A 225,275-nucleotide genomic window follows, 5' to 3' on the forward strand; every position below is an offset into this window, starting at 1 on the left:
ACTTCGGCCGCGACGACAACGACTTCACCTGGGAGAAGCTGGACCGCGTCGACGCTCTGCGCAGCTGGTTCAACGCCTAGCAGCAGTGGAGCAAGACGCCCTCATCTCAGCACCCGGCCAGGCCCGCCTCAAGCGGGTCGCCCGGGTGCTGATTGATTCCTCGGTCCCGCACCTGGACCGCCTCTTCGACTACGAGGTGCCCGAGTCCATGCACGCGGCAGCCCAGGTCGGGGTGCGCGTAAAGGTGCCCTTCGGCCCGCAGCAGCTGGCCGGGTTCATCGTCGAGCTGCTGGAGGACCACCAGCCGGCGATGAAGCTGCGCCCGCTGTCGAAAATCATCTCCGAGAGGGTGGTGCTGCACCCGGACGTCCTGGCCGCCGCCTCGCTGGTCGCCGCGCGTTACGCCGGGACCCTGTGGGACGTGGTGCGCCTGGCAGTGCCCACCCGCGCGGCCAAGGTCGAGGCCGAGGAGCTGGTGACCGCCCCGGCGCTGGCGCTGGGGGACGCCCCCAACCAGCTGGAGCACTACGAGCAGGGTTCTGCGGTGCTGCAGGACTGGGCCGTCGGGGCCACCCGGCGCGCGGTGGCGAGCTGGGCGCCGAATTTCCACGGCTCCTGGCCCGGGTTCCTGCTGGATGCCGCGCGGCCGGTGCTTCAGCGCGGGGCGCGGGTGCTCATCGTGGTGCCCGACACGCGCGACCTTGACCTCTTGTGCGCGCACCTGGACGAGCAGCTCGGCGCCCAGTCCTACGCGCGGCTGCAGGCCGACGACGGCCCGACCCCGCGCTACCGCAACTTCCTGCGCGCCATCGGCGGGCACGTGCAGCTGGTGGTCGGTACCCGCTCCGCCGCCCTGTGCCACGTGCCGGACCTGGAACTGATGATCATCTGGCAGGACGCCGACCGCTCGCACCGCGAATTGCGCGCCCCCTACCAGCACAGCCGCGAGGTCGCGCTGCTGCGCAGCCAGCAGGCGGGGATCTCGCTGCTGCTGGCTTCCCCGTCGCGCTCCGTGGAGGCCCAGCGGCTGGTGGCCACCGGCTGGGCCAGCGAGCTGAAGCTGCCGCGCGACACGCTGCGTGCCCACACCCCTCGTGTGGTGGCCACCACCAACGACTTCGAGCTGGGGCGCGACCCGCTGCTGGCGCGGGTGCGCATCCCGTCGCTGGCCTGGCGCGAAGCCACCAAGGCGCTGGAAACCGGCCCGGTGCTGGTGCAGGTCGCCCGCACCGGATTCATGCCGGCGCTGGCCTGCCAGGACTGCCGGGCTCCGGCGCGCTGCCGGCTGTGCCAGGGACCGCTGCAGCTAGCCGGGAAGCAATCGCATGTGGGCTGCCGCTGGTGCGGGGAGCAGTTCCACGACTACCGCTGCGGGCAGTGCGGCTCGCCGCGCGTGCGCGCCGCCAGCATCGGCGCCGACCGCACCGCCGAGGAGCTTGGCCTGGCCTTCCCCAAGGTGAAGGTGCTCTCCTCCACCGGGGCCAAGCCGCTGGCGAGCCTGGGCGACAAGCCGGCGCTGGTGGTCGCCACCCCTGGCGTCGAGCCCGTCGTGGAGGGCGGGTACGCCGCGGTGCTGCTGCTGGATGCCGACAAGATGCTCGCCTACGATTCGCTGCGCAACACCGAGGAGGTGCTCGCACGCTGGTTCACCGCCGCCTGCCTGGCCCGCAGCAGCGGGGTCGTGGTGCTCACCGGCAGCCCGAGCCCGGCCGGCGCCGCGCTGGTGCGCTGGGATGCCGCCGGATTCGCCGACCGCGAGCTGGCCGAACGCCGCGAGGTCGGGCTGCCGCCGGCCGTGCGCAGCGCCCTGGTCTCCGGGCCCGGTGCCGAACGGCTGGTCGCCGCGCTGGACGATGACATCCGGGCGCTGGTCGCGATCCACGGGCCGAGCATCATCGACGGACCGCCCGTGGAGCACCGCTACGTGCTGTTCTTCAGCTACGCGCACGGCCAGGCGGTCACAGAAGCGCTGCGCGCCCTGCGCGCCCGCATGTCAGCGGCCAAGGAACCGGTAGCGACCATCGCGGTCGATCCCGACGAGGTCCTCTAGGCCACGGCCTGCCCATCCCGCGGCCGGGCGTCCAGGCTAAGGTAGCCGTTGACCGTCGCGTAGAAGCGGTGTCCCGCCCAGTCGCGCCGGCCCACCCGGACGCGCCGCGGTTCGCCCTGCACCTGGCGGTGGCTGGCCTGCACGTACACGTCGTAGATGTCCGGGGTCAAGGGCTGCAGCTCCTGTTCGCCGTGCAGCGCGAACGCGTCCGCCGCGGGGCGCAGGGGCAGGGCCGCGTCCGCGCCGCCGTGGCGTGGGCGCAGGATCAGCTCCGCCAGCTGCGGCGGCGGGCCGGCAGGAACGAAGTGCGGGACTCCTGCGGCTTGCCCGCCCTGCCTGTCCTGCCGCACATTCCAGTGCGCGGCCAGCAGCTGCTCGAGCAGCGCCCACGCCTGCATCTGCCGGGCATCCCCGGTGCGCAGCGCCGCCGAGCGCTGCCGGTGCGGGAAGCCAAGCTGCGATTCCAGCTGCGCCGCCGCCACCGGCCCATCCCCAGCCAGCGTCCGGGCCGGTAGGTGCGCAGGATCTTGCGCCGGTAGAGGTCGAGCACCATGCCCTGTTCCAGATCGGCCGGAAGCCGCGCGGCGCGGACCTGCTCGGCGATGCGCGCCACCGACCGGGTGCAGCCCTCCGGGTCGGCCTTGCGGGCGCTGATGTTGTTGGCGTCCTGGCGGGCGCGCAGGAAGTAGTAGTCGTCGTCCGCCAGTACCGCGGTGCGCTCGGCGGCCAGATAGCAGGCGGTGATGAAGATGCCGTCTTCCAGCCGCACCCGCCCCTCGGGGAAACGCAGCTCCAGGCGCTCGATCAGCGCGCGGCGGATGAGTTTCTGCGGCGCGAGGGTGGCGAAAACCTCGCGCAGCTCGGCCTTGGGGTTGTTCTTGGCCAGCAGCGTGCGGTTCACCGGGCGGCCGTTGAGCCCGGCGATGCGCGGGAGCACCATGTCCGCCTGGTGCAGCTGCGCGTAGTCCAGCATGCTGCGCAGGGCGTGGCTGGCCAGCATGTCGCCGGCATCGGCGAAGAAGACGTAGTCCGCCTCGGTGGCCGCCAGCCCGCGGTTGCGCGGCTGGCCCGGCCACCCGCTGTTGCGCTGGCGGATCACCCGGGTGCGCGGGTGCGCGGCGGCGAATCGGTCCATGAGCTGCGGCCCGCCGTCGGTGGAGCCGTCGTCGACCAGGATGAGCTCGAAGTGCTCCGGATCCAGGTCCTGCGCCGCCAGGCTGTCGAGCAGTTCGCCCAGGTAGGGCATCGCGTTGAAGACCGGGACGATGACCGCGACGCGCGCGCTGCCGGAGCTGGCCGTGGGACCGGTGTCCGACGCTCGGATGCCGCGTTGTGAAAGCCGCGCGCGGACCAGGCCCAGGCACCGCCGCAGCGACCCAGCTAATTCCCCCTATGCCATGCGCCCCCGATTCCCCGGGCAAACCCGCGAACGCAGATAGCGGGCCTGCCTGGTACTCTAGCGCCTGGTGGGGCGGGTCACACCTTCATGACGAGGGCCGCGGACAGGCGCCGCCCCAGCTGCGTGCTTAACCGCCGAGCCCCTCCAGGAAGCGCCGCACCGCGGCCGCAGCCTGGGGCGCCTTCTCATAGTGGATCAGGTGGCCGACGTCGGGCAGCATCAGCAGCCGCGCGTCGGCGAACGTGGCGCGCAGCGCCTCCTGGGTGGCCGGGGAACCCAGCTCGTCCTGCTGCCCGCCGACCATCAGCGTCGGGATGCCGATGACCCGGGAGTATTCGCCCACGGTGTGGCTGATCGAGGCCAGGTAGGCTTCGGCCAGGGTATCGCGGGAGTGGAATCCGCCGAAGTACGCGCGGTGCTGGTCGCGCACGTAGCGGCGCATCTGCGGGTCGCGGCTCTTGGTCATCACCAGCGACATGCCGTCGGTGAACAGCCTCGATCGCAGCAGCGGCTCGCCGATGCCGGCCGGCAGCGCCGCGCACAGGGCGTAGTAGCCGCTGGTCAGCTGCGCCAGCAGCGCCTGGGAGGATTCCAGCGCCGGTTCGGAGATCGGATTGAGCAGGGTCAACGAGGCGAAGTCGCGCCCGGCGGCCAGCCTGGCGGCGATGACGGACCCGAAGGAGTGCCCGAGCAGGTGGGTGGCCGGGCCCAGCTGCAGCTCGTCGGCCAGCACGTCGAGCATCCGGGCGTAGCCCTCGACGTCGTGCGGGGCCTGGGTCATGGAGCTGGAGCTGCCGAAGCCGGGCAGGTCGGGCACCACTACGGTGTAGCCGGGAAGCTGGGCGATGATGCGGTCCAGCCCGTGGTGGTCGCCGCGGAAGCCGTGCACCGCGAAGAGCACGCCGCGCGATTCGGCAGGCACGGCCCGGTAGGTGAAGACCTTGGTGGCGGAGCCGAAGAGGCGGTGCGTGCTGACAAGTTGCGTGCGTGGGCTCATGCCTCAAATCCTACCCGTCCAGCAGCGCCAGGGCCGCGCCCTCGTCGATCACCAAATCGGTGATCAGCCCGCCGTTCAGCGCCCCGCGCACGGCATCGATCTTGCCCCGGCCGGCCACCACGCAGAAGCGCTGCGGCACCCGGCGCAGGGTATCGAGCGCGGGCCCGGTGGAGCGGGCGTTGATCCCGATCCCGGAGCTGTGCCCGTGCCGGTCGAAGAACACCGTCGCCACGTCGCCCACCACACCGATCTTCGCCAGCTGCGCGGTCTCCTGCTTGCTCAGGTAGCCGCCGCGGTAGACCTGCGAGGTGACATCCGACCCGGCCGCGCCCAGCGAGAACACCGCCAGGTTCATCTCCGACTGCACCTTGAGCACGCGCTTGACCGAGGTTTCCTGCCACATCGCCCGGCGCGTGGACGCGCGGTCGAAAAACGCCGGCACCGGGAACTGCTCGGTACGCGCGGTGAACGCCTCGCCGAAGCGGGTGAGGATCTCGCTGGCGTAGCGCACGCCGCTGGTGACAGGGTTCGCCGCGCCGTTCAGCTGCACGATCACGGTGTCGTGGGTGGGGTGGGAGCTGAGCGCGGTGGACACCGCCTGCATGGTCGAACCCCAGGCCACCCCGATCGTCATCGAGGAGGAGACCATCGCTCCTAGCTGGTGCGCCGCGTGCGCGGCGACGCGGGAGAGCAGTTCCGCGTCGTCCATGGCGCCGTCGGTGGGCACCACCTGCACGTTGATGCCGAAGCGCTCGGCCAGCCGGCCGGAGAGCTGGGCTGACATTCCGGCGCTGGGGGAGATGCTGATCGAGACCATGCCGGTGCGCTTGGCGTGGGTGAGCAGCCGCGAGACGGTCGAGCGGGAGGTGCCCAGCTCGCGGGCGATGACCTCCATCTTCAAATCCTGCAGGTAATACAGCTGGGCGGCGCGCAGCGCGTCCTTCTCACGGGTGCCGTACTGCACGGATGTGTCATGCGCAGGGCGCCGGTAGGGCCCTGCAGGGGGTGGTTTCTGCATCAATCTGACCATTTCTGCACGTTTGTGCAATTCATTTGACCGCTTTGCAAACTACCGACAACACTAACCCGTAGAACTACTCAATCGTTACAAAGGGGCAACACGTCGTGAATCGGGAACAGCTGGCCAAACTGCGCGAACGGCCCCAGGCACGGGTTCTGGTCGTCGGCGGCGGCATCAACGGTGTCGCCACCTTCCGCTACCTTGCCATGCAGGGTATCGACGTCGCGCTGGTCGAACGCGGAGACTACTGCCAAGGCGCGTCGGGCGCCAGCTCGCACATGATCCACGGCGGCATCCGCTACCTGGAAAACGGCGAGTTCCGCCTGGTGCACGAGTCGGTGCAGGAGCGCAATTCGCTGCTTCAGATCGCCCCGCACTACGTCAAGCCGCTGCAGACCACCATCCCGATCTTCTCCACCTTCTCGGGGATCCTCTCCGCTCCGATGCGCTTTGTGACCCACAAGTCCGGCAAGCCGACCGAACGCGGCGCCGCCCTGATCAAGGCCGGATTGGTGATGTACGACGTGTTCGCCGGAGTCGGCGGGCGCAACACCCCGTGGCACAACTTCAAGGCCGGCGCCGCGGCCCGCAAGGACCTGCCGGCCCTGCGCGACGACGTGAAGTACACCGCGACCTACTTCGACGCCTCGGTGCACAACCCTGAGCGCCTGACCCTGGACGTGCTGCAGGAAGGCCTGCGCGCCAACCCGGACGCCCGCGCCAGCAACTACGTGGAACTGGCAGGGGTCGACGGGGGCACCGCGCAGCTGCGCGACGTGCTGACCGGGCAGAGCTTCGACTTCGACGCCGAGGTCATCATCAACGCGACCGGCGCCTGGGTCGACGTGACCAATGAGCAGCTGGGCCGGAAGACCAAGTGGACCGGCGGCACCAAGGGCTCGCACATCGTGCTGGACCACCCCGAGCTGCTCGCGGCCACCGGCGGACGCGAGATCTTCTTCGAGCACGAGGACGGGCGCATCGTGCTGATCTACCCGATGCTCGGGCGCGTGCTGGTGGGCACCACCGACCTGGAGCACGACATGGCCGAGCCGGCGGTGTGCACCGAGGAAGAGGTCGACTACTTCTTCGAGCTGGTCCACCACGTCTTCCCGCGTATCACCGTGCGCCGCGAGCAGATCGTCTACAAGTTCTCCGGCGTGCGCCCGCTGCCGAACCACGACGACACCGCCCCCGGCTTCGTCTCCCGCGACTATCAGGTGCGCGAAACCCGGCTCACCGACACCACCACGATGCTCTCGCTGATCGGCGGCAAGTGGACGACGTTCCGCGCGCTGAGCGAGAACCTGGGCGGCAAGGCGCTGGAATTCCTGGGGGAGCGCGAGATCCGCTCCACCGCCGGCGTGCCGATCGGCGGCGGCAAAGACTTCCCGATGAACGAGGGCGAGCTGGCCGCCTGGTACGCCGCGCGCGAGAACGCCGCCGGGCGCGACCGCCTGCGGGTGCTGCTCGAGCGCTACGGCACCGGAGCGGACGCGGTGCTGGCCCAGCTTGGCGAGGACACCGCGCTGCAGCACTCCGACGAGCTGTCCTGCCAGGAGCTGGCCTACATGGCCGCCCACGAGCAGGTAGGCCGCCTGATCGACGTCTTCATCCGCCGCACCAACCTGGCCTTCCGAGGCCTGGTCACCAAGGATCTGGTCAGCGAGGCGGCACGCTGCCTGGCTGGGCCGATGGGCTGGGATGACACCCAGACCCAGGCCGAGATCGCCCATACGATCTCGGTCCTGGCAGGCAGCCACGGGGTCGACCTGGACTGAGCCTGCCGTTGCTGCCGGCGGCAGATCGCCGCCGGCAGGATGTGATATCACCTCAAAGGTCGAAGATGCCCATGCAAGTGTTCATTTCCGAATTCACCGGTACTTTTATCCTCGTTCTCATGGGCGCCGGCGTCTGCGCCAACGTCTCGCTGAAGGGCACCCTGGGCAGCGCCGCAGGGTGGGTCGCCATCAGCTTCGGCTGGGGCCTGGCCGTCTTCTCCGGTGTCTGGGTTTCGGCCCCGTCCGGCGCCCACCTGAATCCCGCGGTCACCCTGGGATTGATGGTGAACCCCGAAGCAACCGAGCTGGCCCCAGGCATCCCGAAGTCGGCAGCGACCGCGCTGGTCTACGTGGCCGCGCAGTTCATCGGCGCTTTCCTGGGCGCCGTCACCGCCTGGCTGGCCTACAAGAAGCACTTCGACGAGCCGGCCAACCAGGGCAAGGTGCTCGGAGTGTTCGCCACCGGCCCGGCCATCCGCTCCTACGGGTGGAACGTGGTCTCCGAAGCCATCGGCACCTTCGTGCTGGTGTTCGTGATCGGCGGCTTCGGCGGGACGCCGCACGGGCTCGGCCCGCTGGCGGTCGGCCTGCTGGTCGTCGCGATCGGCCTATCCCTCGGCGGAGCAACCGGATACGCTATCAATCCAGCACGTGACCTCGCCCCGCGTCTTGCGCATGCGGTGCTGCCGATCCCCGGCAAGGGGTCCTCGGACTGGGCCTACTCGTGGGTTCCCGTCGTCGGTCCGCTGGCCGGCGGAGCCTTGGGCGGCCTGGCCGTCGCCGTCCTGCTGTAATGCCGCACCCACTAGAGAAAGTTGATCGACAGTGAGCAACAAGTACGTCATCGCCATTGACCAGGGAACCACCAGCTCCCGCGCCATCGTCTTCGACCACGCCGGAGAGGTCGTCTCCGTGGGGCAGAAGGAGCACGAGCAGATTTTCCCGGCCGCCGGATGGGTGGAGCACAACCCGATCGAGATCTGGGACAACGTGCGCGAGGTCATCGGCACCGCGCTGGCCAAGGAGAACCTGACGCGCCACGACATCGAGGTCGTCGGCATCACCAACCAGCGCGAAACCACCGTGGTGTGGGACAAGCACACCGGTGAGCCGGTATACAACGCGATCGTCTGGCAGGACACCCGCACCCAGGACATCGTCGACGCGCTGTCCGCCGAGGGCGGGATCGAGCGCTACAAGGACCGTGTCGGGCTGCCGCTGGCGACCTACTTCGCCGGCACCAAGATCAAGTGGATCCTGGAGAACGTCGACGGGGCGCGCGAACGTGCCGAGGCCGGCGACCTGCTGTTCGGCACCACCGACACGTGGGTGCTGTGGAATCTGACCGGCGGGCCGGAGGGCGGCGTGCACACCACCGACGTCACCAACGCCTCGCGCACCCTGTTCATGAACCTTGAAACCCTGCAGTGGGACGAGCAGATCCTGGCCGACTTCGGGGTTCCCGCCTCGATGCTGCCGGCGATCAAGTCCTCCTCCGAGGTGTACGGCACGGTCGCCTCCAACCAGCTGCTGCGCGAGGTGCCGGTCGCCGGCATCCTGGGCGACCAGCAGGCGGCAACCTTTGGGCAGGCCGCCTTCGGCGCGGGCACCGCGAAGAACACCTACGGCACCGGCTGCTTCCTGATCTTCAACACCGGGCAGGAGATCGTCTCCTCGAGCAACGGGCTGATCACTACGCTGGCCTACAAGCTGGGCGACGCCGCCCCGGTGTACGCGCTGGAGGGCTCGATCGCGGTCGCCGGGTCGCTGGTGCAGTGGCTGCGCGACAACATCGGCATGATCGCCAGCGCCCCGGAGATCGAGGAACTGGCCAGCCACGTCGAGGACAACGGTGGGGTGTACATCGTGCCGGCGTTCTCCGGCCTGTTCGCCCCGTACTGGCGTTCGGACGCGCGCGGCGCGATCGTCGGGCTGACCCGCTTCGCGGACAAGCACCACATCGCCCGCGCGGCCCTGGAGTCCACCGCGTTCCAGACCCGCGAGGTGCTGGACGCGGTCAACGCCGACGCCGAGGTGCCGCTGACCGAGCTGAAGGTGGATGGCGGCATGGTCGCCAACGAGCACCTGATGCAGTTCCAAGCCGATATCCTCGGCGTGCCCGTGGTCCGCCCGAAGGTCACCGAGACCACCGCGCTGGGCGCCGCCTACGCGGCCGGCCTAGCCGTCGGGTTCTGGAAGGACCTGGGCGAGCTGGAGGCGAACTGGTCAGAGGACAAGCGCTGGGAGCCTGTGATGGGTGCCGAAGAGCGCGAACGCAGCCTGCGGCTGTGGAAGAAGGCCGTCACCCGCACCTTCGACTGGGTCGACGAAGACACCAAGGCCTAGCGTTTTCCCGACGGCCCAGCAGTCGGCCGACCACTGATCCCGGTCAACCACCAGGTTGGCCGGGATCCTTTTTCGTTCACCCGCGCCGGTCCGCGGGAGGATCCGTGGCCGGGGGCCCAGCGCCGCCGGGCGGGTCGTCGTCGAGCTGCAGGGCGCCCCAGTAGGTATTGCGCCGGGGCTTCTGCTCGGGATCAAGGTGCGGCGGCAGCAGCACTTGCGGCAGCCCGTTGACGTCGACCACTTTCAGCTGGCCGGAGTGGCGGCCGTGGTGCTCGTTGGAGCACATCGCCGCCCCGGAGTCGACGCTGGTCGTGCCGCCTTCCGCCCATGGCTTCTTGTAGTGGTCGATCTCCACCAGGTCCGGGGGCGTCGTGCATTCGGGCACAATGCACCCGCGATCACGGGCCATCACCGCCATCTTGATGTATCCCTGGTGGAAGCGCCTGGAGCGTCCGACGTCCAGCGGTTGGCTGTTGCCGCCCAGCACCAGCGGGATCACCCGGGCTGTGACCAGTAGTTTTCTCAGCTCGCCCGGCGGGATGTCCACCCCGTGGGCGCTGATGCCATGGGCCTCGGCCAGGTTCTGCAGGTCCTTGAGCCGCCGGTAGACCAGGATCTTCGGCACGATCGGCTTCGCGGCGCTCCCCGTGAACGACGTGGTGAGGATGGCCATCAGCGCGTTCAGCCGGCGCAGCGGGGCGTTCGGCTCCTCGGCGGCCGGCTCCTCGGCGTCGTTTTCATGTGGTTCGGCGTCGGGATCGGGCTTCGGACCGTCATCATCCGCTGCGGCGCCCGCTGGGGACTCCTGATCGGGCTGCTGGTCCGCGCTGCTGGAGGGCTCCGGGTCTTCCGCGGCCCAGTCGGGCATCGGCCCCTCGGGCTGGAGCCAGTCAGGCGTCGGCCGCTGATCGCCGGACGCGGTGCCCTCATTCTCCGCTGCGGGGGATTCCTGTTGTGCGGGGGAGTCCGGGGGCTCGGGCGAAACGGCCTGATCCGCGTCGGGCTTGCGCGCGTGCTTGCCGGCCTTGGTGCGTTTGCTGCCGGACTGGGCCGCTACCGAGCGCAGGTACTCCGCGTGGGCGGCCAGGGTGCGCAGGGTGAAGGTGTGCACACCCCGGACGACTGGCCCGATGAACAGGCCCAGGTCCGGCGGGAGCTTTTCCTCGTGCAGCTCCTTGTAGGTCTTGATCTGCGTGCCGATCTGCTTGCGCGCCTCGATCGGGCCGAGCTCGCGCAGCGCGTCGGCTGCATGCTCCTCCAGCAGCCTGCCGTCGGCCGCGCGGGCGGTGAGCGAACAGGGCACCCCGTCGAAGGTGGTGTCCGGTTTTTCGAGCTTCTCCAGGCTGCGGGCGGTGCCGGCGATGGCGCGGCGGTCGGCCTGGCCCTGGGCGTAGATGCTGGCCAGGTGCTCGAAGCGCGGCGCGCAGATGGTGCCCTGGGCGGTGCGCCGGCCGATGAGCAGGTGCGCGTCGTCGATCCGGCGTTGCGCCTCGAAATAGGTGATGCCCAGCCATGCGGCGAGCAGATCGCCGGCGGTCTTGTAGCCAGCCCGCCCGGAGGCGAACTCGGGCTCGGCCTCCAGATCGCAGGTTCCGGCGCGCAACGCATCGTAGGTCGCCAGACTGAGCCCGGCCGCGCCGGTGACCTCGGCCTCCAGCGCGCCGGCCAGCTGCTCGCGGTGCACCTGCTGGGCGAACTGCTCCACTAGCTGCGCATGGGCGAGGACCAGGCGGGGATCGCGCGCCTCGTGGACCAGCCGGCCGAGCGCGGTGAACAGTGCCAGGCACAGCGCGCCCAGGCGCACCAGCATGCCAGCGGTGAGCTGGGTCCCCAGATGCTTCGGGGAGGTGCACAAGGTGTGCAGCGCGGTGAGCAGGGCTTCGGTGGTCATGAATCCAGCCTCGGGCCGAAGCCGGCGGCGCGGGGGCAGGCGCCTGCGCAGTGTGGATAACCCGGCCAGCCGATTTTCCGGCTGCGGCCTAGGGCGCCGCGGAGGAGGGTGGCGAGGCAGGGTCCCCAGGCGCCTGCGGCAGCTCCGGATAGGCGTCGTCGGGCAGCGAGATGGTGAAGCCGGCGTCCCACACCGCGTGGCCGGTGACGGCGACCCGGCCCTCTCCCTCCGTGCTGCCCAGCAGCACGGAATAGGAGCTGCCCATCTGCTCGCCGACCAGCACCTGCACATTCTGCGGGGTGACCCCGGCGCCTGCCAGCAGCTCCCGGGTCCTGCCGAGCATGCTCGGCTCCAGCTCGACGCCGGCGTAGGGGGTTGCCACCCGGCAGGCGGCTTCCACGTCCTGGTCGTACGCGGCCTGGACCAGCTGGCGGCCGGCTTGCTCCAGGGAGGCGACAGGTTTCCTGCCGTCGCAGGTGTGCCCTTCGTAGGTGCCGAGCATGGCGCAGCCCGAGAGCAGGAGCGCGCCGACGGGCAGCAGCAGGCCCGGGGCGAGGACGCGGCGCGCACGGCGCGGGAAGCATGGGATCATGAGCCCATTGTGGCCGATGGCGCGATCGACCGCATCGATGTTTCAGGCGCGAAGGTGCCGCGGCGCGGACTGTGGGCAAGCTTGCGCTTCATCGATGCGGCATGCACCGCCCGGGGTGCGATAGAATCACCCTATGTATTCCCAGCGCGACCTAGTCTAAGAGCGGCCTGACGGCCGTACCCCCGAGTGGAAATTTGGGGGCTTTTGTTGTGTCTGGAAGCAGAAACCAGTTTTCCGTCAGGAAATTTTTCCGCGAATCTGTGAGAAGAGCTCAGTGACATCATCGACGAACGAGACCAGAACCTACGACTTCAAGGACATTGAGTCCAAGTGGCTACCGGTTTGGGACGAGCTAGAGGTGTTCAAGCCGGCCGACGACGGCACGCGTGAACGCCGCTACGTCCTGGACATGTTCCCCTACCCCTCGGGCGACCTGCACATGGGCCACGCCGAGGCCTTCGCCATGGGCGACGTCGTGGCTCGGTACTGGCGCTTGCGCGGCTACGATGTCATGCACCCGATCGGCTGGGACTCCTTCGGCCTGCCCGCGGAAAACGCAGCGATCAAGAACAACGCGCACCCCTCGGACTGGACCTACACCAACATCGACACCCAGGCCGCCAGCTTCAAGCGCTACGCCATCTCCGCCGACTGGGACCGCCGCCTGCACACCTCGGATCCGGAGTACTACCGCTGGACCCAGTGGCTGTTCACCAAGTTCTACGAGAAGGGCCTGGCCTACCGCAAGGACCACCCGGTGAACTGGTGCCCGAAGGACCAGACCGTGCTGGCCAACGAGCAGGTCGTCAACGGCGCCTGCGAACGCTGCGGCACGCAGGTGACCAAGAAGTCGCTGAACCAGTGGTACTTCAAGATCACCGACTACGCCGACCGCCTGCTGGAGGACATGGAGCAGCTCAAGGGCCACTGGCCCGAGCGCGTGCTGCTGATGCAGAAGAACTGGATCGGCCGCTCCGAAGGCGCCGAGGTGACCTTCGAGATCGAGGCGCACGATGAGAAGCCTGCGGTGAAGATCCCGGTCTTCACCACCCGCCCGGACACCCTGTACGGCGCGACCTTCATGGTGGTCGCCGCGGACGCGGACCTGGCCGGAGAACTGGTCACCGACGAGCACCGCGAAGCCCTGGAAGCCTACCAGGAGCAGGTCAAGGCGCTGTCCGAGATCGAGCGCCAGTCCACCGAGCGCGAGAAGACCGGCGTGTTCACCGGGCGCTTTGGCATCAACCCGCTCTCGGGGGAAAAGCTGCCGATCTGGGCCGCCGACTACGTGCTGGCCGACTACGGCACCGGCGCGATCATGGCAGTGCCCGCGCACGACCAGCGCGACCTGGACTTCGCCCGCACCTTCGACCTGCCGGTGCGCGTGGTCGTCGAAACCGGGCTGGAAGACCCGAACGAGACCGGCATCGCCACCGCCGGCGAGGGCAAGCTGGTGAACTCCGGTGAGCTGGACGGCCTGGAGAAGGCCGACGCGATCGCCAAGGCCATCGAGATCGTCCAGGCCGCCGGCACCGGCGAGCACACCGTGAACTTCCGCCTGCGCGACTGGCTGCTGTCCCGCCAGCGCTTCTGGGGCACCCCGATCCCGATCATCCACTGCGAGGCCTGCGGCGAGGTGCCGGTTCCCGAGGATCAGCTGCCGGTGCGCCTGCCCGATGACCTGCGCGGCGAGCAGCTGTCCCCGAAGGGCACCAGCCCGCTGGCAGCTGCAGAGGACTGGGTCAACGTGGCGTGCCCGAGCTGCGGCGGCGCCGCGAAGCGCGACACCGACACCATGGACACCTTCGTGGACTCCTCCTGGTACTTCCTGCGTTTCGTGTCCCCGAACTACACCGAAGGCCCGTTCGACCCGAAGGCCGTGCGCGACTGGATGCCGGTGGGGCAGTACGTCGGCGGCGTCGAGCACGCGATCCTGCACCTGCTGTACTCCCGCTTCTTCACCAAGGTCATCTACGACCTGGGCCTGATCGACGTGCAGGAGCCGTTCAGCGCGCTGCTGAACCAGGGCCAGGTGCTCAACGGCGGCAAGGCCATGAGCAAGTCGCTGGGCAACGGCGTGGACCTGGGCCAGCAGCTGGACAAGTTCGGCGTGGACGCGGTGCGCCTGACCATGGTGTTCGCCTCCCCTCCGGAGGACGACGTGGACTGGGCCGACGTCTCGCCGTACGGTTCGCAGAAGTTCCTGGCCCGCGCCTGGCGCGTGGCCCAGGACGTGGCCAGCGCCCCGGGCGTGGACTACGCGGCAGGGGACAAGGCGCTGCGCCAGGTCACCCACCGCACCGTGCACGAGTCCGCCGCGCTGCTGGATTCGGGCAAGTTCAACGTGGTGATCGCCAAGACCATGGAATTGGTCAACGCCACCCGCAAGACCATCGACTCGGGCGCCGGCGCGGCCGATCCGTCGGTGCGCGAGGCCGCGACCGTGGTCGCCCAGCTGCTGAGCCTATTCGCCCCGTACACCGCCGAGGACATGTGGCAGGCGCTGGGCTACGCCCCGAGCGTCGTGACCAGCGCCTGGCCGGACGTGGACGAGTCGCTGCTGGTGGATGACACCGTCACCGCCGTGGTGCAGATCAAGGGCAAGGTGCGCGCGCGCCTTGAGGTCCCGGTGGACATCTCCGAGGACGCGCTGCGCGAGCAGGCGCTGGCCCACGAGGCCGTCGTGCGCATGCTCGACGGGAAGGCGCCGCTGAAGGTGATCGTGCGCGCCCCGAAGCTCGTGAACGTGGTCCCGGCGCCGTAGGTCCGGCCCGACGCGTACCGTAAGCTCAAGACATGACTGAGCGATCCAAGAGCCCACGCACGGGCTGGCTGCACAAGCTGCTGGCCCCGCGTGGGCTTTCTGGCACCCGGATCGGGGTGGTGACCGATTCGGCCTCCTGCCTGCCGCCGGCCCTGCTGCAGGCCCCGGACTTCATCCAGCTGGGCATCCCGATCATCGTGGACGACCATGTGCACGGCGAGGACACGACCGCGCTGATGATGGGCCTTGCCATGGGGCAGGCGGTGAAGACCTCGCGCCCGGCCCCCGGCGAGTTCGCCCGCGCCTACCGCCAGCTGGCCGAGGCCGGCTGCCAGGCGGTCATCTCCATCCACCTCTCGGCGGGGCTGTCCGGAACCGTCGACGCCGCCCGGCTGGCCGCCTCCGAGGCGCCGGTGCCGGTGAGCGTGATCGATTCGCGCACCGTGGCCATGGCCCAGGGCTTCGCGGTGGCCGACGTGCTCGCCGCGCGCGACGCCGGCGCCGGGCTGGGCCTGCTGGAGCAGATCGCCTCCGGCGCGGCGGTGAACCGCGTGTACTTCGCGGTGCCCTCCCTGGAGCAGCTGCGCCGCGGCGGGCGGATCAGCGCGGTGTCCTCGGTGTTCGGCAACCTGCTGAACGTCAAGCCGATCCTGGGCATCGCCGGCGGGGTGATCGCCCCGCTGGAGAAGCCGCGCTCCTTCGCTCGCGCCCAGGCGCGACTGGTGGCCCTGGCCCAGCGCGACGCCGCCGCGGCGACGGGCCCGGTGCGGCTGGGCGTGATGCACTTCGGCGCCGCGGAACTTGCCACCGAGATCGCCACCGAGCTGAACCCCTACTGCGAGGGCGAGGTGCTCATCGAGTCGCTGCCGGCGGTGCTGGCCGCGCACACCGGCATGGGGGTGCTCGGCGTGGCAGTGGCCCCGCTGTATCCACAGCCCGCGCCGCACCAGGGGCCTGCGGCCTCCGGCTAGCCCAGACTGGGGTCCATGGGGCGCCATGACTTCTTCAGCAGGTACGCGCCACGTGCCTCGCGGCTGCGTTTTGCCGTGAGCCGCGTGGCGGTGCTCGTGCTGGTGCTGGTGGTGCTGGCCTGGATCGGGCTATCCATCCTGCTGGCCCCGCCGCCGACCACCACGCAGCTTGAGACCGTGCCGCTGGTCTCCGACCCCTCGCCGCCGCCCGCCTCCGCAACGCCGAGCACGGCGGCTGCTGGCGCCCTGCCTTCGGGCACCGCCGCGCCGGGGAACTCCGAGGGCGCGGTGACCGTGCACGTGGTGGGTGCGGTGAAGAAGCCCGGGGTGTACACCCTGCCCGCCGGGGCGCGCATCGTCGACGCGCTGGAGGCGGCCGGCGGCATGCGGCGCACCGCCCGCCCCGAACTGCTGAATCTCGCCGCCCGGCTGGCCGACGGCCAGCAGATCGTGCTGCCCGGCAGCGCGGACGCCCAGGCCGCCCCGCCCTCCGCCGCCGGCTCCAGCGCTCCGGTGCATGGCACGGACGGCGGCGCAGCCGGCGGGAAAATCTCGCTGAACAGCGCCGACGCGCAGCAGCTGCAGGAATTGCCGGGCATCGGGCCCGCGCTGGCCCAACGCATCATCGACTTCCGCGAAGCCCATGGGCCGTTCGCCTCCGTGGAGGAGCTGGACGCGGTCTCCGGCATCGGCCCGGCGGTGCTGGGCAACCTGCGCGAGCTGGTGCAGCCATGAGGTGCTTGTAGTGCGCACCGACTTCCGCGGGCTGTGGCTGCTTGCCGGGGCCTGGCTCGCCGCGCTGCTGCAGCCCCCGGGGTGGGCGGTGCTGGCCCTGCTGGGCGCCTTCGCCGGGCTGTTCGCGCTGCTGCTGCGCGCCCGGCACGACGCGCCGCATGCGGCCCCGTGGTTCACCGGCCCGCTGGTGCTGCTGCTCGGCGCGCTGGCGGTGCTCGGCACGAACCTCGGCGCCGCCGAATGCACCCTGCCCGAACCAGGGGACCAGCAGCGCCGCATCACCGCGCACTTCGAGGACCCGCCGCGGCCCGCCGACGGCGGCGGGGTCGCCGGCGCCGCCCTGCTGACCGGCTACCAGCACCGCGGGCACTGGCAGCGGTGCCCGATCCCGATCTACCTGGCCCTGGCCGCCCCGCTGCCGGGCCACGCGCGGGAGTTCACCGTGATCGCCTCGCTGCAGCCGGCGCAGGACTCCGGCAGCTTCACCTGGTGGGCCCGGGCCGACAGCGAGCCGAAGGTCACCAGCTGGCAGCCGCCCACCCCCGCCTCGAATCTCAAGGAGCGCTTCGCCGCGCAGCTGGTCGGGCTGCCGCCGAACGCCAGGGCGCTGCTGCCTGGCATGCTCTACGGGGACCGCTCCGGGCAGGACCAGGCCCTGGGCGAGGCGATGAAGGGCAGCGGGCTGAGCCACCTGACAGCGGTCAGCGGGTCGAACATCGCCCTGGTCGGCTCGATGCTGATGGTGCTGCTGCGGCTGTTCGCCGTGCCCCGGGTGCTGACCGGGGTGCTGATGGCCGCCGGGCTGGGGCTGTTCGTCGCCTTCGTGGGGCCCGATCCCAGCGTGCTGCGCGCCGGCCTGATGGGCACGATCGCGGTGTTCTCGCTGCTCTCCGGGCGCGGCCAGGGCTCGCTGGGCATCCTGGGGCTCAGCGCCGCCGTGCTGCTGCTCGTGGACCGATCGCTGGCCGCCGAGCCGGCGTACGCGTTGTCGGTGCTTGCCACCGCCGGCATCATCATGCTTGCCCCGCCGCTGGCCGAACTGGCAGCACGCATCCTGCCCGCGCTGCTGGCCGAACCCACGGCCATCTGCGTCGCAGCCCAGTTCACCTGCCTGCCGGTGGTGATCGCGCTGAACGCCGACTTCAGCCTCTACTCGCTGCCGGCGAACCTGCTCGCGGCCCCGCTGCTGCCGGTGATCACGGCGCTCGGGGTGGCCGCGCTGCTGCTGTGCACCGTGATTCCCGGCGCAGCGCACGTCCTGGCCTGGCTGATCGGCTGGCCGGCCGAGGCGATCGGGCAGCTCGCCCACCTGGCAGTGCGGCTTCCCGGGGCCAGCCGCCCGTGGCCCGAGGGGCTGCCGGGCATCGTCGTCGCTGCGGGCATCGCGGTGGTCTTCTGCGTGCTGCTCATCTCCGGCAGCCAGACCGAGCGGCTGCGCGTGCGCCGCACCTGCCTGGCGCTGCTCGGGGTGCTGGCGGTGTTCCTGGCCGCGCTGGTGCTGCCGGCGACGCTGTTCTGGAAGCCCCCGCTGCACGATCCGTGGACCATCGCCATGTGCGACGTCGGGCAGGGCGACGCGCTGGTGGTCCGCGATGGCGAATCCTCCGGCTGGCTCATCGACGCCGGGCCGCCGGGCGGCGGGGTCTCCGGCTGCCTGCGTCAGCTGGGCATCACCACGCTGAGCAAGGTGTTCATGACCCACCAGGACGCCGACCACTTCGGCGGCGTGCCGGAGCTGGAGTCCTCGGGCATCACGCTGGGGGAGCGCCTGGTCTCCGCCGGCTTCCCCGAGGCGCTCTGGCAGCCGCACCGGGTGCTGGTTCCGGGGGACACCGGGCAGGGGCACGGCGTGTCCTACCGGGTCATCGGGCCGGATCCCGCCCTGGTGCCGGGGGCCGAGCCGAACGACATCTCGCTGGTGCTGCGCTTGAGCTTCACCCGCGGGGACCGGCAGATCGACTTCCTCACCGCCGGGGACATGGAGGAGCATGCCATGCACCGGCTGCTCGCCGCCAGCCCGCAGGGGAACGCCACGATCCTCAAGGCCTCGCACCACGGCGCCCGCAACGGCGGGCAGGAGCTGATCGAGGCCGCCCGGCCCCGGGTGTTCCTGGTCTCGGTGGGCGCGGAGAACACCTACGGGCACCCCAACCAGGGCATCATCGACACCGCGCAGCGCCTGGGCGCCCAGGTGCTGCGCACCGACCAGCTGGGCACCGTTCTGCTCACATTGGATGCCGACGGCGTGCACGCGGCCTCGCTGGGGGCGCCGGTTCGGTAGGATCGAAGTATTGCCCCAGCACTAAGGAGTTCGATGGCACGCGCCCAGGCCAATCCCGGGATCTCTTGGCGAGACCTCACCCCGCAGCCGCTGATCCTGCTCTCCGGCTCGGAGCAGTACCTCGCCTCCCGGGCCTTCGAACTGCTGCGCGCCCAAGCCGCCTCCCGCGAGGACATCGCGCACACCCGGCTGAACGCGCAGAGCTACGAGCCCGGTGAGCTGCTGCTGGCCACCAGCGCCTCGCTGTTCTCCACCGCGAACCTGGTCGAGATCCACGACCTGGCGAGCATGAACGAGTACTTCCTGAAGGACGCGCTGGCGTACCTGAAGAGCCCGGCGCCGGAGAACGTGCTGATCATGCACCACTCGGGCGGCACCCGCGGCAAGAAGCTGCTGGACGCCATCAAGGCCGCCGGCGCGGTGATCGTGAATTGCCAGCCGGTGAAGAAGGACGCGGAGAAGATCGAGTTCGTCACCGCCGAGTTCAAGGCCGCCAAGCGCCGCATCACCAACGACGCGGTCAAGGCCCTGGTCGCCGCGGTCGGCAATTCGCTGGCCGAGCTCGGCTCCAGCTGCTCGCAGCTGATCCAGGACACCACCGGCACCATCGACCAGGACGTGGTCGACAAGTACTACGGCGGCCGCGTGGAAGCCACTGCCTTCACGGTCGCCGACGCCGCGATCGCCGGCAACGCCCAGGTTGCGCTGCGCACGCTGCGCCACGCGCTGAGCACCGGAACCGACCCGATCCCGATCGTCGCCACGCTGGCCATGAAGGTGCGCCAGCTGGCCAAGGTGCTGGGCGTGAATGAACCCGCCGCAGTGCTGGCTTCCCAGCTGGGCATGGCCCCGTGGCAGGTGCAGCAGGCGCAGCAGCAGGCCCGCGGCTGGAAGCGCTCGGATCTGGCGGCCTGCGTGGAGACGATCGCGCAGACCGACCGCATGGTCAAGGGCGGGGGACGGTCGCCGGGCTACGCACTGGAACGCGCGATCCTGTTCATCGCGGGCAAGGCCCCGCGCCACTAGCCTGAACCCACCAAGGCGCTGCCAGAAACTGGCGGCGCCTTCGTCGTAGTCCGGCTGAACAGCTGCAGCGGCTGCAGGTTGCCCGGAGTGCAGCACACAGAGGGCAAAACAAAACCCCCGGAACCGAAGTTCCGGGGGAGTTGCAAAGTCTAGCTGCGCTTAGAGGGCGTTAACCTTCTTGGCCAGGGCCGACTTGCGGTTAGCGGCGTTGTTCTTGTGCAGAACACCCTTGCTAACAGCCTTGTCCAGCTTCTTGCCGGCCAGACGCAGTGCGTCGGTTGCCTTGTCCTTGTCACCGGCAACCACAGCTTCGTTCACGCTGCGGATAACGGTCTTGACCTCGGAGCGGACAGCTACGTTACGCAGGCGTGCCTTCTCGTTGGTGAGGATGCGCTTCTTCTGGGACTTGATGTTTGCCACTTAATAAACTCTCTCGTTTATCGTCTTATACGGTCGGTAGAGGGTTCATCCTTCAGGCCATCGACTGAGCGGTGTGGGGCACCTATGGCGACCCGAAGGGGGCGTGTCGCCCAACCTGCGCGACACACAAGAGTTAACTCTAGCAGAACGGGCTCCCAACGGCGACCGCTCAGCGGCGGTTGTTTAGGACCTTCACCACATTGCGGAAGCGGTCTTCGTCGAGGATTGCGCCTTCGCGCCGCACCGCGTTCTGGGACAGCCGGATGATGCGGTCGAGCTTCACCTCGCTGGGGCGCCGTTCGCGATCCCAGGAGCCGGTGCCGATGTCCAGGTAGTTCGGGTTGTGGTGCTGCGAGTTGTTCTTGTCCTTGCTGGTGAGCATCAGGCCCAGCAGCCATCCGCCCTCGCGCCCGATGACCAGCACCGGCCGGTCCTTGCCCTGGGAGTGGTCCTCCTCGTAGGGGACCCAGCCCCAGACGATCTCTCCCGGGTCTGCATCCCCGTCCATGCTGGGGTTGTAGTCGTAGCGGACGGTTCCGGTGAAGTCCCCGGGGTAGTCCGTGCTGGTGCCCGCCGCCGGGGCGGGTCGATGGCCGTGGTGGGCGGGTCGAGCGCTTTGCGCGGCGGGACGATGGGAGGTCGAGGCGCCGCTTCGCTGCGGCTTGGCACCGCCCGATTTGGTGCTCTTGGTGCTGGAGGAACTCAGTTCCTTGACCGCGCGGAGGATGAAGTCGAATATCTTCTGTGCATTCAATGCCATGCACCACAAACTATCAGTGCGCGCCGCGGGGAATATGTCCTCACCCGCAAATCATGACAGAATAGGCGTAATTCAATCATGTCTGCTCATTGCTAGTGAGGTCTGTTTAGGTGTCTCCATTGGCCCGCACCGCTCCGGTGCCTGCCGCGACCGATCCGTCGCTTATCCGTAACTTCTGCATCATCGCGCATATCGACCATGGCAAGTCCACCCTGGCCGACCGCATGCTGCAGCTGACCGGCGTGGTTTCTGCGCGCGAAATGAAAGCGCAGTACCTGGACCGCATGGATATCGAGCGCGAGCGCGGCATCACCATCAAGTCCCAGGCGGTTCGCATGCCATGGGAGGCCGACGGCACGGCCTACGCCCTGAACATGATCGACACCCCGGGCCACGTGGACTTCACCTACGAGGTGTCCCGCTCGCTGGCCGCCTGCGAAGGCGCGATCCTGCTGGTGGACGCCGCCCAGGGCATCGAAGCCCAGACGCTGGCGAACCTGTATCTGGCGATCGAGGGCGACCTGACGATCATCCCGGTGCTGAACAAGATCGATCTGCCCAACGCGCAGCCTGAGAAGTACGCGGCCGAACTGGCGAACCTGATCGGCTGCGAGCCTGAGGAAGTGCTGAAGGTCTCCGGCAAGACCGGCGAAGGCGTCGAGGCGCTGCTGGACGAAGTCATCAAGCAGCTGCCTGCCCCGGTCGGCGAGGCCGACGCCCCGGCCCGCGCGATGATCTTCGACTCGGTCTACGACACCTACCGCGGCGTGGTCACCTACGTTCGCGTGGTCGACGGCAAGCTGGAACCGCGCGAGCGCATCCAGATGATGTCCACCGGCACCACCCACGAACTGCTGGAAATCGGTGTCTCCTCCCCGAATCCGATCCCGTCCAAGGGCCTGGGAGTGGGCGAGGTGGGCTACCTGATCACCGGCGTGAAGGACGTGCGCCAGTCGAAGGTCGGCGATACCGTCACCAACTCGCTGAAGCCCGCCACCGATTCCCTGGGTGGCTACGAAGAGCCCAAGCCGATGGTGTTCTCCGGCCTGTACCCGCTGGACGGCACCGACTACCCGGCGCTGCGCGACGCGTTGGACAAGCTGCAGCTGAACGACGCCGCGCTGATCTACGAACCGGAAACCTCCGTGGCCCTGGGCTTCGGCTTCCGTGTGGGCTTCCTGGGCCTGCTGCACCTGGAAATCACCCGCCAGCGCCTTGAAAGCGAATTCAACCTCGACCTGATTTCCACCGCCCCGAACGTGGTGTACGAGGTCATGGGCGAGGACAAGCAGCTGATCACGGTGACCAACCCCTCGGAATTCCCGGACGGGAAGATCCTCGAGGTGCACGAGCCGATGGTCGCCGCGACCATCCTGGCCCCGAGCGAGTTCATCGGCGCCGTCATGGAGTTGTGCCAGTCCCGCCGCGGCACCATGCGCGGCATGGACTACCTCTCCGAGGACCGCGTGGAAATGCGCTACCACCTGCCGCTGGCCGAGATCGTGTTCGACTTCTTCGACCAGCTCAAGTCCCGCACCCGCGGCTACGCCTCGCTGGACTGGAAGGCCGACGGCGAGCAGGTCGCGGACCTGGTCAAGGTCGACATCCTGCTGCAGGGCGATACGGTCGACGCGTTCTCCGCGATCACCCACCGCGACAAGGCCTACAGCTACGGCACCATGATGACCTCGAAGCTGCGCGAGCTGATCCCGCGCCAGCAGTTCGAGGTGCCGATCCAGGCCGCGATCGGTTCGCGCATCATCGCCCGCGAGAACATCCGCGCGATCCGCAAGGACGTGCTTGCCAAGTGCTACGGCGGCGACATCAGCCGCAAGCGCAAGCTGCTGGAAAAGCAGAAAGAAGGCAAGAAGCGCATGAAGATGGTTGGCCGCGTGGAGGTCCCGCAGGAGGCGTTCATCGCCGCGCTGTCCACCGATGAGCCGAAGAAGAAGTAGCTAGATGCCCTCAGTATTGCCTGACGGCGATCCGGCTCCGGCCGATGGTCTGCTCCCCGCAGCGTGCGCGCACGGTGCGGCGGAGCGGACCATGTCCTTTTATGTCCACATTCCGTTCTGCACGGTGCGCTGCGGCTACTGCGATTTCAACACGTATACCGCCACCGAGCTGGGCAATGGCTCCAGCCAGGCCACCTACGCTGCCACGGTGGGCCAGGAGATCGGCTTCGCCCGCGGCGTGCTTGACCGTTCCGGGGTACCGCACCGCGAAATCGACACGGTCTTCTTCGGCGGCGGCACCCCGACCCTGCTGCCCGCCTCGGACCTGGTTTCGGTGCTCGGCCGGATCCGCGACGAGTTCGGCATCAAGCCCGGCGCTGAAATCACCACCGAAGCCAACCCGGACTCGGTGAGCCGCGAAAGCCTGCGTCAGCTGGCCGACGGCGGGTTCACGCGCGTGTCCTTCGGCATGCAGTCAGCCGTGCCGCATGTGCTGAAGGTGCTCGAGCGCACCCATGACCCGGCGCGCGTGCCGCAGGCCGTGGCCTGGGCCCGCGAAGCAGGGCTGGATGTCAGCGTCGATCTGATCTACGGCACCCCGGGGGAGTCGCTGGCGGATTGGCGTACCAGCATCGAGGCCGCGCTGAGCTACGAGCCGGACCATATCTCCGCTTATGCGCTGATCATCGAGGACGGCACCAAGCTGGCCGCGCAGATCCGCCGCGGCGAGGTTCCGGACATTGACGACGACGACCACGCGGAGAAGTACCAGCTGGCCGATCAGCTGTTCGAGGCCGCCGGCCTGCAGTGGTACGAGGTGAGCAACTGGGCGCGCGGCGAAGAGCATGCCTGCCGCCACAACATCGCCTACTGGCAGGGCGGGGACTGGTGGGGCGCAGGCCCCGGCGCGCACTCGCATGTCGGCGGGCTGCGCTGGTGGAACGTCAAGCACCCGGCCGCCTACCAGCAGCGCATCGACGGCGGCATCTCGCCCGGACACGGCCGCGAGTTCCCTGACGCGCAGGCAGTTCAGCTCGAACGCACCATGCTGCTCACCCGGCTCAGCTCCGGCATGCAGATCAGCGAACTGGAATCCGCCGGCCGCACCAAGGTCGCCGGGTTGATCGCCGACGAGCTGATCGATGCCAAGGCAGCGTTCGCCGGACGCATCGTGCTAACGCAAAGAGGCCGGCTCCTGGCCGACCTCGTGGTGCGTGAACTGCTGGATTTCTAGGACGTTCGCAAGCGCTGGCGTCCCTGCCGCTACTTCATCAACCGCAGGTTGATCGGGTAGCGGTAGGGGCGTCCCTTGTTTGCCTGGATCGCGGCATACGCGCCCATCAGGGTCATGAAGACCCACAGGCACACGGCGATGACCGCGAAGAGCCAGCCGATGCCCGGCAGCAGGTTCAGGATGTTCAGCACGATCGCCAGAATGGTCAGCGGGAAGGTGAAGTTGAACGCTTCCTTGGATTCCTGGGCGGTGAAGGGGCCACGGTCGCGGTAGACGGCGAAGATGATGGCCGAGGGAATGCAGCCGAGGATCGCGCCGAAATGCGCCATCATGGCCCACTGGCGGTCTTCCGACGGGGAGAGCGGCAGCGCGGACACGTTTGATCCCTCGAAACGCGAATTCTCAGATGATGGTACCTGGCGAGATGTCACGGAAATGTCCTTGTCTTACGGTGCGGCTTCTCCACCATGATATCGAGCTTCCGCTGACGCCCCGCCCAATGGCACCCTGAAAGTCCAAATCTTAGTCAATTGTTAGGAAACCGTAATCTTCCGTGGTAAGGAAATCGATTAGTTCCTCAACTTTACCCAATAGCGCCGGTTCCAGCTGTCCGTAGTGCTTGACCGTGGACAGGATCCGCTGCCAGCCGATGCCGATATCCTCGGCGGTTGCATGCGGCCAGCCGAAGGCGCGCAGCACGCCGGTTTTCCAGTCGGTCCCGCGGGGGATGACCGGCCAGGCCTTGATGCCCAGCGTGTCCGGCTTGATCGCCTGCCAGACATCCACGTACGGGTGGCCGAGGATCAGCACGTTGCCCGCAGCCCCGGGGACCTTCATGGCCTCGGCGACGATGCGCTCTTCCTTGGTTCCGGAAATCAGGTGGTCGACCAGGATGCCCAGGCGGCGGGTCGGCGAGGGGTTGAATTGGCGGATGGCCCCGGCCAGGTCGTCGACGCCATGCAGCGGTTCGACGACGATGCCCTCCACGCGCAGGTCGTGGCCCCAGACCTTCTCGACCAGTTCCGCGTCGTGCTTGCCTTCGACCCAGATGCGGCTGGCGCGGGCGGTACGGGCCTTGAGGTCTGCCACCGCGCGCGAGCCGGAGGCGGAGATCAAGGTGCTCGGCGCCTTGGCCTTCGCGACAGGTTCGACGATCTCCACCGGTTCGCCCTCCAGCAGGAAGCCGAAGCCGGCCTGGAAGGAACGGGTCTTGCGGTGGCGGTCCTCCAGCACGATCACGCGCATACCGCCGGACTTCTCGGTCTTTACGACCTCGCCGACCCAGCCGGAGACCGCATCTTCCAGGATCATGCCGCGTTCAACGGGCACCTGGCGGAGTTTTTTGGGTGCCGAAGCACTCAGGTCTTGCGGTCCCCAGGAGAAATTGGACACGGACTGCCTTTCGCTGTGATCGAATACGCTCGAAATCCAATGCTAGCAACTGCCGAAGGTATTAGACTTGGCACTTGACAGGTTAGAGTGCCAATTGTGCGGGCGTGGTTTCCCGGGAGGTGTTTTCGTGAGCGAAGTACGACGTCTTGACGTGTTGCGCGCCATCGTGGAGGACTATGTCCAGTCCCGCGAGCCCGTGGGATCCAAGGCGCTGCGCGAACGGCACAACCTCGGGGTCAGCGCCGCCACCATCCGCAATGACATGGCCCTGCTCGAAGAGGAGGGCTTGATCGCCGCCCCGCACACCTCCTCGGGGCGCATCCCCACGGAGAAGGGCTACCGCCGCTTCGTGGACGAGATCGGCGAGCTCAAGCCGCTGTCGCGCGCCGAGCGCGAGGCGATCAACAAGATCCTGGACAGCTCGCAGGACCTCGACGAGATGCTGCACAGCACCGTGCGCCTGCTGGCCCGGCTGACCAACCAGGTTGCCATGATCCAGGTGCCGCACTACGACACCGCGGAGCTGCGCAACCTCGACCTGGTGGGCCTGGGCTCGGGCCAGGTGCTGATGGTGATGATCGCCTCCAACGGCACCGTGGACCAGCGCATGATCGCGGTGACCCGGCCGTACTCGGACGAGGAGCTGGACAACCTCAAGCAGTGGCTGCTGACTTCCTTCGGCGGCCACCGGCTGGCGGACCTCGTCGGCCCGCTGAGCAACGAGGCAGTGGTTCCGGCGCAGCACGAGACGCCGCTCGTGGGCAGCGTGCTGCGGTCGCTGGAGGAAATGGCGCAGGCGGCGAACGTGCAGCGCATCGTCATGGCCGGCACCGCGAACCTGGCCCGCGTCGAGGGGGACTTCCCGCTGAGCATCACCCCGGTGCTCGAGGCGCTGGAGGAGCAGGTGGTGTTGCTGAAGCTGTTCTCCGAACTGGAGGCGGATTCGCGCGGCCTGGCCGTGGCCATCGGCACCGAGAACCACTACGGGCAGCTGACCGACGCGGCGGTCATCGCCACCACCTACAGCACCGACCAGCGCAGCAAGCTCGGCGTGCTCGGCCCGACCAGGATGAACTATTCCTCCTCCATGGCCTCGGTGCGCGCGGTGGCCCGCTACCTGTCGAAGATTTTGGCGAACTAGCCGCGCGGCCGGTTCGCAGCACAACTTGAGAAGTGAAATTTTAAAGGAAAGGACACGGCGAAGATCGTGAGCTCGCATTACGAGACCCTGGGTGTCGCCAAGGACGCGACCCCGCAGGAAATCAAAAGCGCCTACCGCAAGCTGGCGCGCAAACTCCACCCGGACGTGAATCCCAGCGAGGACGCGGCCGAGCAGTTCAAGCTGGTCACCCGCGCCTACGAGGTTCTTTCCGACGAGAAGAAGCGCGCCAACTACGACGCCACGGGCGACGAGAACGGCAACGGCCAGCCGGGCTTCGGCGGGGGCGCCGGATTCGGCGGCTTCGGCGACATCTTCGAGCAGTTCTTCGGCGGCGGCCAGGCGCAGGGGCCGATGTCCCGCACCCAGCCGGGCCGCGACGCGCTGATCACCATCACCATCGACCTGGAAGACGCCGTCAAGGGCACCGTCTACCCGCTGGAGATGGAAACTGCCGTCACCTGCAAGACCTGCCACGGCGACGGCACCCGCGAGGGCACCAGCCCGGTCACCTGCACCATCTGCCACGGCGCTGGCCAGGTCCAGCGCCCGGTGCGCTCCTTCCTGGGCCAGATGATGACGGTGGAAACCTGCGCCGCCTGCCACGGCTTCGGCACCACCATCCCGGATCCCTGCATCGAGTGCAACGGCGAGGGCCGCGTGCGCGAACACGTCTCCAAATCGCTGAACGTGCCGGCCGGCGTGGATTCGGGCACCCGCATCCAGCTGCGCGGCCAGGGCGAGGCAGGCCCGGGCGGCGGTCCGAACGGCAACCTGTTCGTCGAGGTCGACGTGCGCCGCCACAAGGTGTTCGAGCGCTCCGGCAACGACCTGCACGCCAAGATGACCATCCCGATGACCGCCGCGGCCCTGGGCTGCGAGCTGAAGCTGGAGACCTTCGACGGCGAGCAGACCCTGAACGTGGAGCCGGGGGCCCAGGACGGGGACACCCTGACCCTGCCGACCCTGGGTGTGCCGCGCCTGCGCGGCGGCAAGCGCGGGGACATCATCGTGCACCTGCAGGTGGAGACCCCGACCAAGCTGGACGCCGCCCAGCGCGAGCTGCTCGAGCAGCTGGCCACGCTGCGCGGCGAAGAGCTGAGCGCCGGACGCGTCGAGCATTCAGGCGGCATGTTCTCGCGCCTGCGGGACAAGCTGAACCAGCGCTAGGCCATGAGCAACCACAGTTTCGTGATCGACCCGCAGCAGGGGGCCGAGGCCCGCGTGGGCGACACCCTGGCGCTGACCGGGCCGGAGGCGCACCACGCGGTGGCGGTCAAACGCACCCAAGCCGGCGAGCAGCTGGACCTGCTCGACGGCACCGGGCTGCGCCTGGTGGTCGAGGTGGCAGCCGCCTCCAAGGAGCTGCTCACGGTGACCGTGCTTGAACGGCTGCAGGAGCAGCCCCCGGAGCATCCAGCCACGCTCATCCAGGCGCTGTCCAAGGGGGACCGCGACCTGCAGGCCGTGGAATCCGCCGTGGAGCTGGGCGTCTTCACCGTCCGCCCGTGGCAGGCCGAGCGCTCGATCGTGCGCTGGAACGCGGCGAAGGCGGACAAGGCGCTTGCCAAGTGGCGCGCCCAGGTGCGCTCGGCGCAGAAGCAGTCCCGGCGCAGCTTCGAACCCGAGGTGAAGGAGCTGGTCTCCAGCAAGTCGCTGGCCGCGGCGATTTCCGCGCACGCGGCCGCCGGCGACCTGGTGCTGGTGCTGCACGAGCAGGCGCGGGATTCGGTGGCCCAAGCCGTGTCCGGCTGGCTGCCCGAGGCGGCGCCGGGTACCGGCGTGGTGCTGGTCGTCGGCCCCGAGGGCGGCATCAGCGATGCAGAGCTCGACGCGTTCGTGGCCGCCGGAGCGCATCCGGCGCTGCTCGGACGCCATGTGCTGCGCGCCTCCACCGCCGGCCCTGCCGCGCTGGTCCTGGTGCGCCACCTGCTCGGCGAGCTCTAGCCGGATTAATCAGCGGATGCCGCGAACCCCGAGGGGTTTGCGGCATCCGCTGTTTATTTGGTGCTGGGTGGGCGCCGGCGCTCAGCGCACGGTGAACTCGGAGCTGATCTCGCCGACCTTGGCCTTGCTGCCGGCTTCCTCGCCCCAGACGCTCAGCGCGTAGCTGCCGGCGGGCAGCCGGGTGGTCAGCGTGAAGGATCCGTCGGGCTCCACGCTCTCGTCGTTGATCCGGTTGGCGGCGGTAATGACCTTGGACTGGCCGTCGGCGGCCTTGGCCTGCAGGGAGTAGAAGGTGCCGCCGTCGAAGCTGGAGGTGCGGCCGTGGAACTTCACGGCGCCCGCCGCGGTGGTGGTGCCGAACTGCGGGTCGATGATCCAGATCGGGGCCATGTACTTCGCGTCGCGCTGGTAGACGTCCTGCAGGCGGTATCCGCCGAAGACGGTGGCGTTCTGCTTCCCGTCGACCAGGATGCGCACGCTGGCGGGGGTGTCGCCGACCAGGATGCCCGCGTTGGAGGCCGCGGCGGTCGCGGTGAACACCAGCTGCTGGATGGCGCGCTCGGACAGGCCCTCGTCGAGCGTGGCGCTGAAGACCTTGGCCGGAAGGTCCAGCGTGATCAGGTTCTGGTTGTCGATGGAGACCCCGACGTCGTCGGTGGACTTCAGGTGCGTGTACCAGGCCGGGTCGGCCGGCTTCCCGGCGAGCAGGTAGGCGATCGCGTCGCCGATCGGCTCCTGGTGGCGGGTGTCGGTGGCGTATTCGCGGTAGAGGTAGACCCCCGAGTCGGTGTTCTCCAGCCAGTAGACCGGCATCTTCTGCCCGGGGAAAGCCTGTTCCATCGAATCGGTGGCCTGCGGGACACCCTGCGCCGCGGCGGCGGAGTCTGCAGGCATCTCGAAGCTGTCGTCGCGCGCGGCAAGTCCGCAGCCGACCACCAGGGCCACCGCTGCGATGACGCCGGTCGCCGCGAAACGTCGCGGGATTCGGCGCTTGTACCACTGCTGCACGTTGGGACCAGTCCATCTGTTCTGCGGGGATTCTTGGGCGCCCGGAACGAGAACGTGGTTCCGCGCGCTCATATAGCGTGACACATCAAGGTGTGCGATGAGGCCGAAATTCGCCAAACCTACCAATCCGTAACCAAATCTATACCTTTGCGACCTGCTCGGATTAGATTCATTTCATACTAGTTTCAGAATTTTCAGCGCTCGGCGGAGCGCTACGTATCGCGTTGGGAGCCGGGGACTAGCTAGACTGGACTTGCGCAAGTTTATTATTTTCCGAGCTCAAAAGGGGCACGAAGCACTGCATGCAGGTTGAACAGAACCAGAGGCAATCCGAGACCGGGCCGGCGACGCTGGCCATCACGTTCGAGACTCCCGAGCTGATGATCGCAACCCTGGGCCCGAACGACGAGTTGCTGCGCATCCTCACCGGCGCCTACCCGGACGTGCAGTTCCGCCCCAACGGGTCGACCCTGAGCCTCCTGGGCGATCCGGTCCAGGTGCGCAAGGCGCAGCGGGTGACCGAGGAAGCCAGGTCGCTGGCGCAGCGCGGCTCGCGGATGAGCGCGGAAACCATCGAGCAGATCATCAAGATGCTCAGCGCCGGGAACCGGGACGCCCCCACCGACGTGCTGGGGCTGAAGATCCTCTCCGGCCGCGGGCGCTCCATCCGGCCCAAGACGGTGAACCAGAAATCCTACGTGGATGCCATCGAGGACTCCACGGTGACCTTCGGCATCGGCCCGGCAGGCACCGGCAAGACCTTCCTGGCCATGGCCATGGCCGTCGCGGCGCTGCAGGACAAGCAGGTCAACCGCATCATCCTGACCCGTCCGGCGGTCGAGGCGGGGGAGAAGCTGGGTTTCCTGCCCGGCACCCTGAGCGAGAAGATCGACCCCTACCTGCGTCCGCTCTACGATGCGCTGCACGACATGGTGGATCCGGATTCGATCCCGCGGCTGCTGGAGGCGGGCACCATCGAGGTCGCCCCGCTGGCCTACATGCGCGGGCGCACCCTGAACGACGCCTTCGTCATCCTCGACGAGGCGCAGAACACCACCAGCGAGCAGATGAAGATGTTCCTGACCCGCCTGGGCTTCGGCTCCAAGATGGTGGTCACCGGGGACGTCACCCAGGTCGACCTGCCGGGCAACGCGGTCTCCGGGCTGCGCATGGCCAGCGAGGTGCTGGAGGGCATCGAGGACATCTCGATCTGCCGGCTGGACGCCAGCGACGTGGTGCGCCACCGGCTGATCGCTGACATCGTCTCCGCCTACGACCGCTGGGACGACGACCGCCGCAAGGGCCGCCAACGGCCGCGACATACGAAGTGAGCAGCGAAGCAATGAGCATTGAAGTCAACAACGAAACCGAGTTCGACGTCGATTTGGCCGACGTGAACAAGCTGGCGCAGTCGGTGATGAGCGCCATGTACCTGCACCCGGAGACCGAGGTGTCCATCGTCTTCCTGGATGAGGACGCGATGAGCGCGCTGCATGTGGAGTGGATGGACCTGGAGGGCCCCACCGACGTGATGAGCTTCCCGATGGACGAGCTGCGCCCCGGGCGCGAGCACGCCCCCTCGGAGGCGGGGATTTTGGGCGACATCGTGATCTGCCCGAGCGTCGCGCAGGCGCAGGCCGAAGCCGGCGGGCACAGCACCCATGACGAGATCCTGCTGCTGGCCACGCACGGCCTGCTGCACCTGATGGGCTTCGACCACATGGAGCCCGAGGAGAAGGAAGAGATGTTCTCCCTGCAGCGCCGCCTGCTGGAGTCCTACACCGGGCGCCCGGCGCCGAAGGAAACGGTGGAATAACCGCCGTGGGTATACTCCTGCTGATTCTCGCCGTCGTCTTCATCGCCTGCTCGGCGGTGCTCACGGCCGCGGACTCGGCCTTCTACGCACTTTCCCGCCACGCCGCCGAACGGCTGCGGGCGGATTCCGAATCCAAGGCGCTCAGCGCCATCCTGGACGACACCGAATCCCACGCCCAGGCCATCAAGTTCTGGCGCGTCTGGTTCGAGACCGCCTCCGCGGTGTCCGTGGCGCTGCTGGTGTCCACCCGGGTTCAGAACATCTGGCTCGCCGGGCTGATCGCCACGATCGCCATGGCCGCCCTGGGCTTCGTGCTGGTGAGCATGTCGCCGCGGCGCTACGGCCGCTCCAACGCGCAGCGCGTGGTGCAGGCCACCGCCCCGATGGTCCGCCTGCTGCGCCGCGCCCTGGGCCCGGTGGCGAACTGGCTGGCGAACATCGCCAAGGCGCTGAGCCCCGGAGGCACCGACGAGGACGGCTACCTGGGCAAGGAGCGCCTGCGCGACCTGGTGGACCGGGCCAGCGAGGGCGAGGACCTGGACGAGGAATCCGCGGAGCTGATCTCCGGGGTCATCGACCTGGAGGAAACCAACGTGCGCGCGGTCATGGTGCCGCGCACCGACATGGTGGTGCTGGATTCCGACCACACCTTCCACAGCGCGCTGGACCTGTTCATGGCCTCGGGCTACTCGCGCATCCCGCTGATCGGCGAGGACTCCGACGATATCCGCGGCATCATCTACCTCAAGGACCTGATCGGGGAGATCCACGGCCTGCAGCAGGCCAAGGACCTGCTCGAGCTGGCCCGCCCGGTGCGCTTCGTGCCGGAGTCCAAGTCCGCCGCGGAGCTGCTGCAGGAGCTGCAGCAGGAGTCCATCCACTTCGCGATCGTGGTCGACGAGTACGGCGGCACCGCCGGGCTGGTCACCCTGGAGGACCTGATCGAGGAGATCGTCGGCGAGATCGACGACGAATACGACCGCAGCCGCACCGAGCTTGTGGAAAACCCGGACGGCTCGCTGTTCGCGGTGGCCAGCGCCTCCATCGACGACGTGGCAGACCATTTTGACCTGCTCATCGACGAGGAGGACGTGGACACCGTGGGCGGGCTGCTGTCCAAGGCGCTGGAGTCCGTGCCCGTGCTCGGCTCCACCGCGGATGTGAACGGCCTGCGCCTGACCGTGGTCGCCCTGGCGGGGCGCCGCAACCGCATCGGCAAGATCCATGTAGAGCGTCTGGCCAAGGACGCTTTAGACCATATCGAGAACGACGAGGAATCCTCTGATGAGCGATAACCACACCCCGCGCGCCCTGGGCGAATGGCCCGAGGGCTTCCGCTCCGGCTTCACCTCCTTCGTGGGCCGCCCGAACGCCGGCAAGTCCACCCTGACCAACGCCCTGGTGGGCCAGAAGGTGGCGATCACCTCCGCGAAGCCGCAGACCACCCGCCACACCATCCGCGGCATCGTGCACCGCGAGGATGCGCAGCTAGTGCTTGTCGACACCCCGGGGCTGCACCGCCCGCGCACGCTGCTGGGCCAGCGCCTGAACGACCTGGTCGCCGAGACCCTCTCCGAGGTGGACGCGATCGGCTTCTGCCTGCCGGCCAACGAGAAGATCGGCCCCGGCGACCGCTTCATCGCCACCCAGCTGGCGCAGCTGCAGCGCAAGCCGATCGTCGCGATCGTGACCAAGGCCGACCTGGTGGACCGCGAGGCGCTGGCCGCGCAGCTGATCGCCGTGACCGAGCTGGGCAACCAGAACTTCGGCCCGAACGGCTTCGCCGCGATCGTCCCGGTCTCCGCGGTCAAGGAGTTCCAGGTGCAGGAGGTCGCCGACGTGCTCGTGCAGCAGATGCCGGCCGGCCCGCCGCTGTACCCGGACGGCGAGCTGACCGACGAGCCCGAGGCGAAGATGATCGCCGAACTGGTCCGCGAGGCGGCGCTGGAAGGCGTGCGCGACGAGCTGCCGCACTCGCTGGCAGTGGTCGTGGAGGAGATGGTTCCGCGCGAGGGACGCAGCGAGAACAACCCTCTGGTGGACATCCACGTCTCGCTGTACGTGGAGCGCTCCAGCCAGAAGGCCATCGTGATCGGCCGCGGCGGCTCCCGGCTGCGCGAGGTCGGCACCAACGCCCGCAAGGGCATCGAGAAGCTGCTGGGCACCAAGGTGTACCTTGACCTGCACGTGAAAGTCGCCAAGGACTGGCAGCGCGACCCCAAGCAGCTCGGCCGCCTGGGCTTCTAGCCCGCAGCGCCTCACCGGCATCCGCCGCCGGGATACGGCTTCCCGGCGGCGGATGCCGCGCTTAACGCCCGCAGGGGCACTACTACTTGGCCAGCGTCGCCACGATGCGCCGGGCGATGAGCCGGTCGATCGGCGGTACGTTCGAACCGCGGACCACCCACCGGCGCAGCAGCAGCCCGGCGCGGGTCGCGGGCAGGAAGCTTGCCGCGGCCCGCCGGCCCGTGGCCTGCGCGGTGCGCACCGTCACCTGCCAGCGGGCGGAGAAGCCGGCCAGCGCCGCGGGGATCCACTCCGGGTCCTCCAGGTGCTCTAGCGAGGCCGCGAGTTCCGCGGCGCCCGCCACCGCGAGCGATCCGCCCTGGCCGGCCAGCAGCGACACCGCGCCGCCGGCATCACCCAGCAGCACCGTGTTCCCGCGCGACAGCCGCGGCATCACCACTTGCGCCACCACGTCGTCGTAGGGCTCTTCCGGGCACAATTCCAGCAGCCTGTCCACAGCTGCCCCCAGCCCGGTGAAGTGCCTGCGCAGCCGGTCGCGGGCGTTCTGCGGGTCCCCGGGCAGCGCCCGGTACACCAGCAGGCAGGCCACGCGCCCGTCGTGCAGCCCGTAGTAGCCGGCGGTGCGACCGACGCTGTCGGTGAGCACGAAGCGGTTTCGGGCTCCCGCGTTGATCCCCGGTTCGTCCACGATGTACGCCGCGGCGCGCAGACCCAAATCCCGAAGGCAACCGGAGTCGGGACCGAATACCGCACCGCGCACCGCCGAATGCAGCCCGTCCGCGCCGATCAGCAGGTCGGCGTCGAACCATCGGGTTTCGCCATGCCGGTCCTTGGCCGCGACCGCGACCGAGCGCGGCTGCTGCGCGACGCGCGATGCCCGGTGCCCGTAGTGCAGGCGGACGCTGCCCGCTGGGGCGTCGCCGAGCGCGCGCAGCGCCGCGTTTTCCATGTCCGGCCGCAACAGGCTGAGCACGTTGCCGCCCGCCAGCTGGGAGAACCGTGCGTAGTCCAGGCGAGCGGTTTCCCGGCCTTCGTGATCGACATAGGCCGCGGCCTCGATCCGATAGGCCGCCTGGGCCAGATACGGGTAGATCCCGATGCGCTCGGCGGCTCGCACCCCGGGACCGAAGAAGTCCATCATGTATCCCTCCGGCCTCGGCTCTGGCGCGCGCTCCAGCACGTCCACTGACCAGCCGGCCAGGCCCAGTTGCCGGGCCGCGACCAGCCCGGCGATTCCCGCTCCCACGATGAGCGCCCGCATGCGACACCTGCCTTCCGCGACCCTGGCGATGGTCCCATTCTTCGCCCGCCGCTGCCTCCGTGTCCAGCGTCCTCCGAGTCCACAATGTGACACAAACGCGCAACAGTTTCAGTGCGGGCCACGGGCCGGTGTTATGCTCAACACGTGCATTTCGAGCTTCTACTACTAATCAGCCGCTGCGAGGATCCAACGGACCGCTAGTGGTCCCTCGGCCGACCCCTCGTTGCGGAGTAAGCTCTTGTCTGGCCCCACACAAACTACGCACCAACTTTTTGTCTAGGGGACAACCGAAATGCAGAACATGCAAAAGCCTTCGAACATGCCGATCCACAAGTATGTTCCGTTCCAGGACCAGATCGAAGTCAACCTTCCCGATCGCACCTGGCCCGACAAGTACATCACCAAGGCCCCGCGCTGGTGCGCCGTCGACCTGCGCGACGGCAACCAGGCGCTGATCGACCCGATGAGCCCCGAGCGCAAGCACAAGATGTTCGACCTGCTGGTGCAGATGGGCTTCAAGGAGATCGAGGTCGGCTTCCCGTCCGCCTCGCAGACCGACTTCGACTTCGTGCGCCAGCTCATCGAGCAGAACCGCATCCCCGAGGACGTCACCATCCAGGTCCTCACCCAGTCCCGCGAGCACCTGATCGAGCGTACCTACCAGGCGCTGGAAGGCGCCAAGCAGGCCATCGTGCACCTGTACAACTCGACCTCGATCCTGCAGCGCGAAGTCGTCTTCCGCCAGGACCAGGACGGCATCGTCGACATCGCCGTGCAGGGCGCGCGCCTGTGCAAGAAGTACGAAGAGCAGATGACCGGCACCAAGATCACCTACGAATACTCCCCGGAGTCCTACACCGGCACCGAGCTGGAGTTCGCCAAGCGCATCTCCGAGGCCGTGGCCGAGGTGCTGGAGGCCAGCCCGGAGAACAAGATGATCCTGAACCTGCCGGCCACCGTGGAAATGGCAACGCCGAACGTGTATGCCGACTCGATCGAGTGGATGCACCGCAACCTGGCCAACCGCGATTCGATCATCCTTTCGCTGCACCCGCACAACGACCGCGGCACCGGCGTGGCCGCCGCGGAGCTGGGCTACCTGGCAGGCGCCGACCGCATCGAGGGCTGCCTGTTCGGCAACGGCGAACGCACCGGCAACGTGGACCTGGTGACCCTGGGCATGAACATGTTCGGCCAGGGCGTGGACCCGCAGATCGACTTCTCCGACATGGACCACATCCGCCGCACCGTCGAGTACTGCAACCAGCTCCCGGTCCCGGAACGCAGCCCATACGGCGGCGACCTGGTCTTCACCGCGTTCTCCGGCTCCCACCAGGACGCGATCAAGAAGGGCCTGGAGGCCATGGAGGCCAAGGCCGGCGAGCAGGGCAAGGATCTGAACGAACTGGTCTGGGCCGTGCCGTACCTGCCGGTGGACCCGAAGGACATCGGCCGCTCCTACGAGGCAGTGATCCGCGTGAACTCGCAGTCCGGCAAGGGCGGCGTGGCCTACCTGCTGAAGAACGACTACAACCTGGACTTGCCGCGCCGCGCGCAGATCGAGTTCTCCGGCGTGATCCAGAAGATGACCGACACCGAGGGCGGGGAGGTCTCCTCCTCGACCATCTGGAACGTCTTCCAGGACGAGTACCTGCCGGCCGAGGAAGGCTCGGACCACAAGACCTGGGGCCACTACCGCATCGCCTCGGCCACCGCGACCTCCGACGAGGACGGCAGCTTCCAGCTGGACGCCAAGCTGGTCATCGACGGCGCGCCGCATGAGCGCTCTGCCGGCGGCAATGGACCGGTCTCCGCGCTGGTGCACATGCTCAACGAGGACGGCGTGGACCTGCGGGTGCTCGACTACTCCGAGCACGCCATGAGCGAGGGCGGCAACGCCCGCGCCGCCGCGTTCGTCGAGTGCGCCGTGGGCGACCGCATCCTGTGGGGTGTCGGCCTGGACACCAACACCAACATCGCGGCGCTGAAGGCAGTGGTTTCCGCGGTCAACCGCGCGATCCGCGACGCGAAGTAGCCGCCGCTACCGCAAGCGCACGTCATCAACGCCACGGCCGGCACATCCTCGCTGGCCGTGGCGTTGGGCATTCTGTCGGTGGCCAGGTGGGAGAATTGAGCACGTGTCAAGATCAGGTTTCGCCGCCAAGAGCTACCGCACCCGCGGCATCGTTCTGCGCACCCACAAGCTGGGGGAGGCCGACCGCATCATCACGCTGCTGACCCCCAACGGGATCGTGCGCGCGGTGGCCAAGGGCGTGCGGCGCACCTCCTCGCGGCTCGGGGCCACCCTCGAACCGTTCATGGAGGTCGAAGCCCAGCTGGTGATGGGGCGCAACCTGGACATCGTCTCCCAGGCGCAGCTGCGCCACGCCTATGGCCAGCTGCTGGTCGCCGACTACCCGAGCTACACCGTGGCCACCGCCATGGTGGAGATCGCCGAAAAGCTGCTGGAAGCCGACAGCGACTCGAACTTGCGCCAGTACCGGCTGCTGCACGGGGCGATCGCGCTGCTGTCCAAGCACCTGGTGGAGCCCGGCGCCGTGCTGGACTCCTATATCCTGCGTGCCCTGTCCATCGCCGGCTGGGCCCCGTCCTTCACCAACTGCGTGCGCTGCGGGAAGCCCGGCCCGCACGAGGCGCTGCATGTGCAGCTTGGCGGCGTGGTCTGCTCCGACTGCCGCCCGCCGGGGTCGCTCTCGCCGCACCCGGTGACCATCCAGTACCTGCAGGCGCTGCTGGAGGGGGACTGGGACACCGTCGCCCTGGCCGGGCCGCGCGCCCGCAAGCAAGCGGCGGAGATCACCGCCAATTATCTGCAATGGCACCTGGAGCGTGCCGTCAAGTCCCTACGCCATGTGGAGAGATCATGAAGAAGCTGCCCAAGATCACCGGCCGCCGCGGTCCGGTCGCACCTTTCGCGCACCCCCAGAACCCGGTCATGCCGCAGATCCCGACGGAGTTGATCCCGGAGCACGTCGCCATCGTGATGGACGGCAACGGCCGCTGGGCCAACCAGCGCGGCCTGCCGCGCACCGAGGGGCACCGTGCCGGGGAAGCCGCGCTGCTGGACGTCATGGCGGGCGCCGTGGAAATGGGCATCAAATACGTCTCCGTGTACGCGTTCTCCACCGAGAACTGGAAGCGCAGCCCGGAGGAAGTCCGCTTCCTCATGGGCTTTTCCCGCGACGTGCTGCGCCGCCAGCGCGACACCCTGAATTCCTGGGGCGTGCGCATCCGCTGGTCCGGCCGCGAGCCGAAGCTGTGGAAGTCGGTGATCAACGAGCTGCGCGAAGCCGAGGAGCTGACCCGCGAGAACACCGGCTGCCAGCTGACCATGTGCGTGAACTACGGGGGCCGGGCCGAGCTCGGCGATGCCATGGCGGCCATCGCCAAGGACGTCGCCGCGGGCAAGCTGCGCGCCTCCTCGGTCGGGGAGAAGACCATCGGCAAGTACCTTCACGCCCCGGAGCTGCCTGACGTCGATTTGTTCCTGCGCACCAGCGGCGAACAGCGCACCAGCAACTTCCTGCTGTGGCAGTCCGCCTATGCAGAGATGGTGTTCCTTGACCAGTTGTGGCCCGACGTCGACCGCCGCACCCTGTTCACCGCGGTGGAAGAGTACGCCAAGCGCGACCGCCGCTACGGCGGCGCGATCGACAAGCCCGGCGCCTAGCAGTCAAGCATCTTCAGCCACAGGTTCAGGTCCCTGAACGCGGTGGCGCGGGCAGGCTCCGCCGAGGTGAAGACGTCGTGCATGGCACCGTCGAGTTCCGAGAGCGTCACGAAGCTGCCGAGTTTCAGCGCGCGCAGGCGCGTCTGGGTGACGTCGATGACCGAATCGGTATGCTGCATCTGCTCGGAATACGAGGTGCTGAAATGCGAGGTCTTCGAGGTCAGCATCAGGATCGGAAGGCTCAGGTTCAGTCCCCGGGCCACTTGGGCGTGGCCTTTGAGGATCGTGTGCAGCCAGCCAGCAGTGGTGGGAAAGGCCAAGGTGGGGCGCCAGATGGGATGGATATCCCACTGGCCGCTGGCCTGGTCGCTGAGCGACTGCCAGTAGTGGTCGAACTGGTTGACCAACACCTTGCGCCGCGGATTGCTGCGCGACATCGCTTCCATCAGCCCGTTGATCGGCACGCGCAGGAACGCCGTGCCCTGGAACTCCAGCCACGGCGCGTTGAGCACCAGGCCCTTGATGTTCGGCGAAGTGCGCGAGATCCACAAGCTCAGGATGAGACCGCCCATGGAATGCCCCTGCGCCACCACCGGCAGTTCGGGATGTTCGCGCTGCAAGATGCCAAGGCTCGCGTCCAGCTCGAGGTCGAGGTCTTCCAGGGCCGAAATGTATCCGGGAAGCTCGTGCTCCTTGCGAAGGCTGCGACCGTGGTGGCGCAGATCCAGGGCGTAGAAGTGGTAGCCCCGGTGGTGCCAGAACTCGGCAAGTTCGCGGTTGTAGAAATAATCGCTCCAGCCGTGAACCGACAACACCACGCCCTTGGCCCGGCGGCCCAGTTTCCGGAACCAGCCGGAGGGCGCATACCGCACCAGTGTCGCGACTAGCGGCCCCTCGGCGTCGGACCCGAAGTCCAAGGTCTGGTACTCGTAGCCCGGTCCCAGCGGATCGGGCACCCAGACACCCGGCGGTGTGGACGGCAGGAATTCAGGCCATCTCGCTGCGGGAAGAAGTTCTGCGACCGTCATGAAATCAGCTTACCGACCTCAAGTTGTCTACAGACCCCATTTCACGGGAAGATTGGAACCATGCGCATTTATCCTTTGGTCTTCAAGCACGTTTTCGCCAAGATGGATCCTGAAAAGGCCCATCACTTCGCTTTCGATGCGATCAAGATCGCCCAGCGCGTTGGATTGACCAAGGCAGCCCGCAAATTCTTCGCTCCCGCTCCGAAGCTGAAGCGTACCGTGATGGGGATCGATTTCCCCTCGCCCTTCGGCCTGGCCGCAGGTTTTGACAAGGGCGCTACCGGCATCATGGCCTTGAGCGACATTGGTTTCGGCCATGTCGAGATCGGCACAGTGACCGGACAAGCCCAGCCAGGAAACCCGCAGCCTCGCTTGTTCCGTCTGGTTGAAGACCGCGCGGTCATCAACCGCATGGGATTCAACAACGAAGGCGCCGAGGTTGTTGCCGCGCGGGTGGCGCAGGCTCGCCAGCAGTTGAAGTCGGACTACGCGGCAAATCGCCCGGTGGTGGGCGTCAACATCGGCAAGACCAAGGTCGTCGAGCTTGGCGACGCGGTGGGGGATTACCTCGCTTCAACCCGACAGCTGGCCATCCACGCCGACTACCTGGTCGTGAACGTCTCCAGCCCGAACACCCCGGGGCTGCGTCTGCTGCAGAGTGTTGAAACGCTGCGTCCCCTGTTGACCGAGGTCGGCGAACTGGCCGACCATGTTGCAGGCCGACACGTACCGCTGCTCGTCAAGATCGCACCGGACCTGAGCGACGATGACATCGCCGATGTAGCAAAGCTCGCCACCGAGCTGGAACTCGACGGCATCATCGCCACCAACACCACCATCGGACGCGAAGGGCTGAAGAGTTCCGCGGCGATGGTCGAGAAGATCGGGGCCGGAGGCCTGTCCGGCGCCCCGCTGAAGCAGCGTTCCCTGGAAGTCCTGCGCCAGCTGCGAGCCTTGGTTCCATCCGAGATGGCAATCATCGCCGTTGGCGGCGTGACCGACGCGCAAGACGTGAAAGCCCGCTTGGATGCAGGTGCAAACCTTGTGCAGGGCTACACCGCATTCCTCTACGAGGGGCCTTTCTGGGCGCGCTCGATCAACCGTGCTTTGGAGCAAATGCTCTAACCAAGGCACAGCCAAACACTACAACGGAGCTTCGAACCGAATTGGTTCGAAGCTCCGTCGTTTTAAAGAGCGTGGAGACTGAACGCCGCTGCTTCACTCCCGGGCAATGTGGCCACGCTGCATGGATGCGGGGGAGTATCGACACACGAAGGGTCTTGTCTTCCAATAAACAAGATTGAAAGCTTGTTTGCAGATTTCTGTTCAAACGTGCGCATGAGAACTTGTAACCACGGGTACAAGAAAATTTCGCCGAACCAGCAATTTTCGCGCACTTCGCGACGTCAGACTCCGTCAGCTCGGGCCAAGCGCGCCTGACGTTGATAGCGCTCACGAATTTCCAGCCTCCATCAAAGCCCTGACCTTGTAAATGGTCGCCTGCCTGCCTGCGAAAGGGTGACAGGACAAACTTTAAAGCTGGTGAAACCATCCTCAGGGAGGCTCACCAAAGGTTGCGCCGCGTGCGGAATATGTCGATTTCGGTCAAGAGAAAAGGGCGGATTCCGAGTGGAATCCGCCCTTTGAAGTTGTCGGGATCGATTAGTCGATCGATGCTCCGCGCTTGACCTGCGGTTTAGGCAGGCGCAACTTGCGGAACTGCATTCCGCGCATCGTGGCATACATGCGAACACCGCGATCCAGCGAGCCAAACTTGGCGACGAGACGACGCTTCAAGATCGAAGTCGTGACGATTGCCTCGATGATGATCACGGCAATCAGGACCCAGAGGGCGCCCTGGACGTACATCTGTACGGCCAGATTACCGCTGAAAGTCAGCGAAACAACGAGGAAGGCGAGGATGAAGAACATCATGAACTCGCCTACCATCCACCGCGAGTCGATGAAGTTGCGTGCATAGCGCTTCTGCGGGCCCTTGTCGCGAGCCATGAGGTAGCGTTCATCACCGGTTTCGTTGGCAACACGCAGGCGATTCTGGGCCTCGATGCGCTGTTGGCGCTCAGCTTCCTTCGCGGCCTTGCGGTCAGTCGGGACCAACGGACGCTGGCGATTCGCCTGCTGCGCGTTGCGCTTGGGCGTCGGGCCAGCCTTACGACCGTCGGTCGATTCAGAAGCCTGCTCAACAGGCTCCACATTTACTTGGGATTGAGATTCATCCTTCTTACGTCCAAACACCCCTCTATCCTAGCGGGGATTGAATCATCACGTGACATTCGCAACCACAAGAATTGCTAGGCTGAAAGCATGTCATCAAATTCAATGCCTGAGGCCTCCGCACATGGTGTGGACGTAGCTAGCCTCAAGAACCACATCCAGTCGAACTTCGAGCAGATCCTCGAAGAGTTGACCTCGTTGGTTGCCATCCCCAGCATCGCGTGGGAATCCTTCGACCCAGCGAACCTCGAAAAATCTGCCGAAGCAGTCGCGGCTCTGGCCAAGGGCGCCGGCATGCCAAGCGTTGAGATCCTGCGCGAACCCACCGATTCGGGCGCCATGGGAGCTCCTGCAGTTGTCGCCCGTCGCCCGGCGGCCCCCGGCAAACCAACCGTTCTGCTGTACGCCCACCACGATGTACAGCCTCCAGGCGATGAAGCGGACTGGAATACGCCGGTGTTCGAGGCCACCCGAGTGGGAGACCGGCTCTTCGGCCGGGGAGCCGCAGACGACAAGGCCGGCATCATGGTCCATATCGCCGCCCTGCGCGCCGTCCTGGACTTGGTGGCGGACTTCGGCGTCGGTGTTACGTACTTCTTCGAAGGCGAGGAAGAAGCCGGTTCGCCGTCCTTCCGAAACTTCCTCGAAGCCCACCAGGACAAACTGGCGGCAGACGTCATCATCGTCGCCGATTCCAGCAACTGGGCCGTAGGAACCCCGGCGCTTACAAGCTCCCTTCGTGGTATGTGTGCTGCGGAGATCACCGTGCGCTCGCTTCGCCATGCGGTGCATTCTGGCATGTTCGGCGGTCCGATACTCGACGCCCCGATCCTGGCGGCGAAACTCATCTCCACCTTCCACAACGAGGACGGTGCCGTGGCCATCGCGGGCCTCGTGTCCAACGACGCGGCGGATGTCGACTTCGATGAAGCTGAATTCCGCCGGGATTCCGGTGCGCTCGATTCCTATTCGCTGGCTGGAACGGGAAAGATCACCGATCGCCTGTGGAATAAACCAGCGCTCAGTGTCATTGGTATGGATATGCCAAGTGTCGACCACTCCTCGAACACCCTGATTCCGCAGGCGCGCTTCAAGGTTTCAATGCGGTTGGCACCCGGGCAGGATCCAGCCAAGGCCCTGGAAGCCTTCGAGGAACACGTCATGAATGTGGACCTCAGGGGAGCCGAAGTGGAGTTCAAGGCGGTTGAAGCCGGCAATGCCTATCTGGCGGATCTGGCTGCCTCAGCCAATGGCGCCGCTTCGTGGGCCCTGGAACAAGCCTGGGGAGTTGTACCGGTTCACATGGGACTGGGCGGCTCCATTCCGTTCATCGCCGACCTTTCGGACGTTTTCCCGGAAGCTCAGATTCTGGTGACCGGTGTGGAAGATCCGGACTCGCGAGCCCACTCGGCAAACGAGTCGTTGCATTTGGGAGATTTCCAGCATGCAATTGAGGCAGAGGCGCTGCTTCTGGCACGGATTGACTCCGAAGGTCTATGAGCCGCGTCATAGACGCAGTTCAAGGGGGAGCTTTATTTGGGTCCCCGACGTAGGATAGAACTAAGAACAAAGGCCCCAGGTGCCCGTCACAATGATGAAACCTGGTGCCTAGCCAAGCAGTTTGGGAGGAAATGATGACTGCAGCCGTAGACCAGACCAAGGGTGATCCAACCGAGGTCCCAACTCACGACGTCAATATTTCAGATGTCGCAGCAGCCAAGGTTCGCTCGCTCCTGGAGCAGGAAGGCCGCGATGACCTGCGCCTGCGCATCGCCGTTCAGCCAGGCGGCTGCTCGGGCCTCATCTACCAGCTCTACTTCGATGAGCGCATGCTCGATGGCGATGCGGTCCGCGACTTTGACGGCGTGGAAGTTATCGTCGACAAGATGAGCGTTCCATACCTGGCCGGAGCCTCCATCGATTTCGAAGACACCATCTCCAAGCAGGGCTTCACCATCGACAACCCCGCAGCCTCCGGCTCCTGCGCCTGTGGAGATTCCTTCCACTAGGCCCTAGGGAACTAACGCCGCTGTTCAAACGTTGAAGAAATTTCTCGTTTGAACAGCGGCGTTTTTCGGTATTCTGGGCCCTGAGAGGGTAAGCTCTACGTTAAGTAGTAAAACTATGTTTCGCTTCATAAGCCGCCTCACCGTGCAAGCAGTAATTCGCGAGGTGACTTATGGAGACCACATTCTGCACCAACAAAGAGGAAGGGCCGTCTGTGAGTTCGCAAGACCGAACCGGCAGTCGCGGTAAAGCCAAGGCCAAAGTATTGGCCTTGGTCGGCACCAGCGCATTGCTGTTGACGGGATGTTCAGCGGAAGTTCAACGCGGTTGGCTTCCGAACGTGGACCGCGACACCACCAACCACACTGCAGCAATCCAGGACTTCTGGGTTAACTCGTGGATTGCAGTGGTTGTCATCGGTGTTTTGACCTGGGGCTTGATGCTGTGGTGCATCATCGCCTACCGTCGCCGCAAGAACGATACTGGCTACCCACGTCAGCTGAGCTACAACCTGCCATTGGAGATCTTCTACACGGCCATTCCATTGGTCCTTGTTCTGGTCTTCTTTAGCTTCAACAACAACCTGGTTAACAGCATCAACAAGCCTGTTGACTCGGAGATCGTCGTCGACGTTCGCGCCAAGCAGTGGGCTTGGGACTTCAACTACACCTTCGATGGTGGCCAGGAGAAGCACTACGCCGGCATTCAGGCTCACCTGAACGAAGATGGCTCCGAGGGCATTCAGGAAACTCTGCCAACCCTGTACCTGCCAGTTGGCAAGTCGGTAGAGTTCCAGCTCAACAGCCGCGATGTCATCCACTCGTTCTGGGTTCCGGCCTTCCTTCAGAAGCTGGATATGATCCCAGGTAAGACCAATCACATCTACCTGACCCCACAGGTTGAAGGTACCTTCGACGGTAAGTGCGCCGAGCTTTGCGGCGAGTACCACTCCGAGATGCTCTTCAACTTGAAGGTTGTCAGCGAGGCAGAGTTCAAGGCTCAGATGGCCAAGCTGGAAGATGGACACATTGGTGAAGAATACGATCGCAGTCCGGACACCGTGAACAGCGTGATCGTTAAGCACGAAGGGGAAGGAGAGTAATCGCTATGACTACGTTTGAATATGCAACTGACGACGTGAAGTCGATTGCCCCAGCCGTTGTGCCGAAGTCCAAGGGTCGCCTCTTCGTCGACTTCATTACTTCGACCGACCACAAGAAGATCGGGTACATGTACCTGATCATGTCGTTCGTCTTCTTCTGCATCGGTGGCGTTATGGCGCTGCTGATCCGCGCAGAGCTTTTCGAACCAGGTATGCAGATCCTGCAGACCAAGGAACAGTACAACCAGCTGTTCACCATGCACGGCACCGTCATGCTCCTGATGTTCGCAACCCCGCTGTTCGCAGGTTTCGCCAACGTCATGATGCCGCTGCAGATCGGCTCGCCGGACGTGGCCTTCCCACGTTTGAACGCACTGGCTTTCTGGTTCTTCGCCTTCGGTTCGACCGTAGCGCTGGCCGGCTACCTCACCCCGCAGGGTGCAGCCAGCTTCGGCTGGTTCGCTTATGCACCGCTGTCAAACACCACGTTCTCGCCGGGCATCGGCGGAGACCTGTGGGTCTTCGGTCTGGCTCTGTCGGGCTTCGGCACCATCCTTGGTGCAGTGAACTTCATTACCACCATCATCTGCCTGCGTGCACCAGGTATGACCATGTGGCGTATGTCGATCTTCTCGTGGAACACCCTGATCACTTCGTTGCTGATCCTGATGGCTTTCCCGCCGCTGGCAGCTGCTCTGTTCGCACTGGGTGCTGACCGCCGCTTCGGGGCGCATATCTTCGATCCGGAAACGGGCGGTGCCATTCTTTGGCAGCACCTGTTCTGGTTCTTCGGCCACCCTGAGGTGTACATCATCGCGCTGCCGTTCTTCGGCATCGTTTCCGAGATCTTCCCGGTCTTCTCCCGCAAGCCGATCTTCGGCTACAAGGGCCTGGTCTTCGCGACCATCTCGATTGCTGCCCTGTCGATTTCCGTGTGGGCACACCACATGTACGTCACCGGCTCGGTTGCACTGCCGTTCTTCGGCTTCATGACCATGCTGATCGCGGTTCCGACCGGTGTGAAGTTCTTCAACTGGATCGGCACGCTATGGCGCGGCTCGATCACCTTTGAAACCCCGATGCTCTGGAGCATCGGCTTCATGATCACCTTCCTGTTCGGTGGCCTGACCGGTATTATCCTGTCGGCTCCGGCTCTGGACTTCCACGTTTCCGATACCTACTTCGTTGTGGCTCACTTCCACTACGTGGTCTTCGGTACCGTTGTCTTCGCAATGTTCGCTGGATTCTACTTCTGGTGGCCAAAGTGGACCGGGCACATGCTCAACGAGCGTCTGGGCAAGATCCACTTCTGGTTGCTGTTCGTTGGCTTCCACGGAACCTTCCTCATCCAGCACTGGCTGGGTGTCATGGGTATGCCACGTCGCTACGCCGACTACATGCCTGAAGACAACTTCACTGCCATGAACCAGGTCTCCACCGTCTTCGCATTCATCCTGGGCGCTTCGATGATTCCATTCTTCTGGAACGTCTGGATCACCCACCGCAATGCCAAGAAGGTTGAAGTTGATGATCCATGGGGCTTCGGCGCTTCGCTGGAGTGGGCAACCTCTTGCCCTCCACCACGTCACAACTTCCACTCGATTCCTCGCATCCGTTCGGAGCGTCCAGCTCTGGATCTGCACCACCCGGAATTGAGCGGCCGCGTCACCCCAGAGTCTCCGGTAGCGAAGATCTTTGGCCCCGCTGATCAGAAGGACCTGTAAAGATGAAAGTTGAAGCATGGATGTTCCTGGGAGGAATTTTCTTCTTCATCCCAGTGGCTTTCGTTTACGGTTACATGACCAACTGGCAGGAACTCGTCGGGTTCCCTGCACTGCTGCTGACCGGCGGCCTGTGCGGCATGGTCGGCTGGTACCTGTACTTCACCGCCCGCCGTGTCGGCCCTCGTCCAGAGGACCGCGTCGACGGTGAGATCCACGAGAACGCAGGCGACATTGGACACTTCTCCCCATGGAGCTGGTGGCCACTGGTACTCGCCGGCGCTGCAGCCATCGGCTTCCTCGGCATTGCCGTTGGATGGTGGGTGTTCTTCGTAGGCGCAGGCCTGGCAGTGATCGCACTGGTTGGTTGGGTTTATGAATACAGCCGCGGTGACCACGCACACTAGGCACTAACCCTAACGGGGTGACAAGCAATATTGCTTGTCACCCCGTTAGTCTTTTAACAGCAGTATTCCTACCCGCTTGATATCCAGGCGCGTTGATGAGGAGGAGTTCCCGGTGCGCCATGCTCCGCAGCCGATCGTGCAGGCAGTTCTTGATCCGGACAGCAAGGTCAGCAAATACCGACAGATCAGAGAAATCCTCAAGAACCATGCCCGCGAGGATTGCAAGCCCGGCTACCGCCTCCCGCCAGAACGTGTGCTCGCAGAACACTTCGGAGTGGCCCGCAAGACCATCCGGCAGGCAATCGACGCGCTGGTCGATGAACAGGTGCTCAAGCGTGTTGTGGGTATCGGAACATTCGTTGTGCCTGAGAAGCTCGACCTGCGCGTACGTCTGCACTCCTATTCAGAAGACATGATGCGCCGAGGCATGGTGCCAGACGCCCACGTACTGGAATTCTCCGAAATCAAGGCCAACCCCAACCTCGCATCCCAGCTCATGGTCGAGGAGGGAACCGGTGTCGTGCAGTTCAAGCGCCTCCTGCTGGCCGACGGCACCCCCATGAGCTTGGATGAAAACTACATGCCAGCCGATCTGGTGCCCGGATTCGTCGACGGCGAACCTCCCTCGAAGCTCTACCAAGCCCTGCACGAACGCTATGGCATCCTTCTGGAGTGGGGCGAGGACCAGGTCGAAAGCACCGCCGCCAGCAAGCGACAGGCGCAGCTGCTGGGCGTGGAACCCGGTTTCCCCCTGCTGCAGATCACCCGCTACGCCTACATCGGCGAACGCCTGGCCGACTACTCGATCTCCTTGTACCGTTCGGACCGCTACAAGCTGTTCGTGCCGCTGCAGCGCCTCGGAACCGGCACACCGCGTTATACCGACACGGTGTAGCCGCGGACCCTGATGGACAAGGGCACGGGCGGGGAGAGTGCTCCATCCGACTCTGGGTGCTGTACCGTCCCTTGCTCAGGAGCCTCCGCTTGGAAAGTTCTCCCGGAGCATCTACAAACCTCCGATTAGCGCGAGGTGCGGGAACCCCAGCAGCGCGGGACCAGATCAGTGCTGTCGAGACATCCGGGGCGTGGCGATTCCCGACCAGTAGCAGATCAGCGGTGGGCATCCTGCCGACGAGAGCCAAAGTCCCAGCTCTGCACTTCACGGCGGGGGAGTCCCGCGCTGAGCCCTCAGCACGGACTCGATGATGTCGGCAATCCGGTCAACGCTTGCCATGGCCAACAGCTCCTGGTGCCCGTGTAGCAGGGTCAGAACGCCGCCGGCCGACGAGGAACCCACTTGGCTACTGTTGAGGCCCTCAGCGGTCATTCTGCGGCCTGCAGGGTTGCGGGTTAACGAAACGAGGGACATACCTTTCGGTATGTCCCTCGTTTTGTGACTAACGCGAGTCGAGATTACTTCTCGATCGAGTCCTGCTTCTCGCCTTCAACCTCGTGGTGGCCGTGGGCTGCCTTGGCAGCTGCGAGCTCCGACGGGGTTACTGGGGCGACGCGATCTTCGAAGAAGAACTTCGAGATCTTCGCACGACGCTTCTCCTTGCGGGAGATGTGCCCGGCAGCATCCGGCTGGGCCGGGATGTACTGGTTGTCGTTGAAGTTGGTCAGGAGGTAACGCTTGTAGACATCTACTTCCTCGTGCTTCTCCGAGAAGCCACCTTCCGGCGACATCTGGATGATGCCGGCTTCGCGGCCGTGCAGCACGATCTCGCGATCCTTGCGCTGCAGCGACAGGCAGATGCGGCGAGTCAGCCAGAAGGCCACCAGTGGGCCGACGAAGAACAGCGCGCGCAGCCAGTAAGTGACATCGTTCAGTGCGACGTGGAAGTGGGTTGCAATCAAGTCGGACGAGGCAGCTGCCCACATCACGCAGTAGAAGACAACACCAGCGGCGCCCATTGCGGTGCGGAACGGTGCGTTGCGCGGACGGTCGAGCAAGTGGTGCTCGCGGTTGTCCTTGGTAACCCAGCGTTCGATCCATGGCCATGCAAACATGACCGTGAACAGGGCACCTGCAGGAACCAGGGCTGGCAGCAGCACCGAGAGGACCAGGGAGTTGTCGCCCCATGGGAACGGAATGTTCCACACGAAGCTGAAGTCGCCCAGGACACCCGGCATCAGGCGCAGCGCGCCGTCAACGAATCCGATGTACCAGTCAGGCTGGGTACCAGCGGACACCGGCGACGGGTCGTACGGACCATAGTTCCAGACCGGGTTGATCTGGAAGATACCCGAAATGAAAGCAACGATGCCGAAGACGATGAAGAAGAAGCCGCCAGCCTTGGCCGCGTACACAGGACCCACTGGGAAGCCAACAACGTTGTCATTGGTGCGACCCGGACCAGGGTACTGGGTGTGCTTGTGGGTCACAACCATGAACAGGTGGATAACCAGCAGCAGGATAATGACCGCAGGCACGATCATGATGTGCAGCGAGTACAGACGCGGGATCACGTGCTCGCCAGGGAACTCTCCGCCGAAGAAGAACATCGACAGGTAGGTGCCCACAACAGGCAGGGCCTTCATTACGCCGTCGATGATGCGCAGACCGTTACCGGACAGCAGATCATCTGGCAGGGAGTAGCCGGTGAAGCCAGCAGCCAGGCCCATGATCAGCAGCACGCCGCCGACGACCCAGTTCAGCTCACGCGGGCGACGGAACGCACCGGTGAAGAACACGCGCAGCATGTGCACGGAGAGGGAAGCAACGAACAGCAGTGCGGACCAGTGGTGTACCTGGCGCATGAACAGACCGCCACGCACGTCGAAGGAGATATCGAGCGTCGACGCCATTGCGGTCGACATGCCGATACCCTTCAGCGGTACGTACGAGCCTTCGTAGACCACGTGGGCCATCGAAGGATCGAAGAAGAAGGTCAGGAAGGTGCCGGAAAGCAGCAGCAGTACGAAGGTGTACAGCGCAACTTCACCGAACATGAAGGACCAGTGGTCAGGGAAGATCTTGCGACCGAATTCCTTGACGATGGTCGAAGCTCCGACGCGGGTGTCGACGAAGTTGGCCAAGCGGCCGGTCGCGGTCGACGGAGTGTATTCGTTAGTAGTCGCCATGATTACTGACCACGCTCCCAGTAAGCCGGGCCAACCGGTTCGTGGAAGTCGCTGCGGGCTACCAGGTAGCCTTCGGCGTCAACCATGATTGGCAACTGCGGAAGTGCGTGACCTGCCGGACCGAAGACAACCTTGCACTCGTTGGCGAGGTCAAAGGTGGACTGGTGGCAAGGGCACAGCAGGTGGTGGGTGTGCTGCTCGTACAGAGCAATGGGGCAACCCACGTGGGTGCAAATCTTGGAATAGGCGACGATGCCGTCGACATTCCAGTCTTCGCGGCCTTCGGAGATGTTCATCTCCTGTGGATCCATACGCATCAGCAGAACAACGGCCTTGGCCTTTTCGTTCAGTACGTCCTCGGCCTCGTTCAGACCCTCGGGAATGACGTGGAAAGCCGAGCCGATCTGTACGTCCGAAGCCTTGATCGGGGTACCCGATGGGTCGCGGGTCAAACGAACGCCGGTGTCCCACATGGTGTGACGCAGCTGTTCGACCATTTCGCCAGCGGTCTTTCCGGAACGCTCAAGGTCGCGGAACATGAAGATCGCAGGGATCGGAGCCAGTGCAATGGCGCCAATCAGGCTGTTGCGGATCAGCGGACGGCGCTTGATGCCAGACTCTTCGATGATGGTGTCAACGATTTCGACTGCATCCTGGCGATCTGCTTCGGTGCGAATCTCGTGGCGGCTCTCGACCAGTTCGTGGTCCGGCATCAGGGTCTTGGCCCAGTGAACGATGCCGACACCGATACCCAGCATCGCGAATGCGGTGCCGAGGCCCAGAGCTGCGTTCTGAACACGAAGTTCAGCGAAAGTCATGTCGCCCAGGTGGCCCAGGACGAAGTAGGACACGAAGAAGAACAGCGTGCCGATGATGGAGATGGTAAATAGGAGCGCTACTTGGCGCTCGTGTCGCTTGGCTGCGCGCGGATCGCGGTCTGCGAGACGCGGACGGTGCGGAGGTAGTCCTGGATCCGGGAACCGGTCCTGAGCCACATCGTCAGCCTTAGCAACGGTGCCCGAGTTTTCGGGACTGCCGTGACTATGGTCGCCCATGTTTCTCTCTCATCCTTCTGTTAGGAATTTTTGTACGTAGTGATGTTTGCGGCGCTACGCCGCGAGTGCCTTAGGAAGGACGCGAGGTCAACCAAATGGTGAAGGCGATGATGATACCCAGACCAGCGGTCCAGACGAACAGGCCTTCAGCCACTGGGCCAAGCGAACCGAGAGCAACGCCGCCGGCCGAACCATTAGCTTCAATGGTCTTCAGGAAGGTGACTACGTCACGCTTCTCGTCCGGGGTGATGTTCGAATCGTTGAACACAGGCATGTTCTGTGGGCCGGTAACCATTGCTTCGTAAATGTGCTTCTCGCTGACACCAGCCAGGGTCGGAGCAAACTTACCGCGGGTCAGGGCGCCACCGGCAGCAGCGGCGTTGTGGCACATTGCGCAGTTGACGCGGAACACGGTTCCACCGTGAGCGGCGTCGCCCTTGGTGGTATCCAAGCTTTCCTCATCCGGGATTGCCGGTCCTGCGCCGAGGCTGGCAACGAATGCTGCCAGCTGCGAGATCTGCTCATCGGTGAACTGCACTGGCTTCGCCTGGGCCTGCGGGCCCTGCATCTGCATCGGCATGCGGCCGGTACCAACCTGGAAGTCGACCGATGCGGCGCCGACGCCGATCAGCGACGGACCCGAGTTGGTTCCTTCAGCGTTCATACCGTGGCAGGTCGCGCAGTTGGCGACGAAAAGCTTTCCGCCTTCATCTACATCCGACTGCGAGGCAGTGGTGGTGTCCGCAGCCTTCGCTTCGCTGATGCTTCCCGCTGCAGTGTAGAGACTGCCGGTAATCAGCAATCCGAATAACAGCAGGGCCACAGCGGCGAGCGGGTGGCGGCGCTTTTTCGAAAGAGCCTTCACTTGCTGATTCCTCACTTAATTTCTTGGTGTGGTGTTGCCGTACTTCTGTGGAGGCAACTGATGAATTGTTAGTTGCCTACTTCAAGAAGTAGATGATCGCGAACAGAGCAATCCAGACAACGTCAACGAAGTGCCAGTAGTAGGACACGACGATGGCGCCGGTTGCTTCGAAGTGGCCAAACTTCTTCGCGAGCATCGCACGACCAATGATCAGCAGGAATGCAATCAGGCCACCGGCAACGTGAATGCCGTGGAAGCCGGTAGTCATGTAGAACGCCGAAGCATAGCCGTTCGAGTTCAGAGCAACGCCCTCATGAACGAGGACGGCGTATTCGTAGGCCTGGACCGAAACGAAGATAGCCCCAAGGATGAAGGTGAGAATGAACCATTCGATCATTCCCCATTCCTTGAGGTTGAACACTCCGCCGGTGCGGCGAGGCTTAAATGCCTCGGCCTTGAAAACACCAATCTGGCACGTGAACGAGCTGGACACCAGAATCAAGGTGTTTACCAGCGCGAACGGTACGTTCAGCTTGGCAGTTTCAGTCGCCCAGAGATCGGGCGCGGCAGCACGGAGGCTGAAGTACATGGCGAAGAGGGCGGCGAAGAACATGAGCTCGCTGGAGAGCCACACCATCGTTCCCACCGACACCATGTTTGGGCGGTTCGGCGCATGTGGCGCCGTCGTATTTGGGGCATGAGTCGCAGTTGTCACACTGACATTATGTCTCTAAACGGCCCTCAGATACCAATACAAAAAGGGTCTGACAGTGGTTTCTTCCACCACATCAGCGCAACAACCGCGGAAACACGCGGAAGTTCGAATCAAACTCTTTCTACAATTCGTAGAGCTTGATTCGGCGAGTCACGCGAAACATTTACTTATGCAACACCTGTGTTGCGTAATTTTTCCCTGCAAAGTGCCGTTTTCAGAGGCCGGAGACACAACTTCTTAAGACATGAAGTAGAACGATTTCCGTGCTTCTCGTTAGGCTTACATACGTGTCAACGAGCCTTGTAAACGAAAAGTTCCCAACGTGGCCAAATCTGCTGTCCACACTGATTTCAGGCGGCGATCTCAGCCGTGATGAAGCCGGCTGGGCAATGAACGAAATCATGAACGGCGAAGCAAGCGACGTACAAATCGCTGGCTTTTTAGTCGCGCTGCGCGCCAAGGGCGAAACAGTGGGCGAATTGACTGGTTTGGTCGACTCCATGGTGGCCAATGCACGCCCATTGAGCATCAAAGCACCAACTCTGGACATTGTTGGAACTGGTGGTGATCGACAGAATACGGTCAACATTTCAACCATGGCGACGCTCGTCTGCGCTGGCGCCGGGGTCAATATCGTTAAGCATGGCAACCGCGCCTCGTCGTCATCCTCCGGTTCCGCTGACGTGCTCGAAGCCCTCGACGTGCGACTTGATGTACCAATCGAGCAGCTTGTGGAGGTTTACGACAAAGTTGGGATTGCGTTCTGCTTTGCCAATATCTTCCATCCTTCGATGCGGCATGTGGCGAACGCGCGGAGTCAGCTCCGGATCCCGACAGCCTTCAACTTCATGGGGCCGCTCACCAACCCAGCGCTCCCCAGTGCTTCAGCGATTGGTTGTTCAGACCTTCTAATGGCACCGATCATGGCAGGCGTCTTGGCCAGTCGCGGTGTTCGAGGCCTGGTATTCCGGGGCGAGGACGGGCTAGACGAAATGACCACCACCGCGCTGAATCGCGTTTGGGAAGTCCGCGATGGGCAGGTCAACGAGTTCACTTTCGATGTTCAGGATATTGGCATCGCTCCAGCGACGCTCGAGGATCTTCGCGGTGGCGACGCTCAACATAATGCTCAGGTTGTACGCGACATCGTCAACGGTTCCACGGGTCCGGTGCGCGACGCGGTTCTTGTGAACGCGGCCGCTGGCATCGTAGCGTTCAATGAACAGGCCGAGGGTAGCTTCGAAGACCGAATGGCAGCCGCCCTGGACATGGCCAAGCGGTCAATCGACTCTGGTGCCGCGGCCAAGGTGCTAACCACTTGGTCCCAAACCACCACTGCGATAGTCGGTAGGTAGCCACATACCGCGGAAAACAAATCGAGGCCTTGGTTCAACGCATTACAAGCGTTGAACCAAGGCCTCTTTTGGATGGTGCGCTTAGTCGCCCAAGTCCAGGGAGAACGCAGCATCCAGGTCGTGCGTGGAGTACGCGCGGAACGCAATATGCGTCTGGGTCGCTTTGATCCCAGGGATCTTGGAAAGCTTGTTCGCGATAACCTCAGCCAGGTCTTCATGCTTGTGCACGTGTGCGATCGCGATCAGGTCCCAATCGCCGGCAACGGAGTAGACCTCGCGAATGCCTTCGATTTCCGAAATCTGCTGGGCGGACTCAGGAATGCTGTCGGTAGCCGTCTGAATCATTACGAATGCGGTAACCATTGATACCTCTCAATGCTCGTGACCCGCCTACTTTTGGGCCATCCTCTTGACTCAACCTTAGTCGACGTTGGGTCAGACTCCAGCTTTTCGAGTACGACCAGAATTACCGAGGTACAAGTTTTAAGATTTGTGAAATAGAAGACAATGTTTTAACATTGTTCCATGATTGTCTTGACTATTGATCAGAGGCGTTCGCGTTCCTCTGACGACAAGGTTGAAGCACTGGTCAAACAGGCCAATACTACCGTATCGGTGGTCCGCCCGTTCCAGCGAACCGCCGGCGACGAAATCCAAGCCGTGATGGATGATGCTTCGGAAGCGATTCGTCTTGCGGTGATGATGGCGGCTTCGGGGGACTGGAGCGTTGGCATCGGCTTCGGTCAGGTTGAAACGCCCTTGCCTGCCGAAACGCGCGCAGGTCGCGGTCCCGCTTTCGAATTCGCCAGGGTGGCAGTTGAGCGGGCCAAGAACACCAATGCGCATCTAGCAGTGCATGGGCCGACCAATGAAGCGACTCGGTTGGAAGCGGAGTTGCAATTGACAGCTGCGGTCGTATCCAAGCGTCGCGCCACGGCGTGGGAGGCTGGAACGCTGGCTGATGAAGGCATGACCCAGCAACAGATCGCCGCACGTCTTGGCATCACGCAGCAGGCCGTTTCGTCTAGGCTGTCAGCAGCCCTGTGGTTCGAGGCGAACCGCATGATGGATGAGGCGGCCAAGTCGCTTGGCCGCCAATTAAAGCGGATAGGGGAGTAGCGCACGTGTTCTGGACTGCCTGGGTCATTTTGATCGCTGCCACCGGCCTGTCTGTTGCGGCGAGTTTTCTCAGTTACGCAAAAGGACGCCGCGCTTCGATCCGAACTTGGCTTACCATCGCCGCCGCAATACTCGTGCTGGCTGCGCTGGTCTTCGGGCTCATGGGTCACGCGGTCGACGGCAACCAGCCAGTACCGGCCACCCTGGCGATTTCGCTGAGTGTGCTCTTTGCCTTGGCCTTCGGCGGTCCGTTCACCGAATTGGTTTTCACCTTGGCCTCTCGAAATCCCGATCCCTCGGCACAAGAAAAGTCCGATCCGTCGCCGCTGCGTGGCGGGTTGTGGATCGGACTTCTTGAACGTGCGGCGATCGTGGGGACGCTCTGGGCCGGCTGGCCCGAGGGGACTGCGGTCGTCCTGGCCGTCAAGGGGCTTGGCCGATTCGCTGAACTGAAAAACCACCAAGCTGCCGAACAGTTCATCCTCGGGACTTTCGCCAGCGGGCTTGTAGCGGCCGGCGCTTACGGATTAGGCCTGTTGCTTAGCTGAGCGCTTGGCGATCAGCCCTGTGACTAGGCGCCTGCCCAGCAGGAACAGTCCGAGTACCAGCGTGGCAACGATAACGAAGGCCACGGCAGCCGTGTCGTTGAACGCAAGTCGCAACGCGATGCCCAAAGCCACGGTTCCAATCCATATGAGGATTCCGCTGGGCCATAGGTTGTTAATGGTTTTCCACGGGCGCGAGGCCAGGGTCACGATCGCGTAGCCGATTAAGAATGGAAGTGCCGTCCATAAGATCCCGCCAAGCGAGAGCCCGTGCTCATGTTCGCGGCGGCCGAGCAGGGCGAAGATAACGATCAGTACAAGGTCAATGGCAACCCAAGCGGGCCACTGACGGATTTTTTGAGCCATGAAATTATCCTAGGTTCTTCTTCCAGCAACAACGAATCAATTGATTGCCCGGACGGTGTTGCGGTGCGGCGGCAGAGGCCGGAATCACGGCACAGGCAAGAGAGGCGGATCCCCGAGTGTTGGAGCGCACCAATCGTACTTTTCAAAAGTGGCAGGTGCCCTTGTACCTGCTTGCGGTGGCGGCCGCCGCGGCGTTCGGCCTGATGCGACCTCAGGCGGCCGCCGAGCTGGATTCAGGAATCAATCCGGTTCTCGGCCTGTTGCTCTTCGCGACCTTTCTCGCCATTCCGCTGACCCGGCTCGTCGGAGCTTTGCGCAACATCCGGTTCCTCCTGGCCGTGGTGATCCTGAACTTTCTTGCGGTTCCGCTGGTTGGCTGGCTGCTGAGCCGCGTGGTTGCCGCAGATGCCGAATTGCTGATCGGCTTGCTGCTGGTGTTGCTCGCACCGTGTGTCGACTACGTCATTGTGTTCACCCGGATCGCCGGGGGAGCGGGCCACCAGCTGCTGGCGGCCACGCCTGTATTGATGCTCCTCCAGGTGGTCTTACTGCCCGTCTATCTGTCCTGGTTTGCCGGCGGAGCATTGGGTGAGGTCGTCACCCCCGAACCGTTCGTCCATGCATTCACGTGGCTGATAGCAGTTCCGCTGGTTTCAGCCATGCTGGTGCAGCTTTTGGCCCGCAGGTTTAGATCGGCCGAGGTTCTCGAGGATCTGATGGATTTGCTCATGGTGCCGCTGATGATCCTCGTACTGTTCCTGGTGGTGGCTTCACAGGTCAGTTCGGTCAAGGCCGATTTCTCCCGTCTGTTGGCGGTCGTGCCTCTCTACGTGCTTTTCCTGGTCATCATGCTGCCCTTGGGAAAGGGAATCTCACGCATCTTCAAGCTCGCAGTGCCAGCTCGGCGTGCACTAGTCTTCTCCGGTGCCACGCGGAATTCGCTGGTCGTCCTGCCGTTGGCCCTGGCCATGCCTGAGCCATTTGCCCTGGTGCCTGCCGTTGTAGTGGCACAGACGATCATCGAGCTTCTCGGAATGCTGATCTATGTCAAGGTGGTGCCTCGACTGATTCCAGAGAAGCTCGGTCTGGGCAGTTCATCGAATTCCTGACCGCCCTCGGCGGATCCAGCCGCCCTGGCTGAATACCCGTCCGACGGGTCTAGACTGGGCAGACCAATCAGAGGGGAGTACCAGCCATGGGCCGCCTGATCTACGGCATGAATGTGAGTCTGGACGGCTACATCGCCGATGCCGACGGGGATATTTCATGGGGCGTTTCCATCGAGGAGCTATTCAGATGGTGGCTTGAGGAAGAACAGTCGATGAGCCTCATGCTATACGGGCGCAAACTGTGGGAAACCATGAGCTCGTATTGGCCCACGGGGGACCAGGCCCCCGATGCCCGGCCAGACCAGGTTGAATATGCCCGCAACTGGCGGGACACTCCCAAAATGGTGTTCGCTTCCGACAGCCTTCCGCTTGATTGGAATACGAGGCTGTTTACCGGTGATGCAGTAGCGGAAATCCGAAGGCTCAAGAAACAGTTCATCGGCTCCATCCGCATCGGCGGTGCATCGCTTGCTTCCGCTGCCATGCGCGCGGGCCTGATCGATGAATACACCCTGGTCACGCATCCGGTGCTTGTCGGAGGCGGCACCCCGTTCTTCGCCTTGATCGACCGGTATATACACCTCGAACTCGTGGAAACTTGAGTCTTCGACGGGGGAGTGACGATGGGTAGGTACCGGTTTGCGGGTTGAGCGCATGGACCGGTTGTCGCGGCATCCTGGAAACCCGCATCCGGCAATTCGCAACTGCCACACGTTCATGGTTGCTTTCTGGCCCCGGTCGGTACGTGGACGCGAGTTACTGGGCGTCTTCTGGCGGGGCTTCAAGTCATCTGGGAGCCTGTAATCCAACTCACCGTACAAGGAGCTTCGCATGGGTCGCATAGTAGCCGTGAATTTCGTCAGTATCGACGGGGTCATGCAAGCGCCATTGTCGGCAGAGGAAGACCGTGACGGTGGGTTCACTGCTGGAGGCTGGGCCGCAGCCGCAGGTGACGACACCGTGGACGCCGTCATGCGCAAGCTGACGACCTCCGCAGCTGGCATACTGTTGGGCCGAAGGACCTATGACATCTTCACCGAGGCTTGGTCTCAGGCGGATGCCGCCGACCCTTCCATAGCGTCAATGAATCGAATGCCCAAGTATGTCGTCACCCGGAACACCGACCGGCTTGCATGGGCCAACAGCCGGCGGCTCGGGGGAGACCTGGCCTCTGGAGTCCGCGAGGTCCGGGAATCAACGAAAGGTAGGTTGGTCGTCTTCGGTTCGGGCCAACTGGAGCAGGCCCTGGCGAAAAACGATCTGATCGATGAATACACGTTGCTTCAGCACCCGATCGTCCTCGGATCCGGCAAACGACTTTTCGGCGTTGACGGCCACCGCACGGACTTTATCTTGTCAGGCTCGCTGATTTCACCAGCTGGCGTCGCCATCCTGACCTACCAGCGATCTGTGAATCCCTGAACGCAGGACGCAGTTCTCGTTCCGGGATGGTGAACTGTGCGGCCCAGGATCACAGCGGCACGGCTGCCTGGCGACAGCGCTGGATCGTCGCTGCCGATCAATCACTATGCGCAGGAATCCACTGACCTGAGGCCGTCGCCAATCGATGCTCGCATGCACGGTTAAACCGGCAGTACCTGGTCGGTTGGGGAGCGTCAGATTTCCACTACTTTACATAATGTAGATTATCGGCTTATCGGCAATGTCCGTAGAAGCCACTGCATTCCCTGTTTTTATCGCGTTTCAGCAACGTGAATGAATACGCGCTACGAAGCTTCACCATCGGCCTGCTGCTCCATGCGGTACCGCGCAAAGTCCAAAGTCTGGCGGATGAACTCTCGTGCACGCTCGTCGCGCATCGAATAGATCATGTGACGCCCGGACTTGCGGGCTTGCAAGACTCCAGCCGTCCGCAGACGTGTCAGCAGCTGGCTGACGGTCGACGGCGTCACGCCAACCTGCTGGGCCAATTCGGACAACGTACGGTCCTCGTGACATAGTGCCCACAGGATCTGCAGCCGCGCCGGGTCGGAAAGAGTCTTGAGCACCAGCACGGACATATCCAGCAGGTCGCTGTCGATAATTTGGTCGCGCATCGGTTCAGCCACAGATTCACTGGTCATGACGCGCGCTCCCAATCATCCAAATGGCACCGAGACCTTCCCGGAGCCGATACATGCTTCCCGTTCGCAAGTGAGTCCATTATGGTCACGCAAGCGGATAAAGCGATAGGTTCAAGGAAGAGATCTTAGGAATCGTCACTGTATTCAGCTCTCCCGCACCTACTCCCCTGAATAAATCTTCTTGTTCGAATTAACGTAATACGACTCTGACGACTGCGTTTCTGCGCTATTGACGTTCTTTGGGTGTTCTAGGTTTCGATCGGCGTGGCACGGAGCACGTAAATTGGCCAACCACGCGCCAGATGGGAAGATTTATATATGCCCTCCATGCCCCCGAAAACAGCACCGGCCAGAGAGCTTGAGGCCCGGATTCTATGGAATATCGAAGGCCATCAGCTGTCCCCGGACGCACAGCAGCTGCGGTTGATCGGCACTCTCAGCTCGACCGCGGCCAGCGGATTCTCGGGCGACCTACACGGCGCCTATATCTTCGGCCCGCCGGGGCGTGGAAAGACGCTGATCATCAATGCGCTGGTTGCCTCGTTGCCGCCGCAAACTACAGCGAGGTTCCACTTCCACGAGTTCTTCCAGAACCTGAACTCCCCCAAAAACCGTGTTCCAGGCCAGCGCCTGGGCGCGATCTTCAGCCAAGGCTTGGCGCGTGAGCTCAAGGGGCTGCAGATCCTGGTCTTCGACGAGTTCCACTGCACCGAACCCGGCGACGCGATGCTGATGGTGCGGTTGGTCAAATACTGCGCGGAACATTCGATCTTCCTGGTTGCCACCTCGAACTACGAACCGGAAAAGCTGCTCGACGACGACGCCTTCCACCACCTGGTGCAGCCCACCATCGCAGCGATCCGCGAGAACTTTGCGGTCTTCGAACTCAATGGAGCCGTCGACTACCGCACGCTGGATTCTGATGATCAGGAATTTAAGCACGGATACCGTGCGGGAACCCTGTCGGTGGGAATCAACGCCGAACCGGGCTCCGAGCTGCGCGAGTTGATCCGGATCGGCTACGACGAGATCGGCCCTGCCTGCGTGGTGGGTGAAACCATCTGGATCAGCTTCGCCCAGTTGTGCGGCACCCGACGCAACACAGCGGACTACCTCGAGCTGATCCAGCGATTCACCCGCTGGCACATCACGGGAATCCCGGCCAGCCTGGGCCTGCCCATGGACGAGGAGCGCCGGCTGGCGAACGTCCTGGACATCTTCTACGACCGCGACATCGAGCTGCACCTGTACACCGCTGACAGGCTCGAACACCTGGGCTCGATGCTCCACGACACCGAACGCGACCGGCTGGCCTCACGCCTGGCGCAGCTGAAACTTATTGAACTTGAACGGATGGGCCTGTAACCATGAGCATCACCTACTCCCCCGAAGAACTCGAAAACCTGGTCGTCGAGGTGCTCAGCCAGGCCGAAGACAATGTGGTGCCGATCGTCCAGCTGGGACACCCCGTCCTCCGCCAGCCGGCCGTCAGCTACACCGGGCAGCTGCCCAAGGAACTGCTCGACGAGCTGCTGGCCGTCATGCGCCACACCATGTACGACGCCCCCGGCGTTGGCCTGGCCGCCCCGCAGATCGGCATCCCCCTGAAGATTGCCGTGCTCGAAGACCTCTACAACCTGCCAGAAGACATGGCCGCCGAACGCGAGCGAGAGCCTCTGGAATACTTCGAGATCTTCAATCCGAGCTACGAGGCGCGCGGCGCACGCACGGCCGAGTTCTACGAAGGCTGCCTGTCCTTCGACGGATTCCAGGCAGTCGTGACCCGGCCTGCCGACATCCGGGCCATCTACGAGGACCGCGACGGGAAACAGGTAGTCCGCGACTTCTCCGGCTGGCAGGCGCGGATCGTGCAGCACGAAACCGACCACCTGTACGGGACCGTCTACATCGACAAGGCGGCCACCCGTTCGCTCATCAATGAAACCGAACTGTGGCGCCACCAAGGGCTCTCGGTGGCCTCCGCCAGAGAAACCCTGGGATTCTGATGCAGGACGCCACCACGCTGCTCTGCCCCCTTTGCCGCGGCGCGCTGGAGCTGTCCATCGCACCCCGCCGCACACTGGCCTGCCCCGCCGGCCACCGCTATGACGCGGCCAAGCAGGGCTACTTCAACTTCCTGACCGGCAAGGGCACGAACTTCCTCGAAGACACCTCGCCGATGGTGCTGGCTCGCGAGGCCTTCCAGAACCGGGGGCACTACGCGCCGCTGGCCGCCGAACTCGCAGCCCTGGTCGCAGCGCACCATCCAGCCGACCAGCTGGATATCATCGACGCCGGCGCCGGCACCGGCTACTACCTGGGAGAAATCCTGGACCGCCATCCGGCCACTCGCAAGGACGCGCTGGCCATGGACATCTCCCGCTTCGCCATGCGCCGGGCCGCCAAGCTGCCGGACACGCTGGCCGTCGTCTGGGATGTCTGGCGCGAGATCCCCAGCCGGGATGAGTCCCGCGACGTCGTGCTCAACTGCTTCGCGCCGCACAACCCGGCGCAGTTCCGCCGCGTCCTGCGCCCGCAAGGGCTGTGCCTTGTCGTCACCGGAGCCGCTGACCATCTGGAAGAAGTCCGTGAGCCGCTGGACATGCTGTCGATTGCCGGCGGCAAGCAGGAGGCACTGGTCGAGAAGTTCGGCACGGAGCAGCTGGCCCATCTGGGATCCCGAAACCTGAGCTACGCCATGGAACTTGATCCCGAGGACCTGTTCAACCTGGCCTTCATGGGACCGGCCGGGCACCACCTGTCCCCCGAGGTGCTGCGCGCCAAGGCCGCGTCCCTCGGAAGTCGCACCGTCACAGCATCCTTCGACGTACATTTATTCGTCCCGCAGGGCTAGAAAATACCCCAAAATGACTACACCTTTCCCCTGCTGATTACGGCAGAATGGAGAAAAGGCCACTCGCAACTGGCCCTTGATCTATTTGAGCAAAGGTGGAAGCCATGACAACGGCGGAATGGATCGTCAGCAACGCATGGGTCATCTGGCTCGCGGTGTTCCTGCTGCTGGCGATCATCGAGATGCTTTCGCTCGACTTGTACTTCATCATGCTCGGCGTCGGGGCCCTTGGCGGTGTCGCGGTCGCGCTCTTGGGCGGCCCCATGTGGCTTCAGGTCGTCGTCTTCTGCGGTATCTCCCTGCTGATGATCCTGCTGGTCCGACCCATTGCCGTGCGACACCTGAAAAAGTCCCCGGACGGTTTCCGGACCAATATCGAACGCCTGATCGGCGAGGACGCCTTGATCCTGGAGCCGACCTCGCGCCTGTCCGGCTCGGCAAAGATCCACGGAGAAATCTGGACGGCCCGCTCAGAGGCGAACTCGCCCACCATGATGCCCGGCACCTACGCGGTGGTCCGCCGCGTCCAGGGTGCCACCGCTTATCTGGAACCCGCGCCCCAGGCCCCGGAAAGCTGACCCGCCATAGCGGCTTTCCGTCCCATGATTTATCACTCAAGCACAAGGAAAGAGAGTACAAACCATGTCCGGTAATGGCTTTGGCTTGACCATCGTCCTTGTCGTTCTGGCGATCTTCGTGATCGTCGTGCTACTACGCAGTGTGCGTATCGTGCCCCAGGCACGAGCGGGCATTGTGGAACGCCTCGGCAAGTACAACCGCACCCTCAATCCGGGTCTGACCCTCCTGATTCCCTTCGTGGACCGGCTGCTCCCGCTGCTGGATCTGCGCGAGCAGGTTGTGTCCTTCCCGCCCCAGCCGGTGATCACCGAAGACAACCTCGTCGTCTCCATCGACACCGTGGTGTACTTCCAGATCACCGAGCCGCGTGCGGCCACCTACGAAATCGCCAACTACATCCAGGCAGTTGAGCAGCTGACCACCACGACGCTGCGTAACGTCGTCGGCGGCCTGAACCTGGAAGAGGCCCTGACCAGCCGCGACCAGATCAACGGCCAGCTGCGCGGCGTGCTGGACGAGGCCACCGGCAAGTGGGGCATCCGCGTCTCGCGCGTCGAGCTGAAGGCAATCGATCCGCCCCTGTCGATCCAGGACTCCATGGAGAAGCAGATGCGCGCCGAGCGTGACCGCCGCGCCGCGATCCTGACGGCAGAAGGCACCAAGCAGTCCGACATCCTGACGGCCGAGGGTGAGCGCCAGGCGGCCATCCTCAAGGCCGAGGGCGACGCGCAGGCCTCGATCCTGCGCGCCGACGGCGAGGCCCAGGCCATCCAGAAGGTGTTCGACGCAATCCACGCCGGCCGCCCGGACCAGGAACTGCTGGCCTACCAGTACCTGCAGACCCTGCCGAAGCTGGCCGAAGGCACCTCGAACACCCTGTGGGTGATCCCGAGCGAGCTGACCGAAGCGCTCAAGGGCATCGGCGGAGCACTGGGCGGAACGGGCGCTGACAAGAGCCCGACGACTCCGGGTACCACCGAGGGAATCTGATTCCCCGGGTGATCCGAACAGATCAATAACCACGCTGCGGCGAGGTGCGAAGCTTGCACCTCGCCGCAGACGCGTATAATGGATGTTTTGGTGCGAAAATTTACCTTCCCCCCACTTGGGATGGAATTATTTCAGCGCGCCAAACGTTGGTACGTGTAGCGAATTTTTTAGACATCGCGGAGGGAAAACATGAGCGATCGCAGCCTACGAGGCATGCGCCTGGGTGCACAGAGCATGGAATCTGAGGCAGGTGTGGAGCCGGCTGCCCGTCAGCGCGTCGAATACCGTACCGAAGAGGGTGAAACCGTCTTCATCGTCTTTGCCGCCGAGGCAGAGATCCCGGCAACTTGGACCACCAAGACCGGCAAGGAAGCCAAGCTGGTGCATGGCGAGGCCAAGGCCGAGGAAGCCAGCAACGAGAAGCCTGTGCGTACGCACTGGGACATGCTGCTGGAACGCCGCAGCGAAGAAGAACTTGAGAAGATTCTGGCCGACCGCCTGACCCAGTTGCGCACCTCGCGCGGCGAAGCCGTCTAGGCAGCAGCGGCACTGCGGGCCGGTTCCCCTTCCGATTCGGAAGGGGAACCGGCCCGCAGTCTTTTAATGCCCGGCATGGCCGGGCGCAACAATGCGGCGGCCGCGAAGCCTGGGCTTCGCGGCCGCCGCGAGTGGTTTGGGAGGGGATGCTACTTGCGGGAAGTCAGCTTCTTCCAGCGGGCGCCAAGACCCCAGCGGGTCACATTCCACATCGCTTCGAAAACGATGTTGCCGCTCATCTTCGACGCGCCCAGTTCGCGCTCCACGAAGGTCACCGGGACCTCGACGATGCGCTTGCGCATCATGGCCACGCGGAAGGTCATGTCCACCTGGAATCCGTAGCCGCGCGACTCGACCGCGTCGAAGTCGATTTCCTCCAGGGTCTGGCGCTTGAAGGCACGGTAGCCGGCGGTGATGTCGCGCAGCGGCAGGCCGAGCATGGTGCGCGAGTAGAAGGAGCCGCCGCGGGAGATGATCTTGCGCAGCAGCGGCCAGTTCACGACCTCGCCGCCCTTGACCCAGCGCGATCCGATGACCAGGTCCGCTCCGGCGGCGCTGGCTTCCAGCAGGCGCGGAAGCTGCTCGGGCATGTGCGAGCCGTCGGCGTCCATCTCAACCAGCACGTCGTAGTCGCGGGCCAGAGCCCACTCGAAGCCTGCGATGTAGGCGGCGCCCAGGCCGTCCTTGCCGGTGCGGTGCAGTACGTGGATGTTGCTGTCCTCGGCGGCCATCTTGTCGGCCAGTTCGCCGGTGCCGTCGGGCGAGTTGTCGTCGACGATCAGTACGTCCGAGTCAGGAACAGCACTCCGGAGCCTTCCGACCGTCAGCGGGAGGGATTCCAGTTCGTTGTAGGTCGGAATGATCGTAATGACGCGCACTCGGCGGCACCTTTCTTGGTAAACGGCTGCAATGAGCCCTCACGGGGCACGGGGGGCATGCCCGGAATACTGCGGTATGAGGGCTGATCCAAATTCAAAGTATACTCACCCGGCACGGCGGGCATCGCCCCAGACACAGGAAAACGCAACGATCCCCAGTGACTTCGGCCCTATTTCACAGGTTGGAAAACTTGGGAAATGTTATCTAAGGTCACCGGGGATCGCTATTCAAATTGCGTCATTTCGAACACAATGCTGGGTGCATCACGAAGAGGCGCTTAGTACAGCCTAATGGGTGACCCACCCAGGCTGTCAACCGACTGGTGACCAGAATCTTCGTCCAATATCTTCAAGTCAGACAAAATATTGCGAATTTTCCGCAGACCCGCCGCAGCGGCTACAGCGAGGCTCCCGCCGCGGCTTCCAGCTGGTCGAACAGGATCCGCCCGGCGCGCACGGTGCGCAGGCAGGCGGGGATCTGCTCATCGACGACCGGGAGCATCGGGGTGCCAGCGCGGGCGTCGGTGCTCCAGGAGCTGATGCGCACGTCCGGGGTCTGCACTGCCAGCTCCGAGGCGCTCCACACGGCGAAGGTCGCCGGGGCGCCGATGACCAGCTGGCCGGCCAGCGGGTTGTTCTCCCCCATGGCGCGGTAGGTGGAGCGGGTCTGGGCCAGGAAGGCGGCGCGGGCGGAGATGCGGGACTCGGCGTCCGCCATGTTCATCGCGGCGCGCACGATCTTCCAGCCGTCCACCTCGGTGACCGGGGCGTCAGAGCCCAGCACCAGCGGCACGCCGGAAGAGAGCATCGCGGAGAGGTTGTTCATGCCCTGCGCGCGCTGCCCCAGACGAGCCTGGTACATGCCGCCCTCGCCGGCCCATGCGGCGTCGAAGGCAGGCTGCATGGAGACCATGATCGAGTACTGCAGCAGGCGCTGGCGGGCGGCATCGTCCACCATCTCGGCGTGCTCGATGCGGTGGCGGCACATCTGCAGCTTGGCGGTGCCGATCTGCTCGGCGGCCAGGTCGAAGGCGTCCAGCAGGGTGTCCAGCGCGCCGTCGCCGATCACGTGGAATGCGGCCTGGATGCCGCGCTGGCTGCAGGCGACCAGGTGGGCGGCAATCTGCTCGCGCTCCAGGTAGAGGGTGCCGCGGGTGCCCGGCGCATCGGAGTATTCTTCGCGCAGGTAGGCGGTGTGGCTGCCCAGCGAGCCGTCGACCCGCAGGTCGCCGCCCAGGCCCAGCACGCGGCCGGCCGGGAAGCTGCGCATCAGCTCGTCGGCGCGCTCGGCGTCGGAGACCAGTTCGCCCCAGAACGCGTAGACAGCAGGAAGTTCGCCGTTGTCCAGCGCCAGCAGCTCATCCAGCGCGGCGCGGCCTTCCAGGTGCGGGGCCGCCATTTCCACCACGGTGCCGAAGCCGCGCGAGGCGTAGTGCTCCAGGGCCAGGCGCTGGTAGTCGGCGTCGGCGGCGGTGCCGACCAGGGCCTCGCGCACCGCGTCGTGCTCGGCGCCGCGCACCACACCCGAGGCGATGTCGCCCAGGTCCAGCTCGTCGAGCAGCTTCCGGTTGACCAGGGCGCTGTGCACGTCGCGGCGCACCAGGTAATAGCCGCGCCCGTCGGCGGCGGCAGTCAGCTCCGCCTCGCCCGGCAGCTCCGGCTGGGCCCACGAGGAGTTGTCCCAGCCCTGGGCCAGCACCAGCGAGGCCGAGGCGCGGGCGCGTTCGGAAACCAGCGCCAGCAGCGCGGCGGCGCTGTCGGCGGTGCCAAGGTCGGCTCCGGCCAGGGTGCGGCCCAGCGCGGCAAGGTGGGTGTGCGACTCCACGAAGGCGGGGGTGATCAGCGCGCCGTACAGGTCGATGACCTCGTCCACGGTCTCCGCGTGGCGGTCCGCGGCCTCTTCACCGCCGATCCAGGCCACGGTGTCGCCGTCCACGACCATCGAGGTCGCGAACGGGTCAGCGGCCGAGTACACCGAACCATTGCGGTACAGGGTTTTTGCCATGAGCTAACTTCCTTTTCATTGCAAGCCGCCGGGGCGGGCCCGGCGCGAAAAATCTGCGGGTGCGGCGCGCTAGTCCAGCACGTTCGAATAGGCGACGACGCCGCGCTTGATGCTGTCCGCTGCCTGGTAGGCGCCGCGCACCAGCTGAGGAGGCAGGTCGGTGTTCTTGGCGAACTGGTCAAGGGTGTCGATGACCTGCTTGGCCCAGCGCACGAAGTCGCCCGGGGCCAGGTCGGTGCCGCGCAGCGCGCTGTTCAGGCTGGAGCCGCGAGCCCACTTGTACATCGGCCAGATCAGCCCGGACTCCGGCGGGGCGGTGGGCTCCAGACCCAGCGCCTCCTCGGCGTCCGAGAGCGGGCCCCAGATGTTGATGGTCTGGGTGAAGATGTCGGCGATCTTCTCGGTGGGCATCTTCGGGTCCGGCCTGTCGTAGTCGCGCCGGCCCTGGTAGACCAGGAAGGCGACCACGGCGCACAGCTCCTCGGCTTTCAGCCCGGTCAGCTTGCCGGTTTCCAGCACCTGGCTGGTGAGCAGGTCGCGTTCGCCGTAGATGCGGCGCAGGCGCCGGCCGGCGTCGGTGATGCTGAAGTCCTCCCCGCCGGAGCTCGGGACCAGGTAGCCGAACTGTTCCAGGACCTTGCAGACCTTGTCGAACTGGGTGGCAATCGTATTGGTGCGGCCGCGGATGTTGCGCCGGGCCTTGTCGGTGTCCTTCTTCAGCTTCCAGTAGCGGTCGGCCCAGCGCATGTGGTCCTCGCGCTCGGAGCAGGCGTGGCACGGGTGGTCGCGCAGTTCCAGGCGCAGCTTCTCGATCTCGCGCTCGAAGGAATCCGAGCCGTCGAAGTCGAAGCTCTGCGCGTCCTGGCGCGGCGGGCGGTGATCGTAGATCGCGTTGCGCAGCGAGGAGGCCAGGTCGCGGCGCTCCTTGGGGCTCTTGCCGGTAAATCCCTTGGGGATGCGGATGCGCGAGACGATCTGCAGCGGCCCGTTCAGGTCTTCGGAGGAGAGCCGGCGCAGCTGGCCTTCCTCGGTCAGCACGGTGTGTCTCGGGTTGTACATGGCCTCATCCAGCGCGACGATCACCGCGCGGCCGAAGCGGCGCCCGCCGGGCAGGTCCACCACGTCGCCGCGGATCACGGCCTGCAAGGAGCGCTCGGCGGCCGAGCGCCTCTCGTGCCGCCGCGACTTCACGGCGGTCTTCTCCAGCGCCGCCAGCTCGCGCTGCAGCTTCAGGTATTCGGTGAAGTCGCCCAAGTGGCATTCCATGGACTTGGCATAGCCGGCCAGGGACTCTTCCTTGGAGCGCACCTGCCGGGCCATGCCCACCACCGAGCGGTCCGCCTGGTACTGGGCGAAGGAGCTTTCCAGGATCTGGCGGGTTTGCTCGCGGCCGAACTGCGCCAACAGGTTTGTGGACATGTTGTAGGTCGGGCGGAACGAGGAGTTCAGCGGGTAGGTGCGCCGCGAGGCTAGTCCGGCCAGCGCCTCGGGTTCCATGTCGGGGTTCCACAGCACGATGGAGTGGCCTTCCACGTCGATGCCGCGCCGTCCGGCGCGCCCGGTGAGCTGGGTGTACTCCCCCGAGGAAATCTGCACGTGGGATTCGCCGTTGAACTTGACCAGCTTTTCCAGCACCACCGAGCGGGCCGGCATGTTCACGCCCAGGGCCAGGGTTTCGGTGGCGAACACTACCTTGACCAGGTTGCGGGCGAACAGGTCCTCGACAATTTCCTTGAAGATCGGCAGCAGGCCGGCGTGGTGGGAGGCGAAGCCGCGCACCAGCCCGTCGCGCCAGCTCCAGAATTCGAGCACGTCCAGGTCCTCGTTGGGGATCCGGTAGGCCACCTCGTCAAGCGCCTGCGCGATTTCGGCGGCTTCCTCGTTGGTGGTCAGGCGCAGATCCGCCATGGCGCACTGCTGCACCGCCATGTCGCAGCCCTTGCGGGAGAAGATGAAGAAGATGGCCGGCAGCAGCCCGGCGCGGTCAAGCCTGGCGATGACCGAGGAGCGCGAGACGCGCTGGCTGAGCCCGGGCGCGCGCTGCGGCCCGCGGGCCGGTCCCCGGCCGCGTCCGCGCTGCACACGCCCGCCGGGGCTGTGGCTGCGCACGAGCTTGCGCAGTTCGGGGTTGACGCTGGCCTTGATGTCGCCCTCGGCGACCTTGTCGAACGCGACGTCCTCGGCGAACAGGTCCACCAGGTTCGGGCCGACCATGACGTGCTGGAACAGCGGCACCGGACGCACCTCGGAGACGATGATGTCGGTGTCCCCGCGCACGGTGTCCAGCCAGCCGCCGAATTCCTCGGCATTGGAGACGGTGGCGGACAGCGAGATGATCTGCACGTTGGAGGGAAGGTGGATGATCACTTCTTCCCAGACCGCGCCGCGGAACTTGTCCGCCAGGTAGTGGACCTCGTCCATGATGACGTAGCCCAGCCCGTCCAGGGTCTGCGAGTCCGCGTAGAGCATGTTGCGCAGCACCTCGGTGGTCATCACCACGATCTGCGCCTCGGAGTTGATGGAGGTGTCGCCGGTGAGCAGGCCCACCTTCTCCGGGCCGTAGACCTTGACCAGCTCGGTGAACTTCTGGTTGCTCAGCGCCTTGATGGGCGTGGTGTAGAAGGCCTTGCGGTTCTCGGCCATGGCCTGGAAGATCGCGAACTCCCCCACCACCGTTTTGCCGGCTCCGGTCGGAGCTGCCACCAGGACGCCGTGTCCCTCGGCGACCTTGCGGCAGGCCTCGGCCTGGAACGGATCCAGGTCGAAGGAGAGGGTTGCCCGGAAGTCCGGCAGGCTGGTGCCGAATTCGACCTGGCGCGCCTTGGAATTCGCGTAGCGTTCCGCGGGGGAAGTCACAGGTGCCGTTCACTTTCTGGAAACGGTGTCACCCGCTTCCGAAAACACGAGGTGGTGGTGTGCGCCGCAGCGGAGCTACAGCTGGGAGTTCGGTTCTTCGATGGTGCTTGGTGCGTCGATGTCCGATACCGCGCCGGAGGCAAGGCGTTCGTTCTCCGCGTCCTGGATCTTTTGCTTCTTGGCGCGCTTCTTGTCATTGATGTAGCAGAACAAGGTGGCTGCGGCGAAGGTGACGAACAATGGCCCGGCCAGCGCGAACATCGTGATCGCGTCGCCGCCCGGGGCCGCCATCGCGGCGACCAGGGCTATCAGGAATACCGTGATGCGCCAGTTCTTCAGGATCACCTTGGAAGACAGCACGCCGACCATGTTCAGGCCCACCATGAGCACCGGCACCAGCATGGCCAGGCCGAAGGCCAGCAGCAGCCGGAAGACGAATGGCAGGTAGCTGTCGACGGTGACCAGGATCTCGGAGTTTACCGGGGTCAGGCCGATGAAGAAGTGCAGCGCGAACGGCAGGATGAAGTACGCCATGGACACGCCGAAGAGGAACAGCGGAACCGCGACGGCCGCGAAGGCCATCGACATGCGGCGTTCTTTCTTCTTCAGCCCCGGGACGATGAACGCCCAGATCTGGTAGATCCAGACCGGCGAGGAGATCACCAGGCCGACGAACAGCGCGACCTTGATCATGATGTCGAACGGCGACATGACTGCCGTGAAGTTGACCGCGCCACCCGCGGCATTCACCGGGGCGATGATCAACGCCAGCAGCTGGTCATAGAGGAAGAAGCCGGCGATGGTGCCGAGCGCCAGGGCGATCAGCGACTTGAACAACCGGTTGCGTGCCTCGACGAGATGCTCTTTGAGAGACATCCGCCCTTCGTCGTTTTTGACCCGCTTCTTCTTCGTCCGCGGGGGTTTCTTAGCGTTAGTTCCCACTGAAAAGGTCTACGAGTTGTTCTTTTCGTTGGGATTCGAGTCATTGACGGTTCCGTCAATGGTCTCCGATTTAGGGTCGTCGTCCTTCATCTGGCGGACTTCCGACTTGAAAATGCGCAGCGACTGGCCCATTGAACGCGCCAGTCCTGGAAGCTTCGGCGCGCCGAAAAGCAGCAGCGCCAAAACGATAATGATGACCAAGTGCCATCCCTGCAAGCCACCCATGTGGATTCCCTTCTCTCAAGTTCAAGTCTACGTTAGAACAGGCCCAAGTCCCGCATGTTCTGTGCCTGGCCTCGCTTGGCGCGACGCGCCACGCGGCGCACCCGTCGCGCTTCGATGCGTTCTGCCTTGCCCTTGCGCAAAAGCTTTTTGATTTTCTTCGGGTCAGCGTGGGTTGCCGCGGTACCGTGCGGGTAGCGGCGGCCCACCGCGGCATACTCCACGACGGTGCCGGGCTTGGCGAATTCGGCGCCGAGCTGCTCGGAGGCCTCCCCCAGCGTGTCGAACACCTTCACGCCCTGGCGGAACAGCCTGAAGCCGGCCAGCACCGCGCAGAGCAGGGTCGCCAGGACGAGTACCGTCCACAGCAAGGTCCAGAACCACCAAGGGAGCATTTATTTATCCTCATACATCCGGATAGCTTCGTCCAACCACTCGCGCACGCGTTCGCGCGTAGCGTCGGGAGAGATCACTGCAATCTTACCGCCGTGGCGGGCCACCAACGGCGCAGGCACCAGATCGTAGGAGATCCGCACCTTGGCCAGGTAGCCGTTGCCGATTTTCGAGCTCGACCATTCCGAAGGTTGGAAGGACTCCACTGCCGGCAGCTCCTCGTCGTCCACGTAGAGCACCGCCTGCAGGTCCTCGGCCGAGCCGCGGTAGCGCATGTCCAGTTCCTCGTCGTCACGGTGGCGCGGCCCGCGCTCGAAGACCTCTCCGGTGGCCTCGGCATCCAGGATGCGGTCCACGCGGAAGGTCAGCAGGTCTTCGCGGGTGCGGCACCAGGCGCGCAGGTACTGGGTCGCGCCGTCCTCCACCAGCCGCACCGGCTCCACCTCGCGGCGCTGGTGCGCCTGCGAGTGGGCGGAGTAGTAGTCGATGGAGAGCACCTGGGAGCCGAGCACCGCATCCACCAGCTGGGCGGGGATGTCGTGCTCGCGCACCTGGGACAGGGCGAAGCCCAGCGAGCCGTTCCAGCCGTCGAAGCGGGCCACCGCAGCGTTGATCTTCTCCAGCGCCGAGGCCAGCACCTCGCGGTGCTCGAACTTGGGGATGCTGGCCAGCGCGTTCAGCCCGCCGAGCACGGCGACGGCTTCCAGCGGGGCGAGCTTCTGCGGCTCGGCCAGCAGCGCGGCGTTGGAGATGGTGACGGTGTCAGCCTCCAGGTCCCCGTCGTTGACGTTGATCAGCTCGTCGTGCTGGCCTCCCGGTACGCCGCACATCATGATCATCGCCAGTTCCTCGCGGACCTTGTCCACCGGCATCTGGTAGCGATCGGCGAGCTCCTTGATCTCGACCACCCCGTGGGAGACCACGTACTGGATCATGTCGATGTTGCGCAGCACCTGGGTGGCGGTGGTTCCGCGCCCGGCGGCGCGCTGCGCCCTGAAGGAGGCATTGTGCATGCGCGGGTCCCCGGCCAGCTGCACCTGGGCGTCGCGGGCGGCGCGCAGCGTAGCGGCGACCTGCTCGGCCAGCGGCGCGGGCTCGAGCACCTTCACCGCGGGGCCGTAGGCGGCCAGCTCGGAGGCGAAGGACTCGGGGTCGGCATAGGCGATGTGCAGCGGGTTCTGGCTGGAGGCGCCGTTCAGGGCTCGCACGCGCAGCGGGGTGGCGGCGTCGTCGCGGATTTCAACGGTGGCCAGGTGCCCGGGATTGCGCAGGTCGAAGTCCAGCAGCACCTGGGACATGCTGAAGTCCGCCGGACGCGGCCGGTAGCCGGCGCTGCTGGTGCCGCCGCGCCGAATGGTGGTCTTGAAGTTGCCCACCACGCGCGAGAGACGGAAGACGCGCTGGGCGTCGCGGGTGTGGTCGAAGCCGGTGAAGTACCAGTTGCCGAAGCGCTGGCCGATCCCCCACATGTCCACCTCGCGCACCGATTCGACGTTGCCGGCGGTGACGTAGTTGAACTTGACGGTTTTGCGGTTGAACACTGCCAGGGCGCATTCGCGGAAGTTCGGCTCGTCCAGCGAGAGCCGGGGCAGCAGCGAGCCTGCGAACGGGGCGACCGGCGCGGGGGCGCTGGAACCGGTGATCCGCGCGGCGGCCTTCAGGCCCAGGGCCTGCAGCTTGGAGTCCTTCCACAGGCTCGCGGCCAGGGAGATCATCGCCGATTCGGCCGGGGTGAAGCTGACCTCGGGAAGGAACCAGTCGCTGGTGTCGATGCTGTAGCGCATCTCGCCGTCAACGTCGTCGGCGATCAGGCGCAGGCCGAAGTCGTTGCGGATCTCTTCGCGCAGCCGTTCCACTGATTTTTCGCGGGCGGAGTCGCTTCCCTCGGGGGTGAGGTATTCCCCGATCATCGCGGTGGTGAATTTCCGCGGAGTGGTGGCCAACGCGTAGATGAGGCTGGTCAGGCGCTCGGCCTTGCTCGGTCCTGAAGATTGCTTTGTGCTCACGAGATAACCCTAGCGATTTTTGGCGTTGACCGCAGACTTTTAAGACGGCTGTGGCCCCGAAGATGTCGGGGCCACAGCTTTTTGCGTCAAGCGGTCTGGCTACTTGGTGCCCATCAGGTCAACCACGAAGATCAGCGCTTCGTTCGGGGCGATGGCGCCCGGGGCGCCGCGTTCGCCGTAGGCCAGGTGCGAAGGGATTTCCAGGCGACGGCGGCCGCCGACCTTCATGCCCAGCAGGCCCTGGTCCCAGCCCTGGATGACCATGCCGACGCCGACCGGGAAGTCGAGGGTCGAGCCGCGGCCCCAGGAGGAGTCGAATTCCTCGCCGGTGGACCAGGCGACGCCCACGTAGTGGGCCTGGACGGTGGTGCCGGGGGTGACCTCGTCGCCGGTGCCCTCGATCAGGTCGGTAATGACCAGCTCGGTGGGTGCATCGGTGCCCGGGAAGTCGATTTCCGGCTTGGTGCGGTCGTAGTTGCGTTCTCCGAACGACATGTTCACGGCCTTTCTATATTCGTTGTCCGGCTGGCTGTTAGCCGGCCGCGGCGGATACCTCGGTCAATTCTACGTAGAACACCAGGGTTCCGGTGGGCGATCCGCCGGTAGAGGAATCACCGTAGGCCAGATCGGCGGGGATGGTCAGCATGACCTTAGAGCCCGCCTTCAGGCCGGTCAGGCCCTGGGTCCAGCCCTTGATGACCTGGTTCAGGCCGAACTGGGTGGCGTCGGCGTCGAAGTTGCCGTCGAACTTCTTGCCGTCGGCGTAGGTGACGCCCAGGTACTTGGCCTTGACCGTGGAGGTCTCGGTGGCTGCTTCGCCCTTGGTGCCCTGCTCCAGCACGTCCACGACCAGGCCCTTGGGCGCCTCGACATCCTTCGGGATGTTAATGGTGGGCTGCTTGTCCTTGAAGCTGACGGTCGGCAGCTTGCCTTCCTTCTTCAGCTTCGCGGTCTCCTCCTCGGAGAGCTTGGAGCTGGCCGGGGTGGTGCCCTCGATGGTCATCACGATGATGCGCTCGGCGCGGCTGCCCGGCTCCGGGGTCTTCTGCGCGCCATTGGCGTCGACGCTCTCGATCGCCGAGTAGGCGACCCAGTCGCCGACGTGGCCGTCGATCAGCACGTTGTAGAGCGAGGGCATGGTCTGCTTGAACTGGTCGTCCAGCACCATCGGGGCGGCCTGGCCAGTGAAGTTCTCGTTGGTCAGCTTGCCGTCGATGGTCTTGTAGAGCCCGGACTTCACCTGGATGGTGTCACCCGGGTTGATCTCGGCGCCCTCGCCCTTGACCACGTTGACCGCCTCGTCCTTCTCGGTCAGGAAGGGGGCGTCGATGCTGACCTCTGGAGCGGTGCTGGCGTCCTTGGCCGGGGTGACCTTGATGTCGGCCAGTTCGCTGCTGCTCGAGGAGCTGCAGGCTGCCAGGGCGAGGATTGAAGCGGTGGCGGCTGCTGCCAAAACTTTGCGCACGAATCTACTTTCGTTCTTCCGGTATTTCAAAAATTGCGTGGCGAACCTGCGTGTCAGCGGAACGCGCTCGCTTGCAAGCCTAGTTCGGCTTGCTGTGAAAAGTCTTTCCACCAGCTCCCTAGACAGGCTGGCTCATGATCTGGATCAGCTCGTCGACCTGCGGGTTGCTGGTCGCGAACGGGTCCTTGGCCAGCACGATGCCGCCGGCGCCTTCCTCGTATTTCATGTGCACCCAGTCGGCGCTGTAGCGCCGGCCGGTGGCGCGGGCCGAGCGGATGAACTTGGCGCGCAGCGCTGCGCGGGTGGTGGACGGCGGATTCACCACGGCGTCGCGGATCTGCTCGTCTGACACCACGGAGGTGGCCAGCCCGCGCTTGGCCAGCAGGTGGAACAGCCCGCGGGCGGGGTCGATGTCGTGGTAGGTCAGGTTCAGCTGGGCCAGCCGGTGCGAGGAGAGCTCCAGCGAGTTCTTCTGCGCGTACCCGAGCAGCAGCTTACGCTTGATGGCCCAGTCGATGTCGCTGTCGATGGCGGAGAAGTCCTGCGACTCGATGGCGGTAAGCACCCGCTCCCAGAGTTCCAGGATCTGCTCGACGCGGTCGTGGTGGGCGCCGTGGCGCTCCACGAATTCCTTGACAGCTTCGAAGAGCACCCACTGGATCTGCAGCGCCGTCGGCTCGTCCCCGCCCATCAGGCGCACCACGGTCTGCCCGGTGAAGTCGTGCGAGACCTGGCGGATGGAGCGGATCGGGTTCTCCAGGCGCAGATCGTGGTAGATCTCCCCGGATTCGATCAGCCGCAGCACCAGGTCGGTGGCGCCGATCTTCAACAGCTGGGTGGTTTCGCTCATCGTGGAGTCGCCCACGATCACGTGCAGCCGGCGGTGGTATTCGGCGTCCGCGTGCGGCTCGTCGCGGGTGTTGATGATCGGGCGCGAACGGGTGGTCGCCGAGGAGACGCCCTCCCACATGTGGTCCGCGCGCTGCGAGAAGACGTACCTGGTCTCGTCGTCCACCTGCACCAGGTTGCCCGCGCCGCACAGCAGCTGGCGGGTGACCAGGAACGGGATGAGCATGTCGGCCAGGCGCCTGAATTCGATCTTGCGCGGGATCAGGTAGTTCTCGTGGCAGCCGTAGGAGTTCCCGGCGGAGTCCACGTTGTTCTTGAACATGAAGATCTTGCCCTCATGCCCCTCTTCGGCCAGGTGGTCCTCGGCCTGGTCCACCAGGTCGAGCATCAGCGCCTCGCCGGCGCGGTCGTGGGCGATCAGCTGCAGCAGCTGGTCGCATTCGGCCGTGGCGTACTCCGGGTGGGATCCCACGTCCAGATAGAGCCGGGAGCCGTTCTCCAGGAAGACGTTCGAGCTGCGGCCCCAGGCCACGATCGGGCGGAACAGGTGCCTGGCGGCGTCCTCCGGGGTCAGCCGGCGTCCGTCGGACGGCACGTAGTTGAGCCCGAATTCGGTTTCCAGCCCGAAGATTCTGCGATCCACTCGAAAGTACTTCCCTTCAGCTGCGGCGCCTGGTCCGGCGCCTATGGATGGTGGCGGCAGCCCGGAAGGCTACTGGCCGCCCTTCTGCACGAAGCCGCGGACGAATTCCTCGGCGTTGGATTCCAGGACCGAGTCGATCTCGTCGAGCAGGTCGTCGACGCCGGCGGACTGGCCGGTGGTGTTGACCTGGATCTGCTCGGCGTGCTCCTGGGTCTCGCTCTGCCGGCGGGACGAAAAGCTTTCCTGGGTCATGGCCCTCTCCTTCTGCTTGAAACTGCGCTGCCGCGAATTACGCACCGGCAGTGATTCTTATTCTGCTCGCTCTAGGCGCGCGGCGCCAATTTATTGATGAACTCGTCGATCTCCAGGTTCGCCTCGAACAGCCGGCCCACGTCCTTGCGCGAGCCGCCCAGCGGCTCGGAAAGGAACACCCGGTTCACCCGGCGCGCCCCGGGCACCGCGAAGGTCAGCGCGTCCCAGTTGGCCGCGACCACATAGGGGGCGTAGCGCTGCAGGGTCATGCCGCGCAGGTAGGCCCGGGTGTCCTCCGGCGGGGCGGCGACCGCCTGGTTGATCTGCTCCTGGCTGAACAGGCTCTGCATGGCCCCGCGCGCGGCGAGCCGGTAGTACAGGCCCTTGTCCTGGCGCAGGTCCGCCCACTGCAGGTCCATCAGCCCGATCCGCGGGTCATCCAGGCCCAAACCGTGGCGCTGCGCGAAGGTGGTGACCAGCTTGTACTTGGCGATCCAGTCGACCTGGTCCGCGGCCAGCAGCGGATCGCGCTCCAGCAGATCCAGGACGGCCTCCCAGCGCTGCAGGATCTCGGCGGTGTCGGCGTCCTCGATCCCCCGGGAGGCGCAGTACCCCTGGGCCGCCAGCAGGTATTCGCGCTGGATCTGAATGGCGCTCAGGCGCCGCCCGCCGCGCAGCCGCACCGCGGTTGCCAGGCTCGGGTCGTGGCTGATCTGCTGCAGCGCCGCCACCGGGTCCTCAAGCTCCAGCGCGGGCGCGAGGCCCGCCTCGATGAGGCTAAGCACCAGGTTGGTGGTGCCCACGCGCAGCAGCGTGGAGATCTGCCCCAGGTTCGCGTCGCCGATGATCACGTGCAGCCGGCGGTACTTGTCCCAGACCGCGTGCGGCTCGTCGCGGGTGTTGATGATCGGGCGGTTGATGGTGGTTTCCAGCCCCACCTCCGCCTCGAAGAAGTCCGCGCGCTGCGAGATTTGGAATTCGGCGCGCTCGCCCAGCATGCCCCGGCCCACGCGCCCGGCGCCGCAGAAAATCTGCCGGGTGGCGAAAAACGGGGTGAGCCCGGAAACCAGTGCGGAGAACTCCACCGCGCGGGGCACCAGGTAGTTTTCGTGCGCGCCGTAGGAGACCGACTTGTTGTCGGTGTTGTTCTTGTAGAGCAGCAGCTGCCCGCCGCCCAAGCGCTGCGCGGAGTCCGCGGCGCGGCGCATCACCTCGTCGCCGGCCTGGTCCCAGAGCACCGCGGCGCGCGGCGAGGTGGATTCGGGGCTGGAGTACTCCGGGTGCGCATGGTCCACGTACAGGCGCGCGCCGTTGCCCAGCACCATGTTCATCACCACGTCGGTGGTGTCCTTCTCCTGGTACAGGGTGGAGCCGATGCGCGCGTCATTGCCCGACAGCGCGATGGACTCCGCGGTCCAGATGCCCTCCTGCTGATCCGGCTCCACATCGGTGAGCTGGCTGGGATGGGCGTCGGCGCGGTTGATGGCGAAGCCGCGGGCATCCTGCAGCGGGGATTCGTCGGCGTAGTCCCAGCGCGCACCCTGCACCCGCGCATCCCCCTGGGCCACCAGCTGGGCGTAGGAGTCGACGATCTGCGCGGAAAGCACCGTGGCGTTAGCCTTGGGCATGCCGGGGCGGATGATGCCGTATTCGGTCTCCAGCCCGACCAGCCGGCGGGCGCTCACTTGGCGCCCCGCTGGTTCACCAGCGAGCGGATGTTGCTGATCCGCTCCCCCTTGCGCCCGGAGATCCGGGCCCAGTCGTCGGGGTTGGTGGTGTTGGGCATGTCCTCGTGCTCGGCGAACTCCTCGCGCACCGCGCGCAGCAGGTACTCCATCTTCAGCCCGCGCTCGCCGCCGGTGATCAGCGCCTTGATGGCGTGCTTCTTCGCCCGGTCCACCACGTTGTGGATGACGGCGCCGGAGGCGAAGTCCTTGAAGTAGAGGATCTCCGAGGCGCCGGTCACGTAGGTGACCTCCAGGAACTCGTTGATCGGAGCGGTGGAATACATGGCCTCGACGGTGCCGCGGATCATGCGCTCGATGGTGGCCTGCGCGTCGGCGTCGGCGGCCAGCTCCTCGGGGTGGATGGGCAGGTCGGTCGTGAGGTACTTGCCGAAGATCTCCGCCGCGCCCTCGGCGTCCGGGCGGCGGATCTTGATCTTCACATCCAGCCGCCCGGGGCGCAGGATGGCCGGGTCGATCATGTCCTCGCGGTTCGAGGCGCCGATCACGATCACGTTGTCCAGCCGCTCCACGCCGTCGATCTCCGCCAGCAGCTGCGGCACGATGGTGGTTTCCACGTCCGAGGAGACGCCGGTGCCGCGGGTGCGGAACAGCGATTCCATCTCGTCGAAGAACACCACGACCGGGTCGCCGTGCAGCGCCTTCTCGCGGGCGCGGGCGAAGATCAGCCGGATGTGGCGTTCGGTTTCGCCCACGTACTTGTCCAGCAGCTCCGGGCCCTTGATGTTCAGGAAGTAGCTGCGCGTGGCGCCTTCGCCGTTGCGCTCGGCGGCGCGCTGGGCCAGCGAGTGCGCCACGGCCTTGGCGATCAGGGTCTTGCCGCAGCCCGGAGGGCCGTAGAGCAGGATGCCCTTGGGGGCGCTCAGCCCGTGCTCGCGGTAGAGCTCCGGGTGGGAGAAGGGAAGCTCGACCGAATCCTGGATCGCCTCGATCTGCGAGTTCAGCCCGCCGATGTCCGAGTAGGCGATGTCCGGGACTTCCTCCAGCACCAGGGACTGCATGTCGGTCAGCTGCACGCGGCTCATGGCCAGCCCGGTGCGCGGGTCGAGGGTGAGCTGGTCGCCCACACGCAGGTGCTGCTCGCGCAGCGGCTGGGCCACGGTGATCACCCGCTGGTCGTCGGCCCGGGCCATGACCACCGCCTGGTGGTCCTCCAGCAGCTCCTTGATGGTGACCAGCTCGCCGGTCTGCTCGTAGCCCAGCCCGGCGATGACCACCAGCGCCTCGTTGAGCAGCACCTGCTGGCCCACGTGCAGCTTCTCGAAGTCGAGCAGCGGGGAGATAGTCACCCGCATCTTGCGCCCGGAGTACATGACGTCCACGGCCTGGATCGCGGTGGATTCGATGCCCAGCCCCGGTTCGGGGTGGCGGCGCGGGTGCTTGGCGGTGATGGTGCCGTAGCTGAACGGGGCGTCGCCGTCGCGTTCCAGGGCTGCCTTGAGGTTGATGATCTGCTCGCGCGTGGTTTCCAGCAGCGCGACCAGGCGCTGGTTGTTGCCGCCGATCCCGGCCAGCTGCTTGTCCAGCGCGCGGTTCTTGTCCCGCAGCACGTTGACCTGGCGTTCGGTCATCTGCAGGCGCTGCGCCAGTTGCTGCGCCTCAAGGCTTTCGCTCACGTTACTTCTCCCTACACTCGTTCGCGCCGCGTGCGGCTATCTCCATCGTACGGACAACGGCCCCGGGTTCAGCGCACCCGGGGCCGTTGATTCACCATCTGAGACGCAACGTCTCAGATGACGGACCGCTCACCGGCTAGTCCTGCTCCGCGGCGGCCACCGCGGCGTCCTCGGCGTGGGCGGCGCGCACCCGCACCGCCTGGTTCGCATCGCGCGCCGCGCGGCGCAGCTTCTTGTCCGACAGGCCGCGCTCGCCCAGGGCCTGCGCGGTCCACTCCTCCTCGGAGTGGTCGCGGGTCCAGGCGCTCAGGTCCTCGGCCGAGTAGGAGTGCTCCTTGATGCGCTTGGCCTTCGGGATGCCGTCCGCGGCGTCGGCCAGCCGGCGGGTGGTGATCAGGAACGCGGTGTGCGCGACCATGCGGTGGTCCGGGCGCACGGCCAGGCCGTCCACGTGCCAGCCGCGCAGCAGGGTCTCGAAGCACTCGGGCTCGGTGAACTGGCCGGATTCGCGGATGGCCTCCACCACACGCGACATCTGGGTCACCGAGGAGACGTAGTTGGTCCACACCCCGCCCGGGGCCAGCACGGTGGCCACCGCATCCAGGCACTCCCAGGGGCTGAGCATGTCAAGCACCACGCGGTCGATGCTGCCCGGCTCCTCCAGCTGAACCACGCGGTCCTGGAAGTCGCCGATGGAGATCTGCCAGGCCGGGTGCTCCCCGCCGAAGACGGTGGAGACGTTGCCGCGGGCGATGTCCGCGAATTCCTCGCGGCGTTCGAAGGAGTGCAGGTAGCCGCCATCCCCCACCGCGCGCAGCAGCGAGATGGACAGCGCGCCGGAGCCCACGCCGGCCTCCACCACGCGGGCTCCGGGGTAGATGTCGCCGAACTGCACGATCTGCGCGGCGTCCTTCGGGTAGACCACGGTGGCCCCGCGCGGCATGGAGAGCACGAAGTCCTTGGCCAGCGGGCGCAGCGCCTGGTAGCGGAAGCCGTCCACGTTCTCGATGACCGAGCCCTCGGGCAGCCCGATGATGTCCTCGTGCGGCAGCACGCCCTTGTGGGTGTGGAACTCCCCGCCGGGCTGCAGGGTGATGGTGTTGATGCGGCGCTTTTCATCGGTCAGCTGCACGCGGTCGCCCACGCGGAACGGGCCGCGGCGGGCGTGCGCGCCGTGCGGGGCGGCGGCTGGCTGGGGCTGCTCGGAACTCTGGCTCACGGTGTTGTCCTTCATTGGTTGGTGCTTGGAAGTTTAATGGGGTTATTTCCTGCGGCCGGTGACCGCGTTGACGATGTCGGTCTGGTGCAGCAGCCCGACCACGACGCCGCGGCTGGAGATCACCGCGTATTCGGCGGTGGGCACGCTGGCCAGGTAGTCGATCAGTTCGCGGCCGTCGGAGTCCTCGGCCACCACGGCGCCTTCGCCCAGCGCCCGGGAGACCGCCAGCGCGGGCGCCTGCGCGGCGTGCGCCGGATCGACCCGGGCCAGCGCCGCCTCGTCGACCACACCCACGGGCATGCCGCGCGGGTCGACCAGGATGACCTGGCCGCCGCGCTGGGCCCGTCGCAGGTGCACGTCGGCCACGGACGCGGCCGAGGCCATGGCGCTGGCCGGCTGCATCAGATCGGAGGCGATCACGGTGGGCAGGTTCAGCATCAGGTTCGAATGCCCGATCAGCGCGGTGGTCGCCTGCCACATGAACACGGCCACCATCAGGCCCACCACTGCGGTGATGATCTGCACCTGCTGGCCGCGCAGAAACGGCCAGGCCACGAAGAAGAAGACCACCGCGACGGCGATCGCCCGGCCCGCCCAGGCCGAGGCGATGGTGCCCTTGTACTGGGATCCGGTGGCCTTCCAGACGATCGACTCGACCAGCCGGCCGCCGTCCAGCGGCAGCCCGGGCAGCGCGTTGAAGGCGCCCAGCAGCAGGTTCGCGTACACGCCGAAGTCGAGCAGCAGCTGCAGGTAGATGTTCAGCTCGACCAGCTGGCCGATCCCCCACCCCAGGCCAGCCAGCGCGAAGTTGGACAGCGGCCCGGCCAGCGCCACCCAGAGCGAGGCCCCGGGGCTGGCCTTGAAGGAGCCGAACTGGGTGTGCCCGCCCATCAGGGTGAGCACGATGTGCGCGTCGGGCCACTTGAAGGCGCGCGCCACCATGGCGTGGGCGACCTCGTGCACCAGCACCGCCAGCGCGATAGCCACCGCGCAGGCGAAACCCAGCAGGTAGGCGCCGGCCGCCGGGATCAGCGCGGTCTGCGAGAGCTGCACGCCCATGGAGACGGTGATCACCGCGGTGATGATGAACCAAGAGGAGGACAGGTAGACCGGCACGCCGCCGATCTTGCCGAGCTTGAGGCCCGGCGCCTTGCGGGTTTCTTCGCTCATGCGTTCACCTGGGCCAGCCAGGAGGCCATGGTCTGCAGATCCAGGCCCGCCAGCGAGTCGATCCGGCGCCACGGCCCGTGCCCGGGGTCGGTGGCGTTGGGGATGAGCACCGCGTGCAGGCCGGCGGCGCTGGCGGCGGTGATGCCGGGGGCCGAGTCCTCGAAGCCGATGCAGCGGGCAGGATCCAGCGGCGCGCCGGCCAGCTCGGAGAGCAGCTGCAGCCCGCGCAGGTAGGGTTCGGGGTGCGGTTTGCCCTGGGCGACTTCCTCGCCGGTCACGCTCGCCTGGAAGATGCCCTCGGGCAGCAGCGGCAGCAGGTCCGCGACGATGCTGCGCTCCGACATGGTCACCAGCGCCTGCGGCACCCCGGCGGCGTGCAGCGCGGTGAGCAGTTCGCGGGCCCCGGGGCGCCACGGCAGCTGCTCGCGGATGCCGGCGGCCACGCGGGCGCTGAGGGTGTCGATGATCTCGCGCACCGGCAGGTCTACCCCGGCGGCCTGCAGCACCCGGGCGGCGTCCGGCAGCGCGCTGCCGACCAGGGCGTGGGCCTGCTCCCCGCCCCAGGTGCCGCCGTGGGCGGCCACCAGTTCCCCTTCGGCGGCGATCCAGTACGGTTCGGTGTCGATCAGGGTGCCGTCCATGTCCCACAGCACGGCGTGCGGGCCTTCGGGCGGCAGATTTGTGTCAAAGGCAAAACTGGTGCTTGGCATGAGTCCATTCTAGATGGAAGAGTGGGGCTAAGCCGTTTCGGCACCCCCGCCGGGAAAGCCCGAAACCTCACAGGAAACCCGCAAAGGAGTCCCGGTTGACCGATCAATACCACGCACCGACGCTCAACGGTTTCATCGCGGGTGGCGATCACGAGCGCCGCCCGGCGGTGCTGGTCGCCGCCTTCGAAGGCTGGAACGACGCAGGCTCGGCCGCCAGCGATGCGGTGCGCAGCATCCTTGACACCAGCGCCGCGGAGCATGTGGCAACCATCGGCCTGGACGACTACTACGACTACCAGTTCACCCGGCCCACCTCGAAGCTGACCGAGCGCGGCCGCGAGGTGCAGTGGCCGCAGACGGACATCTACCGCATCGCGCAGCCGGGGGCCGACGCGGACCTGCTGGTGGTGCTCGGGGTGGAACCGACCTTCCGCTGGCAGGGATTCTGCGCCCGGATCCTGGAGCACGCCGCCGCGCAGAACGTGCGCGCGGCGCTGACCCTGGGCGCGCTGCTGGCCGACGTGCCGCACACCCGCCCGGTGCCGACCTCCATGGCCAGCGACGATCCCGGGCTGCAGGAGCATTTCAACATCACCGCCTCCAGCTACGCCGGGCCCACCGGCATCCCCTCGGTGCTGGGCATCGAGCTGCAGCGCAGCGGGATCCCGACGATGTCGCTGTGGGCGCAGCTGTCCCACTACGTGGCGCAGGCACCCAGCCCGCGGGTGCAGCTGGCGCTGGTGGAGCTGCTCGAAGAGCTGCTGCCGGTATCGATCCCGGCCCAGCAGCTGCGCGAGGACGCCGTGGCCTGGAAGCTCGGGGTGGACGAGCTGGCCGCTTCGGACCCGGAGGTCTCCAAGTACGTGCAGCAGCTGGAGGCGGCCACCGACGCCAGCGAGCTGCCCGAGGCCAGCGGGGAGACCATCGCCCGCGAGTTCGAACGCTACCTGCGCCGCCGCGGCCGCTACCGCACCGACGGCTCGGGGCCCGACTTCGAGATCTAGGATCCCGGAGCCAGGCCCCGTGGCGGTGCGCTTTGGCTACTTGAGCTTCAGGCCCAGCAGCGCGTCCAGCCCGTCCACCAGCAGCGCTTCGCCTTCGCCGTCGCCTTCCGGCGCAGTGGCGGCCCACTGGTCGATGGCCTGAAGCGCGGCCGGCGCGTTCAGGTCCTCGGCCATGCGCGCGCGGATGCGGGTCAGCAGGGCGGTGGCTTCGGCCAACCCGGTGCCGGCCAGACGCTCACGCCAGGCGGAGATGCGCTCCGTGGCCTGCGCCAGCAGCTCGTCGGTCCAGAACCAGTCCGAGCGGTAGTGCTGGGAGAGCAGCACGGCGCGGATGGCCACCGGCTCCACGCCTGCGGCGCGCAGCTTGGAGACCAGCACCAGGTTGCCCAGCGACTTGCTCATCTTCTCGCCATCCAGGCCCACCATGCCGGTGTGCAGGTAGGCCTGGGCCAGCGCCTTGCCGTCGACGGCTGCGGCGTGCCCTGCGGAGAATTCGTGGTGCGGGAAGATCAAGTCCGAGCCGCCGCCCTGCACCGTGAACGGCGCGGGCAGCGTGCGGCGGGCGATCACGGAGCATTCGATATGCCAGCCCGGCCGGCCTGCGCCCAGCCTGCCGCCGTCCCACGACGGCTCGCCTTCGCGGGCGGCGCGCCACAGCAGCGGATCCAGCGCGTCGCGCTTGCCGGCGCGGTCCGGATCGCCGCCGCGTTCGGCGAAGAAGCCCAGCATGGTTTCGCGGTCGTAGCCCGAGACGGTGCCCAGCTTCCAGGCGTCGTTCTGCGCGGCGATGGAGTCGAAGTACACGTCTCCCTCGACGCCGTCGGCCCCGGCCGGCACGGTGTAGGCCAGCCCGGCGTCCAGCAACTGCTCGACCACCGGCACCAGCCAGTCGATGGATTCCACGGCGCCCACGTAGTGGTGCGGCGGGATCACGTTCAGCGCTTCCATATCCCCGCGGAACAGCTCGATCTGCGAGGCCGCCAGCTCGCGCCAGTCCACCCCGGTGGCCTCGGCGCGCTCGAGCAGCGGGTCGTCCACGTCGGTGATGTTCTGCGTGTAGGTCACGGTCCGGCCGTTATCCAGCCAGGTGCGGTGCAGCAGGTCGAAGGTGACATAGGTTGCCGCATGCCCCATGTGGGTGGCGTCGTAGGGGGTGATGCCGCAGACATACAGGCTGGCCGGCTCGTTGGCCTTGGCCGCCTCGGCGGTGGCCCGGAGGGTACCGGATGAGGTGTCGAAGACCTCCAGGATCGGGGCGGAGCCCACGATGTGCGGTACTTCCGGGGATTTCCACGCGTGCACTGTTGTACGTCCTTTCGCAGATGCGACGATTGAGTTCTTTAAGTCCAAGTCAAGCAGAGTTGGGTTTATTCCCGTTAACTGCGAAGTGTCCGTGAATCGCTTCACGGACACCTGCGGCTGGCGGATTCTAGGCGTTGATCAGGCCCATTCCCAGCACGACGTACAAGCCCAGGCCCAGCAGGATGCGGTACCAGACGAAGACGCGGTAGGAGTGGTGCGAGACGAACTTCAGGAACCAGCCCACGATCAGGAAGCCGACCACGAAGGCCACCAAGGTGGCCAGGCCCGTCTGCGCCAGGGTGTAGACGCCGGGCTCGTCGAAGGACTTGGCCAGCTTGTACAGGCCCGAGGCGAACACCGCGGGGATGGCCAGCAGGAACGAATAGCGCGCCGCGGCCTCGCGGGTGTAGCCCATCAGCAGGCCGGCGGTGATGGTGCCGCCGGAGCGGGAAACTCCGGGGATCAGGGCCAGGGCCTGCGCAAAGCCGAACAGGATGCCGTGCTTCGGGGTCAGCGTGTCAAGGGTTCGCGTCTGGCGGCCGTAGTGGTCGGCGATCGCCAGGATCAGGCCGAAGACCACCAGCGTGGTCGCCACGATCCACAGGGAACGGAAGTTGGTGTCGATGTAGTCTTCCAGCAGCAGGCCGAGCACCGCGATCGGGATCGAGCCGACGATGATCAGCCAGCCCATCTTCGCGTCGGGATCCGAGTGCGGGACCTTGCCGACCAGCGCCTTGCCCCAGGCGCCGATGATGCGCACGATGTCCCGCCAGAAGAAGACCACCACGGCGGTCTCCGTGCCCAGCTGGGTGATCGCGGTAAAGGCGGCGCCGGGATCCTGGGCGTTGGGAAGGATTTCGCCGACGATGCGCAGGTGGGCTGAGGACGAGATCGGGAGGAACTCTGTCAGGCCCTGGATGAGTCCAAGGAAAGCTGCTTCAAACCAATTCACCCCTCGACATTACTTCACCTGCCCGGCGCGCAGCGCACTGGAAACACCTGAGCGGGAAAAATTCATACCGTGGTCGTGCTCACTGGTCATCCGAAGGTATCGTGAACGGCAGAAGTTCGGAATACTGTTCGTATAGCGCATCTTCGTAGTCTTCGAAAGCATCGGCGAGCGACCCGAAAGCCGTATCAATGGCGGCATCGGCCGATCCCCTGCTTTGGGAAACCACAGCCAGGTGTTGCTCCAAATGCGCGATGAGCGCCTGCAGTGCGTAGCTCGGATCAGTACTCATGGCATCACGCTACAACGCAATCATTTATTCCGATAGGGGGTTCGATGCTTCAGGAAGTCATTAAGGCGCCGCTGCACCAGGAAAACGATTCTCGCTACGAATACATGGTGATCACCGCTTTTCCCGGCGAGTCCAAGCACGTCGCGCGCGCTGCGCTGCGCGAGCATGCTGACAACGGCAAGTGGGAACTGATGCGCACCTGCCGCTACGAGGGCGGCGCCTACAAGTACTGGCTGCGCCGCCGGGTCATGCGGATCCAGAGCACCCTGCCCCCGCTCCCCTAGCCGCATCAGCGCCGTTTTGCCGACTGCCGCGCGTCATGACTCCAGCGGCCCGACCAGCCAGCTGGCCACGGTATTGGCCGCGGATGCCGCATTCGACGGGTGGTACCAGCTGGCCTGCACGTCGCGGTACAGCCGCTCGAATTCGCTGCCCCGGAAGTACGCGCCGCCGCCGAGCAATTGCCCGGCGTCCTGGACGTTTTCCCGGGCAGTCTGCCCAGCCAGGGTGCGCAGCGTGACCAGCTTGGGGAACCAGGCCGCACCGTGGTCGACACCGGATTCCAGATCTCCGGCCACGGATCGCTGCAACGCGTCGAGGGCCAGCGACCGCATCGCGGCGTCGGCCAGGATTCCCCGGGCCCGCACGTCCTGCGAATACTTCACGCCGTCATGGTGCACCCGCTTGCCCAGGGAGTCCGTGGCGAGCTGCACCGCGCGCTCGGCGATGCCGACATACACGCTGGCGGTCAGGGTCAGGAAGGACGCGAAGATGCCGAAAACCAGCAGATCCGGGTTCGGGCCCACCGGCAGCCGGGAATGCACCCAGGCCTCCGGAGCGGTGGCCGACTCCAGCTTGGTGGTGTGCGACTGGCTCGCGCGCATGCCAAGCGTGTCCCAGTCCCCGAGCGAGCGCACGCCGGCCCCGCGCTCGACGAACGCGTGGACCAGCTCGCCGGAGACGGTGTCCTTGCCGAAAATCCCCAGACGCGTGAACGCCGGCGACAGCGAGGTGAAGATCTTGGTTCCCGTGAATGACACCGAGCCGTCGGAATGGGTCACCGCACTGGTTTTGGAATCGAAGAGCACCGCGTCGTTGCCCGGCTCCGAAATGCCGAACGCCATGACCTCGCCCTTGGCCACCCAGTCGATCACCATGTCCAGGCGGCGGTCGCCCCGGGCCGCGAGCAGGTGGGCCACCCCGGCCCAGACCTGGTGCATGTTCACCGCCAGCGCGGTGGCCGGGGCGGCCGAGGCCAGCCGCCTCTGCGCCAGGGCCAGCTGCTGGAAATCCCAGCCGAGCCCGCCGCGTTCGACCGGAACCAGCGCCCGCAGGTATCCCGCCGCGGCCAGTTCTTGGAAGTCCTCCTCCGCGAAGCTGTTCTCGGTGTCGTAGCCGGCCGCACGCTGGCGGAAACGCTCAAGCAGCTCGTCGCTGAGCACGGTTTCAATAGACAAGGTATTCCTCCTGTGAATCCGGTGGTCTGGAAATCTGGGTGTCAGTAGCTGCGCAGCAGGCTTTCAAGCACACGCACGCCGAACTTGACCGAGTCGACCGGAACCCGTTCGTCGACCCCGTGGAACATGCCGGTGAAATCGAGTTCGGCCGGAAGCTGCAGCGGCGCGAACCCGTAGCCGGTGATCCCCAGCTTTGCCAGCCATTTGTTGTCCGTTCCGCCGGAGAGCATGTACGGCAGCACCACCGCGTCCGGGTCCTCCGCCAGCAGCGATTCGACCATGGAGTCCACCAGCGAACCGGCGAAGGGGACCTCCAGCGAATCCTGCTCGTGCACCATGGACAGCTCGACGTGCTCCCCGGCGAGCTCCTTGATTTTCGCGACCGCCTGCTCGTGCTCGTCGGGCAGGGTACGGCAGTCGACCAGCGCTTCGGCATGGCCGGGGATCACATTGTGCTTGTAGCCGGCCTCCAGCGCCGAGGGGTTGGCGGTGTTCTGCAGCGTCGCGCCGACGAACCGGGAGACGTTGCCCATCGCTTCGAGCAGCGGGGCCGGGTCCTCCTCGGTGAATTCCAGGCCCGCGAGCTCGGCGACGTTTTCCATCAGCGCCCGGGTGGTTTTCGTATAGGACAGCGGCCACTGGTGGCCTCCGATGCGCGAAACCGCGTCGGCCAGGCGTGTCACCGGGTTCTCGGTATTGATCTGCGAACCGTGACCCGCGGTGCCGTGCGCGGTGAGCTTCAGCCAGGCGATGCCTTTCTCGGCGGTCTGCAGCATGTAGGCGCGGCGGCCATTGATCTCCACGGAGAAGCCGCCGACCTCGCTGATGGCTTCGGTGGCGCCGTCGAAGAGCTCCGGGTGGTTCTGGACCATCCATCCGGCCCCGTAGTCGCCGCCGGCTTCCTCATCGGCGAAAAACGCGATGACCAGGTCCCGCTGCGGGACGATCCGCTCCCGGCACAGGTGGCGGACGGCGGCGATGATCATGGCGTCCATGTTCTTCATGTCCACCGCCCCGCGGCCCCAGATCATGCCGTTGATGAGCTCGGCGCCGAACGGGTCCACGCTCCAGTCCTCGGTGATCGCCGGGACCACATCCAGGTGCCCGTGCACAACCAGCGCCGGAAGCGAGGAATCCGAGCCCTTGAGGCGCACCACCACATTCGCGCGTCCAGGCGCGGATTCATAAAGTTCCGGCCGCAGCCCGACCTCTTCGAGCAGCGAGACAACGTAGCGCGCCGCCTCCAGTTCGCCGGCCCCCTTGTTGCCGCCGTAGTTCGTGGTGTCGATCTGGATCAGTCGGCGGCAGAAGTCGACCGCTTCGTTCTCCATGAGTTCTACAGCTGCAGGCTTCGGCATGGCAGGCCTTCCTCTCGCGAACGGGTGCTTGTGGATTCAACACTAGTGCGCTAAACGATACGCGCAACAAATGACACCACGTCAGCCTAGCCATGAAGTTCCCGATAGGCCTGGATGGCCCCGGGGTGCAGCGGCTGCCCTGCGGTGCTGATCAGCGTCTGCGGGGTCAGGTATTGGATGCCGGCGCTGCCTGGCGGAATCAGCTCCTGGGCGCGTTCAACCAGCAGCCTGACCACCTGCCCCGCGGTCTGCGCGGGAAAACTGGCCGGCGCCATCAGCAGGTTCGCGACGCCCAGGCTCTGCGCCTGTCCAACGCCGGGATAGGTTCCGGCCGGGATCATCACCCGGTCGTAGAGGCCGGGATACCGCGACCGCAGCCCGGGCAGCACGGAGGATAGTCCGATGAGCCGCAGCTCCACCCGCGCGGCCAGCTCCGACACGGCACCCACGGGCATGCCGCCGAAGAGGAACAGCGCATCGATCCGGCCGGATTCCAGCGCCGCAAGCCCGTCGCCGTAGCCGAGCTTGGTTTCCCTCGGCGCATTTCCGCCCGACTTCAGCCCGGCTTCTTCCAAGATGCGCTGCCCGGTCACCCAGGTCCCTGATCCAGCCGCGCCAGTTCCCAGCCGGCGCCCGGCCAGGTCGGGCAGGGTGCGGATGGGAGCGTCGGCCCGCACGATGCAGTGGAAGTAGTTCTGGTACACGCGGCCCAGCGCCAGCGGATTGCCCTCATTGGCGGCAGCGCGGTACTGCGCCACGGTGTCGGCCAGGGCCAGCGAGAGCGAAGCCTCGCGCTCGGCCAGCAGGTGCAGGTTCTGCGCGCTGGCCTCGGTCTGCAGCGCGGACGAGTGCTCGGCGAGCCGATAGCGGACCAGCGCCTGCGAAAGCAGCGTGGCGAATTCGAAGTACATTCCGCCACTTTCGCCGGCGGCGATGTCCAGCCGGTCATGGCGCGGTCCCGGAGTGCACCCTGCAAGCAACGCGGCGGCCGGGGCGGCCAGCGCGTAGCCCAGCACCGCGCGCCGGGTGGGAATTCCGCTCATCTCAAGCCTCCTGCGCTCCAGCATCGTCTTGGGTCCCGGCCAGCCGCAGCGTCACCTGCAGTCCCCCGCCCGCCGCAATTTCCAGAAGCAGCTCGCCGCCATTGGCCCGGACCAGCCGGTCGACGATCGCCATGCCCAGCCCGGTGCCCGGGGACTGCCGGGAGGTCTCGGCCCGCCAGAAGCGCTCGGTCGCGGCCTCCAGCTCGGCGGCCGGCAGGCCCGGCCCGTGGTCGCGGATGACCACGTCAACGACGCTCCCGCGGGCCGCCACCGAGAGGTCGACCTGGCTCCCGGAGGCGTACTTGAAGCAGTTTTCCAGCACCTCGGCGATCATCTGCTGCAGCTCGAATCCGTTGCACACTGCGCGGGCCGTCCGGCTGCCGGGAGCATCCAGGTCCAGCCGCAGCAGCATTCCGCGTTCCCGGGTCGCCGCGCTTTGGCGTTCGACCTCCTCGGTCAACAGCCTGGCCGGGATCACGGTCCCGGCATCGGCGCCGGCAGGGACTGCCCCGCCGGCGCTGCGCTCGGAGAGCCGGTGCTCGGCGCTGGCCAGGCGCAGCACCCCGTCCAGCAGCATTTCAACACGTTCAAGTTCGCGTTCCACAGCGGCGACTCCATCCGGGTCGGCCTTCTCCCCCAGCCGCATTTTCAGCAGGTCCACGCGCAGCCGCAGCGCGGCGATCGGGTTGCGCAGCTGGTGGGAGGTTTCGGCGATCAGCTCGCGTTGCTGGGCCAGGCTGTCGGTGACGATCTGCGCCATGTTCTCAAACGAGCGGGACAGCGCCCGCAGTTCCGGCGGGCCTGCTTCCTGCAGCGGGGCGGGGATCTGCGTGCTGGCCAGCTCGGCCACCGCGTCGCTCAGCCGGTGCACCGGCCGCAGTACCCAGGCGGTCAGCCGCTCGGCGAGCAGCAGCATGCCTGCGCAGACGCTCAGCGACACCAGCACCACTGCTCCCCAGCTCTGCAGGATCGCCTGCCGGGCATCGTCCAGGTTGACCTCCATGACCACCGAGCCCAGCACCTGGGTCGAGTTCCCGAACGGCCGGGCGATCAGGGCAGGTTCCTCGGAGAACGGGCTGATTTGGGGAATCCCGGTCTGGTCGAGGTTCAGGGCGGCACGGCGCCGCACTGCGTCGACCTGCGGATCCAGCGGGTCGATGCCGCCGGAAGTGAACTGCAGCCCGCCCAGGCTGATCAGCAGGCCCTCGTCGAACAGCTGCGAATACGCGTCCATTTCCAGCTGCAGTTCCTCGTGGTCGGTGGCATCCTGCGCGTGGGTGCCCAGCTCGACAAAGCGGTTCACCGAAGCCAACCGGCTGAGCTGGACGTCCTGGGTGGTGTTCCGGCTGATGCTCTGCAGCATCAACGTGCCCAGGATGACGGCGATCAGGCACAGCAGCGAGCCGAGCACCCCCAGAACCCGCAGCCTCACGCGTCCACGGCCTCGATGCGGTAGCCGACCCCGCGCACGTTGACGATCATGCCCGGCCGGTCCAGCTTGGAGCGCAGCCCGGTCAGGTGGACGTCCAGGGAACGGGAGACCGCCATGAACGCGTCGCCCCACAGCGAATCCAGGATCTGCTCGCGGGTGACCACGGATCCTGCATGCTGGGCCAGCAGCGCCAACAGGTCGAATTCCTTGGCGGTCAGCGACAGCTCGCGCCCGGCCAGGGCCGCTTCGCGCTTGCCGGTGTCCACCTGCAGGTCCCCGACGGCCAGGACACCCGCGTCGGGCGCTTGAACCCGGGAGCGGCGGGCGACAGCCTCGATGCGCGCCAGCAGGACGGCCAGCCCGATCGGCTTGACCAGGTAGTCGTCGGCACCCTGGCGCAGGCCGCGGACCACGCTGCGTTCGTCGTTGCGGGCGGTGAGGATCACGATGGGCACCTCGGTAACCTGGCGCAGCTTGCGCAGGACCTCCAGCCCATCCATGTCCGGCAGGCCCAGATCCAGCAGGATCAGCTGCGCCTGCTGATGCCGCAGCAGCGCGTCGGCACCGCGGGCCGCCCGGAACGCCTCGTGGCCGGCGGCGTTCACGGCATCGATCAGCGCCAGCGCGACGGCATCGTCATCTTCGACGACCATTAGGTGCACGGTGGTTCCTCGGATAAGTGGGCTCTGAATTGGTCAATTCTATCAGCCGGGGGCCTGCGTGTACTTTGCGTCACGTCCTTTCCTAAGGAAGTGTTAGTTCTTTGCGTCCAGCTTGGCCGTAACCGGCATCACTCCTAGATTTGGAGATGTTCTTCCAGCCCGCGGCCATTCAATGGTGAACTCCTGCCGCAGCGGCTGACCGAGGTGCCGGGCTACGGTCCGGCAATGATCGACATTCGTAAAGGACTGGCTCACATGTCAGAAAGCACGCGATCGCTGAATGCGGATCTCGACGGCGGTTCACCGCCGAAATGGAAAATCGTCGGCCCCGGCCTGGTGGTCGCCGCCACCGGCGTGGGCGCGGCCGACATGGTCGCCACCCTCGTGGCCGGCAGCCAGTACGGCTACGCGCTGCTCTGGGCGGTCATCCTGGGCGTGATCCTGAAGATCGTGCTGGTCGAGGGCGCCGGACGCTACACGCTGGCCACCGGCAAAACCATCTTCGAGGGATGGCGCACGCTGGGACGCTGGACCACCTGGTACTTCGGCCCCTACATCATCATCTGGGGCTTCGTCTACGGCGCCACCGCGATGAGCTCGGCGGCGATGCCGCTGGCGGCGCTGTTCCCCGCCATCGACCTGAAGATCTGGTCGGTGCTGATGGGCCTGGCAGGTTTCGCCATGGTCTGGTTCGGCAAGTACAACTTCTTCGAGAAGGTCACCGCGGTGCTGGTGGGCATCATGTTCGTCACCGTGGTCGGCCTGGCCGTCATCGCCGCGCCGAACATCCCCGAGATGTTCTCCGGCCTGATCCCGAGGATTCCCGAGGGCGGCATCGTCTACACCCTGGCGCTGGCCGGCGGCGTCGGCGGCACCATCACCCTGGCTGCCTACGGCTACTGGCTGCGTGAAAAGGGCTGGTACACGCCGAAGTGGATGCGCGTGATGCGCATCGACAACACCATGGCCTATGTCATGACCGGCATCTTCGTGATCGCCATGCTGATCGTCGGGGCCGAGGTGCTGCGCGCCGCGGGCGTCGCCATCTCCGGCGGCGACGAGGGCCTGCTGGAACTGGCCGACGTGCTGCGCGAGCGCTACGGCGTTGTGGTGGGCAACGGCTTCCTGGTCGGCTTCTGGGCCGCGTCCTTCTCCTCGATCATCGGCGTGTGGAACGGCGTCTCGCTGATGTTCGCGGACTTCTGGGGCCACATGCGCAAGAAGCCAGCGAACCACCCGGACACCATGACCGGCGGCAAGTACTTCAAGTTCTACGTGCTCTGGCTGACCTTCCCGCCGATGGTGCTGTTCCTGCTGGACAAGCCGATCGCCTTGATCCTGGCCTACGGCGTGCTCGGCGCCCTGTTCATGCCGTTCCTGGCCGTGACCCTGCTCGGCCTGCTCAACGGCAAGCGCGTGCCCAAGGAATGGGCCAACCGCTGGCACACCAACGGCGCGCTGGCCGTGACCGCGATCCTGTTCATCATCCTGGGTGGACAGCAGCTCTGGAAGTCTCTCTCGCCGCTCTTCGGCGGCTAGCTTCCAGTTTCCCCAGGCTGCCGAACCATGTGCCCCCAAGCATGGTTCGGCAGCCTTCTGTCTTAATCGACGGGCGCGCGATTGGGCCGGCGGGCCGTGAAACACCCAGAATGGATCCTATGGATATCAAGCATTTCGGAATTCTGGGGGCCGGCCGGGCCGGCACCGCGTTGGCGCGGGTCGCTGCGGCGCAAGGCCTTGAGGTCCAGATCGCCTCCACCCGAACGCCGAGCGCGATGAAATACCACCTGGCGCAGTACGCCACCAAGGCCCGGGCAGTTTCCGCCGAGGACGTGGCGCAAGGTGTGGACCTCGTGGTGCTCATGGTGCCCCAGGAGGAGCTGGAGGACGTCGACCCGAAGACGCTGGCCGGAACCGTCCTGGTGGATGCCACCAACCGCTGGGAGGACGAACCGCTGCCGCAGTGGTTCGAGCACGGACTGGAGTCCGGGCTTACCAGCAGCGAGGTCATCGCCGCCCGTTTCGCGGGCTGCCGCGTGGTCAAGGCGCTGAACCACATCAGCCACTGGGACCTGGATGCGGACAAGGCCTCCCGGCGCAGCGCCCAGCGCGCCCTGGGGATCGCCTCGGACGATGCCGAAGCCGCCGAAGCGGTGGCGCAGCTGGTCCGCAAGCTCGGCTTCGCGCCGGTGATCCTCAAGAACCTGGCCGCCGGACGCATGCTGGAACCGCAGGGCCCGGTCTTCAACGAGGTGCTGGACGCCGAGAGCCTGCGTCGGCTGGTCGGAGCCGACGGGTAAGCCTGCTGCTCGGACAAGACGGTTCCATCCAGCGGGACTGGGTCCCGGTGAGTCGAACGCGCACAGCTAATCTTCTGGTTACTTTTGGTCCGTTTCGAGAGGATGCCCACGCATGTCCGACACCAGCACGTTTAACATTTCAGCCAGCAGCATCGACAGCTGGGATTTCGAGGCCGACGTGGTCGTCGCCGGCTACGGTATCGCCGGGGTGAGCGCCGCCATCGAGGCAGCCCGCGCCGGATCCGAGGTGCTGGTGCTTGAGCGTTCAGGCGGCTGGGGCGGCGCCGCGTCCATGGCCGGCGGCTTCATCTACCTCGGCGGCGGCACGCCCCTGCAGCAGGCCCTGGGCTTCGAGGACACGACGGAGAACATGAAGGCCTTCATGAAGGCAGCGCTGGGCCCGGGGACCGACGATGCCAAGATCGACGCCTACTGCGAAGGCAGCGTGGAGCACTACAACTGGCTGGTGGACGCGGGCGTCGTCTTCAAGGAGTCCTTCTGGGGCCAGCCGGGCTGGGAGCCGCCCTACGACGACGGGCTGATGTACTCCGGGGGCGAGAACGCCGCCCCGTTCAGTTCCACGATTCCCCCGGCCCCGCGCGGGCACGTGCCGCAGATGTCCGGCAAGAAGACCGGCGAGCAGGGCGGCGGCTACATGCTCATGAAGCCGCTGGTCGACACCGCGCAGGCCCTGGGCGTGCGCGCCGAATACGATCTGCGCGTCCAGTGCCTGGTCATCGATCAGGACGGGCGCGTGGTGGGCGTCGGGGCCAAGCGCTACGGCGAGGACGTCTTCGTGTTGGCTCGCCAAGGCGTGGTCCTGGCGATGGGCAGCTTCGTCTACAACGGTCAGATGGTCCGCGCCAACGCCCCGCGCATCCTTGGCCGCCCGGCCGCATCCATCGAGGCGCACGACGGGCGCGCCATCGCGATGGGCCAGTCGATCGGCGCCGCCACCGCCCACATGGACGCCACCGAGGTGGCGTTCTTCTGCGATCCGCAGCTGCTGGTGCGCGGCATCCTGGTCAACGGCCGAGGCCAGCGCTACATCACCGAGGACACCTACCCGGGCCGGATCGGCCAGGCGACGCTGTTCCACCAGGAGAACCAGGCGTTCCTGGTCATCGACGAGGCCGCCTTCGAGGAAGGCTCAGCCAGCGAGACCTCCAGCCCGGAGCTGCTGATGCAGCCGACCTGGGTGGCCGAGTCCGCCGCTGAGCTGGAAGCCGAGATGGGACTGCCCGCGGGCAGCCTGCAGGCCACCATCGAGCAGTACAACCGGTTCGCAGTGCAGGGCACTGATCCCCTGCTGGGCAAGAACCAGAAGTGGGTCAAGCCGCTGCAGGGCGCACTGGCCGCGATCGACCTGCGCGGCCGCACCGGAGGATTCACCCTGGGTGGGCTGCAGACCGATGCCGACTCACGGGTCCTGCACGTTTCGGGCGCACCGATCCCGGGACTTTTCGCGGCGGGTCGTTGCACCTCGGGAGTCTGCGCCGGAGGCTACGCCAGTGGCACGAGCCTGGGCGATGGAAGCTTCTTCGGCCGCCGCGCCGGAATCAGCGCGGCCCAGGAAACGAGCGTTCAGAATGAATTGGCGGCCGCCCAGGGCGGCAAGGCCTGATTCTTGAGAAGTTCGCGAATCGGGTTTGCACCCCGCGTGGCACCATCGCTTCTGAAGCACGTCCGGCCCGGGAACGCGCCCGGGCCAGACACCGTTTCTTGCCTATAAGCCCCGTTCGGGGCATATAAAAAATCCCCGGTTGACCGAAGTCAACCGGGGATTTACCTGTGCGCGAAAGGGGACTTGAACCCCTACCCTCTATTCGAGGACCAGCACCTCAAGCTGGCGCGTCTACCTATTCCGCCACCCGCGCAGGTTGTCTGTTGTTCGCGTTGTTATCGCTGGCAACGAAGTAAAACTTTACCACCGCTTTCGCATGAATTCCAATCGGGCGCCAGCCGGCCCGAAGAGGCCGAAACTCCCGGAATTTCGCGGAATAAACGGGGTTGAGTAGGCAGTTTCAGCGATCGCGGCGCAAATTCGTGTCAAGGGTCACAACATTTTGGCCGGAATTAACAGTTTTCCGCTCCTGCGGACGTAAGCTGGCAGCGATTCCGGCAATCCACCACACTTGGGCCCAGGAGCGAGCGACATGAGCGGTCACCACGACAAGCCAGCCATGCCCGATGTCTCGGGCATGCTCCCCCTGGACGATGGGCACCAGATGTATTGGGAGCAATGGGGCAATCCCGACGGCCAACCGGTGATGTACCTCCACGGCGGCCCGGGCGGAACGCTGGGCGCGAGCGGCTATCGCCACCGCTGGGACCTGGGACGAACCCGGCTCGTCGCTTTCGAGCAACGCGGCTGCGGCAGGTCAACTCCCTCCGCCGCCAATCCCCTGGTGCCGCTCTTGGACTTCACCATGGCGAAGCTCATCAGCGACATCGAAAGGGTGCGCAGGTCGTTGGGCATCAAGCAATGGGTACTCAACGGCGTCTCGTGGGGATCCACCCTCGCGCTGTCCTACGCGCAGGCCCATCCCGAACGGGTGTCGGGCCTCGTGCTTTTCGCGGTCACTTCCACCAGCGAGGCTGAAGTCCGCTGGATCACCGAGACGGTCGGTGCGGTCTTTCCCGAGGCCTGGGACGAGTTCGCGAGCTTCGCCGAAATCCACCATCCCTCCTACACCCGCGGCTCCGGCCGCATCGTCAAGGCCTACGCCGACCTGCTGGCCTCACCCGACGGGCAGCTGCGCGACGCGGCTTCGCAGGCCTGGGCGCTGTGGGAGGATACGCATGTTTCCCTGGGCCGGGATCCCGTGGTGCGCGACCCGCGCTGGGACGATGCCCGCTTCCGCCAGGCCTTCGCCAGGCTCACCACGCATTTCTGGTCGCACGCGGGATTCAACGACCCGCCGCTGCTGGAGCGGATGGACCGCATCGAGCACCTCCCGGGGATCCTGGTCCACGGCAGGCAAAACGTGTCAGGCCCGCTGCGCACCGCGTGGGAGCTGCACCGGCGCTGGCCCGGCTCGCAGCTGGTGATCTGCGAGCACGACGGGCACGACGGGGAGCAGATGACGGCCCACTGGGAGTCCGCCAACAACACGATGCTCGATCGGCTCAGTTGATAGCATCAAGGGTGGGCCGCTGCCGCGGCCTGTTCGTTCATTAGGAAATCCGGAGCCCTCCGATGCGCATTGCCATGCTCTCCTTGCACACCTCCCCCATGCAGCAACCCGGGTCGGGCGATGCCGGCGGCATGAACGTGTACATCCAGAATCTGTCCTTCGCGCTGGGCGCGCTAGGACACGAGGTGCACATGATCACGCGCACCGCCGCGGACTCCGAATCCCGGCAGGTCGCCGAGGGCGTGTGGATGCACCAGGTGCAGATCGCCGCGCACCAGCAGCTGGACAAGGAAGACCTGCCGCAGATCATCGACCCGGCCGCGGCCGCAATCTCCGCGCACCTGCACGGCCTGGACATCGACATCATCCACGCCCACTACTGGCTCTCGGGCATGGTGGGGCTGCAGCTGGCCCGCGAGTTCTCCGCCCCGCTGATCGTCTCGATGCACACCTCGGCCGCCGCAAAGGAATTCGAATCCGGCATCGAGGAGCCCGGGCCGCGCAAGGAGGCCGAGAAGCAGCTGCTGGCCGAGGCCTCGCGCGTCATCGCCAACACCCCGGTGGAGGCCCGCCAGCTGGCCCGCTTCTATGAGGTGGACCGGCAGAAGCTGGACGTGGTGCTGCCCGGGGTGAACCACCGCATTTTCCACCCCGAGCAGGACAAGCTCTGCCGCCCGCTGGGCCCCGACGACCTGCATCTGGTCTATGCCGGACGGCTGCAGCCGCTCAAGGGCGCGCACGTGATGCTGGAGGCGATGGGCCTGGCCCGGCGCAGCCATCCGCAGCTGCGCATCACCGCTTCGCTGTTCGGGGCGCGCTCCGGCAGCGCCGACTACGACCTGCAGGCGCTGGTGCAGCGCGAGGGCCTGGACGACCTGGTGCGCTTCTTCGGTCCGCTGAAGCCACAGCAGCTGGCGGCGGTCTTCGCCAATGCCGACGTGGTCGCGGTGCCCTCGCTGTCCGAGACCTTCGGCCTGGTCGCCGCCGAGGCCCAGGCCTGCGGCACCCCGGTGCTGGCCAACGCGGTTGGCGGGCTGGGCTACGCGGTGCGCGACGGCTACTCCGGATGGCTCATGCCTGAACCGGACCCGCAGCTGTGGGCGCAGAAGCTCGTCGAGCTGGCCGGGAATCCGCGGATGGTCACGCAGGCCGGGCACGACGCGCTGGAGCATTCGGGCGAGTTCACCTGGGAGCGGGCCGCGGTGGCCTCGCTGGCCAGCTACCGCATGGCGCAAGGCGCCCTGATCGGCTGAGCCCCCGCACAAGCAGCGTTGGCGCAGGACCGTAGAGGTCCTGCGCCAACGCTGCTTGTCTTAGGCCTGCGTTTGTAGCGTGAGCTCGAAGTGCGGTTTGCCCTTGCGGGGGCTCCACGCCGCCACCTCGAAGCCCGCCTCGGTGCGGGTGAAGGCCAGATCGACGCTGGCCGGCAGCACCACCGGGGTCTTGAACTCGATGCTCCAGCGGTACTCGCCCGCCGCCGGCTCGATGCCGGACAGCGCGCGGGCGGCCAGGTAGATGCCGTGGGCGATGGCCCGCGGCATGCCCAGCGCCTTGGCGCTCAGCGCGGAAAGGTGGATCGGGTTGTAGTCCCCCGCCACCGCCGCCCAGCGCCGCCCGGTCCCGGCATCCAGCGTCCAGGACGCGGTCCGCTGCGGCGGATCGAAGGCAGCATGCACCGATTTCTCCGGCACGGCGCCTTCGAGCTTCACGCCCTTGGCCAGGAAGGTGCTGCGCAGCTCCATCCGCTGTTGCCCGTCCACCACGATGCGCACCACCAGGTCGAAGGCCGCGCCCTTGGGATGGGCGGCCAGGTTCTCGCTGCGCACCTCCACGTCGAAGGCCTCGTCCTCGGCCAGCGGCCGGCGCACTGCCACCTGGTTGCGCAGGTGGATCATGCCCAGCAGCGGCAGCGGGAAGTCGCCTCGCAGCATCAGCGACATGGCCAGCGGGAAGGCCAGCGAATGCACGTAGAGGCTGGGCAGCACCCCGTTGGCCGGGGCGCCGACCGCGCGGCGGAACGCATCCAGGCCGCCGGGGTCGGCCGCGGCCGAGCGGTGGACCAGCACCGTGGAGGGCAGCACCGGATTGCGCCCCTTGCGGCCCAGGGTCTTCACCGCCTTGGCGTAGACCGAGCCCATGGACGGGATCTGCTCGACCAGTTCGGCGCCCATCTAGGCACCCACCAGCGACTGCCCGCACACGCGCAGCACCTGGCCGTTCAGGCCGGCGGCGGCGTCCGAGCTGAGGAAGGAGATCGCCTCGGCGACGTCCTGCGGCAGCCCGCCCTGCATCAGCGAGGGCAGCACCATGCGCGCCACGGTGCGGGTGCCCAGCGGGATCTTGGCGGTCATCTCGGTTTCGATGAAGCCCGGGGCCACCGCGGCGATGGAGCCGCCCTGCTCGGCGAACAGCTTGGCGCTGGAGCGCACCATGCCGATCACCCCGCCCTTGGAGGCGGCGTAGTTGGTCTGCCCGCGGTTTCCGGCGATGCCGGAGGTGGAGGCCAGCGAGACCACGCGCAGCCCCGGCAGCTTGGCGGCGAGGAACGCCTCGTTCATGCGCAGCTGCGAGGCGATGTTCACCGCGATCACCGAATCCCAGCGGGCCGCGTCCATGTTGGCCAGCAGCTTGTCGCGGGTGATGCCTGCGTTGTGCACGACGATGTCCAGCGAACCGTGGCGGCCGATGGCGTGGTCCATGATCTGCTGCGCGGCGTCCTTCGCGGTGACGTCCAGCTGCAGGGTGGTCGCGCCGATCTGGTTGGCTACCGCGGCCAGCGCCTCGCCGGCGGCGGGCATGTCCACCACCACCAGCTGGGCGCCGTCGCGGGCCAGGGTGCGGGCGATCGAGGCGCCGATGCCGCGCGCGGCGCCGGTGACCACGGCAACCTTGCCAGCCAGCGGCTTGCGGAAGTCGGCAGGCAGCTCGCCGTCGGTGCTGCGCACGGTGAGGAACTGCCCGTCCACGTAGGCGCTGCGTCCGGAGAAGAAGAAGCGCAGCGCGCCAAGGGTTCCGGGGCTGAGCAGGTCGGTGCCCTCGGTGAGCACGATGCCGTTGGCGGTGGCCCCGCCGCGCATTTCGCGGCCCAAGGAGCGCATGGCGCCGTCGATGCCCTGGCGCACCGCAGCCAGGGCCGGGGCGTCGGTGTCCAGCGCCGGGCGGGAAATCGAGACCACGCGGGCCCCGGGCACCAGCTTGCGCAGCGCCGCGCCGGCGGCGAGCATCAGCGGCGAGAGCTGCTCGGGGTGGGTGAGCTCGTCCAGTAGCAGCACCAGCCCGCCCAGCTTCGCGTCCCCGGCATCGTGGCGGCGCACGTCCAGGTCCCAGCCCATCAGCGTGTCGCTCAGTTCCTGGGCGCGGGCCGAGCTGCCCAGCACCAGCACCGGGCCGGGCAGCAGCGGGGTGGTTTCCCCGTAGCGGCGCAGCCGCGGCGGGCGCGGCAGGCCCAGCAGCTTCGCGAGCTTCTTGGTCATGCCGGTGTTGACCAGTTCCATGTACTTGTCTGCCATTACTTGCGTGCCTCCACGATCGCGACGACTCCCTGGCCTCCGGCGGCGCACACGGAAACCAGTGCGCGGCCGCTGCCCTTTTCTGCCAGCATCTTGGCGGTGCTGGCGATGATGCGCCCGCCGGTGGCGGCGAACGGGTGCCCGGCCGCCAGCGAGGAGCCGTTCACGTTCAGCTTGCCCCGGTCGATGGCCCCCAGCGGCGCATCCAGTCCCAGCTTCTCACGGCAGAACGTCTCGTCCTCCCAGGCGGCCAGCGTGGCGAGCACGGTGCCGGCGAAGGCCTCGTGGATCTCGTAGAAGTCGAAGTCCTGCACGGCCAGGTTGTTGCGCTCCAGCAGGCGGGCGGTGGCGTAGGCAGGGGCCATGAGCAGGCCCTCGGCGCCGTGCACGAAGTCCACCGCGGCGGCCTCGAAGTCCACGAAGTTCGCCAGCATCGGCAGATCGTGCGCGGCGGCGAATTCCTCGCTGCCCAGCAGCACCGTGGAGGCGCCGTCGGTCAGCGGGGTGGAGTTGCCGGCGGTCATGGTGGCCGCCTCGCCCAAGTTCTTGCCGAAGGCGGGCTTGAGCTTGGCCAGCTTCTCAAGGGTGGAGTCGGCGCGCAGGTTGTTGTCGCGCGAAAGCCCCTTGAACGGGGTCAGCAGGTCGTTGAAGAAGCCGCGGTCGTAGGCGGCGGCCAGGTTCAGGTGGCTTGCCAGCGCCAGCTCGTCCTGGGCTTCGCGGGTGATGTTCCAGGCCTTGGTGGTCAACGCCTGGTGGTCGCCCATGGACAACCCGGTGCGCGGCTCGCCGGTGCCCGGGGCGCTGGGCGCCAGGTGCGAGGGGCGGATCTTGGCCAGCGCCGCCAGCTTGGCCTTGGTGGACCTGGCGCGGGAGAGCTCCAACAGGATGCCGCGCAGCGATTCGGAGACCGCGATCGGCGCGTCGGAGGTGGTGTCCACGCCGCCGCCGATGCCGGATTCGATCTGGCCCAGCTTGATCTTGTTGGCCAGCGAGCCGATGGCCTCCATGCCGGTGGCGCAGGCCATCTGCACGTCGTAGGCAGGGGTGGCAGGGTCCAGCGAGCTGCCCAGCACGGATTCGCGGACCAGGTTGAAGTCCTTGGAGTGCTTGAGCACCGCGCCGCCGGCGACGGCGCCGAGGCGCTGCCCCTGCAGCCCGAAGCGCGCCACCAGGCCTTCCAGCGCGGCGGTGAACATGTCCTGGTTGGAGGCGTTGACGTAGGCGGTGTTTGACCGGGCGAACGGGATGCGGTTGCCACCGATGATCACGGCATTGCGCACTGAGGGCTGGCTCATCTGGGTTGAACTCCTAAAGGGAATTTGATGTGACAGGTATTACTGTAACCGAGAGTACATGATACTGTGAGTAACGTGAACAAGATCACCGAAGTATTCGACCCGGCAGCCGACGGCCGCGCCTCCCGCTGGGAGGCCCACCGCACCGCCCGCCACGAGGAGCTGCTCAAGCTCGCCCGCAAGGCGGTGCACCAGCTCGGCCCGCAGGTTTCAATCCAGGAGATCGCGAACCACGCCAAGACCTCCAAGCCGGTCTACTACCGCTACTTCGGAGACAAGGAAGGGCTGCGCCAAGCGCTGGGCGCGATGGTCATCAACGACTTCCGCCAGCGGGTGATCGCCGCGGGCCTGGCCAAGCAGGACGAGGCCAGCGCGCTGCACGCGATGGTCACCGCCTACCTGGAACTGGCGGCGAACTCCCCCAACCTCTACTTCTTCGTCACCGCAGTCCCCCGGGACTCCGGTGCCGCCGACGACGCCTCCGGCGCGCTGAACGACTTCTTCGAGGAGATCAGCTCGCTGATCGCCCAGCGGCTGACCGGCCTGCCAGCCGCCGCCGGCGCCACCGCGATCAGCCTCTGGCCGCGCGCGGCGCTGGGCATGGTGCGCGCCGCGGGCGAGCAGTGGCTGCGCCAGCCCGAGAGCGGCGGCAAACCCAGCTTGGCCGCACTGGCCGACGAACTGAGCCGCTGGCTGGTCCACGGCATCGCCGCCCGCTAGCAACCATCCCGACACCCAACCCGTCAACATTGTGCAGTGAACGAAAGGTACCGACATGAGTGAGACCCGCATCGACGTCAAGGCCCTGGCCGAGCAGCTGCTCGGCCCCTACGCCGAGGTCCGCAAGGCCTCGCGCGCCCGCGCCGCCCGCCCCGAGCTGCAGCGCGACCCCTCGCTGCCGATGGACGCGCACCGCGCCCGCGTGCTTCAGCAGCTGGGCATCCTGGTCCAGGAGCAGGCGGTGCAGCGCGCCTTCCCGGCACAGTTCGGCGGCCACGACGACCACGGCGGCTCGCTGGCCTCTTTCGAGGAACTGGTTGCCGCCGACCCGTCGCTGCAGATCAAGGCAGGCGTGCAGTGGGGCCTGTTCGCGGGGGCGATCCTGCACCTGGGCACCGCGGAGCACCACGCCAAGTGGCTGCCGGACGCCATGAGCCTGAAGACCCCCGGCGCCTTCGCGATGACCGAGATCGGCCACGGCTCGGACGTCGCAGCCGTCGCCACCACCGCCACCTATGACGAGGACACCGAGGAATTCGTCATCCACACCCCGTTCAAGGCCGCCTGGAAGGAATTCCTGGGCAACGCGGCGCTGCACGGCAAGGCAGCCACCGTCTTCGCCCAGCTGATCACCAAGGGCGTGAACCACGGCGTGCATTGCTTCTATGTGCCGATCCGCGATCAGGACGGGCAGTTCCTGGACGGCGTCGGCGGCGAGGACGACGGCCTGAAGGGCGGGCTGAACGGCATCGATAACGGCCGGCTGCACTTCACCAACGTGCGTGTGCCGCGCACCAACCTGCTCAACCGCTACGGCGACGTCGCCGCCGACGGCAGCTACAGCTCCCCGATCGCCTCCCCGGGCCGCCGCTTCTTCACCATGCTCGGCACCCTGGTCCAGGGCCGCGTCTCGCTGGACGGCGCCGCCACCAGCGCCTCGAAGATCGCCCTGCAGATCGCGGTGACCTACGCGAATCAGCGCCGCCAGTTCAACTCCACCTCGGACACCGAGGAGACCACGCTGCTCGACTACCAGCGCCACCAGCGCCGCCTGCTCACGCGTGTGGCCCGCACCTACGCCTCCTCCTTCGCGCACGACGACCTGCTGGACAAGTTCGACGCGGTCTTTTCCGGCCGCGAGGACACCGACGAGGACCGCCAGGACCTGGAAACTCTCGCGGCTGCGCTGAAGCCGCTGAGCACCTGGGACGCGCTGGACACCATCCAGGAATCGCGCGAGGCCTGCGGCGGCTCGGGCTACATGGCCAAGAACCGCTTCAACCAGCTCTACAACGACCTGGACATCTACGTCACCTTCGAGGGCGACAACAACGTGCTGCTGCAGCTGGTGGGCAAGCGCCTGCTCACCGACTACGCCTCGGAGTTCCGCAAGCTGGATACCGGCGCGGTGGCCCGCTACGTGGCCAAGCAGGTCGGCAGCACCGCCCTGCACCGCTTCGGGCTGCGCGGCGTGGGCCAGTCCTTCGCCGACGTGAGCGACGAGCGCAAGAGCGCGAACTTCTTCAAGGACCCCGCCAACCAGCGCGCGCTGCTCACCGAGCGCATCAACGCCAAGGTCGCCGAGGTCGCCGGCGCGCTGCGCGCCGCGGGCAAGGACCCGGTGAAGGCGGCCAATGCCTTCAACGAGAACCAGGACCTGCTCATCTCCGCAGCCCGCGACCACGGACAGCTGCTGCGCTGGGAGGCCTTCACCGCCGCCCTGGCCAAGATCCAGGATCCGGCCACCAAGGAGGTGCTGACGTGGCTGCGCGACGTCTTCGCGCTGACCGTGATCGAGGACGACCTGGGCTGGTTCCTGGCCAACGGGCGCCTGTCCATGCAGCGTGCCCGCACCCTGCCGGAGTACGTCAACCGGCTGCTCGCCCGCCTGCGCCCGCACGCGCAGGATTTGGTCGACGCCTTCGGCTACACCCAGGAGCACCTGCGCGCGGAGATCTCCTCCGGAATCGAGGCCCAGCGCCAGGACGAAGCGATGGAATACTTCCGCCGCCTGCGCGCCAGCGACAACGCCCCGGTCAGCGAGAAGTCCCTGCGCAAGAGCGGCGCCAAGGCATAGCCTGAGCAGCCGAACCGCGTGAATGCCTGCCGGCCCCGCCGTCCTCCCGGATGGCGGGGCCCGCAAGTGCTTAGGCAGTCTGTGCTGCGCCTGCCACCTCACCACTCGAGGACAGCACTGCTGCTAGCGAAAGAACTTCGACACGAGAAAGTTCTGAAGAATAGTTTCCAAAATCCCCTCGGGACCGGCTAGCTCTCGTCTTGGTGTGCCTGTTCTATTGCTTCCAGTGCCACGATGGGTGCATCTTCACGACTGACGGGTGAATATGCGACATCATCAACTCCGTAGAGTTCTTCCGCAATCCTCACGGCTTCATTGGGGTCCTCGATACCCAACGCGGCAACCAGGAAGCTGATGTCTTCCAGATCGCGCTGCCTGGCAGAACTGAGCTTCATGGCCAGAAGCGTGTCCAATGAAGCGACAAACGCATGATGACCGTCACCAAGGTTGATTTCATTCCACGTGGCCCGGAAGGGATAAAGGCCGCCGCAGACGAGTTAAGCCAGTTCGTAGGCAGCCCCCGCTCATCAGCGATCGCCGCAATAATCTGCTCGACGCTGTCAGTCGCGCTGTACGAGGCATCAACATCCCGCGTAACTCTCCTACTGTGGCCTGACAGTGCTATGGCTGCTCCCCCGACAAGTCGGTTCGTTATGGCCAGGCCATCACTTTCAAGCCGACGGATAAGCTCCCTGACGAGCCCGCGGATCTCTTCCAGAGTCAGTTCACGACTCAAGCGGCCTCCAGCGAATTGTCCTTAATAAAGATATTGAAATCTGCAAACTTCTTTGGGGTCCGCCTTATCGTCAGATTTCGAAATGCCTCGCCCATCGTCCGGGTGTCATCACCGGGGAACCAAGGCTCTGGCAATTTCGCTCCCCACCGTGGCAAATGCGGCGAGTTGCCCTCCATAACAAGTCGCGCTCCTGCGGCAAGCAACGCATCAAATTTCGCGCTTCCCGTGGATCCAGGTTTCTTCAAACGTTGCGGTCTCATTGATTTCAGGCGCTTGAGCGCGTCCATGGCGATCCGCAAAGCGAACTCACGTTCCCCTTGAGAAAGTTCTTCAGCTATATCCTTGGCAACTTGGTCCAAGACCATCTGCGGTGAAGGATCAGGAGCCCCCCAATGGATCCCCAACGAACTGGCGACTTTGAGCGCAGGACCTAACTCAAGTGAGTTCTTGCCGGATTCCAAATCGCCAATGAACTTCCTCGAAAGCCCATTAAGGTCCGCTAGCGCTTGCTGGCTTAGCCCTCGTTCAATGCGAGCACCGCGTGCCGCAGCGCCGAGCGCCTTTGCTGAATCGATGGTTTTCATGAATACATGATGTCACCGATCGGATACAAAATGAATGAGATCTTGGATTGCTTGCCAGCGCTGCGAATAGGATTCCTGACGTGTTCACTAGAGACGATAGGCCCCATCCCTGCGCCGAAGACACACCCGACAATGCAAGGGAGTTCAGAAGCCATCGTCCGAGGCGACCAGACGCTCTTGCACTCAGCACTACGCCAGCCGTTGCGCCAACGCGATGGTCAGCCCCTCGGGACCGCGGATGTAGGCCATGGACCAGATGCCCTCGTATTCCCCGATGCCCCCGATCAGCCCGTAGCCGCGTTCCTGCAGCCGGCTCACCAGCAGGGGCAGGTCCTCCACTTCGAAGGCCAGGCTGCGCAGTCCCAGCTCGTTGGCCATCGCCCCCGGCTGTCCGGGCCCCGGGGCCGGGCGGTCGAAACTGGACAGCTCGATGCAGACCTCGGTTCCTGGCACCGCGAGCATCACGATATTGGTGCGCGAATCCGGGATGCCGCAGACGGTGTCGAGGAACTCCCCCTCCATGCCTTCCTGGCTTCCCTGGACTTCCAGGCCCAGCTCCACGAAGAACTCGGTCACCGCTTCCAGGTCCGAGACCGTGACGCCGACATGGTCGAACCTCTTGATCCGGGGCATCGGTGCATGGCTCATGGCTCTTCCCTCTCCACGGGGTTTCCGGTACTTTAGGCGCAGGTTATTGCGCCCCATGCTACGCCCGCGGTGTGATGGGTCCAAGCAGATTCGGCGGCTCCCAGACGAGAAACAGGCAGGCACAATGAGCATCGAGATCTTTCCGGCGGATGCCGAGCGGTTGAACGACATCCGGCAGATTTTCGGTATGACCGGCGATCCTTCCTGGTGCAAGTGCCAGTACTTCATCGACAAGAACTGGAACCAGGGTGCCGATGCCAACGACCTGGCGCTGCAGACGCAGGTCTGTACCCAGGAGGTCCCGGCCGGCTTGGTGGCCTACGCGGACGGCGAGCCCGCCGGTTGGGTGCAGGTCGGCCCGAGCACCCGCTATCCCCGGTTCAAGCCGCGTGGCCACCAGGCGACGCACTCGATCTGGGCACTGACCTGCTTCGTGGTCCGCGACGGCTACCGGAGGCGCGGTGTTGCCCGCGAACTTCTGCGCGCGGCGATCGGGCATGCGCGGGATGCCGGGGCCGAGTTCCTGCGTGCCCGCCCCACCGACACCGCGATCAATGCGAAAAACAGCGCCGGCCTGTTCACCGGCGTGCTCAGCAGCTTCCAGGCCGAAGGTTTCGAGATTGTGAACCGCAACCACAGCATGACACTGGTCCAGCTTCGCCTTGCGGCCGAACCCACGTAGACTGGCCTCGACAGTCGCGATGGTCACCCGCGTGGTTCGACAAGGAAAAGGATCACAGATGAATCCCCACCCGGAAATGGTTCGTTCGCGGCAGCTGGCTTGGCTCGGCGTCGGGGCGGCACTGCTTTCCATGCTCACCACGAGCTCTGCGGTCCTGCAATTCATCTGCCTGACTCTGGGCGCCATCCTGTTCATCATGTCCGCCCAACGGCTCCCCGCAGACACCGGCGCCAAGGGATTGCCTTCCCGCAAGGCGCTGATCGTGCTGCTGGGTATCGCCGCCGCCTCGTTTGTGCTGCGCTTCGTGCTGCTGCTGGCGGTTTCCACGCCTGCGCCCTACGCCGACTACATGCCGGAGACCGGGCCGCGGGCAACCCAGTTCATCGCCGCGAATACGACGTTCTTCTACCTTTTCTCGGTGCTGGTGATGTTCGGGGCCACGCTCGGCGCAGCGTTGGCTCTGTTCGGCCGCAAGCAGCGCACCGCCTGAGCAATTCAGTCGCTAAGCGGCAGGCTGCGGCCGATAGAAGGTGAAGGCGAGCACCCCGGCCAGGGCCGCCAATCCCAGGGTGGGGATCATCAGCGCAGGGTCCATGGTGACCCGCGTCGGGTCCTGAGCATCCAGCTGGGAGGCGATCAGTGTCAGGTGCATTGCGTTGACTCCCAGCGCGAAGAACACCCCGAGGCCAACCCCGACCCGGGCCAGCAACGCCGAGGCGCCGCGGCGGGCGATGGCCAGCCCGCAGACCAGGGCGCACAACACGATGGCCGTGGCCGAAAGCAGCAGGTTGATCCCGAACAGCGGTTCGAACCCGCCGGCGATATTCTGCTCGTTCCACTGCGTGGCCAGTTCCTCCGGCAGCCGCTCGGAGGAACAGACCGACCACAGGCGATCACTGCGGAGACCAGCGCGATGCAGGCAACGGTCCCCCAGCCCCAGGAGCGGTCGTAGCCGCGCAGGTCCCACTTGACCACTACAATTCCCCTTCCACCCGGTCCGCAGGCAGCGGCGCGAGGAATTCAAGCCGGTTGCCGAAGGGATCGCGCGTATGGAAGCGCTCATAGCCTTCAAAGCTGGTGCGTTCGCTGAAATCCACCGGGCAGCCCAGCGCGCGCATGCGTTCGCCCATGGCTTCCAATTCCTCGCGGCCGGCCACCAGCAGCGCCGGGTGCGCCTTTGCAGGCGGCTCGAACTCCGGGTCGACACCCAGGTGCAGTTCCGCGCTGATCGCGCCCTCGTCGTAGGCGCGGAACCAGCACCCGCCACGGCCGCGCAGCGCCTCGGGTTTGGGCACCTCGGTGAACTCCAGCGCGCCGGCGTAGAACTCCCGGGCGAGGTCTTCGCCGCCTGCCTGCATCGGCAGCTGCACGTGATGGAGTTTCATCGGCGGTGCCTACGGGTTGCGTTGTCTGGCTAGCCGTCGAGCTCTGCGACCTCGACCAGCCCACGGCGGGTCGGGACCGGGGCCACGTGGGTGCCAGCGGTCGAGACCAGCTGGACCTGAAGCAGGCGCGGGGCGTTGCCCTGCGCGGTGTGCAAGATCCACGGACCGACCATCAGGTAGGAGTGGTCGTTTTCCGCCTCGGTGACCACGCCGGTGACCACGAAGTCGCCGTAGGGTTCCTGGCTGAAGGAGGCAACCACCAGGTCGCCGTGCGTCAGATCCGCCGCCTCGACGGCCTGCGGCTCGAAGCTGCCGTCGAATTCCGCGGGGAACGCGCGCACATCCTTGTCCGGCTGGCGTACCGCGCTCTCCTCGCCGTCCGACCCCTTGGCGGTCTTCTTGGCCGCGGCGGCGTTCAGCCCGCCGACCATCAGGTCGTCCAGCACCGTGGCGTGGGCTTGTCCGCTAATCAGGAAGTTGCCGAAGCGCGCGGTCTTGTAGAGCACCGAGACGACGTCGCCCGCCGACACCGTGCCGAAGGCGGCCTTCATGCCTGCCACGTCGCGCTTGGAGGGTCCCTTGATAAAGGTATCCACTGGTACTCCCGTTCCTGCTTGTCCTGCATTCTCTGGCTTAACCCTATTCGACCCCCGAAACGGTGGCGAATCAGCGCCTTGCGCGCCCCGCGGCGTGCGGTAGGCTGGAGCAACCGGCCAAAATTCTGCCGTGCAAGTAGTCTCAAACACTTGTTTCACAGCTAAGCTGGTGTGGTGGACACACTAGAACGCTATGCACCGAATGAAAACCTCCGCCGGGACGAGGCCGCGCTGCGCGCCGCCGACATCACCTGGCACTTCGCCGAGGTCCAGCTGGATCTTTCCAACGCGGTCGACCCGGCCGCCACCAGCTACCAGTCGGTGACGACGCTGAACTTCGACACCGCCAGCGGCGAGACCTTTGTGGACTTCATCCACGAGTCCGTGCAGGAGGTCCTGGTCAACGGCAACCCGATCGACCTGGACGACGCAGTGCTCGACGCCCGCATCTACCTGAGCGGGCTGCGCACCGACGCGCCGAACACCGTGAAGATCACCGGCAAGGCCATCTACTCGCGCTCCGGCGAGGGCCTGCACCGCTTCATTGACCCGCAGGACGGCGAAACCTACCTCTACACCCAGTTCGAACCCTCCGAGGCCCGCCGTGTCTTCGCCTGCTTCGAGCAGCCGGACTTGAAGACCAGCTACCGCTTCACCCTCACCGGCCCTTCGGCTTGGCATCTGGCGAGCAACCAGCCGATCGTGGACGAGGTCTTCCACGAGAACGGCACCAAAACCGTCGCCTGCTCCCCCACCCCGAAAATCTCCTCCTACATCACCGCCGTACTGGCCGGCCCGTACCACGTGGTGCGCGACGAGCACGTCCAGCAGCTGGCCGACGGCGAGGAACTGGTCATCGAGATGGCGGCCACCTGCCGCGCCTCGCTGGCCGAGCACTTCGACGGCGAAGAGATCCTGGAGCTGACCAGCCGCGGGCTGGCCTACTTCCACGAGCTGTTCGACTACCCCTACCCGTGGGGCAAGTACGACTCGGCCTTCGTGCCCGAGTACAACCTGGGCGCCATGGAAAACCCCGGCCTGGTCACCTTCACCGAACGCTACGTCTTCACCTCGCACGCCACCGAGGGCCAGCACGAGCAGCGCGCGAACACCATCATGCACGAGATGGCGCACATGTGGTTCGGCGACCTGGTCACCATGAAGTGGTGGGACGACTTGTGGCTCAAGGAGTCCTTCGCGGATTACATCGGCACCCTGGCCAACGATGCGGCCACCGACTTCACCACCGCGTGGACCACCTTCGCCGCCCGCCGCAAGGCCTGGGCCTACGTGGCCGACCAGATGCCGACCACCCACCCGATCGTCGCCGACATTCCCGACCTGCTGGCAGCCGACCAGAACTTCGACGGCATCACCTACGCCAAGGGCGCCTCCGTGCTCAAGCAGCTGGCGGCCTTCGTCGGCGCGGACGCCTTCCGCGACGCCGCGCGCAGCTACTTCCGCACCCACGCCTACTCCAACACCTCGCTGGATGACTTCCTGCAGGCACTTGAATCGGCCAGCGGCCGCGACATGGGCCAGTGGGCCGATGCCTGGCTGAAGACCAGCGGCGTGCCCAAGCTGCGCGTGGACTACGCGGTGGACGAAGCCGGGCTGGTCACCGAGGCGACCCTCGTGCAGTTCGGCACCGACCCGATCAGCGGCGAGCCGATCCGCCGACCGCACGTGCTGACCGTCGGCGCCTACGCCCTCGCCGAGGGCGCGCTGACCCGCAGCGCGGTGCAGTCGGTGGAGCTTACCGGCGAAAGCGCGCCGCTGGACTTCCTGGTCGGCCAGCCGGCTCCGGCCTTGGTCCTGCCCAACGACGGGGACGAGACCTACGCGCTGATCGAGTTCGATCCCGCCTCCAGGGCCACGCTGCTAGCGAACCTCTCCGGCCTGACCGACTCGCTGCCGCGCGCCACCTGCTGGGCGTCGCTGTGGGACGCGGTGCGCTCGGCCACCCTGGACGCACAGAGCTACGCCGGCGCGATCCTGGACCACGCGCACACCGTCGCCGACGCCGGCGTGTTCGGCGTGCTCACCGACCAGCTGGTGTCCACGATCTCCCGCTACGCCGCGCCGGAGCTGCGCGCCGGGCTGCGCGACCGCGCCGCCGCCGTGCTGACCGGCTGGCTCACCCGGTTCGAGGCAGGCAGCGACCAGCAGATGACCACCGCCCGCACCCTGGTCAAGCTGGCCCGTGCAAGGGTGGCCGGCGAGGTCGTCGACGCATTCCTCGCAGAGGGCGAAAACCAGTACGCGGTTCCCGTGGACGAGCAGCTGCTCTGGGATTCCTACGTGGCGCTGGCGGCCTCCGGCCGGCTAGACGAGGCCGCCGAGCAGCGTATGCACGCCGCCGCGAAGGCCAGCCCGACCAGCGTGGCGCTGAACGCGGTGCGCACCGCGCTGGCCGCCCGCCCGGATGCCCAGGTCAAGGAGCACGCCTTCGACACCGTGCTGATGGCCCGCGACGAAGACGGCGCGCTGTCCAACGACGCGCTCTCGGCGGTGGCCCTGGGCTTCTCGATGGGTTCGGCCTCGCTGCTGGCCCCGTTCGAGCAGCGCTACTGGGCGGCGATCCAGCCGGTCTTCGAGACCATGAGCATGGAGTTCGCCACCCGCGTCATCGAGGGCCTGTACCCGATGAACCAGGACCTGGAGGGAGCGATCGAGCAGAACACCGCGCTGGCCGACGCCACCGCATGGCTTGAACGCCACGATGGCGCCCCCAAGGCCCTGCGCCGCATCCTCATCGAGGAGCGCGATGCGCTGCAGCGCGCGCTGAACGCCCAGGCCTTCAGCCGCACCAGCCGGTAGCAACCCGCCAGCCTCCGGGCCTTGCGCTGAGCACTCAGCGCCAATGGCCCGGGGGCTGCCGTCAATTTCATCCGCGCACGCGCCGACAAGCCCTGGCTGCGAAGTCGTCAAGCGCAGCGATCACTTTGGGTGCGATCCACGCCCTCTGCCCGTTGACATGGCCCGCGGCCTTCAATGCACCCGCCTGCTCAATGCGTTCGATATTCCGATAGGCGGTACTGGAGGATTGGCCGGTGGCGTGCATGAGCAGCTGGGCGGTCATGGCCGGTTCGCGGAATATCAGTTCCGTTGCCTGCTTCAAGCCTTCGCCGGGTGGCCGAAGGAACCCCGCAAGAACCTGTTCGCGGACATTTCGGATGTCCGCGGCCAGCTTCCTGCCGTTGCCAGCCGCCCTCAAAGTGGACTTAGCGGACATATCCACGATGGGTTCGATGCCGCCCTCGCGGTAGGCTCCGAGTGCATCGAAATATGCCGCGGTATCGGTGAGCAAGCCGGATGACACCGGAATCGTGACCTTTTCGGTAACTCCCTTGTTCCTCAGCATCGACCCGACCAGTGCGCGGCCGGTTCGACCGTTGCCGTCCGGGAAGGGATGGATGGTCTCGAACTGCGCATGGGAAATGGCCGTCTGCGTCAGCGCGGGAATATCATCACGTTGCATGAACCGCACCAAATCGGCGATGCCCGGGCCGACCCTGTCCTCGTGCGGAGGAACAAACATGGCTGAATGCGGGGAATTCCCGCCGATCCACACCGCTTCAGCGCGGTAGCGTCCAGCTAGCTGGGGCTCGGAGCTCTCAAGCAGCCCGCGGTGCATGGCCAGGATGTTCTCGCTGCAGAGGTTTTCCGCGAGGTCGATTGCCGCCGACATGGCGGAAATATTGGAAGCGACCAAGGCAGCATAGACGCTGGAGCGGTCCCCCAATTGAGCGAAGGCCAGGCGCCGCGCGCCAACGGTCAAGTTCTCAATCTGCGAGCTGGCTGCAGACTCGCTTCGGAGCAGCAGTGCGGCAAACAGTGCGGCGGCATCACCCAGATCACGGTCGAAGCGAACGGTCTCGATCGTGGCTTCTTCGACCAGCGCAGAGGTTCGCCCTGAAACCCGCGGGTCGCAATCCGCGATCTGCGGAACAACTGCGGCCCTAGAGGGGCCGCGGGCGCACAGTCGCTACCGGGCCAATGCGTCGCATCCGCAGCTACCAGCCACGCGATCTCCTCAAAGGCAAGAGCTGGCCATGTGGGACGGCATTTCACCCTGGATTCCGGGCCGCGGTGAACGGACCATTGGCTAGGCACCTTCCAAGATCTGAGAATGAACTTCGCCTACATTCCCACAAATCACAAAATGCGGGAGTACAGGGCGGCTCGATGCCCAATGGCTCGCCAGCGAATACCGCGCCCGGCGTCGCGTCCGGGTTACGGAACCCTGGCCGTCCACTGCTCGGTGTCGAACTTCGCCGCGGCCAGTTCGCGGGCTGCCTGGCGGGACTTCTCGTCCAGTTCGGCGCGCACCGCGCCGGTGCGCTGCGCGAAGGTGTCCATCATGACCTCGATGATTTCCCCACGGGTCAGCTGCGTCTGCGACTTCAGCGGATCCACGCGCTTGACCGCAGAGGTGATGCCCTTGTCGGAGATCTTCTCGCGCCCGATGCGCAGCACCTGGGTCATCTTCTCGGCGTCGATGTCATAGCTCATCGTCACGTGGTGCAGCATGGCCCCGTTGGCCAGGCGCTTCTGCGCGGCGCCGCCGATCTTTCCCGCCGCCGTCGCGATGTCGTTCAGCGGCTTGTAGTGTGCGGTGATGCCGATCTTCGCCAGCGCTTCCATGACCCACGAATCCAGGAACGGGTAGGAGTCCGCGAAGCTCATGCCGTCCACGAGTGATTCCGGGGCGTAGAGCGAATAGGTGATGCAGTTCCCGGCCTCCATGAACATGGCCCCGCCGCCGGAAATGCGGCGCACCACCTTGATGCCGTGATGTTCGGCCTGCTGGCTGTCGACCTCGTTGCGCAGCGACTGGAACGAGCCGATGACCACGGCGGATTCGTCCCAGTCCCAGAACCGGATGGTGGGCTTGCGCTCCCCCTTGGCGATCTGCCGGGTCAGCACCTCGTCCAGGGCGACCTGCTCGACCACCGGTATGATCTCCGGGCCCAGGATCTGCCAGTCATGGTCTTCCCACTTGGTGGCGTGGCCCAGCGCGCGGCGCACCACCCGGGCCACTGCATCGGCATCAAAACCGAACATCACCGCGCCCTCGCGCAGTCTTGCGGTGACCGCGTCGCGGATGGTGGAGTGGCTGGCATCGGTGCGCAACCCGGTGAGCGCTGCATTCAGGTCTTCCAACGCGTCATCGGGCTCAAGGAAGAAGTCCCCGTTCAGCGAAGCGGCGGTGATCACCTCATCCGCGGTATCCAGATCCACAACGACCAGTTTGCCGCCGACTACCTTGTATTCACCGTGATGCATCATGCAGCTATTCTATCCCTGAGCACCAGCTCGACGAGCGGTTGGGCCTTGGCGCTCACGCGGTGAGGCGCACCGCGGTGCGTCCGCGCACGCGGCCTGCGAGGATCTCTTCGGCCCGGTCCAGCACCTGCTCGAGTTCGATGGTGGTGCTCATCCCTGCAAGCAAGCTGAGATCGAGATCCTCGGCCAGCAGCTCCCAAGCCCGGGTCCGCGTGGCCAGCGGCGCGCTGACGGTGTCGGCCCCGGCCAGGGTGACATCGCGCAGAATGTGCGGGAAGACGGTAATGGACAGCTCCGCGCTTTGGGCCATGCCGCAAGCGACCACCAGTCCCCCGTACGAGGTTTGGGCCAGCACGTTGGCCAGGGTGGTGCCCCCGGCCACGTCGATCGCGGCGGCCCAGAGCTGTTTTTGAAGTGGGCCGCCAGCGTCGCCGGCCAGCGTCGCGCGGTCGATGATCCGTTGCGCACCGAGCTCCTTAAGGTACGCTGCTTCCTCGTCGCCGCGCCCGCTGGAGGCGACCACCTGGTAGCCATGGCGGGCAAGCAGCGCGCAGGCGATCGAGCCCACGCCGCCGGCTGCGCCGGTGACCAGGACCTCGCCGTCGCTGGGAGCCACTGCCGAGTCGAGGATTTTCTGCACGGCGATCGCGGCCTCGAACCCGGCCGTGCCAATCGCCGCGGCTTGATGCGCGGCGAGCGTGCCGGGAAGCCTGACGAGGAAGTCGGGTGCGACCCGCGCTTGCTCTGCATACCCGCCATGGGTGCTTTCGCCAATCCCGGACCCGTTGAGGATGACGGTGTCGCCGGAGTTCCACTCGGGACTTTCCGACCGGGTGACACGTCCGACAATATCGATTCCAGGGATCAAAGGCCAGGAGCGCGCAATGCCCTGCCCGGTCAGGGCGAGCCCGTCCTTGTAGTTCAGGCTGGAGTACAGCACGTCTAGTTCGACGGGGCCGGCAAGAAGGCCCGGATCGGCATCCGTGAGATGCGCCGCGGCGCCCTTGGACTCGATGAGCAGTGCGCGCATGTTCTACTCCTGTTGACTTGCTACCCGGTCGGTGCATGGATCGTGTGGTTATCCGGGCCCTGTCGCGCCGAAGCATCCAACGGGGGCCCAGGGCCGATAAGTCCGGCAAGCACCGCGATACGACGACTCTAGCCAATGGCCGTTGCCTCGGGCAACCTCCCCGGCTGATTGCCCGGCGAGCATGCGGCTAATCCCGGGACGCCTTGGAGAATGCGGGCATCTGCGGTTAAAGCAGCAACGGCGTGCTTCCAGAAAATCTGGAAACACGCCGTGAAAGCCTGCGAGGGGCGAAGAATTACTTCTTGCCGCCGAAGCCCTTGAAGCGGGCGTTGAAGCGCTCGACACGACCGGCAGTGTCCATGATGCGCTGCTTGCCGGTGTAGAACGGGTGCGAAGCTGCCGAGATTTCGACGTCGATGACCGGGTAGGTGTTGCCGTCTTCCCACTCGATGGTCTTGTTCGAGGTAGCGGTCGAACGGGTCAAGATCTTTTCGCCAGAAGCCAGGTCGTTGAAGACAACTGGGCCGTACTGCGGATGGATATCAGCCTTCATAGCTATACACCTTTTTGTTTGTGGCCACTGGATTTTGCCAGCAGCTGATTACTCGGAAAATTGCGCCTGCGCACGGCCCACCGGGTGGATCGAAACACACAGACATTCCATCTTAGCTCACGCACCGGGCTGGGCAAAAACCGCTCAGCGTGGCTAAGAGCACAAATGCCAGAAGGCGATGGCGCTGGCGGCGCCGACGTTCAGCGAATCCACCGCGCGGTGCATCGGAATGATCACTGTCGTGTCGACCGCCGCCAACGCCTCGTCGGTCACTCCGCGGCCTTCGTTGCCCAGGATCATCGCTGCCTTCTCGCCCGCTGCCAGCTGGATCTCGTTCAGCGGCACGGCGTTTTCGGTCAGCTCCATGGCGAGCATCCGGTAGCCGTGGGCGCGCAGCCGCTCGATGTCCTGCGGCCAGGATTCCAGGCGGACCCAGGGCAGGTCGAAGACGGTGCCCATGGAGACGCGGGCGCTGAGCCGGTACCAGGGATCAACGCATTTGGGGGTGAGCAGCACCGCGTCGATGCCCAGGCCCGAGGCCGAACGGATGATCGCCCCGAGGTTGGCGGGTGTCCCAATATGTTTGAAATAAGCCGGCCCGCCCAGACGCCCTCTTCCATTCACCTTCCAGTCACCACCAACCAAGACGATTTCGCCATTGAGCAGTCCACTAGGACTGGCTCTGAACCGTGCACGATCGCTTTCGTAGGCTCGATGTGCATCACCGGAGATGCCCTTGATGTAGAGCCGCCGCACAAAGCGCCGGATCCAATCTCCGCGCGTCTCTTCGAAGACGAAACGTACCGCCAACGCTTAGCTGGGAACCGCCCACAACTTCTCATCGACCTGGAGCATCTCAGCACTGGAGACCAGCTCCTCGTTATGAGGGACAGTCACCTGGAACAGATCATGGTCGACGGTTGTGAGGTACCGATCTACATCGTCGAGGACGACTTTCGGTCAGACCATTCAAATGCATCGGTGCCGACGACGACGAGATGACGGAGGCCGCCCGCGAGTGGCCGACCTCGCCATGCGAGATGCCATCTTCACCCAGCGCGATCGGGGAGAGACGCCAGCTGCACCGCATAGTCGGCCGGTATCTCCGTCGGCACCGTGCACTATGTGCTCAGAGTCGAGAAGATCGCAGATTCGTGTCATGAGTCCAGCGGAAGTGCGCGACCATAACTATTGAAGTATTCCTCTGCCGGGCCACCGTTCGCATCGATGAAACCGAGCTTAACGCCCACTTCAACAACTCTTCGGCTAGCACATACATGCCCTACGGATGCTCGCTCCGGGCAGCAAACATCAATTTCTCTGACCTGGTCGATCTCGCCCAGAAGGGCGAAGTCCCCTGCACGCTGTTCTTCACACCAATCGCGATTGTTCACGAGACAATTGGGAGGAATACGACCAAGCCGATCACGGGTATCAGCAGGCACACCTTCTGAATCAGGTCGCGCACCAATGTGGAGCTCCGGACTATCACTCTAATCACCGGATGAAATCTGGGATCACCACTTCAATCTTCTCTTCGAGCGCAGCCATTGCCTGAGTAGACCATCCGAAGTACGAAATCACATACGTGAGCGAATTGTAGAATGCAGCAATGGCAGCTCGCGCATCTTTCACCACAGATTCAACATCCACATAGAGATCGGCGGTGGCCTGATCGTTGGCGACGTCGTATACCCATCGACGTTGTTCCCGGACCGGATACAGCGTGGGATGGGTCAGATTCGACAACAAGCCATAAACCCCGGAAGCTGCGTCCTGATTGATCGTTCCGCCTGCCGCCTCAGTAAGCGAGTACATCCACTTGACCGCTATCTCGAGGCTAGGAAGCTTCTCCCCCTCCAAAGTCCAGTCCCCCAGCTCCTGTTTGGTCGCTTGGGGGAACCGAGAGAGAATTTCCTTCTTGAGCTTTTTGTAGGCGTTGTCAACGCGCTCGTAAGTCGGTCCGGTCTTGTTTTGCAGCCTGCCAGTGTTCTTCCTGGCCTCTTCCGCGCTCTTGAGCTCTTCGAGGTACACCCGGGCAAGCCGCTTCTCTGCCGGCTCATTTGGGTCGTCCCCAAGAATCCAAACTGCATGAGCACAGTTCTCGATGACTGCTCTTATCAAAAGAGGCGGCGAGAAGAGCACTTCAGCGCTCTGATATAGACCGGCGAGACCGCCTAAGTGCCCGCTGGCACTAAGAAGGAATATCTGGATCGCTTCCGCGATCAACCGGTGGCCGGTCTCACCCGTAGGATCCGTGATCTGAGGATCGGGCGAAGGTAAAGCCGCAGCGTCCAAGGCGGCAGGCGAATTCGCGGCAGGGATCCACTTGTATGTGTCCGCAATTTCGTGAAACACGTCGCGACAAGCGGATACAACCTGCACGAGCTCATCTAGTCGATTCCTGAACCCAGAAGGAACTGTCTGCCAATATGCCATCCCGTGCATCACCCTTTGTCTTAGTTTCGAGGTGCTTAACTAATGTATTTCTGGGATTCGCCCATCATCATATTGTAGTGGCCCATATGCGCACCGCCGGACGTCCGCTTGAAGATCCGTTCGAAGGCGTCGAGCCAGTGATCGTTTCGAGATAACGGTTGAGCAAATACTTCTGCGTCCACAATGGTGTGTGATCCACTGTGCGACCATGCGATGAGCGCATCGTGCAGAGCCTTCTCGGTCGGTTTCAGGTCCCGGCCGATTTCGTACAGGTTACCCTGCCCGCCAAGGGTCGAGAAGTAACTCTCGAGAATTCTCCGCAAGACATTGGGGAGCGAAGGCATCGGAGAACCAGGGCGCGTACGCGCTGTGGCAACTTCGTCCCATAGTTCCTGATATGCGGAGCGAATCGGATTTTTTGGCCGCAATCGACGACCTCATTGAGCTCGGGCAAGAATTTTCTGATGCAGTAGAACTTCACTACCCGCGACTCCTCGCCCTTGTGTTCGTAGCTCACCTCGCTGTGAAACCTAGTATTGTGAGAAGGCCAAGGCATCCGCTCGGGCCGCGGCACGTGGCGACGCCGGGAACGAGCCTGTCAGGTTGATTGCGTAAGACCCCTAGTCAATTGATAGAAAGAGACTAGGAAAACACGATATGACCATCCAGAAAGACCAGAACGAACAGAGCAGGGAAAACGCATCCGATATCGCCGACAAGTTCGCCGCCTTGGGGTCCATGGACGCCGTGAAGGAATCCGGGGCCTTCGACGAACTCATGGGATTCATCGACCGCGGAGAAATCCAGCTCGACGGCAAAGATGGGTTTATTCAGCAGATCATCCGCGCCGGCCTGGAACGCGGCCTGAAATCCGAGCTGAGTAGCCATCTGGGCTACGAAAAGGGCGAAAGCCACGGCCAGTTCCTCCCGAACTCCCGCAACGGTTCCTACCCGAAAACCGTGTCCACGATCGCCGGCGATATCGACCTGCAGATCCCCCGGGACCGGGCCGGAACCTTCGCCCCGACGCTGGTGCCCAAGGGCTCGCGCCGCACCGGCGGGCTGGATGAAATGATCATCTCCCTCTACGCCGGCGGCATGACCGTGCGGGATATCGCCTACCACCTGGAAACCACCGTCGGCACCCAGCTGTCCCACGACACGATCAGCAAGATCACCGACGAAGTGCTCGACGAGGTCGCCGTCTGGCAGGAACGGCCGCTCGAAGAGTTCTACCCGATCCTGTACTTGGATGCGCTGGTGGTCAAGGTCCGCGACGGTCACCAGGTCCGCAACAAGGCCGCGCATATGGCCATCGGCGTGACCGTGGAAGGCGTCAAGCACGTGCTGGGCCTGTGGGTGACCGAGAATGAAGGGGCGAAGTTCTGGGCGCAAGTCTGCGCCCAGAAAAGCCAACCGCGGCTTCAAAGACGTCCTGATCGCCTGCTGCGACGGCCTCACTGGTTTCCCGGAAGCGATCGAAGCGACCTGGGCCCGGGCCACGGTGCAGACCTGCGTGGTGCACCTGATCCGCGCGGCGAACCGGTTCGTCTCCTACGGTGACCGCAAAGCGGTCAGCGCGCAGTTGAAGAGCATCTACACGGCACCGAGCATCGAATCCACAGCCAAGGCGCTGGATGATTTCGAAGCATCCGAGCTGGGGCAGAAGTATGCGTCGGCGGTGGCCACCTGGCGCAACGCGTGGGAACGGTTCACCCCGTTCCTGGAATTCCCGCCAGAGCTGCGCAAGGTCATTTACACGACGAACGCGATTGAGTCGATGAACTACCAGTTGCGTAAGGTCACCAAGTCCCGGGGCCATTTCCCCTCCGATGCGGCGGCGGTGAAGATGCTGTGGCTGGCGATCTGCACTATCGAGGACAAGCGGGCCCGGGAGCGGTTCAAGGATGCGCAGAAGAAGGGCCGCACCCCACGGGCCGGCGCCGGATCGCATCTGGTGGAAGGGGCCGGGACCAACGGCTGGAAGCAGGCGTTGCAGCAGTTGGCGATGGCGTACCCGGAGCGGATTGAACCGTATTTGACGTAAGTATGACGAGCCCTGAATAACGGAGGTGACTAGGGGCTTACACAAACTTCCTGACAGGCCCCCGGGAACCGGCGCCTGAACCACCGGTGGAAGAACCTGTCCAGTCACAAGAAGAAGCACACCGTCGCCTGCACCGCGATTGCCCGTGAACTTGCGGGTTGGTGCTGGTCATTGGCCGACATGGACGACTAATTCCGCAAGACTCGCCTCTCATGTCATGCAACGTGAAGAGCGCATCAGCGGTAGATCTATGAGCAGCATCCCCAACAGGTGCCACGCTCGACACTAGACAAGCTGGTTGCTCTCGCCGAAACAGGGTCATGCGGTAACCAACCCGCGGCTGTCAGACTGACGGCGTGTCACTAAGACACGCCGCACCACCGCATCGACGTGAGAAGCGAAAAGCACCCGCCCGGCAAACCAGCCGAGCGGGTGCTGACCCCTGCTTACTTGACAATCAGGGGCACATATCAGATCCATGCGCACATCGAGCTCAACCTTTTGCGCATTGTCTTGCGCTAACAATTCGTCAGCTCATACCACTGTAGTAGCGAGGCCAATCAATTCAGCCCGCGCGTAGCGTTGGGACACCGTGTCAGTCGGGTGCTTGCCGGTATTCGGACGTTGCACTCATCCTAAGACTGACTCCAGAAATTCCTAGTGAAACTTCAGAAGCACTGAAATCCGATCTGGAATCGCGATTCTCCATCAATGCACCAAAGCACAGGAGCAACTCGCATTGGATCGCTGGTTGACTACTCGATTCTCAGTTACGAAAGCTGCCCTAAATAGGTCTGGTGGGGTGATGCAGATCAGGTTTGACCTTTAGCGCGGCGCAACTTGTGCTCGTCGATCTGACGATCGATCTCCAATTCGGCTTGTGTGGCTACTTCGAGAACCTCTCGCTCGATGGGGTTCGTACTCGCCCTCGAACACAGCCAGAGACCCGAACGCCTCAAGAGGATCACGGATGGTGCGGAGCACATCAGGCCACTCCCTCCACCGCCTAAGGTCCGCACGAGTCGGCGTCTTAGTCTGGCCGCTCATCGATGTCGAAGACTGAAAAACAAAGCGAATCACATCCATCTCGGAGCGTACTGAGCCGCAGAACACTGATCTGGCGACGTCTACAATAACGGCAAGCTGTTCCGCGAGACTATCAAGGCGATCCTTGACGTAGTCGGCAATCAATTCTTGAGCGTCAGCCGAATCCAGCCGTAGTTTCAGTTCTTCAGCCATGATTTTCTGTAGGTCTTAGCCGGAAACGCGCTGACCCAGGGAAGGTCGGGGTAGCCCCATCCTATTGAAAATGCGTGCTTCGAGATTGTCACCTTGAGAAGTCGAACTGAATCCTTGTGGCTTTAGAAGCTCGAGAAATTGAGAGACGAGGAACGCGTAGAGACTCACCGTGTTCCGCAACGCAGCGGGCCGAGACTCTTCGCGGTGGTACATCTCGTTGCGATATTCATGAAGCCGCGACACGATGCTGACGTATTCACGAGGAATATCGCCGTTCCATGCAAGCACCCGCAGTTTGTCTTCGAAATTCCGCTCGATGCCCGAGAGCTGGGATTTCGAAAACTTCCAGTACATGGCTCTGTTCTCGTGCTTTAGCTTCTCTCGTTGCTACTGGTCAAAGTCACGAAGATCAGCCATGACATGCCGATCGTCCTCAATATACGACGAGATCGAGTCACGAAGGACCCATCGGGACAACTCTTGGACTCTACGAACCATAAGAGTCTCGACGGCGCTGTCGAACAAAAGAAATGCGACGCGATTGTCCTCCGGGGTGTCACTGAGCATCGCGTCACGGGCCGTGAATACCTGAGCCGAAATCTCTGCTGCTCGTTCCTTCTTGATTGTTTCCATTCCTCGAGGATTTCAACGTCGTACCGTGGTGCGGATGGAACTGCTGGGGTAATCGACGATTAAGGCAGAGTGGCACGACGGTCAAAGCCAGCTTTTGAGCCGCCCTGCTGTCTTTGCCAGGACTCGCTCACGCCGCGTTCGTTCGATACGTCGCCTTGAACACAGCGTCTTCGAGCCAGTGTTTGAAGCTCTCGTTGTCCTGGAAAGCTTTGAACAGTTGGGTCTCATCGGAAATGAGGCTAAGCATGGCTTTGCCCAGCGCCCTGTTCATCTCAACGCGGGCGTTCACGGGATCATCGTTGGCCTGTGCGTTGCGGTAGGCTTCGTCCTCCGCGACTAAACGAGGGATCTCTTCTGTGATGCGACGCTGGATCCGGTCGCTGTCCTCCCACTCGATGTTCCCGAAATAGTCATTGAAGCTCTTTACGATTTCGGAAAGCCTCTCAAGCTCGGCGTCGGCGCGATGCCCGCCAGCTGCGGCCGGGACGGCAGCGAGCTCACCGTCTTCGTCGTCTAGCACGATCTTCATCGCATTCTGCTTCTCGGCCCGGTACGATTCCAAGTCGATATTCTCCAGGATGCCGGCTGCGAGGTCTTCCTCCTTAGGCGCAGGAAGCTTCGGAACGAGATGGTCGAGGAAGATCGATCGCTTTTCCCATTCGAGGCTGCCGTAGGGAAGGACGGTGGACAGGAAGTTGTAGGTGCGCAAGAACGCCTTGGCATTCGCCTTAAACGATACTTGGTCATCTTCGTCAAGAAGCTCCACGTATTCGGCCACGCAAACGTCAAGGATAGGATCCAGTTTTTCGCGACTCGCCCCCGCCAGATAACGCGTGACGAACTTGTCGACATGTTCGGGCGCATAAATGGGGGCCGCGTCAAGCTCAGTGACGAGGTCGTGCAGTTTGTTCGGGTCGGTTTCCTGCGCCAACATTGTGGTCCGATAGTACGGCTCGAATGCACGCTGTATGTCCTCGGCGTCGTTAGCGAAATCGAGCACGAACGTGTCATGCTTCGCGGGGTGCGCCCGGTTGAGACGTGAAAGAGTCTGTACGGCGAGCACGCCGGAGAGAGTCTTGTCCACGTACATCGTGTGAAGGAGCGGCTCGTCGTAGCCCGTCTGGAATTTGTTCGCGACCACAAGGATCCGATAAGGCTCCGTCTTCACGTGCTCAGCAATGGCGTTCGAGGGGAATCCATTCAGGCTCGCCTCGGTGACCTTCTGGCCTTTGTAGTCGTGCTCACCGGAGAAAGCGACGATCACCTGGAACGGGCTCTTGCGTTCGGAAAGCGCATCTCGTAGCGCGTGGAAGTACTCGATGCAGCGCGCGATCGAGGCAGTAACGACCATAGCACGGGCCTCGCCCCCAATCTTGCGCTTGGCGACCACTTGCGAGTGGAAGTGCTCGACCATGATAGCGGCCTTTTGCTCGATCGCGTGCTTGTTGCCCTCGACGTAGGCGCGAAGCTTCTTCGACGCACGCTTCGCATCGAACTCGGGGTCGTCCTCGACGGTCTTCATCAGCTTGTAGTAGCTGCCGACGGGTGCGTAGTTTCCCAACACATCGACGATGAAGCCTTCCTGAATCGCTTGCTTCATCGTGTACGAGTGAAACGGCCGGTGGCCGACCTCGCCGTCAGGCTTTGTGAATGGCTCGCCGAACATTTCTAGCGTCTTGTTCTTCGGCGTCGCCGTGAATGCGAAGTAGCTGGCGTTCGACAGTAGCTTCTTGCTCTCGATGATTCGGTTGATCTGGTCCTCGACAGTGTCCTCGTCGCTAGCGCTGGCATCGGACAGAGCATGCGAGACCGCTGCGGAGGTCTTGGACCCCTGAGAAGAATGCGCTTCGTCGATCACAATGGCGAAAGTGCGGTCGCGGTGATCCGCGCCGATATCGTCCAGAATGTAGGGGAACTTCTGTACCGTAGTGACGATTATCTTCTTGCCCGCGGTGATCGCGCGGCGGAGGTCGCCCGATCGATCGGCGTGGACGACAGTGGAGCCGACCTGCAGGAACGACTTGATCGTCTGCGTGAGCTGGTTGTCGAGGATGACGCGATCGGTCACCACAATGATCGAATCAAACGCGGTCCGACCGCCGTGCGCGGCCTCGGTAAGTTGGTGGGTCAACCACGCAATCGAATTCGACTTTCCGCTGCCTGCTGAGTGCTGAATTAGGTAGCGGCGGCCGGCACCTCGAGCTTCGACATCGTCGAGCAATCTCCTGACGACGTCGAGCTGGTGGTAGCGGGGGAAGATCGCCTTCGAAAGTTTCTTTCCGGTCTTCGGATTCTTCTCGACGACAACTTGCGCGAAGTTCTCGATGATCCCAGCGAGGCTCCGTAGCGAGAGCACCCGCCGCCAGAGGTAGTCCGTCATGATCCCATCGGGGTTGGGCGGATTGCCGGCACCGTCGTTGAAACCCTGATCGAAGGGAAGGAACCACGAGGATGCGCCCTTGAGCTCGGTACAGAACTTCACTCTCTGGTCGTCGAGGGCGAAGTGGGCGATCGTACGCCCGAAAGCGAACAGTGGCTCTCGCGGGTCGCGGTCCCGCTGATACTGCTGCACCGCGTCCTCGACTGTCTGCTTCGTAATGTTGTTCTTCAGCTCGAACGTGAACAGCGGCAGACCGTTGACGAATGCTACGAGGTCTACGGCGTCGCCGGGGTTGCTGACGCTGTGGTGCACCTGACGCGCTACCACGAATCGGTTCGCGTCGAAGAGATCGGCGGCCTTCGCATTACCCTTTGCTGGTGTAGGGTAATAGAGATCGACGTGGTGCCCGAGATGGGCAACACCGTTGCGAAGCACATGGACGAGCCCGCGCTTCGTGATCTCACCCTGGAGTCGGGCCAAGAACTTGTGACGCGTAGGCGAATCGTCTGCCAGCCCAAGTGAATCGATGAGGGTGGGCTGCGTGGTCTCAACGAAGGCGGCGAAGCTACCGAGGTCGAGCGCGTATGAGGCGACGTAGTCCGTCGGCGAACCTTCAGTCCAGCCGCCCTCGACCATCTGCCTAACGATGAGCGCCTCCAGGCTCTCCTCATTGAGATGCTGCATGCTCATTCCCCCAGGTTCTCGCTCAGTGATTCTTCGAATTCATCGTCGAGGATGGTGTCAAGCTCGTCAATAACATCGGGCGCATCTGGCAGTGTCGCTGCAAACGCTCTAACATCAACTTGGCCGGTTACCACGTCGGCTACGAGGCGCGTTCGAAACTCTTGTAGAAGACTGATCTCACGCTGAGTCTTCGCAATTACTTCGTTCGACTCGCGGGATACTTCTTCGATTTCAGCAACTACACGCTGTTGTTCTGCGAGTTCCGGGACAACAACACGCATCCAGCCGATGTCGTCCATGTTGAAGTGTCCTACGGTAGATCCCTGAGTTGCGAGCGCGATTCGCTCTTGCGGTAAGCCGCCGTAGATCTGATGAACCAGGAACTGTGGACTCATGACCTCATCGCGAAGCTTCATCAGCACGGTGCGTTGGCCGAGTGCCATCTTGCGGCCGGCTGGGATCATAGCGGCCTCACCCACAGGTGCTTCGCGCGTGAATATCACGTCGCCAGGTTCAGGCACGGCGCGCTGCGTCCATGCTTGATATGACTCAGCGTTCGTAGGATAGGCGCCGGACCAGTTGATGTTCCCGCTCTTCACGGCAGCAGTACGAAGCACCCAGTACTCACCGTCTTCGACGTAGGGGGCAGTCTTATGCTCGCAGTCCACAAGTTTGCGAAGAACGTGCCGCAATTCGCGGCTTGGAGCGTCCAAGCTCCTAAAGGTCGAGGCAGAGACGGCGGCTTTCCGTTCGTTAAGGAGCGCGATAAGACGGCTTTTCGCAGCTATGGCTTTGTCGATGCGGGCATTCGCGTGGTCAAGGTACTTCACGATCGCAGCCTGTTCAGTCGCAGGCGGTACCAGCAGAGGTGCGTCCAACCATCGGTCATCCGTCATTTGAAGTCGTGACTTCCAGACTCCTTGCGACCGAACCTGGAGCTCCCATTGAAACCGGTCAGAACGGATAAGCTCATGCAAGTAGGAAGAGTCCAGCTCGGCGCGGTGCTGGCGATATACGCCGTATGCCGTACTGACAATTCCGTGGTGCTTCGCGACCCCTAACCCCCGCCCCCATGCCCACAAACTATTGATCACGAGATCATGCGGCCAGCAAAGCTTATGCCCTGCATAAGTCTCCGCTTTGAACATGCTGACATTGGTTGCAGAACGAGGGATGACACCGCGACTCGACGAAACTGTAAGTAGGTCTTCTTCGCCTCGGATGGAACGAATATCCACTGGCCGCATTATCGTCTTCGCGCGCTTGACCTTCCAATGTCTGGGAATCGTAGTCGCCCACGGAAGCGCCAACGCGCGCATGTCTGCATATACTGGCAGGTCACGGAACATCATTCTTCCTCCTCATTCCCCGCGGTATGCATCAGATCTGCGGGGTTCCATAGCTGGTTGGCGATGGCTCGGTACAGCTCGCCTCGCTCAGTGATTGAGTCCGCAGTAAAGGCCTCATAGGGGCGGAAGCCGAGTCCGCTTTTGGCGACGAAACGCAGGAAGCCAGGATTCTTCTCGTACGTCTGCGGATCGAGTGATGCTGCGAGGAGATTCTGGGAGTAGTAGCGCGGGCGCTTCAGTTCATAGGCGTCGTCGTTGTAGCTGCCGTTGTGCTGCTTGGGAAGAAGCAGCAGGTCACCGATACGGTTGCGGTGGCGCGCGAAGTCGGACTCTTGCGGGAACTCGTCCGTGTGCCGGCTTGGGTGGTTTGCCCAGATGTGCTCGACCTCGTACCGCACGCCGTTACCTCCGGTCAGCTCGACATAGTTAGACGCGAGACCTGAGCACATCGTGACGTGGTCGGTGATGCGTGCGAGGACCCGATGCAGTTGCGCTCGGTTCTGCTGGTGCACGACAAGGTCGTCGTTCGTGTCGAACTTCTCCCGCTCGTTCACCAGGTAGCGGTGGAGCTCCCGGGCGAGCTCTCCCACACTGAGCCCGCGGATGCGGAACATGAGCGTCGTCATCGCATATTGCATCGTGGAGTAGTCGGTCGAACGCGAGTTCCAGATGCGCCAAGCGAGCAGAATGTCGATGAACCTGCCGACGATCTCCAGCTTCGCGTCGACGGTTACGGCGTCGTCTTTGATGCACAGTGGTGCGAGCAGCATCTGATCTTGCAAGGTGAAGCGGTGATCTGCGTTGAATCGGATGAATCGCAGCGGGCTCGCGGCGTCAAACGATACCTCGGCCTGTGCGATGCGCTCGTACTGACGCGCGTAGAAATCCAGGTTGCGGGTCACGAAGTCGCTGAACGCGTCGGACGACTCCAGCCCGACCCGCTTGGCGTCGTTACGTAGCCAGCGGTGGAACTCAGTACCGATCCGATCCCAGTCCTGTGGCTTGGCACCCTTCTTGCGCTCACGGATTCTGGTCGAGTACTGGCTACGCAGCCACGTCTTTAGGAAGTCGGCGCTAAGTCCCTCGCCGAGGTCTTCGAGCCGGCGCATCCAAGACCGCCAGAGATCGTTGGCCGCCGCGCGCGCTTTCCCGTCGTCAATATTCGCCAGCAGGTATCCCTTTAGCATGTCAGCCGGAGTGAGCTTGAGTCCGCGATCGTTCATTGTCTCGAAGATCGCGTACGCGTCATCGTCGTTATAAGCGGTGATCTGTACGATCTGGACGCGGTCTTTCAGCCAGTCGATGAAGTAGGGCAATACCTCGCTCTTGAGCTCGTCCGGGAAAAGCCCTTCGATCTCGCTGTACCGCGATACGAGCGTGCGCACCGACTCAACGGACTCGGGCAGCGCTTCGAACTCGCCGGTTTCGAAAAGACCGTGCATGCAGTCATTGCGATCGGGGACGTCAAGGTTGAACGACTTCTCGCCGTACGATTCGGAGTAGATTAGCTCGTCGATCTTCACTTCTGGAGTTCCGAGTTCCGCCTGCAGACGTCGAAGGTATGTGAGGAACAGGGTGAGCGTTGTGAGGCGCTGCTGTCCGTCCACGATGAACGGCTGATTGCCTTTCTGGGAGACGATGATCGAGCCAAGGTAATAACCTGGGTAGCCAGCCACGGCCGTGCGCTTGTGGTCAGAGCTGTAGAGCTGCAGGAACTTCCCCGTGAGGTCAGTGATGAGCTCAGCGAGCTGCTTCGATTCCCACTTGTACTCGCGCTGGTAGTAGTCGATCGAGTACTTCTTGTCCTTCAGCACCTCCGCAATCGTCTTAGCGAATCCGTCGATGCTGTTCGCGCGTTCGCTCATGCCAGGTCTCCTGCAATCTCGGCGATCAGGTTGTCGGTTTCCGCCTCTAAGGCACGAATGTCTGCCTGGATCTCAGCCAGAGAACGCATGGGAACAGGCTTGTAGAAATGACGCGTGAAGGAAATCTCGTAGCCGATCTTCGTCTTCGAATTGTCGATCCAGGCGTCCGGCGCGTACGGCGCGACCTCGCGGCGGAAGAAAGCTTCTACACCGTCCGCGTATTCACCAACTGGTTCGGTCAGCGGCACCTGCTCGGTGTCACGCAGCTCCGTATCGGGCTCGAACTCAACGACTCGGGTACGACCGTCGATGATCGCTTCGTACCGGCCATGCAGTGGATCAGGCTTCGCCGAATACGGGAGGGCCTTCCGGATGACAGGCGGCGCAGTCTCGTCGCGCACGCCGTCCTCCTTCAACTGTTTGATCTCCTTAGCGGTGTACACGCGGTTTGCATCGGTCCCGGCGAGCCTGAGCGGACGCTCGACGGTGATCTTGCGGTAACCGAAGTCGACGCCATCGAAGACTTTCGAGTGATCGGTGTCCGCGTAGTCGTCGAACGCTGCGAAGGCCTCGAGCACCCTGTCTGCGTCCGCTGCGCTGACTTCAACGCCCTTCTCGCCGAGGTTCTTACGTAAGGGAGTCGCCCACTCGGTTGCGTCGATGAGCTGCACTTTGCCCCTGCGACGTTCCTCCTTACGATTCGAAAGAACCCACACATAGGTTGCGATGCCCGTGTTGTAGAACATCTTCAACGGCAGCGCGACGATGGCCTCGAGCCAGTCGTTTTCGATGATCCAACGGCGAATATTACTCTCTCCCTGTCCCGCGTCACCCGTGAACAACGAAGACCCATTGTGCACGGACGCGATGCGGGACCCACGAGCCGTGCCATGCTTCATCTTCGAGATGAGGTTCGCCAGGAACATCAGTTGGCCGTCGTTGCTGCGAGTGACGAGCGAGTATTCGGGGTCCCCAGCATGCACGACAACAAATCGCGGGTCGATGATCTTCTTTGCCCCGCCGAGGCGGTCCTGATCCGTCTTCCAGCTCTTGCCGTACGGCGGGTTCGAGAGCATGAAATCGAATTCCTGCCCCGAAAACGCATCGTTCGAGAGGGTCGAGTATTCGGGACCCCCGACGATGTTGTCGGCCTCGGCACCTTCACCCTTGAGGATCAGATCAGCTTTCGCAATCGCGTAAGTTTCGGCGTTGATCTCCTGGCCGTAGAGATGCGTGGAGATTTTTTTGCCTGACGGCTCGGTAAGCTGCTTCAAGGTCTCTTCGGCGACAGTAAGCATGCCACCGGTGCCCATGGCCCCGTCGTATAACCGGTACGTGCCTGAAGGAATCTGATCGGCAATCGGTTCGAACATCAGCCGCGTCATCAAGCGCACGGCATCACGAGGAGTCCAGTGCTCACCGGCTTCTTCGTTGTTGTCTTCGTTGAACTTTCGAACCAACTCCTCAAAGACGGTGCCCATTCCGTGGTTGTCTATCCCTCGCGGGGACAGGTCAAGATCGGGGCTGAGGAATTTCTCAATCAGTGCGCCCAGAGCGTCCGCTTTTGTCAGACGAGGCAGCTGATTTCGGAACTCGAAGTTATCTATGATCTCCTGCACGTTTGGAGAAAATCCATCAAGGTAGGCTTCGAAGTTCAGTCGCAATCTTGTTGCATTCGAGATACTACGAAGATCCTTGAGGGTGAAGCCAGAGTAATTGTAGAAATCCTGCTTCGCCGCCTGTCGAAGCGGTCCGTCCTGGTTGGCGATACCCGCATCGTCGAGCGTCGCCTTCATCGCCTTGACCGCGTCACGCGTCGGTTCCAGGACGCTATCAAGGCGCCGAAGTACCGTGAACGGCAGGATCACGTCACGGTACTTGCCTCGCACATAGAGGTCGCGAAGCACGTCATCGGCGATGCTCCAGATCAGCGACACTATCCGAGCATGACCCATAGGGCTATTCGACAAGGCACTTCCTTTTAGTTTGCGGGAAAGCAATCGGAGAGATTGATTCACTATTACATATCAAGATACATTTCAGACACTTACATCAGCGCCCGGTATGCGTTTGTGTGTCGGGATCATCGCGTCGCATACAACGCCACGGCGACAGAGGTAGCCACGTTCAACGAGTCGACTCCGCCCATCATCGGAATCGTGACACCGCGACTGACCATTGCTTCTGTTTCAGCCGTCAATCCGCGACCTTCGTTGCCGAACACCAGAGCGAGTTTTTGATGTTCCTCTGCAACCAGTTCGTCCAGCATGATCGAGCCCTCCGTTAAGGTCATACCAGCCACTACGTAGCCAGCATCTTGAAGCAACCTAATACTCTCGGGCCAATTTTCTACCCGGGCCCAAGGAACTTGGAAAACCGTGCCCATGGATACTCGAACGGCCCGCCGGTACAGCGGATCCACACATTGAGGCGTAATCAGCACTGCATCGACTCCGATGGCCGCTGCACTGCGGAACGCCGCACCGAGATTAGTATGATCTTGAATGTTCTCAAACACGGCGATGCGCGAGCGTTTCGGCTCGGCATGAACCTCAGACGCGCCGGATTTTTTGGAACACCTGACATTCGTGTGGTCCGCGATGTCCTCCAGGAACGCCGCCCGGGAGCTGGCGGCCAGCACCTCATCGAGGTCCAGCGGGGTTGGGCGGTTCATCGCCGCCATGGCGCCGCGGTGCAGGTGGAACCCGACAAGGTCCTGCAGCTGCGCGTCGTCGCCGATGAAGATCGGCGCGTCAGGGAAGCGGTTGAACTCCGCCACGAGCTGGCCCAGGTGCTTCTGCGCGAGCAGGAAACTGCGCGGGCTGTGCCCGGCGTTGATCGCGCGCTGCACGACCTTGGTGCTCTCGGCGATGTACAGGCCGTTTTCCACGTCGGTGCGCATGCGCAGGTGCGCCTCGGACAGGCGCAGGTACTCGTCCAGCCGCTCGTCCTGCAGGTCCGCGACGTGCAGGATCCGCTCGGGGTTCAGGATTTCTGCGGGGAACTCAGGCACCGGCCACCAGCTTGTAGACCATGTTCGCCAGGGCCACCAGGCCCAGGATGACGATGACGGTGCGCAGCCAGCCCGGGGAGAGCTTGCGTCCGACCTTGGCGCCGATGAACCCGCCGATCAGCGAGCCGACGGCGATGAGCAGCACGATGATCCAGTGGATGCGCTCGGGCGCGATGACCAGGTACATGACCGCCGCGACCAGGTTCACGATCAGCGAGAGGATCACCTTGATCGCGTTGGACTGCTGCAGCGAGGCCTGCAGGAAGACGCCGAACACCGCCATGAGCAGCACACCCTGCGCGGCGGTGAAGTAGCCGCCGTACACGCCGATGACGAACACCAGGATGTACAGGATCAGCGGGATCTTCGCCTTGTCCGCCGCGTCCGGGTCGGTGCCGCCCTGCGCGGCCTGCCGGGTTTTGGCCCAGGCGGCCAGCCGCGGCTGGAAAATCACCAGCACCAGGGCGCACACCAGCAGGATCGGGGCGACCACGCCGAACACCGATTCGGGCAGGTTCAGCAGCAGCAGCGAGCCGATCAGGCCGCCGACCAGGGAGACCGGAACCAGTTTCAGCAGCGTGCCCTTGACGCTGGCCGCCTCGCGACGGTAGCCCCAGGCGCCGGAGAATCCCCCGGCGACCAGGCCCATGGCGTTGGAGACCACCGCGTTGACCGGGGCGATGCCCAGCGCCACGAGGATCGGGAAGGTCACCAGGGTGCCCGAACCCACGACGGTGTTGATGGTTCCGGCCCACAGCCCTCCGAGGAAGACCAGGGCTTCACGCCAGAATTCGATCATGGTGCGGTACTCCCCTTAGGTGCGGTGTCTCTTAGCGGCGCGCGAACGCCGAGAAGCGGCCGCCCTCGCGGCGCAGGGCCAACGGCATGGAATAGGTGGCTTCGAGGTTCTCCTCGGTCAGCGTCGCCTCGATCTCGCCGGCGGCGACCACCTGGCCTTCGCGCATCATCAGGATGTGCGTGAAGCCCTCGGGGATTTCTTCCAGGTGGTGGGTCACCAGCACCAGGGCCGGGGCGTACTCGTCGGCTGCCAGCTCGCCGAGCTTGGCGACCAGGTTCTCGCGCCCGGCAAGGTCCAGGCCGGCGGCCGGCTCATCGAGGATCAGCAGCTCCGGGTCGGTCATCAGGGCGCGGGCGATCAGCACGCGCTTGCGTTCGCCCTCGGAGAGCTTGGAGAAGGACTGGTTCATGAAGGTGGACATGCCCCAGTCATGCAGCAGGCCGAAGGCGCGGCGCTCGTCGAGCTTCTCGTACTTCTCGCGCCAGCGCCCGGTCATGCCGTAGGCGGCGGTCAGCACCACATTCAACACGGTTTCCCTGCCGGGGATCGAGTTGGCGACCAGGGCCGAGCTCAGGCCGATCAGCGGCCGCAGCTCGAAGACGTCCACGCGGCCCAGGGTCTCGCCCAGGATGCCCGCGGTGCCCCGGGTGGGGTGCATCCGGGTGGAGGCAATGTTCATCAGGGTGGACTTGCCGGCTCCGTTCGGGCCGAGCACGATCCACCGCTCGCCCTCGTTGACCTGCCAGGAAACGTCCTTGAGCAGGTCTTTACGCCCGCGCACCACGCTGACATCATTGAAACTTAGCACTTCGCTCATGGTATTTAAGCCTAGACTTCTGACCCCGCGAATCACTAATTAGCAACGTCTTTAACGCGGCGCGAACCCCGTGCCCTCCGCGGTTCTCAGCGACTATGACGTTTGCTACACCATGCGACGGCCGGCAGGGCGACGTCATTTTTGGTCGCACGGCGCACGCCGACGAAAATGGAGCCATGGCCTCTACCCTTGTTTTCGTCTCCCGCCCCTTGCTGCCCCGCAACGTCTTCGACAGGCTGCTGGACGGCGCCCGCGCCGCCGGGCTGGTCCCCGCCGGCGCTGAAGTCTCGATCCGCACCAGTTCCGAGCGCCTGGTCGCCAAGGTGGCGCTGGACGAGTCCCGGAGCGCTGGGGCGCGGCAGGCAGCCGCACAGTACCTTGCCGCTCAGGTGGCCGCCGGAACCGTGGCCGAGTCCGACGTGTGCCTCGCCGTCGTCGACGCGGCCCTGACCGGGGCCACGCAGCTGCTGCTGGTCATGGATGTCGATTCGACCCTGATCAAGCAGGAAGTCATCGAACTGCTGGCCGCCCATGCAGGACGCGAAAAGGAAGTCGCCGCGGTCACCGAGGCCGCCATGCGCGGCGAGCTGGACTTCGCGCAGTCGCTGATCCAGCGCGTGGCCACGCTGAAGGACCTGCCGGCCACCGTGCTCGGCGAGGTGGGCGAACGCATCATCTTCTCCGACGGCGCCCGGGAACTGGTCAAGCGCTTCCATGCCGCGGGGCACAAGGTCGGCGTCGTCTCCGGCGGCTTCCAGCAGATCCTGGACCCGCTGGCCGAGGAACTGCAGCTGGACCACGCGCTGGCCAACACCCTGGGCATCGAGGGCGCGGTGCTGGACGGCACCGTGCACGGAAAGATCGTGGACCGCGCCACCAAGGAGGAGATGCTGCGTTCCTGGGCGGCCGGCCACGGCATCGACATGGCCGCCACGATCGCCGCCGGCGACGGCGCCAACGACCTGGACATGATCACCGCCGCAGGCCTGGGTGTCGCTTTCAACGCGAAGCCGGCCCTGAAGGAAAAGGCCGGGGCCCAGATCAACTTCTCGCGCCTGGACGTCATCGCCGACCTGGTTCTGGACGATCTGAACTAGGCCAAATCCAACAAGTCGATAACGATTAGCCCGGAAAACGCTGGTTATCGGCTTGTTGGTTGTTCCAGCCGATAGTATTTCAGGTGACGCAACCCTTGACCCAGGCAGCTTGTCGGGGTATGTGCCGTAATCTGACCGCTTTTCGAAAGAGCCAATAGACCAGTGCAGACCCCAACACCGGAGAATTCATCCAACGTCTTCCAGCCCGCCACGCCTGCCGGAAACCCCAAGGACGGCAAGCGGAAGAGCACGGCCAAACCGTGGATCATTGCCGGTTCGTGTGTTGTCGCGGCGACCGCCGCCTACTTCGGCGCGGCGGCCTTCATCAGTTCCCAGGTTCCGGCGAACGCCACGATCGCCGGCGTCAACATCGGTTCGCTGAACCAGGACGAAGCGCGTACCGCCCTGGAGACCCAGGTGGTGCCGCTGGCGCAGGAGCCGATCGAGACCACCGTCAACGGCAGGGGCTATGAACTCGACCCCGCCAAGGCCGGATTGAGCCTGGATGTCGAGCAGACCATTGCGGACCTGACCGATTTCGAAGCCAACCCCGTGAAGCTCTATGAACGGCTGACCGGAGACTTCTCCGCCGAGGCGGTCATCGACGTGGACCAGGACAAGCTGACGGCCCAGCTTGGGAAGCTGGCGGCCAAGGCCGACGCCAAGGTCACCGAGGGCACCATCACCTTCAAGGACGCCCAGGCAACACTGTCCAAGCCCGTGGACGGGGTCGCCCTGGACGTCGAGAAGTCCGCCGAGAAGATCGCCACCGACTGGGAAATCGCCGGTCCGGCCATGGAGCTGCCGGCCGAGGTCACCAGCCCGGAGGTCTCCGCGCAGAAGCTGCAAGCCTTCTACGACACGCAGGTCGCCTCCCTGCTGAAGAAGGACGTCACCCTGGTTTCCGGGGACAAGAGCACCGCCATCTCCCCGGCCTCCATGGCCGCCGCCGCGAGCTACTCGGCCAAGGACGGCGAGCCGCAGCTGGCGCTGGACGACGAGAAGCTCTACCTCGCGGCCACCAAGAACTCGGATCTCTCCAGCACCGCCAAGGATGCGAAGATCGTGCTCAAGGGCGGCAAGCCGACCATCGTGAAGTCCGTGAAGGGCATCTCGCTGGAAACCAAGGACCTGGGCGCAAAGGTGCTGGCCGCGAGCCAGACCGAAACGCGAAAGGCCGAGGTCGCGATGGCCGAAAGCGATGCGGACTTCACCACCGCCGACGCCGAAAAGCTGGGCATCAAGGAGGAGATCGTCGAGTTCTCCACCCCCTATCCCGCCTCGGACACCGTGCGCACCAAGAACCTGAAGGCGGGTTCTGCGCGCATCACCGGAACCATCGTGAAGCCGGGCGAACGCTTCTCGCTGCTGCAGGCGCTGGGCCCGATCACCACCGCCAACGGCTACTACAGCTCCGGCGTGGTGGAGAACGGCTTCAGTTCCGAAGCGGTGGGCGGCGGCCTGTCGCAGATCTCCACCCAGATGTACAACGTCGGCTTCCTGGCCGGCTACGACGACATCACCCACAAGCCGCACTCGCGCTGGTTCGACCGCTACCCGGCCGGCCGCGAAGCCACCCTGTGGGAGGGACAGGTCGACATGATCTGGGAAAACAACACTCCCTACGGCGTGATGATCGAAGCCTGGGTTTCCGGGGACGCGGTGCACACCCGCCTGTGGTCCACCAAGTACTGGAAGGTCACCCAGGACAGCTCCGGCAAGTACAACCAGACCGACCCGAAGACCGTGCACAACAAGGCCGAGAAGTGCATCCCCGAATCGGGCGGACGCAAGGGTTTCAGCATCGACATCACCCGCTACCGGGAAACCGTCGACGGTTCCAAGAAGCTGCCGGCGGAGACCAAGTCCTGGACCTACAGCCCATGGAACAAGATCGTCTGCGACTAGGCACCATCGTGCAGGGGCCGCGACTTCCGCCACATCGGCGGGAATCGCGGCCCCTGCTGCGCGTCGAGCGTTCTCAGGCGAACAGCGGCGACACGACCACTACCAGCGGCAGCACGCTGGATGAAACGGTGCCATTGAGGCTGCCGCCGCGCGGCTTCCAGTAGCCCATCGCGTCCGCGGCGGCCATGGCCAGGCTGGCCAACAGCATGTACCAGCAGAAGCACAGCACCCCCACGGTGCCCACCAGCGGGTCGCCCCAGCGGATCATCGCCAGGTCCGCGATCGCTCCCAGGGCCGAGAGCAAGTTGCGCGCCCCGATGCAGAAGGACCACAGCTTCACCGAATCGGCATGTTCCGGATCGACGCTCAGGAACTTGGCCACCTTGGGCCGCCCGTAGAAGAACATTTCCAGCGGCGCGACCACGATCAGGATCAGCGCGCTGACGAGGGCCGCAAGCTGCCCCGCAACATTTAGTGTTTCCATGGCCGTCTCCCTGGCCTCATGACTCCAATCGCAAGCGCTCCGCGCCCGGGCCATCCAACCGGCCCTGCCAGGCATTCCTGCCCGTCAGGAGCAGCAGCAGGGCCTCCATCGGCCCCTCAACCAAGGCTCCCTCCCCCGCCGACCACGAGGCGTCGCTCGCCTGCAGCCGATATCCGGCCAGCTTGCGACGCGCGTAGAAGGGGAATGGCAGCCTCCACAGCAATTCGGCGCCTGCCTGCGCGCCCGCCACCGGCATGGGCGGGTAGTCCGCGTCCAGCGCGATGGAAATATCCCTAGCATGGACCATGATGTCCATCAGCGGGGTGGCGCCAACCGCCCCGGGAGCACGGCGCTGCGACGTGGCGAATCGCCGGTAGTCCGCCGCGATCTGCTCCACCGGCGCGTCGCCGCGGCGCCTACCGTCGAAAAAGACCATGCTGTTGAAATCGCCGCGGGTCCGGATCATCTCTCGCAGGACCGTGCCGAGGCCGGTGGTGGCCGGCGCGATCGCATGGGCCGCCACGTCGCGCACCCGCCATCCGGGGCACAGCGAATCGGCGTTCCATTGCTCCTCGTCCAAGCCTTCGAGCAGCCCAGCCAGCAGCAGGCGTTGCTCGGCGACCAGCTCCCACATCCGATTCCGTTGCATCGCAGCACCCGTTTCACTAGCTTTAAGGTCAGCTTTACTGACTAATATTAGTTCGTTACACTGACCATATGCAAGGGGAAAAATCCACGGATCCGGGGCCATTCAACGTCGGACTGCTGCTGTTCATTCCCTACCGGGAACTGGAGGAAAGGGTGTTCGCTGCGGTGCAGGACGCCGGCTACACCGACATCACCCTGCCCCAGGCACGGCTGTTCCAGCGGATCTCCGCCGATGGCTCGCGCATCACCGAGCTGGCCAACCGCGTCTACATCACCAAGCAGACCGCCAGCGTGCTGGTCAGCTCCATGGAACGCAACGGCTATGTGCGGCGTGTGCCCGATCCCGTGGACGCGCGGGCCAGCCTGGTCATTTCCGACGAGCGCGGCCTGGCGGCCGGCAAGGTGGCGGCCGCGGAAATCCAGCGGATCGACCGCAAATGGCGCCAGGCTCTGGGTTCGGCCCGTTACGACCGTCTGCGGCGCGACTTGCAGGTTCTCGCACGGCTGACCAACAGGCCGCAGTAGAGCCGCATTAAATGGCCACGGGGCGTCCGGCCGTGACGGTCGGACGCCCCGTGGCCAAGGGCATCTCGGGCTACTTGCCGGACTGCTTCAGGAAGTCCTCGGCGCCGCCGACCAGCTCGGTGTGGCCGGTTTCAACGTCGGCGAAGACCATCTTGGCGACCTCTGCGCCGAACTCCTCCACGGAGTACAACTTGCCGGCCTGCTCGCGGCGGGCCTCGATGGCTCCCGGCTCCATGCGGTTGAGCAGGGTCGCGGTAATGGTGCCCTCGATCATGTCGCCGGAGACGACCACGAAGGTGATGCCCTTTTGGGACAGCAGCGGGATCAGCTCGCGCAGCGCGTCCTCGCCGGCGCGCTTGGACTTGGCCACGGCGTCGTAGGCGTCCATGGTGGAGACCTCGTTGATGAAGTGCGCCTGGTGGCTGGTCACGAAGACCACGCGGCCGCCCTCGCTGAGCTTGGGCAGCGCGGCCTGCAGCATTTCGACCTGCGCGTCTCGGTTCAGGCGCAGCGCGTAGTTCTCGCCCATCGAAGTCTCCATGCCGCCGGAGGCGTTGAGCACCAAGACATCCAGCGAGCCGAAGTTCTCCACCGCCGCGTCAACCAGCGCCTGCCGGCCCTCGACGGTGGTCAAATCAGCACCGACGGCGACGGCCTGGCCGCCCTTCTCCTCAATGGCGGCGACGATCTTGTTCGCGCGCGGAGCCTTGGCGCGGTAGTTGACCACCACGCCGACACCCTGCTCGGCCAGCAGCTGCGCGGTGACAGCGCCGATGCCGCGGGAAGAACCGGTGACGATTGCACCCTTGTATTCGCTCAACTTCACATACTCCTTAAAATGGGGAAAAATTCGGGGGCTACGGGCTAGTGGCCCATGCCCAGGCCGCCGTCAACCGGAATGACCGCGCCGGAAATGTAGCCGGCCTCGTCGCTGGCGATCCAGCGCACGACGTTGGCAACTTCCTCCGGCTCCGCGAAGCGGTTGGCCGGGATGCTGGCCAGGTAGCCCTTCTGGGTCTCCTCCGGCAGCACCGAGGTCATCTCGGTGTTGATGAAGCCCGGGGCGACCACGTTGGCGGTGATGCCGCGCGAACCGAGCTCGCGGGTCAGCGAGCGGGCGATGCCCACCAGACCGGACTTGGAGGCCGCGTAGTTGATCTGGCCCGGGGAGCCGTACAGGCCCACCACGGAGGAGATCAGCACGACGCGGCCGCGCTTGAGCCGGATCATGCCCTTGGCGGCGCGCTTGACCACGCGGAAGGCGCCGGTCAGGTTGGTGTCGATCACCGAGGTGAAGTCGTCTTCGCTCATGCGCAGCAGCAGGGTGTCCTTGGTGACGCCCGCGTTGGCGACGAGAACCTCAACTGGGCCGTGGGCCGCTTCAACTTCCTTGAACGCGGCGTCGATGGACTCGGCGTCGGTCACATCGGCCTTCACACCCAGCAGCCCGGCAGGGACCTCGCCGCTGCGGTAGGTGATGGCGACCTTGTCGCCGTTGGCTTCGAAGGCGCGGGCGATGGCCAAGCCGATTCCACGGTTTCCGCCGGTCACCAGGACGCTGCGGCCAGTTTCTGGTTCAGTAGTCAATGTATATCTCCGTTCACGCACGCCGAAATGCCGTTCCGGCTGCCGCCGGACGGACCCGTGGTGTGCGCTGTGCCTAGGTAAGTAGCTGCTTCTGAATTCAATCCTATTAGTTACCAGCTGGTTTTACCGCTTCGACGTACGGTAGAAATTCGATTCTCGCAGCCGTGAGTGAGACAATGGAACGACCCCAGCCCCGATGAAGTGAAGTTCCACTCAATGTCGCACCAGCACGCGCACCACGGCTCGGACGAGCCCCACGTGCATCGCATTACCGAAGCCCGCGAGTCCCACACCGTCGAGCAGGATACCCGTGTGCGCAAATACACGATCACGATGACGGTGCGCGTGGTCTGCTTCGTCCTAGCGTTCTTCACCACGGATTGGCTGCGCTGGTTCTTCCTGATCGGCGCGATCTTCCTGCCCTACGTGGCAGTGGTGATCGCCAACGGCGGCGCGGATATCACCCGCCGCCAGCCGCCGGCAGAGTTCTACGAGCCCACCGGTCCCGAGGCCCTGGAGGGCGGGCACGCAAACGTCGCCCCGGCTCCGGAAGGCGCCGAGATCATCGACGGCACGCTGGTCGAGGATGAGCAGCCGCCACGGGATCCGGGGGACGATACCGCGAACGGCAAGGAGAACTGATGGACCTGCTCGGATCGCTGTCGGGCCAGCAGGCCCAAGCCCCGGTGAAGTGCTCCCGCAAGGGCTGCCGCCAGGACGCCGAGTACCGCCTGCTGTGGAACAACCCGAAGATCCATACCCCCGAACGCCGCAAGACCTGGCTCGCCTGCGCGGAGCACCGCCAGTGGCTGGAGTCCTACCTCAAGGACCGGCTGCTGTACAAGGAAACCTTGCCGCTGCACGACGCCGAAGGAGCACAGCACTAGATGTATCGTTTTCTGGCCAGCTCACGCTGGATCGGCTGGCTGCTGCTGGTCGCCGTCTTCGCCGTGGCCTGCGTGTCCCTGGGCAACTGGCAGGCCGACCGGCGCCAGGAGGTGCTCACCGGCATCGAGCGGGTGAACAAGAACTACTTCGCCGAACCGCTGACCGGCAAGGCCGCCCTGGACTACTTCGAGGCGCTGCCCGAGGACAAGATCTGGAGCACCGTCGAGCTGACCGGCAGCTACTTGGCCGAGGACACCCGGATCGTGCGCAACCGCATCAAGGCCGGCGCCCCGGGCTACGAGGTGCTGGTGCCCTTCAAGACCACCGCCGGCGAGGTCGTGGTGATCGACCGCGGCTTCCTGCCCATCGGCAACCAGGAAAACGGCCACCCGGACGCAATCCCGGCCCCGCCGGCCGGCGAAGTCACCGTGAAGGCGCGGCTGAAGCCCGGCGAGATCCGGCTCGACCGCGGCGCCCCGGAGGGCCAGCTGGCCACCATCCAGCTGGAGGACTACTCGGCGGCCCTGGGCTACCCGCTGGCGCAGGGCTCCTACGGCATCATGTACGAGGAAAGCCCGGCCCCGGCCAGCGCCCCGCAGCAGCTGGACCCGCCGGACATGGACGAGGGCCCGCACCTGTCCTACGAGATCCAGTGGTACATCTTCGGTGTGCTGGCGTTCGTCGGCTTCTGGTACGCGGCGCGCACCCAGAAGAAGATCAACGCGGAGGAAGCCGCCGAGCTGGCCGAGGCCCGGGCGCTGGGCTACGACGAGCCGGTGCATACGGTGCGCAAGGTCCGGGCCAAAGGCCCCAAGGTCCATCGCCGCGACGGCTCGCTGACCGACGAGGCCATCGAGGACGCGCTGCTCGACCAGCAGGACGCCACCGACGCACGCTGAACGCGCGAAACCGGCGGGAAGAGGCTTCTTCCCGCCGGTTTCGGCGTTAACAAGGTATCGGCCTACGGTTTCCAGCGCAGCCCGTCCTGGCTGCAGGCGGGGGTCCCGGACAGCGCCGCATCCCGGCAGGCCCCGTCCACCAGCGCGCGCTCCCCCAGCGGCTGGCCCAGGTCCAGGATATAGGGCACGGTGTCGTTCATCGGGCAGTCGTAGGCGCCCTCGGGCAGCGGCTGGACGTAGACGGTGACCACCACCTGCTCGGTGCCGAATTCGGTGTCTGTGGACGCCACGTCGCCGGTTTCGCCTCCGGCGCAGGCCGCGCGCACGACACCCAGCTCCAAGGTGGTGTCCTGCGGCGTCGGGGACTTTCCCCCCAGCAGCGACCAGTTCGCGTTGGGTTCCTCGGCCGGAACCTCCGCCGCGGAGCACCCGGAAGACAACAGCGCCGCCAGGAGGATCCCGGCGGCGCCGCTTGCGCTGCGAGAGGCCGTCATGCGGCCATGCTACTAGGTCAGGGTGACCAGTTCCAGATAGTCCTCGCTGAACAGGTCCTCGTCGCCGTCCGGCAGGATGACCACGCGCTCGGGCTTCAGCGCCATCACGGCGCCCTCGTCGTGGCTGACCATGACCACGGCGCCCGGGAAGGTGGACAGCGCGCCGAGCACCTCGGCGCGGGAGGCCGGGTCGAGGTTGTTGGTCGGCTCGTCGAGCAGCAGCACGTTCGCGCTGGAGGCCACGATGGTGGCCAGGGCCAGGCGGGTCTTCTCGCCGCCGGAGAGCACCCCGGCAGGCTTGGACACGTCGTCGCCCACGAACATGAAGGAGCCCAGGATCGAGCGCACGTCGGCGTCGCCCAGGTGCTCCGGGGCGTTGCGGCGCATGTTCTCCAGCACCGTCGCCTCCGGGTCCAGGGTGTCGTGCTCCTGCGCGAAGTAGCCGATCTTCAGGCCGTGGCCTGGCACGATGCTTCCGGAGTCGGGTTCGGACACGCCGGCCAGCATCCGCAGCAGCGTGGTCTTGCCGGCGCCGTTCAGGCCCAGGATGACGACCTTGGAGCCGCGGTCGATGGCCAGCGAGACGTCGGTGAAGATCTCCAGCGAGCCGTAGGCCTTGGACAGGCCCTCGGCCATGAGCGGGGTCTTGCCGCAGGGGGCCGGATCCGGGAAGCGCAGGGCGGCAACCTTGTCGTGGGCGCGGACCTCTTCCAGGCCGGCGAGCATGCGGTCCACGCGCTTGAGCATGGACTGCGCCGCCGAAGCGCCCGAGGCGCGGGCCTTCATCTTGTTGGCCTGGGCCAGCAGCACCGAGGCCTTCTTCTCGATGTTGCCGCGCTCGCGCTTGCGGGCGCGCTCGTCGGTCTCGCGCTGCACCTGGTAGCGCTTCCAATTCATGTTGTAGACGTCCACGGTGGCTCGGTTGGCATCCAGGTAGAGCACCTTGTTCACGGTCTCGTCCAGCAGCCCGGTGTCGTGGCTGATCATCAGCACGCCGCCGGCGTAGTTCTTGATGAAGTCGCGCAGCCACACGATGGAGTCAACGTCCAGGTGGTTGGTGGGCTCGTCGAGCAGCAGGGTTTCGGCATCCGAGTAGAGGATGCGGGCCAGCTCCACGCGGCGGCGCTGGCCGCCGGAGAGGGTGCGCAGCGGCTGGTTCAGGATGCGCTCGGGCAGATCCAGGTTGGCGCAGATCGCCGCGGCCTCGGATTCCGCGGCGTAGCCGCCGGCGGCGATGAACTCGGCCTCCAAGCGGTCGTAGCGGCGCATCGCCTTGGCGGAGACGGCGGCGTCCTCGCTGGCCATTTCCTCGCGGGTGCGGGCCAGCTTGTTCAGCACGATGTCCAGGCCGCGGGCGCCGAGGATGCGGTCGCGGGCCAGCTGCTCCATGTCGGGGGTCTTCGGGTCCTGCGGCAGGTAGCCGATCGAGCCTTTGTGGGTGACTTCGCCGATGGTGGGCTGCGATTCGCCGGCCAGCACCTTGGTCATCGTGGTCTTTCCGGCGCCGTTGCGGCCCACCAGCCCGATCTTGTCGCCCTTGTCGATGCGGAAGTTCACTTCGTCCATCAGCAGGCGGGCGCCGACGCGTAGCTCGAGGTTGGCTACGGAAATCATAGGGTGGGCCTTTCAGCGGGTCCGGCAAAAACTTTGGCGCCCCGTCAACAGGGCAACTTAACTAGTTTAGCCGTGCAACGGCCCTGGTGGGGCGAACTGTGTTTGATTCGACAGCCGCACCCCGGCGTTTGCCCGCCGCATGGGGTATGATCTGCACCACCTTGAGAGGAAGGCGCACCATGAGCACGAACCTGGCGGCACTGGTGGTCCTGGCGGCCGCGCTGATCGCGCTGGCGGTATTCGCCTGGGTGCCGGCGCTGGCGTTCCTGCCGGTGGGCGGTGTCCTCTACGCCTGGAACCCGGCCGGCCCCGAGCCCGGGCCTCAGCCGTTCAGCGACGAGCGGTAGTCGTTCATCTGGATCAGCCGGCGGCTCAGCGACGCCTCGCGGCGCAGGTCTGATCCGCTGGTCTTCTCGATGTGTGCCTTGCCGAAGCGCCAGAGCAGCACGTCGTCCAGCAGCCGATCCGGACCCGGCGAATAGCGGTGGTCCAGCGCGGCACGCACCTCGCGCACCACCTCCGCATCCAGCAGCCCGACCAACTGCCAGGTCGCGTCGATGCCGTGGGCGCCGAGCAGCTCCGCGGCCCAGGACCAGTCGTCGTCGCGCTTGCGGTCCACGTGCGGCAGCAGGGTCTGCCAGATCTCGCCGATCTTCTCGCCGGTCAGCTTCGCGGCGCCCAGCCCGTTCTTGTCGTGGTAGCCGTTGAGCCGGTGGTAGAGCTCGTCGATGTCGGTGAAGTAGTTCTCCACGGTTTCCAGCATCGCCGCGGTGGCGGTGAAGTGGCGGTCGATCTGCGGGTTCCAGGCCGCCTCGCCGGGGTGCTTGAAGCGGATGTCGTGCTCCATCTCGCTCCAGGCGTGCTGCAGGATGGTGCGGATCTGCACCTCGAAGATGAAGTTGCCGCTGGGCACCACGGTTTTGCCCAGCGCCTCCTGGAAACGGCGGACGGTGGGCTCGTTGCGGGTCTTGAGCAGCAGGTGGCGGGAGGAGTAGCCGTAGGTCCCTGATTCCACCGAGCCGATGTCCTTCTCGCGGTCGCTGCGGCAGTCGAAGGCCTCGCGGTGCGACTTGATCAGGCTGGCGACCTGCTGGATCTCGTGCGGCAGCATCACGATGATGCGGATGCCGACCATGTCGTGCACCTCGCGCAGCGGGTTGGGGAATTCGAGCACCGGGTCGCTGTCGGCGTTCTCCTGCAGCCGGCGCGAGGCCTTGGCCTGGAATGACTCGGTGGACTTCACCCGGCCGGTGATGAACAGCGGCTTCACCTCGCTGCCCGCGAACAATCGGCGGATCTTCGCCTTCATGGCGTTGAGCACCGAGTGCAGCTCGCCGCTGACGGTGCCGTACTGCGCGACCGCGGCGGCGATCTGCGCGGAGAACCCGTCGCCGGTCGTCTCCTGCTGTGGATCCATCACTGATGCCTCCTGGAACACCTGGCGCTGCGGCCTATACGGGGAGAGCCGAAGGGGCGCAGCCCGCGGGCCGCGCCCCTTCGGGAATGACTTGAGGTGGTGATTCCCGCAGGTGGCGGGAATGCCTGGTTACGGACGGGTCAGGCGCTTGGCCATGTCCTCGTACAACGGGGCCTTGGCGTCGCTGTTGGCCGCCGGAGCGGACTTGGCGGTCTGGTTGGCCGGCGCGGCGGGCTTGATCGGGGTGACCTTGGCGTCGTTGCGGGCCGCGGCGATCGCCTCGGCGCGGGCGCGGGCCAGGTCGTCCTGGTGGTCCTGCTCCAGCTGGGCGAAGCGCTCGTCCTCGGCGGTCTTCGCGTCGGTCAGCGCGGCGTTGTAGCCGTCGTCATAGGCCACGCCGTACTTCTCGGCGTTTTCCTTTTCCTCGTCGTACTCCAGCTCGGCGCGCAGCTTCGCGGCCTCGGACTTCTTCTGGTACATGTGCACGGTCAGGTGGGTGATGGCCAGCAGCACGATCGGCGGCATGGCGGCGACCAGCGCGGAGACCAGCGGCGGCACGCCGTTGACGATCGAGTCGACGGTCAGGATCGCGTGGGTGGAGTTCGCGGCGGTCGAGACGATCGCGCCGAAGAACAGCAGGGACCAGGGGTAGATCATGGCGCGGCGGTGGAACCCGTTCAGGGCCACGATGGCCACGGTGGCGGCGACGATCATGCCGTCGATGATGATCGGCCAGATCCAGGCCAGGTTGGACTGGATGCCGGAGCGCTCGGCCAAGTCGGTCAGGGCCGCGAAGGACAGCACGAATGCGCCGATCGCGATCAGGACCGTGGCGCCGACTGCGGTTCCGAGCACTGCCTTATGCGGTTCGTTCGGAACTTCTGGTTTGATGTCTTCCATGCTTCGCTTGGAACCTGTACTTTCGCATTATCGGGGACGTTCAGCTGACGCGAGTCGGGCCGGCCGGCATGGCTTGCACACCGGGCACCGGATCCATTTTAGCGTTTAACCCCGCCGCGTGCGCCGTGTTCGTCCACACACTTTCGCAGATCAGGCCCGGCGATCGGCGAATCCGGTGCCGGTGAGCACCCCGGCCAGCGCCCGCGCGCGCGGGATCAGCAGGAAGCACAGGGCGCTGAGCACGGCATAGAGCATGACCGCGGAGCCCAACCAGGGCAGGTCCGGATTGTCGTTGATGCTGGTGGAGATCTGGAAGAAGAAGGTGATGCCGCCGAAGCCCAGGATCGTGCGCAGCCCTGCCTGCCAGGCCGCGGCGCGCCGACCGTCGCCGCCGGTGATGCGGATCCAGGCGCAGCGCTGGCCCAGCGTCGCGCGCCCCGGGGCCAGGCTCGGCAGCAGGAACACGAACAGCACCACGACCGCCGGCACCCAGATGTTCACCAGGCTCGGGACCGCCCCCGGGCCGCCAAGCTTCTCCACCAGGTTCATCCCGGCGGCGATCACGAAGACCGCGGCGCCGGTGAATGAGGAATCGAAGACGTCGGCCAGCGCGCGCCGTGCCCGGGTGACCGGCCGCGGCGGGGCGTTTTCGGCGCGTGGTTCGCGCGGGGAGGACAGGAAGGCGAAGAGCGGCAGGTAGGCGAGGATCGCGCCGAGCAGCGCGCCGAAGGTGTTCATGATCAGGTCGTCGACGTCCGCCACGCGATAGGCGCAGGTGTACAGGCCCCAGATGCCGGTGTACTGGGTCAGCTCGATGGCCAAGCTGGCGGCTAGCCCCAGCACCATGGCGGTGAACACGTTGCCGCGCAGCCAGCGCACGGCCAGGATGCCCAGCGGCATGAACAAGATGATGTTGAACAATACCTGCCACAGGGTGAAGCTGGTGGCCAGGCCGCGCAGGCCCACCTGGGCGTAGACGTCGGCGAAGTCGTTCAGGAAGTGCCCCGGGGTCAGCTGCGGGACCGCGACGCCGGGCCTGCAGAACGCGTCGCGCGTGGCCGGCAGCGGCAGCATGGTGTAGCTGAACAGACCGAATCCGTAGAGCGCTGCCGCCGCCGTGGTGATGGTGCGGCGCCAGGACAGGCGCCCGTGGCGGCGGTACTGCAGGGCGAGCAGGAAGATGCCGGCGACGCCCAGGAAGAGGACGCTGCCGAGGATGGCAACCGCTCCAGGCCAGATCATGCTGTTCATATCTCCATCTAACCGCACCCCGGGCCTCCTGCCGCACCCCGGGCGCCGCCCCGGCACTGGAAGGTCGCTGGGAATTTCCGCCATGGCTACGGCGGATTGACTGGGGACTCTGCCCGCCCCGGCAGGTGCAACGTGAGCAATCTCCGCCCGCGCCACCGGCTGCGGCGGGCCGGCGATGCGCCCATTGCCGCGACGAGTCGATAAGCTTTAGTCCATGTCTACCCCGTCCCCCGCGCCCATGACCGGCGCCCACAAGCTGCAGCTCGGCCTGGTCATGCTCGCGGCAGGAATCCTGTACGTCGTCCACTCCTTCCTGCGTTTCGCGCGCTTCGAGTCGCGCGGGTACGACCTGGGCATCTTCGACCAGGCGGTGCGCCAGTACGCGATGTTCAAGGCGCCGATCGTGCCGGTCAAGGGGGTCGACTTCAACCTGCTGGGCGACCACTTCCACCCCATCCTCGCGGTGCTCGCGCCCTTCTACTGGATCTGGAACGACCCGCGGATGCTGGGCATCGTGCTGGCGCTGCTGCTGGTTTCCACCGCGATCCCGGTGTACCTGTTCACCCGCCCGCGCTTCGGGCACCTCGGCGCCCTGCTGACCAGCGCCGCGCTGCTGCTGTGGTGGCCGTTCCAGGCCATCGTGAACTGGGACTTCCACGAGATCGCCTTCGGCGTGCCGATCATGGCGTGGATCATCTGGGCCTTCGACAAGGGCCGCTACTGGCTGGTTACGGGGCTCTCCGCCAGCCTGCTGCTGGTGCGCGAGGACATGGGCATCACCATGGTGGCCGTGGGAATCGTGCTGCTCTTCCACCGCCAGTGGCTCAAGGCCGCGCTCACCGCGGCGCTCGGCCTGCTCGGGTACCTGGCGGTCACCGGCTACCTCATCCCGCTGTTCTCCCCCGAGGGCGAATTCTCCTACTGGCAGTACACCGCCCTGGGCGCCACCGCAGGCGCGGCAGTGCTCTTCCTGGTCACCCACCCGCTGCAGTCGATCGCAATCCTGTTCGACCACCAGCTCAAGTGGGCTTTGTGGCTGCTGACCTTCGTGCCGCTGGCGCTGCTGCCCTTCGCCTCGCCGTACGTGATCCTCGGCGCCCCGCTGTTCCTCTCTCGCCTGTTCAACGACCGGCTGAACACCTGGGCCCCGGTTTACCAGTACGACGCGATCATGGCCCCGATCCTGATCATGTCCGCGGTCCATGTGCTGGGCAAGCTCGCCATCCGCTTCGACTGGTCCCGCGCACGCCTCATCGGCCCGGCCTGGCTGCTGTCGATCTCGGTCATCGCCACCCTGTTCTTCCCGATGGTCTTCCCGCTGGGCAAAACCGTCACCGGCCAGGGCTGGCCGCCGGCCGAACTGATCGCCGCCAAGGAAAAGGCCGTCGCGATGATCCCGGACGGCGTGTGCATCGAGGCCGCCGACAGCGTCGTCCCCCACCTCACCACCCGCACCTATGTCGGGCTGCACGGGGATATCGGCGACGACCTCTCCAGCTGGATGATCATCGACTTCAACGTCGAGGAGCTGGGCGGATGGGATCCGCTGACCCCGGACCAGGCGCTGGAACGCGCCACCGACCTGGGATTCAAGCCGGTGGCCCCGGAGGAGCAGGGCATCCTGGTGCTCCACCGAGACATCCCGGTCGACCCGGTCTGCTCCTCCTACCTGCAGCGGTAGATTCCCGGGCCCGGCACCCTCAGGGTGCCGGGCCCGAGTACCTTCCAGCCGCAGGGCCTCGCAACCCGAACTCGAGATTCACAGGCAATATTCGAATCTTTATTCGATCAAACGCCGTACAATTAACACATGTACGAAGCAATGCAGCAACGCCACCGCCCGCCCGTACCACCGGTCCACACCGAATGCACCGCGGTGCTCACCGCCCTGGCCACCGGGCTCGCCCGCACCCTCGAATGCGGCAGCACCGCCGACTGCGCCGCCGCCATCGAAGAACTCACCGCCCTGACCGCCGGCTACGACTACCTCAAAGCGATGCTCGCCCACCAGCTGGAAAAAGAAGTCTTCCGCACCAACGAGAACAACGGCACCCACGCCAACGACCTCACCCGCGGAGCAGCCAGCACCGTCGCCCTGGCCCGCAAACGCGACCCCCGCGGCCACCGCTCCTACCTGGCCAACGCCCGCATCCTCGCCGAAGACACCCCCTTCCTCGCCCAACGCTTCGCCCTCGGGGAACTCACCGAACCCCAGGCCATGGCCATCCTCACCCCCTTGCAGGACGTCAACGCCGCCCGCCGCACCGCCTTCGACACCCACTTCCGCGCCACCCCGGACCTGTTCGACGGCATGGGACCCAAGCAGATCAGCGAAACCGTCACCCAATACACCCTGCAGTTCGAAAGCCACACCAAGTCCTACCGCATCAAGGAAGCGGGCACCGACCGCTACCTGCGCTTCACCAAGGACCGCGACTGCATCCGCGTCAACGGCAAACTCCCCCTCGCCGCCGGCACCGCCCTGCAACAGCACCTGCGCCAAGAATCCCGCCGGCTGCGCCAGCACGGCGACCCGCGCACCGGCACCCAACTGCAGGCGGACCTGTTCACCGCCTACCCCCTCGCCGGGCACCCCGACAAACTCCCCCTGGCCCTCAACATCAAACTGGTCATGACCGACAAGACCCTGTTCCTCGGCGACCGCACCCCCGCCTACCTCGAAGGCTACGGCTACATCCCCGCCCAGCACGCCCGAGAACTCATCGCCGGCGCGGAAATCCGCAACGAGGACTACTTCCACCACTACCCCGACGCGCACGACGACCTGGCCCTGCGCATCGAAACCTTCCCCGACATCCAGCGGCTCTACACCGCCCCCGGCGACAGCGAGCTGATCGCCATGGACTCCACCGCCCGCGCCTTCCCGCCCGGACTCAAGGAATTCATCAAGATCCGCGACAAGCACTGCCGCACCCCCTACTGCGACGGACTGGTCGAAGAAGTCGACCACGTCATCCAGCACCACCTCGGCGGCCCGACCAACGTGCTGAACGCCGACGGACGCTGCGCGTTATGCAACAAGGCCAAGGAATCGCCGAACTGGGTCGAAGTGCCCGTCGGGGAGTTCTCCCACTCGATCCGGATCAACCCCGGCACCGGGGCGTACTACCGGTCGGTCGCCCCGCCGGTGACCGGGTACCGGCACCGGCAGTTCCCGGACCTGCTCACCCAGTCCAAATGGGTGCGCGGGAAACCCTGGACCCGGGAGGAACTCGAAGACCCCCTCGAAGACCCCGACCCGTAGCAGCACGTCCTAAGAATTCTCCGGGCAAAAGGAAACCGCCGATTTTCCCTTAAAGGAAAATCGGCGGCATCCAACGTGCTTGCTCAAGTCTCAGCTATTTTTTGCTGCTCCCAGAACGAAGGCATCCTCGGCATTCTCAATCGGCCCGGCCAGCGGATCGTCGGTTCCGTCAGCGCGCACGACATCGCGTTCAGGATTGCGGATATCTCCGATGATCTTGATGCAGATGTAGATCAGCATTACCATGTGGGCCACGATGCCCAGGCCGTACAGGATCTCGATGGTCCAGCTTCCACCGAAGTATCCTCCGTCGGACACTGCCTTGGCGCTCCACAGCCAGACAACCGCCCAGTGGAAGACCTCCACCAGCTGCCACACCAAGAATTCGCGCCACTTCGGACGGGCAAGTACGTACAGCGGGATCAGCCACATCACGAACTGCGGCGAGTACACCTTGCCCAGCAGCAGGAAGGCTGCGACGATCAGGAACGCGAGCTGGGCCATGCGCGGGCGGCGTTTGGCGGTCAGCCCGAGGTACGCGATGCCCAGGCAGGCCAGGCCGAACAGCCCGTTGGACAGCAGCGACATGGTTGAACCCGACATGCCGGTCCCCGCGAAGGCCAACCACATCGAGGAGTTGCCTGCCGGGCGGTCCCCGGAGAACGTGTAGAAACGGCTCCACTCCTCAAAAGCTGTCAGCATGAACGGCACGTTAACTGCCAGCCAGGCAACGACGCCGGACGCCAGCGACACCCAGAAGTGGCGCATGCGCCCCGAGCGCAGGCACAGCACCAGGATCGCCCCGAAGAGGAAGAACGGGTACAGCTTGGCGGCGGCTCCGAGGCCCAGCAGCACGCCAGCCAGCACGATGTGCTTGCGCGAGAAGGCCAGCAGTCCCAAGGTGGCGAGCATGACGGCCCACAAGTCCCAGTTCAGCTGGCTGGTGAGGATGATTCCCGGAGCCAGCGCGACCATGATGGCGTCGCGGCTGCGATGCCGGGCGGCGTAGGCGATCGCCACGACGATCACTGCCCAGCAGATGAAGGACAGCGCGGAGTTCAGGTCGAAGTACGCCAGCTGGCGCTCCGGGGAGAACCCGATGCCGGGGATCATCATCGCGGTCACGCCGGCGACGATGGCCAGCAGCACCGGGTATTCCAGTGCCTGCTCCGGCGGGAGTCCGGTGAAGTACGGGAACAGCTTGTCTGCCATGCCGCGGGTGCCGAAGAGCTGGGTGAAGTCCGAATAGCACATGTGCAGGTGCTGCTCGGCCGCAGGCCAGGCGTTCACGCGGCACCACTGCTTGGTCAGTACCGCGACGACGGCGCCGACCGCGGTCAGGACCAGCAGCCATAGGATCACCGGACGCGTCGCCTCGCGGGCGTTGAACAGGGTCTTAACCGGTTGCATCACGGTCCTGTTGCCTCGTTTCTTCTGGATTGGGAATACGTAGGAATTTGCGGGTCCGCGGGCTGAGCCGGCGTCCCAGGTGGCCGAACAGCGGCGCGGTCTTCGGGTCGATGAACACCATGTAGGCCACGCAGAGCAGGCCGACCAGGGCGGCGAAGATCCGCATCCACAGCAGGGAGAACCACTGCGCCACCGAGAGCTGGTCGACGACGCCGGCGATCGCCAGCACCAGGCACAGCACGTAGAGCAGGCGCTCCTGGCCGACGCTGAACTTCTTGCCCAGCGCAAAGAACGGGATCAGCCACAGCAGGTACCAGGGCTGGATGATCGGGGCCAGCAGCACGCTGGCCGCCAGCGCGTAGCCCGAGTAGAGCAGCGGATTTCCCGACGGCTTGCGCAGCGCCAGCCACGCGATGACGGCCATGCTGACCACTTTGAAGATCGCGTAGACCACGCCGGCCACGGTGCTGATGCTCCCGCCGAACAACGATCCGATCCAGCCGACCAGCAGGCCGAGCAGGCCCACCGGCGCATACGGGAACGCAGCGTCTCCAGAGCTGGCCATGCCGCTGATCCAGCCGAACCACAGTCCGGTGGCGGCGCCCAGGGCGGCGAGGATCGCGGTGGTGAGCACGGTGATCCACAGCCAGACGCGCACCTTGGAACGCAGCCGGGCCTCGGGCTTGAGCATCGCCAGGCCCAGGAAGGGCAGCGCCAGCAGCATCACCGGCTTGATGGCGATGGACAGCGCCATAGCGATGGTTCCCAGCACGCGGCGCTTGCGGTAAACCAGCAGGAACGCCAGCAGCACGCCGCCGAGCATCAGCCCGTCGTTGTGCACGCCGCCGACCATGTTCATCAGGAACAGCGGGTTCACCACGGAGACCCACAGCGTCCAAGACGGATCGCCGCCGAGCTTGAGCGCCAGCCGCGGAATCGCGTAGATGCACAGCGCGACGCCTGCCACCGCGACCAGCCGCATCATGACCACGCCGTACTCGGGGACTCCCCCGGAGACGAAGTAGGCCAGCCGTGCGTACATCAGGAACAACGGGCCGTAGGGCGAGGAGGATTCGGCCCACAGCGAGTCCGCGCCCTGGGCGAACCAGCCCGGAAGCTGGGAGACCCAGTTCTCGTAGGGCGAGAGCCCGGAATGCATGAGCCGCCCCTGCCCGAGGTACGAGTACACGTCCTGCGAGAGGATCGGGAAGGAGAACAGCATCGGCGCGGACCAGGTCCAGGCCGCCCGGCGCATCAGCCCAAGCGCCTGCGCACCCAGTGACCTGGTCGTCTGGCGCAGTCGCAGCCAGGCGCGGAACATCAGCACGGTGCCGACGGCCAGCAGCAGGGTGCAGATGATGACGCCGACGGTTTCGGCGCGCAGCGGGAGCACCAGCGGGGATCGGGCAAGCACGGATTCCTGGGCGTAGGGCAGCCAGCCCACACCCCAGGAACCGCAGGAGACCATGACCGAGGCCAGCAACCCCTGGAGAATCGGCCCCTTAGAGTCCTGCAGGCCCGGTCGCCGCGGTCCGGCCGCGGACTGTTGGTTTTCGCGGTGGATCGGGACTACGATGGCGCGACCTCGCCCTTCTTGGGGCCGCCCCGGAACACCCTCAGCCATTGCTTGGAGGGCACCAGCCCGGTGAAGAGCGTACGGGTGCGCGGATCAAGGTAGGCCAGGTAGAACATCGCGACCCAGGAGATGCCGGTGGACAGGTGCTTGACCCACGGGTCGAGGTCTCCGAGGAACTGCCAGATGAACAGCTGGTCGGCGGCGCCGAAGGCGATGAAGAATGCGGTGGTGAAGTACACCCAGACGATCTGCCAGTCGTCGCGGATGCCGGTCACGGCGAAGAACGGCAGCAGCCACAGCAGGTACCATGGCTGCACGATCGGCGAGAGCACCACCAGCGCGGTGAAGGCCAGCGCCATGCGCTGCACCAGGTGCGATGGCTTGCCCTTGAAGATCAGCACGAGCACCAGCACCACCGAGAGCAGGCGCCCGCCGACCTTCAGCACCGGGAGGATCCAGTTGGTGGGCAGCGAGAAGGCCTCGAAGATCCCGGAGAGCAGCGCGTTCAGGGCGCCGACGGGGGCGAACAGCACCGACCCGGTGCCGGTGCCCAGCATGACCTTCAGCCAGCCGATGCCGTAGCCGTTGGCCAGCCCGACGGCCAGCATGATCGCGGCGAACAGCGCCAGCGTGTAGCACCAGTACAGGATCTTGCGCGGCCACTTTGCCTCGGTTCCGGCCCACAGCAGGCCGATGAACGGCAGCAGCACCATGGTGATCGGCTTGATGCCGATGGACGCGGTCATCAGCACCACCGCGAGGATGCCGCGGCGGGTGGCGGCGTAGTAGGTTGCCGCCACGGCCAGGCCCACCATCACGGCGTCGTTGTGCGCGGAGGCGACGAAGCTGATCAGGAACAGCGGGTTGGCGACGGTGATCCATGCGGCCTTCGCCCCGGAGACGTGGTGCAGGGCCGCGAGCTTCGGCACGTAGATCAGGCACAGGATCACCCCGGCGAAGGCGATCAGGCGGAAGAGCAGCACCGAGAGGTCGGGGCTGAAGCCGACGGCGCGGAACACCCAGTATTCAAGCAGCAGGAACAGCGGGCCGTACGGGGTTTCGTCCTGCGCCCAGGTGATGTCGGTGCCCAGCTGGAACCAGTTGTTCAGCGAGGAGATGCCGGTGACATACGGGTCCTGCCCGGCGTCGACCAGACGGCCCTGGCCGATGTAGGCGAAGACGTCTCGGGAGAAGATCGGCAGCGCCAGCAGCATCGGCGCCGACCAGATCCAGACGGCTTTCTTGACCGCCTTCAGCGATTCCGGGCCCCAGCCCGCGTGGATCTGGCCCAGCCGCAGCCAGGCACGGAAGAGGATCCAGCAGCCCAGGGTCAGCACCACGGTGGAGGTAATGACGCCGGCGTATTCGGTGCGGATGGCGATCAGCAGCGGATTGCGGTTCATCGGAGAGACGCTGGCCAGCCAGCCGACGCCGAAGGATCCCAGGGCGATCATGACCGAGCCAAGCAGCCCCTGCCACAGCGGGTCGAATCTCGCGCGGCGGGCGGTCGCCGACGGGGCGTCTGCCGCTGGCCGCGCTGCGGATTCCTTCCGCATATCTGGCGCCATCTTTTCCCTTTCGCCGTCCTCGAACCGCTCGGGGCGGCGGTTTGCCGCGTGTACTTTGCGCATGTCAGCAGGCCGAATCGGACCCGCTGCGAACTTCTCCCACGGCCGGGCGTTGGACGCCCAAAATTACCAAAGAATCAAGCGAAACTCTAGCATGCAGGGCTGCGCCAACCCCGGACGACAGCCCGCATGCGAAGCGAATCACACCATTGGATTTCCGGCGCCGCGTGGAACCGGCGGGGAATGAAAATCACCCGGCCGGAAACAGGGTTTCCGACCGGGTGATCGTTTGGGGTGAGTAACGGGGTTTGAACCCGCGACCTTCTGGACCACAACCAGACGCTCTACCGACTGAGCTATACCCACCATGTTCGCTTTCATACCAAGTCAAAACGCTTTTGCGTGGTGATCCCGTATTCGGCAACGAGAAATACTATACACACATTTTCCCGGTGCTGGCCAATTGAGAACGCCCCCGGCGGCTGTGGATTGCATCACCCGCCGCCGGGGCGCCGTCGATTGACTCCTAGGAAGGGTTCGACTTGATCTCGGCGGCGATCCCCGCGGCTACTGCCGAGGTCGGACCCGGCGCTGGAACCATGACCGCGGCGCGGTAATAGCGCAGCTCGTCGATCGAGTCCTTGATATCGCCCAGGGCGCGGTGGTTGCCGTCCTTGGCCGGGGCCGAATAGTAGGCCTTGGGATACCAGCGGCGGCTGAGCTCCTTGATCGTGGACACGTCGACGATGCGGTAGTGAAGGTGCTCGATCACCTCAGGCATATCGCGCACCAGGAAGGTTTTGTCGGTGCCGACAGAGTTGCCTGCCAGCAGGGCGGTCTTCGGCTCCGGGGCGTAGGCGCGGATGTAGTCCATGACAATGGCGGTGGCCTCGGACATGGTCATGCCGCCGTCGAGCTCCTCGAGCAGGCCGCTATTGATGTGCATGTTGCGGACGAAGTCGCCCATCTGCTCCAAGGCCTGGGGCTCGGGCTTAATCACGACGGATACCCCGTCGCCCAGGACATTCAGTTCGGAGTCGGTCACCAGGACGGCGACCTCAATCAATGCGTCGTTTTCCAGGCTGAGCCCGGTCATTTCGCAATCGATCCACACAAGTTTTTCTGCAGAAGTAGGCATGAACTCAAATTTACCCCACCTAAAAATGCCATGTTCGGCACCGTAAAACGTGAATTGGCGTTTCCTCAAAGTTTCGGTGTATAGTAATTCTCGTTGCCAAGGACTTCGGTTGAAACGCAATCGCGTTGTGACTAGGTTCAAAGTGAACATGGTGGGTATAGCTCAGTCGGTAGAGCGTCTGGTTGTGGTCCAGAAGGTCGCGGGTTCAAACCCCGTTACTCACCCCAATATCGAGGTGCGAACCTTCGACTGTTGACGCAGTCGAGGTTCGCACCTCGTTTTCATTCCGGACATTTCACCCATCAATATTCCGCAGCATTCCGTCGGTCCGACTGGTCGCATTTTGCCGAGCACGACAATCATCGAACGACGCTCTTGATTCGCGGGGCCAGCCAGCTCATTGGCGCTTAGCCACCCCAAGCTCGACCCCAGCGGACGGCAACAGTTTTCCGAACTCTGAATCATGTAAAAAATTCTTGACACACGTGCTCCTCGGTCCTACGGTTGTGATGTAAAAAATTATTTACATCTGGAGATGTCATGACATTCACAGAACGGTATACCTGGGCGGGGCTCATCCTTAGCATCGCTACCTTCGCCGCATACTGGATCGTCGTCGTCATCCGCGCGGCCTCGGACGTGCTTCCCTTCGCCGAGGTCGCTTGGCAGGGTCCGACGCTCTGGGCCCTCATTCTCGGCGGCGGACTTTACGCGCTGGCCATGCTCGTATTGTGGATACGTGTTCGCGGCGAGGCGCATACCGACGCCCGCGACCACGAGATCGAACGCTACGCGGCCACCGCAGGCAGCGGCCTCACGGGGGTCGCCGTGCTGGCGACGCTTGTCATGCTGGCCCTGGCCGCGCCGCTTTTCTGGACTGCCACGGTGCTGTTCGCCGGATCCTTCCTCGGCTCCGTCGTGAGCACGGGCGTCACGCTGTCCGCCTACCGCAGGGGGTTCTAGTGGGCGGCCCCAAACCCACCAAGGTCACCAACTGCATCCGCGATCTGCGCACGGAGCTCGGGCTCACCCAGGCCGGCCTGGCAGCCACGCTCGGCGTCTCGCGCCAGACCGTCATCGCCATCGAACAGGGACGCCACTCGCCCTCGCTCGAAATGGCATTCCAAATCGCGCAGTCACTGCGCGTCCCGCTCGACGAGGTCTTCTCCTACCAGGGGGACGACGCGTCCTGACCCGCCGATGCCTAGCGCCGCGCAACGCTAGCTCCCTGGCGTCCCACCGCCCAAGGACTATGCCCGCGCCACGGAGCCTGGGCCTCCCATACCCTTTTGGAGTTCCCATGCGTGCACTACTGCAGCCCGTCTACGGCGAGGCCCACACCCTGACGATGGGCGACGTGCCCGTCCCCGAGCCGGCCAGGGGCCAGGTGCTGGTCCGGGTGGCCGCCGCCTCGGTCAACGCGGCCGACGTTTTCCTCATGCGCGGCGTGCCCCGCATGGTGCGGCCGGGCCACGGGCTGAAGCGCCCGGCCCGGCGCAGGCTCGGCCTTGACCTGGCGGGTGTGGTGGCCTGCGTCGGCCCCGGGGTCATTCGCTGGAAGCCGGGCGACCCGGTGTTCGGGCAGGGCCTCGCCACCCTCGCCGACTGCGCCCTGGCCAGGGAGCACCAGCTCGCACCGCTTCCCGACGGGATATCCCCGGAACATGCCGCGGCCGTTCCAGTTGCGGGTACCACCGCGCTGCGCGCCGTCGACGTCGCGCGGGTGGCCCCGGGCCAGCGGGTTGTGGTGACCGGAGCGGCCGGCGGGGTCGGCCAGTTCACCGCGCAGCTGGCGGCGCTGCGCGGCGCGGAAGTCATCGCGGTGTGCTCCGGGCGAAACATCGAGCGGGTGCGGTCGCTGGGGATCGAGCACGTCCTGGACTACGAAACCACGAGCCCGCTGGACACGCCGATTCCCTACGACGCAGTGATCGACAACGCGGGCGCCGTGCGCATCCGCGACTGGCGCCGCGTCGTGGCGCCCGGCGGGTCCATCCTCCCCAACAGCGGAGTTCCCGGGCCTGACGGCGGCGCCCTGATGCGCGTGTTCACGGCCCAGTGGTACGGGCTCATCGCTTCGCAGCGGGTGCGCGTCTTCACGGGGAAGGTCACCGCGCCGGCGCTCACCGAGCTGGGCGTGCTGCTCGCCGCGCAACGCATCTCTCCGCTGCTGGACACTATCTACCCGCTGGAGCAGGCACCGCAGGCGCTGGCCGCGGCGGGCACCCACCACGCACGGGGCAAGATCGTCATCTCCATCTCGCCGGTGGAAAGGCACGCGTCATGAGTAGGCGGAGCTTGTCTGGCAGCCAATGGTGGATTGCCGCGGGCCTGCTGGCCCTCACGCTGCTTCCGGCGCTGGGCGGGATCACCCTGCTGGCAGACCTGGCCGGGCCGGCAACCCCGGAGCGCGCGCGGTTCCATTCAAGCCCGCTGCCGATCGCGATCCATGCCGTCGGCGGGATGGTGTTCTGCGGGCTCGGCGCGTTCCAATTCCTGCGCGGGCTGCGCGACCGGCATCCGCGGTACCACCGGATCGCGGGCCGGATCGTGCTTCCGGCCGGGTTGGCGATGGCGTTGAGCGGACTGTGGATGACGCAAATATACGACTTCGTGCCCGAGCAGAGCTGGCCGGTGCGCGCGGTGCGCCTCCTGTTCGGATCGGCCACCGCCGTCGGCCTGGTGCTGGCGCTGGCGGCGATGCCGCCGAGGACCTCCAAGCCAGCGTGGCCCCGATCCTGCTCGCCTGGGCCATTCGCGAGGGCCGGACCATCGCCATCCCGAAAGCCTCAACAATTGCGCATGTTGAAGAAAATGCAGCGGCAGCCGCGTTGGAGCTCACAAGCCGCCATTTAGAGGTCATTGACCCTGCGTTCCCCACCTGTGCGGGAAACACCGTTGGAAATGTTATGGGTGCTAATCCGAAGGTTCGAGAAACTCATTTGAGTCAGTTGACGACAACTTTTCGAGAACATTGAATTTGGATTAATTTCACGCAAATCGAGCTTTTTTGGAATGTTACGAAGAAAAGCCTTATTGTTTCGAACATGTGAGGAATTTCAGCTTCTGGTTCGTGCACGGCTTTGCCGCTATGAACTTCTGAGTTTTGCGCGCGTATTTTCGCCAACTGTCGAATAACCGGAAAATCCTAGCCGTTGACCGGGACATTATTGCTAGTAAAGTCGCTACTGAATACCCTCAAAACTACTTGGGTTGCGAGGCAATGCTACTTGACCGGCTCAACCTGGGAGTTTGATATTAGTAGGATGACTGGCTTCCATATTGAGCGCCGAGACATACTGCCTTCCCGTGTCAAAGCGCTGGACACGGCACTCGAAGCAGCACGCACCGGCGGTCCGATATTCATCATCGGGGACGTCGGGTCTGGACGCACGACGTTTTCGCTGCAGCTGATGGATCGAATTGAATCCAATTTCATTTGGATTGTCGGTTCCAAAGCGCTGAGCTCCGTTCCCTTTTCCACGTTGAGCGTCCTCGCGACCCAACTGCCCAACGGATCCACAGGCACGTCGCCCACGGAGCTGGTCACGGGCATCGGCCGAGCCACGAGCGAACGCACCCAGTGGATTTTCCTGGACCAGGCGGAATACGTGGATCAGCAAAGCGCCGCTGTCCTCAAGCAGTTCGCTACCGCCGGAAACATTCGCCTGGTGGTCGCCACGGCGGCAGTACGTTCGCTGCCCTCGGAGCTGCGCTCCCTGATTTCCTCCCCGAGTTTCATGCGCATAGAACTTGCGCCCCTCTCCTACGACGACGCGAACCTGATACTCTCCGAGATCCTCGGCGGCGCCGTCAATTCGAGCGCGGTCACTTCGCTGCTGGAATTCTCCGGCGGACATGCGCTGCATCTGCGTGAGCTGGCCCTTGATGCCCAGTCCACCGGGGCGCTGACCAAGCAGCAGGACTACTGGACGCTCAACAGGGCCTGGACACCGCATGGGAAACGCACCACGGACCTGATCAACGCCCGCTTGAGCGACCAGCCGGAAAACGTCAGGGAGGCCCTGGAACTCCTGGCGGTCACGGGTCCGGTCACTCTGCCGGTGGCCCGCAAACTCATGGGCCAGTCAATCTATGATGCCATCGACGCCGACTTGGTCCGCCTCGACCTCGTTTCGGAGAACCCCATTACCGGCGAGCGCACGGAGCGCGTCCGGCTGGGGGCGGGGCTCTCCTCGCAACTGGTTTTCAGCAGTTTCGATTCGTCCACGCTGCGCCGGCATATCAAGACCATCGAGGAGAAGCTGTCCTGGGAACTTTTCGACTCGGCCTCGCGCAGCCGGTTCACCAGGCATCGGCTGGAGATGGGGCTGACCGTTCCGATTCGCGAGCTGCTCTTTGATGTCGAGCAGTCAACCAGCGCGCGGCAGTTCTCGCAGGTGATCGCGTTGACCGATTTGCTGGACCAGCAGCGAGTCGACTCCCCCGACCAGCTGGAATCGTTGCTGATTGCCCGCGCGGATGCGTTGTATGAGCTTGGCAAGCCGGAGGCCGCATTGGCCTTGCTGCAGGAGCACCTGCCAACGGGTTCGCCGGAGATCCGCTTTGTCGCCGCCAAGATCGCTTATGCAAGTCTAGGGCGGCTCGCAGTGGCTGAGCAGATCCTGGAACCCCGCCCGGGCGATCCGCCAGGCGTTGCCGCGTATCTGCTACTGATCCGCTCGCGGGCCAATAAGGTTGTTGATATCGCGTCCTTGCGCGAGTATGCGTCGATGCCCGAGCTGCGCAGTGAAGGTCGGGCCGCATGCCTGGCCCATGTGCTGATCGAGAAGTCCTACGCCGGGTTGGCCGAGGAGGCGATGGCCGAGTACGTCCGGATTTCGTCCTCGCCGGAGTGGAAGACGTGGCCTGCCTCGGTTCGGTCCGAACTGGTCTTCGCGTTCCCGACGATCGCGTTCGCGCTGGGGATGAATCCTGCGCAGTTTGCCCAGTTGACGGTAGGTGACGATCTCAAGGAGGCGAACGCCGATCACGGGAACGTCATGGTGAGCATCGGCATGGGCTATCTGGAGTCCGGGTTGGCTTCGCAGGCCTTGGCTGCGTTGGAGCAGGCCATCGGCTTGCTGTCGGTGGGCGACCCGTATTTGGTCAAGGGGTTTGCAGCGGCGTTTGCCGCGTATGCCGCCTCCCTGCTGGGCGACCGGTCCAAGGCGTCGTACTACCTGGACATGTCGCGTGCTCAGCCCGAGGTTTCGGGTCAGATCCTGCGCCCGATCGCCGAGCGTTCGCTCCTGTCGGTGGTTTTGGATCTTGAAGGCGAGCAGGCCGCTGAGGAGTATCTGCACAAGCTGCTTGCTGAGGCCGAAGGATTCGGCCGGAAGAACCTGGTGATGCGCCTGCTGCTCGAAGCGTGGCAGTGCGGGCTGCTGACGGATGTTGCCAGATTGTCGGAGGCTGCGTTGCAGGTGCAGGGGCCGCTGGCCGCGACGCTGGCGCGGTATCAAGCGGCGCTTGAGGATCCGGCGGAGCTGAATGTGGGACAGCTTGTGCAGGCCCATGTCGATGGAGGGCAGCTACTGCTGGCTGCCCAGCTGGCGGCGAGCGCCGCGGAGCGTGCTCGGGTTTTGGGCCGGCGCACGGTGGCCACTCATCTGCTGGGGCTTTCGGTCGAAATCGCCCAGCCGCTGGAACAGGTTAATACGCCGGCACTGGGTCGGGCGCGTGTTGATGAAGCGCTGTTGACGGCTCGTGAATTTGCAACGTGCGTGCGTGCCGCATCGGGGGCGAGCAATCACGAGATCTCCCAGGAGCTGTTTTTGTCCCCGCGTACGGTGGAGGGACACCTGCAGCGCTCGTATGCGAAATTGGGTATCACGGACCGTCGGCAACTGCTGGCGGAGCCTGTCGCGACGGATGATGAAGTGCTCCCGGCCACAGAGCATACTCTAGCCCTACCTATTTCCGAGCGATGGCCTACCTAGTCGTCTGGTTTTGTTCCTTAAATGTCCATACTTACGCATATGATGATTCTTGTTCGATCAACCTATGCGATGGGTTCTTGGGGGAATCACAGTAGTTGATGGAGCGGATCACGGGATTTTCGATTGCAATCACTCGCAATGAGCGCATATGACTCCCACCGATACAGACCGGTGCCAGCATCATTGATGCTGGCACCTTGTCGTTAAGCTTTGTGACGCCATGCCACGCTCCATATTCGAAGCTATGTTCGAATCAGTGGTTTGAAGGTGTCTAAACCCGCGTTTTTCGAGACTTATTGCTTCAAACATGACGTAGGCAACAGAGTTTCGGTCGTAAATAGGCGCATGTCAATGGGTGAGACCATAATGGGAGTGAACAGTTCGTCAGGTCATTGCACGTGGCCTGCCCCGAACCAGCCCCTCGCCCCCGTCCGAAAGGCGTCTCTCCGTGAAACGCGCGCTCTTTGAAGAAGACCACGAACAGTTCCGCGAACTTGCCGTTGAGTTCAACGCCCGGCAGATCGCCGGTAAGTATGCGCAATGGGAAAAAGAACACCAGATTCCCCGCGAGGTGTGGCAGTCCGCCGGGGAGAACGGATTGCTCGGTCTCGCGGTGCCGGAAGAGTTCGGCGGCATGGGCATCGACGACTACCGCTTCCGCGTCGTGCTTGATGAGGAGTTCGTCCGTTCGGGGCACCTTGCGGTGGCATTGGCCCTGCACCTGCATGACGACCTCGTGCTCCCCTACCTGCTGGCCTACGGGTCGCAGGACCTGAAGCAGCGCTGGCTTCCGCGGTTCGTGGACGGATCCACGATCACCTCCTGCGCCTTCACCGAGCCGGGTGCCGGGTCGGATCTGCGAGGGGTGCGCACCAAGGCTGTGCGCGACGGGGACGACTGGCTGGTCAGCGGCCAGAAGACCTTCATCGGCAACGGCGCCTACGGCGATGCGGCAGTGGTGCTGGCCCGCACGGACGGGCAGACCGCGCGGGCCGGGGAGGATTCGTTCACCCTGTTCATGGTCGAGCGTTCCGAGGGCTACTCGAACGGGCAGCCATTCGACAAGATGGGCCTGCGCGCTTCCGACACCGCAGAGCTGTTCTTCGACGAGGTGCGCGTTTCCGACGCCGATCGCATCGGCGAGGTCGGCCAGGGGCTCGCATACGTCAAGGAGCAGCTGCCGCAGGCGCGCCTGGCGATCGCAGTAGCGGCCAGCGCCATCTGCACCGCCGCATTCGACCAGGCCCTGGCCCATGCCGGCGAGCGCTCCGCCTTCGGCCAGGCGCTGACCGGCTTCCAGAACACCCGCTTCGAGCTGGCGGACCTGAAGACTGAGGCGCATGTCACCCAGGCCTTCGTCGATCGCGCGGTCCTCGCGTTCAACGAGGGAGAGCTCGACGCGCAGGAGGCGGCCGAGGTGAAGCTTTGGGCTAGTGAAAGCGCGAAAAAACTCACCGACAAGGCGCTGCAGATCCATGGCGGGTACGGCTACATCATGGAGTACCCGATCGCGCAGTCGTTCACCGCATCCCGCTTGCTGACCATTTTCGGTGGCACAAGTGAGATCATGCGTGAAACTATTGGACGAGCACTCTAAGCACTTTTTGGAAAGGAACTGATCACGTGCCAATTCGGCAGATCACCGTCTACGGGGAACCCGTCCTGCACAAGCGCGCCGTGGAGGTGACGCAGTTCGACGACGAGCTTCGCCACCTGGTGGCGGACATGCACACCACCATGGATGCCGCGCACGGCGTAGGCCTGGCCGCTCCGCAGATCGGCCTGGGGCTGCGCATGTTCACCTACGTCTACGCGGACCAGGACGATGCCCCGGAGCGCGGCGTGGTGATCAACCCGAAGCTGACCCTGTCCAAGGTGTCCCAGGGTGTTCCCGACGCCGAGGACGACTCCGAGGGCTGCCTGTCGGTGCCGGGGCTGGATTTCCCGCTCAAGCGCGCCGACTACGCCAAGGTGGAGGGCTTCGACGAGTTCGGCAATCCGATCTCCTTCGAGGCGCACGGCTGGTTCGCCCGCATCATGCAGCACGAGTACGACCACCTGGACGGCCTGCTGTACGTGGACAAGTTGCAGCCGCGCTGGGAGAAGCGCTGGAAGAAGGCCAAGAAGTCCCTCGGCTGGGGCGTGCCGGGCAATACCTGGCTTCCGGGCACCGATGCGGACCCGTTCGGCCACTAGGCCCTGAACTCCAGATACCGCTGATGCAGCGCCGCACCGAGTCGATCGGTCGGCGCTGTGTGCGCGTTCCACGGCCTTTCGGCCTTGCCCGAACGCAGCCAGAAGGGCTTGACCATGCCGTTGCTGCCCGGGCCGATCTGCGCGCGCAGCCGCTCGTCGGCGACCAGCGAGCGGTCCGCGTAGGACAGGTAGTACTCGTCGAAGTGCCCCAGCAGGCGCAGCGGAAGCCTGGAGGGAAGATCCGCGGCCAGCGCCGGGCAGGCGAAGAGCAGGTAGAGCTCCTCGCCGCGGGTGTCCCGCCCCACGCAGAGCAGCTCTGAACCCAGCTCGGCGGCCGCCGTCTTGAGCTGCGTGAGCGTCTGCCCGGTATACCAGGCGGCATCCCTGATGCTGGCAGGTCCATGGCCCGCCAGATAGCGCCTGAGCAGCTCCTGCAGCGGCTGGGCGGGCTGGAGGTCCGGTGCGGCCAGGCGATCAACCAGGATGAAGTCCTGGCCGGCGAGCCCCGCGCCCTCGGGAACCGGCCCCAGGCACAGCAGGCCCTCCATGACCAGGCACATCAGCAGGTGCACCCCGCGTTGCGCGGAGGTCTGGATTCCGCGCTCGTTGAGCAAGGTGAACAGGCCGGCACGGCTCGCGTGGCCCCGCTCTTCCAGGTGGGCGGCGATCAACGTCCCGGCGGCGTCGATGTCGCCCGCGGTGATCTGCAGTTCGCGCAGGCGCGAGCCCATGGCCTTGAGCGTGCGCTGGCGTGTGGCCCGCACCAGCCACCGCACGTCGGCGGCGGCGCAGATATGCAACGTGCCGCGCATGGTCCAGGAGCGCACCAGTTCCCCCGCGGCGAACAGCGCGTCAATGCGCGCCCTGCCGATGCCCTTTCCCGAACGCTGGGCGAGCGCGTAGCGCCCGGCGGCCAGGTCCTGGGATTGGAGCGCCAGCATGCGTTCCGCGGACGCGGGGATGGAGCCGGCAGGTTCCAGCAGCAGCTGGTTCGCCATGCGCAGCTGAAGGATGCGCCGCGGCGGCAGGTGCTCGGTCATCGAGATCGCATCCTATGCCAGCGGCGTGCGGATCCACTCGGCAAGCGCCTGCCTGAGCAGGGACCAGCTGGCGGCGGTGTCGAAGGAGGTCACCAGGTGCGAATCGCTGAGTTTGTGCATGCAGTGCCCGGCCCAAGGCACCACCGTGAGATCCGTCAGCCCACGCTCCCACGCGGCGACCAGCACCGGTTCCACCTGGGGGCTGCGCAGCACCGGGTCGAGGTCGATACCCAGCAAGGGATCGAACATTTGTTCCCATTGCTCGAATGCGGTGAGGTCGATCCCCTCGCGTCCATACTGCGCGGTCCAGAAATCGTTGTCGGTGGCGCGGCTCGCTGCCGTGGTGATGGCCGAGAGTCCGGGGACACGATGGGCACCGTGCGCCTTCACGCCCCAGGCGTTCGACCAGGTGCGCATCCACCGCCGCTCCCACAGGTTCCGTGCGGCTTCATCGGGCATGGCGGAGGACCCCGTTTCGGGAACCGGGTTCAGCTCGGGCAGGGCGAGGTCTTCAGCGAGGCCCCAGGCGTGCCGGATGAACAGCAGCATCCGGATCGGCTGCCCGTGGTCGTCCATGGCCAGCGACATGTCCGCAGGCCACGAACTCTGGCGCAGGGCCGGGTTCGTTGATCGCATCATGCCCCGAGCTTGGCACAGGACGCCTCCACTGGCAACAGATTTCCGGCCGCCGGGACTATGTCAGGCTCCACCGGTTCCGGCCCAGGCTCCAACGCCGCCCCTCCAGATCGATATGCACCGTGGTCTTTGCTCCCGGACGCAGAAAGCGCCGGCGTTGTTCAATGTGCGCCTCGCCGCGAAGATAGACCCGCAGCGCGCGGCAGAGCCTGCCGAGGTCGAAGTCCGCGTCGGATTCGTCATCCAGCAGCGCGCAGTGGACGCCGAGCTCCGGTATGAATGCCTCCAGCCAGACGCCGTCGAGACGGATGAATGCGGTGCGGCTCGGATCCGCGGTGCTGCCGACGAGCACCGAATACCGCGGCGGGTTCTCGCGCAGGTCGGTTTCCAGGACGCTGAAGCCCTCGGCGAAGGTCGCCGCGACGACGCGATCCAGCCGCGTGGTGAGCTCGTTTGGCATGCCACCAGCCTACCTCCGCCTCCGCCTCCGACGCAGCCTCGGGTATTCCGGCGGGTCAGGGATTCGGCACCCGGGAGACGCTGCGTCCGATCTGCCATCGCTGCCCGTCAGCCTCAACGTGGAGTACCGGAGTCGTCCCGGAGCGGAACAGCCGGCACCGGTGCTCAAGGAGGGTGTTCCCCTCAAGGTAAACGCGCACCATCCGGCACAGGCGGTGCAGCTCGGCTTCCTTGCCGGCCTCGTTGTCATCATCGTCGACAATGCCCGTCCGCACATCGTGGTCCGGGGAATCGACGTCCAGGTGGATCGGGTCGATCCTGATCACCGCGGCGAGACCGGTCCCGCAGTTGCGCACCAGCACCGAGTACTGCGGCGGGTTCTCCCGGGAGGCGTCCTCGACCACGATGAAACCCCGGCCGAACACCTCCCCGGTGACCCGGCACAGCATGGATTTCAGCTCGATCGGCATTTCCCGAGTCTACAGCGGGCCTGCGGCCCTCCGGACCCCGCTGCCCGCGGTGCGCAACAAATAGAACAACCCCATGGCCATGCAGATGCCCAGCGTCAGATAGGCAGAGAGCAGGGCGGCCGCCGCGGCCAGCACGTAGATGGGCATCGATACCGGGCCGCGCAGTAGGATCAAGCGCGCCTGCCGGGCATCAAGCGTTTCGCGCAGCAGGTGCGGCCGCCGCTTGGGCAGATGGTATTGCAGGGCGAAAAAGACCACGGGGGTCAGCAGGAACGATCCGGCGTAGATCACGGCTGCCAGCACCCCGTCGGGAAAAGCCTCGACGCGTCCAGTCCCGCTCAGCTCGGCGCCGTGTCCCGGTGCCATGGCAGCCCCCTTGCCGCATTTCTTGCCCCGATGGGTTGCGACTCTACTCCTTGGCGGCCTCCGCGGAGCCGCCGGCACCGGATTTCCCGCGCGGGACGCGTCCGAAGGACGCCAAAGGGGCCGCACCCCGCGTGCCGAAGCACGGGTGTGCGGCCCCTTGGTGGAGCGTATCGCTGCGAAGAGACTAGGCGGTGACTGCCTGGGCCTTCACTGCAGGCACCGCTGCCGGGTGGGTTCCGGCCATGGTCTCGATGACGCGGACAACCTGGCAGGAGTAGCCGAACTCGTTGTCGTACCAGACGTAGACGACGGCGTTCTTGCCGGTGGCGATGGTCGCGAGGCCGTCGACGATACCGGCGCGGCGCGAGCCGACGAAGTCGGTGGAGACGACGTCAGGCGAGTCGATGTAGTCGATCTGCTTGTGCAGCTCGGCGCCCAGCGAGGTTTCGCGCAGGTAGTTGTTCAGCTCGTCCTTGTCGGTGGCGGTCTCCAGGTTGAGGTTCAGGATCGCCATGGAGACATCCGGGGTAGGAACGCGGATGGCGTTGCCGGTCAGCTTGCCTTCCAGCTCCGGCAGGGCCTTCGAGACGGCCTTGGCGGCACCGGTTTCGGTGATCACCATGTTCAGGACCGCCGAGCGGCCGCGGCGCTCGCCCTTGTGGAAGTTGTCGATCAGGTTCTGGTCGTTGGTGAACGAGTGAACGGTCTCGACGTGGCCGTGGATGACGCCGAACTTGTCGTTCAGGGCCTTCAGGACCGGGGTAATGGCGTTGGTGGTGCACGATGCGGCGGAGACGATCTTGTCATCGGCGGTGATGTCGGAATCGTTGATGCCGTGCACAATGTTCTTCAGGCTGCCCTTGCCCGGTGCGGTCAGCAGCACGCGGGCAACGCCCTTGGACTGCAGGTGCTGGGACAGGCCTGCCTCGTCGCGCCAGCGGCCGGTGTTGTCGACGACGATGGCGTTGTCGATGCCGTAGGCGGTGTAGTCGATGGTGGCCGGGTCGTTCGAGTAGATGACCTGGATCAGGGTGCCGTTGGCGAGGATGGTGTTGTTTTCCTCGTCCACGGTGATGGTGCCGTCGAAGCGGCCGTGCACCGAGTCGCGGCGCAGCAGCGAGGCGCGCTTGATGATGTCGTCATCCGAGCCCTTGCGCACGACGATGGCGCGCAGGCGCAGGCCGTAGCCGCCGCGCTCGATGAGGATGCGGGCCAGCAGGCGGCCGATGCGGCCGAAGCCGTACAGGACCACGTCGGTTGGCTCGGCGTCGGTGGCGCCGGCCTGGCCGACCTTGGCGCCCAGCTCAGCGGAGACGAATTCGTTCAGGTCGGCGGAGCCGGACTCGACGAACTTCTTGTTCAGGCGGCCGAGGTCGACGGAAACCGAACCAACGTTCAGGGTTTCAATGACATCGAGAATTGCCTTGGTGGCATTCAGGTCCAGCTCTTCACCGTCGATGCGGCGCACCACGCGGTGGGCCTTGATGATATCGATGGCGGACTGGTTGATCAGCTTGCGGCCGTAGATGGAGGTCACCACATTGTTCTTGCGGTAGAGGCGTCCGATCAGTGGAATCATGGCCTCGGCGAGCTCTTCGCGCCCGCTCCATTCTTCCTGGGCAACGACAGACTGCTGGGTCACAGAGAATCCTTCCAAATCAGCCGGCTTGCAGATCCATAAAGCCGGTTGGCACCGAGAGAAGCACCATTGCTTTTGCGGTGGTGCGGGGTAACAGGATCATCCCCGCAAGTACGTTTTCCATTCTAGTCGGTGCACGGAGTTTCCACAGGCTTGCGCCTGTGAATCATCTCACCGTTCTGGAGTGTGCGAATGGGATGGCCGATACGCCGGGTTTTGTCCCGCCGAAGCGGTGACGGTCATCTATCTACGACTGCCGTTGCCGACAGCCTCTAGCGGTCCACCCGACTGCATGGGGCGAACAGCCCTCGTAACGCAGTCTGTCTGACCTTGCTCCGAGTGGGGTTTACCGAGCCATCCCGGTCACCCGGGATGCTGGTGGTCTCTTACACCACCGTTTCACCCTTACCAGGAGAACCTGGCGGTCTATTTTCTGTGGCACTGGCCTGCGGGTTACCCCGAGTGGGCGTTACCCACCACCCTGTTCTGTGGAGCCCGGACGTTCCTCGGGACAATTGCTTGCCACGCGACCGTCTGGCCATCCCATTCACCACTAGTCTAGTACCTTTGCGAACAACATCGTGTCCAGTGCCACCGGCGAACTGGCTCACACGGGCTGCGGGTAGAAGTAGTCCTCCAGCAGCCGCAGCCAGATCTCGCTGATGGTCGGATAGGCGGGCACCGCGTGCCACAGGCGTTCCATCGGCACCTGCCCGGCGATCGCGATGGTGGCGGCGTGCAGCAGCTCGGCGACGTCCTGGCCCACGAAGGTCGCGCCGAGGATCACCGAGCGGGCCTTGTCGACGATAAGCGTCGCCCGGCCGGAATACCCGCTGGCATGCAGGCTGGCCCCGGCCACCGACCCCAGGTCGTGCTCAATGACCACGATGTCCAGGCCTTGGCTGCGCGCCTGCTTTGCGGTCAGCCCGACGGCTGCGACCTGCGGATCGCTGAACACCACCCGCGGCACGGCGCCGTGGTCGGCGGTCGCTGCCTGGGCGCCCCAGGGATCGTCGGCCAGCGGTTTCCCGGTGAGCCGGGCGGCGATCGCCCTTCCGGCGGCGCGGGCCTGGTACTTGCCCTGGTGGGTGAGCAGGGCGCGGGAATTCACGTCGCCCACCGCGTACAGCCAATCGGTGCCGGGAACGAGCAGCGTGTCGTCGACCTCGCGCAGGGCCTCGGGCTGGATGCCGAGTTCCTCCAGGCCCAGATCGGCGGTGTTGGGTTTCCTGCCGGTGGACACCAGCAGTTCCTCGGCCTGCAGCACGGCGCCGTCCTCCAGCTGGACGCTGACCACGCCGTCGGGGCCGCGGTCCACGCGTGCCGGGGTGGCGCCCTCGCGCACGTCGACACCCCTGGCCTGCAGCGCCCGGGCCACCAGGTCCCCGGCATGGGGTTCCTCGGAGCCCAGCAGCCGGCCGCGGGCCAGCACCGTGACCTGGGCGCCAAGCGAACCATAGGCGAAGGCCATTTCGGTTCCCGCCACGCCGCCGCCGATGACGATCAGCCGGGCCGGGACCTGCTGGGCCGAGGTGGCCTCGCGGGTACCCCAAGGCTCGGCGTCGGCCAGCCCGTCGATGGGCGGCAGCGCCGGGGCGGAACCGGTGGCCAGCACGACCGCGCGGGCGGTGTAGGCCTGCTCCCCCACCTGGACCGTGCGTTCCCCTGCCAGCCGGCCGTGGCCGCGCAGCAGCGTGATGCCCGCCGATTCCAGCCACTTGACCTGGCCGTCGTCTTTCCAGCCGCTGGTGAAGGCGTCGCGCCGGGCCAGCACGGCGGGCGCGTCGAGCGAACCGGTCAGCGCCTGCTGCGCGCCGGGCAGCCGCCGGGCCGCATCCAGCGCCTGGCCGCTGCGCAGCAGCGCCTTGGAGGGCATGCACGCCCAGTACGAGCATTCGCCGCCGACCAGTTCGGATTCGACGATGGCCGCCGACAGCCCGGCCCTGGCCGCGTAGTCGGCGGCGTTCTCCCCGGCGGGCCCGGCGCCGATCACTATGAGATCGAAGTCGGCCGCGGTCTTCGCTGGATCCTGCATGGTCCCTCCTTGTCCTGGGAGCGGCACACCCGCCCCTGGGGCCTCAGCCTAGTGAGACCGGGGCGTTGGCGATAGGGGCGCAGACGGATGCCCAGCCGGAGGCTCAGTGGCGATAAGCTGGAGAGCGTGCTTATTTTGCTGCCGCCTTCAGAAGGCAAGACCGCCCACGCCGCCGGAACCCCGTTCGAGCTGACTGAGCTCTCGTTCCCCGAACTGACCGCGGACCGCGAGCTGGTGATTTCGGCGCTGTCGAAGGTTTCCGCGCGCGATGACGCGCTGGAACTGCTCGGGGTCGGGGCCTCGCTGGCCACCGAGGTCACCCGCAATATCAAGCTGCACACCGAGCCGGCGGCCCGCGCGCACGACATCTACTCGGGGGTCCTGTTCGAGGCCCTGGGTTATGCGAGCCTGGAAGAGGCTTCGCAGCGGCGCGCCGACGCCTCGGTGGTGGTGGTCTCTGCCTTGTGGGGCGCGGTGCGTTTCGGCGACCGGATCCCGCCGTACCGGCTGTCGATGTCGGTCAAGCTCGAGCCGCTGGGCAAGCTGGCCAGCTGGTGGAAAAAGCGCATGAGCGCGGTGCTCGACCAGGCGGCCGAGGGGCAGCTGGTCGTCGACGCCCGCTCCAGCACCTATGCGGCCGCGTACAAGCCTGCCGCCGGGAACACCGTGGCGGTCAACGTCTTCCAGCTGCGCAACGGCACCCCCAAGGTGGTCTCGCACTTCGCCAAGCACACCCGCGGCGAGGTCGCCCGCTTCCTGGTGCAGCAGTCCCAGGCGCCCACCACGGCGCAGGAGCTGCTGGAACTGGCCTCCACCAAGTGGGAAGCGAGCCTTATCGAGGACAAGAAGGGCACCGCGCTGAACATCCTGCTCCCGGAAGACCACCAGTTCACCACCGTGAACAAGGTGGCCTGAGCAAGTAATTATGCGTCAGGCCGTATTGCCGAATCCAGAAATCGTATTCGGTGGCATCGGCCACATTCTTGCCGAGCTCGTGCACCTGTTACGGAAGTCTGCAAGAACCAACAAAAAATGACGACCACTACGCGAATTGGAACGTGGTCGCCATCTTCTGGTTAGCTAATTAAATTCAACCTAGAGCTTTGCACTCCAGCTAGAAGTGCCTTTGATCCTAAATGCATCGCTGGACGGCTTGGCTATGACGTTTACTTTACCGGTGTACTTGTACGTTCCAGCACTCTTCTTCACGCCGTTGACATAGTAAGTAACACCAGTCTTCGCAGGGATCTTCACCGTATTCTTCTTCGCATCAAACACCGGCTTGGTCGCGGCAACAACGTTGCGATTGTCGAACTTCCAGGATGTCGTTCCCGTCAGTTTGTACCCACCAGACGATGCATTCACCGTAACGGTACCCGCCCCGGTGTACTTGTACGTTCCAGCACTCTTCTTCACGCCGTTGACATAGTAAGTAACACCAGTCTTCGCAGGGATCTTCACCGTATTCTTCTTCGCATCAAACACCGGCTTGGTCGCGGCAACAACGTTGCGATTGTCGAACTTCCAGGATGTCGTTCCCGTCAGTTTGTACCCACCAGACGATGCATTCACCGTAACGGTACCCGCCCCGGTGTACTTGTACGTTCCAGCACTCTTCTTCGCGCCATTGACATAGTAAGTAACACCAGTCTTCGCAGGGATCTTCACCGTATTCTTCTTCGCATCAAACACCGGCTTGGTCGCGCTGACGGTTGTTCGAAGATCGTATTTCCAAGTCACCGGTGCGACATCATAGTTGGCGGCGGACGCCTCAGCCTTTACAACGATTTGCGTGGAGATATTGTAGGTTCCAGGATTCTTGGTGATCCCATCCACCGTGTATTGGACACCTGGCAGATTCGGAATATTCAAGGTATGTGTTGAGTAGTTCACCGTTGGTTTTTTGGCGACCACTTTGGTTTTGCTGAGGTCAAAGACCCAAGCCGCGGTGCCGGAAAGTGAGTATCCTTCCGTGGCATGCGCAACGATTGATACTCGCTTGTAGCCAGTAGTGTAGGTTCCCGGTTTCTTCTCAATGCCGTCAACGAGGTATCTCACTCCAGTTACGGACGGAATGGTCAATCTACCGAGCGCGAGATCAGAAGTTGGCGCCGTTGTCTGAACAAGCTGCGGTGCGACCTTGCCTGTTGCAACACTGGTCTTGCTGGTCATGGCATAACCATTCAAACGTCCAGTCACCGTAACCGTGATGTTCTTACCAACAAGGTCCGGAGTCAACGGGAACGTATTTTGAGTCGCCCCACCAATATTTATTCCGTTAGCAGCCCACTGATAGGAAAGTTCAACACCATCGGGACCCCACGAACCAGGAACAGCAGTCAGCGAGTGACCAACGGTTGGCGTCCCAGTGGCCTTCGGTATAGCGGCGCTCAGTGCACCGGCAGCGACCTTGCCTGTTGCAACACTGGTCTTGCTGGTCATGGCATAACCATTCAAACGTCCAGTCACCGTAACCGTGATGTTCTTACCAACAAGGTCCGGAGTCAACGGGAACGTATTTTGAGTCGCCCCACCAATATTTATTCCGTTAGCAGCCCACTGATAGGAAAGTTCAACACCATCGGGACCCCACGAACCAGGAACAGCAGTCAGCGAGTGACCAACGGTTGGCGCCCCGAGAACTCTCGGAATACTAGATTTCACATTCGCAGTGTGACCAATAGGGTCAGAAGCACTTGTCCATTCGCCCCAACCCAATACGTTTCGAGCCCGTACCCGTGCAGTGTAGGTTCCGCTCGGTACTTCGTTAGTCACCAAAACGGTATCGTGAGTCTTATAACTGGCACGTTGGATTGCGCTACTGTCGATTAGCTCGACTTCATATTCCAAATTCTCAAGAGAGTTTGGATGGCTTACCCAGGAAACCGTCACACCTTGAGATCCCGACTCAAGTATCGGTTTTTTTCCACGGAGTGGTCGAATTCCAAGAGTATATGAACCAATTGAGTCATATTTGCTCCGATTTCCATTGGCATCAGAAATGCCTTTTACCGCGACATTAAAAGTACCGAGCCGACTTGACGCAGAATCATACTTGGAAAATTTCAGAGTCCTAACAAAAGTTCTCCGCTTTTGGTTCTTAGAAGAGCTTACAATCTTCCAGCCATGAGATGAATTCCCTGATTCGCTCGTCAGAGAGGGGTAGGTCCCCTCTTTTAGCCCTACACCATCGTCTTCAGCCTCAATTCTCAAATCTAGCGTCGCGCCATCATCCGTGACATCGATAATGGAAGATGAAAGAGCGCCACTGACGACTGGTGCTTCCATATCTGGTACCGAAGTGACAATCAAACATAGGCCGATTCCCCATTCGGATTGGCCATGCTCGTAGGCGTCAAATCGATTACCCATGCGGTCAGCAATCGTGGGTTGAAAGCACCATTCCCCGTCGTAGATATTCTCAGTAAAGGTAAAAACACCTTCATAAGTGCCCTGAAACGCATCTCCGCCGATAAGCTTTAGTTGCTGCCCCTGCACTGGATCACCATCTGAATTATCAACCCTGTTGACAATCAGTGGATCAGGGTCCAAGCGTGGAGAAGTGTCACTAAGTCCATAGTCCGGGTCCCGCACTTCAATACGCACAGTGACTTCTTGGGAGCCATCAACGACATCAACTTCTGTTTTAGAGATCCATGTGCTCACGATTTCCGGATGCGAATCGCCTTCCTGTGAAGCATAAGCCGGTGTCAGATTGCCAAACACCAAAGTCCCGGAAACTAAGCCGACGACAGCCAATGTTGACCGTAACTTTGACGCTTGTATCCATGAATAATTTTGAAACATAAATCCCCCATGATTCATTGCCTAGATCCTCTAAAGTAGGAATCCACGACAATTATTTCATAGGTTCAAAGTTGAATTCGACAACGTTTCAACATATTGGCTGAACTAGCGCAGAATATTTAGCTTGATCCGTTTCGCAAGAAGACAACATTTCATATAAATTTCTATCGCTCAACACATGTTGATTGACTCGCATGTTGTGACTTATCCGAAGAACTTACAAAGATTACGAGCCTAAAAGAATGATTCTTCACATTCCTTCAACCCGAGCTTACGGCGACCAGCTCGACCTCGAATCCCGCCTCGTCCGCCAGATAGGCGGCATAATGCTGCCGCCCGCCGGCATACGGGTGGCGGTCGGCGAACAACAGGGTGAAGCCGTGGGCCAGCGCGTCGGCGGCCAACGCCTCGACCTGCTGGGGGCTTCCTGCCTGGAAGGCCAGGTGGTTCAGCCCAGCCCGGGTGCGCTCGTGGGCGCCGGGCACCACGTCGGGCCCGGATTCCAGCACGATGTAAAAATCCCCGTGGCGGTAGCTGACCCCGGCATTCCAGCGCGATTCCAGCTTGAATCCCAGGTGCAGCAAGAGCCAGCCCAGCGACTTCTCGCTGGTTTCCAGGTCCTGGACCCACAGCTCCAGATGATGCAGCATCGGCGTCCTCATTAAGGGGTGAGGATGAAGTCCCAAGGGTCGGAATTGACCTGGGAAACCTCGATCTCGACCTCGTGCCCCAGATCCCGCAGCACGTTGCCCAGGGCCTTGGCCGCGGAGGACAGCCACACCCACTCGGAGGCGAAGTGCGAGACGTCGATCAGGTACGGGAAGCCCGACCCGGCGGCTTCGCGCGCCTCGCTGGCCGGGTGGTGGCGCAGGTCGGCGGTGACGTAGACATCTGCCTGGTGCGAACGCACCGCATCGAACAGCGAATCCCCGGCCCCGGAGCACAGCGCGACCTTGCGCACCAGCCCGGTGCGGTCGCCGGCCACGCGGATGCCGCCGGCCACGGCCGGCAGCACGGTGTAGACGCGTTCGGCGAAGTCCTCCAGCTTCATCGGCTTGTCTAGGAAGCCGACCCGGCCCAGCCCTTCCTCGGGCAGTCCGTCCTTGGATTCGACCAGCGGCACGCAGTCCTTGAGCCCGAAGGCGTCGGCCAGGGCGTCGTTGACCCCGCCCACGGCGCTGTCGGCATTGGTGTGCGCGGTCAGCAAGGCGGTCCCGGTCTCGATGAGCCGGTGGATCGCCTCGCCCTTGAAGTTGGTGCCGGCCACCTGGGTGACCCCGCGCAGCAGCAGCGGGTGGTGGGTGATCAGCAGGTCGGCGCCGCGGGCGATCGCGTCCTCGATGACGGCGAGGGTCGGGTCCACGGCCAGCACGACCTTGGACACCGGCGCGCCGGTGCGCCCTGCCACCAGTCCGACAGCATCCCAGTCCTCGGCCAGGGACTGCGGCCAGAGTTCTTCGGCTGCCTCCAGGACGTTGCCCAGGGTCGCAGCGCCGGCGCTGGCGCGCGCCTGCTGGTCCGCCGGCTCCTCGGCAACGGGCTTGAGCGCAGGAGGCGCCACCGCGGCATCTTGAGGCTGGGGTTCGTGCGAGTTGTTTGCCTTGCTCTGCATATGCCAAGCCTACGCGCTGGAACCGGCGATGGAACAGAATGCAACGCCGCGGCGTTGGGATGTGCGTGAGTACTCTGAGCATTCAATCGCCCCATCATTTCACTGCCAGCCTGGACGTCGACGGCAAGCGGCTGACCACTTTCGTGCTGGCCGGCGGCTGCTTCTGGTGCCTGGACGCCGTGTACCAGCGCACCAAGGGGGTGGCCGCGGTCATCTCGGGCTACATCGGCGGGCATACCGCGGATCCGGACTACTACCAGGTGTGCACCGGAACCACCGGCCACGCCGAAGGGCTCGCGGTGATCTTCGACGAAGACGTGGTGCCCGCGGAAATCATCCTGGACATGTTCTTCACCATGCACGATCCGACCACCCTGAACCGCCAGGGCTACGACGTGGGAACCCAGTACCGCTCGGCCATGTTCCCGCTGGACGCGCAGCAGCGCGCCACCTTCCAGAAGGCCATCGACAAGTACGCGGGCCTATACCCCGATCCGATCGTCACCGCAATGGAAGAGTCGAAAGATTTCTACCCGGCCGAGGAAATCCACCAGGATTACTACACGAACAACTCCCGGGCGGGCTATTGCCGGGTCATCATCGACCCAAAGCTCGCAAAAGTCAGGAAATATTACGCTCAATGGCTAAACGAGGCCTGAGCACCCACCTGCCCTACTAGTGTTGGATATGAACCATCCGCGGTCAGCGCACCGCGGAACACGCTTGCAGACAAGTCACGTAAGGATTGCATAGAAGATGGCCAAGATCTACAACAATGTCACCGAAGTAGTTGGCGGAACCCCGCTGGTGAAGTTGAACCGCCTGAGCGAAGGCCTGCCAGGCAACATCGCGGTCAAGCTCGAATTCTACAATCCAGCCAACTCGGTCAAGGACCGCATCGGCGTGGCCATCGTCGACGCCGCCGAGAAGTCAGGCTCGCTGAAGCCCGGCGGCACCATCGTCGAAGGCACTTCCGGCAACACCGGCATCGCCCTGGCCATGGTCGGCGCGGCCCGTGGCTACAAGGTCATCCTGACCATGCCGGAGACCATGTCCACCGAGCGCCGCGTCATGCTGCGCGCCTTCGGCGCCGAGATCGTGCTGACCCCGGGTGCCGACGGCATGCGCGGCGCGGTCGAGAAGGCCAAGGAAATCGTGGCCACCACCGAGAACGCCATCTGGGCCCAGCAGTTCGCCAACGACGCGAACCCGCAGATCCACTCCGAGACCACCGGCCCGGAAATCTGGGAAGATACCGACGGCGCCGTGGACGTGCTGGTCGCAGGCATCGGCACCGGCGGCACCATCACCGGCGCCGGCCGCTACCTGAAGTCCAAGAAGGCCGACCTGCAGCTGGTCGCCGTGGAGCCGAAGGACTCCCCGATCCTCAACGGCGGCAAGCCGGGCCCGCACAAGATCCAGGGCCTGGGCGCCAACTTCATCCCCGAGGTGCTGGACACCGAGCTGTACGACGAGGTGCTGGATGCCAGCATCGACGACTCCGTCGCCACCGCCCGCGCGCTGGGAGTGAAGGAAGGCATCCTCGGCGGCATCTCCGCCGGCGCAGCCGTCTGGGGCGCCCTGCAGGTCGCGGCCCGCGAAGAGAACGCCGGCAAGCTGATCGTGGCGATCATCCCCGACTTCGGCGAGCGCTACATCTCCACCCTGCTCTTTGACGACATCCGCGGCTAGCCTGCCCTGCGCGAGATCTGAAAAGAAGTTCGCCGAAAAGTGAATAAATCGGCGCGAGCCACCGTTGAACCTTAAAGGGTTCGCAATGGTGCGGCTCGCGCCGATTTGCTGTGTGACATCTGTATTTCCGTCACGAAAACGACCAACCACTAAGGTAGAGTTCATGAGTTTCTTCTCCCGGCTACGTGAAGACCTGGCCACCGCCCGATCCCATGATCCGGCCGCGCGCAGTGACGTGGAAAACTTCTTCGTGTATTCCGGCCTGCATGCGATCTGGATGCACCGGCTGGCCCACCGCATGTGGCAGAACCCCGCTCTGCGTTGGCCAGCGCGCTTGCTCTCGCAGGCGAACCGCGCGATCACCGGCATCGAGATCCACCCGGGCGCGACCATCGGCCGCCGCTTCTTCATCGACCACGGCATGGGCATCGTCATCGGCGAGACCGCCGAGGTGGGCGACGACGTAATGCTGTACCACGGGGTGACCTTGGGCGGCCGTTCGCTGGCCAAGGTCAAGCGCCACCCGACCATCGAGGACCGCGTGGTCATCGGTGCCGGCGCCAAGGTGCTGGGCCCGATCATCATCGGCGCTGATTCGGCCATCGGAGCGAACGCCGTGGTAGTCAAGGACGCGCCGGCCGGTTCCATCGTGACCGGCATCCCGGCGCAGAACCGCCCGCGCACCCCCGAGCAGCGCCAGCCGGCCGTCGATCCGGCCGAGTACATCGATCCGGCCATGTGGATCTAGCCTGGGGCAGCGCCACAGCGCCAACGGCACAGCGCCGGTACCCAGTGGGTACCGGCGCTGTGCCGTTGGCGCTGGTGGACTACTCGCCGAGCAGGTGCGAAGGCTTCTGGCCTTCAAGCAGCTCCACCGACTCGTCGGACGGATCCTGCGCCTGGACGCCGAGCTTGCCGCGGGTCAGCTTGTTCATGATCATCGCGATGGCGCCGTCGCCGGTCACGTTAGTCGCGGTGCCGAAGGAGTCCAGCGCGATGTAGGCGGCAAACATCAGGCCGACCTCGACCTCGCCGAAGCCCAGCATCTGCTGCAGCAGGCCGGCTGCCGCGGCGATCGCGCCGCCGGGGACGCCCGGCGCGGCGATCATCATGACGCCGAGCATCAGGATGAACGGCAGGTAGGAGCCGAAGGACACGTCGCCGCCGGTGAGCAGCAACACCGCGATGGAGAAGCAGGTGATCTTCACCATCGAGCCGGACAGGTGGATGGTGGCGCACAGCGGCACCACGAAGCCTGCCACGGCGTCGGCGACCTTGTTCTTCTTGGTGGAGGCGAGGGTCACCGGGATGGTGGCGGCGGAGGACGAGGTGCCCAGCGCGGTGAAGTAGGCGTCGCGCATGTTCCACAGCGCCTTGAACGGGTTCTGCTTGTTCATCGACCCGGCGATGGTGTACTGCAGCAGCAGCACCACCAGGGTCAGCGCGAAGGAGACGATGGCGACCAGCAGGAACTTCTGCACCACGACCACGGCCGAGCCGCTGGCCGAGAGGTCAAGGAAGATGCCGAAGATGAACAGCGGCAGGGCCGGCACGATGATGCGGCGGATGACGCCCTCGATGATCGCGCGGAATTCAACCACGCCGCGGAAGAGCACCTTGGAGTGGAAGGAGGTGATGCCCACGCCCACCATGAAGGCCAGCACCAGCGCGGTCATCACGCCGAAAACCGGCTCCAGGACGATGGCGGTGGCCGAGTCGGAGGCCGAGGCGGTCAGCGTCACGAAGGGTTCGAAGCCCGAGCCCTCGCCCTCGGTGATGGCTTCCACGCCGCCTCCGGCCAGCGGGCCGCTGAACAGCCAGATGCTGGTGAAGTAGGCCAGCAGGCCGGCGGCGAAGGTCGAGCCGTAGGCCACGACCGCGGTGAGGCCAAGCCACTTGCCGGCGCCCTTGCCGAGCTCTGCGATGGCCGGGGCGACCAGGCCGAAGATGATCAGGGGCACCACGAAGCCCAGGATGCCGGAGAAGATCGAGTTGTAGGTGAGGAAGGTGCTACCAAGCCAGAGCGGCATGACCGGCCCGAGCAGAATGCCCGCCACGATGGCCAGGATAATCCAGCCAAGCAGCGGTATCGATTTCAGCAGCTTCATGAGGTTCCTTTGGGGTGAGAGGTCAAAGCGATGCGATGCGCCCGCGGATTGTGTCGCAGCGCACCAAACAATGATAGAGGGTGGCCGGGGCGCACCGAAATTTCCCCGCGCGGGTCCGGTGTTAAGTAGGCTGGTTTCCATGACCCAGCACCCCGCAGACACCCACGACACCATCCGCGTCCGCCAGGCGCGGGAGAACAACCTCAAGGGCGTCGACGCCGACATCCCCAAGCGCCGCATCACCGCTTTCACCGGGGTCTCCGGCTCCGGCAAGTCCTCCCTGGTCTTCGGCACCATCGCCGCCGAATCCCAGCGGCTGATCAACGAGACCTACACGGCGTTCATCCAGACCTTCATGCCCTCCATGCCGCGCCCCGACGTGGAGGTGCTGGAAAACCTGTCCGCGGCGATCGTGGTGGACCAGGAGCGCATGGGCGCAAACTCGCGCTCGACGGTGGGCACCGCCACCGACGCCTACTCGCTGCTGCGCGTTTTGTACTCGCGCTACTCGGTGCCCAGCGCCGGCGGCGCCGGGGCCTACTCCTTCAATCTGGGCGAGGGCGCCTGCGCGGTGTGCGAGGGCTTCGGCACCGAGGCGAGCATCGACCTGGACGAGCTGCTGGACTGGGACAAGACCCTGAACGAGGGCGCGATCACCGCCCCGAACTTCGCCCCCGGCGCCTGGCTGTGGCAGACGCTGACCGCCGGCACCCAGGCGGACCTTGACGTCAAGCTGCGCGACATGCCAGCTAACATGCTTCACCGGCTGCTCTACGACCAGGCCGGGAAGGTGAAGCTGAACGGCGCGAACATGAGCTATTCGGGGCTGGTCACCCGCATCAAGTCCAACTACATCCATTCGGGCCGCGAGATCAAGCAGGCGCACATCCGCGACTGGATCGCCCGCATCTCCACCACCGCGCCGTGCTCGGCCTGCGGCGGCTCGCGGCTGGGCGAGAAGGCCCGCGCCTCGAAGATCAACAACCTGGGCATCGCGGACATGACTGCGCTGCAGGTCTCGGACCTGCTGGCGGAACTCGACCAGCTGGACATTCCGGCCGCCGCTCCCCTGCTGGCCAACCTGAAGGCGGTGCTGGAGGCGATGGTGCAGATCGGCCTGGGCTACATCTCGCTGGACCGTCCGGCCGGGACCCTTTCGGGCGGCGAGGCGCAGCGCGTGAAGATGATCCGCCATCTGGGCAGCGCCCTGTCGGATGTCACCTACGTGTTCGACGAGCCCACCGTGGGCCTGCACCCGCACGATATCCAGCGCATGAACCGGCTGCTCGAAGACCTGCGCGACAAGGGCAACACCGTGCTGGTGGTCGAACACAAGCCGGAGGTCATCAAGATCGCCGACCACGTGATCGACCTGGGCCCCGGGGCCGGCGTGCATGGCGGACAGGTCACCTACAGCGGCGACGTGACCGGACTGCTGGCCAGCGGCACGCTGACCGGCAGGCACTTCTCCACCCGCATCCCGCTGAAGGCTTCGGTGCGCCCGGGGCGCGAGCCGCTGCCGATCCGCGGGGCGCACCTGCACAACCTGAAGAACGTGGACGTGGATGTGCCCACCGGGGTGCTGTGCGCGGTGACCGGGGTGGCCGGCTCGGGCAAGTCCTCGCTGATCCATTCGACGATCTCCAAGCGCGAGGACGTGGCGGTGGTGGACCAGTCGGCGATCCGCGGTTCGCGCCGCTCCAACCCCGCCACCTACACCGGGCTGCTGGAACCCATCCGCGCGGCCTTTGCCAAGGCCAATGGGGTGAAGCCGGCGCTGTTCAGCGCCAACTCGGAGGGCGCCTGCGAGCACTGCGGCGGCGTGGGCTTCACCTACACCGACCTGGTGTCCATGGCAGGGGTGGCGCTGCCCTGCGAGATCTGCGAGGGCAAGCGCTACAAGCCCGAGGTGCTTGAATACACCCTGGAGGGGCTGAACATCGCCCAGGTGCTGGACCTGAGCATCGAGGCCGCCGCGCAGCGGCTGAAGATCACGAAGGCCGCCGCCATGCTTGAACGGCTGAACCAGGTGGGCCTTGGCTACCTGAAGCTCGGGCAGCCGTTGAATACGCTCTCGGGCGGCGAGCGCCAGCGCCTGAAGCTGGCGATCAACCTGGGCAAGGGCGCGGGCACCTACGTGCTGGACGAGCCGACCACCGGCCTGCACCTGGCCGACGTGCAGCGCCTGCTGGCCCTGCTGGGCGAGATGGTCGATGAGGGCAACACGGTGATCGTGATCGAGCACCACCTGGCGGTTATCGCCCACGCGGACTGGGTCATCGACCTGGGCCCGGGCGCCGGTCACGAGGGCGGCACCGTGGTCTTCGAAGGCACCCCGGCGCAGCTGGCGGCCGCGGGCACCCTGACCGGCGAGCACTTGGCCGCGTACGTGAAGGACTGATGGTGCCATTCACGCTGCGCGCTGCGGGCCCGGCGGATGCACGGGAACTGACCCGGGTGCAGGTGCTCTGCTGGAAGCAGACCTATTCGGCCATGCTGCCGGCGGGCTTCTTCACCCCGGAGCACGAGGCTTCCCGGCTGGCCCAGTGGCGCCGGGTGCTGGCCGATCCGGCCTGCCAGTTAGCGCTCGCCGAGGGATCGGACGGCGGCCTGCTGGGATTCGCGATGGCCGCCAAGCCCTTCGGCGAGGCGGCGGCCGGCCTGCCGGTGGGCCGCCAGCTCTACAGCCTCTACGTGCTGGCCGAGCACCACGGCACCGGGGCGGGCCGGGCGCTGCTGGATGCGGTGCTGGGAACTGCGCCGGCCGTGCTGTGGGTGGCGCAGGGCAACGCCCGCGCCATTGCCTTCTACCGGCGCAACGGCTTCGCGCCGGACGGCACCACGATGACCGACCCTGCGATCCCGGGCATCACCGAGGTGCGGATGCTGCGCGTCGGGCAGCCGCCGCACCCTGGATCCATTTCCTAGCCCAGATCGACGTCCAAGGAGGACTCGGAGCTGACCTTGCCGCCGTCCGGGACGGTTCCGGTGATGGTGCAGGTCGGGGCCAAACGGACCCTCCAAACAGCAACCCGCAAGGTGCCGTAAACTCAAGCTCATGGAGACTTTCAAGCGCCGTCAGGTAGTCGATTTTCTGGTCGACGAGCTCGGCTACGACGCGCGCCTGACGCCTTGGGGCATCTATATCGACATGCCGAACTTCGAGGACACTGGCCGCGCCGTCATCGAATGGCGCGTCTCCGAGCGCGACATCGCCAATCTGAATGGCCTCAGGATGCCGCGCGGCTTCGTCGGGGGCGCACCCTACGCAATGGATGAGCTCAGAGCCGCGCTCGCCTGCTTCACGGCAGAGCGCGGCATCATGAGAGGTTCCGGCATGCGCATCGAGCCTGCGTAGCCTCAGTCGGCTTCGGGCCTTGTTTCGTGTTCGAGGGAACCGCAAGCCGGCCAGCCCGGTCGGGCAAGCCGAAGGCCCGGCCCGCGGTTGGAATTCCGTGGGTCGGGCCTTCACCTACGAAGCGGCTCGACTGGCCGGACTAGGTGGCTGGACGCATCGAGGCCTTGGCGTGCGGCACGTACGCCGGCGCATGGGCCACGGCGTATGCACCGACCTCGGCCAGGGCCAGGACCGTGAATGCATTGGCCGCATGCAGCATTCCGACCCATGGAGCGTCGAAGGCCAAGATGCCGATGGCGATCTGGACGGCCACCGCCGCGGCGAGCCACAAAGCCCACTTCAGCCCTGCGTGGGCGAACAGGGCGACGACGATCAGCGCCAGCACGAGGATCGGGATGATCGTTTGCCCGATCATGCCGTGAAGCATCGCCGCAACCGGCGCATCGCTTTCGCTCATGGTGGCGCCGGCACCAATCGCCTGGATCATCAGGAAAGTCGTCATACCTATGGTGGCTGCTTGGACAACGACCACTGCAGAGATAGCGTGCGCAAGAACCTTGTATGCGGTACGCAACTTTTCAAAACCTCCAGCAAGAATGGATGGAGATCATGAATACCCGAAAAGGCTACGTGGTCGCGAAATTGCCCGTGGAGCGCACTTGAGCGCCGCGCGGTGGGCGATCACCAAAAGGTGATTCCAGATTATAGGCTTGCCCCGCGCCTGGATCCATGGTTTTTGCGGCGACGACTGCCGAAATTTCAAGGCAATGCCGTAAATCGGCTCCGGAGCCCGGCGCGGGTCGGTCGACGTGAAGAGCGCGGAACCGAAGCCCGGCAGTTCGCAATGGCGCTGCTACTGGTCGCCGAAAGTCCGGCTCTTTCGACCCCGGCGACCCGATGCCGGGCTACGCGGCGCTGAGCACCGCGACCAGGAAGTCGCCATTCGGTGCATGCAGCTGCCAGGTGGAATATTCCTGGTCCACCGACAGCCCGGCCCGCGCAGCGTCGGCGCGGAAATCATCGAACTCGTAGCCGCGTCCGGCGCCGAAGCCTACGACCAGGCGGCCTCCCTCGGCCAGTCGCCCGCGCAGCCGGGTCAGCGCCGGGAGGCGCTCGCCGGCGGCCAGGAAGGTCAGCACGTTGCCGGCGCAGACGATCAGGTCGAACTCGGTCAGCTCCCCCGGGCCCTCGGGGAGCGTGAAGTCGGCCAGGTTGCCCTGCTGCCAGCGCACGAACGGATAGTCTTCGCGGGCCACCTGGATCAGCTGCGCATCCAGGTCCACACCCAGCACCCGGTGGCCGTGTTCGGCCAGCCAGCCGCCGATGCGCCCGGTGCCGCAGCCGGCATCCAGGATGCGCGCACCGCGGTCGGCCATGGCGTCGATCATGCGCGCCTCGCCGTGGATGTCGCGGCCCTGTGCGATGAAGCCGCGCCAGCGTTCAGCGTAGTTCGCCGCGTGGTCGGGGTTGTTGCGGACGGCCGCAAGCCAGAGGTTTTCTTCAGGACCAGTCATGTCCCCCAGTTTCCCACAACCTGCGGTCCGCCCAGGCCTGCGGCTAGATGCGCACCAGCATCTTGCCGGTGTTCTCGCCCTGCATCATGGCGATGAACGCGTGGACGGTGTTCTCGATCCCATCCACGATCGTCTCGTCGTAGGCGATCTGTCCGTCGGTGAACCACTGGCCCATGCGCTCGGCAAATTCGCCGGAATGCTGCAGGTAATTGGCCAGCGTAAAGCCCTGCAGCTTCAGCCCGCGGGTGATCAGGTTCGCCATGTTGCGCGGGCCGGGGGCCGCCTCGGTGGTGTTGTAGCTGGAGATCGCTCCGCACAGCGCGGCGCGACCGCCGTCGTTGAAGTTCTCCAGTGCGGCTTCTAGGTGCTCGCCGCCGACGTTGTCGAAGAACACGTCGATGCCCTCGGGCGCCAGGGATGCCAGCTGGCCGGCGACGTCCCCGTCCTTGTAGTTGAAGGCCGCGTCGTAGCCGTACTTTTCGGTCAGCAGCGCGACCTTCTCGGCGCTGCCGGCGGAGCCGATGACGCGCTTGGCGCCCAGCAGCCGGGCGATCTGCCCGGCGGCGGTGCCCACCGCGCCGGCGGCTCCGGAGATGAAGACGGTGTCGCCCTCCTTCATCCCGGCGATCACCGTGAGGCCGACCCAGGCGGTCAGGCCGGTCATGCCCATCATGTGCAGCCGCAGCGAGCTGGGCACGCCGGGGATTTCCGGGACCGCGGTGAATCGCTCGGCGGTATCCTGGACGGTGTCGGACCAGCCGTGCTGGTGGGTGACCAAGGTGCCGACGGGCAGCGTGTCGGACATCGATTCGGTGACCCGGCCGACGGCGCCGCCGGTGATCTGCTCGCCGATCTGGTACGGGGCGACATAGGAGCGTGTATCATTCATGCGCCCGCGCATGTAGGGGTCCACGGAGATGAACTCGTTGCGCACGCGCACCTGCCCCGGCGCCAGCTCGGGCAGTTCGGAGGTGCGGAACTGGAAGTTCTGCTCGGTGGGCCAGCCGGTCGGGCGGGAGGCGAGCAGGATCTGGGTGCTGGTGGTGTTGGACATGGGTGGATGTTCCCTTTCTGTTGTCAGGTAATCCGGAGATTGCCCGGGTCGGCAAGTTGATCGGTGCGCTAGAGGATCAGTCCGAGGGCCAGGAAGATGAGTCCCAGCAGCGGCAAGGTGCCCTGCTTCAGGGCTGCGGCTGACTTCTCCGGGCTGGAGATGGCCAGCACGAGGGCCGCGAGCAGCATGGAGCCAAGGCCGGTGAACACCAGGGCCGAACCCACGGCCGCCTGCCCGGCGAGCTGGAAGACCAGCCCGGCGAACACGGCAATCGCCAGAAACAAGTTGTAGAAACCCTGGTTGAAGGCCAAGGCCTTGGTGGCATGGGCTTCCGCGACGCTGGTGCCGAAGACCTTGCGGGTGGCGGGTCGCTCCCACCACAGCGACTCCATCAGGAAGATGTAGACATGGAGCAGCGCGGCTGCAAGCGCAAGGACCTGCGAAATGATGATCATGAGTGCGCCTTCCCTCGGCGGCAGGTGCCGCGGACCTTTATCTGTAACGACCATTTCAATATATACTGAAATGGTCGTTACGAAAAGGGAAAGGACTGTGATGGCTCGAACACTGGCCTTCGACCGCGCCGAGGCGGTGCGCCGGGCGCGCTCCGTCTTCTGGTCCCGCGGCTACGAATCGGCATCCGTCCCGGAGCTCGAAGCGGCCACCGGGCTGAGCCGTTCGAGCATCTACAACTCCTTCGGTTCCAAGCGCGGCCTGTTCGACGCGGCGGTCGACAGCTATCTGGAGGAAGTGGTTCGGCCGCGCCTTGCAGACTTGGCCGGCACCGCGGTCTCCGCCCACGCGCTGGACGAGTACTTGGCCGCGACGCAGGAAATTTTCCAGAAGCCCGAGTCGCTTCTGGCCGCCAACGGATGCCTGCTGATCAACAGCGCCAACGCGCCGATCGCCCGAGACGAACACGTCAGCGAGGCGATCAGCGCCTACCGCGCCGAACTGCACGCCGCGTTCTCCCGCGGACTGCGGGCCGCGGCCCCGGGTCTGGATGAACAGCGCCATGAGCTGTTGGCCGAGGCGGTCACCGGATTGGTGGTCGCAGCCTTCGCCCTGGTGCGCATCAGCCCCGTGGAGGCCGCGCGGCTGATCGAGTCGGCCCGGCAGCTGGCGCAAACCCGCGCCTAGGGTCAACGTGCCCTGGGACCGCCCAGAGCCGAGGAATACTGGCCCGCAGTGACAGTTGCAACTGGCTTGGCCCCGTCCAGCTGCCCGGCACCCAGGCCCGCTGCCACCTCGGCGCTCCCGCCGGTGGAGATCGTGTAGCTGCGGCCGTTCACGATGTCCTTTGAGGAATAAACCAGGTTTTCGGTCGGCTTGCTGGTGACGAAGGTGGCGAGCAGCGTTCCGGCGGAGTCAGCGATCTGGATTACCGTGCCTGCGGGAACCGCGGAACCCAGCGGGACCTGCAGCCCGCCCTGGGTGGATGAACCGCTGGGCCCCTGGGCCATGGAGCCGCTGCCAGCCGCCGCCAGCACGCCGCCAGTGATCGTCATCTCCCCGTTCGCGTCGATGGCCCCGTTGCCGGCGCCGGTCGGACCATTGACCACGATCTGCCCGCCGGATATAGCGATGCCGCCATTGGAGTCCAGCCCGTCGCCCTCGGCGTTAACCGTCACGGCCCCGCCGGAGATCTCCAAGTGGAAATCACCCGCCTGCTGCGCGCCGCCCCCGGCGATCGAGGCGTTCAGCCCGTCGTCGTCGGCCGTGGCGTTGACCGTGCCGCCGGAGATATCGATGATGGCCGCTTCCAGCGCTTCGGTCGAGTCGCTGACCACGGCGGTTCCGCCGCTGATCCTCAATGCCGTCTGTGCCTTCAGGCCGTCGTCCCCCACGGAGACGGTGAGCTGCCCGGCGTACTGGTGCAGCCAGCCGAGGTCCTCGCTTGCGTCGTTGGTGGACTTGATGCCATCCCCGGCGGCGGTCACGGTGTAGTTGCCGCCGAGCACCAGCACGTAGTCCCTGCCTTTCACCCCGTCATCAGCGGCGGCCACCGTGACCTGCCCGGAATCCAGGACCAGCCCGTCAGCGCTCGCGATGCCGTCTTGGTGGTTGCCCTCCACGGACAACTCGCCGCGCCCGGCGATGGTCAGGTCCGCCATCGAGTAGATCGCGGCGTTCGGCGCGTCCGCGGCGGTGTCCGCATAACTCGGGGCGTCGCTGGCGGAGTTTCCGGTCCCCTCCTCCAGGTACAGCAGCACCTCGTTCGCCTGCGCGGCCAGGATGGCGGGCCCCGTGGACGAGGTGATGTGCGCGCCGTCCAGGATGATCCGCACCAGGGCATCCTTGGGGGCATCCACCACCAGCTGGCCGTCGCCGAGCGTCCCGGAGACGCGGTAGGTGCCCGCGGCATTGATGCTCACGGTGCCGCCGGACACGGAGACCTCCTTCGCGTTCTCCCCCGCGGCCGTCGAGCCGGAGTCTGCCAGCGCAAGCGTGGTTTCCGCGGAGGCGTCCCAGTGCAGGTCATCGGCGTCGAAATGGGTGTCCTCGATGACGTCCTTGGCCGAGGCGGTGCTGGTGTCGGGCGAGGCGCTGGGCACCGCGGCGCTTTGGAAGGTGCTGTTGCCGGTCACCTCGGACACGGTTTTCATCGACCCTGCGGAGCATCCGGCCAGGGCCAAGGCCAGACACAGGGCCGCAGCCGATGCCAGGGCCTTGGTGCGGAACGGGAACTTCATGGGTCAACCTCGGGGAAATTGAAGGGGCAGTACCCATTGTTTTCCGCCAGGCTGTGACAGCTCTGTTCAGCGCAAAAGCCGCACGTATGAATCCAGCCGGCGGCGCTCGCCGGGAATACGCAAAAGCCGGCCGGGCCGGGGAAAATTCCCCTGCCCGGCCGGCTTTAGGCGCCAGAAGACCTAGTGGGTGTCTTCTGCTTCGATCTCCGAGCGGTCCCCACTCCACAGGGTGTGGAAGGTGCCGTCCTTGTCGGTGCGGCGGTAGGTGTGCGCACCGAAGAAGTCGCGCAGTCCCTGGGTCAGGGCCGCCGGCAGGCGGTCGCGGCGCAGGCCGTCGTAGTAGGACAGCGAAGAGGAGAACACCGGTGCCGGGATGCCCAGCTGCACCGCCACTGCCACCACGCGGCGCCAGGCCGGAACCGCCTTGGCGATGGCCTCGGAGAAGGCCGGGGTGAACAGCAGGTTGGCGGGCTTCGCGTCGCCCTTGTAAGCGGCCATGATGTCCTTGAGCAGGGCGGCGCGGATGATGCAGCCCTCGCGCCACAGGCCGGCGATCTCGTCCAGCTTCAGTTCCCAGTTGTACTCGTCGGCAGCCGAGGTGAGCATGTCGATGCCCTGGGCATAGGAGACCAGCTTCGAGGCGAACAGCGCCTGACGCACGTCCTCCACGAAGTTCTCCGGCAGCGCGACCTCGGTGGTCTCGCCGGCCAGCGCGCTCTGGCCCACGGCGCGGATCTCGCGCTGCGAGGACAGGGAGCGGGCGAACACGGATTCGGCGATCGCAGAGACCGGGGAGCCCAGGTCCAGGCCGGACTGCACGGTCCAGCGGCCGGTGCCCTTCTGGCCTGCGGAGTCCTGGATGACATCGATCAGCGGCTTGCCGGTGGCGGCGTCGGTGTGGCCCAAGACCTCGGCGGTGATTTCAATCAGGAAGCTGGACAGGTCGCCCTGGTTCCAGTCGGCGAAGATCTTGGCCTGCTCGGCCGGCTCGATGCCCGCGGCGCTGCGCAGCAGGTCGTAGGCTTCGCCGATGACCTGCATGTCGGCGTACTCGATGCCGTTGTGGACCATCTTCACGAAGTGGCCGGCGCCGTCGGTGGAAATCCAGGCGCAGCATGGGGCGCCGTCGTCGGCCTTGGCGGAGATCTTCTCCAGCATCGGGCCCAGGGCCTTGTAGGACTGGGCCGAGCCGCCGGGCATGATCGATGGGCCGAGCAGCGCGCCCTCTTCGCCGCCGGAGACGCCGACGCCGACGAAGTGCAGGCCCTTTGCGGCCAGCGAAGCCTCGCGGCGGCGGGTGTCGGTGTAGTGCGAGTTGCCGCCGTCGATGATGATGTCACCCGTATCCAGCAGCGGAACCAGCTGGTCGATCACGGAGTCGACCGGGCCGCCGGCCTTGACCATGATCATCACGCGTCGGGGGGACTCGAGGTTCGCGACAAGCTCTTCCAGGGATTCGGTGCGGATGAAGTCGCCTTCATCGCCATGGGCCTCAAGCAGCGCGTCGGTCTTGGCGACCGAGCGGTTGTGCAGGGCGACGGTGTATCCGTTGCGGGCGAAGTTGCGAGCGAGGTTCGCACCCATCACGGCCAGACCTGTGACACCAATCTGTGCAGGCATAAAAATAAGTCTCCATCAATTACCGGGAGGTGGGCCGGGAGCAGAGACCGGAACAGTCACGGTCTCAGATCACGACCACGTGACCCTCCCATCTTACAAGGGTTCGACAGGCGTTTCCCAGAGCACGCACGCACTTAAAACATATTTGTTTACGCGTGCCGGGGCCCGCGATAGCCAATGCCGCCTGCTCATTGGCTAAACTGGCGTCATGGCAACTAGTCTGCACGCTCATGTGGTTGAGCACCTCGGCTCCCGCATCGTCAGCGGACAAATTCCCCGCGGCTCCATCATCCTGGCCGCCGATCTTGAGCAGAAACTCCAGGTCTCCCGTTCGGTGATCCGCGAGGCGGTGCGCGTCCTGGCCCAGTGCGGCCTGGTCAACAGCACCAAACGCGTCGGAATCCGGGTGCTCAGCGCCGAGCACTGGAACCCGTACGACGACCACGTGATCCGCTGGCGGCTGGCCAGCGACCAGAAGGGCGCGCAGCTGCGCTCGCTGACCGAACTGCGCATCTCCGTCGAACCGATGGCCGCCGAGCTGGCCGCCGAGGTCGCCCCGGAGGACATGCGCAAGGAACTGATGCTCATCTCGGCGCAGATGAACCACTATGGACGCCAGGGCGATTTGCGCCGCTTCCTCGAACTCGACATCCGCTTCCATGCGCTGGTGCTGGCCGCCAGCGGCAACGAGATGTTCGCGAACCTGTCCACCCCGATCGGCGCAATCCTGCGCGGGCGCACCGAGCTGGGCCTGATGCCCGAACGCCCCCACGAGGAGGCGCTGCTGTGGCACCAGTCGGTGGCGGACGCGATCTCCAACTCCGACCCGGCCGCGGCCCGGCGAAATATGGAAAGCATCATGCGCCGCACGCACAACGAGATCTCCAGCCTGTGGGAGAACGAGCCGCGCTTGTTCGTGGACCCGGCCAAGACCAGCTGATCCCCCGGCGCAAAATCAAAGGATCCCGCTGCGTGCACCTTGCATGGTGCGCACAGCGGGATCGTGTGGTTATGCGGTCCGGGCCCGGCTAGGCGAGCACGGTGGCGATGCCGTAGAGCACCATCACGAAGACGAAGCCGACAACCGAGACCAGCGCCTGGCCCACGGTCCACACGCGCAAGGTGGTCGGCACGTCCATCTGCATGAAGCGCGAGACCAGCCAGAAGCCCGAGTCGTTGACGTGGCCGGCGAACACCGAGCCCGCGGCCAAAGCGAGCACCATGGTGGCGACCTGGAAGGCGCTCAGCGAGGCATCGGCCAGCACCGCCGGCTGCACGATGGCTGCCGCAGTGGTCAGCGCCACGGTGGCCGAACCCTGCGCCAGGCGCACGATCGCGGCGATGAGGAAGCCGGCAATGATCAGCGGCAGGCCTACGGATTCCAGCGAGTCGGCGATGGCTGTGCCGATGCCGCTGGCGCGCAGCACGCCGCCGAACATGCCGCCGGCGCCGGTGATCAGGATGATCGAGCACACTGGGCCCAGCGCCGAGTCGACCACGGTTTCGATCAGGGTCTTGGCCTTGCCGGTGCGGAAGCCCAGCAGGTAGATCGCCAGCATCACGGTGACCAGCAGCGCCACCGGGGTCTCGCCGAACAGGCGCAGCCACTGCACCCAGTCGGCCTTGGGGTCGACCACGCCGGCGGTGCCGAGCATGTTCAGGCCGGTGTTCATGAAGATCAGCAGCAGCGGGAGCAGCAGCAGGCTGAACACGGTGCCCACCGACGGGGAAGACTTGAACGGATCGGCTTCGCCCGGCTTGGCGCCGCCCAGTGCGGCATCCAGGATGTTCGGCACGGAGATGTCGAACTTCTTGCCCACGAACTTGCCGAACAGGTGGCCGGCGAAGAACCAGGTGGGGACGGCGACCAGCAAGCCGAGCAGCAGCACCAGGCCGACGTTGGCTTCCAGCAGGCCGGAGGCGGCCACCGGACCCGGGTGCGGCGGCACGAACACGTGCATCACGGAGAAGGCGGTCGCGGCCGGGATCGCGTAGGTGAGCAGCGAGCCGCCCAGCCGGCGTGCGACGGTGAAGATGATCGGCAGCATGACCACCAGGCCGGCGTCGAAGAAGATCGGGAAGCCGAAGAGCAGGGAGGCCACCGACAGCGCCAGCGGAGCGCGCTTTTCGCCGAACTTGCCGATGAGCCAGTTGGTCAGCACGTCGGCGCCTCCGCTGGTTTCCAGCATGCGGCCGAGCATCGCGCCCAGGCCGACCAACAGGGCGACGCTGGCCAGCGTGCTGCCGAAGCCGCCGGTCATCGTGGAGATGATGGAGCCGGCCGGGATGCCTGCGGCGATCGCCGTCAGCAGGCTGGTGATCACCAGCGCCAGGAAGGCGTGGACGCGGAAGCGGATGATCAGCACCAGCAGCACGGCGATGGCCGCGGCCGCCAGGGCCAGGAGCGCGGGGGTGCCCAGCGTCCAGTTGAGTTCGAGCTCAGTTGTCATTGTCGTCCTTGATCAAGTCGAGCGTGAGGGATGGGTGTCCAGGCCACGCGGCCTAAGCGGTCGGTGCGGGAAGGGCCGCGAGCAGTGTGTCGACGATCTGCGCGGGGGTTTGCGTGATGTCGGCGGTGAGCACCCGCTCGTCGCTGCCGGGTTCTTCCAGCGTGGCCAGCTGGCTTGCCAGCAGCGAGGCGGGCATGAATTCGTGGTCGCGGGCCGACATGCGTTCCCCGATGAGGGATTTGCCGCCGGACAGATGCACGAACAGGGTGGAGGGCTCATGGGCCCGAATCAGGTCCCGGTAGGAACGCTTGAGCGCGGAGCAGGCCAGCACGATCGGGCTTCCGGCGTGGTTGGTCTCGGCCAGCTTCAGGCCGATGATTTCAAGCCATGGTGCGCGGTCCGCGTCGTCCAAGGCATGGCCGGCGGCCATCTTGTCCCTGTTGGACTGAGGGTGCAGCGAATCCCCGTCGATGAAGGCCCGCTCCAGCCGGCGGGCCAGCAAGTCGCCGATGGTCGACTTGCCGCTGCCGGAAACACCCATCACCACGATGGGAGGGATCATTTCAGTCATGTGTCACTCCATTGTGCATGAACCCTGTAATCAGACTTTAGTGATCCAGTGATTCATAAAATCATATTTATACAGACTAAAAGTCAGCCCCTGTGATGTCAAGCAAGTTCTCCTGGCTGGCCTCCCGCCCTTGGATCCGCGCAGGTCAGCTGTCTGCGGCGTGAATTCCAAGGGCTGCCTCAAGCTGTTGGAGTACAATTCCTTGGGGAATTCTGAGAAATTCGCACCGCCTGCAGACCAGCTCATTTATCGAGGGGTATTCTCACGATCAAGCCGGTCAACCCGGACTGCTAGGACCAAAGAGCATTGGAGTAAACAATGGGATTCTTAGGCTTCATTCTTCTAGGACTGATTGCCGGTGCCATCGCAAAGGCCATCATGCCCGGAAAGCAGGGAGGCGGCTGGATCGCGACCCTGCTGTTGGGAGTCGTCGGCGCCGTACTCGGCGGATGGCTCGGCAGCGTAATTTTCAACAAAGGCCTCGAAGAATTCTGGGACCTGTCAACGTGGCTGCTGGCGATCGCCGGCGCCTTGGTGGTCCTGTTCATCTGGGGACTAGTCACCAAGCGCACGGCGCACTGACTGAACGAATGACCCGCAGGGACGGCAGTATTCGCCGACCTGCGGGTCATTGCGTGCCCGGCTACGAAACCGGGACGAGCTCAGTTATATGCGCCAGCGCAAACGGCTTTCGCTCTTCGAGGACTTGCAGGTGTAGGTTTTGCCAGCCTTCGACTTGCCCTTCTTGCCCTTGTCAGCGCTCTTGCAGAACGCTCCGGGCGAAACCAAGCCCTTCACCGTGCCCGGCGCCTTGGGCTTGGAGGTTGTGCTCGGCTTCGAGGAACCGGCAGGCTTGATCGGGGTGACCTTGGCGGCCTTCTGGTTCTTGCAGGAGTTCAAGACCTTACTCATGGCCTTCTTTTCGGACGAGGTCACCGAGAGCGCGTATTTCTTCTTCACGCTGATCTGGGTAGCCACGTACTGGCAGCGGAAGGACTTGTTTTTCGGCAGCCATTCGGCGGCATTCTTGTCCCCCTTCTGGCGGTTGGCCGAGGCATCGGCCGCGATCAGGTTCAGCGGATCGTTGGCCAAGGCCTGGCGCTGGGCCTGCGAAAGCTTCTGGCCGCCCGAAATCCACGCATTCTTCAATGCCACCACGTGATCGATGTCGACGGAGCCCGACTTGACCTTCCAGTTGATCTTCTTGCCGGTGTAGAGGTCGTTCAAGGTTCCCGAAGCCACCGTGCACTTCTTCTTGTCCTTGAACTTCACCTTGGACATGTCCCGCGACAGGGCCTCCTGGCGCTCATCGCATTTGTCCTTGTCGAAGTCCTTCCAGCCGTTGCCGAATTCGGCATTGCGGTTGTACCCCGTCGCCGGCGCCTTGCCCTTCACCGGCAGCGTATTCAGGACTGTCAGCGCCTTGGGGCCGTTGAGCTTGGCGCCGGGCTTGACCGCCTTCGATTTCGTTGAAACCAGTTCCGCTTCAAGCGGTTGCACCGCGGATATTGCGGATTCCCCGACGGCCTGCGCCGAGGTGCGCGTGTCCGCCCCGGGAGCAGAACATCCGACGAGCACCAATGCGCTCACTGATACTGTGGCCAAAAGGCGGCGCAGCATATTTCCCCATTTTGAAAATTTGAGTGATGGTGCCCCGAGCGAGCGCAGCCGTAACTCATTCGCCCTTGCAGATGGACGAAGAATTCCCCCGCCACGAGAGAGTTTAGCCAATGACGCCGACATCCGGGGAACGTTGATGAAATCTTCAAGTTCTTAGTCTTCATACTTCATTCACCGCGTCCCGCCGCAGCGGAATTCTGTTGGGCACAGCACGTTGCCAGAGAGGTGCCGTAGACTGCAAGCAGTTGGGCGCTACGCCCGAAGGACCAAAGGATTCGCATGACTTCGCCTACGCTGTCAGCTGCCAAGCAGCCGAAACGCCCACTTCGACAACTGGCAGTCCAGGGCACCGAGAGGACTCGCTGGCGGGGATTAATCCACGCGTGGTCGACGCCGGGCATCATCATCATGGGTCTGCTGCTCATCGTGCTGGCGGACGGACACCTGGCTGAATGGACTACCGCCGTCTTCGCCCTGAGCTCGATCACCCTATTCGGCACCTCCGCGCTATATCATCGCGGCAATTGGACGGATAAGATCATGGGCTTGTTCCGCCGAGCGGACCACGCGAACATCTTCTTGTTGATTGCCGGTACCTATACTCCCGTCGCCTCGTTGACGCTTCCGCCCAAGCAGGCGATCATCGTGCTTTCGATCATCTGGACCGGGGCCCTGTCTGGAATTGCCGTCAAGTCGTTCTGGCCGTGGGCTCCACGCTGGGTCGGCGTCAGCCTCTACATCCTGCTGGGATGGGGCGCCGTCATGTATCTCCCGGCGTTCTGGGCGGCAAATCCTGCGGTCATGATCCTGATCGTTGCAGGCGGGCTCGCCTACACCGTTGGCGCTGTCTTCTACGCCACCAAACGCCCCAACCCTCTGCCGAAAATCTTTGGCTTCCACGAGCTGTTCCATGCCTGCACCATTCTTGCTTTCCTCTGCCACTGGACAGCAGTGCTCTTGGTAGCCCTGTAGGATCCGCTCCGCGAAGTCCACGGTCACCAGACAACGCACGGCGCCGACCAGCTCCCCGAGGGGGCGGGTCGGCGCCGTGCGTTGGACTTTGGCCATGCCGCTGGGGCCGAAAACGCCCCGAACACTTCATCAGTGTCCGGGGCGTTCGAGGTTTAGTCGCCAGTCGCAGGCTTACTTCGTGAAGTCGTCCTTGATGTTCTTGGCTGCGTCCTTGACGTGTTCTCCAGCTTGCTTGGTCTTGGCAGCTGCCTGGTCGGCGAGGCCTTCGGCCTGCAGGTCTTCATTGTTGGTAGCGTCGCCGACCTTCTCCTTGACCTTGCCGCTTGCTTCCTGTGCCTTGTTCTTGATCTTGTCCCCGAAACTCATGTGCGTTTTCCTCACTGTCGCTGGAACTTCGTACTATCTCACGCTAGCAATTTAGCTTCCGGATCAGGTGGGTAGCTGCTGAATAGAAACCCGAAAAACCAGCACTTGCTTGCGACGCATGGAACAGGCGGATATCCTCAAGGCCGCTGTCGCGGGCAACCAGGTTATCTAAACAAGCTTCACTTTCACGGGCCGATGGATGGCAATCTTCTGCCCGCCGAATTATGAGGTTGGAATCCGAGTCAACAACATCATTATTGGCCAATGTTCTACGTAGACTTCAGCAGCTCTTTCCATCGGGACGCGGAAAACCCCACCAATTTCTTGGTGGGGTTCTCTTGCGAGTGAAGGTATTCGTGGCTATCCCCATATCCACGCAAACCGTATGCCGCTCCGGACTACGCCCCCCAGTTTGTCCGGATCCTGCGACTATCACTGTTGCTAGACTACAGCCGCCTGCCGACAATCGGAGTAAAGCGCTCCAATTGTTTCAATATGGCCAAGTAATACTTCGTCACGGAGCAGAAATTCGCTTCTTGCCTCAGGAAAGTCAATAAAACCGACTTTCTCACGCACAGCAATTTGCACCGACGCGTGGGAGTCTAGGTGCTTGAAAATGCTCATTCAGGTCTAGCCGCCATGCTTCCACGCTTTTGACCAGACGGGCCGACCGGCATGGCAGTCTTGGCCTGGATTCCTGCGAGGAAAGTAGAACCTCAGACGACATCTAATTCACTCTGGGGCCGCCACCGACCTAAGGCTTCTGGAAAGAGGAAACCCGCGCAAGTGATCGTGAAGATCGCTTGAGCGGGTTTCATATTTGGTGGGCCCTACCGGGATCGAACCGATGACATTCACGGTGTAAACGTGACGCTCTACCAGCTGAGCTAAAGGCCCTTGGCATTGCCAGCCGAGGATATTTCCCCGCGCCAACAGGGAATAACTTTACGGGGAACCCTGCATCCACGCAAGTCAGGACTCCGTGACATACATCTCTAGGACGGTGGCTCGGTTTGCGCGTCCCGCTTGGGGATCACTATTTCACGCACGACGATCAGGATCGAGGCGGTGATGGGGATGGCAAGCAAGGCTCCGAACAGGCCCATCAGCGCGGCGCCGGTCATGGCGGCGATAATGACCAAGACGCCGGGGACATTTACCGCCTTGCCCATGATTCGAGGCGTAACTTGATATGCCTCCAATTGGACATAGATGAAATAGGCAATCAGGAATACCAGCGCCGCCGATGGGCTGATGAGCAATGCGCCCAAAGTGCCAATGATAAGAAACAGAACCGAACCGATCATCGGAATCAGGGTAATCAAGAACGCCATCAAGGCGAATAAGACTGCTACTTGTGAGCCGAGCAGCAGGAAAATCACCAGAACCACTGCGGCGTTGATGGCCGACAGCGTGACGGCCCCAGCAACCGCCTTGCCGACGGCGAAAACGATCGAATTCAGCGTCGTCGAAAACTTCTCGCGCCGATAGGCCGGCATCAGACGCGCGACGGCCAGCTTCATCGGATCCAACGTGGAGACGAAATACAGGGTCAAGACGATCACCAGGAAAGCTGACGAGATCCCATTGACGATGCCCATGCCGACATGCAGCACGCCCCCGGACAGTGCCAGCAGGTTTTCTGCGGTGAAGTACGTTTCGAAGGCCGCCAGTAGCTGCTCAGTCGCGTTGAACCCCATGGACTCGGAAAGCTCCGTGTACCACTGGCTGGCTTGGATCGCGTCGATTTCCTGCGGGATGCTTGCAAGGAACTCAGTGAATTGGCGGACGATCGCGGGAACAACGAGCGCCGCAATACCGATCATGAGGAGGACAAATGCCACGATAACGGTCAACACGCTCCAGCCATGGGGCATGCCGCGTCCCTTGAGCGCGTTGACGGCCGGCGTCATACCCAAGGCGAGGAAGAGCGCAAGTGTGATGGACATGAGCACCGACGACATCGAGACTACGACCATGGCCAAGCCGACCGCGAGCGATGCTCCCGCGGCCATGATGAATCCAGTGGCGAACGGTTGTCCTGGTACCACGGCCAGGCTCTTGGGAAAACTGCTCAGGGTGAAGGTGCGCCGCCCGCGGTGATCCGGCACTTTCGAATCCATGCTCATGGCAGTACCCTACCGTCCAGGCTGCCGGCTGGATACAGTCGACGGCCTAATATGTCCTAGTCGATGCCCAAGTCGAGGGCTACCATGTGCTCGTTGTTTCCAGGCAAGGCGTCCCTCACTCCCAGCCCATCCTCCAGGGCAATCGACCGGAAAACCATTGGCAGGCCTTGAGCTACCAGCGGCGAAACACGGTCCATCAGCTGAGCGTGGACGTGCGGCTGGCCAACGAGGGAAGTCTGGACGCGGCCGAAACGCTGGAACGAATCCTCGGAGAATAATTCCCTAAAGTCACGGAGCGCGGAAACGTAAAAACCCAGGTTCTCGATAGTAAATCGAGAACCTGGGTTGCAATTGGTGGGCCCTACCGGGATCGAACCGATGACATTCACGGTGTAAACGTGACGCTCTACCAGCTGAGCTAAAGGCCCTAACCACATCAGCTTTTGCAAGCCAACGAGGAATTACTTTACAGAGCTTTCCAGCTCTGCGCAAATCGGGGCGTTTCCCGAACGCGCCGCAATGCTTCTACGCTTTGTCGATGGCGCTCCGATAGTCCTCCAGGCTGCGCGGCTGGGTCATTTCACTGGTGAAAGTTCGACGCACTATCCCGTCTTCAAGATAAATCGACAGCCGTGTCGCCACGCCCTGCCGCTCGTCGAACGCGCCGGCTAGCCGCGCCACTCGACCATGAGGCCAGAAATCGGCCAGCAGGTCGAACTGGATCCCCAACGCCTCGGCATAATTTCGCAACGCGAACTTGTGATCCACCGAAATCGCGACAACCCGCACCGAACGGTTGGCGAAGTACTCGAGATGCTCCTGGAGCTGCGCCAATTCCGAGCCGCAGACGCGGGAAAATGCCCACGGATAGAAGACAACCAGCACCCGGCCGTCGGACAGCCCGGTGCTGGTGATCGTTTCGCCGTACTGATTTTCCAGCGAGAAGTCGAACAGGCGTGAACCCGTTTCGATCATTTAGTTCTTCTTGCGCGGTGCCAAACGAATGGCCGACCAGTCGGCCGAGACACCCTCAGTAGTAGTCACGTGCAGCCCGGCGCTCGGAGCTTCCTGCTGGATCAGCGATGGGGACACATGTCCCTCGCGACCCTGCTTCGGGGTCAGCAGCCATACGATGCCACCCTCCCCGAGGTTGCTCAGCGAGTCCATCAGCGCGTCGACAAGGTCTCCGTCGCCATCGCGCCACCAGTAAATCACTGCATCAACGACGTCGTGATCCTCTTCGGTGAGCAGCTCTGAACCAATAGTGTCCTCGATCGCGTCGCGAAGATCGTAGTCCACGTCATCGTCGTAACCCAGTTCCTGGATAAGGTCTTCATTCTTGAAGCCCAGTTTTTTAACGGACTCCAGGTTTGCCGATACGGCGTCGCTCACTTCATTCCTCCTGATGGTGCAAAGCGTTACTACCAACGAAACACCGTTTCGTCGCTCCATTCAAGCGCTACGGCAATAACACGCCGAACGAATATCGCCCGCCAGAAAGTGATGCAGGCCAATTTGACAGGGTCAATCTAGCGTTGACTCCTGCACACTGTCGCATAAGTCACCTAAAATATCCTATTTAATGCTATTTTGCCCAAAAATCTCGTCGATTTTTCGGCTTTCGATTCATTAGAGTAGGCAGTGAACCGAGCAGGACACACCACTCCAGTGTTACTGCACCCGATGTCCCATCCCGCTGCACGGCAGAAAAATGTCTGCACCGCGGCGGAGCCGCAATTTCAATCAAGGAGCTTCAGTGGCTGTAGAGGAACACATCTCCCAGATCCGTAGTGGTTTGACTTACCAGCTATCCGATCGGGATCCCGAGGAAACCCAGGAATGGTTGGACTCGTTCGACGCACTCGTCGAAACCCAGGGCACCGAGCGCGCCCAGTTCATCATCCGCTCGCTCCTGCAGCGTGCCGGCGCCAAGTCCGTTGGCGTGCCGATGGTGACCACCACCGACTACGTGAACACCATCCCCGTCGACCAGGAGCCCGAGTTCCCCGGCGACGAGCAGATCGAACGCCGCTTCCGCGCGTTCATGCGCTGGAACGCCGCCATCATGGTGCACCGCGCCCAGGAGCCTTCCATCGGCGTCGGCGGCCACATCTCCACCTACGCAGGCGCCGCGACCCTGTACGAAGTGGGCTTCAACCACTTCTTCCGTGGCAAGAACCACCCGGGTGGCGGCGACCAGGTCTTCTTCCAGGGCCACGCCTCGCCGGGCATGTATGCCCGCGCATTCCTCGAAGGCCGCCTGTCCGAAGAGGACATGAACGGCTTCCGCCAGGAGAAGTCGAAGGAAGGCCACGCGCTTCCTTCCTACCCGCACCCGCGTTCGCTGCCGGACTTCTGGGAATTCCCGACCGTGTCGATGGGCATCGGCCCGGCCAACGCGATCTACCAGGCCCAGCTGAACCGCTACCTGCACAACCGCGGCATCAAGGACACCTCCGAGCAGCACGTCTGGGCCTTCCTGGGCGACGGCGAAATGGACGAGCCGGAGTCGCGCGGTTTCCTGCAGCTGGCGGCCAACGAGAAGCTGGACAACCTCACCTTCGTGGTGAACTGCAATCTGCAGCGCCTTGACGGCCCGGTGCGCGGCAACGGCAAGATCATCCAGGAACTGGAAGCCTTCTTCCGCGGCGCCGGCTGGAACGTCATCAAGGTCGTCTGGGGCCGCGAGTGGGATGCCCTGCTCGAAGCCGACAAGACCAACGCCCTGGTCGACGTCATGAACCAGACCCCGGACGGCGACTACCAGACCTACAAGGCGGAGTCCGGCGCGTTCGTGCGCGAGCACTTCTTCGGACAGCGCCCGGAGACCAAGGAACTGGTCGCGGACTACACCGACGATGAGATCTGGAACCTCAAGCGCGGCGGCCACGACTACCACAAGGTGTACGCGGCCTACAAGGCAGCCACCGAGTTCAAGGGCAAGCCGACCGTGATCCTGACCAAGACGGTCAAGGGCTACGGCCTGGGCTCGCACTTCGAGGCCCGCAACGCCACGCACCAGATGAAGAAGCTGACCCTCGAGGACCTCAAGGGCTTCCGCGACCACCTGCGCATCCCGATCACCGACGAGCAGCTCGAGGCCGATCCGTACCTGCCTCCGTACTACCGCCCGTCCGAGGATTCGGCCGAGTACAAGTACATGATGGAGCACCGTGCCAAGCTCGGCGGCTCCGTGCCGTCGCGCCGCCAGGAATCCGACGTCAAGCTGACCCTGCCGGGCGAGAAGGCCTACGCCATCGCCAAGCGCGGTTCGGGCAAGCAGCAGGCGGCCACCACCATGGCCTTCGTGCGCCTGCTCAAGGACCTCATGCGCGACAAGGAATTCGGCCACCGCATCGTGCCGATCGTGCCCGACGAGTCCCGCACCTTCGGCATGGACGCGTTCTTCCCGACTGCCAAGATCTACAACCCGGGCGGCCAGAACTACCTGTCCGTGGACCGCGACCTGGTGCTGGCCTACAAGGAATCTCCGCAGGGCCAGCTGATCCACCCGGGCATCAACGAGGCCGGCGCCGTGGGCGCGTTCACCGCGGCGGGCACCAGCTACTCGACCCACAACGAGCCGCTGATCCCGATCTACGTGTTCTACTCGATGTTCGGCTTCCAGCGCACCGGCGACCAGTTCTGGGCCGCCGGCGACCAGATGGCCCGCGGCTTCATCATCGGCGCCACCGCCGGCCGCACCACCCTGACCGGTGAGGGCCTGCAGCACGCCGACGGCCACTCGCCGGTGCTGACCAGCACCAACCCGGCGGTTATCACCTACGATCCGGCCTACGGCTACGAGATCGGCCACATCATGCGTTCCGGCCTGGAGCGCATGTACGGCGGAACCCACGAGGATCCGAACGTGATGTACTACCTGACCGTGTACAACGAGCCGATCCACCAGCCGGCCGAGCCGGAGAACGTGGACGTCGAGGGCATCGAGAAGGGCATCTACCTGCTCAAGGAAGCCACCACTGACGGCCCGCGCGCGCAGCTGCTGGCTTCGGGCGTGGCAGTGCCGTGGGCCCTGGAAGCCCAGAAGATCCTGGCCGACGAATGGGGCGTGTCCGCAGACGTCTGGTCCGTGACCTCGTGGAACGAGCTGACCCGCGACGGCCTGCACGCCGACGAGCAGGTCCTGGTCGATCCGTCCAAGGCCCGCCGCGTGCCGTACGTGACCCAGAAGCTGTCCTCGGCCACCGGTCCGTTCATCGCGACCACGGACTACATGCGTGCGGTGCCAGAGCAGATCCGTCCGTACGTCCCGGGCGAGTACCACACCCTGGGCGCCGACGGCTTCGGCTTCTCGGACACTCGCTCGGCGGCGCGCCGCTTCTTCAAGATCGACGCGCACTCGCTGGTGGTGCAGACCCTGCACTCGCTGGTTGAGCGCGGCGAGATCGCGGCCGACTCGGCCATCAAGGCGCACGCCAAGTACGATCTGAACAACCCGAACGCCGGCAAGTCCGGCAACGCCGGCGGCGACGCCTAAGCGCGGGATCGTCCACCTCGAACGCGAATGAGCTGCCCTGCCCGAACAAGTTTCGGGCAGGGCAGCTTGCCATTAACCGCTGGCTCGGACACCGCTGGATCTGAGGCGAAGGCGCAACGCTAAACTTGAAGGCATGGCCCCAGAAACCGAATCGATCGCCGCCGCGCGGGCCCGGGCAGCCCGCCCTGCGCCGAGCGCCGAAACCGTCAAGCGGCTCAAGAACCACATCGGCGTGCTGTCCACGACCGCGCTGAAGTACCTGGACCAGCAGCTGCCCTGGTACCGCTCGCTGGAGCCGAACGAGCGCGCGGCCCTGGGCCTGATCGCGCAGAAGGGCATCTCCACCTTCGTCACCTGGTACGAGGACCCCTCCTCCACCCCGTCCTGGGTGGTCACCGACGTGTTCGGCGCCGCCCCTACCGAGCTGACCCGCTCCATCTCGCTGCAGAAAGCGCTGGGCCTGCTGCGCACCATCGTGGAGGTCGTCGAATCCCAAGTCCCGGACATCGCCCCGGAGAAGGAACAGGCGGCCCTGCGCGAAGCGGTGCTGCGCTATTCCCGCGAGGTCGCCTTCGCCGCCGCCGACGTCTACGCCCGCGCGGCCGAAACCCGCGGCGCCTGGGACTCCCGGCTGGAGGCCCACGTGGTGGATGCGGTGCTCCACGGCGAGGGCCACGATTCACTCTCCTCCCGGCTGGCCGCCATCGGCTGGAAGTCGCAGAGCAACATCCGGATCCTGGTCGGCGCCACCCCGGGCTCGAACTCGGTCAGCTTCGTCTCCGCCATCCGGCGCCTGGCCACCCGATACGCTCGCGACTCGCTGGTCAGCGTGCTGGGCGACCGCTCGGTGCTGATGCTCTCGGACACCAAGTTCGAGGAGGCAGACCTGGGCCGGCTCGCCCGCTTCTTCGGGCCCGGCCCGCTGGTCTACTCCCCCTTGGCCGCCACGGTCACCGACATGCCGCAGGCCGCGCAGGCAGCCATCGCGGGCTACGCCGCCGCCTGCGCCTGGCCCCAGGCGCCGAACCCGGTGGGGGCCGATGACCTGTGGCCTGAACGCGCCTTCAACGGCGACGAGCTGGCGCGCACCGCGCTGCTCGAACGCGTCTACCGGCCGCTGCAGCAGGCCTCCAACGGGTTGCTGGAAACGCTGTCCAGCTACCTGGCCCTGGGCCATTCGCTCGAAGGCACCGCGCGCGGGCTGTTCGTGCACGCCAACACCGTGCGCTACCGGCTCAAGCGCGTCTCCGAGGTGACCGGCTGGGATCCGCTGTCCCCGCGCGACGCCTTCGTGCTGCAAAGCGCGCTGGTGGTGGGGCGCCTGGCTGACTCGGGCCAGTAGCACTTTTGGCGGTTCCGCACAGTTGCCGGAGCGTCATGCAACGGCGTTACATGGGTTTTTGCCTCCCCCATGCGCTAGGCTTTTGTAGGAAACCTACAATCCGTGACCGCGAGCTTGGTGCGTGACCACGCGCCACGAGGCCGCAATCTTTGGAAAGCTGTAAGAGTGTTAGCAATCGTATGCCCGGGACAGGGCTCCCAGACCCCAGGTTTTCTTTCCGAGTGGCTCGACGTCGACGGCGTGCGTGAGCATCTTGCCTCGCTGAGCGAAATCACCGGCCGCGACCTGATCGAGCACGGCACCGTCTCCGACGAGGAGACCATCAAGGACACCGCAGTGGCGCAGCCGCTGATCGTGGCCGCCGGATTGATCACCGCCCGCGCGCTCTTCGGCGAGCAGCTTCCGGCCAACTCCGTGCTGGCCGGACACTCCGTCGGCGAAATCACAGCCTCAGCCCTGGCCGGCGCGCTGAGCGAGAACGACGCAATGAACTTCGTGCGCGTGCGCGCCAACGCCATGGCCGAAGCCGCCGCGGCAACCCCGACCGGCATGGCCGCGGTGCTCGGAGGCGACCCGCAGGAGGTCCTTGACCGCCTGGCCGAACTGGATTTGACCCCGGCCAACGCCAACGGCGGCGGGCAGACCGTCGCCGCAGGCACCATGGAGCAGCTGGCGGCGCTGGGCGAGAACCCTCCGGCCAAGGCCCGCGTGATCCCGCTCAAGGTCGCCGGCGCATTCCACACCGCGCACATGGCCCCGGCCGTCGGCGTGCTGCAGGAACTGGCAGACACCCTGGCTCCCGCCGAGCCGGCCACCACCCTACTGTCCAACTACGACGGCCAGGCTGTCGCCTCGGGTGCGGCCAACCTCGAATCCCTGGTGGCCCAGGTATCCCGCCCAGTCCGCTGGGACCTGTGCATGCAGACCCTCGCAGCCCAGGGCGTCACCGGCATCCTGGAGCTGGCTCCGGCCGGCACCCTGGTAGGCCTGGCCCGCCGCGGACTGAAGGGCGTGAAGGGCATGGCCCTGAAGTCCCCCGCGGACCTGGACGCCGCCCGCGAGTTCATCGCCGAGCACACCGCCAACTAGGCGCCGCACCGCGCCAGCTGAAATTTTTCGCCCGCTTGACGCGTCATCGCCCAACCGGCGAGGGCCATCTGGCCTAAGCTTTAAGCGGTGAAACCCTGTCCGTGCCCCGCACGGGACGCGGAAAGGGTTTCGAACAGTCGGATCACGGCCCGTTACCGCGGGCATGAATCCAGAGCAACGACCGGATCCCTCCGGCATCATGAGAAAAGGAGCCATCCATGGCTAGCAACGAAGAAATCCTGGCAGGCCTCGCCGAAATCGTTAACTCGGAGACCGGCCTGGACGAAGCAGACGTGCAGCTGGACAAGTCCTTCACCGAGGACCTGGACATCGACTCGATCTCGATGATGACCATCGTCGTTGAGGCCGAGGAAAAGTTCGAGGTCAAGATTCCGGACGAGGAAGTCAAGAACCTGAAGACCGTGGGCGACGCCGTGAACTTCATCGCCGGCGCCCAGGCCTAGCAGCATTCCGCCAGCGAACTTTTCGCTGGCACACCGTTGTGCGGGCAAGCCGTGCACACCGGCCGGTACGTCAAGCCGGCCCCCACAAATTTTAAACAGCAAAGTTGTACCCCAGTAGAGAGTTTGATGATGGCGCGCAAAGTAGTGATCACCGGTCTCGGAGCCACCACCCCCATCGGTGGGGACGTCCCTACCCTGTGGGAGAACGCCCTGAAGGGTGTTTCCGGCGCCGCAACCATGGAAGACAGCTGGGTCGAGGAATACGACCTGCCGGTGACCTTCGCCGCCCGCGCCTCCGTGCAGCCTTCCGAGGTGCTGACCCGCCCGGAGACCAAGCGCATGGACCCGTCCACGCAGTTCGCCGTCGTGGCGGCCCGCGAGGCCTGGGCCGACTCGGGCCTGTCCAAGGACGACGTCGACCGCAACAAGCTTGCCGTGGCCTTCGCCACCGGCATCGGCGGCGTCTGGACGCTGCTGAACGCCTGGGACACCCTGAAGGAAAAGGGCCCGCGCCGCGTGCTGCCGATGACCGTGCCGATGCTGATGCCCAACGGCCCGGCAGCCGCGGTGTCGCTGGACCTGGGAGCCGCTGGCGGCGCCCACACCCCCGTCTCCGCCTGCGCATCGGGCACCGAGGCCATGCACGTGGGCATGGAGCTGATCCGCGCCGGCAAGGCCGACGTGGTCATGGTCGGCGGCGCGGAAGCCGCCATCCACCCGATGCCGATTGCAGCGTTCTCCTCCATGCACGCCCTCTCGCGCCGCAACGACGATCCGGCCAAGGCTTCGCGCCCGTACGACGTGGACCGCGACGGCTTCGTGATGGGCGAAGGCGCCGGCGCACTGGTGCTGGAGTCCGAGGAGCACGCGCTGGCCCGCGGCGCCCGCATCTACGCCGAGCTGGCAGGCTCGTCGGTCACCGCCGATGCCTACCACATCACCGCGCCGGACCCGGAGGGCCTGGGCGCCACCCGCGCGCTGAAGGCCGCCATGTACGACGGCCGCATCCAGCCGGAGGACGTGGTGCACGTGAACGCGCACGCCACCTCCACCCCGGTAGGCGACAAGCCCGAGTACACCGCGCTGAAGGCCGCCCTGGGCGACCAGCTGGACAATGTCCTGGTCTCCGCCACCAAGTCGCAGATGGGCCACCTGCTTGGCGCATCCGGCGCCGTGGAGTCCGTGCTGACCACCCTGGCGATCTACCACCGCAAGGCCCCGGTCACCATCAACCTGGACAACCAGGATCCGGAGATCCCGCTGAACGTCGTCACCGGCGCTCCGGCCGACCTGCCGGCCGAGGGCTCGATCGTCGCGCTGAACAACTCCTTCGGCTTCGGCGGCCACAACGCCGTCGTCGCGATCCGCAGCATCTAGCAGCAGCTGTGCCCCCGCGGGCCGGAACCGAGCATTCGGTTCCGGCCCGCGGCGCGTTAACTGCACTTCCCTATTGTCGCCGGGCGCCGGGCGTTGCTACGCTCGATCTCGACAGGCCACCGATCATTTTCCACCTTTTAGGAGCCGCATCATGCGCACCTTGATCGCCACCGCATTCATCTCGCTGGACGGGGTCATGGAGGCGCCCGGCGGCGAACCCGGCTACCGCAACTCCGGCTGGACCATGAGCTCGGTGGACTTCGACCCGGCCGCCTACGAGATGAAGGGCACCGAACAGGGCGAGGCCACGGCTCTGCTGCTGGGGCGCCGCAGCTACCAGGCCTTCTCCCCCGTCTGGCCGGCGATGACCGAGGAATTCCCCGGCTACAACGCGATGCCCAAGTACGTGGTCTCCACGACGCTCAAGGACAAGGACCTGGTGGACAACTGGGGCGAAACCACGATCCTGCGTTCGGCCTCCGACGTGGCCCGGCTGCGCGCCAGCGACGGCGGACCGATCAGCATCCACGGCTCCGCGACGCTGGTCCACTCGCTGCAGGAGCACCACCTGATCGACCGCTACCACCTGCTGGTTTTCCCGGTGCTGCTCGGCGCCGGCAAGCGCTTGTTCAGCGGCGCCGACCTGGACGCGCAGAAGCTCAAGCTCGTCGACTCCGCCGTCTATTCCAACGGCATCCAGAAGAACGTGTTCGACGTGCTGCGCTGATCTGCGCTCCTGCGCTACAGATAGGGCCGGGTGATCAGCTCGAGGTAGTGGCCCGACGGGTCCAGCAGGTAGACGCCCCGGCCGCCGTGCTCGCGGTTGATCTGCCCGGCCAGCTGGCGCTGCGGATCGGCCCAGTGCTCGATCCCGCGCGCGCCGATCAGCGCGTAGGCCCGATCGAAGTGCGCATCATCGAGCAGATATGCGTAGTGCTGCGGCGGGAACTGCATTGGCGGCGTGGCGAATTGCAGCAGCACGCCGCCGCCGATGCCGATGTTTTGGAACGGCCCCCAAGAGGGCTGCCGCTCGGCCTCCAGCAGCTCGATGTAGAACTCGGCCATCTGGGCCGCGTCGGTCGAGGCGATGATGGTGTGGTTGAAGTGCGCGGTCATGTTTCCCTATCGTTGTACGGTTTCCGGTGTGCTTGGAAGGTGCATACGCAGGGAGGAGCGCGGATCAGGGAACGACCAGATGGCCGTTCCGGGAGCGGCCTGTGGTGGCCTGACTGGTCTTCATCACGATCGATCCTAGCACCAGAGGGTCGTCAGAAGACAGATGCACAAAATGCGATCCCCCGCAGGGGGATCGCATTTTGTTTTTGGTAACAACCCCGCACCACCGGGGCTGGATCCGGGCCGGCTCGCGCAGACTCGGAGACTAGTTAACCAGTGGCTAAACCACCTGGTTGAGCCATCGAACAGAGGAGTTCTCCCCTGCATGTCGGAAGGGTTCGAGCTCCTCATCCCAAGCCTCGCCCAGGGCAATGGACATTTCTTGGTAGAAGATCGAGGGATTGCCGTCGCCCTTTTCATAGGCCCAGCGGATGCGCTCTTCGCTGATCATGACGTTGCCGGCCGTGTCGATGGTGGCGTGGAAGATTCCCAGATCCGGGGTCACCGACCAGCGGCTGCCGTCGACGCCCGGGCTCGGGTCCTCGGTGATTTCGAATCGCAGATGCTGCCACCCGTGGATTGCGCTGGTCAGCAACGCGCCAGTGCCTTGGGGGCCTACCCACTCAATTTCGGCACGACGAAAGCCGGGTGCAGCGTGCTGTTCGGTCCATTCCATCTTGACCGGTTTTCCGAGCACGGACCCGATTGCCCATTCCAGATGTGGGCATAGCGCAGCGGTGGCGGAATGAATATAAATTACGCCCCTGGTCATCGGTGCAGACATGCCATCCTCCGTACGGTGTTGATCGTCTTCCCCTACGTCAACATCGTGGTGGTGCAGCTACCGCCGATAGTTCTATTTTGCCCGATGAACAGCACTTTTCGCTACTCGGGAGGGTGATTAGGAGGGAATTGGTAGATTCCCTCAGGCGCGCGGGTGCGCCTGCCGGTAGCTTTGGCGCAGCCGGTCCACCGAAACATGGGTGTAGAGCTGGGTCGTGGCCAGCGACGCGTGGCCGAGGAACTCCTGGACTGCGCGCAGATCCGCTCCACCATCGAGCAAATGGGTGGCCACCGTATGGCGCAGGGCATGCGGCCCGCTGGCGGCGGTATCCCCCAGCGATTTCAGCGCCTGCGAAATCACGTCGCGGGCCTGGCGCACATTCAACCTGCCGCCGCGCACGCCGACCAGCAGGGCGCCCTGGGCCTTTTCCTCGTCGACCAGAACGGCCCGATGGGTCAGCAGCCAGGAGGTCAGCACCCGCTGGGCGGGATTGCCGAACGGCACCATCCGTTCCTTGTTGCCCTTGCCGACAACCTTCAGCGTGCGGCGGCTGAAATCCAGATCCTTCACGTCCAAGGAGACCAGTTCGCTGATGCGCAGCCCCGAGGCGTAGAGCAGCTCTGCGATCACGCGGTCGCGGGCGTGGACCGCCAGCTGCTGCGGGCTCTGCGGCGCCTCATCGTCCGCCGCGCCGTCCTGTCCGGTGTGCTCGCCGGTATCCGCGAGCAGCCGGTCGATCTGCCCGGGTTGCAGCACATGCGGCAGGCGGCGCTCCTTCTTCGGCGCGGCCAGGCGCAGGGCCGGATCCTCGGCCACCAGCTGGTGCTTCAGCGCCCAGGCGAAGAAGTTCTTCACCGAGGAGATGCGCCGCGCGATAGTGGTGCGCGAGATCTGCGCTTCGTGCATGCTGGCCAGCCACTCGCGCAGCATCTCCACGTCGACATGGTGCGGTGCGCTGACCTGCCGGGTGGAGTACAGGAACGTGCCCATGGTGCGCAGGTCGACCTCGTAGGCGCGCAGCGTGTTCTCGCTGCGCCCGCGCTGCAAGCGCAGGTAATCCAGATAGTCGGCGACCGGTTCGGCGAACGAGGCCGGCAGCTGCGGGGTCTTGGTGGCGTTGGTGTCCTGCTTCATCCCTTCGAGGATACCGCGACGCACCTGCGGGTTAGGTGCGCGCCAGCTTCCACCCCGCGTCGTTGCGAACCGCCAAGCCGCGGCCCTGCAAGGTGGACAGCCCGCGCAGCGTCTGCAGGATCGTGACGCCGCTGCGCGCTGAGATCTCATCCGGGCTCATCGGCCTGGTGAAGGACAAGACGTCGTAGAGCATGCCGACCTCCGCGGGCAGCCCGTCCACCGGACGCTGACGCGGGTCGTCCGGTTCACTGGCGGCAACGCCGGCGGGTGCGTCTGGCCCGAGGCCCAGCAGCTCGGCCGCCTCGGCGGGGCTGGAGATCAGTTCGGCGGCTCCGGAGCGGATCAGCCGGTGGGTGCCCGCCGAGTTCGGCGAGAACACGCTGCCGGGCACCGCCGCGACATCCCTGCCCAGCTCCACGGCATGGCTTGCCGTGTTCAGCGCCCCGGAGCGGTGCCGCGCCTCGGTGATGATGGTCAACCTGCTGAAGGCGGCAATCAACCGGTTGCGGTTCAGGAACCTGAAACGCGTCGGTGTGGTGCCCGGCGGCACCTCTGAGTACAGCGCGCCGCGGGTGATGACCTGCTCCAGCAGGTTGTGGTTCCCGGCCGGGTAGAGCCGGTCTGCTCCGCCAGCGAGGATCGTGGCGGTCGGCGGGTTCGGGAACTCCCAGCCGTCGTGGGACAGCGCGGCGCGGTGGGCTGACGCGTCGATCCCGTAGGCGCCGCCGGAAACGATCGTGAAGCCCTGCAGCCCCAGCGCTCGGGCCAGCTCGAAGGTGACCTGGTTGCCGTAGTCGCTGGCGTCGCGCGAGCCGACGATGGACACCGTGCGCTCGCGGTCCCCGCCGAGGTTCCCCGGGTCGGCCGCCCGCCACCACAGGCACAGCGGCCTGCCCAGGCCCAGGTCGTCCAGCTGGGCCGGCCAGCCGGGGTCCTGGCTGGTGAGCAGTCCCCCGCCGAGGCGCTGCATGGCCTGCAGGGCGGCACGCTCGTTGGCGTAGGGCAGCCGCTTGCGCCAGCGGGTGAGCGCGACGCGCAGGTCCTGGGCGGAATTCGGGGCCGGCTGCCGGCCGGTGGCCTCGGCCAGCTTCAGCCCCAGGTCCAGCGGCACATGGTCCTCACGGCGGATCAGGGCCAGCAGCTCGGCCGGGGTCATCAGCTCCAGCAGGGCCGCGGCGGTGACGTCGTTCGGCTCGACCAGCTGGTTCAGCGCGGCCAGGCACAGTGTGTGCGGTAGGTGGCCGACGGCGTCCTGCCGCCGGGCGGGGGTCTGCGGTGCGGTGCTCATGATGGTGCTCCTTGTCCCGGGGCTAGGTGCAGTACAGCTAGGCGGTGTGCAGGTTCTGGCGCAGGTGGGCGGCGATCTGGACGTCGTCCGGCGCCGGGCGCTGGTGTCCCTGGGTGTCGGCGACGGTCCAGGCCAGACGCAGCAGGCGGTCGGTGGCGCGGGCCGAGAGGCCGCCGCGTTCGGCAGCGGCTTCCACGGCGTGGCGCGTGGCCATCGGGTAGTCCAGCTCATGGCGCAGGATCCGGGTGGGGATCTGCGCATTGCAGCCGATGCCGTAGCCCTGCAAGCGGGCGGCGGCTCGGGCGCGGGCCTCCAGCACTCGGTCGCGCACCACGGCGCTTGACTCGTTGGCCTGCTGCCCGACCAGCTGTCCGCCGGGCACCGGGTTCAGCCGCACCTGCAGGTCGGTGCGGTCCAGGATCGGTCCCGAAAGCCGGCCGAAATAGCGGCGGCGGGCCATCGGTGTGCAGGTGCAGCCGGTGCCCGCGGCGTAGTTCCTCCCGCAGGGGCAGGGATTTGAAGCCATGACCAGCTGGAAGCGGGCCGGCAGCCGGGCGTGGCCGCGTGTGCGGTCCAGGGTGATGCAGCCCTCCTCGATGGGCTGGCGCAGCGCGTCGAGCACGCCGGTGTTGAAATGCGCCACCTCGTCCAGGAACAGCACCCCGTGGTGCGCGCGGGTGATCGCGCCGGGCACCATGCGCCGGGTGCCGCCGCCGATCAGCGCGGTGAGCGAGGCGGTGTGGTGCGGGGCGATGAATGCCGGGGTGCGGCGCAGCGCGGCGATGGGAGATTCGGAGCCGTGGGTGATCGAGTGCACCGCGGTGGCTTCCAGCGCCTGCAGATCATCCAGCGGCGGCAGGATTCCGGGCAGGGCGCTGGCCAGCAGGGTCTTGCCCGCGCCGGCCGGCCCGACCATGATCAGGTGGTGCCCGCCGGCCGCGGCGAGCTCCAAGGCCAGGCGCGCCTCCCCCTGCCCGTTGACCAGCGACAGGTCGGTGGGCTCCGGGGGCGCGGGCGCGTCAGGCTGCCGGCCCGCGGCTGCATGGCGCAGGTTGATGCTCAGCCCCGCTGCGTCGGCCCCGCAGTGGATGAGGACCTGGCCCAGGTGGTCGGCGGCGAATACGCGGGTTCCGGGCACCAACCGGGCCTCGGCCTCGTTGCCGCGGGCGACCACCAGGTTCGGCAGGCGAAGTGCCACGGCAAGCTGAGCGGCGGGAAGCACCCCGGGCACCGGACGCAGCATGCCGTCCAGCCCCAGCTCAGCCAGGTAGACGGTGTTCGGAGGCGGGGAGATCTGCCGGTCCGCGGACAGCGCGGCGACCAGGATGGCCAGGTCGAAGCCGGAGCCGAATTTGGGCAGCGTGGCCGGCGAGAGGTTGACGGTGAGCTTGCGGTTGGCGATCGGGATGCCGGTGTTGCGCGCGGCGGCCTTGACCCGCTCGCGCGCCTCGTTCAGCGACGCGTCGGGCAGGCCGAGGATCACGAAGCCGGGGATGCCGTTGCCCAGGTCGGCCTCCACCTCGATTAGCGCCGCCTGCACCCCCTGGAAGGCGATCGCGTGGGTGCGGGCGGTGCTCATGAGCGCACGTCCGGCAGGTGCCGGCAGGCCAGGGCGCCGCCGGGTGCGGGATAGACCTCGACGACGTCCACCCGCAGCTGCGGGCAGTAGGCGCCGTGGACCTTGCACCAGGCGATCAGCAGCCGGTGCAGCCGGGCGAACTTCGCGGGATTCACCGCGTCGAACGCGGTGCCGAACCCCTGGGAGGAGCGGGTCTTGACCTCCACCGCGGCCAGGGCGCCGGCCGGGTCGCGGACCACCAGGTCAAGCTCGCCGCTGCGGCACCGCCAGTTGCGGTCCAGGATCCGGTAGCCGCCGGCTTCGAGGTGCTCGGCGGCCGCCCGCTCGCCCCGGGCTCCGAGTTCCTGCTGCTGAGTGGTCATCGCCGCCTCCTTGAATCGGTCTGTGCGTGTTCAGACCAGTTTCAGGGGCTGCGGGGCGGGGCCGGTGCGGCGGGGTGCGGATTGTGGAGAACGCGGTTAGCTCTCCAGCCCCTCCTTGGGGATCTGCAGCTCGTCGCGGTTCAGCTCCTCGACGTTGACGTCCTTGAAGGTGAGCACCTTCACTGCCTTCACGAAGCGGCCCTGGCGGTAGATGTCCCAGACCCAGGCGTCGGTCAGCGTGAGCTCGAAGTAGACCTCGCCGGCGTTGGACAGCGTCTTCACGTCGACCTGGTTGGCCAGGTAGAAGCGGCGTTCGGTTTCCACCACGTAGTTGAACAGCCCGACCACGGTCTTGTACTCGCGGTACAGCTGCAGCTCCATGTCGGACTCGTAGTTTTCCAGTTCGTCGCCAGCCATCACTTTGCCTTCAATCCTGTGGGTTTACCTTCGTCCTTGCCCGTGCTGGAAGTCAAGTTCCAGCTCTTGCGGTGGTAGTCGCAGGGGCCCAGGGCGACGATCGCCTCGCGGTGCGCGGCGGTGGCGTAGCCCTTGTTGACCTCCCAGCCGAACGCGGGATGCGCCGGAGCCAGCTGCGCCATGATCCCGTCGCGCTCCACCTTGGCCAGGATCGACGCGCCGGCGATCGCCTGGCAGGTCATGTCCCCCTTGACGATGGTGCGCACCGGAACGTGCAGGCCCACCGGTTCGCGGTCCGCGGCCAGCAGGTCGAAGAGATCCTGCTCGGGGGCGCTCAGCCAGTCGTAGCTGCCGTCCAGCAGCACCGCCTCGGGCTGCACCGCGCAGGCGGCCACCGCGCGGGTGCCGGCCAGGCGCAGCGCCCCGGTGACCCCGAGCTGATCGATCTCCGCGGCCGAGGCATGCCCCACGCCGTAGCCGGCCGCCCACGCGCGCACCGGCTGAACCAGTTCCTCGCGCTTGGCGGCGGTGAGCAGCTTGGAGTCGCGCAGCTGCGGGAATTCGGTCACGGCCTGGATGTCGATCACGGTGACGCCCACGCTGATCGGTCCGGCCAGGGCGCCGCGGCCCACCTCGTCGGCCGCGCCGATGAAGCGCACGCCGTGGGCGGCGGCCAGGGCGCGCTCGTGCTCCAGCGTGGTGGCCTTGGAGGACTTGGAAGTTCTGGACGCGGTGGCGGGCATGCTAGTTCCCCGGGGTCGGGACGGCGGCGAAGACTTCCTCGTGGGAGTCGATGGTGCCCCAGCGCGAGAGCGGCCAGGAGATGACCGAGGCCTTGCCCTGCACCGAGTCGACGTCCACGAACCCGCCCTGGACATCCGGGTGGAAGCGGGAGTCGGCGCTCTCGGCGCGGTGGTCGCCCATCACCCAGAGCTTGCCCTCCGGCACGGTGACCTTGAAGGCCATGTCGCTGGGGGTGTTCCCGGGGTAGATGTAGGGTTCGTCGATCGGGGTGCCGTTGATGCTCAGCCTGCCGTCGACGGTGCAGCACTCCACGGTGTCCCCCGCGGTGCCGATGATGCGCTTGACCAGGTACTGCTCGCCGGCCGCGGGCAGGATGCCGACGAAGGACAGCGCCGATTCCACCGCGGTGGGCTGGGATTCCAGCGGCGGCAGCCAGTCCAGGTCGTCGCGGAAGACCACCACGTCCCCGCGCTCCAGCTCGAATGGGCCCGGGACCATGAGGTTCGCGAAGATCCGGTCGTTGATCTGCAAGGTGTTCTCCATGGAGCCCGACGGGATGTAGTAGGCGCGGAAGAAGAAGGTCTTGATGACGAAGGACAGCACCAGGGCGATCGCAACGATGATCACGATCTCCCGGATGAAGCGCCAGAGTTTGTAGAGCGGTCCGCCCTGCTGCGGACTTTCGGCTGATTCGGCGCTCACGGCTGGGTGCGTCCCTTTCGCTGGTGGTCAATACCCTCCATCTTACGTACGCAGCCGCGCGGCGGCGCCACGTGGCACGCTGCACGCACGAATTGCCCAGATAATTGCCACTCCGGCCGCGGCCACCGGGCGCGAACGCCGGCAGGCGGCGCTAGCTCGACGGGGTGCCGACGGTGGCCGGGGCCGGGGAGGCCGGGCCGCTGCTGTCGGTGAAGTCCAGCGGGATCCCGCCTGCCGGCTTGTCCTTGGCCAGCGCGTCCTGCACCGCCTGGCGCTGGGAGGCGTCCACCGCCAGGGTCAGGCCCCCGGTGCGCGGGTTCAGCGTGTAGGCATGGATCGCCGAGCGCAACCGCGGCTCCTGCTTCGCCTGCCAGGCCATGATCTGCGAAATGCCCTCGCGCAGCTGGGCATTGCTGAAGTCCACCAGGTGCCCGACGGCGCCTGCCTGCTCGATGGCCTGCACCGCGGCCTCGCTGGTCGCGGCGACGTGCAGAGTGCCGTCCTGGATCCAGCCCTGGACGTACTCGTCGCCCAGCTGGACCGCCAGCTGCTCGTTGGCATCCAGCAGTGCGCTGTCGTCCACGTCGGCTCCGCTCGTCGAGGTCTGGGTGGGGGTGGGCGAGGCCTGCGGGGCCGCCTGCTGCTGCCCGCAGCCGGTCAGCAGCAGTGCGACGACCGCGGCCGAGGCGACCAGCGTCACCGGCAGCCGCCGTGCGGTATGTGTGCTTCTCATGTTCAATCCTCGTCTTCCGGCGGAACCGTCGGCGTGCCGCGGGTCTTGCACCCGAGGCTACCGGCCGTTCCGCAAAACCAACTCGTAGGCACATGTGTGCCGCATGGCAATGCCCCGATGCCATCAGCGGCAGCGGGGCATTGTCACGGTGTCCGCAAGGCGGTCACCTGGGAGCGCGATCCCTTAGCCGTGGCGTCGGGCGCTACGGCGGAGCAGCAGCACCGCCGCGCCGATCAGTGCCAGGGCACCGCCGGCGATGATCAGCGGCATGCTGCCCACGCCGGTATCGGCCAAGGTGTCATCCCGCTTCGGTTCGTCCTTCGTCGGCTCGGTGGCGCTGGCGGAAGTGCTGGCCGTCGCGCTGGCCGAGGCAGACTCTGAGGGATCCTGGCTGGAGCCGCTCGATTCGCTCGGGGTCGCAGTGTCCGTAGGTTCCGGCGTGGTCGGGGTCGGCTCGGCGGCCGCCACGACGACGTTTCCGGAGACCTGCTCCGACTTGTCGCGGCCGTTGACGGCTTCCAGAGTGAAGCTGAACTCTCCCAGGGCCTGCGGAGCGGTGAAGCTGAAGCCGCCCGCGGGATCCACGGCGACGGTCTCGGCAACCTGGCCGTCGACGATCACATTGACCTTGGTACCGCTGGAGGCATCCGCCATGGTGCCGCTGATCGCGGCCCCCGGCTCAACCTGCGCGCCGTTGGCCACCGAGGTGAGCTCCGGCGCATTGATGAAGAGCTTGATCTGGTAGCCGTCGATATAACCCTTGGACTGCACGTCGGACAGCGAAGTGTAGAACGCGAGATCATCGAAGTTGCCGTCCACCCCGTCGGGGCCCGGACTGTTGGCAGAATTGATGCCGATGGCGCGCGATCCGACCAGGACCGGTCCACCGGAGTCGCCCTGGTTCAGGATGGTCCGGTTCGGGTTCTTGGCGGCATACCCCAGGACCGCGCGCTGGTCGTTGTTGTAGCCCAGGACGAAGAACAGACCCTCCCCGATGATCTCCGAGCAGCTCCAGCCGGTGGTGCGGCCCGAGGAGCAGGCGTTGGCGCCCACGACGGCCTTGGATACGCCGGTGACCTTGACTGACCCCTCGCGCGGACCGGCGGCAGGCCAGTTAGATACCACAGCAGGCAAGTTCAATTCCGGATTGATTTCGTCGATGACGGCGATATCGGTGCCGGGCTCGGTGTTGCCCAGGATCTGCAGCGCTTCCTCATCGCTCAGGCCCTCCAGGTCTTCCAGCGGGATGCCGGAATTGTTGGGCCCGCCGAACTGGTTGAACCCGAAGCTACCCAGAGGAGCTCCGATGGCTTCGAGCACGTTCGGAGCCGACTGCTCGGCAATGGCGGCGACCTTGGTCTGGCCGTCTTCGGCGCAGTGGCCGGCGGTGATGATGGCATCCCCGCCGCTGGGGGACCAGGCGTTGAACCCGGACGAGCACAGTCGCAAGCTCGGGGTAGGAATCCCCGACCGGTCCGTCATGTATCCCATGGCTCCGAAGAAGTCGTTTTCGGCGGTCGTCTTGGCGGGGCCGGAACCCTCGACCAGCTGGACGCCCTTGGCCTGGTCGGCGAATTCCTCCAGCGTCAGGGACATGACTGCCGACGACGTGCCGGGAGAAGCGCTTTCCTTGCCATCGGTGGAGGCGGGACCATCGGCCATGATCTGAAGACCGCTCCCGGTGTTCATGATCGCTGTCAGACGCGACAGTTCGGTTGGCTTGACGTTGGCGAGGACTTCCTCGTAGACGTCGTTGACGGTCTTGATCTTGCCGATTCCGGTGGTGATCGCGGTAGCCTTGGCGGCGGTGGTTTCGGCGATCTTCTTCGCCTTGGCCTCGTCGGCCTGGCCGACCTTGATCTCGGCCCGGCCGTGCTTCACGCTGGCCGATGCCTTAATGCCTTCGCCGTTGAGCTTCTCGCGCAGTTCCGCGGCCTCTTCCGAAACCTTGGTCTCTGCATCGAATTCCTCAACAGTTTTTCCCAGATCGCGCTGGACCGCTTCTTCCAGGCCCTTGGCCTGCAGCGCACTGTCGGAAGCGGTTTCACTTGAGGTCGCACTCGCGGAGGCGCTTGGCGAGTTCACGGGCGCATCGGTAGCCTCTGTCGCTGCCATGGCTGGCATGAAGCTGCCGCCGACCGCCATGGCCGTGGCCGCAACGGCGGCAAAGCCACGCCGTGCCGTCCTACTTTTCAGTTGTGGCATTAATGCTTCTCCCAGATTTAAAGGTGCGAGGATTTTAGGGTTTCGAAGGTACCGTCGAGTCCTGGTGAACGCGGGCGCAGAGATATTCATTCTGTTACCAAGATGAAACCATATCGGGGAACATTTAATTGCTGCAAGCGTCGAATCCGCCGAAAATATAAACTTTGGATTACATTACAGCTAGTCAGATGCAGTTCGCGGCCTTGATCAGAGCCTCTGCCCGTGCGGTCAAGAGAGAGGTTGAAGATTCATCTTCTTTTACTTGCTACAAGTCAGGTCAACATCATGTGTGAACCTGCCCAAAATATGCTCGCCTTCTCCGGCACGTTCGGCGGTGCCCGCCGAACCGCGAAGGTTCTTCCCCAGTTCCGCTGCACCACCCCTCGCGTTACCCTCAGTTACCCTAGCGCAGTCGCCAATGACCAGTTTTGCGCGGTCCTCGTCCGCCCTTGCAGTTGTCCGCGAAAGATGTCCCTGTCGCGTGAAGCGAAAAGTAAAACCCACGCATGAACGGCTCATGCGTGGGTTGCCTCTGATTCAGCCGAATCGGTGTGGCGGACGAAGGCCCGCTAGCGGATTTCGGAACGCTGGTCCGCTGGCCAGATGATGTTCGTTGCACGTCCGGTGACGCGGTCCAGGCTGATCATGCCGCCGCCGCTGGCGCCGAGCAGCGATCGGGAATCCTGCGACACGGAACGGTGGTCCCCCATGACCCAAACGCGGCCAGCAGGAACTTCGACTGAGAACTTCAAGTCGCTTGGCGCATCGCCATTGAAGAGGTAGGGCTCATCGATCGCTTCACCGTTGACGGTCACGCGGCCGTCGGCCGAACAGCATTCAACGGTATCCCCGTCCACCCCGATCACGCGCTTGACATAGGAATGGGAGCTGCCCGAAAGCTTGAAGGCGCCCATGAGGTCGTCAACCACCGAGGACCGGGCATAGGGCAAGAACGATCCCCGGCCGTCGAATACGATGACGTCTCCGCGCTGGGGCTCGGCGTCGTCGTAGGCGCGTCGGTCCACGGAGATGGCTTGGCCCGGGTTCAGCGTTGACTGCATCGAATCCGAGCGGATGCTGAAGACATCGACGAAAAATGCGCGAATGATGATCACGGCGACCAACGCGCAAATGACAGCGAGAACAGCGAAGCGCCAGACCCAGTAAAAGGCCCGGCGCTTCGTGATTGCCGCTTCAGGGCGAGCAATCTGCTTCATGGAAGAACGCAGATTACTTCTTGCCGCCGAAATCGCGCTTCTCGCGGATGCGAGCAGCCTTGCCGTGGCGATCGCGCATGTAGTACAGCTTTGCACGACGCACGTCGCCCTTGGACACAAGCTCAATCTTTTCGATGATTGGCGAGTGAACCGGGAAGGTACGCTCGATACCGGTGCCGAAGGAAACCTTGCGGACGGTGAAGGTCTCGCCTACGCCGCGGCCCTGACGGCCCAGTACGTAGCCCTGGAAGACCTGAACACGGGAGTTCTTGCCTTCGATGATGTTGACGTGCACCTTGAGGGTGTCGCCAGGACCGAAAGCAGGAACGTCGGAACGCAGGCTGGCTGCATCCAAAGAGTCAAGAATATGCATTGTGCATCTCCTAGGATCAATGCCGCAGGTCACCGAATCCTCGTAGCGGGGCTCTTCGAGCGCCTGAAACGGCGCCGAACTCCCCGGAACGTTTACCACCGGCTGGCTTTAGCAACCGATGCGGCGGTTCTTGAAGTCCGGGATCCCCCTGCGGCAGGATTCGGACAAAACACACCAAGAGTCAATTTTGCCATATAAATGTCCCTGAGGTGAACACCGCGACGGAGCAATCCGCCGTGATGTTGGCCTCGCGAAAAGTTTACTCGGATTCGGTTCCTGCGCCGGTGGCCCAATCGAGCTGGGACTTGGGCAGAATCTCGCCTTCAACCACGGCAAAACCGTTGTGCCACAGGGCATCTCGGTCCCGGCGGTTCAGGCTTTCCACGTCGAGCTGGGTGATCAGGTCCGGCCGGCGGTCGGCCGTGCGCTTGATCTGCTCGTCGCGGCGGTGGCGGGCTACGCGGTGGTGGTTGCCGCCCAGCAGCACCTCGGGAACCTCGCGGCCGCGCCAGGACGCAGGCTTAGTGTAGACGGGGTACTCCAGCAGCACATCCGAGTGCGATTCCTCGACGAGCGACTCGGGGTTGCCGATGACACCGGGAATCAGGCGCCCGATGGCCTCGACCATCACCATGACCGCGACTTCTCCCCCGTTGAGGACATAGTCGCCGATGGAGACGGGAATGACGGTGAAGTTCTCGTGCGCGTACTCGATGACGCGCTCGTCGATGCCTTCGTAGCGGCCGCAGGCGAAGACCAAGTGCTCTTCTTCAGCGAGGTCGTAGGCCATCTGCTGGTTGAAGACCGCCCCTGCGGGCGAAGGCACGATCAGCACCGGCTTCTTGTCGGCCGGAGCCTTGGCGCGGACAGCATCCAGCGCCTGGCCCCACGGCTCGGGCATCATGACCATGCCGGCGCCGCCGCCGTACGGGGTGTCGTCCACCTTGCGGTGCTTGTCGGTGGTGAAGTCGCGCAGATTGGTGACGTTCAGGTCCAGGATGCCGTCTTCCGCGGCGCGGCCGATGAGCGAAAGCTGCAGCGGGTTCAGGTATTCGGGGAAGATCGAGATGACGTCCAGGCGCATTACTTGGATTCCCCCTCGGGCTGCTCCGAATCCTCGGAGTTCAGCTCCAGCAGGCCCGGAGGCGGGGTGATGGTCAGCGTACCGGCCTCGGTGTCGATCTCCGGGACGAATTCGTCCACGAACGGCAGGTAGATTTCCTCGCCGTCGGCGTTCTCGAAGACCAGCAGATCCTGGGCGGGGTTGGTGCGCAGCGCGGTGACAACGCCGACCTCGACGCCGTCGTGCATGACCTTCAGGTCCTGCAGCTCGTGCTCGTACCACTCGTCCGAGTCGTCCTCCGGCTCCTCGCCGACCTCGATCTCCAGGCGGGCGCCGCGCAGCGTCTCAGCGGCGTTGCGGTCCGCGATCTCCTGGAAGGAAAGCAACAGGATTGTCTTGTTCCAACGCGCGTTCTTGATGGTCAGCGACTCGACCGGGCCGTCGGTGACATGCAGGACTTCGCCGGCGACAAAGCGCTCTTCGGGTGCGTCGGTGAGGACCTGGGCCGTGACTTCGCCGCGGATGCCGTGGGGCTTGCCGATGCGGGCTACCTGCAATCGCATGTTCGCTGAACCTTTTCTTCGGTGGATGGCTTCAGATGGTGAAGGATAAAAATTTTGGGGTGAAACACTAAAGGAGTTCCCGCGTTGTAGAGCGGAAACTCCTTGAGTGGTGAGGCTCGGCCTAGGCCGGGCCTCTAAGTTGTTCAGCCTCGGCGACGATCAGTGTCGATGACATCAACACGAATCGGCTCCTTGGCCAACGCTGCCATCACTGTGCGCAGTGCCCGTGCAGTGCGACCCTGGCGTCCGATCACGCGACCGAGATCATCAGGATTCACACGTACTTCGAGCAGGTCGCCGCGGCGGGTGGACTTCAGGGCAACCTGAACGTCCTCCGGCTCCTCGACAACCCCGCGGACCAAGTGGTCTAGCGCGTCAACGAGCATGATTACTCAGCCTCGGTAGCTTCAGCCTCTGCCTCTTCGGCAGCTGGCTTTTCAGCCTTCTTGGTGATGGCTTCCTTGAGGATAACCGAGCCCTTTTCAGGAGCAACGAATGCTGGCTTAGGCTCGGCAACCTTGTAGGTGCCTTCCTGGCCATCGATGCCCTTGAACTTCTGCCAGTCACCGGTGATCTTCAGCAATGCGTGTACCTGCTCGGTTGGCTGAGCGCCAACAGACAGCCAGTACTGCGCACGGTCCGAATCGATCTCGATGATCGAAGGGTTCTCGGTCGGGTGGTACTTACCGATCTCCTCGATGGCACGGCCATCGCGCTTGGCGCGCGAGTCCATGACGACAACGCGGTAGAAAGGTGCGCGCATCTTACCGAAGCGCTTCAGACGAATCTTTACGGCCACTTTTGTGGTCTCCTGTTTCTCAACATGGTCGAACCAAGCTTTGTGCACCTGTGGGGCAGGCCTTACTGACCTGGTTCTAAAAGGACAGGATTCGAAACGGAGAGAGGGTCCATAACAAATCGAGTACCCTGCAATTATGCCAGAGACCCGGCGCTCAAACCAATTATTCCCGACATCTGCGTGCCGGTTCTGCGAATGAGGTTCATCACTCCGGGTTCGGAGCGGAGGCAGCCGGCTCGGCGGGCTCTACGATTTATTGTATGACCTTCACTTCCGCATTGCTCTCCTTCGCCGTCGTTGCCGCGCTGATGACGCTGGTCCCCGGCGTCGATACGGCGCTGATCCTGCGCTCGGCGGTCACGCGCAGCAGGCTGGACGCACTGGCGGCCGCCCTCGGAATCTGTTCCGGGGTTTTCGCCTGGGGCATCATTGCGGCCGCCGGGGCATCTGCGGTGCTGGCCGCCTCCCAGCTCGCCTACCAAATCCTGACCTACGCCGGTGGCGCGTACCTGATGTTCCTGGGCGGCCAATTGATCTACCGCTCGCTGCGACGACGGGAATTGGAGCCAACGAACGTTGCCGTGGCCAGCAGCAAATGGAAGGCCTACGGCACCGGGTTGGTGACCAATCTGCTGAACCCGAAGATCGGCGTCTTCTATATCGCTGTCATTCCCCAGTTCACGCCGGCCGATGCCAACGCCCTGCTGATGGGTATCGCTTTGTCGGCGGTGCATGTGGCGATGACCTTGGCCTGGGCTGGCGTGCTGATCCTCGGTGCCTCGCTGGCCGGCAAATGGCTGAGCACCCCGAAGGCGGTGACATGGATGGACCGGATTACCGGAACCGTGCTGGTCGGCTTCGGCGTCAAGGTGGCGCTTTCCAAGCCTTAGGTTCGGTGCCGCTGATCTGGCGTGGAGATGCCTCGCTCAAGGAATTCTCAGCCAAACGATGAATACATGGGTTTTAGGCAGCGGTGTAGAGCCGGTTCCGCTGCGGTATCTGCAACGGATCCACATGCTTCGGGAACAGGATATACGCCAATCCCCCGATCTTGACCAAGGTCAGCAACCCGGCATGGATCGCCAAATGATGCCGACGGCACAAACACGACGCATTACGGCAACTGGTCTTCCCGCCATGCTCCCACCAATCATCATGATGGCACTCAAGCATCTCCGGCGGCGCGGTGCACCCGGGCACAATACACCCTCGGTCCCGGGCCAACGCGGCCCGCTTGATCGCCTCGGTGAAGAACCGCTGGGACCGCCCCACATCCAGCGGCTGCCCGTCGGGCCCGAAGATCACCCGGTAAATCGCTCCCTCGCACATCAGCCTCCCGGTTTCCGCCGCGTCGAGCCGAACCCCGTGATCCGTGGTCGAGGTGAGCATCTCGGGGTGCCGCAAATCCTCCAGGGCCTTGAGCTGGATGTGGATCCCGACCTGCGGCGCGATGGTCTTGGCCCCCGACCCCGCCGGACCGGAGCTGAGGGCTGCGAGGAACGCGTTCAACCGGCGCTGGGCCGGCGGCACGTCCGCGTCGCCTCCCAGCTCCGGGTCCTGGTCGCTGTACTCGGTCCGCGGCTGCCCGGCGGCATCCCCGGAGCCATGGCCTGCATCCTCGTGGCTGG

At 65.0% G+C, this 225,275-nt stretch carries 218 protein-coding genes, 5 tRNA genes, 1 other RNA gene and 1 pseudogene (2 of these 225 running past the window's edge); 90 read left to right on the plus strand and 135 right to left on the minus strand.

Translation table 11 applies throughout. The features are described 5' to 3' along the window. Positions 1-80, plus strand: partial view of a methionine adenosyltransferase gene (gene metK / locus ATC04_RS09310; protein WP_047119167.1) — the 3' portion only. The gene continues 1,126 nt to the left of window position 1, outside the view; only the last 80 of its 1,206 coding nucleotides appear in the window; its start codon lies beyond the left edge, outside the window; its stop codon occupies positions 78-80. Positions 81-85: 5 nt separating this feature from the next. Further along, positions 86-2,050, plus strand: coding sequence for a primosomal protein PriA (locus tag ATC04_RS09315; protein WP_047119166.1), 1,965 nt, complete (start codon positions 86-88; stop codon positions 2,048-2,050). Here the strand turns inward: ATC04_RS09315 and ATC04_RS19715 are convergent. The 4 genes from ATC04_RS19715 to ATC04_RS09335 form a co-directional block, all read right to left on the minus strand. Next, positions 2,047-2,400 (minus strand): hypothetical protein, encoded by a 354-nt coding sequence (locus ATC04_RS19715; RefSeq protein ID WP_047119165.1) that lies wholly within the window; start codon positions 2,398-2,400, stop codon positions 2,047-2,049. The two genes, ATC04_RS09315 and ATC04_RS19715, sit on opposite strands and share 4 nt — an antisense overlap. Then, complete coding sequence (locus ATC04_RS09325) at positions 2,316-3,422, minus strand: glycosyltransferase family A protein (protein ID WP_353611647.1); 1,107 nt, start codon at positions 3,420-3,422, stop codon at positions 2,316-2,318. The genes ATC04_RS19715 and ATC04_RS09325 overlap by 85 nt, the downstream gene beginning before the upstream one ends. Before the next feature lie 154 nt (positions 3,423-3,576). Then, on the minus strand, positions 3,577-4,446 hold the full coding sequence (locus tag ATC04_RS09330; RefSeq protein WP_047119164.1) for an alpha/beta hydrolase: 870 nt from the start codon (positions 4,444-4,446) through the stop codon (positions 3,577-3,579). Positions 4,447-4,456: 10 nt separating this feature from the next. Beyond that, entirely contained in the window at positions 4,457-5,464 is a 1,008-nt protein-coding gene (locus ATC04_RS09335; RefSeq protein ID WP_082123902.1) for a sugar-binding domain-containing protein, read from the minus strand. Between the two features lie 107 nt (positions 5,465-5,571). Here ATC04_RS09335 and ATC04_RS09340 point away from each other — a divergent pair, with 107 nt between their 5' ends. The 3 genes from ATC04_RS09340 to glpK all read left to right on the plus strand — a co-directional run bounded on the left by ATC04_RS09340 (position 5,572) and on the right by glpK (position 9,594). After that, positions 5,572-7,248, plus strand: coding sequence for a glycerol-3-phosphate dehydrogenase/oxidase (locus ATC04_RS09340; protein ID WP_082123901.1), 1,677 nt, complete (start codon positions 5,572-5,574; stop codon positions 7,246-7,248). A 65-nt stretch (positions 7,249-7,313) separates the two neighbouring features. Continuing rightward, positions 7,314-8,042: an MIP/aquaporin family protein gene (locus tag ATC04_RS09345; protein ID WP_047119161.1), complete on the plus strand. Its 729-nt coding sequence runs from the start codon at positions 7,314-7,316 to the stop codon at positions 8,040-8,042. Between the two features lie 31 nt (positions 8,043-8,073). Further along, a complete protein-coding gene (gene glpK / locus ATC04_RS09350; protein WP_047119160.1) occupies positions 8,074-9,594 on the plus strand; it encodes a glycerol kinase GlpK in 1,521 nt (506 codons plus the stop codon). A 76-nt stretch (positions 9,595-9,670) separates the two neighbouring features. On the opposite strand, the gene ATC04_RS09355 is transcribed toward glpK, so the two are convergent. Next, the gene (locus ATC04_RS09355; protein WP_047119159.1) at positions 9,671-11,485 is read right to left on the minus strand and encodes an HNH endonuclease signature motif containing protein; all 1,815 of its coding nucleotides are present in this window, start codon (positions 11,483-11,485) and stop codon (positions 9,671-9,673) included. 88 nt (positions 11,486-11,573) lie between these two features. After that, positions 11,574-12,077 carry a hypothetical protein gene (locus ATC04_RS09360; RefSeq protein WP_047119158.1) on the minus strand — a complete coding sequence of 168 codons (504 nt, stop codon included), beginning with the start codon at positions 12,075-12,077 and terminating at the stop codon, positions 11,574-11,576. Between the two features lie 274 nt (positions 12,078-12,351). Here ATC04_RS09360 and leuS point away from each other — a divergent pair, with 274 nt between their 5' ends. Genes leuS through holA form a run of 5 tightly spaced genes read left to right on the plus strand, consistent with a single transcriptional unit; the run spans position 12,352 to position 19,854 of the window. Next, positions 12,352-14,841, plus strand: coding sequence for a leucine--tRNA ligase (gene leuS, locus ATC04_RS09365; protein ID WP_197413526.1), 2,490 nt, complete (start codon positions 12,352-12,354; stop codon positions 14,839-14,841). 32 nt (positions 14,842-14,873) lie between these two features. Further along, positions 14,874-15,812: a DegV family protein gene (locus tag ATC04_RS09370; RefSeq protein ID WP_047119156.1), complete on the plus strand. Its 939-nt coding sequence runs from the start codon at positions 14,874-14,876 to the stop codon at positions 15,810-15,812. A 15-nt stretch (positions 15,813-15,827) separates the two neighbouring features. After that, entirely contained in the window at positions 15,828-16,547 is a 720-nt protein-coding gene (locus ATC04_RS09375) for a ComEA family DNA-binding protein (protein ID WP_047119155.1), read from the plus strand. 10 nt (positions 16,548-16,557) lie between these two features. Then, on the plus strand, positions 16,558-18,828 hold the full coding sequence (locus tag ATC04_RS09380) for a ComEC/Rec2 family competence protein (RefSeq protein ID WP_047119154.1): 2,271 nt from the start codon (positions 16,558-16,560) through the stop codon (positions 18,826-18,828). 33 nt (positions 18,829-18,861) lie between these two features. Next, entirely contained in the window at positions 18,862-19,854 is a 993-nt protein-coding gene (gene holA, locus ATC04_RS09385) for a DNA polymerase III subunit delta (protein WP_047119153.1), read from the plus strand. A gap of 159 nt (positions 19,855-20,013) precedes the next feature. On the opposite strand, the gene rpsT is transcribed toward holA, so the two are convergent. Beyond that, positions 20,014-20,274 (minus strand): 30S ribosomal protein S20, encoded by a 261-nt coding sequence (gene rpsT, locus ATC04_RS09390; RefSeq protein WP_047119152.1) that lies wholly within the window; start codon positions 20,272-20,274, stop codon positions 20,014-20,016. A gap of 169 nt (positions 20,275-20,443) precedes the next feature. Next, the gene (locus ATC04_RS09395) at positions 20,444-21,034 is read right to left on the minus strand and encodes a type II toxin-antitoxin system PemK/MazF family toxin (RefSeq protein ID WP_047119151.1); all 591 of its coding nucleotides are present in this window, start codon (positions 21,032-21,034) and stop codon (positions 20,444-20,446) included. A 110-nt stretch (positions 21,035-21,144) separates the two neighbouring features. Here ATC04_RS09395 and lepA point away from each other — a divergent pair, with 110 nt between their 5' ends. Both lepA and hemW read left to right on the plus strand, forming a co-directional pair. After that, a complete protein-coding gene (lepA, locus tag ATC04_RS09400; protein WP_047119150.1) occupies positions 21,145-22,989 on the plus strand; it encodes a translation elongation factor 4 in 1,845 nt (614 codons plus the stop codon). Between the two features lie 4 nt (positions 22,990-22,993). After that, positions 22,994-24,223, plus strand: coding sequence for a radical SAM family heme chaperone HemW (gene hemW, locus ATC04_RS09405; RefSeq protein ID WP_047119149.1), 1,230 nt, complete (start codon positions 22,994-22,996; stop codon positions 24,221-24,223). Between the two features lie 29 nt (positions 24,224-24,252). On the opposite strand, the gene ATC04_RS09410 is transcribed toward hemW, so the two are convergent. Further along, a complete protein-coding gene (locus tag ATC04_RS09410; RefSeq protein ID WP_231735948.1) occupies positions 24,253-24,600 on the minus strand; it encodes a DUF4870 domain-containing protein in 348 nt (115 codons plus the stop codon). Between the two features lie 145 nt (positions 24,601-24,745). After that, positions 24,746-25,615 (minus strand): DUF3097 domain-containing protein, encoded by an 870-nt coding sequence (locus ATC04_RS09415; RefSeq protein WP_047119147.1) that lies wholly within the window; start codon positions 25,613-25,615, stop codon positions 24,746-24,748. A 127-nt stretch (positions 25,616-25,742) separates the two neighbouring features. On the opposite strand from ATC04_RS09415, the gene hrcA reads away from it, so the two are divergent. From hrcA to ATC04_RS09430, 3 genes are all read left to right on the plus strand, one after another. Beyond that, positions 25,743-26,756: a heat-inducible transcriptional repressor HrcA gene (gene hrcA / locus ATC04_RS09420; RefSeq protein ID WP_047119146.1), complete on the plus strand. Its 1,014-nt coding sequence runs from the start codon at positions 25,743-25,745 to the stop codon at positions 26,754-26,756. 66 nt (positions 26,757-26,822) lie between these two features. Further along, entirely contained in the window at positions 26,823-27,944 is a 1,122-nt protein-coding gene (dnaJ, locus tag ATC04_RS09425) for a molecular chaperone DnaJ (RefSeq protein WP_047119145.1), read from the plus strand. A gap of 3 nt (positions 27,945-27,947) precedes the next feature. Further along, positions 27,948-28,721, plus strand: coding sequence for a 16S rRNA (uracil(1498)-N(3))-methyltransferase (locus ATC04_RS09430; RefSeq protein WP_047119144.1), 774 nt, complete (start codon positions 27,948-27,950; stop codon positions 28,719-28,721). Between the two features lie 81 nt (positions 28,722-28,802). Here ATC04_RS09430 and ATC04_RS09435 read toward each other — a convergent pair whose 3' ends face one another. Next, positions 28,803-29,729, minus strand: a complete 927-nt coding sequence (locus ATC04_RS09435; RefSeq protein WP_052772368.1) for a GerMN domain-containing protein — start codon at positions 29,727-29,729, stop codon at positions 28,803-28,805. Positions 29,730-30,031: 302 nt separating this feature from the next. Here ATC04_RS09435 and ATC04_RS09440 point away from each other — a divergent pair, with 302 nt between their 5' ends. Genes ATC04_RS09440 through era form a run of 4 tightly spaced genes read left to right on the plus strand, consistent with a single transcriptional unit; the run spans position 30,032 to position 33,792 of the window. Next, complete coding sequence (locus ATC04_RS09440) at positions 30,032-31,060, plus strand: PhoH family protein (RefSeq protein ID WP_047119143.1); 1,029 nt, start codon at positions 30,032-30,034, stop codon at positions 31,058-31,060. Positions 31,061-31,071: 11 nt separating this feature from the next. Next, positions 31,072-31,545: an rRNA maturation RNase YbeY gene (gene ybeY / locus ATC04_RS09445; RefSeq protein WP_047119142.1), complete on the plus strand. Its 474-nt coding sequence runs from the start codon at positions 31,072-31,074 to the stop codon at positions 31,543-31,545. Between the two features lie 5 nt (positions 31,546-31,550). Then, positions 31,551-32,840, plus strand: a complete 1,290-nt coding sequence (locus tag ATC04_RS09450; protein ID WP_047119141.1) for a hemolysin family protein — start codon at positions 31,551-31,553, stop codon at positions 32,838-32,840. Then, entirely contained in the window at positions 32,830-33,792 is a 963-nt protein-coding gene (gene era / locus ATC04_RS09455; protein ID WP_047119140.1) for a GTPase Era, read from the plus strand. Before ATC04_RS09450 ends, era begins: the two co-directional genes overlap by 11 nt. An 82-nt stretch (positions 33,793-33,874) precedes the next feature. Here era and ATC04_RS09460 read toward each other — a convergent pair whose 3' ends face one another. Then, complete coding sequence (locus ATC04_RS09460; protein ID WP_231735949.1) at positions 33,875-35,146, minus strand: FAD-dependent monooxygenase; 1,272 nt, start codon at positions 35,144-35,146, stop codon at positions 33,875-33,877. Between the two features lie 199 nt (positions 35,147-35,345). Between ATC04_RS09460 and leuA the strand changes: the two genes are divergently transcribed. The 3 genes from leuA (at position 35,346) to ATC04_RS09475 (ending at position 38,744) form a co-directional block, all read left to right on the plus strand. Beyond that, the gene (leuA, locus tag ATC04_RS09465) at positions 35,346-37,088 is read left to right on the plus strand and encodes a 2-isopropylmalate synthase (RefSeq protein WP_047119138.1); all 1,743 of its coding nucleotides are present in this window, start codon (positions 35,346-35,348) and stop codon (positions 37,086-37,088) included. A gap of 103 nt (positions 37,089-37,191) precedes the next feature. After that, positions 37,192-37,941, plus strand: coding sequence for a DNA repair protein RecO (recO, locus tag ATC04_RS09470; RefSeq protein WP_047119137.1), 750 nt, complete (start codon positions 37,192-37,194; stop codon positions 37,939-37,941). After that, on the plus strand, positions 37,938-38,744 hold the full coding sequence (locus ATC04_RS09475; RefSeq protein WP_047119136.1) for an isoprenyl transferase: 807 nt from the start codon (positions 37,938-37,940) through the stop codon (positions 38,742-38,744). The genes recO and ATC04_RS09475 overlap by 4 nt, the downstream gene beginning before the upstream one ends. Here the strand turns inward: ATC04_RS09475 and ATC04_RS09480 are convergent. Next, positions 38,741-39,772, minus strand: a complete 1,032-nt coding sequence (locus ATC04_RS09480) for an alpha/beta hydrolase (protein ID WP_047119135.1) — start codon at positions 39,770-39,772, stop codon at positions 38,741-38,743. The genes ATC04_RS09475 and ATC04_RS09480 overlap by 4 nt on opposite strands. Positions 39,773-39,832: 60 nt before the next feature. On the opposite strand from ATC04_RS09480, the gene ATC04_RS09485 reads away from it, so the two are divergent. Then, a complete protein-coding gene (locus tag ATC04_RS09485; protein WP_047119134.1) occupies positions 39,833-40,897 on the plus strand; it encodes a quinone-dependent dihydroorotate dehydrogenase in 1,065 nt (354 codons plus the stop codon). A gap of 537 nt (positions 40,898-41,434) precedes the next feature. Here the strand turns inward: ATC04_RS09485 and ATC04_RS09490 are convergent. Then, a complete protein-coding gene (locus ATC04_RS09490; protein ID WP_047119133.1) occupies positions 41,435-42,028 on the minus strand; it encodes a DUF3043 domain-containing protein in 594 nt (197 codons plus the stop codon). A gap of 69 nt (positions 42,029-42,097) precedes the next feature. Between ATC04_RS09490 and ATC04_RS09495 the strand changes: the two genes are divergently transcribed. From ATC04_RS09495 to ATC04_RS09520, 6 genes are all read left to right on the plus strand, one after another. After that, positions 42,098-43,507: a dipeptidase gene (locus ATC04_RS09495; RefSeq protein WP_047119132.1), complete on the plus strand. Its 1,410-nt coding sequence runs from the start codon at positions 42,098-42,100 to the stop codon at positions 43,505-43,507. A 134-nt stretch (positions 43,508-43,641) separates the two neighbouring features. Next, on the plus strand, positions 43,642-44,016 hold the full coding sequence (locus tag ATC04_RS09500; protein ID WP_047119131.1) for an iron-sulfur cluster assembly accessory protein: 375 nt from the start codon (positions 43,642-43,644) through the stop codon (positions 44,014-44,016). Positions 44,017-44,186: 170 nt separating this feature from the next. Next, entirely contained in the window at positions 44,187-45,116 is a 930-nt protein-coding gene (coxB, locus tag ATC04_RS09505) for a cytochrome c oxidase subunit II (RefSeq protein WP_181727997.1), read from the plus strand. A 5-nt stretch (positions 45,117-45,121) separates the two neighbouring features. Beyond that, a complete protein-coding gene (gene ctaD, locus ATC04_RS09510) occupies positions 45,122-46,840 on the plus strand; it encodes a cytochrome c oxidase subunit I (protein ID WP_047119129.1) in 1,719 nt (572 codons plus the stop codon). 2 nt (positions 46,841-46,842) lie between these two features. Further along, positions 46,843-47,244, plus strand: a complete 402-nt coding sequence (locus ATC04_RS09515; protein WP_047119128.1) for a cytochrome c oxidase subunit 4 — start codon at positions 46,843-46,845, stop codon at positions 47,242-47,244. Between the two features lie 112 nt (positions 47,245-47,356). Next, positions 47,357-48,139, plus strand: a complete 783-nt coding sequence (locus tag ATC04_RS09520; protein ID WP_082123898.1) for a GntR family transcriptional regulator — start codon at positions 47,357-47,359, stop codon at positions 48,137-48,139. Positions 48,140-48,403: 264 nt separating this feature from the next. Here the strand turns inward: ATC04_RS09520 and ATC04_RS09525 are convergent, their stop codons facing one another. From ATC04_RS09525 to ATC04_RS09545, 5 genes are all read right to left on the minus strand, one after another. After that, positions 48,404-48,541, minus strand: a complete 138-nt coding sequence (locus ATC04_RS09525) for a hypothetical protein (RefSeq protein WP_157359282.1) — start codon at positions 48,539-48,541, stop codon at positions 48,404-48,406. 116 nt (positions 48,542-48,657) lie between these two features. Beyond that, the gene (locus tag ATC04_RS09530) at positions 48,658-50,328 is read right to left on the minus strand and encodes a ubiquinol-cytochrome c reductase cytochrome b subunit (RefSeq protein ID WP_047119126.1); all 1,671 of its coding nucleotides are present in this window, start codon (positions 50,326-50,328) and stop codon (positions 48,658-48,660) included. A gap of 2 nt (positions 50,329-50,330) precedes the next feature. Beyond that, a complete protein-coding gene (locus ATC04_RS09535) occupies positions 50,331-51,383 on the minus strand; it encodes a Rieske 2Fe-2S domain-containing protein (RefSeq protein ID WP_047119125.1) in 1,053 nt (350 codons plus the stop codon). A gap of 70 nt (positions 51,384-51,453) precedes the next feature. Further along, entirely contained in the window at positions 51,454-52,248 is a 795-nt protein-coding gene (locus tag ATC04_RS09540) for a c-type cytochrome (protein ID WP_047119124.1), read from the minus strand. A 76-nt stretch (positions 52,249-52,324) separates the two neighbouring features. Beyond that, positions 52,325-52,963, minus strand: a complete 639-nt coding sequence (locus ATC04_RS09545; protein ID WP_082123897.1) for a heme-copper oxidase subunit III — start codon at positions 52,961-52,963, stop codon at positions 52,325-52,327. 287 nt (positions 52,964-53,250) lie between these two features. Here ATC04_RS09545 and trpD point away from each other — a divergent pair, with 287 nt between their 5' ends. Continuing rightward, positions 53,251-54,318: an anthranilate phosphoribosyltransferase gene (trpD, locus tag ATC04_RS09550; RefSeq protein WP_047120732.1), complete on the plus strand. Its 1,068-nt coding sequence runs from the start codon at positions 53,251-53,253 to the stop codon at positions 54,316-54,318. 81 nt (positions 54,319-54,399) lie between these two features. Here trpD and ATC04_RS09555 read toward each other — a convergent pair whose 3' ends face one another. Then, entirely contained in the window at positions 54,400-54,681 is a 282-nt protein-coding gene (locus ATC04_RS09555) for an Lrp/AsnC ligand binding domain-containing protein (protein ID WP_047119123.1), read from the minus strand. Between the two features lie 162 nt (positions 54,682-54,843). Here ATC04_RS09555 and ATC04_RS09560 point away from each other — a divergent pair, with 162 nt between their 5' ends. Both ATC04_RS09560 and ATC04_RS19720 read left to right on the plus strand, forming a co-directional pair. Continuing rightward, complete coding sequence (locus tag ATC04_RS09560; RefSeq protein WP_047119122.1) at positions 54,844-55,437, plus strand: sigma factor-like helix-turn-helix DNA-binding protein; 594 nt, start codon at positions 54,844-54,846, stop codon at positions 55,435-55,437. A gap of 5 nt (positions 55,438-55,442) precedes the next feature. Continuing rightward, complete coding sequence (locus ATC04_RS19720) at positions 55,443-55,985, plus strand: hypothetical protein (RefSeq protein WP_052772366.1); 543 nt, start codon at positions 55,443-55,445, stop codon at positions 55,983-55,985. On the opposite strand, the gene ATC04_RS09570 is transcribed toward ATC04_RS19720, so the two are convergent. Continuing rightward, positions 55,965-56,348, minus strand: a complete 384-nt coding sequence (locus ATC04_RS09570) for a DUF3054 domain-containing protein (RefSeq protein WP_047119121.1) — start codon at positions 56,346-56,348, stop codon at positions 55,965-55,967. The two genes, ATC04_RS19720 and ATC04_RS09570, sit on opposite strands and share 21 nt — an antisense overlap. A 116-nt stretch (positions 56,349-56,464) precedes the next feature. Here ATC04_RS09570 and ATC04_RS09575 point away from each other — a divergent pair, with 116 nt between their 5' ends. From ATC04_RS09575 to ATC04_RS09585, 3 genes are all read left to right on the plus strand, one after another. Continuing rightward, positions 56,465-57,457 carry a bile acid:sodium symporter gene (locus tag ATC04_RS09575; protein WP_047119120.1) on the plus strand — a complete coding sequence of 331 codons (993 nt, stop codon included), beginning with the start codon at positions 56,465-56,467 and terminating at the stop codon, positions 57,455-57,457. Positions 57,458-57,543: 86 nt separating this feature from the next. Further along, positions 57,544-58,059, plus strand: a complete 516-nt coding sequence (locus ATC04_RS09580) for a dihydrofolate reductase family protein (protein WP_047119119.1) — start codon at positions 57,544-57,546, stop codon at positions 58,057-58,059. 229 nt (positions 58,060-58,288) lie between these two features. Further along, positions 58,289-58,879: a dihydrofolate reductase family protein gene (locus ATC04_RS09585; protein WP_047119118.1), complete on the plus strand. Its 591-nt coding sequence runs from the start codon at positions 58,289-58,291 to the stop codon at positions 58,877-58,879. Positions 58,880-59,184: 305 nt separating this feature from the next. On the opposite strand, the gene ATC04_RS09590 is transcribed toward ATC04_RS09585, so the two are convergent. Next, positions 59,185-59,541 carry a metalloregulator ArsR/SmtB family transcription factor gene (locus ATC04_RS09590; protein WP_060617011.1) on the minus strand — a complete coding sequence of 119 codons (357 nt, stop codon included), beginning with the start codon at positions 59,539-59,541 and terminating at the stop codon, positions 59,185-59,187. Between the two features lie 327 nt (positions 59,542-59,868). Between ATC04_RS09590 and zapE the strand changes: the two genes are divergently transcribed. The 6 genes from zapE to ATC04_RS09620 all read left to right on the plus strand — a co-directional run bounded on the left by zapE (position 59,869) and on the right by ATC04_RS09620 (position 64,501). Next, positions 59,869-60,906 (plus strand): AFG1/ZapE family ATPase, encoded by a 1,038-nt coding sequence (zapE, locus tag ATC04_RS09595; protein WP_160309082.1) that lies wholly within the window; start codon positions 59,869-59,871, stop codon positions 60,904-60,906. A 2-nt stretch (positions 60,907-60,908) separates the two neighbouring features. Continuing rightward, positions 60,909-61,547, plus strand: coding sequence for a peptide deformylase (locus tag ATC04_RS09600; RefSeq protein WP_047119115.1), 639 nt, complete (start codon positions 60,909-60,911; stop codon positions 61,545-61,547). Next, the gene (locus ATC04_RS09605; RefSeq protein WP_047119114.1) at positions 61,547-62,395 is read left to right on the plus strand and encodes a putative RNA methyltransferase; all 849 of its coding nucleotides are present in this window, start codon (positions 61,547-61,549) and stop codon (positions 62,393-62,395) included. Before ATC04_RS09600 ends, ATC04_RS09605 begins: the two co-directional genes overlap by 1 nt. 104 nt (positions 62,396-62,499) lie before the next feature. Next, positions 62,500-62,973 (plus strand): NfeD family protein, encoded by a 474-nt coding sequence (locus ATC04_RS09610; RefSeq protein WP_047119113.1) that lies wholly within the window; start codon positions 62,500-62,502, stop codon positions 62,971-62,973. Positions 62,974-63,037: 64 nt separating this feature from the next. Then, the gene (locus tag ATC04_RS09615) at positions 63,038-63,964 is read left to right on the plus strand and encodes an SPFH domain-containing protein (RefSeq protein ID WP_047119112.1); all 927 of its coding nucleotides are present in this window, start codon (positions 63,038-63,040) and stop codon (positions 63,962-63,964) included. Between the two features lie 189 nt (positions 63,965-64,153). Next, positions 64,154-64,501, plus strand: a complete 348-nt coding sequence (locus ATC04_RS09620; protein WP_047119111.1) for an RNA polymerase-binding protein RbpA — start codon at positions 64,154-64,156, stop codon at positions 64,499-64,501. Between the two features lie 149 nt (positions 64,502-64,650). Here ATC04_RS09620 and ATC04_RS09625 read toward each other — a convergent pair whose 3' ends face one another. The 16 genes from ATC04_RS09625 to ATC04_RS09700 all read right to left on the minus strand — a co-directional run bounded on the left by ATC04_RS09625 (position 64,651) and on the right by ATC04_RS09700 (position 83,472). Beyond that, positions 64,651-65,379 (minus strand): polyprenol monophosphomannose synthase, encoded by a 729-nt coding sequence (locus tag ATC04_RS09625; protein ID WP_047119110.1) that lies wholly within the window; start codon positions 65,377-65,379, stop codon positions 64,651-64,653. Positions 65,380-65,776: 397 nt separating this feature from the next. Then, on the minus strand, positions 65,777-67,384 hold the full coding sequence (locus ATC04_RS09630) for an amidohydrolase family protein (protein WP_047119109.1): 1,608 nt from the start codon (positions 67,382-67,384) through the stop codon (positions 65,777-65,779). Positions 67,385-67,453: 69 nt separating this feature from the next. Continuing rightward, positions 67,454-70,240, minus strand: coding sequence for a DEAD/DEAH box helicase (locus ATC04_RS09635; RefSeq protein WP_047119108.1), 2,787 nt, complete (start codon positions 70,238-70,240; stop codon positions 67,454-67,456). Positions 70,241-70,315: 75 nt separating this feature from the next. Beyond that, complete coding sequence (tatC, locus tag ATC04_RS09640; RefSeq protein ID WP_047119107.1) at positions 70,316-71,116, minus strand: twin-arginine translocase subunit TatC; 801 nt, start codon at positions 71,114-71,116, stop codon at positions 70,316-70,318. Positions 71,117-71,191: 75 nt separating this feature from the next. Continuing rightward, positions 71,192-71,407: a Sec-independent protein translocase subunit TatA gene (tatA, locus tag ATC04_RS09645; RefSeq protein ID WP_047119106.1), complete on the minus strand. Its 216-nt coding sequence runs from the start codon at positions 71,405-71,407 to the stop codon at positions 71,192-71,194. Between the two features lie 32 nt (positions 71,408-71,439). After that, entirely contained in the window at positions 71,440-71,799 is a 360-nt protein-coding gene (locus ATC04_RS09650; RefSeq protein WP_047119105.1) for a hypothetical protein, read from the minus strand. Further along, positions 71,800-73,803 (minus strand): WYL domain-containing protein, encoded by a 2,004-nt coding sequence (locus tag ATC04_RS09655; protein ID WP_047119104.1) that lies wholly within the window; start codon positions 73,801-73,803, stop codon positions 71,800-71,802. Positions 73,804-73,902: 99 nt separating this feature from the next. Continuing rightward, positions 73,903-74,298, minus strand: a complete 396-nt coding sequence (locus ATC04_RS09660; protein WP_047120730.1) for an FKBP-type peptidyl-prolyl cis-trans isomerase — start codon at positions 74,296-74,298, stop codon at positions 73,903-73,905. Positions 74,299-74,335: 37 nt separating this feature from the next. After that, on the minus strand, positions 74,336-75,268 hold the full coding sequence (locus ATC04_RS09665; RefSeq protein ID WP_060617013.1) for an FKBP-type peptidyl-prolyl cis-trans isomerase: 933 nt from the start codon (positions 75,266-75,268) through the stop codon (positions 74,336-74,338). Positions 75,269-75,386: 118 nt separating this feature from the next. Next, positions 75,387-76,760, minus strand: a complete 1,374-nt coding sequence (gene pafA, locus ATC04_RS09670) for a Pup--protein ligase (RefSeq protein WP_047119103.1) — start codon at positions 76,758-76,760, stop codon at positions 75,387-75,389. Between the two features lie 69 nt (positions 76,761-76,829). Continuing rightward, the gene (locus ATC04_RS09675; RefSeq protein ID WP_047119102.1) at positions 76,830-77,012 is read right to left on the minus strand and encodes a ubiquitin-like protein Pup; all 183 of its coding nucleotides are present in this window, start codon (positions 77,010-77,012) and stop codon (positions 76,830-76,832) included. 71 nt (positions 77,013-77,083) lie between these two features. Further along, positions 77,084-78,697 (minus strand): depupylase/deamidase Dop, encoded by a 1,614-nt coding sequence (gene dop / locus ATC04_RS09680; RefSeq protein WP_052772363.1) that lies wholly within the window; start codon positions 78,695-78,697, stop codon positions 77,084-77,086. Further along, positions 78,694-80,328 (minus strand): proteasome ATPase, encoded by a 1,635-nt coding sequence (gene arc, locus ATC04_RS09685; protein WP_082124053.1) that lies wholly within the window; start codon positions 80,326-80,328, stop codon positions 78,694-78,696. The genes dop and arc overlap by 4 nt, the downstream gene beginning before the upstream one ends. A gap of 181 nt (positions 80,329-80,509) precedes the next feature. Beyond that, positions 80,510-81,592, minus strand: a complete 1,083-nt coding sequence (locus ATC04_RS09690) for a tRNA (adenine-N1)-methyltransferase (RefSeq protein ID WP_231735950.1) — start codon at positions 81,590-81,592, stop codon at positions 80,510-80,512. 42 nt (positions 81,593-81,634) lie between these two features. Beyond that, positions 81,635-82,762: a site-2 protease family protein gene (locus tag ATC04_RS09695; protein WP_052772362.1), complete on the minus strand. Its 1,128-nt coding sequence runs from the start codon at positions 82,760-82,762 to the stop codon at positions 81,635-81,637. Beyond that, positions 82,759-83,472 (minus strand): HAD family phosphatase, encoded by a 714-nt coding sequence (locus ATC04_RS09700; protein ID WP_047119098.1) that lies wholly within the window; start codon positions 83,470-83,472, stop codon positions 82,759-82,761. Before ATC04_RS09700 ends, ATC04_RS09695 begins: the two co-directional genes overlap by 4 nt. A 95-nt stretch (positions 83,473-83,567) precedes the next feature. Here ATC04_RS09700 and ATC04_RS09705 point away from each other — a divergent pair, with 95 nt between their 5' ends. Further along, the gene (locus ATC04_RS09705) at positions 83,568-84,476 is read left to right on the plus strand and encodes a PAC2 family protein (protein WP_047119097.1); all 909 of its coding nucleotides are present in this window, start codon (positions 83,568-83,570) and stop codon (positions 84,474-84,476) included. Between the two features lie 36 nt (positions 84,477-84,512). On the opposite strand, the gene mshC is transcribed toward ATC04_RS09705, so the two are convergent. The 3 genes from mshC to ATC04_RS09720 all read right to left on the minus strand — a co-directional run bounded on the left by mshC (position 84,513) and on the right by ATC04_RS09720 (position 87,019). Further along, positions 84,513-85,778, minus strand: coding sequence for a cysteine--1-D-myo-inosityl 2-amino-2-deoxy-alpha-D-glucopyranoside ligase (mshC, locus tag ATC04_RS09710; RefSeq protein ID WP_047119096.1), 1,266 nt, complete (start codon positions 85,776-85,778; stop codon positions 84,513-84,515). 127 nt (positions 85,779-85,905) lie between these two features. After that, the gene (locus ATC04_RS09715; protein WP_047119095.1) at positions 85,906-86,730 is read right to left on the minus strand and encodes an undecaprenyl-diphosphate phosphatase; all 825 of its coding nucleotides are present in this window, start codon (positions 86,728-86,730) and stop codon (positions 85,906-85,908) included. A 79-nt stretch (positions 86,731-86,809) separates the two neighbouring features. Next, complete coding sequence (locus ATC04_RS09720; RefSeq protein WP_047119094.1) at positions 86,810-87,019, minus strand: hypothetical protein; 210 nt, start codon at positions 87,017-87,019, stop codon at positions 86,810-86,812. A gap of 44 nt (positions 87,020-87,063) precedes the next feature. On the opposite strand from ATC04_RS09720, the gene ATC04_RS09725 reads away from it, so the two are divergent. Continuing rightward, positions 87,064-87,303 carry a DUF5703 family protein gene (locus ATC04_RS09725; RefSeq protein ID WP_047119093.1) on the plus strand — a complete coding sequence of 80 codons (240 nt, stop codon included), beginning with the start codon at positions 87,064-87,066 and terminating at the stop codon, positions 87,301-87,303. Positions 87,304-87,336: 33 nt separating this feature from the next. Here ATC04_RS09725 and ATC04_RS09730 read toward each other — a convergent pair whose 3' ends face one another. The 5 genes from ATC04_RS09730 to ATC04_RS09750 all read right to left on the minus strand — a co-directional run bounded on the left by ATC04_RS09730 (position 87,337) and on the right by ATC04_RS09750 (position 92,971). Further along, the gene (locus ATC04_RS09730; protein ID WP_047119092.1) at positions 87,337-88,476 is read right to left on the minus strand and encodes an acyl-CoA dehydrogenase family protein; all 1,140 of its coding nucleotides are present in this window, start codon (positions 88,474-88,476) and stop codon (positions 87,337-87,339) included. 41 nt (positions 88,477-88,517) lie between these two features. After that, a complete protein-coding gene (locus ATC04_RS09735) occupies positions 88,518-89,834 on the minus strand; it encodes a M20/M25/M40 family metallo-hydrolase (protein ID WP_047119091.1) in 1,317 nt (438 codons plus the stop codon). 86 nt (positions 89,835-89,920) lie between these two features. Continuing rightward, entirely contained in the window at positions 89,921-90,877 is a 957-nt protein-coding gene (locus tag ATC04_RS09740) for a TAXI family TRAP transporter solute-binding subunit (protein ID WP_047119090.1), read from the minus strand. 1 nt (position 90,878) lies between these two features. Next, complete coding sequence (locus ATC04_RS09745) at positions 90,879-92,309, minus strand: HAMP domain-containing sensor histidine kinase (protein WP_047119089.1); 1,431 nt, start codon at positions 92,307-92,309, stop codon at positions 90,879-90,881. Beyond that, entirely contained in the window at positions 92,306-92,971 is a 666-nt protein-coding gene (locus ATC04_RS09750; protein ID WP_047119088.1) for a response regulator transcription factor, read from the minus strand. The genes ATC04_RS09745 and ATC04_RS09750 overlap by 4 nt, the downstream gene beginning before the upstream one ends. Positions 92,972-93,226: 255 nt before the next feature. On the opposite strand from ATC04_RS09750, the gene ATC04_RS09755 reads away from it, so the two are divergent. From ATC04_RS09755 to ATC04_RS09765, 3 genes are all read left to right on the plus strand, one after another. Continuing rightward, entirely contained in the window at positions 93,227-94,510 is a 1,284-nt protein-coding gene (locus ATC04_RS09755; protein WP_047119087.1) for an Nramp family divalent metal transporter, read from the plus strand. A gap of 119 nt (positions 94,511-94,629) precedes the next feature. Next, positions 94,630-95,271 carry an NAD(P)-binding domain-containing protein gene (locus tag ATC04_RS09760; RefSeq protein ID WP_047119086.1) on the plus strand — a complete coding sequence of 214 codons (642 nt, stop codon included), beginning with the start codon at positions 94,630-94,632 and terminating at the stop codon, positions 95,269-95,271. 112 nt (positions 95,272-95,383) lie between these two features. Beyond that, complete coding sequence (locus tag ATC04_RS09765; RefSeq protein WP_047119085.1) at positions 95,384-96,895, plus strand: FAD-dependent oxidoreductase; 1,512 nt, start codon at positions 95,384-95,386, stop codon at positions 96,893-96,895. 168 nt (positions 96,896-97,063) lie between these two features. Here the strand turns inward: ATC04_RS09765 and ATC04_RS09770 are convergent. Continuing rightward, positions 97,064-97,148: transfer RNA gene (locus ATC04_RS09770), tRNA-Leu, on the minus strand. Positions 97,149-97,427: 279 nt separating this feature from the next. On the opposite strand from ATC04_RS09770, the gene pip reads away from it, so the two are divergent. Next, positions 97,428-98,408 carry a prolyl aminopeptidase gene (pip, locus tag ATC04_RS09775; protein ID WP_047119084.1) on the plus strand — a complete coding sequence of 327 codons (981 nt, stop codon included), beginning with the start codon at positions 97,428-97,430 and terminating at the stop codon, positions 98,406-98,408. Between the two features lie 98 nt (positions 98,409-98,506). Beyond that, the gene (locus ATC04_RS09780) at positions 98,507-99,661 is read left to right on the plus strand and encodes a glycosyltransferase (protein WP_160309081.1); all 1,155 of its coding nucleotides are present in this window, start codon (positions 98,507-98,509) and stop codon (positions 99,659-99,661) included. Positions 99,662-99,721: 60 nt separating this feature from the next. On the opposite strand, the gene ATC04_RS09785 is transcribed toward ATC04_RS09780, so the two are convergent. The 3 genes from ATC04_RS09785 to ATC04_RS09795 are packed head-to-tail and all read right to left on the minus strand — an operon-like array spanning position 99,722 to position 103,212. Continuing rightward, positions 99,722-100,579 carry a MaoC/PaaZ C-terminal domain-containing protein gene (locus ATC04_RS09785; RefSeq protein WP_047119082.1) on the minus strand — a complete coding sequence of 286 codons (858 nt, stop codon included), beginning with the start codon at positions 100,577-100,579 and terminating at the stop codon, positions 99,722-99,724. After that, the gene (locus ATC04_RS09790; RefSeq protein ID WP_047119081.1) at positions 100,580-101,917 is read right to left on the minus strand and encodes a 3-oxoacyl-ACP reductase; all 1,338 of its coding nucleotides are present in this window, start codon (positions 101,915-101,917) and stop codon (positions 100,580-100,582) included. It lies immediately after the preceding gene. Next, positions 101,917-103,212 carry an acetyl-CoA C-acetyltransferase gene (locus tag ATC04_RS09795; protein ID WP_047119080.1) on the minus strand — a complete coding sequence of 432 codons (1,296 nt, stop codon included), beginning with the start codon at positions 103,210-103,212 and terminating at the stop codon, positions 101,917-101,919. The genes ATC04_RS09790 and ATC04_RS09795 overlap by 1 nt, the downstream gene beginning before the upstream one ends. Before the next feature lie 66 nt (positions 103,213-103,278). On the opposite strand from ATC04_RS09795, the gene ATC04_RS09800 reads away from it, so the two are divergent. Then, entirely contained in the window at positions 103,279-103,932 is a 654-nt protein-coding gene (locus ATC04_RS09800; RefSeq protein ID WP_047119079.1) for a TetR/AcrR family transcriptional regulator, read from the plus strand. Between the two features lie 55 nt (positions 103,933-103,987). Further along, positions 103,988-106,009: an acyl-CoA dehydrogenase gene (locus ATC04_RS09805; RefSeq protein ID WP_047119078.1), complete on the plus strand. Its 2,022-nt coding sequence runs from the start codon at positions 103,988-103,990 to the stop codon at positions 106,007-106,009. A 188-nt stretch (positions 106,010-106,197) separates the two neighbouring features. On the opposite strand, the gene ATC04_RS09810 is transcribed toward ATC04_RS09805, so the two are convergent. The 4 genes from ATC04_RS09810 to ATC04_RS09820 form a co-directional block, all read right to left on the minus strand. After that, entirely contained in the window at positions 106,198-106,404 is a 207-nt protein-coding gene (locus ATC04_RS09810; RefSeq protein WP_152666843.1) for a hypothetical protein, read from the minus strand. Beyond that, complete coding sequence (locus ATC04_RS20100; protein WP_353580010.1) at positions 106,401-106,745, minus strand: DUF6036 family nucleotidyltransferase; 345 nt, start codon at positions 106,743-106,745, stop codon at positions 106,401-106,403. Before ATC04_RS20100 ends, ATC04_RS09810 begins: the two co-directional genes overlap by 4 nt. Next, positions 106,742-107,329, minus strand: coding sequence for a helix-turn-helix domain-containing protein (locus tag ATC04_RS18790; protein ID WP_082123895.1), 588 nt, complete (start codon positions 107,327-107,329; stop codon positions 106,742-106,744). The genes ATC04_RS20100 and ATC04_RS18790 overlap by 4 nt, the downstream gene beginning before the upstream one ends. Positions 107,330-107,518: 189 nt before the next feature. Next, positions 107,519-107,977, minus strand: a complete 459-nt coding sequence (locus ATC04_RS09820) for a VOC family protein (protein WP_231735951.1) — start codon at positions 107,975-107,977, stop codon at positions 107,519-107,521. Between the two features lie 124 nt (positions 107,978-108,101). Here ATC04_RS09820 and ATC04_RS09825 point away from each other — a divergent pair, with 124 nt between their 5' ends. Beyond that, positions 108,102-108,659, plus strand: coding sequence for a GNAT family N-acetyltransferase (locus ATC04_RS09825; protein ID WP_047119076.1), 558 nt, complete (start codon positions 108,102-108,104; stop codon positions 108,657-108,659). Between the two features lie 58 nt (positions 108,660-108,717). Continuing rightward, positions 108,718-109,149, plus strand: coding sequence for a hypothetical protein (locus tag ATC04_RS09830; protein WP_047119075.1), 432 nt, complete (start codon positions 108,718-108,720; stop codon positions 109,147-109,149). A gap of 12 nt (positions 109,150-109,161) precedes the next feature. Here ATC04_RS09830 and ATC04_RS09835 read toward each other — a convergent pair whose 3' ends face one another. Genes ATC04_RS09835 through ATC04_RS09845 form a run of 3 tightly spaced genes read right to left on the minus strand, consistent with a single transcriptional unit; the run spans position 109,162 to position 110,640 of the window. After that, the gene (locus tag ATC04_RS09835; protein ID WP_047119074.1) at positions 109,162-109,626 is read right to left on the minus strand and encodes a hypothetical protein; all 465 of its coding nucleotides are present in this window, start codon (positions 109,624-109,626) and stop codon (positions 109,162-109,164) included. A gap of 7 nt (positions 109,627-109,633) precedes the next feature. Then, positions 109,634-110,044 (minus strand): VOC family protein, encoded by a 411-nt coding sequence (locus tag ATC04_RS09840; protein WP_047119073.1) that lies wholly within the window; start codon positions 110,042-110,044, stop codon positions 109,634-109,636. Positions 110,045-110,073: 29 nt separating this feature from the next. Beyond that, positions 110,074-110,640 carry a hypothetical protein gene (locus tag ATC04_RS09845; protein WP_047119072.1) on the minus strand — a complete coding sequence of 189 codons (567 nt, stop codon included), beginning with the start codon at positions 110,638-110,640 and terminating at the stop codon, positions 110,074-110,076. A 174-nt stretch (positions 110,641-110,814) separates the two neighbouring features. Here ATC04_RS09845 and pepN point away from each other — a divergent pair, with 174 nt between their 5' ends. Continuing rightward, positions 110,815-113,460 (plus strand): aminopeptidase N, encoded by a 2,646-nt coding sequence (pepN, locus tag ATC04_RS09850; RefSeq protein ID WP_047120725.1) that lies wholly within the window; start codon positions 110,815-110,817, stop codon positions 113,458-113,460. 67 nt (positions 113,461-113,527) lie between these two features. Here pepN and ATC04_RS09855 read toward each other — a convergent pair whose 3' ends face one another. From ATC04_RS09855 to ATC04_RS19725, 8 genes are all read right to left on the minus strand, one after another. Continuing rightward, positions 113,528-114,421 carry a Fic family protein gene (locus ATC04_RS09855; RefSeq protein ID WP_052772359.1) on the minus strand — a complete coding sequence of 298 codons (894 nt, stop codon included), beginning with the start codon at positions 114,419-114,421 and terminating at the stop codon, positions 113,528-113,530. Between the two features lie 455 nt (positions 114,422-114,876). Beyond that, a complete protein-coding gene (locus ATC04_RS09860) occupies positions 114,877-115,932 on the minus strand; it encodes a lipoate--protein ligase family protein (protein ID WP_047119070.1) in 1,056 nt (351 codons plus the stop codon). A gap of 52 nt (positions 115,933-115,984) precedes the next feature. Further along, positions 115,985-116,959 carry an MDR family oxidoreductase gene (locus ATC04_RS09865; protein ID WP_047119069.1) on the minus strand — a complete coding sequence of 325 codons (975 nt, stop codon included), beginning with the start codon at positions 116,957-116,959 and terminating at the stop codon, positions 115,985-115,987. A 295-nt stretch (positions 116,960-117,254) separates the two neighbouring features. Continuing rightward, positions 117,255-117,512, minus strand: a complete 258-nt coding sequence (locus ATC04_RS09870) for a type B 50S ribosomal protein L31 (RefSeq protein WP_047119068.1) — start codon at positions 117,510-117,512, stop codon at positions 117,255-117,257. Positions 117,513-117,665: 153 nt separating this feature from the next. After that, a complete protein-coding gene (locus ATC04_RS09875; protein ID WP_231735952.1) occupies positions 117,666-118,136 on the minus strand; it encodes an RNA methyltransferase in 471 nt (156 codons plus the stop codon). A 533-nt stretch (positions 118,137-118,669) separates the two neighbouring features. Beyond that, complete coding sequence (locus ATC04_RS19315) at positions 118,670-118,906, minus strand: hypothetical protein (protein WP_152666841.1); 237 nt, start codon at positions 118,904-118,906, stop codon at positions 118,670-118,672. A gap of 103 nt (positions 118,907-119,009) precedes the next feature. Then, positions 119,010-119,870: a hypothetical protein gene (locus ATC04_RS09885; RefSeq protein WP_231735953.1), complete on the minus strand. Its 861-nt coding sequence runs from the start codon at positions 119,868-119,870 to the stop codon at positions 119,010-119,012. 116 nt (positions 119,871-119,986) lie between these two features. Further along, a complete protein-coding gene (locus ATC04_RS19725) occupies positions 119,987-120,379 on the minus strand; it encodes an AAA family ATPase (RefSeq protein ID WP_197413527.1) in 393 nt (130 codons plus the stop codon). A gap of 229 nt (positions 120,380-120,608) precedes the next feature. On the opposite strand from ATC04_RS19725, the pseudogene ATC04_RS09895 reads away from it, so the two are divergent. Further along, positions 120,609-121,998, plus strand: a pseudogene (locus tag ATC04_RS09895) (IS256 family transposase). 1,254 nt (positions 121,999-123,252) lie between these two features. Here ATC04_RS09895 and ATC04_RS09900 read toward each other — a convergent pair. The 9 genes from ATC04_RS09900 to ATC04_RS09940 form a co-directional block, all read right to left on the minus strand. Beyond that, the gene (locus tag ATC04_RS09900; protein WP_047119065.1) at positions 123,253-123,591 is read right to left on the minus strand and encodes a hypothetical protein; all 339 of its coding nucleotides are present in this window, start codon (positions 123,589-123,591) and stop codon (positions 123,253-123,255) included. 33 nt (positions 123,592-123,624) lie between these two features. Beyond that, positions 123,625-123,870: a hypothetical protein gene (locus ATC04_RS09905; protein ID WP_047119064.1), complete on the minus strand. Its 246-nt coding sequence runs from the start codon at positions 123,868-123,870 to the stop codon at positions 123,625-123,627. A gap of 127 nt (positions 123,871-123,997) precedes the next feature. Next, a complete protein-coding gene (locus tag ATC04_RS09910) occupies positions 123,998-126,934 on the minus strand; it encodes a DEAD/DEAH box helicase family protein (protein WP_231735954.1) in 2,937 nt (978 codons plus the stop codon). A 2-nt stretch (positions 126,935-126,936) separates the two neighbouring features. Further along, positions 126,937-128,286 (minus strand): restriction endonuclease subunit S, encoded by a 1,350-nt coding sequence (locus ATC04_RS09915; protein ID WP_052772358.1) that lies wholly within the window; start codon positions 128,284-128,286, stop codon positions 126,937-126,939. Further along, positions 128,283-130,148 carry a DUF262 domain-containing protein gene (locus ATC04_RS09920; protein WP_047119062.1) on the minus strand — a complete coding sequence of 622 codons (1,866 nt, stop codon included), beginning with the start codon at positions 130,146-130,148 and terminating at the stop codon, positions 128,283-128,285. Before ATC04_RS09920 ends, ATC04_RS09915 begins: the two co-directional genes overlap by 4 nt. Further along, a complete protein-coding gene (locus ATC04_RS09925) occupies positions 130,145-132,085 on the minus strand; it encodes a class I SAM-dependent DNA methyltransferase (protein ID WP_231735955.1) in 1,941 nt (646 codons plus the stop codon). Before ATC04_RS09925 ends, ATC04_RS09920 begins: the two co-directional genes overlap by 4 nt. A 146-nt stretch (positions 132,086-132,231) precedes the next feature. Continuing rightward, entirely contained in the window at positions 132,232-133,161 is a 930-nt protein-coding gene (locus ATC04_RS09930; protein WP_231735956.1) for an RNA methyltransferase, read from the minus strand. Further along, on the minus strand, positions 133,154-133,960 hold the full coding sequence (locus ATC04_RS09935; protein WP_047119060.1) for a sulfite exporter TauE/SafE family protein: 807 nt from the start codon (positions 133,958-133,960) through the stop codon (positions 133,154-133,156). Before ATC04_RS09935 ends, ATC04_RS09930 begins: the two co-directional genes overlap by 8 nt. 31 nt (positions 133,961-133,991) lie before the next feature. Then, a complete protein-coding gene (locus ATC04_RS09940; RefSeq protein ID WP_047119059.1) occupies positions 133,992-134,777 on the minus strand; it encodes an ABC transporter ATP-binding protein in 786 nt (261 codons plus the stop codon). A 176-nt stretch (positions 134,778-134,953) separates the two neighbouring features. On the opposite strand from ATC04_RS09940, the gene serB reads away from it, so the two are divergent. Next, on the plus strand, positions 134,954-135,874 hold the full coding sequence (gene serB, locus ATC04_RS09945; RefSeq protein ID WP_047119058.1) for a phosphoserine phosphatase SerB: 921 nt from the start codon (positions 134,954-134,956) through the stop codon (positions 135,872-135,874). Between the two features lie 162 nt (positions 135,875-136,036). Beyond that, positions 136,037-137,782 carry a VanW family protein gene (locus ATC04_RS09950; RefSeq protein ID WP_047119057.1) on the plus strand — a complete coding sequence of 582 codons (1,746 nt, stop codon included), beginning with the start codon at positions 136,037-136,039 and terminating at the stop codon, positions 137,780-137,782. Between the two features lie 73 nt (positions 137,783-137,855). Here ATC04_RS09950 and ATC04_RS09955 read toward each other — a convergent pair whose 3' ends face one another. Beyond that, positions 137,856-138,266 (minus strand): DUF1304 family protein, encoded by a 411-nt coding sequence (locus ATC04_RS09955; RefSeq protein ID WP_047119056.1) that lies wholly within the window; start codon positions 138,264-138,266, stop codon positions 137,856-137,858. Between the two features lie 16 nt (positions 138,267-138,282). Next, positions 138,283-138,900, minus strand: coding sequence for a maleylpyruvate isomerase family mycothiol-dependent enzyme (locus ATC04_RS09960; RefSeq protein ID WP_052772357.1), 618 nt, complete (start codon positions 138,898-138,900; stop codon positions 138,283-138,285). A gap of 83 nt (positions 138,901-138,983) precedes the next feature. Between ATC04_RS09960 and ATC04_RS09965 the strand changes: the two genes are divergently transcribed. After that, positions 138,984-139,439, plus strand: coding sequence for a MarR family winged helix-turn-helix transcriptional regulator (locus ATC04_RS09965; RefSeq protein WP_047119054.1), 456 nt, complete (start codon positions 138,984-138,986; stop codon positions 139,437-139,439). A gap of 70 nt (positions 139,440-139,509) precedes the next feature. Here ATC04_RS09965 and ATC04_RS09970 read toward each other — a convergent pair whose 3' ends face one another. Both ATC04_RS09970 and ATC04_RS09975 read right to left on the minus strand, forming a co-directional pair. Further along, positions 139,510-140,265: an SDR family oxidoreductase gene (locus ATC04_RS09970; protein WP_047119053.1), complete on the minus strand. Its 756-nt coding sequence runs from the start codon at positions 140,263-140,265 to the stop codon at positions 139,510-139,512. Between the two features lie 38 nt (positions 140,266-140,303). Further along, positions 140,304-141,026: a beta-ketoacyl-ACP reductase gene (locus ATC04_RS09975; protein WP_047119052.1), complete on the minus strand. Its 723-nt coding sequence runs from the start codon at positions 141,024-141,026 to the stop codon at positions 140,304-140,306. Between the two features lie 216 nt (positions 141,027-141,242). On the opposite strand from ATC04_RS09975, the gene ATC04_RS09980 reads away from it, so the two are divergent. Genes ATC04_RS09980 through ATC04_RS09990 form a run of 3 tightly spaced genes read left to right on the plus strand, consistent with a single transcriptional unit; the run spans position 141,243 to position 142,813 of the window. Next, positions 141,243-141,668 (plus strand): DUF3099 domain-containing protein, encoded by a 426-nt coding sequence (locus ATC04_RS09980; protein ID WP_047119051.1) that lies wholly within the window; start codon positions 141,243-141,245, stop codon positions 141,666-141,668. Beyond that, the gene (locus ATC04_RS09985; protein WP_047119050.1) at positions 141,668-141,913 is read left to right on the plus strand and encodes a hypothetical protein; all 246 of its coding nucleotides are present in this window, start codon (positions 141,668-141,670) and stop codon (positions 141,911-141,913) included. The genes ATC04_RS09980 and ATC04_RS09985 overlap by 1 nt, the downstream gene beginning before the upstream one ends. After that, positions 141,914-142,813: an SURF1 family protein gene (locus tag ATC04_RS09990; protein ID WP_047119049.1), complete on the plus strand. Its 900-nt coding sequence runs from the start codon at positions 141,914-141,916 to the stop codon at positions 142,811-142,813. A 62-nt stretch (positions 142,814-142,875) separates the two neighbouring features. On the opposite strand, the gene ATC04_RS09995 is transcribed toward ATC04_RS09990, so the two are convergent. Together ATC04_RS09995 and abc-f are read right to left on the minus strand one after the other, a co-directional pair. After that, complete coding sequence (locus tag ATC04_RS09995) at positions 142,876-143,307, minus strand: hypothetical protein (protein WP_047119048.1); 432 nt, start codon at positions 143,305-143,307, stop codon at positions 142,876-142,878. 12 nt (positions 143,308-143,319) lie between these two features. Next, on the minus strand, positions 143,320-144,921 hold the full coding sequence (gene abc-f, locus ATC04_RS10000) for a ribosomal protection-like ABC-F family protein (protein WP_047119047.1): 1,602 nt from the start codon (positions 144,919-144,921) through the stop codon (positions 143,320-143,322). Between the two features lie 179 nt (positions 144,922-145,100). Between abc-f and ATC04_RS19320 the strand changes: the two genes are divergently transcribed. After that, positions 145,101-145,268, plus strand: a complete 168-nt coding sequence (locus tag ATC04_RS19320) for a hypothetical protein (RefSeq protein ID WP_157359283.1) — start codon at positions 145,101-145,103, stop codon at positions 145,266-145,268. Here ATC04_RS19320 and ATC04_RS10005 read toward each other — a convergent pair. The 3 genes from ATC04_RS10005 to ATC04_RS10015 all read right to left on the minus strand — a co-directional run bounded on the left by ATC04_RS10005 (position 145,244) and on the right by ATC04_RS10015 (position 148,489). Then, positions 145,244-146,338: a RelA/SpoT domain-containing protein gene (locus ATC04_RS10005; RefSeq protein ID WP_047119046.1), complete on the minus strand. Its 1,095-nt coding sequence runs from the start codon at positions 146,336-146,338 to the stop codon at positions 145,244-145,246. The genes ATC04_RS19320 and ATC04_RS10005 overlap by 25 nt on opposite strands. A gap of 129 nt (positions 146,339-146,467) precedes the next feature. Then, positions 146,468-147,238: a DUF2637 domain-containing protein gene (locus ATC04_RS10010; RefSeq protein WP_047119045.1), complete on the minus strand. Its 771-nt coding sequence runs from the start codon at positions 147,236-147,238 to the stop codon at positions 146,468-146,470. Positions 147,239-147,388: 150 nt separating this feature from the next. Next, on the minus strand, positions 147,389-148,489 hold the full coding sequence (locus tag ATC04_RS10015; RefSeq protein WP_052772356.1) for a VanZ family protein: 1,101 nt from the start codon (positions 148,487-148,489) through the stop codon (positions 147,389-147,391). 214 nt (positions 148,490-148,703) lie between these two features. On the opposite strand from ATC04_RS10015, the gene ATC04_RS10020 reads away from it, so the two are divergent. Then, positions 148,704-150,170 carry a DUF2079 domain-containing protein gene (locus tag ATC04_RS10020; protein WP_152666840.1) on the plus strand — a complete coding sequence of 489 codons (1,467 nt, stop codon included), beginning with the start codon at positions 148,704-148,706 and terminating at the stop codon, positions 150,168-150,170. A 129-nt stretch (positions 150,171-150,299) separates the two neighbouring features. After that, complete coding sequence (locus tag ATC04_RS10025) at positions 150,300-151,754, plus strand: HNH endonuclease signature motif containing protein (protein WP_060617014.1); 1,455 nt, start codon at positions 150,300-150,302, stop codon at positions 151,752-151,754. A 90-nt stretch (positions 151,755-151,844) separates the two neighbouring features. Here the strand turns inward: ATC04_RS10025 and ATC04_RS10030 are convergent, their stop codons facing one another. The 5 genes from ATC04_RS10030 to orn all read right to left on the minus strand — a co-directional run bounded on the left by ATC04_RS10030 (position 151,845) and on the right by orn (position 157,446). Beyond that, positions 151,845-153,164 (minus strand): glycosyltransferase 87 family protein, encoded by a 1,320-nt coding sequence (locus ATC04_RS10030; protein WP_047119023.1) that lies wholly within the window; start codon positions 153,162-153,164, stop codon positions 151,845-151,847. Beyond that, positions 153,151-154,788, minus strand: a complete 1,638-nt coding sequence (mptB, locus tag ATC04_RS10035; protein ID WP_146956149.1) for a polyprenol phosphomannose-dependent alpha 1,6 mannosyltransferase MptB — start codon at positions 154,786-154,788, stop codon at positions 153,151-153,153. The genes ATC04_RS10030 and mptB (ATC04_RS10035) overlap by 14 nt, the downstream gene beginning before the upstream one ends. After that, positions 154,734-156,371, minus strand: a complete 1,638-nt coding sequence (gene mptB, locus ATC04_RS10040; RefSeq protein WP_231735957.1) for a polyprenol phosphomannose-dependent alpha 1,6 mannosyltransferase MptB — start codon at positions 156,369-156,371, stop codon at positions 154,734-154,736. The genes mptB (ATC04_RS10035) and mptB (ATC04_RS10040) overlap by 55 nt, the downstream gene beginning before the upstream one ends. 227 nt (positions 156,372-156,598) lie before the next feature. Next, a tRNA-His gene (locus ATC04_RS10045) sits at positions 156,599-156,674 on the minus strand. A gap of 160 nt (positions 156,675-156,834) precedes the next feature. Beyond that, complete coding sequence (orn, locus tag ATC04_RS10050) at positions 156,835-157,446, minus strand: oligoribonuclease (protein ID WP_082123890.1); 612 nt, start codon at positions 157,444-157,446, stop codon at positions 156,835-156,837. 151 nt (positions 157,447-157,597) lie between these two features. On the opposite strand from orn, the gene ATC04_RS10055 reads away from it, so the two are divergent. The 9 genes from ATC04_RS10055 (at position 157,598) to def (ending at position 165,584) form a co-directional block, all read left to right on the plus strand. Further along, positions 157,598-157,673 (plus strand) — tRNA-His (locus tag ATC04_RS10055). Positions 157,674-157,986: 313 nt separating this feature from the next. Beyond that, positions 157,987-158,409, plus strand: coding sequence for a hypothetical protein (locus ATC04_RS10060; protein WP_047119021.1), 423 nt, complete (start codon positions 157,987-157,989; stop codon positions 158,407-158,409). Then, the gene (locus tag ATC04_RS10065; protein WP_047119020.1) at positions 158,409-158,639 is read left to right on the plus strand and encodes a helix-turn-helix transcriptional regulator; all 231 of its coding nucleotides are present in this window, start codon (positions 158,409-158,411) and stop codon (positions 158,637-158,639) included. The genes ATC04_RS10060 and ATC04_RS10065 overlap by 1 nt, the downstream gene beginning before the upstream one ends. A 107-nt stretch (positions 158,640-158,746) precedes the next feature. Beyond that, positions 158,747-159,733, plus strand: a complete 987-nt coding sequence (locus ATC04_RS10070) for an NAD(P)-dependent alcohol dehydrogenase (RefSeq protein ID WP_047119019.1) — start codon at positions 158,747-158,749, stop codon at positions 159,731-159,733. A gap of 11 nt (positions 159,734-159,744) precedes the next feature. After that, positions 159,745-160,302, plus strand: a complete 558-nt coding sequence (locus ATC04_RS10075; protein WP_197413528.1) for a DUF2306 domain-containing protein — start codon at positions 159,745-159,747, stop codon at positions 160,300-160,302. Then, a complete protein-coding gene (locus tag ATC04_RS20105; protein ID WP_353580023.1) occupies positions 160,200-160,424 on the plus strand; it encodes a hypothetical protein in 225 nt (74 codons plus the stop codon). Before ATC04_RS10075 ends, ATC04_RS20105 begins: the two co-directional genes overlap by 103 nt. Before the next feature lie 288 nt (positions 160,425-160,712). After that, the gene (locus ATC04_RS10080; protein ID WP_047119018.1) at positions 160,713-163,388 is read left to right on the plus strand and encodes a LuxR family transcriptional regulator; all 2,676 of its coding nucleotides are present in this window, start codon (positions 160,713-160,715) and stop codon (positions 163,386-163,388) included. A 448-nt stretch (positions 163,389-163,836) separates the two neighbouring features. Further along, on the plus strand, positions 163,837-164,985 hold the full coding sequence (locus ATC04_RS10085) for an acyl-CoA dehydrogenase family protein (RefSeq protein WP_047119017.1): 1,149 nt from the start codon (positions 163,837-163,839) through the stop codon (positions 164,983-164,985). A gap of 26 nt (positions 164,986-165,011) precedes the next feature. After that, positions 165,012-165,584, plus strand: a complete 573-nt coding sequence (def, locus tag ATC04_RS10090; RefSeq protein ID WP_047119016.1) for a peptide deformylase — start codon at positions 165,012-165,014, stop codon at positions 165,582-165,584. On the opposite strand, the gene ATC04_RS10095 is transcribed toward def, so the two are convergent. The 8 genes from ATC04_RS10095 to ATC04_RS10130 form a co-directional block, all read right to left on the minus strand. Next, positions 165,581-166,624, minus strand: coding sequence for a winged helix DNA-binding domain-containing protein (locus ATC04_RS10095; protein ID WP_052772350.1), 1,044 nt, complete (start codon positions 166,622-166,624; stop codon positions 165,581-165,583). The genes def and ATC04_RS10095 overlap by 4 nt on opposite strands. A gap of 12 nt (positions 166,625-166,636) precedes the next feature. Continuing rightward, on the minus strand, positions 166,637-167,263 hold the full coding sequence (locus ATC04_RS10100) for a hypothetical protein (protein WP_152666837.1): 627 nt from the start codon (positions 167,261-167,263) through the stop codon (positions 166,637-166,639). Positions 167,264-167,318: 55 nt separating this feature from the next. Beyond that, complete coding sequence (locus tag ATC04_RS10105) at positions 167,319-167,720, minus strand: hypothetical protein (protein ID WP_047119014.1); 402 nt, start codon at positions 167,718-167,720, stop codon at positions 167,319-167,321. A gap of 55 nt (positions 167,721-167,775) precedes the next feature. Then, complete coding sequence (locus ATC04_RS10110) at positions 167,776-168,189, minus strand: hypothetical protein (RefSeq protein ID WP_047119013.1); 414 nt, start codon at positions 168,187-168,189, stop codon at positions 167,776-167,778. Between the two features lie 9 nt (positions 168,190-168,198). Beyond that, entirely contained in the window at positions 168,199-168,555 is a 357-nt protein-coding gene (locus tag ATC04_RS10115) for a hypothetical protein (protein WP_047119012.1), read from the minus strand. Between the two features lie 184 nt (positions 168,556-168,739). After that, positions 168,740-170,197, minus strand: coding sequence for a glyceraldehyde-3-phosphate dehydrogenase (locus ATC04_RS10120; protein WP_047119011.1), 1,458 nt, complete (start codon positions 170,195-170,197; stop codon positions 168,740-168,742). A 186-nt stretch (positions 170,198-170,383) separates the two neighbouring features. Next, positions 170,384-170,740: RNase P RNA component class A (gene rnpB, locus ATC04_RS10125), an RNA gene on the minus strand. A gap of 61 nt (positions 170,741-170,801) precedes the next feature. Further along, positions 170,802-172,229 (minus strand): NAD(P)/FAD-dependent oxidoreductase, encoded by a 1,428-nt coding sequence (locus tag ATC04_RS10130; protein ID WP_047119010.1) that lies wholly within the window; start codon positions 172,227-172,229, stop codon positions 170,802-170,804. Between the two features lie 126 nt (positions 172,230-172,355). Here ATC04_RS10130 and ATC04_RS10135 point away from each other — a divergent pair, with 126 nt between their 5' ends. Further along, positions 172,356-173,144, plus strand: coding sequence for a peroxide stress protein YaaA (locus tag ATC04_RS10135; RefSeq protein WP_047119009.1), 789 nt, complete (start codon positions 172,356-172,358; stop codon positions 173,142-173,144). 180 nt (positions 173,145-173,324) lie between these two features. Here the strand turns inward: ATC04_RS10135 and ATC04_RS19325 are convergent, their stop codons facing one another. From ATC04_RS19325 to ATC04_RS10150, 3 genes are all read right to left on the minus strand, one after another. Beyond that, complete coding sequence (locus ATC04_RS19325; protein ID WP_157359284.1) at positions 173,325-176,054, minus strand: fibronectin type III domain-containing protein; 2,730 nt, start codon at positions 176,052-176,054, stop codon at positions 173,325-173,327. A 242-nt stretch (positions 176,055-176,296) separates the two neighbouring features. Beyond that, a complete protein-coding gene (locus ATC04_RS10145) occupies positions 176,297-176,686 on the minus strand; it encodes a VOC family protein (RefSeq protein ID WP_047119007.1) in 390 nt (129 codons plus the stop codon). A gap of 11 nt (positions 176,687-176,697) precedes the next feature. Then, the gene (locus ATC04_RS10150; protein ID WP_082123888.1) at positions 176,698-177,648 is read right to left on the minus strand and encodes a Nif3-like dinuclear metal center hexameric protein; all 951 of its coding nucleotides are present in this window, start codon (positions 177,646-177,648) and stop codon (positions 176,698-176,700) included. Between the two features lie 131 nt (positions 177,649-177,779). Here ATC04_RS10150 and msrA point away from each other — a divergent pair, with 131 nt between their 5' ends. From msrA to epsC, 3 genes are all read left to right on the plus strand, one after another. Continuing rightward, positions 177,780-178,307, plus strand: coding sequence for a peptide-methionine (S)-S-oxide reductase MsrA (gene msrA, locus ATC04_RS10155; RefSeq protein WP_047120712.1), 528 nt, complete (start codon positions 177,780-177,782; stop codon positions 178,305-178,307). Between the two features lie 97 nt (positions 178,308-178,404). Further along, positions 178,405-179,340: a cysteine synthase A gene (cysK, locus tag ATC04_RS10160; protein WP_047119006.1), complete on the plus strand. Its 936-nt coding sequence runs from the start codon at positions 178,405-178,407 to the stop codon at positions 179,338-179,340. A 163-nt stretch (positions 179,341-179,503) separates the two neighbouring features. Next, positions 179,504-180,088 carry a serine O-acetyltransferase EpsC gene (gene epsC / locus ATC04_RS10165; protein ID WP_047119005.1) on the plus strand — a complete coding sequence of 195 codons (585 nt, stop codon included), beginning with the start codon at positions 179,504-179,506 and terminating at the stop codon, positions 180,086-180,088. 79 nt (positions 180,089-180,167) lie between these two features. On the opposite strand, the gene ATC04_RS10170 is transcribed toward epsC, so the two are convergent. Then, positions 180,168-181,448, minus strand: a complete 1,281-nt coding sequence (locus ATC04_RS10170; RefSeq protein WP_047119004.1) for a dicarboxylate/amino acid:cation symporter — start codon at positions 181,446-181,448, stop codon at positions 180,168-180,170. 139 nt (positions 181,449-181,587) lie between these two features. Between ATC04_RS10170 and ATC04_RS10175 the strand changes: the two genes are divergently transcribed. The 3 genes from ATC04_RS10175 to ATC04_RS10185 all read left to right on the plus strand — a co-directional run bounded on the left by ATC04_RS10175 (position 181,588) and on the right by ATC04_RS10185 (position 184,806). After that, a complete protein-coding gene (locus tag ATC04_RS10175) occupies positions 181,588-183,849 on the plus strand; it encodes an excinuclease ABC subunit UvrA (protein WP_047119003.1) in 2,262 nt (753 codons plus the stop codon). Beyond that, entirely contained in the window at positions 183,849-184,376 is a 528-nt protein-coding gene (locus ATC04_RS10180; protein ID WP_047119002.1) for a GNAT family N-acetyltransferase, read from the plus strand. Before ATC04_RS10175 ends, ATC04_RS10180 begins: the two co-directional genes overlap by 1 nt. A gap of 130 nt (positions 184,377-184,506) precedes the next feature. Beyond that, complete coding sequence (locus ATC04_RS10185) at positions 184,507-184,806, plus strand: hypothetical protein (RefSeq protein ID WP_047119001.1); 300 nt, start codon at positions 184,507-184,509, stop codon at positions 184,804-184,806. Between the two features lie 139 nt (positions 184,807-184,945). On the opposite strand, the gene ATC04_RS10190 is transcribed toward ATC04_RS10185, so the two are convergent. The 4 genes from ATC04_RS10190 to ATC04_RS10205 all read right to left on the minus strand — a co-directional run bounded on the left by ATC04_RS10190 (position 184,946) and on the right by ATC04_RS10205 (position 187,829). Next, positions 184,946-185,308 (minus strand): hypothetical protein, encoded by a 363-nt coding sequence (locus ATC04_RS10190; RefSeq protein ID WP_047119000.1) that lies wholly within the window; start codon positions 185,306-185,308, stop codon positions 184,946-184,948. Positions 185,309-185,711: 403 nt separating this feature from the next. Next, the gene (locus ATC04_RS10195; RefSeq protein WP_047118999.1) at positions 185,712-186,320 is read right to left on the minus strand and encodes a class I SAM-dependent methyltransferase; all 609 of its coding nucleotides are present in this window, start codon (positions 186,318-186,320) and stop codon (positions 185,712-185,714) included. A gap of 43 nt (positions 186,321-186,363) precedes the next feature. Then, positions 186,364-187,374: an NADP-dependent oxidoreductase gene (locus ATC04_RS10200; RefSeq protein WP_047118998.1), complete on the minus strand. Its 1,011-nt coding sequence runs from the start codon at positions 187,372-187,374 to the stop codon at positions 186,364-186,366. A 68-nt stretch (positions 187,375-187,442) separates the two neighbouring features. Then, positions 187,443-187,829, minus strand: coding sequence for a DUF1304 domain-containing protein (locus ATC04_RS10205; protein ID WP_047118997.1), 387 nt, complete (start codon positions 187,827-187,829; stop codon positions 187,443-187,445). 100 nt (positions 187,830-187,929) lie between these two features. On the opposite strand from ATC04_RS10205, the gene ATC04_RS10210 reads away from it, so the two are divergent. After that, positions 187,930-188,514: a TetR/AcrR family transcriptional regulator gene (locus tag ATC04_RS10210; RefSeq protein ID WP_047118996.1), complete on the plus strand. Its 585-nt coding sequence runs from the start codon at positions 187,930-187,932 to the stop codon at positions 188,512-188,514. A gap of 2 nt (positions 188,515-188,516) precedes the next feature. Here the strand turns inward: ATC04_RS10210 and ATC04_RS10215 are convergent, their stop codons facing one another. Together ATC04_RS10215 and gndA are read right to left on the minus strand one after the other, a co-directional pair. Further along, on the minus strand, positions 188,517-190,067 hold the full coding sequence (locus tag ATC04_RS10215; protein WP_047118995.1) for a carbohydrate-binding domain-containing protein: 1,551 nt from the start codon (positions 190,065-190,067) through the stop codon (positions 188,517-188,519). A 180-nt stretch (positions 190,068-190,247) separates the two neighbouring features. After that, positions 190,248-191,687 (minus strand): NADP-dependent phosphogluconate dehydrogenase, encoded by a 1,440-nt coding sequence (gene gndA / locus ATC04_RS10220; RefSeq protein ID WP_047118994.1) that lies wholly within the window; start codon positions 191,685-191,687, stop codon positions 190,248-190,250. Positions 191,688-191,895: 208 nt separating this feature from the next. On the opposite strand from gndA, the gene ATC04_RS10225 reads away from it, so the two are divergent. Further along, entirely contained in the window at positions 191,896-192,627 is a 732-nt protein-coding gene (locus tag ATC04_RS10225; protein ID WP_047118993.1) for an FCD domain-containing protein, read from the plus strand. An 88-nt stretch (positions 192,628-192,715) separates the two neighbouring features. Here ATC04_RS10225 and ATC04_RS10230 read toward each other — a convergent pair whose 3' ends face one another. Continuing rightward, positions 192,716-194,137: a GntP family permease gene (locus tag ATC04_RS10230; protein ID WP_047118992.1), complete on the minus strand. Its 1,422-nt coding sequence runs from the start codon at positions 194,135-194,137 to the stop codon at positions 192,716-192,718. 52 nt (positions 194,138-194,189) lie between these two features. Beyond that, positions 194,190-194,708: a gluconokinase gene (locus ATC04_RS10235; RefSeq protein ID WP_047118991.1), complete on the minus strand. Its 519-nt coding sequence runs from the start codon at positions 194,706-194,708 to the stop codon at positions 194,190-194,192. 318 nt (positions 194,709-195,026) lie between these two features. On the opposite strand from ATC04_RS10235, the gene ATC04_RS10240 reads away from it, so the two are divergent. Continuing rightward, positions 195,027-195,290, plus strand: coding sequence for a GlsB/YeaQ/YmgE family stress response membrane protein (locus ATC04_RS10240; RefSeq protein ID WP_047118990.1), 264 nt, complete (start codon positions 195,027-195,029; stop codon positions 195,288-195,290). Between the two features lie 84 nt (positions 195,291-195,374). On the opposite strand, the gene ATC04_RS10245 is transcribed toward ATC04_RS10240, so the two are convergent. Next, positions 195,375-196,208 carry an HNH endonuclease family protein gene (locus ATC04_RS10245; RefSeq protein WP_231735958.1) on the minus strand — a complete coding sequence of 278 codons (834 nt, stop codon included), beginning with the start codon at positions 196,206-196,208 and terminating at the stop codon, positions 195,375-195,377. 399 nt (positions 196,209-196,607) lie between these two features. On the opposite strand from ATC04_RS10245, the gene ATC04_RS10250 reads away from it, so the two are divergent. Continuing rightward, positions 196,608-197,300 carry a hemolysin III family protein gene (locus ATC04_RS10250; RefSeq protein WP_082123887.1) on the plus strand — a complete coding sequence of 231 codons (693 nt, stop codon included), beginning with the start codon at positions 196,608-196,610 and terminating at the stop codon, positions 197,298-197,300. 171 nt (positions 197,301-197,471) lie between these two features. On the opposite strand, the gene ATC04_RS10255 is transcribed toward ATC04_RS10250, so the two are convergent. The 8 genes from ATC04_RS10255 to ATC04_RS10280 form a co-directional block, all read right to left on the minus strand. After that, positions 197,472-197,666 (minus strand): CsbD family protein, encoded by a 195-nt coding sequence (locus tag ATC04_RS10255; protein ID WP_047118988.1) that lies wholly within the window; start codon positions 197,664-197,666, stop codon positions 197,472-197,474. Between the two features lie 43 nt (positions 197,667-197,709). Next, positions 197,710-197,931 (minus strand): hypothetical protein, encoded by a 222-nt coding sequence (locus tag ATC04_RS19870; RefSeq protein WP_152666835.1) that lies wholly within the window; start codon positions 197,929-197,931, stop codon positions 197,710-197,712. Positions 197,932-198,107: 176 nt separating this feature from the next. Continuing rightward, on the minus strand, positions 198,108-198,290 hold the full coding sequence (locus tag ATC04_RS19330) for a hypothetical protein (protein WP_146956155.1): 183 nt from the start codon (positions 198,288-198,290) through the stop codon (positions 198,108-198,110). Between the two features lie 197 nt (positions 198,291-198,487). Further along, positions 198,488-198,563 (minus strand) — tRNA-Val (locus ATC04_RS10260). Positions 198,564-198,661: 98 nt separating this feature from the next. Continuing rightward, on the minus strand, positions 198,662-199,795 hold the full coding sequence (locus ATC04_RS10265) for an AI-2E family transporter (protein ID WP_082123886.1): 1,134 nt from the start codon (positions 199,793-199,795) through the stop codon (positions 198,662-198,664). Between the two features lie 352 nt (positions 199,796-200,147). Next, positions 200,148-200,223: transfer RNA gene (locus tag ATC04_RS10270), tRNA-Val, on the minus strand. 97 nt (positions 200,224-200,320) lie between these two features. Continuing rightward, positions 200,321-200,770, minus strand: a complete 450-nt coding sequence (locus ATC04_RS10275) for a redoxin domain-containing protein (RefSeq protein ID WP_047118986.1) — start codon at positions 200,768-200,770, stop codon at positions 200,321-200,323. Then, positions 200,771-201,187 (minus strand): DUF3052 domain-containing protein, encoded by a 417-nt coding sequence (locus ATC04_RS10280; protein ID WP_231735959.1) that lies wholly within the window; start codon positions 201,185-201,187, stop codon positions 200,771-200,773. Positions 201,188-201,551: 364 nt separating this feature from the next. On the opposite strand from ATC04_RS10280, the gene aceE reads away from it, so the two are divergent. The 6 genes from aceE (at position 201,552) to ATC04_RS10310 (ending at position 209,295) form a co-directional block, all read left to right on the plus strand. Further along, entirely contained in the window at positions 201,552-204,296 is a 2,745-nt protein-coding gene (aceE, locus tag ATC04_RS10285) for a pyruvate dehydrogenase (acetyl-transferring), homodimeric type (RefSeq protein WP_047118984.1), read from the plus strand. Between the two features lie 133 nt (positions 204,297-204,429). Further along, a complete protein-coding gene (locus ATC04_RS10290; RefSeq protein ID WP_052772348.1) occupies positions 204,430-205,638 on the plus strand; it encodes a helix-turn-helix domain-containing protein in 1,209 nt (402 codons plus the stop codon). A gap of 165 nt (positions 205,639-205,803) precedes the next feature. After that, a complete protein-coding gene (locus tag ATC04_RS10295; protein WP_047118983.1) occupies positions 205,804-206,727 on the plus strand; it encodes an ACP S-malonyltransferase in 924 nt (307 codons plus the stop codon). 218 nt (positions 206,728-206,945) lie between these two features. Next, a complete protein-coding gene (locus ATC04_RS10300; RefSeq protein WP_047118982.1) occupies positions 206,946-207,191 on the plus strand; it encodes an acyl carrier protein in 246 nt (81 codons plus the stop codon). A 129-nt stretch (positions 207,192-207,320) separates the two neighbouring features. Beyond that, complete coding sequence (fabF, locus tag ATC04_RS10305) at positions 207,321-208,568, plus strand: beta-ketoacyl-ACP synthase II (RefSeq protein WP_047118981.1); 1,248 nt, start codon at positions 207,321-207,323, stop codon at positions 208,566-208,568. 151 nt (positions 208,569-208,719) lie between these two features. Then, a complete protein-coding gene (locus tag ATC04_RS10310) occupies positions 208,720-209,295 on the plus strand; it encodes a dihydrofolate reductase family protein (protein ID WP_047118980.1) in 576 nt (191 codons plus the stop codon). Positions 209,296-209,309: 14 nt separating this feature from the next. Here the strand turns inward: ATC04_RS10310 and ATC04_RS10315 are convergent, their stop codons facing one another. The 17 genes from ATC04_RS10315 to rpsP form a co-directional block, all read right to left on the minus strand. Further along, positions 209,310-209,684 (minus strand): VOC family protein, encoded by a 375-nt coding sequence (locus ATC04_RS10315; protein ID WP_047118979.1) that lies wholly within the window; start codon positions 209,682-209,684, stop codon positions 209,310-209,312. 280 nt (positions 209,685-209,964) lie between these two features. Then, positions 209,965-210,468: a DUF3145 domain-containing protein gene (locus ATC04_RS10320; RefSeq protein WP_047118978.1), complete on the minus strand. Its 504-nt coding sequence runs from the start codon at positions 210,466-210,468 to the stop codon at positions 209,965-209,967. 141 nt (positions 210,469-210,609) lie between these two features. Further along, entirely contained in the window at positions 210,610-211,602 is a 993-nt protein-coding gene (locus ATC04_RS10325; protein ID WP_047118977.1) for a tyrosine recombinase XerC, read from the minus strand. A gap of 31 nt (positions 211,603-211,633) precedes the next feature. Further along, positions 211,634-212,890, minus strand: a complete 1,257-nt coding sequence (gene dprA, locus ATC04_RS10330) for a DNA-processing protein DprA (RefSeq protein ID WP_082123884.1) — start codon at positions 212,888-212,890, stop codon at positions 211,634-211,636. A 37-nt stretch (positions 212,891-212,927) separates the two neighbouring features. Then, complete coding sequence (locus tag ATC04_RS10335; protein ID WP_047118976.1) at positions 212,928-214,469, minus strand: YifB family Mg chelatase-like AAA ATPase; 1,542 nt, start codon at positions 214,467-214,469, stop codon at positions 212,928-212,930. Further along, positions 214,466-214,831, minus strand: a complete 366-nt coding sequence (locus ATC04_RS10340; RefSeq protein ID WP_047118975.1) for a YraN family protein — start codon at positions 214,829-214,831, stop codon at positions 214,466-214,468. The genes ATC04_RS10335 and ATC04_RS10340 overlap by 4 nt, the downstream gene beginning before the upstream one ends. A gap of 96 nt (positions 214,832-214,927) precedes the next feature. After that, positions 214,928-215,248: a DUF2469 domain-containing protein gene (locus ATC04_RS10345; RefSeq protein ID WP_047118974.1), complete on the minus strand. Its 321-nt coding sequence runs from the start codon at positions 215,246-215,248 to the stop codon at positions 214,928-214,930. Then, positions 215,248-215,991: a ribonuclease HII gene (locus tag ATC04_RS10350; protein ID WP_047118973.1), complete on the minus strand. Its 744-nt coding sequence runs from the start codon at positions 215,989-215,991 to the stop codon at positions 215,248-215,250. Before ATC04_RS10350 ends, ATC04_RS10345 begins: the two co-directional genes overlap by 1 nt. A 1-nt stretch (position 215,992) precedes the next feature. Continuing rightward, positions 215,993-216,694 (minus strand): signal peptidase I, encoded by a 702-nt coding sequence (gene lepB, locus ATC04_RS10355; protein ID WP_047118972.1) that lies wholly within the window; start codon positions 216,692-216,694, stop codon positions 215,993-215,995. 151 nt (positions 216,695-216,845) lie between these two features. Then, on the minus strand, positions 216,846-217,427 hold the full coding sequence (locus ATC04_RS10360) for a hypothetical protein (RefSeq protein WP_152666834.1): 582 nt from the start codon (positions 217,425-217,427) through the stop codon (positions 216,846-216,848). Positions 217,428-217,610: 183 nt separating this feature from the next. Next, complete coding sequence (locus ATC04_RS10365) at positions 217,611-219,632, minus strand: LPXTG cell wall anchor domain-containing protein (RefSeq protein ID WP_152666833.1); 2,022 nt, start codon at positions 219,630-219,632, stop codon at positions 217,611-217,613. A 569-nt stretch (positions 219,633-220,201) separates the two neighbouring features. After that, entirely contained in the window at positions 220,202-220,849 is a 648-nt protein-coding gene (gene lepB / locus ATC04_RS10370) for a signal peptidase I (RefSeq protein WP_047118969.1), read from the minus strand. Between the two features lie 13 nt (positions 220,850-220,862). Then, positions 220,863-221,222, minus strand: a complete 360-nt coding sequence (gene rplS / locus ATC04_RS10375; RefSeq protein ID WP_047118968.1) for a 50S ribosomal protein L19 — start codon at positions 221,220-221,222, stop codon at positions 220,863-220,865. Positions 221,223-221,481: 259 nt separating this feature from the next. Continuing rightward, a complete protein-coding gene (gene trmD / locus ATC04_RS10380) occupies positions 221,482-222,306 on the minus strand; it encodes a tRNA (guanosine(37)-N1)-methyltransferase TrmD (RefSeq protein ID WP_047118967.1) in 825 nt (274 codons plus the stop codon). Beyond that, positions 222,306-222,848, minus strand: a complete 543-nt coding sequence (gene rimM, locus ATC04_RS10385; protein WP_052772347.1) for a ribosome maturation factor RimM — start codon at positions 222,846-222,848, stop codon at positions 222,306-222,308. Before rimM ends, trmD begins: the two co-directional genes overlap by 1 nt. Before the next feature lie 143 nt (positions 222,849-222,991). Then, complete coding sequence (locus ATC04_RS10390) at positions 222,992-223,234, minus strand: RNA-binding protein (RefSeq protein ID WP_047118965.1); 243 nt, start codon at positions 223,232-223,234, stop codon at positions 222,992-222,994. A 2-nt stretch (positions 223,235-223,236) separates the two neighbouring features. Continuing rightward, a complete protein-coding gene (rpsP, locus tag ATC04_RS10395) occupies positions 223,237-223,647 on the minus strand; it encodes a 30S ribosomal protein S16 (protein ID WP_047118964.1) in 411 nt (136 codons plus the stop codon). Positions 223,648-223,907: 260 nt separating this feature from the next. Here rpsP and ATC04_RS10400 point away from each other — a divergent pair, with 260 nt between their 5' ends. Then, positions 223,908-224,537 carry a LysE family translocator gene (locus tag ATC04_RS10400; RefSeq protein WP_047118963.1) on the plus strand — a complete coding sequence of 210 codons (630 nt, stop codon included), beginning with the start codon at positions 223,908-223,910 and terminating at the stop codon, positions 224,535-224,537. 73 nt (positions 224,538-224,610) lie between these two features. Here the strand turns inward: ATC04_RS10400 and ATC04_RS10405 are convergent, their stop codons facing one another. Continuing rightward, positions 224,611-225,275, minus strand: the 3' end of a protein-coding gene (locus ATC04_RS10405; RefSeq protein WP_060617016.1) for a DUF222 domain-containing protein. The gene runs 1,252 nt beyond the window's last position; the window shows 665 of its 1,917 coding nt (coding positions 1,253-1,917); its start codon lies beyond the right edge, outside the window — the gene reads right to left on this strand; it ends in the stop codon at positions 224,611-224,613.

Origin of the sequence: Arthrobacter sp. YC-RL1, from assembly GCF_001454985.1 — a bacterium.
Classification (GTDB): domain Bacteria; phylum Actinomycetota; class Actinomycetes; order Actinomycetales; family Micrococcaceae; genus Glutamicibacter; species Glutamicibacter soli.

What these genes read in the sequence shown, in the direction of transcription:
- ATC04_RS09375 (WP_047119155.1), top strand. Translation starts at nt 15,828, where the DNA reads ATGGGGCGCCATGACTTCTTCAGCAGGTACGCGCCACGTGCCTCGCGG.
- ATC04_RS19325 (WP_157359284.1), bottom strand. Translation starts at nt 176,054, where the DNA reads ATGAATCATGGGGGATTTATGTTTCAAAATTATTCATGGATACAAGCG.
- ATC04_RS10030 (WP_047119023.1), bottom strand. Translation starts at nt 153,164, where the DNA reads ATGCAACCGGTTAAGACCCTGTTCAACGCCCGCGAGGCGACGCGTCCG.
- ATC04_RS10310 (WP_047118980.1), top strand. Translation starts at nt 208,720, where the DNA reads ATGCGCACCTTGATCGCCACCGCATTCATCTCGCTGGACGGGGTCATG.
- rplS (WP_047118968.1), bottom strand. Translation starts at nt 221,222, where the DNA reads ATGCATATTCTTGACTCTTTGGATGCAGCCAGCCTGCGTTCCGACGTT.
- ATC04_RS09580 (WP_047119119.1), top strand. Translation starts at nt 57,544, where the DNA reads ATGGGCCGCCTGATCTACGGCATGAATGTGAGTCTGGACGGCTACATC.
- ATC04_RS10195 (WP_047118999.1), bottom strand. Translation starts at nt 186,320, where the DNA reads ATGACTGGTCCTGAAGAAAACCTCTGGCTTGCGGCCGTCCGCAACAAC.
- ATC04_RS09610 (WP_047119113.1), top strand. Translation starts at nt 62,500, where the DNA reads ATGACAACGGCGGAATGGATCGTCAGCAACGCATGGGTCATCTGGCTC.
- ATC04_RS09790 (WP_047119081.1), bottom strand. Translation starts at nt 101,917, where the DNA reads ATGGCAGACAAGTACATGGAACTGGTCAACACCGGCATGACCAAGAAG.
- ATC04_RS09980 (WP_047119051.1), top strand. Translation starts at nt 141,243, where the DNA reads ATGTCGCACCAGCACGCGCACCACGGCTCGGACGAGCCCCACGTGCAT.
- ATC04_RS10150 (WP_082123888.1), bottom strand. Translation starts at nt 177,648, where the DNA reads ATGCAGAGCAAGGCAAACAACTCGCACGAACCCCAGCCTCAAGATGCC.
- ATC04_RS10010 (WP_047119045.1), bottom strand. Translation starts at nt 147,238, where the DNA reads ATGGAAGACATCAAACCAGAAGTTCCGAACGAACCGCATAAGGCAGTG.
- ATC04_RS09965 (WP_047119054.1), top strand. Translation starts at nt 138,984, where the DNA reads ATGCAAGGGGAAAAATCCACGGATCCGGGGCCATTCAACGTCGGACTG.
- ATC04_RS10265 (WP_082123886.1), bottom strand. Translation starts at nt 199,795, where the DNA reads ATGAGCATGGATTCGAAAGTGCCGGATCACCGCGGGCGGCGCACCTTC.
- ATC04_RS09920 (WP_047119062.1), bottom strand. Translation starts at nt 130,148, where the DNA reads ATGAGCGAACGCGCGAACAGCATCGACGGATTCGCTAAGACGATTGCG.
- ATC04_RS09675 (WP_047119102.1), bottom strand. Translation starts at nt 77,012, where the DNA reads ATGACCCAGGAAAGCTTTTCGTCCCGCCGGCAGAGCGAGACCCAGGAG.
- ATC04_RS09370 (WP_047119156.1), top strand. Translation starts at nt 14,874, where the DNA reads ATGACTGAGCGATCCAAGAGCCCACGCACGGGCTGGCTGCACAAGCTG.
- ATC04_RS10115 (WP_047119012.1), bottom strand. Translation starts at nt 168,555, where the DNA reads ATGGCACCGGGACACGGCGCCGAGCTGAGCGGGACTGGACGCGTCGAG.
- ATC04_RS09695 (WP_052772362.1), bottom strand. Translation starts at nt 82,762, where the DNA reads ATGAGCGAAGAAACCCGCAAGGCGCCGGGCCTCAAGCTCGGCAAGATC.
- era (WP_047119140.1), top strand. Translation starts at nt 32,830, where the DNA reads ATGAGCGATAACCACACCCCGCGCGCCCTGGGCGAATGGCCCGAGGGC.
- ybeY (WP_047119142.1), top strand. Translation starts at nt 31,072, where the DNA reads ATGAGCATTGAAGTCAACAACGAAACCGAGTTCGACGTCGATTTGGCC.
- ATC04_RS10130 (WP_047119010.1), bottom strand. Translation starts at nt 172,229, where the DNA reads ATGCAGGATCCAGCGAAGACCGCGGCCGACTTCGATCTCATAGTGATC.
- ATC04_RS10145 (WP_047119007.1), bottom strand. Translation starts at nt 176,686, where the DNA reads ATGCTGCATCATCTGGAGCTGTGGGTCCAGGACCTGGAAACCAGCGAG.
- ATC04_RS10060 (WP_047119021.1), top strand. Translation starts at nt 157,987, where the DNA reads ATGACATTCACAGAACGGTATACCTGGGCGGGGCTCATCCTTAGCATC.
- ATC04_RS10400 (WP_047118963.1), top strand. Translation starts at nt 223,908, where the DNA reads ATGACCTTCACTTCCGCATTGCTCTCCTTCGCCGTCGTTGCCGCGCTG.
- ATC04_RS10190 (WP_047119000.1), bottom strand. Translation starts at nt 185,308, where the DNA reads ATGACGACTTTCCTGATGATCCAGGCGATTGGTGCCGGCGCCACCATG.
- ATC04_RS09360 (WP_047119158.1), bottom strand. Translation starts at nt 12,077, where the DNA reads ATGATCCCATGCTTCCCGCGCCGTGCGCGCCGCGTCCTCGCCCCGGGC.
- ATC04_RS09555 (WP_047119123.1), bottom strand. Translation starts at nt 54,681, where the DNA reads ATGGTTACCGCATTCGTAATGATTCAGACGGCTACCGACAGCATTCCT.
- ATC04_RS09620 (WP_047119111.1), top strand. Translation starts at nt 64,154, where the DNA reads ATGAGCGATCGCAGCCTACGAGGCATGCGCCTGGGTGCACAGAGCATG.
- ATC04_RS09660 (WP_047120730.1), bottom strand. Translation starts at nt 74,298, where the DNA reads ATGTCGTTCGGAGAACGCAACTACGACCGCACCAAGCCGGAAATCGAC.
- ATC04_RS09870 (WP_047119068.1), bottom strand. Translation starts at nt 117,512, where the DNA reads ATGAAGGCTGATATCCATCCGCAGTACGGCCCAGTTGTCTTCAACGAC.
- ATC04_RS09755 (WP_047119087.1), top strand. Translation starts at nt 93,227, where the DNA reads ATGTCAGAAAGCACGCGATCGCTGAATGCGGATCTCGACGGCGGTTCA.
- ATC04_RS10230 (WP_047118992.1), bottom strand. Translation starts at nt 194,137, where the DNA reads ATGACAACTGAGCTCGAACTCAACTGGACGCTGGGCACCCCCGCGCTC.
- ATC04_RS09585 (WP_047119118.1), top strand. Translation starts at nt 58,289, where the DNA reads ATGGGTCGCATAGTAGCCGTGAATTTCGTCAGTATCGACGGGGTCATG.
- ATC04_RS19320 (WP_157359283.1), top strand. Translation starts at nt 145,101, where the DNA reads ATGAGCACGAACCTGGCGGCACTGGTGGTCCTGGCGGCCGCGCTGATC.
- ATC04_RS09820 (WP_231735951.1), bottom strand. Translation starts at nt 107,977, where the DNA reads ATGAGCCATGCACCGATGCCCCGGATCAAGAGGTTCGACCATGTCGGC.
- holA (WP_047119153.1), top strand. Translation starts at nt 18,862, where the DNA reads ATGGCACGCGCCCAGGCCAATCCCGGGATCTCTTGGCGAGACCTCACC.
- ATC04_RS09830 (WP_047119075.1), top strand. Translation starts at nt 108,718, where the DNA reads ATGAATCCCCACCCGGAAATGGTTCGTTCGCGGCAGCTGGCTTGGCTC.
- ATC04_RS09495 (WP_047119132.1), top strand. Translation starts at nt 42,098, where the DNA reads ATGTCATCAAATTCAATGCCTGAGGCCTCCGCACATGGTGTGGACGTA.
- ATC04_RS09330 (WP_047119164.1), bottom strand. Translation starts at nt 4,446, where the DNA reads ATGAGCCCACGCACGCAACTTGTCAGCACGCACCGCCTCTTCGGCTCC.
- ATC04_RS10365 (WP_152666833.1), bottom strand. Translation starts at nt 219,632, where the DNA reads ATGCCACAACTGAAAAGTAGGACGGCACGGCGTGGCTTTGCCGCCGTT.
- pip (WP_047119084.1), top strand. Translation starts at nt 97,428, where the DNA reads ATGAGCGGTCACCACGACAAGCCAGCCATGCCCGATGTCTCGGGCATG.
- ATC04_RS09860 (WP_047119070.1), bottom strand. Translation starts at nt 115,932, where the DNA reads ATGATGCATCACGGTGAATACAAGGTAGTCGGCGGCAAACTGGTCGTT.
- ATC04_RS09935 (WP_047119060.1), bottom strand. Translation starts at nt 133,960, where the DNA reads ATGATCGAATTCTGGCGTGAAGCCCTGGTCTTCCTCGGAGGGCTGTGG.
- epsC (WP_047119005.1), top strand. Translation starts at nt 179,504, where the DNA reads ATGAGTTTCTTCTCCCGGCTACGTGAAGACCTGGCCACCGCCCGATCC.
- ATC04_RS09430 (WP_047119144.1), top strand. Translation starts at nt 27,948, where the DNA reads ATGAGCAACCACAGTTTCGTGATCGACCCGCAGCAGGGGGCCGAGGCC.
- ATC04_RS10350 (WP_047118973.1), bottom strand. Translation starts at nt 215,991, where the DNA reads ATGCCCGCCACCGCGTCCAGAACTTCCAAGTCCTCCAAGGCCACCACG.
- ATC04_RS09335 (WP_082123902.1), bottom strand. Translation starts at nt 5,464, where the DNA reads ATGCAGAAACCACCCCCTGCAGGGCCCTACCGGCGCCCTGCGCATGAC.
- ATC04_RS10185 (WP_047119001.1), top strand. Translation starts at nt 184,507, where the DNA reads ATGGAGACTTTCAAGCGCCGTCAGGTAGTCGATTTTCTGGTCGACGAG.
- zapE (WP_160309082.1), top strand. Translation starts at nt 59,869, where the DNA reads ATGCCCCCGAAAACAGCACCGGCCAGAGAGCTTGAGGCCCGGATTCTA.
- ctaD (WP_047119129.1), top strand. Translation starts at nt 45,122, where the DNA reads ATGACTACGTTTGAATATGCAACTGACGACGTGAAGTCGATTGCCCCA.
- ATC04_RS10200 (WP_047118998.1), bottom strand. Translation starts at nt 187,374, where the DNA reads ATGTCCAACACCACCAGCACCCAGATCCTGCTCGCCTCCCGCCCGACC.
- ATC04_RS10215 (WP_047118995.1), bottom strand. Translation starts at nt 190,067, where the DNA reads ATGAAGTTCCCGTTCCGCACCAAGGCCCTGGCATCGGCTGCGGCCCTG.
- ATC04_RS09395 (WP_047119151.1), bottom strand. Translation starts at nt 21,034, where the DNA reads ATGGCATTGAATGCACAGAAGATATTCGACTTCATCCTCCGCGCGGTC.
- ATC04_RS10235 (WP_047118991.1), bottom strand. Translation starts at nt 194,708, where the DNA reads ATGACTGAAATGATCCCTCCCATCGTGGTGATGGGTGTTTCCGGCAGC.
- ATC04_RS09590 (WP_060617011.1), bottom strand. Translation starts at nt 59,541, where the DNA reads ATGACCAGTGAATCTGTGGCTGAACCGATGCGCGACCAAATTATCGAC.
- ATC04_RS09805 (WP_047119078.1), top strand. Translation starts at nt 103,988, where the DNA reads ATGAGTGAGACCCGCATCGACGTCAAGGCCCTGGCCGAGCAGCTGCTC.
- ATC04_RS09530 (WP_047119126.1), bottom strand. Translation starts at nt 50,328, where the DNA reads ATGGCGACTACTAACGAATACACTCCGTCGACCGCGACCGGCCGCTTG.
- ATC04_RS09535 (WP_047119125.1), bottom strand. Translation starts at nt 51,383, where the DNA reads ATGGGCGACCATAGTCACGGCAGTCCCGAAAACTCGGGCACCGTTGCT.
- ATC04_RS09985 (WP_047119050.1), top strand. Translation starts at nt 141,668, where the DNA reads ATGGACCTGCTCGGATCGCTGTCGGGCCAGCAGGCCCAAGCCCCGGTG.
- abc-f (WP_047119047.1), bottom strand. Translation starts at nt 144,921, where the DNA reads ATGATTTCCGTAGCCAACCTCGAGCTACGCGTCGGCGCCCGCCTGCTG.
- ATC04_RS10325 (WP_047118977.1), bottom strand. Translation starts at nt 211,602, where the DNA reads ATGAAGCAGGACACCAACGCCACCAAGACCCCGCAGCTGCCGGCCTCG.
- mptB (WP_231735957.1), bottom strand. Translation starts at nt 156,371, where the DNA reads ATGCGCAAAGTACACGCGGCAAACCGCCGCCCCGAGCGGTTCGAGGAC.
- ATC04_RS09910 (WP_231735954.1), bottom strand. Translation starts at nt 126,934, where the DNA reads ATGCAGCATCTCAATGAGGAGAGCCTGGAGGCGCTCATCGTTAGGCAG.
- ATC04_RS09720 (WP_047119094.1), bottom strand. Translation starts at nt 87,019, where the DNA reads ATGAGTACTGATCCGAGCTACGCACTGCAGGCGCTCATCGCGCATTTG.
- ATC04_RS09345 (WP_047119161.1), top strand. Translation starts at nt 7,314, where the DNA reads ATGCCCATGCAAGTGTTCATTTCCGAATTCACCGGTACTTTTATCCTC.
- ATC04_RS09500 (WP_047119131.1), top strand. Translation starts at nt 43,642, where the DNA reads ATGACTGCAGCCGTAGACCAGACCAAGGGTGATCCAACCGAGGTCCCA.
- ATC04_RS10025 (WP_060617014.1), top strand. Translation starts at nt 150,300, where the DNA reads ATGTACGAAGCAATGCAGCAACGCCACCGCCCGCCCGTACCACCGGTC.
- ATC04_RS09740 (WP_047119090.1), bottom strand. Translation starts at nt 90,877, where the DNA reads ATGAGCGGAATTCCCACCCGGCGCGCGGTGCTGGGCTACGCGCTGGCC.
- ATC04_RS09900 (WP_047119065.1), bottom strand. Translation starts at nt 123,591, where the DNA reads ATGTACTGGAAGTTTTCGAAATCCCAGCTCTCGGGCATCGAGCGGAAT.
- ATC04_RS09795 (WP_047119080.1), bottom strand. Translation starts at nt 103,212, where the DNA reads ATGAGCCAGCCCTCAGTGCGCAATGCCGTGATCATCGGTGGCAACCGC.
- ATC04_RS09915 (WP_052772358.1), bottom strand. Translation starts at nt 128,286, where the DNA reads ATGATGTTCCGTGACCTGCCAGTATATGCAGACATGCGCGCGTTGGCG.
- ATC04_RS09960 (WP_052772357.1), bottom strand. Translation starts at nt 138,900, where the DNA reads ATGTGGGAGCTGGTCGCCGAGCAACGCCTGCTGCTGGCTGGGCTGCTC.
- ATC04_RS10275 (WP_047118986.1), bottom strand. Translation starts at nt 200,770, where the DNA reads ATGATCGAAACGGGTTCACGCCTGTTCGACTTCTCGCTGGAAAATCAG.
- ATC04_RS10315 (WP_047118979.1), bottom strand. Translation starts at nt 209,684, where the DNA reads ATGACCGCGCACTTCAACCACACCATCATCGCCTCGACCGACGCGGCC.
- ATC04_RS10100 (WP_152666837.1), bottom strand. Translation starts at nt 167,263, where the DNA reads ATGATGCGATCAACGAACCCGGCCCTGCGCCAGAGTTCGTGGCCTGCG.
- ATC04_RS09650 (WP_047119105.1), bottom strand. Translation starts at nt 71,799, where the DNA reads ATGCTCCCTTGGTGGTTCTGGACCTTGCTGTGGACGGTACTCGTCCTG.
- ATC04_RS10345 (WP_047118974.1), bottom strand. Translation starts at nt 215,248, where the DNA reads ATGGCTGGCGACGAACTGGAAAACTACGAGTCCGACATGGAGCTGCAG.
- coxB (WP_181727997.1), top strand. Translation starts at nt 44,187, where the DNA reads ATGGAGACCACATTCTGCACCAACAAAGAGGAAGGGCCGTCTGTGAGT.
- ATC04_RS10290 (WP_052772348.1), top strand. Translation starts at nt 204,430, where the DNA reads ATGGCCCCAGAAACCGAATCGATCGCCGCCGCGCGGGCCCGGGCAGCC.
- arc (WP_082124053.1), bottom strand. Translation starts at nt 80,328, where the DNA reads ATGACCGAACGCCAGGTCAACGTGCTGCGGGACAAGAACCGCGCGCTG.
- ATC04_RS10335 (WP_047118976.1), bottom strand. Translation starts at nt 214,469, where the DNA reads ATGAGCACCGCCCGCACCCACGCGATCGCCTTCCAGGGGGTGCAGGCG.
- ATC04_RS09725 (WP_047119093.1), top strand. Translation starts at nt 87,064, where the DNA reads ATGCTTCAGGAAGTCATTAAGGCGCCGCTGCACCAGGAAAACGATTCT.
- orn (WP_082123890.1), bottom strand. Translation starts at nt 157,446, where the DNA reads ATGCCTACTTCTGCAGAAAAACTTGTGTGGATCGATTGCGAAATGACC.
- ATC04_RS09605 (WP_047119114.1), top strand. Translation starts at nt 61,547, where the DNA reads ATGCAGGACGCCACCACGCTGCTCTGCCCCCTTTGCCGCGGCGCGCTG.
- cysK (WP_047119006.1), top strand. Translation starts at nt 178,405, where the DNA reads ATGGCCAAGATCTACAACAATGTCACCGAAGTAGTTGGCGGAACCCCG.
- ATC04_RS10095 (WP_052772350.1), bottom strand. Translation starts at nt 166,624, where the DNA reads ATGACCGAGCACCTGCCGCCGCGGCGCATCCTTCAGCTGCGCATGGCG.
- ATC04_RS09780 (WP_160309081.1), top strand. Translation starts at nt 98,507, where the DNA reads ATGCAGCAACCCGGGTCGGGCGATGCCGGCGGCATGAACGTGTACATC.
- ATC04_RS09825 (WP_047119076.1), top strand. Translation starts at nt 108,102, where the DNA reads ATGAGCATCGAGATCTTTCCGGCGGATGCCGAGCGGTTGAACGACATC.
- tatA (WP_047119106.1), bottom strand. Translation starts at nt 71,407, where the DNA reads ATGGGTGGCTTGCAGGGATGGCACTTGGTCATCATTATCGTTTTGGCG.
- lepB (WP_047118969.1), bottom strand. Translation starts at nt 220,849, where the DNA reads ATGAAGCAGATTGCTCGCCCTGAAGCGGCAATCACGAAGCGCCGGGCC.
- ATC04_RS10005 (WP_047119046.1), bottom strand. Translation starts at nt 146,338, where the DNA reads ATGGATCCACAGCAGGAGACGACCGGCGACGGGTTCTCCGCGCAGATC.
- ATC04_RS09480 (WP_047119135.1), bottom strand. Translation starts at nt 39,772, where the DNA reads ATGACGGTCGCAGAACTTCTTCCCGCAGCGAGATGGCCTGAATTCCTG.
- ATC04_RS10225 (WP_047118993.1), top strand. Translation starts at nt 191,896, where the DNA reads ATGGCAACTAGTCTGCACGCTCATGTGGTTGAGCACCTCGGCTCCCGC.
- ATC04_RS09515 (WP_047119128.1), top strand. Translation starts at nt 46,843, where the DNA reads ATGAAAGTTGAAGCATGGATGTTCCTGGGAGGAATTTTCTTCTTCATC.
- ATC04_RS09355 (WP_047119159.1), bottom strand. Translation starts at nt 11,485, where the DNA reads ATGACCACCGAAGCCCTGCTCACCGCGCTGCACACCTTGTGCACCTCC.
- ATC04_RS09990 (WP_047119049.1), top strand. Translation starts at nt 141,914, where the DNA reads ATGTATCGTTTTCTGGCCAGCTCACGCTGGATCGGCTGGCTGCTGCTG.
- ATC04_RS09905 (WP_047119064.1), bottom strand. Translation starts at nt 123,870, where the DNA reads ATGGAAACAATCAAGAAGGAACGAGCAGCAGAGATTTCGGCTCAGGTA.
- ATC04_RS10210 (WP_047118996.1), top strand. Translation starts at nt 187,930, where the DNA reads ATGGCTCGAACACTGGCCTTCGACCGCGCCGAGGCGGTGCGCCGGGCG.
- ATC04_RS09700 (WP_047119098.1), bottom strand. Translation starts at nt 83,472, where the DNA reads ATGCCAAGCACCAGTTTTGCCTTTGACACAAATCTGCCGCCCGAAGGC.
- ATC04_RS09810 (WP_152666843.1), bottom strand. Translation starts at nt 106,404, where the DNA reads ATGAAGCTCAGTTCTGCCAGGCAGCGCGATCTGGAAGACATCAGCTTC.
- ATC04_RS09765 (WP_047119085.1), top strand. Translation starts at nt 95,384, where the DNA reads ATGTCCGACACCAGCACGTTTAACATTTCAGCCAGCAGCATCGACAGC.
- ATC04_RS09940 (WP_047119059.1), bottom strand. Translation starts at nt 134,777, where the DNA reads ATGAGCGAAGTGCTAAGTTTCAATGATGTCAGCGTGGTGCGCGGGCGT.
- ATC04_RS10180 (WP_047119002.1), top strand. Translation starts at nt 183,849, where the DNA reads ATGGTGCCATTCACGCTGCGCGCTGCGGGCCCGGCGGATGCACGGGAA.
- ATC04_RS09615 (WP_047119112.1), top strand. Translation starts at nt 63,038, where the DNA reads ATGTCCGGTAATGGCTTTGGCTTGACCATCGTCCTTGTCGTTCTGGCG.
- ATC04_RS09840 (WP_047119073.1), bottom strand. Translation starts at nt 110,044, where the DNA reads ATGAAACTCCATCACGTGCAGCTGCCGATGCAGGCAGGCGGCGAAGAC.
- mptB (WP_146956149.1), bottom strand. Translation starts at nt 154,788, where the DNA reads ATGGCTGAGGGTGTTCCGGGGCGGCCCCAAGAAGGGCGAGGTCGCGCC.
- ATC04_RS09560 (WP_047119122.1), top strand. Translation starts at nt 54,844, where the DNA reads ATGATTGTCTTGACTATTGATCAGAGGCGTTCGCGTTCCTCTGACGAC.
- ATC04_RS10015 (WP_052772356.1), bottom strand. Translation starts at nt 148,489, where the DNA reads ATGAACAGCATGATCTGGCCTGGAGCGGTTGCCATCCTCGGCAGCGTC.
- trmD (WP_047118967.1), bottom strand. Translation starts at nt 222,306, where the DNA reads ATGCGCCTGGACGTCATCTCGATCTTCCCCGAATACCTGAACCCGCTG.
- ATC04_RS10360 (WP_152666834.1), bottom strand. Translation starts at nt 217,427, where the DNA reads ATGAGAAGCACACATACCGCACGGCGGCTGCCGGTGACGCTGGTCGCC.
- ATC04_RS09735 (WP_047119091.1), bottom strand. Translation starts at nt 89,834, where the DNA reads ATGCCGAAGCCTGCAGCTGTAGAACTCATGGAGAACGAAGCGGTCGAC.
- fabF (WP_047118981.1), top strand. Translation starts at nt 207,321, where the DNA reads ATGGCGCGCAAAGTAGTGATCACCGGTCTCGGAGCCACCACCCCCATC.
- ATC04_RS10110 (WP_047119013.1), bottom strand. Translation starts at nt 168,189, where the DNA reads ATGCCGATCGAGCTGAAATCCATGCTGTGCCGGGTCACCGGGGAGGTG.
- ATC04_RS10340 (WP_047118975.1), bottom strand. Translation starts at nt 214,831, where the DNA reads ATGACCACTCAGCAGCAGGAACTCGGAGCCCGGGGCGAGCGGGCGGCC.
- ATC04_RS09570 (WP_047119121.1), bottom strand. Translation starts at nt 56,348, where the DNA reads ATGGCTCAAAAAATCCGTCAGTGGCCCGCTTGGGTTGCCATTGACCTT.
- ATC04_RS09630 (WP_047119109.1), bottom strand. Translation starts at nt 67,384, where the DNA reads ATGGCAAAAACCCTGTACCGCAATGGTTCGGTGTACTCGGCCGCTGAC.
- ATC04_RS09760 (WP_047119086.1), top strand. Translation starts at nt 94,630, where the DNA reads ATGGATATCAAGCATTTCGGAATTCTGGGGGCCGGCCGGGCCGGCACC.
- ATC04_RS10020 (WP_152666840.1), top strand. Translation starts at nt 148,704, where the DNA reads ATGTCTACCCCGTCCCCCGCGCCCATGACCGGCGCCCACAAGCTGCAG.
- ATC04_RS10250 (WP_082123887.1), top strand. Translation starts at nt 196,608, where the DNA reads ATGACTTCGCCTACGCTGTCAGCTGCCAAGCAGCCGAAACGCCCACTT.
- ATC04_RS09600 (WP_047119115.1), top strand. Translation starts at nt 60,909, where the DNA reads ATGAGCATCACCTACTCCCCCGAAGAACTCGAAAACCTGGTCGTCGAG.
- dprA (WP_082123884.1), bottom strand. Translation starts at nt 212,890, where the DNA reads ATGAGCACCGCACCGCAGACCCCCGCCCGGCGGCAGGACGCCGTCGGC.
- hemW (WP_047119149.1), top strand. Translation starts at nt 22,994, where the DNA reads ATGCCCTCAGTATTGCCTGACGGCGATCCGGCTCCGGCCGATGGTCTG.
- ATC04_RS19330 (WP_146956155.1), bottom strand. Translation starts at nt 198,290, where the DNA reads ATGAGCATTTTCAAGCACCTAGACTCCCACGCGTCGGTGCAAATTGCT.
- leuA (WP_047119138.1), top strand. Translation starts at nt 35,346, where the DNA reads ATGCAGAACATGCAAAAGCCTTCGAACATGCCGATCCACAAGTATGTT.
- ATC04_RS10205 (WP_047118997.1), bottom strand. Translation starts at nt 187,829, where the DNA reads ATGATCATCATTTCGCAGGTCCTTGCGCTTGCAGCCGCGCTGCTCCAT.
- ATC04_RS10105 (WP_047119014.1), bottom strand. Translation starts at nt 167,720, where the DNA reads ATGCCAAACGAGCTCACCACGCGGCTGGATCGCGTCGTCGCGGCGACC.
- serB (WP_047119058.1), top strand. Translation starts at nt 134,954, where the DNA reads ATGGCCTCTACCCTTGTTTTCGTCTCCCGCCCCTTGCTGCCCCGCAAC.
- ATC04_RS10390 (WP_047118965.1), bottom strand. Translation starts at nt 223,234, where the DNA reads ATGCTCGTTGACGCGCTAGACCACTTGGTCCGCGGGGTTGTCGAGGAG.
- rimM (WP_052772347.1), bottom strand. Translation starts at nt 222,848, where the DNA reads ATGCGATTGCAGGTAGCCCGCATCGGCAAGCCCCACGGCATCCGCGGC.
- ATC04_RS10300 (WP_047118982.1), top strand. Translation starts at nt 206,946, where the DNA reads ATGGCTAGCAACGAAGAAATCCTGGCAGGCCTCGCCGAAATCGTTAAC.
- ATC04_RS10320 (WP_047118978.1), bottom strand. Translation starts at nt 210,468, where the DNA reads ATGTCTGCACCGATGACCAGGGGCGTAATTTATATTCATTCCGCCACC.
- ATC04_RS09475 (WP_047119136.1), top strand. Translation starts at nt 37,938, where the DNA reads ATGAAGAAGCTGCCCAAGATCACCGGCCGCCGCGGTCCGGTCGCACCT.
- tatC (WP_047119107.1), bottom strand. Translation starts at nt 71,116, where the DNA reads ATGTCTCTCAAAGAGCATCTCGTCGAGGCACGCAACCGGTTGTTCAAG.
- ATC04_RS10240 (WP_047118990.1), top strand. Translation starts at nt 195,027, where the DNA reads ATGGGATTCTTAGGCTTCATTCTTCTAGGACTGATTGCCGGTGCCATC.
- ATC04_RS09865 (WP_047119069.1), bottom strand. Translation starts at nt 116,959, where the DNA reads ATGCGCGCACTGCTCATCGAGTCCAAGGGCGCCGCGGCGCATCTCACG.
- ATC04_RS09955 (WP_047119056.1), bottom strand. Translation starts at nt 138,266, where the DNA reads ATGGAAACACTAAATGTTGCGGGGCAGCTTGCGGCCCTCGTCAGCGCG.
- ATC04_RS10255 (WP_047118988.1), bottom strand. Translation starts at nt 197,666, where the DNA reads ATGAGTTTCGGGGACAAGATCAAGAACAAGGCACAGGAAGCAAGCGGC.
- ATC04_RS09440 (WP_047119143.1), top strand. Translation starts at nt 30,032, where the DNA reads ATGCAGGTTGAACAGAACCAGAGGCAATCCGAGACCGGGCCGGCGACG.
- ATC04_RS09995 (WP_047119048.1), bottom strand. Translation starts at nt 143,307, where the DNA reads ATGACGGCCTCTCGCAGCGCAAGCGGCGCCGCCGGGATCCTCCTGGCG.
- ATC04_RS09785 (WP_047119082.1), bottom strand. Translation starts at nt 100,579, where the DNA reads ATGGGCGCCGAACTGGTCGAGCAGATCCCGTCCATGGGCTCGGTCTAC.
- ATC04_RS10175 (WP_047119003.1), top strand. Translation starts at nt 181,588, where the DNA reads ATGACCCAGCACCCCGCAGACACCCACGACACCATCCGCGTCCGCCAG.
- ATC04_RS10070 (WP_047119019.1), top strand. Translation starts at nt 158,747, where the DNA reads ATGCGTGCACTACTGCAGCCCGTCTACGGCGAGGCCCACACCCTGACG.
- gndA (WP_047118994.1), bottom strand. Translation starts at nt 191,687, where the DNA reads ATGCCTGCACAGATTGGTGTCACAGGTCTGGCCGTGATGGGTGCGAAC.
- ATC04_RS10080 (WP_047119018.1), top strand. Translation starts at nt 160,713, where the DNA reads ATGACTGGCTTCCATATTGAGCGCCGAGACATACTGCCTTCCCGTGTC.
- ATC04_RS10170 (WP_047119004.1), bottom strand. Translation starts at nt 181,448, where the DNA reads ATGAAGCTGCTGAAATCGATACCGCTGCTTGGCTGGATTATCCTGGCC.
- ATC04_RS18790 (WP_082123895.1), bottom strand. Translation starts at nt 107,329, where the DNA reads ATGAAAACCATCGATTCAGCAAAGGCGCTCGGCGCTGCGGCACGCGGT.
- ATC04_RS09485 (WP_047119134.1), top strand. Translation starts at nt 39,833, where the DNA reads ATGCGCATTTATCCTTTGGTCTTCAAGCACGTTTTCGCCAAGATGGAT.